We start from the raw sequence: 177,329 nt of genomic DNA, 5'->3' as shown, positions 1-177,329 counted from the left end.
TATATTAATGAACGAGTCAACTCACGCGCTCCTTCTCGATGTTTTGCCTGCTCCTGAGCAGTGACACCGATCAATGGCCCAAGGTAATAATCATTTTGCGCCCAGTTTAAAAGAGTTACCTCACCATCATTTAGCGGTTTGCTCCATATCGAGGGATCTACAATACGACGATAATCCCATAAGGATACAATGCCCTGATCGTTAGGAAACAATGTGAACTGTTTTAGTTTACTGGTATCATCCGCGTCAGTAGCAAACCAGCTCAAAATCGGAAAACGGGAAAAGGAAGGAATATAATTTCTCCAGAAATCATATTGTTGCGGCCGCTCTATAATGAAGCTTTCCTGGGGAATATAGTCTACGGCAGCCACATGTGTGATAGATTGCATATCAAAAGGGTTAGCACACTCCAGTGCATGAGGCTCACCCGTAGCAGCCCGCGACTCCGCTCCACTCGTATGCTCCACTCCTGCCATTGGAAGGAGATCACCACACTCTGTCGCATCCAGATAAAACGCTCCGTGCAGCACTCTAAATCCACACTTATAATCAGCGCTATTCGAGGTACGGACAGTTACAGAAGTAATACAGTCCCCATCCGTCTGAACGGCAATAGGCACGGTGTGATAGTATACATGAACGCGCCCCGTATTCAAATAGGGAGCGAGCATATCTTCAAGCACCCGCAGAGCTACCCGTGGTTCATGGGCCAGACGGCTTACCCAACCGTTCCCAGGGTTGAGAATGGGATTATTTCGAGCTTCTTCGGTTAACGGATAGTTCTGACGGTAATAGTCACGTACACGATTACGGAACTCACGGTATGTTGCTGTGCAACCAAATTGTTCGATCCATCGATGCTCATCTGGGGGAACCGCCTGTGAAGTTAACTGCCCCCCTAACCAGTCCGTCTCCTCTGTCACGATGACTCTCATGCCAGCCTTCGCCGCCGCGAGAGCTGCCGATGTCCCCCCCAGGCCTCCGCCAATCACAACAATGTCGGTATCAAGCCGTTTTTGCGTCATGGTTCGTTCCCCTTTCATTCTTGTACTAGGACTCGGTCATTTCGAAGGCAAGCCGTGCAGCACCGATAATTCCAGCGCGATTGCCCAACAATGCCCGACTTACTTCCGTTTGAACTCCAAATTGGTGCAGATGCTTTTCCAGCATGGGCCACCAGACCTCTCCCGTGTCCGATACTCCTCCGCCTACAATGATCCTCTCAGGATCAAGAGTCACTGAGATGTTAGCTAGAAGTACAGCTAAATCTGCGGTGTAATCATCCAGCACCTGAATTGCCTCCTGGTTACCGTGAACGGCCTCTTTCACAATCTCGTTTCCCGAGCGGTACAATTTACCGACGTGTTCCCTACCTCGACGTAAGAGGGCGCTCCCCGATACATATTGCTCGGCGCACCCTTTTCTTCCGCAATTACAGGGGTGTCCTCCGGGGAATAGAATACTGTGCCCCCAATCACCGCCGCTCCAATGAGCCCCTCTGCACAAGAGGCCATTTTCCATATATGCACCTCCGACACCTGTTCCCAACGTGAGCATCACCAAGCGTCGCTTGCCCTTCCCCGCTCCCTGCCACGCTTCTCCAAGTAAAGCGGCGTTCGCATCATTATCAGCAACTGCTCGTAAAGCCAGTTTTTCCCTAGCCCATGTTACTAAGGATGTACCTTGCCAGCCAGGTAGGTTATCTGTGGCATACACAACTTCGCCGCTCTCCACATTTACTCTGCCAGCAGTAGCAATGCCAAGAGCGCCTACATCTATATGGGCACCGAGGCTGGTATCTCCAAAAGAACGCAACAGTCCGAGCACAGATTCTGACACCTGCGACAATACCCATTCACGTCCCCGGGAAGCGTCCGTATCCAGCCGGATTTCATCAAGCACCGATCCGTCCCGTGCCACTATGGCGGCCTTCACCGATGTGCCCCCAATGTCGATTCCAATGACTCTGTTCACAGCAGCTGCCACCACACCAACCTCCTTGTTACCTACATAAAAGCTTACTAGCTCTTTGTACAAACCCTCTATTAATAGCAATACATGAAATAGCCATTCATAAGCACCACAAACACAAGTCATTGAACCTGTCGAAACGCACAGTTTTCAATTCACAACTGAAAAATCTCAATAGCTTCGTTCAATAACGGCCCTCGCTGTTTTTTCCTTCATCTGTTTGGTGTGACTCGTGTGCTTGCGAGCAAGCCCTTCGCAGATGAGGTCAATCACGAATAGTTGTGAGATTTTAGCACCGATTGAACCACCTTCTATCGGCGCTTCTTTGCCCGCTGTTAGCAACACGATATCTGCAATGGAGGTAATGGGTGATTTCGCATAATTTGTAATTGCGATAACAGTTGCACCGTTTTGCTTGGCTTTATACAGCATATCGTTCGTATCCAGCGTACTTCCTGATACACTAATGCCGATAGCCACATCACCCGGGTTCATGGACACCGCCATCATCGACTGAATATGTCCGTCTGCCACAGCCTCGGCGCGACGCCCGATGCGTAAGAAACGGTTTTTAGCATCCTGCGCGGAAATCCCCGAAGCACCTACGCCGAAAAATTGAACATAGCCCGCTTGATCGAGACACGCAATCGCACGACCAAGCTCTGAATGGTCCAGCAGCCCCATACTGGAGTGCAAAATATCGAGCATGTTGTGATACACCGTACGCGTAATATCTTGTTCGTCATCTGGGTCGATGTTCTCCTCGCCCATATCAGTTTTACGATAAGTCTGGTTTTGCGCTAGGGACAGTCGGAAATCCTGATAACCTCTGAAACCAATCTTCCGACAAAAGCGCATGACGGTCGTTTCGCCTGTACCTGCAAAATCCGCCAGCTCCGTCACAGAGAAATATATGATGTCTGCGGGATGCTCCAGTACGCACAAGGCAACTTTCTGCTCCGATTTCGTTAATGAAGGATAATACGTTTTAATTCGGTCGTTCATCTCCATAGATGCATTTCACTGCCTTCCTTGCGGCATCGGCAAACCGCTGCGTAATCAATTGGGGTCTGGTAATCGCCGAGCCTACAACCACTGCATGTGCTCCCATTCGGAATGCTTCCTCAACCTGCGCAGGATCATAGATTTTGCCCTCTGCAATTAAAGGAACGGGAACCAGTTCCGACGCTCTCCGAACCAGCTCCAGATCAGGACCCTCAATCTGAGCAGAGTACGGCGTATACCCGGATAACGTGGTGGATACGCAGTCTGCGCCAAGGGAGGCCGCATGAAGTGCCTCCTCCAGTGTCGATATATCTGCCATGGAAGTGACTCCCTGCTCATGGGCATAATCTATGAGCCTCTTCAGCTTGCATCCCGCTGGGCGCGGTCGTAATGTGGCATCCAGCGCAATGATATCCGCGCCTGCCTCCACCAGTTCCTCCATTTCACGAAGGGTAGGCGTAATGTAAATATCAGAATCATCATAATCCCGCTTAACCAAGCCAATCACTGGTAGAGAAATTGCCTGTTTAATCGCACGTACATCCGATGCGCCATTGGCGCGTATCGCCACAGCTCCACCCTGCTGTGCGGCAAGCGCCATTTTGACCATAGAATCTGCTCCATGTAACGGTTCGCCTGGTAGCGCCTGACAGGACACGATCAGTCCGTGCTGAACTTTGGATAATACACCTTCCATTCCCATAGGAATCACCCTCTCTTCTCAGCATGATGCCGTACGGTTAATGCGACTTCAAAGGTGCGGTTCCACGGCATGTAGCAATCTATAATTTCCACGCGGCCTTCCGGCCCGTTCACATATTCATTGAGCGCCTGCTCCAGCCGTCCGCGAATAACCGCAGCTACCGAGCCTCTCGGTCCATCGAGCATAAACTTGGTAAAACCCATCTGCTCCACAATTCCGTTATTCATAGCCGTACGTACCACAGCGCAATAACAGGCATCCTCGGCGTAGCGCAGCGACAGAAAATCCAAATGTTCCTCCGTAGAGCCATAGTGGGTATACAGCATGGACTGGGCAATGACGGTGCCCAGCGTGTTAGAACTGGTATTCCAGCCTGCATAACCCGCCAGCTTAAAAAGCAGTCCTTTTTGCTTCAATAGTCTAAGTAGCTTGAGATCTGCGCCGTTGGCGTAGCCCACATCAGCAACTGCAACATTTTGACCTGCATATTGCAGCATATAAGAACCGTACTCAACCAGCTCTACTACATTCCGATGCACATCATATCCGGTCATTGCACGCTGCTGGGATGAAGCCTCTGCCATCGTGTCACCAGGTGTGTTAGCCAACAAAATCAAATCAGCCTCCGTTGCTGAGGAAGCGATCAGCCCACCTGCCGCCATAATCTGATATTTTAAGGTTTCGTAAAAATAGCGATCTTCAAAAAGCGGTACTACGAATGCCCCCTGCAAAGCAGACAATCGGGGATACACCAGTGGGACTACATTATTCATCTTGTTAACCCAACGAGCCAGCAACGTACAACCCACTTCATCTGCCCCCGGGTACATGTATACATTCAAATCCAGCCCAAGCTCAGAAATACGACTTCTTAGCCGCTGCTGATCCTTGGCGGTATAGCCGTAGGGAGCCGAATCATCCTGTGGGATGATCATAAAATCAATGATACCTTCTGCTACGAGATCCAGCGCAACTTCATTGGCCTCCAAATTCACATGGCGACGCCCTAGGTAATCATCCAATATTTCCATTGGCAGACGCTCGTTGATATCAGCTAATTCGAGTAACTCTTCTGCGGTAGCAATCCCCAGCTCCTGACGATGCTCAATGAAGCCCTTTCTGAATATCTCACGACCCCAATCGGCATAGTAATCCGGTTCTTCATCAGCCAAAGAATATTGCGGACAGCGCATAATCAGTTGAAATGCATACAGGGTCAGTTGCGGATATAGCTGTTTTAGCCTGCGAAGCCGATTCACTCTATCTTTGACCTGCTCGCTCGACATACTGTGTAGTCGAGAAGGTACGATTCCTCCGTACAGCAACGTATCCATCGCAACAATGGCTCCATCAGCCGCCGCTGCGCGTTCTTCGAGCCATGCCCATAGTCTGATCGTATCGCCATGGGTTTTCTTTTGTCCCATCCATTCTAATGGGGGCCGCTCCATCTCAAAGTCTGTGCCCTGTGCCAGTAAATAAGGAAATTGATAATTACAGGGCCGCTCATCCAGCGGTATAAAAAGTAATCGGGTTTTGGGCTTCACCATACGTTCCACCTCTCCTGAAAATTACCGTTATCCTAACGGCAAATGATTATTTTCAGGGCAGCTATGCTGCCTTGGTTGCTTAATCCAGCGCAAATACTCACAAAATCAGCCGATATTTTCCTTGTTCGTCCTGATCGACATAACCCCACTGCGCAGCAGCACGGATCGCCGGATTGCTACCCAGCCGAGCCTCCGCTTCTAAGCAAGCAGTGATACCGCTTCGCAGTTCTCCTACGATTTCGTCTGTCAGAGGTGACGGCTCTTGCTCGTCAACAGCTTCCCTCGGCGTGCCGCTCGACTGTGCATCGTCCTGTCGCTCGCTGCTGAGCGCAGCTTGACGCAACACCTGCCACAGGCCCGCATCCAGCTCGGCACGTTCCAGCCACGGTGCGGCCTGGGACACGAATCCTGCCGCTGGATCACCGGCAGGCACGCTCCGTAGGACGTTCACGGCCTGAAGCAGCCGCTCAAAGTACATATCCAGTGCAGGGATATCGAGCATTTGCAAAGCAAGGTCCACGTCCTCGTACGTGTTGCAGCCTAGTCGGCTGTTCCTGTTTTGACGACAGAAAAACATCAGTTCATCCGCACGCTCTCCTGCTAACTGCCGCGCAGCCCATTTCCAAGATCGCTCAGGCATATACCGTTCACTGTTCCACATATAGTGGGACATCGTAATGAGCGTCACTTTGGAGCATTCCCACTGATTCATCGGGTTGGCCACCATACCGGTATGTCCACAGTCTGGTAGCCCGGAATATCGTCCGCGCAGCGGATCAAGGAATAACCGATCATGGTCACAATCATTCACCGGGATGTTATCCCACAGCCACAGCTCATGCCCGAAGAATGCATGATTATCAGCGGCGTGCTCGCGACTAATCTGTGGAGCAAAAACAAAGTACCCCGTCCAGAACACCTTAATCTCCGGATGCAGCCGCTCACGGAAATCCTTTTTGTATTCGGTATCCCAATACGACCAATATTCCGAAGGACAGACCGTCAGGGTAAATTCAGGCAGCCGCTCAGCCAGCCATGTATGAACCTTGTTCGTCAAAAAGACATGAGCGTGACCCGAGCGGCCCAGCAAGTGTCGATTTTCCCCTTTGAGTACATAGTCAATGTCATCCATTAATACAGAAAAATGACGTACGCCAATCGCAATCACGGCCGCCAGCTTTTCCGTCAATTTGAGGAAATCTTCATCACTGCCAAAGCTCAGGTCGTTCCCTGGGCTGATACAATAATGAAAATCAACCTCATGCCGTTCGCAGGCTTCCTTCAATTCGCAAATCTGGGCAAACGTATCCTCAGGGTACGGCTCTCTCCATAGCTCACGATGATATGGATCATCCTTGGGGGCATACATGAATGTGTTCATCCGATGCGTAGCCATAAACCGAACGGCATCCAGCCGATCCGCGAAACTCCACGGTTTCCCGTAAAAGCCCTCAATAATTCCTCTGACCGGGAAGGAAGGCTCATCCCGAATAGACATCACCGGCAAAGTACATCGCTCCTGTTCCACTTGAAGCAGGAGATGCAGGGCATCCATGCCGTATTTGAGCCCTCTTTTATTGGAAGCATGGACTTCAATTCGCCCGTCCTTCTGAATGTCCAACCGATATCCGTCTGCAGCAAGCGTTCCGTCATATTCGAGCACCAACTGTACGCTTCCCCGTGTTTCAGTCGGTACACCCGGTCCTGGAGGTACAATAAGCTTGATCGGTCCCTCAGGGTCCAGCACACCTTCATACTCCTGATTCATTGCAAAGCGAGAGGACAGTTCACAGATCAGTCGCGGTTCGGAGATAACCAGCCTTTCCCCGCTGTCATACACATCACGAAAATAATATTGAATCTCCTGCGGTGCTAGCCCTACACTCGAATAAGGCCCCGTTCCTTCGGACAGTTCCATCGCAATCGTCTCCTTCCATTCACAGGCTCTTCGTAGCCGTGACTACTGGCTATCCTTTTACCGCTCCCGCCAAACCTTCCATATAGTAGCGCTGTGTAAACAGGAACAATATAATGATCGGCAGTACCGAAATCATTGTGCCGGCAGCAATCCAGCCGAAGTTATAGGCAAATTGACCGTTGAGATACGTGAGCGCAGCTGCTAGCGGATATAGCTCCGTATCGTTCAAAATAACGATAGGCCACAGAAAGCTGTTCCAGAACGACATCGCCTCCAACAGAGAAATTACAGCAAGCGCTGGCTTGACCAGCGGAAGCACCAGCTGCCACCAAATTCGAAACTCCGAAGCGCCGTCCATTTTACCGGAATCACGTACATCGGTGGGAATATGAATAAACGTCTGTCGCATCAGAAAAATGTTGAACACGGAGACTGCCCCAGGCAACACTACACCCAAATATGTATTGCCCAGATGAAGCCCTTGAATGGTCAGATAATGCACAATAAATGCGGTGTAGGAAGGAATAATCATCGTGGCAATCAGCAGCGTAAACACCAGATTTTTACCCTTAAAACGAAACACAGCCAAGGGATATCCTGTCAGACTGGCGAGTACCACATTGAGCACAACGCCCAACACCGTAATGATGACCGTATTCAGCATATATTTCGGGAAATTCATGAACTGCCACACCTGAACATAGTTGTCGAAATTAATAAAGGTCGGAAAAATAGCGGGCGGCGTTGAAAAAATGTTACGGCCTGGCATGAGGGATACGCTGAGCAGCCAGAGGAACGGTCCCATTAAAAAGAGGGCGAGTAGCACTAGAAGCATGTAGATGACCGTCATTCTCAGCATTCGGGCGAGACTGCGCATGCTGCGGCTACTTTCCTTTTTAGGAAGAGATGAGCATAGCAATTTGTCATCCTTTAGATTCATCAATAGGGATTGACACCACCTTTCCTATTGAATCGGAATACGATAATACTAAGTACGGCAATCATTGCACCGACAATTAAGCCAAGCGCTGAAGCATACCCAAAATTAAACTGCTCCATCCCCTTTTGAAAAATATACAAGCTCGATGTCAACGTGGCCGTTCCCGGTCCACCCTTGGTTAGTACATATACTTCATCAAATACGCGGATAGCTGACATGAGTGATATAAGGGTACAGAACAGAACGTAAGGTCTTAGCAGTGGAAGAGTAATATGAACAATCAGACGCCATCGGCTTGCACCGTCGACTCTAGCGGCTTCGTACAGATCTTGAGGAATGTTTTGTAATCCAGCCAGATAGAGCATCATATAATACCCGAGTCCCTTCCACATTGTGATGAACATCAGTACATACAAGGCCAAGTTGCTGTCCGATAACCAGTGTATGTCTTTGCTAATCAGGCCGATCTGTATGAGCAAGTAGTTCACTACGCTGTTATTGCCCAACAGCCAGCTCCAAATTAAGGCTACAGCTACCATTGAAGTCACAACAGGGATGTAGTAGGTCGTGCGGAATATTTTGATTCCCGGAATACGGCTGTTCACAAGCACGGCCATCAGGATGGAGAAAATTTGGAGAAAGGGGACAATGAGCACGTACAACAATGAGTTCCAAATCGAAATAAGAAAGTTACGGTCCTTAAACGCCGCTTCAAAATTATTCAAACCGACAAAATGGGTATCTGATATGACAGAGTAGTCTGTCAATGCCAGCGGAATGCTGTAAATAATAGGCCAAAATACAAAGACGGCAAGCAATAACAGTCCCGGCGTCATAAAAGCCCAGGCCGTAAAAGACTCCGACCTCAACCATTTGATCATGCTGCATCACCACCTGATTTCGATAAATGAACAGGGGAGTATTCACTCCCCCCTGTCAAACCTATTGCTTTAAAATATCGTTTACTTCCTGCTCCAGAGCAGTTAGCGTCTCCTTCGTATCTCTTCCGTTCAATAAAATATTTTGCAAGGCTCGCGCGATGGCACTATTCACATCTTTGGCATTGGGCACACCAACCATATAATCTGTCGCCTTATCCAAACTTTGCGCGGATACTACCTTGGCTTGTGCTTCTAATGATTTGTCAGACTGAGTAAAATATGGATCCTTAATGGAGTCTTTCGTGGAAGGTAGTGTATTCGCCGCTTTAGAAAAAGCAGTTTGACTCTCTGCGTTTGTCAAGAAAACAGCAAATTTCACTGCTTCGTCCACATGTACAGACTTAGCAGGTACGACCAAGTCCATAGAGTTGGAGAGCCGCACATCGGCTTTGCCAGTTGGGACAGGGACAGCAATTGTGTTCTTATAAACGTCTGGCGCTGCCGTTTTGATAAAATTGATGAACGTGGGGCCTGCCAGCTCGAAAGCAACCTGCTCGCCGGCATAATATTTCACTTGTTGTGAGAAGTCAGCGTCTTCCTTGAGTACAACGCCATCTTCCATCTGTTTTTTTAGATTATCAATCATGGTGACTGCTTCTGGTGTATTGAACGCCGCCGCTGTCTTTTCTTTATTTAGAATAGGAATGCCGTCCACAGCGAAAAGCTTGGATACAAGCTGCTGAGCATAGCCTGCCTTGCCAATTTTTCTATTGATCTGACGGCCCCATTCAGACAATTCCTCCCGGGTTTTGGGCGGATGAGCAGGGTCCAATCCGGCGGCTTTGACCAGCTTTGTATTCATGTAAAGCACTTCTGTACCGGTATACCAGGGTAGCGCATAAGCTTTACCGTTAATGACTGTGGAATTATAAATACCCTCGAAATAAGCAGCCTTTTCCTCGGGCGACAAATGCTCGTTCATATCAACAACCGCACCCTTGGAGCCCATTTGGCTAGCAAATTCTGTATTGAGATTAACTACATCCGGACTGCTGTTGCTAGCGATACTTGTCAACAGCTTGTTGGTTACTGCGTCATAAGGGTAATCCTTCCAGTCAATTTTGACATTGGGGTTCTTCTGCTCATAATCGGCAATCACCCGATTGAAATACGGGGTAAATGTAGGTTGTAGTGCAATGGTCCAAAATTGCAGTGTTACTTTCCCTCCGTCAACCTTTTCCGACTTTGATCCTCCACCACCGCAGCTGCTCAGCAGTACAACCAGCGCCAGCATAGATACAAGCAACCGTAACCTGCCTTTCGCTTTCTTTGTCACATGGTGACCCCCTTGTTCTTAGTTGATTAAGGCAAATTATAGCAGAAATACCGTTATAGAAGGAACGTTTTTTTAATAAAATAAATTTAGAAGGAATAATTTTTCTTTTATTGGATACAAAAAAGACGCCTCTTCAGCAGAGACGCCATTTCCCTAAATCAACCCATCAAAGGGTTCACATCTATTAATAGTATGGGGCCATGAAAACGTACACCAATACCCCGGTCAAACTCACATATAGCCAAATTGGCATCGTCCAGCGCGCAATCTTACGATGTTTTGCTACCTGCATCGTCCATCCCCATACAACCGTGAACAGTGCCAGCGGTACAATAATCGCAGCCAGTATGCTATGCGAAATCAACAATGTAAAGTAAATCGGACGAAGGATACCCACACCGCCATATTTTGCAGTTTCCGGCGAAATGTAGTGAAAGGTCAGGTAGGAAAATAAAAATAAAACGGTACTGGCAAAGGCCAGCAGAATAAAGGTTTTATGCACCTTGATGTTCTTCTTGAAAATAGCAACCAATGCAGCCACCAGGAAAATAAACGTGAAGCTGTTAAAAATCGCATTCAACCTTGGGAAAATAGTGAGATCAAAACTGACACTCCCCTGGTATCCGATCGGCGAAAAGAATAGCAGCAAAATAATCACGTTGGCTATAATGGAAACGGTGATAATCAAGGTTGTAAAATTACGATTGCTCGTTGGAACGTACTGCTTGTCCTCACTCGCTTTATTCATCATGAGCGTCTCCTTCGTTTAAATTCAGGTTTTCATTATTTTTGCGGTCATAACCATAATATATTATATAGAACTCATAGTTAGCCTGTGAAGTGACAACAGTATGAACAATTTCACAGCCATCCGGCAAGAAATGTGCTTCAACATTTGAGGATAGCCCTTTGTTTCCCTATATCAACGGTAGAATGCATTCTTTTTAAAAGCTTTATGCACACAAAAAAACACCGGAAGAGTCTGATTACCCGCTCCGGTGTTGTGTCGGTTATGCAGTTAAGCAGCCTTGATGATCCATATTCATTGCTGCCACACGTCACTGTATTCTTTATGGCGCTTGAACAGAGCAAGTGCGTACGAGCAAGCAGGGATAACCTTTTTATGCTGATTTCTTGCCATCTCAACCACTCTGTCGATGAGCTCCTTGCCAATTTTTTGACCCCGTAACTGCTCGGATACAAATGTATGGTCAATGACCAATGAGTGGTCATCTACGGATTTATAACCTACTTCTGCAACTACCTGTCCATCATCCACCATGACTACTGCATGGTCCTCCTCGCGAATTTGTCTCATGAGACCAATCCCCTTTCTGACTGAAGAAAATCCCGTAAAACTCATGCTAACGAATTAATGCAATCACTTCATGCCGACGCTAGATATTCTTATCATTCCCCTATTTAGGGATCAGAGAAACATCACATACGAGGATTTTGCAAAAATCCCATAAGCGACTTCCAATGAACAAGATATAGATCGAAATGGTTTAGTTCGTCTATATCTTGCACTTCGGAGCGACTGGAATCAAATTTTGCAAAATCCTGATACATAAAATAAGATCTATCGTCGACACTATATTTATTCATATAAAGGCAAGGGAGGTGCTGCGTTGCGTACAGAAATAAAACCCGTCATCCCGTTTGAACCGGAACTGAGCGAAAAAGTACCTGTAGATGCAACAGGCCTTTGGCGTTACGAAATAAAATGGGACGGTACGAGAATTTTGACGTATCACAACCAGGGCAGCACACGCCTGTTCAACCGCAAACAGCACGAACGAACGCTTTTATACCCGGAGCTTGCTCTCTTCCCCTCCTACTGCAAGGCTGATTCGGTCATATTGGACGGGGAAATGATCGCACTCGGTGCCGACGGTAAACCATCGTTCCATGAAATTATGCGACGGGATCTGATTCGTCGGACGGATCGAATTCAGTCAGCCTATGAAGCTGTGCCTGCTACTTACATGTTGTTTGATATTATTTATCTGAACGGGGAGTGGGTTCATCTTAAACCGTTACAGGAAAGGCTTGAACTGCTGCATCAGATCATCATACCGAATGAACGGATTCAACTGGCTCCCGCTCATCCTGATGGACAAGCTCTATTTCAGGTTATGTGCAGCCAAGGAATGGAAGGTATTGTGTGTAAAAAGCTGGATAGTCCGTACACATTGGGCGGAAAGGACGGACGATGGCTCAAGGTCAAAAATTATGGCGATATCATTGCCGTTATCGGTGGCTATACCCTGAACGGAGGCATTATCAACGCTGTGTTGCTGGGCCAATATGATAAACAAGGAATGCTGCGCTATATCGGGCATGTGGGTACGGGCAAGCTGACTCGGGAAGATTGGCGTCAGCTTACCGAGCGCCTGCTACCACATACCATATCGGAACGACCCTTTAGCAATAAACCGGATCGGCATCAAGATGCGTTTTGGGTGCAACCCATGTATACCGCCAAGGTTCAATATAGTGAGTGGCGGTGGCAAGAAGGACGTACCCTGCGTCAGCCCTCCATACAAGCCTTTGTGAATCAGGACCTCGATCAGTGTATCGGCCCCTGGATGTGACGTTTTACAGATATATTTTCAAAAAATGCGGAACAAAGTTTGTATAAATCATTGCAACCAGTGGTTAATTAAATTACAGTTAACTAATTAACTACATCGAGGTGGATCGCATGTTCTTTTTTTTGGACTCCGAAATTCGTCAACTGGCCTATAATCTCTTTCCAGGTGGCAATAAACCAATTGGTGTTTTGGTAGATTTATTTTCCATAACTTATGAAATACGTAAAAACATGGAGAAGCGTTCACGTGAATTTGGTCTCTCCTACGGGCAATATATCGCGCTTTGTGTACTTTCAGCACAAAGAGATGAAATGTCTTCTCCTTCTGCTTTGGCTGAAAAGATGGGTGTAAGCCGGGCAGCAATCAGTTCCATGGTTATTTCTCTCGAACAAGAGGGATTCATTAATAAATATGACGATCCCAATGACAAGCGGGGAGTGTTCGTGTCCCTGAACGATAAAGGAAAAAGTAAAATTCAACAGATGGATCCCTTTTTCGTAGGGCTGGCTTCACGTCTGATGTCAGACTTTAGTGAGTCGGAAATCTGTCAGTTCCAAACCTATTTGTCACGCGTACGTTCTGCGTTTGAAGATGTCAAAGGTTCGCGTCTAACCGACTCCAGAGAGAAGAGAGAAAAATGGTGCGAAGACTGAGGCAAAAACTGTTCGTCAAACTTGCCCGCATATCTGCTGGCAGAATGGGTGCTGCGTCCGATTTCAAACCTTCGTATTCTCCCAAAGTACATCGGAAAGAAAGGATCATCCACTCCCTGTATTCTTCATTTTTCATGGTAGCGGTTTCATGATGGGCAGCGCTGAAGTTGAAATTGGCATTTGAGTTCCGCATCGGAACGTCTGGCAGAACTGAAGAAATAAAAATAAGCCTCCTGCTGCCACTGCCATTATGCAGTCGGGTTCAGGAGGCTTATTATTTATCATTACAAACTGTTAAAAGCGTCAGTCAATACAGGTACAATTTGCGATTTGCGCGATACGACGCCTTTCAGAACAGCCTTATTGTCGTCCAACTGAACATTATAGGCTTTTTCGACTGCCTGGGCTTGGCTTCCCAGCGCAATACCAATGGAATCACTGTTCACAATGTCTGTTACGACGAACAAGAACAGATCAAGATTTTTAGCTTCAATGGTTTGGGCCAATGCAGCTTCCAGATCAGCTTGACGGGACAACACATCGTTTACGTCTACTGCGTTCACTTGAGCAATTTCCACTTTGCGACCATTCATCTGAAATTCTTTGGCATCCAGACTTACTAACTGTTCAATGGTATGACCACTCAAGTCAGCTCCCGCTTTAAGCAAGTCAAATCCGTAACGATCTGCATCCACACCAGCAATTTCAGCCAGTTCACGAGCAGCAGCTACGTCTTGATCCGTGCAGGTTGGGGATTTAAACAACAGAGAATCGGAAATAATCGCGGACAACATTAGACCTGCGATATCTTTCGGAATTGCTACACCATTTTCCTTGTAGAGCTTGTTCAAAATGGTGGCTGTGCAACCCACTGGCTCAGCGCGGAAGTATAACGGCTGGCTTGTTTCAAAGTTAGCGATCCGGTGATGGTCGATGACTTCAGTTACACGTACCTTGTCAATATCAGCGGCGCTTTGCTGGCGTTCATTATGATCGACCAGAATGACGTTGTCCGTTTCAGCAGCAACCTGCTCAACCAGACGTGGCGCGCTCACTTTGAAATAATCCAGTGCATACTGCGTTTCCCCGTTCACCTCGCCCAGACGAACCGGCTCTACGTCCGCGCCCAGTTTGGTTTTTAAGTCTGCATAAGCAATAGCTGAGCAAATGGTATCCGTATCCGGATTTTTATGCCCGAAAATCAATGTTTTTGCCAACATAATCGACTCCTTTGCCTTAGGCATTTTACATGATTGTGAAACCTCAACAATTCCAATGCAGATTATATCATTAAATCTCGCATTCTCCCATTCCTCTTCGATTGTTTTCAAAAATAATCTAGTAAATTCATAACATTTCCATGGAATCTACATGTAATGTTAACCTTATTTTTTCTAAAAATATAAAAAACATATAGTAATATATCCCACCAATATGGTAAGATATGCCTCAAAACTGGCAAGTTAGTCACCAGTGGTCAATTCTATTATTTTAGATATTAAGGGAGGCGTGAGAATAACGGCAGTGGCTTCAAATCCTAGTATGTAGAGATATCATATTTTGATTGAAAAGAGGGAAATCTTTGAAAAAGCCGATCATTTTGCAAAAAATACCTGTCGTATCACTCGCTCTTGCCTTGACGGTAAGCTTGTCTCTGCCGTCTGTCAGTTCTGCTGCTAGCGCAGATCTGCAAATCAACTCATTTCTGGAAGCTCAGCAAGCATTGACTATTGAGGCGGCTCCGGCCTTCATTTCGCCAGAGCTCAGCACAGATTCTTCCCGTCAGGTCAGAGTCATCGTACAGCTTGATGGTGAGCCCTTAGCCGTGGACAAATATGCAGCACGTTCAGGCGTCCAAGCTTTTACAGCTCAATCTGAGCAAAAAGCGGAATCCGCGATTGCCACTGAGCAAACTACGTTCGTAGACCAAGCCGCTGAGCATGGTATTTCTCTTCAGGTGAATTACCAGTACAACACGGTGCTTAACGGCTTGGAGGTCACACTGCCAGCCAATAAGATTCCAGAACTGGCTAAACTGCCAGGCGTAAAATCCATTCATGAAAACAAAACGTATTATTCCATCCCCGTACAGGACCCGCCAACACTTACAGCCAGTGAAGCCACTTATGATAACGCACCGCTGGACCAGATTGGTGTTCCTGAAGCCTGGGCCAAAGGATTGAATGGCGCGGGAATCAAGGTCGGGGTTATTGATACCGGTATCGATTATGAGCATCCGGACTTGAAAGAAGCCTACAAAGGCGGATATGACTCTTTTGAACAGGACAACGACCCTTACGAGGAACCGTTCCTCGAAAAGGAGAATGATCCATTCGGCACAGGTTTTAGCGGAACGACACATGGTACTCACGTCTCTGGCACAATTGCTGGTAAAGCCACCAATAAATCCTCGGATATTGTGCAAAAGGGTATTGCCTATAAATCGGACTTATACGTGTATAAAGTGCTTGGACGCAATACCAAGACGGGTCGCTCCTCCGGTTCCTCCGCACAGGTCATTGATGGTATTGAACGTGCTGTCAAAGATGGTATGAACGTCATTAACCTGTCGCTGGGCTCGGATTCTGAAAAGGACCCGAACTCCCCGGATTCCATTGCTATTAATAATGCTGTACTTTCCGGCGTAGTCGCGGTCATAGCGAATGGTAATGCGGCCCAACAAGGACCCTACTTTTATTCCATGGGTTCTCCCGCAACATCCCAGCTGGCGATTTCCGTCGGTGCAGCCACTTCCCCGAGCCATAGCTATTCAAATAAAGCATCCGTCAATCTTGTAACCTATGGTAATGATGAAAAGCCTTTAACAGTTACATCAGATACCTATTACAATTTTAATATGATGGCTTGGCAAACTTTTCATGAGGATTTTTCTTCTATTATGGGGACAGAACCATTGGAATTGGTTTATGCCAATTTGGGATATCCAGATGATTTCACTTCTAAAGATGTAAAAGATAAGGTTGTGATCGTATCGCGTGGCGTCTTGGGCTTCGTAGACAAGATCGCAAACGCACAACAAAATGGTGCAAAGGCTATTATTATTTTTAATGGTCAAGCGAAATCTGGCGACAGCACACGAGCCAATCTGAGTGAAGCTATCCCTGGTTACGATGGTTACATTAATTCGAATCAAGGAGACAATGTAGATTATATCCCTACCTTTGACATGACAGGAAAAGAAGGTAGAGCACTGGCAAGACAAATCATTGAAAGCCAAAACCACAAACAAAAATTCTTTATTGCTTTTGGAGAAGAGTATCATCGTACTGACAATCCTGGTAATACCATGGCCGGATTTAGCTCCCGCGGACCCAATGGCGATGAACTGCTGAGCATCAAGCCGGACGTGAGCGCACCAGGGGTTAGCATCATGTCAACCTACCCTGCCTTCGCCAAGTTCTATCCGGATGCATCCTATGAGCAAGCTTACAAACGCAGCAACGGAACGAGTATGGCATCTCCGCATGTGGCTGGACTTGCCGTGTTGCTGAAGCAGCAACATCCGAACTGGACACCGTTTGATATCCGCGCTGCTCTGGCAAACACTTCGGTTACACTCTTTGATGAGGATAAAATCCAATATGATGTGTATTCCCAAGGTGCAGGCCTTGTAAACATCGCTAATGCGATTCAGACGCCAGCCCTGCTGGAAACCGTCGAAAAGATTACGATTCTCGACAAAAACTTTAATCGGCAGGAGGTTGTGAATTACAATCCTTCCGCCAGCTTCGGGGTGTTACGACCTGGTAGTGATGCGAAGCAGATTCAGCTTCAACTCAAAAACTTGTCGGCTAACACTGTGCAATATGAAGCCAGCACCGTGTTACATGATAATGTAACCTCTGATCCAACTAAGCCGATTGCTACACCTGACGTGAGCAACATTGCCGTTCAGTTGCAAGGTGTTGGCGCGAATGGAGCAATTTCGGCAGAACCGGGTAAATCGCAACCGTTCTTCCTGTCTGTACAACCAAATTCGGGTGCAGCCACAGGTGTATATGAAGGGGAAGTTATTCTGAAAAGCGCCGGACTGCCAACCCTTCATCTGCCGTTCGTCGTTCATGTGGGCAAGGAAAATCCTACAACTGGCTTCGGCTTGCAGGACCTGAGCGTTACCAACCCGATTATTTACCCAAGTCGGACAGGGGTTCAGCGCTCAACAGATTTGGCTTTCCGCCTGACCACAGATAAAACCAACCAGATCGCGCTTTATGTATACGGCGTAGATGATAAATTGATCGGTCTGATTGATGGAATAACGACTTCCAAAGAACAAGGAGCTAACGCTCGCCTCAAACAAGGCGTATATTCCTTTAAGGGTATTGACGGAAGTTACGTGGAATTAGATGACAATGGCAAGCCTGTGCTGGATGCTAATGGTCAACCCGTTATTCAACACTTGAAAGATGGCGTGTACAAGCTGGAAGTCAGTTCTCCTGAACTGAATGAAAAGGGCGAAGTTGAACGCAATACCGATGGCCCTAAACTGTTCACCGCCACTAAAGCTATTCGTGTGGATAATAGCGCCGCATCCAGCGGTAGTGGTGGAGGCGGAGGTGGTGGAGGTGGCGGCAGAAGCAATACTACACCTTCTGCTGCAACGAACACATCCCCCCCTGTTCCTACATCTGCTCCTTCACTTCAAAGCGTAGTGAAGCAAGGACAGGCTGTTAAAACTGTCACTACAGCCGTTGCATTGAACAATAATGTACAGTCGCTGACAGTAACCGATGCAGATTTGCAGGCTGCCGTGACAGCAGCAGGTTCCAGCCCGACAGCTATTGTACTGTCGGCTACTAGCCAAGCAGGCCAAACGACGAAAGCATCGCTCACTTCCACACAACTGGTAACGCTGGGCAAGGCTGCAGCAGGAAGCAGCTTGATTGTAAGCAATACAGGCTCCTCTCTGGCTTTGCCAGTATCCGCTCTGAAAAATGTTCCTGCTGGTGCAGGCATTGAAGTGATCATCAGCAGCCAGGCAGAGGCGAGCGGTACATTTACAGGCAAGTTGAAAGGCTCCAATGTGATCGGCACCCCGGTAGGGTTTGAAGCTAACATTGTCACTGGTGGCAAGAGTCAATCGCTCAAAGTTGCTCCAGGACAGTTTATTAGCAGATCCTTTACCGTACCTGGTCAAATTGATTCTAATACAGCCGGTGTACTCTATACGGCAAACGGAAATGTTTATCCCGTTCCATCCGTCTTCACCAAGCAGGCTGATGGATCTACCGTCGTCAAGGTAAGCCGTCCGGGCTTCTCGACGTATGCAGCGGCGACACGTCCCGTTAGCTTTGAAGATATCTCATCGTCGTATGCCCAATCCGAAATTCAATCGCTGGCAAACAAGTTGCTGATTAACGGCACGACCGACACGACTTTCTCACCGAAGAAAAACGTGACACGTGCAGAATTTGCAGCCCTGGTAACCCGAGCACTCGGCCTGACACCAGGTACTGCTGGACCATTCAGTGATATCCCGGCAGGTAGCTGGTACTCCGGCGATGTGGCAGCCGCTTATGAAGCTGGATTGATTACGGGCCGCAGCAGCGACAAGTTCGATCCGAATGCTAATATCAGTCGTCAAGAAATTGCTGTCGTGCTGGGTAAAGCTGTAGATCTGCTTCAAATCAAAGCAGCAGCCGATGGTCCTGCACGCACACCGTACCATGATGCTTCATCCTTTGCAGGCTACGCCAAGGACAATATTGAAAAAGTAAGTGCAGCAGGCATCATCAACGGGGAAGCGATTAAAGGCTCCTCCTACTTCCAGCCGAATGCACCTACAACCCGTGAGGCATCTGCCAAGGTGCTGCATGTGCTCTTACAAAAAGCTTCGCTGATTAACTAACAATTAAAAAGCCCCCCGAGCCGTGTTATAACCAAAGCTGCGGTTCGGGAGGCTATTTTTATGTTACGCCATAATCTGCAATACTATACTGTTCCCACTAAAGGTAGCGTTACTTTGAATACACTTCCCGTTCCCGGGATACTTTCGGCCGTAATGCTCCCGCCGTGTGCTTCCACGATAGACTGTGTAATGGCCAGACCAAGACCTGCCCCGCCTGAGCTACGTGTACGCGATTCATCTCCACGATAAAAACGCTCAAATATCCGCTCCAGCTGTTCTTTACTCATGCCTGGCCCGTTATCACGAATTTGGATATCCACCAACTTCTTACCTGCAGACAGGTTTACCTGGATTACACCTCTTTCCATATCGGTATGCTGAACCGCATTGTGAAACAGGTTGAGCACGACCTGCTTGATTTTATCCCCTTCTGCCAATACCCGTATACCTGCCGTCATATCAAAAACCACCTTACGTGTACCTGCTAGCATAAGAAGCTGCGGTTTCATTTCCAGCAGCAACGCATCTAGGGGTATGTCTTCCAGCTTTAACTCCGGTGTTCGATCCAGCTTAGCCAACAATAGCAAGTCAGAGACAAGCTTATTCATCCGCTTGGATTCACCATACATACTTTCTAATGCTGATTGGAGCTGCTTCGGATTGGATGCAGCCCCACGAAGCAACACTTCCAAGAAGCCGTGAATAGACGTGAGCGGGGTGCGCAGTTCATGGGAGGCGTCCGCAATAAATCGTCTCATCTGCATCTGCAATTCCCGTTCGGCTGCAAAAGAATGCTCCAGCCGTTCCAGCATTCCGTTAAATGAAACCGCCAAACGATCCACCTCATACTGCCCCTGCTCTGCATCAAAGCGCTCGGCCAGATTGCCGGCATCAATACGTTTGACTGCCTCAACCATCCTGGAAAGGGGTACCAACGTGCGGCGCAGCACCGGAAGCATAAGCGCCAACCCAATCGCAAGTGCAATCAGAGACAATAAAATAAAGGTGCGGAGCTGGTTAATCAACTGCTCTTGCATAGAAGTCGTGGATACGCCCATTTGAAGTAAACCGGAAGAACGGTCAGGTGGACCAAGCGGACGGAATACAACCAGTTGCTCTTTCCCCTGGGCATCCGTGATTAATTGATAGCCGTGACGCATGCGCTTACTCTGCTGCATTGCTTGATACTGCTGAGTGGTGAGACGCGGCGGTTTAAGTCCATTTTCATTGGACAAGCTCTGGAAGGTGCCGTCTATACCTATAGAAGCAAGCGACATATCCGGCCAAAACAGAAACGGTCCCGGTCGATTACTCCTTCGATTGGACTCATCTTGAGGAACGGTTACCCCAGCCCCGCTCTTTTCCTGCGAATCCTTAATCAATAAATCGGCAGGAATTGAATTCAGCTGTGTATTCATAGCTTCTGCCCGACTGCGATACAGAAAATCTTTCATCAGAAAATATTGTAGAAAACCAATCAATACAAGCAACAAAGCCAAAATGAGTAACGTTCTGGCCAAAAGCTGGGATCGGAGAGAACGGAGTGCATATTTTCTCCGACTTTTCCCGCCCGCCTTCATAGCAGATCCACCCGGTATCCCACACCGCGCAGCGTACGAATGACCCGGTGCTCCTTGTCTTTGAGTTTTTCACGCAAGGAGCGAATGTACACCTCAACAATATTATCCTCGCCTCCAAAATCGTACCCCCATACCCGGTCCAGAATACGACTTTTACTTAACACAATCCCGTGATTCAACACCAAAAACTTCAATAGTTCATATTCGGTAGGCGACAGTTCCAGCACCTGACTCTGATAACGGATTTCCTTCCGTCGATCATCCACTTGAAAGGGGCCGTGAACCACTTCTCCCAGCAGATCGGGGAACTGATTGCGCAAGCGCGCTTCAATGCGAGCCAGCAGCTCATTAAAACTGAAGGGTTTTACAACATAATCATCCGCGCCGAGTTTTAATCCCTTTACCCGATCGTCGACATCATCCTTGGCAGTCAGCATAATGACCGCGATGTTATCCTCCGTCTCCTTGAGACTTTGGCACACCTCAAAACCGTTCATTTCCGGCATCATCACATCCAGCACCGCTACATGCGGGCGAAACTCTTTTGCCAAATCGAGCGCTTGACTCCCGTTCTCGGCGGTTCTGACTTCATATCCTTCATTAATCAGTCCAAGCTCTAAAAATTGCAAAATATGAGGCTCATCATCTGCCAGCATAATTTTAACTCCGTGTATTGGATTCATTATTCACCTTCCCTTTCATGTTGCTGCATTTTTCTCATATAAAAGTCGATTCATTTTCACCTGTATCTAATATACCTGAATCCTGTCGCAAAAAAAGCACCCCTGCTCAGCTTTCAGCTAACGTTCAGGGAGCGCTCAGAACGCATTAAGGTACGTCTGGCATGATAATAGCAAGCCGGTAGTTCACCGGGCCAAGATCGGAATAAATACAAAGAAACTTTCACAGGGAGTGGAATGAACATGATTAAGAAATGGTTTAAGACCAGGGCGGACATCCCCCTGATCATCATTATGCTGATATCCGCATTTTTGAACGGATACAACATCTGGCAAGACAAATATGTAAACACCTACTACACGACGGCCGTAGCAAGCATGCTACAAAGCTTTCACAACTTCTTTTTCGCCTCACTTGATTCTGCCGGATCGGTAACGGTAGACAAACCCCCTGTGGTGTTCTGGATTCAGACACTGAGCGCCTATATATTCGGGCTTCACGGATGGAGCGTTATCTTGCCACAGGCGCTGGCTCAAGTCGGATCGGTCTTGCTCGTTTACTTGCTCGTCAAACCGAGCTTCGGTACGATGGCCGCACGTTTGGCCGCCTTCGCCATGGCAACGACACCGATAGCCGTAGCGGTTAGCCGTACGAATAACATCGACGCTATGTTGGTTTTCACACTGTTGCTCGCAACATGGCTATTGTTCAGAGGCCTTAGAAATAGCAAAACCGGGCTGATCCTTGCTGCTTTCGCAGTCGTAGGCATCGCCTTTAACGAAAAAATGTTACAAGCCTATATGATCGTTCCCGCACTGGGTCTGTTCTATCTGCTGGCTTCCAAGTTTAACTGGAAGCGAAAAGCAGCAACACTGGTAGGATCAGCAGTTGTCCTCCTGATCGTATCACTCTCTTGGGCAGTCGTAGTGGACTCTACTCCGGCAGATGAACGCCCTTATATGGGGAGTAGCGGTACGAACTCTGTGCTGAATTTGGCCTTTGGTTATAACGGCCTGTCCCGTCTGACAGGAGATCAGGGTACAGGTGGCAATCGTGGCGGAGAACGTACGGATCGGAACAATAACGCTGCAACGAATAGCAGCAACACAAACACGGATCAGGCTCAGACGACCACATCATTGGACAGCACTACTTCTACGGATGACTCAGGTGCCAACAACATGGGTGCAGGTGGTCAAATGCCACCGGGTGGATTTGGCGGCAACGGACAAGGTGGTCCTGGAGACGGGCAAGGTGGCCAGGGCGGTCCAGGCGGTGGACCGGGAGGGAATTCTGGTGGCGGCATGTTCGGTACTGGCGAAAAAGGACCTTTACGGTTGTTCCAATCCTCCCTGTCAGGTCAAGCCAGCTGGCTGCTTCCATTTGCATTAATTGCTTCCATCGGCCTGCTTGCAAGCATTCGACGTCGTAATATCACACAAAAACACAAAGAGGTCATCTTCTGGCTGACCTGGTTGATTCCCGTAGCTGCATTTTTCAGCGTAGCAGGATTCTTTCATCATTATTACCTGATTATGCTCGCGCCACCAATTGCAGCGCTCTTTGGAGCAGGATTCGTAGAATTGTGGAAGCAGTATCGTGAGCGTTCCAACTGGCTCTCCTGGCTGTTACCCGCAGCAGTATTGGCAACCTCGGTATTTAGCTGGTTTGTTTTGCAAAATTACAACGATACCATTGGCAGTGGCTGGTCCATCACGGTATTGATCTTAGGGATCATCGGCACGGTGCTGCAGGTAGTGGCACGAATGAAATCTGAGAAGTTCACAAGGTTCGCCATCATTGCAAGTGTACTCGCTATGTTTATCGGTCCTGCATATTGGGCATTGACACCGATCATCTACGGAGGGAACAGCATGATTCCACAAGCCGGACCCACTCAATTTGGCGGCGGTGGCGGTGGCGGAATGCCGGGCGGCAATGATCGCAATAGAGGTCAGAGCGCCAATGGACAACAAGCCGAAGGAACTCAAACGAATAACCAGACCAATAATGCAGAGAATTCCAGTCCTGATGGAAATACTTCAAGCACACAAACAAGTACAGACACGGAGCAAAAATCTTCTACCCGTTCCAGAGGAATGGGAGGACCCAACGGTAGCCAAAGTTTAGATCAAAAAACGTTGAGCTATTTGCAAAAAAATAACACAGGTGAAACCTACCTTTTCGCAGCAAGTAATTATTCAACGGCTGCTCCTTACCTGGTCGAGGCCGGACAAAAAGTAATTATTATGAACGGTTTTGTATCCTCCGATCCAGTCTATACCGTCGATAAAATCAAGGCGCTGGTCGAAAGCGGACAAGTGAAGTACTTCATGATTTCTGGTGGAGGCGGCGGACCGGACGGCGGTAACTCTGAAGTCACTGCATGGATCAAAGAACACGGCAAGTTGATCCCTACAGATGAATGGAAAACAACAGCAGACGAAACAAGTACAGACGTTAAAGCCACCGAGAGCGGAAGCGACACGACGAACAGCAATGCGAACGCCCAGGATGGTCAAGGTGGCCCTGGCGGAGACGATCGTGGCGGAAGCGGTACTTTATACGAAATCACATTATAAATGAGGAGGAACTACGAATGAGTGAACCCATCCGTTATTCCATAGTTATTCCGATGTACAACGAGGAAGCTGTTATTACGGAAACCTACCGGAGGCTGAAACAAGTCATGGGCTCAATGGGTGAGCCCTACGAGCTGATCTTCGTAAATGATGGAAGTTCGGACCGCAGCGTCCAATTGATCAAGGAATTCAGTCTCAGAGATGACACCATTGTATTGATTGATTTCTCTCGCAATTTTGGTCATCAGCTAGCGATTACCGCCGGGATGGATTATGCGGTGGGGGAGGCGGTCGTCGTCATTGACGCCGACCTCCAAGACCCGCCGGAACTGATTGTTGAGATGGCTAACAAGTGGAAGGAAGGCTATGAAGTGGTCTACGCCAAACGGCTCAAACGCAATGGCGAAACTCGCTTCAAGAAATGGTCTGCCAGCCTCTTCTACCGTGTACTTAAAGCATCAACGGACATTAATATCCCGGTCGACACCGGGGACTTCCGCCTAATGGATCGTAAGGTCATAGAAGAATTGAAACGGCTGCCGGAAAATAACCGATTCGTTCGTGGACTGGTCAGCTGGATCGGATTCAAACAAACTGCTGTAGAATATGAGCGCGACGAGCGGCTCGCGGGCGAGACCAAGTATCCGTTGAAACGAATGATCAAGCTCAGTCTGGACGGGATCACATCCTTTTCGATTAAGCCGCTCAAGCTGGCAGGATATATCGGTGCACTTCTCTCCATGTCCGGCTTCCTGTATCTGATGTACGTACTGTTTCTCAACTTTTTCACCGACTCCTACGTGATGAAGGGCTGGTCGTCTATGATTAGCATCAGCCTGATTTTCGACGGGGTGATCCTCATCATTCTCGGTATTATGGGTGAATATGTTGGACGGATTTATGACGAAACCAAAGCACGTCCGCTATACATTGTCCGTGAGCATCTGGGTGGACAATACGAAAACGGTCCGACACATGCTATGAAGGCCCCTGAACCACGCGAGTCCCTGTACATGCAAGGAGCCCGTGAAAGCCTGATTTCGGCAGGACGCACAGTGCGCGGCAACAGTGCGGTATATACCGGACCCAAATCCGGTCATGGAGCCTAAACTATGAAAAGTCGCATGGCCCAGCTGCTTCCTATGATTCGATTTGGCATTGTAGGTCTGGTGAATACAGGCGTAGATTATATTATTTTTATGCTGCTAGCTTGGGGCGGAGTGCCGGTCATTGTAGCGCAGATCATTTCGTACAGCTGCGGCACAGCCAACAGTTATATTTTGAACAGCAAATGGACATTCAACAAACAACTATCAAACGACACAAACAAGCGTCAATTACCCAAATTTATCGTCATCAACCTGGTCGTATTAGGGATAACCTCCCTATTACTGCAAGTGCTCCACACGGGAACCGAGTTGCCACTTGCTTTAGACAAGCTGATCGCCACCGCAGCCGGAATGATCATCAATTATATCGGGAGCCGATACTGGGTATTTGGTTCCCCATCCCGAAAGGAAAGTGAGTTTCTATGAGAAAAATTACAAAAGCTGTTATTCCAGCCGCCGGATTAGGAACCCGTTTTCTACCAGCTACGAAAGCTTTACCGAAAGAGATGCTTCCCATCGTAGACAAGCCGGCTATTCAATATATCGTAGAAGAAGCTATCAAGTCCGGAATTGAGAGCATCATTATCGTAACGGGGCGTAATAAAAAAGCCATCGAGGATCATTTTGACAAGTCTGTGGAGTTGGAGCAGGTACTGGAGAGCAAAGGTAAATACGATCTTCTGCGTGAAGTTCAAAGCATCGGGGGTAAAGCAGTCATTCACTATATCCGTCAAAAAGAACCTCTCGGCTTGGGACACGCGGTAAGCTGCGCTCGTCAGTTCATCGGCGATGAACCATTTGCCGTGTTGCTGGGCGATGATATTATGAATTCCTCCACCCCGGCGATCCGTCAAATGATGGATGTCTACGAGGCGACTGGCAAGCAAGTGGTCGGCGTGCGCACGGTGGAAGAACAAGATGTGAGTAAATACGGCATTATTGACTCTACTCACCAGAACGGTCTCATCCACGAAGTCGGCGGGCTTGTTGAAAAACCTTCTCCGGCAGATGCCCCTTCGCGGCAGGCAGTCATTGGTCGGTATGTATTGGAGCCTTCCATTTTCTCTATATTGGAAAACCTGTCCACTGGGGCAGGCGGTGAATATCAATTGACAGACGCACTCCATCAGGTAGCATTGCAGAACCAACTGCTCGCATTGGAACTGGAAGGCACACGTTATGATATTGGAGATAAAGCTGGATATCTGGAAGCCGTGCTCCACATGGGTATGCAACGCGAAGATTTGCGTCCAATGCTTGACTCCATGATGCGCGAGTGGGCTCTTGCTTCAATGATAAAATAGGGAATTTCCCCTCCGAAATCCGACGGGTGCTGTGAAATCACGAGAGTAGATGGATGAACATGTAAACCTGTACAATGTAGGAGTACAGCAGCATTTGAATCTGCTCGGCCGCCCGGTCGAAACTAAGGAGGAAGAGGACCTATAATACCTGAGGGAAATCTGCAAAGCAACGTAGATCGTTTTAGCGGTTTTGCCGACAACTACGATCAGCACCGCCCGGAAGCACCGTCACTCGTCGTGGAAATCGTCAGCCGCTATCTGGAGCGAAACGTAGAGCTCGTTGCCGATATTGGCTGCGGTACAGGACTTTCAACTTTCATATGGGAAAACGCCGCTCGGCAAGTCGTCGGTATCGAGCCTAACTCGGACATGAGAGGAAAAGCGCAGCACAAGCTGGAGACAGCAGGAACGACAAAGGCAGGAACCATTTCCTTCAAAAGCGGGTTCTCCAACAACCTGCCCTTTGAGGACGGAACTGTAGACGTCATCACCTGCTCTCAATCCTTTCACTGGATGGACCCCGAGAGCACGCTTCAGGAAGCGGGCAGGGTCTTGGCTCAGGGCGGCGTGTTCGCAGCCTTTGACTGTGACTGGCCTCCGGTGCTGCAATGGCAGATAGAGCAAGCTTATACAGAGCTTATCACCAAAGCGGATACCCTTTTGGAACAGGAAGCCCCAGTAGAGCAGCAAGCTCATAAATGGAGCAAGGATCAGCATTTAGCTAATCTGCACCGCAGCGGGCAATTCCGATATACCCGGGAGATTGTTTTCCACAACCGTGAGCAGTGTGACGCAGCTCGTTATACAGGGCTCGCTCTCAGCCAAGGGGGTATTCAAAGTCTCTTAAAACTTGGCAATAGAACGCTTGACGGCGATGTAGCCCGCTTCGTGAACCTGGTAGAGAATCATTTTCAGGGCAGAACACTAGACATTCTGTTCAGCTATCGTATGCGGCTCGGCATCAAGTAGAAAGGAATCAAGGCCATCGTGGATGATACGCTCTTCGGCTTAGGGCAAAAAAGACTCTCCCTCGCCTCGTAAAAACGAGTGCGTACAGGAGAGTCTTTTTCTTCAATAAATAGCCACGCTCATATCCCTGCAAACCTTAGTTGCAGTTCCACTGTGTCTTCAACCTAGGAAGAGCGGACAGCCAATAAGTGCGCCAACCGATCAGGATAGTCCGTGATAATGCCGTTTACCCCGGCCTCTAGCAGACGCTTCATTTCTTCTGGCTCATTCACCGTCCATGGGTGGTAGACGACGCCTAATGCCAAAGCCTCTGATACAGCTTCTGGTGTAACCACTTGTTTGTAGGCATGAAGTGCGGTAACCCCGAATTGGGTGGCATACTCGGATGGGCGGACCATAATTTCGATATACAGCGCCCCCGTCTTGATTTCAGGAGCAAGCTGCGCACAGAGCGCCAGCGATTCGTGATTAAAGCTGGATATGATTACCCGCTGTTCTAATCCAAAACGCTTCACGGTAGCAATGACCTCTTCCTCCATTCCCGGATAGAGATAAATGCTATTTTTCAACTCTAAATTAATTATTGTATTCGAGGAGGACTGGGCTAGTTCCAGTAGCTCATCCAGCATTGGGACCCGCTCACCTCGGAATTTCTCACCAAACCAGCCGCCCGCATCCAATTTATTTAATTCTTCCAGCGTAATATCCCTTACATCCAGTGAGCAACCTGTCGTACGCTTCAGCGACTCATCGTGAATCAGCACCAGATGCCCATCTTGGGTACGCTGCACATCCGTTTCTATACCTGTTGCTCCCAGTTCCAAGGCGTGGCGGAATGCCGCCATCGTATTCTCAGGACATACACCTGAAGCTCCGCGGTGTGCGAAATTAATCACCTTTCCGGTTACAGTCACCACATAACCCCTCCTGTCATTTCACAGGAACATTATACCTGCTCATTGTTTGGGCAGTATAAAATATTCGTCACAGCTACACTTCTTCTATGCCGTTCGAACAATTTTCCCGATCCACTCGGAATAAAACGTATTCCCGTTCCGTCGATCAAAATCAGCCGCCGCTGACTCTGCCAGTGGCCTAAAATACGCAATGATTTCCGTCAATGTGCGCTCCTCTTTCCCCCATTCCAAGGAAGCCGGCAACCGGATCAACCGTTTTTCTCCCGAAGTATCCAACTTTTGCAGCAGACTCACCATCGTCGCGTAAAAATACATCTGCTCCAGCCCGCTCTCATAGTCTAGCGCCATATGTAGATGACGCTCTACCACTTCGATCCCTTGAACCGGATCAGCAATCGTCAAATATTCGATATGCTCTGCTATCGTTTTCAGAAAGTCACGGTCATCCCGGACTAGGCGATAGCCTTTACGATGCTGCTCCTTTGCCTGATCAACCTCGCCTTGACGATAAAGCGGCAATAGCACCTGCGAGAGCGTCACATGCGGCACTTCTGCACATCTCATACGACCCGACAAAATCGGTTTTGCCACGGCAAGCGCCTGCTCATCCTCTCCGGCCAAGTAGTAGAACCGCACCATCTGGCTCTGCTCGCAGGCTTCACAATCACTCATACTGTCCCGTTCGATCAAGCGGAAGGTATCCAGATATCGCCGTGCTTCTTCCAGATTTCCCATGTCCATCGCGATGCGGAACTTATAATAGTAATATGGACGCTCATTATACCCGTATTCGGCATAACGTCTGCGCATATCCTCCGCCAGATCTTCTATTTGAGTCTTCGATATATTGGAAAAGCTGCACACCTTCCCAAGTATCCATTTGTAATTCCACAACAGCTCATCTGCGTCGTATTCCTCTGGATTTTGATCAAATTGGCCCAACTGCCACGAAAAAGCAATCAGCGACTTCAATGGATATCCGTTAAAAATAGCGCAGTCTACAATCTCTCCCCGAATTTCATAAGCGAGTTCCTTCAATCCGGAAGTGTCTGCCAAGCGAACAGCCTCTTCCAGAATCGCCAGCTTTGCCGCCCCTCCGGGCATATCCTGCGCCTGCTCCATCAATTCATATATTGTCTCTTCCATTTGAATCCTCCCTTAATTACGCAATTACGTATTCTGTCCGTTCCCTAATCCCCAATTGATAAAATGCAGTACACTGCGATTCATCAGTCCCAATTCACTGCGGTTCATCGGGTAGTGCCCCATCATAAGCGCATTCACATACATCATTTCTGTAGCAGCCGTAACCATCTGCGTATCGGTAGCTTCAAGAATTCGGGCCACCACCGGGTTGTTCAGATTAAAGTATAAAGTGGAGTAGCCCGAATTTTGCTGGACTCCTGCTTTCAGACTATCAAGCACATTGGAAAAAAGTGAGGTTGTCTCCTCAACCGTGTTTTCCATGGAGCGCAAGGTCAGTGCATCCTGAGAAATGGTATACAATACTGGCAAACTCGCAGGCTCAAAACGCTTCAACTCAGCGCGACAACGCATTGGCTGCAAAGCAGCATCCATGACACGTAGTACACCGTAATAATTCTCGCGCTCTTCCTGTGTTAGCCCGGTAAATGATAGAGATACTTCCTCAGGGCTAAGACGCTCTGTTTGCAGGTTAGGGTCAATCCAATGCAGCTTTTCCAAAATGTCTGAATCATAAATATAGCCGCCATTGATCACCAACATGGATTGCGCCGCCGCCACATGCGTAATCTGACGATACTCATCTACTGTCGATGTGTAATGCAACGGACGTCCGCCCGCCTCTCGGATCAGTTCACTCAGTTCACGCCGCCCAAATGTACTTTCGAAGGAAAACCAGCGATGCATAATCCGCAGAAATTCATCATCCTCGACCGCGAGCGCCTTCATGGACAGCTCGTGCAAACGAATCCAGTGTTGCAAACGGTCTGGTTCATATTCCGCCATGCGTAGCAGTTCTTCCCGAATACAGGTCCCCAATTCAGAACGAACCGCATCAAGCTGCTCATTTTCATAAAAATATTCACGTGATGCCGTTGGTTGCAATTCATCTGTCCAAATCAGGCTTTTAATGAAGAATGCCCATTCTGGCAATACATTTTCCGCCTTATCGGACACCAACATATGCTTCAAGTACACCCGGTGCAGCCGCTTGCTGTTCAGATTAACACTACGAGGCAAAATGAATGCAATCCCGCCTGTTCTGCCCGATGCCGTCCGCAACGGTATAAAATCACTGAAGCGCTCGCCCATCAGGCGATAGCCTAAATCTAGCACCTCACTACGGCGGCTCCGTAATTGTTCTGGGTCCTGCATCCAGCTCGTCGATGGAAGATTGACGCGCTTGGTCTCCCCGTCTACAGACAGCATGACCGGATACGGCAGCAACGCACCATAATAGAATAAAGACTCCTCTACATGCGCCGGCTCATAATAAAACTCACTTCCCGGCTTGCAGCGCAAATAAATTTGCGTTCCTACAGGCAGTTCGGTCTCCAATCGACGAATCGTATACGTCCCATCCGGCTTCCCTCTCCATTCCATGGAGACGCCTTCCTTCACCGAGCGGGTCAGCACCACAATTTCATCGCTCACCATAAAGCAGGATAGCAACCCAATCCCAAATCGTCCGATAAACGAAGTCTCAGAAGCCAGCAAATCGGCTCCCTTCTTGGAAGACTGACCGATAATCGATAAAAAACGGTGAATGTCTTCTTCTGACAACCCAATGCCGTTATCCTGAATCATCAATACCTGTTGCTCCCCGGCACCAGATAACTCTACGATGACTTTGCCTTCATAGTTGTTACTCTCAGAAGCTGTAGCTTCAAGGGTCTTGTCTTCTTTTAATACATTACTTTCAGTAGCAACCTTCCGCAGCTCCTTGCGAGCCGTGATCGCATCTGTTGCATTTTGCAGAACCTCACGTATAAACACTCGTGGACTGCTATATAAATGATTGGCCAAAATATCAATCATACCGCCCAAGTTCACTTGAAAACGATATTCGTCTGTTTGACTCATAGAGATCATTCCTTTCTCGAAATACTACAACCACCATTTGGATTTAAATAGACTGTCTTTTAAAGTATAACGTGGATTTAAGTCGGATTGCACACCCTGCATTTCAGATATCAGTACGTTGACAACGACATAATAGGGTCTTTTTTCACCTGGGAAGTCTGGCACTGGGTCTAATTAACTTCATAAAAATGTACGGAGTACGAGCACTTAGTGAATAAAGGTCATCTTTGTCTAGTTAAATTTAGTAATAAACATAATATTTATTTAAAATCCACCCTTCTCTCAGAACCCTATATCTATGGAGGGACAAATGGCTCATTTTACGCAAAAAGCTCGCATTGCCGCTCTTGTAATACTCTTACAAGAGAGAATGCGAGCTTATTTAGGTACAGTCGAAGCTGTACCCTTTTACAGAAGAGAATTAATGAGACTTAGCGAGACGGATAACGTTCCACGATGCTTTGCCCAAATGAGCTTTTACAATTCCGTCATCAAGCTTGGCGTTACCGCCGTTGTGAGGCGTAACTTTTTCACCGGCTGGACTGTTGGTCGCTTTAAGATCATCATGCTCCAATACAGTATGCTCGACAATGCGGTAGCCTTCAAAACTGCGTACATCTACTGTCAGCTCCAGCGATTCAGACAAATGACGGTTCACTGCAAAGACAGTCAGCGCGTCTCCCTCTTCATCATAAACTACAGCGCTGTCCAGATAAGGGATGTCTGTGAAGTCCTTGGAGTCGTATTTTTCCGAATCCACGACAGGCATCAGCGATATCCCACGACCATAACGGGAGGCATGCAGATACGGATAGAAGATCGTTTGTTTCCACGCCTTTCCACTATTCTCGGTCATGATTGGCGCAATAACGTTGACCAGTTGGGCGAGACAAGCCATTTTCACACGATCCGCGTGGCGCAGGAACGTAATCAACATGCTGCCTACCAACAATGCATCCTCAAAGTTATAGATATCCTCAAGCTGCGGTGGTGCCACAGACCACGGATCAATTTTTTTGTCCGCATCATTGGAGTGGTACCATACGTTCCATTCGTCAAAGCTGAGCATCATTTTTTTCTTGCTGCGTTTCTTTGCTTTGATATAGTCACAAGTCGAAATGACCGTATGGATAAAATGATCCATATCCATAGAGCGTGCCAGATAATTAGCCGTATCATTGTCATGATTGCCGTAGTATTGGTGCAAGGAAATATAGTCGGCTACCTCATAGGTATGATCCAGTGTGGTTGCTTCCCATTCCGGGAACGTTGGCATCGTGGAACTGGAGCTTCCACAGGATACAAGCTCAATGTCAGGATCAATCAGCTTCATAGCTTTTGCAGATTCAACAGCCAGACGGCCATATTCTTCTGCTGTCTTGTGACCAATCTGCCATGGGCCATCCATCTCGTTACCAAGACACCAAGTTTTAATCTTATGTGGTTGCTCAACCCCGTGACTACGACGTAGATCACTCCAATAGGAGCCGCCTGTGTGGTTGCAATATTCCACCAGATTACGCGCAGCATCAATTCCGCGTGTACCCAGATTAACCGCCATCATGACTTCGGAACCTACATCCTTGGCCCATTTGAAAAATTCATTCGTGCCTACTTCATTTGGCTCGACCGTTCTCCACGCCAGCTCCAACTGTCTAGGTCTGGACGCGACAGGGCCGACACCGTCTTCCCAATTGTAACCGGATACAAAATTACCGCCCGGATAGCGTATAATAGGAACATCAAGCTGTTTTACCAACTCTTTAACATCATTACGGAAACCGCTTTCATCACTAGTTGAATGAGTAGGCTCGTAAATACCGCCATATACGGCACGCCCGAGATGCTCTACAAAAGAGCCATAAATGCGTTTATCGACTTCAGCAATACGAAAAGATTTGTCTACAATCATCTTTGCTTTTACAGCTGCTGCCACCTAAACCATCCTCTCTGAATGCGAAAATAAAATCCGTTGTACCACCAAGACTAAGATGCCGTTTTATTTACGGTTTTAATATAACACACCCTATTTATTATAGTCAATATTATCGTTAAATACTTAATATAATTATTAATGTTTATAATAAACGATAAGCAATTGGTTACGTATTTCTAAATATTTCGTTTTATAAACAAACTTATTGAGTGAATAACCATTTCCTAAATAATAATAACGAATTACAGGTGCGTTCAAAATAGTGCTACTCCCGTATCTTGCAGTCTGTTTTAAATAGTGAATATCAGTCTACCAACAGTTGTTCTAAATATGTATAAATACCACCTATATCGCCCGCGTTTAAGTTTGAGAGGACCCATTCTTTCAAATATCCCTGCTCTGTCCGTATAGATATGTAAATACCTTCAGTTTCCACTTTCACCAGCAAAGAAAGCTCAATATCTACGCCTAATAAAACTCGTTCTTTGGTGCAATCCTCAGTATTCGCAGCCTTTACACACAAAATAGCAATATCCGTATAAGCGTTATATGCCATTTTACCCGCATTATATAACAGTTCCTGTAATCCATTGCTTGCATCCAAAGGGAGCGTATACTCCATATCATGCAACACTGCCGCGGACTGGTCCACCGCGATCCAGCTTTGGTATTCATCCCGGGCAAAGGCCCCTCTCAACTCATGCAAAAAATAAATAATGTCAATGCCCTTGTCATAATAAATACAAATATGCGGAATGCGTGAATCCTCTATTGAGCTAGTCTCCTCCTGCGCCATAAAGAGCCCCTCCTCTTGCTGCCACCAGCGCAAATAGCAAGACGAAAAATTCAGTGATGGGGTGTGTCGTTGATTTTTAGAGATATAGACGACATGTTTTCCATACCGTGAAGCCAATTGTTCCACTTCCTGCAAGCTCACTGGCTCCATTTCCCCTAGCAAGACAATCGTATCTGTCAGGTCGCATACCCGTTGTCCACCTTCGAGCGCTGTATCCTGTTGTTCTCGCTCCCGCAGGATGGCTTGTTCGATGATCGCGGCAACTTTGTCGCCAGAGGGTTGAGCTTCACATTGGGTCTGAAAATAATAGGGTGCTTTCGAACTAATTGCACACTCCTCTATAAACACATAGGCGCGCCGTATCCAATCCGGATGTCCGTAACGCATTACGGGTAATTTAGTATCCTGTATCGGAAGATAGCTATACTTATGTAACATATGTTTTAGCTGTTCTATGGAAGGAACAGCTTTGGACTGCTGCAAAACTTTACATATGTGTGCTGTAATCAATGGAGTGGCATAGCTATTGCTGTTGGGACATTGTACAGCCTCTCCAGCTGCACCTACTAGTTCATGCTTGGCAAAAGCGATAAAATCGATACCGCTTGAGAATGCTAACTCAGCATCATATGTATATTGTCCTGCTGTGAGTATACCGCTATGATCGCAGCGCACACCAATCACATTGGCAAAGGAGGCCGGATAAGTAAGAAGTCCTCCGTTTTGTGCAGCACATACTATAATTAATCCCGCCATAGCTGCATCATTTACAGCCTCCCGCAGCATGCTTCGATCTCGATAATTTATACTCCCCAGGCTGATATTTGCTACCTGTACACCATGTTTTACACACCAATCCAGCGCAGCACAAAGCTGAGTTGCATTTCCTTTTCTATGGTTCATTATTTTTACACTGCTAATGATCGCATCTGGAAAATACGTTTGTACAATAGCTGCACATAGCGTACCGTGATTTAAGGTACGTCCATCTTCTACGTCTCCATGAGCTATTTCGACGTTATATAATAATTGGGTGTTTAAAAAGCCAGCATTAACCCCGTCGTCAATAATGGCTACATGAATCTTGCCATTCATGTTTTCTCCCCCTGTCTCTTCGGATTGTGGAATGAATCTCACGGCTCTGTTCCGTTCTATTAGAGTAAGCGGAGGGTGCCTCTGCGAACGATAGCGTTCGTCTGAAAGCACCCTCCTAATTTAGCAAACCATGTACATAATAGCTGGATCAGACTGCAATATTCACCTTCGTGCCTGCAGTCTTCGCCCCGTCTTTGGCCGAGTCCAGATAAGCATTGAGCTCTTGTTCAGTCCACACCCTGCCTGCCTCTGGATTTGCCTCCTGCTCTTCCTTAGGTTCAACCCGATCTGTAATCATCGGTTCGTTATTCACTGCTTCACTGATACGCTCATTAATATTCGCAGCGATTTCCATGATCTTTCCATTAAGTCCTTCTGCCTTTTCACGCAAAGACGCTGATTTTGCAGGGTTAGCGTTTTCCCACCCCTTAGCCTCGCTTCCCAATGTGATTTGTGCCGTTTTGGCTATTTTGGCACTCTTCAACTCATTGTTTGCAGATACAACACTATGCATTGTATAGGTGACCAATCTTTGCTGCTGCTCCTCAGCAGTCTTAGGCGTATATTCTTCCTTTCTACCTTTTTGAGCTTCTTTTTTACTCTCCTCATCCATGCCTAAAGCCTTTTTTTGCTCTTCCAGTGACTGCTTTTGAATGTTCTCGTCAATTTGCTGAATCTGCTTATCTATCTCTTCCATTTCAGCTTTTACAGCTTCTGGACCGAGACCACGCTTGAGCGCATTACTTAAATAGTCCGAACGCCTCTCCATCAAATTTTGCTTTTGTTCTGTCAATTGTTGAATAACCTTGTTTTGTGGCTTGCCTATACCCTTCTTTTCAGCCTGAGCGGAAAAGGGATGCCGTAGTTCAAGTCGGTTGTTATCTGCGGTGCGGAACGGCGATTGGTGAGATGATGTAAATGATACATTCATCCTAAAACCTCCAATTCTCTTCTAAATGAGGATTTTTTCAAAAATCGAGTAAGCGACTGAAATCGAATTTTGCAAAATCCTGAAATAAGTGATTCTAGAGGTATATCGGATATTTTTGTATGTTTTTGTATGTTTTATCATCATTTTCACAAATCCTTCATTCCTTTTCCACTGTTAAGCAGCCCTTTATCGTCTCATAAAAGCTGTTATATGTAAGCAACCCCCCTCCCACTATACGCTCTTCCGGAATTAGGATAGCAAAACTTTTTTCCACTTCAAATAATAGATATACCAGATCCCTGGGGAACAACCCCATATCAGGCCCCAGTAATGTAGCCTCTTTATTGATCTCGCCCGCTTTTATTTTAAAAAGCTTCCAAAATATATTTTCCAGTGTCATTCCTGTTCCCGTTACATCCTGAGTAAAGTTCATGTTCTTCCCTCCATTACAACTGAACTACATGATGATCAACCGAAAAATAATGTAAAATACTCTCCGTCAGCCTATTCATATCTTCATCGTTGGACAGATGGAGTACGGGCACGGAATAATTGGAAAATTCCTGTTTTTTCTCTTCCACGAAACGATGATCAACAGATGCATATTGCATATTGACCGTGGAAGAAGAGTAACTGTCGAATACATTGTTACATATGGCGTATCCCAATAAGGAAGAGGAAAAGCGGTTTTCCATGTACTGTTTCACATGCTCCAAATATTTTATATTGTATTCATCATAGTGAAGACAACAGATCAGTCCATCCGGTCTGACAGCACGGGATACCAAAAAAGAGGTTACTCCAAAATAATTCGTGAACGTATTGTTAAAAGGAACAATCCCACCTGGAATGCCCACGAGTATTAGATCAGGCTTTTCGCTCTGCTCTATTTTTTTCAAATACCGATTAAACATGATAATCTTCTGGGTTTCCGTCATACCGCTCTCAAACATAAACTGTGGAAAAGAATGTGCACCAATCAGCTCCCCGCATCCATTAGATGTGATTTGCGACACCCGATATCCTTGTGCTTCAAGCTTCTGCCGAAGGTTAAACTGTAAATTAAGCTTATGCGTTCGCTCGTTCAGCCCTAATACAAATAGAACCGGTGTAAAAAAATCATGAATAACAGAGCCCGGGTCAGGCGGTAAAATATCTTTCGTGCGTACATCAAATGTATTTTTTAAAATCAGCTTGTCCTCATGCTCCTCACAGGGTTCGATGAATTCCATACATGAGTCTGGCAAAGTAAAATTACACATGACTTTTTTGCCAAGCTGTCCAGCCTTCTTGATCACGGGAAGATACACCTCAGCTACATCCAGCTTGAAATTGGATTTCACCAGTAATATAGCATCACAACGCTCTATTTCTTGCTCCAAACAAGACTCTGGCTTCACGATGAAGCCTGTCACTTCCCCCTTGTCCGTTACACAGGCATCTTTCCCGATCATCCCCGACCCTTGAAAAGAAATAAGGACAACTTCCTCATAACTTCCTAATAGATTCAAGTTCCTAACTAGGGCTATCGTTTCATAATCAAACGGAAAAATGATTAATTTATTGGTCATGGAGACACCCCTCATGCTTTTTCAAAATCGAGAATCGTATCCTCGGAGAAATCATAGCCCAGCTCATTCATCATGCAATAATCAAGTAGGGTGTGCCGAATATCGTTTTTGACTACCGAACAATGACTCAGCTTCTTTTCCTTGGACAAGGTATGCAAATCATCTGCTACAGCAACACACAACGTACAAAAGCGGAAATTCCAACAGTTTTTACATGCATCCTCCGTGATTGTCCCTACATTCAAAATCCGGTTGATTTTATCCACTTCAAAGCCCGTGTCCACCGTTCCAATCTGCACCACTTCCGACTGCTCACTGACCCGTTCACATGGATACAGATTTCCATGCACATCCGCAAACAATCGCTGTACACCAGGCACACAGGGTCCGCCATGATGCGCCTCTATCGGCATCCCCGCAGAAGGCTTTCTATAATGAAACATTCGGAAATATATCTGAATATAATAGTCCTTAATCAGCTTCGAGACATGGCTTTCATCTACTCTCCCAAATTTGGAAAGCATCATTTTAACTACCTCATAGCCCCTCTGCTCAATAAATTCATTCCTGTACAAAATTTCATCCTTCACATAAGCATCGTTAATGTAGGAGGACCTTACACTGTACAGACTTTCGAAGGTTTCATAATTCGTATAAAAATCATTGATACAACCAAAATCATTACGGGTATCCAGCACCACATTAAAATTAATCCATTCAAAGAGGTCCGGGTAATTTCTCTTAATTTTATCTACATTGGCAATAATGGTATCAAAGGAGCCTCGTCCGTTAACAGCAAATCGTCTATTTCTATCATGATTCTCTTGATCTCCATCCAGACTGATCGTAAGTACAAAACGATGCTCATCCAGAAAGTCCAAAATATCGTCATTAAGTAGCGTACCGTTGGTCGTCAAATGAAAACCTACATCTCTATACGCCACCTGCTCCTTGATATATTCGACACATTTCTTGACCAACGGGAAATTAATGAGCGGCTCTCCCCCATAAAAACCGAAATCCAGACGGTCACTGTCTACTGATCTATCAATGACAAAATCAATACACTTGCGCGCTGTCTCAAAATCCATCATCAGATTCGTATGACCTCGATTGTCATATCCTCCTGAATAAACGCAGTAAGAGCATCTAAGATTACAATTTTGAGTTACCTGTAAGGTGAGGGTTTTCAGCTGATGCTGAAGCATATGCTCCAGGTGCTTTGTCTTGGGATGATTCATAATCTGCGGACGCTGTGAAGATAAAAATCCGTTATCCAACAAGTCACGGATATACTGCTGCAATTCCGGTGTAGCCTCCATCTGATCCAGGTTGAAGCTGGAATGCGAATTCAGAAAATGATAAGCCTCCTCTTTAATCCGCAAAATTAAATTAGTATTTACATCATATACATAATGGTGGAGTCTCGTTTGAAATGTGTATATAAAGGGTTGGCACATGTTCATGATTCACACCTACTCTGTTTTGATGTGGACAGAAGCCTGGAATGTCCAGGCTCCTCCATACAGGTATAAGCTTAATAATTACCAATTCCAGTTCCATTATCTCTGCGATAAGAACCGTCACTTTCTCGCGATGTATTGGAGCTTCGAGTCAGACTGCCTGCGCAATAACAGGAGCAAGGACAGTAACAGGAACAACCACAGCCAAATGCCTCAATCGTGTCGCCTACATTCGCGCTTCTTTTCACAAGCTTACGCATGTTAAACTACTCCTCCCATTCATGATATGATTTAAAAAGGTGTTCACCTATACTAATTCCGTACATGGTGTTAAATCACACTATGAATGCGTTTGTTTTTTTCATCATTTTATGAGGACCTCTTCTTTCTCTAATACCCATCCTCTGTATTCCGCATGACAGGTCATAAAATGGGAGTGTGATCCTATTTGGGCTGGTTCGCCGTTCTCCAACAAAATAACTCTATCGACATGCGCTAATATCTCGCTGCGATGTGTAACGATGATTACGGTCTTGTCACGCAATCGGGTCTTCAACAATCGCTGAACATTTAGCCTAGCTTCTGTGTCCAGATTGGAGGTCACCTCGTCGAGAATAAACAATGACGCTTCCCTGATCAATGCCCGGGCCATAGCAATTTTCTGTCTTTGCCCACCCGACAATCTGGAGCCGTTCGAGCCTATGAGGAAGTCATCTGCCGAGTTCTGAACCAATTCTTCCAGGCCAATCTCCGCGATAATAGCCTCTATTGCATCATTAGTGACTTCTGTGCCTATGCGGATGTTGCCAAAAATAGTAGTATCAAATAAATACACCTGCTGACTGACCAAAGCTATTTGACTTCGATACTCATCTATTTCATAGCTTTGGATGTCAATGCCGTCATAGGTGATTATCCCCTGATCAGGCTGGCTGAATCTCATCATCAAATCCAGCAGCGTAGACTTCCCTGCCCCATTTGCTCCAATGATAGCTACCTTTTCCCCTCGGGCAATCCTAAAGTTCACGTCGGATAGGACGGGTTCATCCTTGGTATAAGAAAAAGAAACATGATGAAATGCAATCTGATCTTCGAATGGCGGCTCAGTTAGTATAGACGCTGGGGTGACTGAATTAGATGTCTCTTCCTCTGCCCAGTCCAAGAACTGATAATATCGAATGGCGGAGGGAACGACTTCAGCCAGCATGTAGCCAATGTTTAAAATAGCGAAAACAGGAGTGGTAACATAAGCACTGTAAGAAACAAAGGCAAAAATCCCCCCTACAGTGAGCTGTAAACGAAAGATAAGATTAGCTCCCACAACGTACACAAGCATCATTAGAAGCTGAATTAAAATAGATTCCGAAGCGATATTCCAGGCGTCCAGAAGTGACAATTTCCGTTCTGAATCTACAATTCGACGCTGCTTGGTTGAGAACTGCTGATGCTTATGTGGAATAAGACCAAACATTCGCTGCTCCTTCATGCCCCCGACAGATTCCCCAAACCACTGGGCAAAATCACTACTGCCTTCAATAAAATCCCCTACCAGTTTTTTTCTACGCTTCACAAAGTACTTCACCACAACATATTTGATGGGTAAAAAAAGCAGCACGATTACAGTCATTTTCCAGTTAATGAGCAGCAAACCACATAAACCACCAATCATGCTGAACGCCTGCATAATTACAAAAAATACTCCACTATCTGTGATCCTTGATACATTGCCTACATCCGTGCCAATTTGGTTCAGCAACTCTGCTTCATTAGTTCGGTTAAAATAGCTCATTCGTACTCTTGTCAGATGTAAATACGCTTTTTCAAATAAAGAAAAGGTAACCTGTGCGCTTAAACCTGCCCGAAAGGTTTCTTTACACACATTCAGCAGCTTGTCCAAGCAAACGATTAAAAACGCAGCAGAAGTGTACAGGATTACAGCCTGCATATTCCCTTTCAGAAGACCTTGATCCACAATAACCTTGCTTGTTAAAGGCAATAATATATTCAAGCCCGCTGATAGGATGAGACATATCAAAATGATAGTGACCGTCTTCAGATAAGGCCTAAATGTTGCCGCCAGACGTTTATATACTATGGATTCTTTCATCCTTTTCCCCCTTTCATCAGATGTACCTTCTCCCCCTATTAACTAATTCCGTATCAGAATCAAAATCACCTTAAAACATCTTTTAACTGTTCTAGTAATTCCATATTTACGAGATTAAATATGATTTATGTCATTCTTGAAAATTGGAATTAATGTATATGATTGGCACATACAAAAATCACTTATTTTTTTATCCGTCCAAAGGGGGCTTGAACAAATGCCGACCACGATGGTTATCGACTGTTGCAAAGAGGATCAGTGCAGAGGTAGTTCCAGATGCTTTTACAGAAAAATTTGTGAACTTTATCTGAGCGAGGTATACCGTTTCTGTATGCATTTAGTCAAGAATCAGTCTTGCTTTACATTTATGGCAGAAGAATGTACACAAGATACTTTTGTAGCGGCAAGACAGCAACTGGTCAAGCTCAAACAACACCCCAATGTAAAAGGTTGGCTGTACCTCACGGCTAAAAATCTTATATATAAATCATTTAGGTGCTACTATACACAAAAAAAGCATGAAACTACGCTTGAATGTGAGAAGATCTGTAGTTATTCAAATTCGGTAGAGGAGGAGTGGGAAAATCGTAGATTGGGAGATGTGGATACGGTTATCGTTAATATACTAATGCAGCTTTCCAACAATGAATATACGCTCTATGAAGACTACTTTTGTCGACAACTGACTGTGCCCTTCCTTGCTGTCAAATATAATATTTCGGTTACGGCTACAACGACTCGAATCTATAGACTGAAAAGAAAACTTCGTACATTGTCTCATCAATATTGTCTAACTCATATATAAATTTATCCATGAAAGCAAAAAAGCGGAGCCCCTCTTCCTAAGAGAAGCTCCGCTGTTCGTATTGTGACTATGATTTGTATTCACACTACACTATTACTTAATCCCCGAAATCGTATAGTTCTCAATAATATACTTTTGGAAAACAATGAAGATAATCATGATCGGAACGACCATGAAGGTCGAACCTGCCATTTGCAGGGCAAATTGGCTTTCGTTCTGTCCCTTGAGCAGTGACAGTCCGACGGACAAGGTGTACAGCTTCTCATCGTTCGCAATAATGAGTGGCCACAAGAAGCTGTTCCATCCGCCGATGAAGGTCAGGATGGCCTGTACTGCGATAATTGGCGTCGAAATGGGCAGCACAATTTGTAAAAAAGTGCGGAATTCCCCTGCTCCATCCAGACGTGTCGCCTCCAGCAGTTCTTCCGGGATATCGGACATGAACTGCCGGAACAGGAAGATCGCGAACGCGCCTACCAATCCAGGCAGGACAATCCCCAGCATGGAATTGGTCAATCCCATCTGGTTCAGAATCAAATAGACGGGAATCATCGTCACTTGACCTGGAATCATCATCGTTGCTAGTACCAGATAGAACAGAAACCCTTTGCCTTTAAATTGGAATTTGGCAAAGCCATAACCCGCCATGGCATTCAGGAATAATCCGAAGAAAGAAGCTAAAACAATGATCAGCGTATTCGTCAGATAGGTTCCAAAAGCCATGCTATCGAATAGTAATTTAAAATTATCCAGTGTAAAATGCTGCGGCCAGATGGTCGGGGGAATTTGGGTTACCTCGCCCTCAGTCTTAAAGGAGGATAAAATCATCCACGCAAAAGGCAGCACCATCAACAGACCTCCCACGGTCAGGAGAGTCGCCACGAACCATTGAAATGTTTTTTCACCACTGCGCGTATTGGCGCGGGCTTGCTGAACAGCTGTTCTCACGTTCATCACCTCTCTCTATCAGGACTCCGCTTTATTTTGCAAACGGAACTGAATCAGCGTTACCGCGATGATCGCGAAGAACAGAATGAACGATCCCGCCGCGGCATACCCGAATTTACTAAATTGGAAGCCGTTATTGTAAATGAACAGGGATGCCGTCAGCGTGCCGTCGAGCGGTTTCCCTTTGGTCATGACAAACGGTTCCTCGAAAAATTGCAGCCAGCCGATCATCGTCGTAATGGACACGAAGAAAATAGCGTAACGAAGCTGCGGTAGCGTAATATAACGAATTTGCTGCCATGTATTGGCCCCGTCAAGCTGAGCCGCTTCATAATAAGAACCCGGAATCCCTTTAATAGCCGCAATAAAAATAATCATGTTTAAACCGATGCCCCGCCAAACTGCTAACACAATCAACGAAACTTTCGCTACTGTTGGATCAGTCAGCCATGGGACGGGACCTAAATTCATCAGACCAAGTACATAGTTGAATAATCCCAGCGTCGGATTATACAGATAGCTCCAAACGACCGCGACCGCAACCACATTCGTTACGGATGGTAGATAGAACACGACGCGGAATACTTTGAAAGCACGTGATTTACCCATGTTAATCAGAATCGCGATGCTAAGCGAAAATATCAGCACCAACGGAACACCGATGATGACGAAGAACAGGGTATTACCAAGGGACTTTATAAAGGAAGGGTCCAATAGTACGTTTGTATAATTTTCGAGACCTATAAAGCGAATACTATCATAATTAACGAGTCCGGACAGATCCATATCCGTGAAGCTGATCACGAGCGCCAGTAGTATCGGCAACAGCGAAAACAGCGTTAACAGGATGATGGAGGGACCGATAAACAAGTATGGCGCAAGCTTCTGCGAGCTTCCTTTCATGCCTTCACTCCCTTTGACAATGGCGGATATGGATCATTATTTTTTCATAATACTTGCAGCCTGCTGATTAAAGTCATCCATTTCCTTTTGTACATCGGCATGACCGCGGTAAATACGCTCGAAGCTCTTGATAAATTGTTGAGAAACCTCTTCCCATGCAGCCAGTTGCGGCAATGCTGCGGAATGATCTAGCTGTTTGCGAATCGTCCGAAGCATCGGATCACTCTTCAGTTTGGCATCTTCCCACGATTTAGTAGTCGCAGGCAAGTTACTGGACAGATCCATCCATTTCAGCTGCGTTTCTGGTTTGCTCATGTAAGCCAGGAATTTGGCTGACTCCTCTGGATGCTTGCTGAATTTCATAATTGAAAGGTTGGCACCACCCAAAACGGACAGGTTGTTTACTTTTCCAGGAAGCTCCGCTATATTCCACTTACCTTCCAGTTCTGGTGCCTTGCTCTTGATTTCTTTAATCATGAAAGGGCCGCTGATAAACATTGGAACGATCCCCTCGCCTTGCAAACCTTGAACGGAGTCAATTCCAATATCCACTGCGTTAGAGCCATTTTGGAAAAAGGTATTTACATACTTCACAGCATCTACAAACGGTGGTTGGTTGAACAGCGGATTGCCCTGCTCGTCAACCAGTTTGGAACCGTTCTGGAGAGCAAACATAAAGCCCATAGACTGCTCCTTTGCACTAAAGGAGATACCATATTTGCCTTTGCCCCGAGCCGCCAGCTTTTGGGCAGCATCGGAAAGCTCTTCCCACGTTTTAGGTGCTTCATTATATCCGACTTGTTTCAGCAGGTCAGAACGGTAGAACAAAACTCTCGTTTCAGTGTACCAAGGCACACCGACCGGTTTTCCTTCAAATTTTGTCGTACCTACAGCACCCTCGAAGAAATTCTTCGATTCCAGCTCAGGATACTTGCTGATATAAGGGGTAATATCCGTCAATGCACCCGCAGACGCAAGTTCTGGAACCCATGATGTACCTAACTGAACCACGTCCGGACCGGATTTTGAAGCAACTGCTGTCAGCAGCTTATCGTGAGCGTTATCCCAAGGCAACGCCTGTACCTCAACATGAATATCCGGATTTTCCTTTTCAAAACCTTTCACAATTTCAGGCAGCAGCTTTCCTTCCGCTCCCATACCCCATAAGGTAATGGTCGTCTTGCCACTCGCATCTTTGCCAGACGAATCATCCTTGGACGAGCAGCCCACCAGCGCGCCCCCCAGTAATAAGGTACTTGCCAAAATGATCCCTAACGTTCTTTTCATCATACGAATTCCTCCCGAGATGACCGGTTTACCGATCATGCAATATGATAACGGATTCAAATACGAGGACTTTGCAAAAGTTCAATAAGCAACTTCCAATGAACATTATATAGAACGAAATGGTTTAATTCGTCCATATATTGCACTTTGAAACGACAAGAATCGAATTTTGTAAAATCCTGATGCATGTAAATACCTAGCGATTAAAGCATACCGCTATAACACTTATGTTCAAAGCACAAGGACTATACCCCTCAATAGAAACGTTTCGATAGTCATTATAAAACAAATTGAAACCGTATTCAATAGGAATATTATTTTTTATTTGCTCAGAATACCAACTTTTTTTCATATATATCATCTTTATTACGTTATTTAACCTATGAATAGACCCTGAATTGGATTTGACTCTGTATTTGAAAGCGTATATAATCCAACTGAGTTCAATAATAGAAACGTTTCGATTAATAATACGACAGAACATTATGCTTCTATACTAGCTATTAGCCTTTTTAGCACTTTTTTGAATCATCTTTATCCAAAAAATCTCATGAATCTGAAAAAGAGAGCTGTCCACCAACAATACAGCTTATGGAGGATTATGATGGAACAACACCTGAATTCCTATTTAGAAAGCATGACGCTTGAAGAAAAAGTTGATCAACTGCTACAGCTTGTAGGTGCCTTCTTTGAAGAAGTGGGAACAGATAGTCAAATTACCGGCCCTATGGCTTCTCTTGGCATCACAGAGAAAAATGTCCATAACGTCGGTTCCGTGCTTGGCATCGCAGGGGCCAAGGAAGCAATTCGTGTTCAGCAGGCTCATTTGAGTAAAAACCGTCTGGGTATTCCGCTTTTAATTATGGCAGATATTGTACATGGCTTCAAAACGATTTTCCCTATACCGCTGGCTATTGGTTGCTCATGGGATATGCAGCTGGCAGAAGAGAGCGCTACCATTGCTGCCCGCGAGGCGGCTGTATCCGGTGTTCACGTCACATTCGCCCCTATGGTCGATCTGGTGCGTGACCCGCGCTGGGGCCGTGTGATGGAATCTACTGGGGAAGACCCTCATCTCAACAGTCAATTTGCCCGTGCGTTTGTGCGCGGATTTCAGGGTAAAGATCTGACGAACGATACCGACCGGGTGGCCGCATGCGTGAAGCATTTTGCCGCATATGGAGCTGGTGAAGGCGGACGGGATTACAACACTGTAGATGTATCCGCATGGCAGCTGCGAGAGTATTATCTTCCCTCCTATAAAGCTGCCTTAGATGAAGGCTGCGAAATGGTGATGACGTCCTTCAATACCGTAGAAGGCGTAGCCGCAACGGGCAATAAGCGCCTGATGCGTGATTTGCTTCGTGATGAATGGGGCTTTGATGGTGTACTCATCTCGGATTGGGCCGCCATCAAGGAGCTTATCCCTCACGGCATCGCCGAGGATGAGCGCGAGGCAGCGAAGAAAGCACTGCTGGCTGGCGTAGATATTGAAATGATGACCTCTTGCTATAACGGGTATCTGCCTGAGCTGGTTCGCAGCGGACAGCTGGATGAAGCACTCATTGATGATGCAGTAATGCGTATATTGAAGCTCAAGCAAAAGCTGGGCTTGTTCGAAAATCCGCTACGCGGCGCAGACCCTGAGCGTGAACGTGAAGTTGTGTTCTGTGAAGCTCACCGTACGGTTGCCAAAGAATTAGCTATTAAATCTTGCGTGTTGCTCAAAAATGATTCCGTTCTTCCATTGAATCGCAATCAACATATTGCGTTGATCGGGCCTTTTGCAGAGAGTGGTGATATCTTGGGCTCTTGGTCGTGGAGCGGTTCGCAAGAGGAAGCTATTCGCGTTGTTGACGGGTTCCAATCGAAAATATCCTCCTCGCTGCTCACGGTTGCGACAGGTTGCTCTATCGACGATATAACTGAGGAGCAATATGCAGAAGCTCTGCAAGTTGCCAGCCAAGCAGAGGTTATCGTGTTGGCGCTTGGAGAGCGCTCGGATATGAGTGGTGAAGCAGGCAGCCGTTCCAATATTCGCCTGCCACAAGCCCAGTTGGAACTGGTGAAGCGCCTGAAGACGCTGAACAAGCCTATGGTAGCCGTATTATTTAATGGTCGTCCGTTGGATCTGCACGGTGTTATTGAAGAAGCAGACGCTGTACTGGAAGCCTGGTTCCCTGGTGGCGAAGGCGGCGCGGCGATTGCCGACTTGTTGTACGGTGATGCCGAACCTACGGGTCGCCTGACCATGTCATTCCCGCAATCGGTCGGACAGGTGCCCGTGTACTACAATCATTTTAATACAGGACGCCCGCAGTTAGATCCGAATACAAAAGAACGTTATGTGTCTCAATATCTAGACGTACCGAACGAACCTTTATTCCCGTTTGGCTATGGACTGAGTTATACCGATGTCGCTTATGATAGCGTACAGCTTTCCGGCGATACCCTTATACCTGGTCAGGAACTGACCGTGAAAGTGCAGGTAACGAACACAGGAACACGTCCAGTCGAAGAAACCGTCCAGTTCTATGTTCGTGATATCAGCGGTGATACGGTTCGCCCAATGAAAGAACTGAAAGATTTCTGCAAAGTCCTTCTTGCCCCAGGCGAAAGCCGGGAAGTGGAATTTGCATTGACCGAGCCTCAGCTGCGCTATCATCATGCAGATTTGAGCTTCAGCAGTGACAGCGGTGAATTTGCCGTCTTTACAGGACCTAACAGCCGAGATACCAGCGAAAGCCGTTTTCGGTTAGTGAAATAAACAAGAAAGTGAGGCGTTCCCTTTGATGAATACAAGTCTGGATCAAAATATTTTGCTGCGGGCCGGCGACCTGTCTTTTACCTTCTTGAGCAGCGGTGATGTGTATAAGATCGCCCATGGCTCAACGATGATCAACCAGCTGTTGACCAATTCAGTCGATGGTTCCCTGAACAATCTGTACTTGAGATTGTACCGTCCATCCGGTGTAAGTATCACTCCCCTGCTTGGAGTTCGCTCACCGGGAGTCATCCGACAAACAGATCAGCAGATTATTTGGGAAGGTTTCACCGCTGGTGTAGGCTATCAGGTGACCTTCACGCTAAGCCGCCTGGGAGTATGGTTCTGGGATGTAACCCTACAGGGCGATGACGTGGAAGCAGATGTCGTGTACGGTCAGGATATCGGCATTGCCGATACCGCTGCTGTACGCAGTAATGAAGCTTATTTGTCTCAATATATTGACCACACCGTCTACCATAATGAACAAAGAGGCTATACTGTTTGCTCACGTCAAAACCAGCCTCAAAGTCAGACATTCCCATACATTCAACAAGGCTCGTTAACCCGCACTGTTGGTTACTCGACTGACGGTTTTCAGTTCTTTGGACTATCGTACAAGGAAACGAATGAGCCGGAAGCACTCCGTCGCGACTCGCTCGCCAATGAAGTATGCCAATACGAATTCGCCTATACCGCATTGCAGTCCGAGCGAGTGGAACTTGCCGGGGAAGCTCGCTTTACTTTTTACGGTCTTTTCCAGCCCAATCATCCAGCCGCAGTGACAAAGCTGGAGTATCAGGAACTGGTGACAAAGGCACGCGACGAAGTAACTGCCGTTCTAGCAGACGCCTCTGAGACCAGCATACCGACACACGCGGCAAGCGATCTTCAGGCAGGGCGTGTGGCTCCAGCTCAAACCATCGGTGAGCCGCTGCGTACGCTGGACTTCACCGATGCCGAAGTGAATCAACTTTTCCCCAAACGGCAGGAAGAAGAATGGGATGGCAATAAACTCCTTTCCTTTTTCACGGACAGCTATGAGCATGTTGTACTCAAATCCAAAGAGCTTCGTGTAGAGCGTCCCCACGGGCACATTTTAATGGGCGGGCATTACTCAGGAGGTAAGGAAGAAACCATTACAACCACCTCCTATATGTACGGAGTGTTCAATTCCCAGCTCGTAATCGGCAATACGAATTTCAACAAAATGATTACCAACGCGCGTAATGCGCTCAATATTCCCAAGACATCCGGTCAGCGCATTTATGTCGGAATCCAAGGGAAATACCGCCTGCTCACGATGCCTTCCCTGTTCGAGATTGGCTTTAATTATGTGCGCTGGTACTACAAAACGGCTGACGATACATTCATTATTACAAACTATACGAATGCCGATAGCCCAGAAGTACGGCTTCACATGCGTGCGGCAAGTGGCAAAACCTATCCGTTCCTCATCACTCAGCAAATGTCTATGCATGTGAACGAATATGAGCTTCCGTTTCATATGGAACGTGAAGGCGACGCCTTACTCTTCCGGGCAGACTCTGCTTCCCTGAGTGCCGAAGCCTATCCCGACCTGCTGTACCGAATGCACATAGAAGGCGCTCCATTACAGCATGTGAGCGACGCTCACGCACTGCTACAGGGTAATGCTTCCCCTGATGCATCTCTGGTTGTGCTAGAGCTGGGTGACAGCAGCGAATGGACCTGCACCGTGCAGGGTTGGCTGAATGGACTTTCAGCCGGGCAAGAATCAGCACACAAAGAGCGTCACGCTTCCTTTGAAGATGAGCGCGAGCACTATCGGGCATATTTTGCCGAGCTTATGAACGGTTTCCATCTATCGCTGGGTCAACATGAAACAAGCGAGCTGTTCCGTGTGAACGCAGTGGCTTGGTGGTACACCCATAATATGCTCGTTCACTATTCTGTACCTCACGGTCTGGAGCAATACGGCGGTGCAGCCTGGGGAACACGCGATGTGTGTCAGGGGCCTGTGGAATATTTCTCAGCTGTGCAAAAGTTCGATGAGGTTCGTTCCATTCTGCTGACTGTCTTCAGCCATCAGTACGAGGACAGCGGAAACTGGCCGCAATGGTTTATGTTTGACAACTATACTCACGTGCAGCAAGAAGAAAGCCATGGGGATATTATCGTCTGGCCGCTCAAGGTACTGGGCGATTATTTGACCGCTACCCGTGATTACAGTATTCTGGAAGAAAATGTACCTTACACCCATCGACATACTTTCGATTATACCAAGCAGACCGCGACTCTCATGGAACATGCCCTGAAGGAAATCGAATACATTCGAGATAATTTCCTGCATGATACGTATTTGTCGGCCTATGGCGACGGCGATTGGGACGATACCCTCCAGCCAGCCAATGCACAGCTGAAGCAATACATGGCGAGCAGCTGGACGGTTGCACTCACCTACCAAGTTATTAGTAACTTTGCTGCAGCTTTGGAGCAGGCCCCCGCGGGTGTAGTAAGCGAAGCCGACAAGATTGCACAAGATCTACATCAGATGGCCAATGGCATCCGTAAAGACTTCAACCGCTACATGCTGGAGAGCGGAATTATTCCGGGCTTCGTGTATATGGAAGAGCCCGGTCAACCTAAGCTGATGCTCCATCCGTCTGACACTGAGACGGGAATCCATTACCGCTTGCTGCCGATGACGCGCAGCATGATCAGCCAGCTGCTCACGCCTGAGCAAGCATTGGCTCATGAGCAACTCATCCGTGAGCAGTTCCTCTGCCCGGATGGTGTGCGTCTGATGAACCGTCCTGCACAGTATGATGGCGGTGTGAGCTCGCACTTCAAGCGCGCAGAGCAAGCGGCCAACTTTGGACGTGAAGTCGGGCTGCAATATGTGCATGCCCATATCCGCTTTGCGGAAGCGATGGCCAAGTTGGGACGCAAGGATGACGCTTGGCATAGCTTGAAGCTCATCAATCCGGTCGGCATCCGTGCGTCCGTACCGAATGCCGAATGGCGCCAAAGCAACGCCTATTTCAGTAGCTCGGACGGTAAATTTAATACCCGCTATGAAGCACAGGAACGGTTTGGTGAACTGCGTGAAGGAGCCGTACCCGTCAAAGGCGGTTGGAGAATCTATTCCAGCGGTCCGGGAATCTATATGAATCAGCTGATATCGAATGTCCTTGGTGTTCGTCAGTCAGGCGAAGACCTGATCCTGGACCCTGTGCTGCCGGATCATCTCGACGGATTGAAATTTAAGTTTTCCTTTGCAGGGAAACCGATCACCTTCGTCTACCGTATGTTGCAAGAGCATACTGGCGGTGAGCAGGGCCGTGTAGTATTGAATGGAACACCACTGGAAAGCGAGCCAGCCGGCGATAATCGCTACCGCTCCGGTGCCTTACGCATCAAACGCGAGGTTTTCGAGCAGACGTTAGCAGAGCATGATGGTGTACATCGTCTGGAGATTATTTTATAAAGAGTTTTTGATGCTAATCTGGTATAGGCAACAAAGGGATGGCGATCTTGCGGGATCGCCCTTTGCTGCTTAGGTGTAGGACTACGACATTTGGAATAGATATGTGGTTAATAATGAATATACAATAGCAATGATAAGACGGACGACAAGGAGGTGACGATGTGGTCAGCATTAAAGATATCGCCAAACAGGCGGGCGTTTCCATATCTACCGTTTCATATGCCTTGAATGGTAGCGATAAGGTAACAGAAGAAACTTGCGCACGTATTTTAGCCATTGCCAAAGAGCTTAACTATGTGCCCAATGCCGCCGCACGTAATCTCAAGAAAAGGCAGACCAAAATTATTGGCGTTTTCCTAACTGATTTTCGTGGAGACGTTTATGGAGATTTACTGTACGGCATCAAGGAAATTTTGAACCGCAAGGGCTATGATCTCATCGTATGTAGCGGTAAGCAGTCTCACCGAATGCTGCCGGAACGCATGATTGACGGCGCCATTGTGCTGGATCAGACGTTTGAAAGTCAGGAGCTACTGAACTACGCCGAGCGAGGACATAAAGTTGTCGTGTTGGACCGTGAACTGAATCATCCTAACATTAACCAGGTGCTGCTGGATAACAAAGCAGGCGCCGCTCTCGCCATAGAACATCTATTGGAATTGGGACACCGTAAGCTTTATGTGGTTACCGGACCAGAAGGTTCTTACGATTCATGGCAACGGATGCAGGCGGTCAAGCAGACCATTGAGCGTAGCGGCGTCGCTGAAATGATTGAAATTTACGGCGATTTTGAGAAATCGGGCGGCGAACAGGCGGCGGAAATCATTTTGCAGCAACAAGTTGGCCCGGGTTTAGAACCTGTAGCCGTATTTTGTCTCAATGATGAAATGGCAGTGGGCTTTTACAATCGAATGGCTCAGTCAGAGCTGACGATTGGCAAGGATATTCATATCGTCGGCTTTGATAATATCGAGCTGGCGCAATATATTCAGCCCCGTCTGACAACGATTGACTACTCCAAACGTAAATGGGGCGCTGTAGCTGCCGAACAAGTTCTCAAAATCATTGCCGGGGAAGACGTGGAGCATGAACGTTTATACGTTACGCTTGTCCAAAGAGAATCAGCAGGCGCAGTATTCATCACCCAAGATCAACAGAATCTGTGATGAGCAACGCAGAAGTAACCTGCTCGCCGACCTCCAAAAAAAGAACTTCCACAGTCCCAGTACACGGGTTGGAAGTTCTTTTGGTTATACTTTTTAACCTAACAAATCCTCAATTGAATTCGACAACGACCGTAAGGGATTACCAACCGTTTGCCCCGTCTCCAGCTCCACTTGTAACGCAGCATCAACCATAGACAACTGTGCTACAGCCAGCCCTCTGCTTGGATCAGCCTCCCTTAGCTCATACAGCGAACGAACCAGCAGTTCCTTATACTCGTCTTCACGTCCCTGCATAATCAATTCAAAAGCGTCCTCCACCACCTTGACCTCTATCCAAGAAGAGATATCCGGTTTGCCTAACAGAGCAGCCGTATGATAAAGACGCTTCATCGTTCCCTCTACAGTAGCCGGATTCGTGAATACCAAGGTCCGTGGCAGCAAATCATCGCATATCTCATGAAAAAAGGGCTCATCCAGCGCAATTACTGGTGTAGACAGGGGCAATTGAGCCTTTTCTGCCAAAACAATATAATTCGTGCACGTTATCAAAATAACGTCTATGTCGCTTTGAGCAATCCATCTCAGTTGCTCTTCTACCTTGCGACTGGCATCGTCCGCAGAAAAATGCGGGTCTGACGAGATCCGGCGCATAAGCCCAGGGTCCACAAAATGTATCAGCTCCACCTCATAAGAAGCCAAAGCTCGTTCCACATAGGCTATGTTCGAGTGATGTGCATGCAGGCAGCCCACACGTTGCTTCAAGCCTTCCATCGTCCAACCTCCTGTTATAAGTTTGCATCATTTTAACAGGAAGAGGACGATTAGGAAAGCATGCCAATCAGGCCTTACTCCAAACGCACTTTTTTAAAACTTGCCGTTTGTATTTTTCCACTCTGTTTTAGCTGGAACCTCCTGAACTACGTCCCAATGTTCCGCTACCTTGCCGTTCTCTACCCGGAACAGATCATAGACAGCGGCTGAAGTTCCCTTAGGCGATGTCAACTCACTCACAACCAGCACGAAGTTGCCTTCTCCGATGACCATGTGAACCTGATCATATCCAAAAGAAGCTCCTTGGCTTCCCGCTGCGGAAAATGCTTGCTTCAATTTGGATACACCGTCACCAAAAAGAGGGTTATGCTGAATGTACTGATCACCATTATAATAACTTTCCAATGCAGCACGATTTTTGCCAACTAGGACATCATCCACAAACTTGCGGATTAGCGCTTTGTTGGTCTCCGTTTGGTTGAAATCCGCGATTTGTGTTGCTCCATCAATCATGGTGTGTCCGCTTGGATTGGCTGGAGCCGAGTCTTGCACGTTGTCCCAATGCTCAACAATTTTACCATTGCTATCGAAGCGGAAAATATCAAAAGCAATGCTTGTTTTCCCTGCGATGGACTTTTTATAATGTACTGCTACAACATTGCCATCCTGAATAACCCGCTGGATTTCAACAAGCACATTGGCTCCCTTTGATTGGCTAATCCCTTGCAAAAAGGCATCTCTCCCGCTAGCAAAGCTCGGATTATGCTGAATGTACTGATCCTTGCTGATCCAAGCTTCAGCTGCTTTCGTATCGCCCGTTTCAAAGCTCTTCAGAATCTCTACAACCTTATCCTTATTGTTCACCCCGATTTGCAAGGTCTGACTGGCCGGGTCCCAAATCACTTGCTTGCCCCACGCTTCTTTGACGACATCAACCGGTACATAGGTTACCCCTTGCTTGGTCAAGATGGTCGAGGTGGACAGTGGCACTTTAATCCCGTTGATTTGCGCTTCCGGACTGCCAGACACCAGTACAACCGTCGCCTGATCATATCGGATGGTCGTGCTTTGTCGCGCCGTATTGAATGTAATATGCTTGGCATCCAATGGAATTCCCAAACTGAAGGCCAATTGTCTCAGGGGAATTAAGACCTGCTTATTTCTCACGATAGGTGCAATTTTGTAAGCCTCCTTCTTGCCATCTACCCAAACCTGAATACCCGTAGCAGGTTTTACCTCGGCCGCTAAAGCCGGTACAGCAGAAGACAGAACAAGCAAACCAGCGAGTGCAGCAGTAACCGTATGTTTTTTCATGAATGTAAGCCCCTCTCAACCTGTAAAATAGAATATGAATACAATTCCTTTTTATGTAACTAATAAAGTTACACCTAATCACGAAAAAGCAATTTTTCCCCGCATACCTAACTTTAAACCCCATTTAAATCTTTTGAAACCTCAATACCCCCCCTTTCAAAATTTATATTTGTACTGCTACAATGCAAGCCACAAGCCTTAGAATAAAGGATATGGGGAGCAATAACAATGTGTGATAACTTGCTAATGCCGAAACTCAAAAAAGCGGCTCCTATCGGCAAGCGAATGAACGCTTTTTGAATAGTAAGCCGCTGTTAACCCCACTGCTATTGTTATACGGATAACGTTCTCCGAAACTTGATAAAGCTGCCGATTCGCCAGATCGAGATATACACCAACGCCATCGTAATTGCCAGCATGCTAATTTCGGACGTACCCAAACTACTAAGGTACTGGGTCAAAACAACGCGAATCAGGATAATAGCGATAATAATATATTTAAAATATTGGTTCGGCTTGGGATAAATCAGACCGTCAGACCGTCTTTCATACGCTGTATGCAGCAAAATAACATAGCCAAACAGAGCCCCTAATAGCCCGGCAGCCAGCAGTTCCCAAAAGGCGGGGGGCGCGTACGTTTGACCGGGAATATGCATTAATTGGTACACAGACATCATCATAAGCGGGAATGCGATAAACAAGGGGAGGAGAATCCGGGTTCCGTTTCCCTTTATCGGCCCCCTTCGTCTCTTGGTTCTTAACCAGATCATCAGGCCCACCAGAACAGCTACCAATGCATATATGAATATCGTCGTCATGGTGTAACTCCTTCCTCATAGATCATATGGATACGCTAGTCTAAATCGACAGCTTTTTGTCCAACAAATAAGCGTTCAAGCGGATTAATATATACGCAGCAATCCAACTGATCAACACCGCAACCGGGAAATGCCAGGTAAAAGAAAACCACTGTCCTGTCTGAGCATGATCAAACTGCTCATAAAGCCCATGATCGCCCGACCAATAAAAGACACTCCCGCCACCCATCAAAAGAATCCACAGTATCGGGCTAAGCGGCCGCAAGGTACTGTATTTGGTACTGGCAGTCAGAAGGCCCAGCGCAATAACAAAAGGTGTGAAAGCGATAATCATCACAAACCAGTTCAATCCAGCTACAATAAAGCACGCTGCATCCGCGAGCGTATAAGGCTGTATCGTTGATGAGATGAACAATGCGTACAGAGAACCCACCACAAACAGGAACAATATCACGACAATGGTTTGTAGAATTGCCGCAATCCATTTGGCGCTAATCAGCCACATGCGCGGATAGGGAAGGGTCAGCCACCATCCGTAGGTGTCATTTTCCCATTCTCGTCTCAAACTTCCCACACCCATGAAAATGATCATGTACGGCAAGCCCAGGGTCACATACCACAGCCTTGTCAATTCGAGTTGGTTGTGAAGCGCGAAGTACAAGGAAATAGCGAACGCCGCAATGAGAAATAGTGAGAAATACACAAGTCTCCACGATCTCGGTAGTCGATTGCGGCTCTGTTTTCTCCAGCTTCCTTTATTTCGAAATTCATGGCGTATTAAATCTTTGAACAGCCCTGATGAATTCACGCCTTCCACTCCTTTTTGTACAAATTGCGGAACACCTGATTCAGCGAGCCATGCTCTGCACGCAGATCATCCGAATCACCAGACCATAGGATCCGTCCGCGGCCCATCATGACCGTGTAGTCAAACAAGCCTTCCACTTCCTGAATATCATGCGTGCTAATGAGTATAGATTGCTGCCGACCCTCCAAATAATCAATAATCCCGGCCACAATCGCCTCTCTGGAGAGGACATCAATACCTGCGAACGGTTCATCCAGAATCATGAGTGGAACCTCACGTGCCAAACATAAAATCAGTAGCACACGCGCCTCCTGTCCGCGACTCAACCCGGCCATTTTCAACTCCAACTCCACGTCCATATGATCAGCAAGTTTATAGGCATCTTTTATATTGAAGCCAGGCAAAAAGGACTTCCCCCATTCCAGCGTCTGCTGAACTGTATGATTGGGGTACCAGCGTGCCCGGTCAGGAAGATAGGATATATCCCGGTTGGTTTCCCAACCAGGCTGTCGGCCCAACACCTGAAGCTCGCCCCCATCTGGCTGAATCAATCCAGTGATCGCTCGAAAGAAGCTGGACTTCCCACAGCCATTGGGTCCAAGCACGCCTACTATGCGTCCTGCCGGAATGACAACATCCAATTGATCCAACGCTTTTTTACTGCCATATTGCTTCACCAGATGATTCGCAACCACAACAGACTCCGTCATGCCTTATCACCTCCTTCCTTCTCATTTCCGTCCTGTTTGCTTCGTATATACTGCTGAACATCTCCCCAGGATAGTCCCAGGCTGCTCATCTGTCCGAGAAACTGATCTATATACGTCATAGCCAGTTGTTCCCGAAAGCTGGCAATCCGCTCACTGGATGACGTAACATAAGTGCCTAGACCACGCCGTTTCTCAGTCAATCCGTCCCGCTCCAGCTCCTGATACGCTCGCATCACGGTATTCGGATTCATGCGTAATTCCTGCGCCAGATCACGAACAGACGGCATTTTGCTTCCCATTTCGATCTCCCCTTTAGCAATGGAGCTTCGTACTTGATTTAATATTTGTTCATATAATGGCTGGCTAAAATCAATTAAAAATCGGAACGAGCCAACCCGTTGCTCTTCCATGGGTGTTTCCCCCTAATCGGCTGCATCTATCGTGCCTGTAGTGTATTATATCACTTAATACACATAATACAAGTACTCTATTAGCCAAAATGTCAGTTAGTCACGTTCTCCAAATTCATTCAGTAAATGCTCAGCTTACACTCAGATAGCATTCAAGTTGATCCCTTATGATGTACCACGTACCAAACACCCCATTACTGAAAGGTGGAAAATGAAGATGAAGAGCACCAAAAAAGCAATTTTAGCTGGAACGATGGCGTTAGCATTTTTAGGAGGCGGAGCACTGTACTCCACAAGCGCAGCTCATGCTGCTTCCACTACACCTGAGAAGGCTCCCCTTGCAGACAAAGCACAGGCACCTAAGGGTAACCCAGGCGATGCTAACGGCCCTAAAATCGCAGGAGGAAACTATGCTGAGAACAAAGCTCTCCTGAAATTATTAAAATTATCCTCCAGTCAATTGGATACACAGCTGAAAGCAGGTAAATCCCTTGCTACAATCGCCAAAGCACAAGGCGTAAGTGTAAATTCTGTTATTGATGTGATGGTTTCGGATATGAAAGCGAAACTGGCTACGGAAAAACAAAACGGTAAAATTACAGCAACCGAATATAACCAACGCGTTTCTAATCTAAAACAAATGATGACAGATATGGTGAATGGCGTGAAACCATCCAAGCCACCAGTAGATGGCGGTAAAGCGGATGCAGGTAAAACTCCTGCTCAAGGAGATGCCAAGGCTCCTGCTAAAACCAATGCAGCTAAAGCCTCTGCTAAACAGAAATAGCTACAGCTCCCGTTTCGGCACATCCACTCATGTATAATAAATTTCCGTCCGGCTTCCCTGTACGGATAGAGACGACAATAAGCCTGTCCCCTGCTGTGATACAACAGAAGGAGACAGGCTTATTGATCAAGTAAATAGATAATATGGTAGACTAACATGATCCAGAATTCATTTTTCACTCCAATCCATAAAAAGGGGAACATAATGAAAATAAATCAACAGGAATTTGATGTGCAAGGAATGCGCTATACGGTCAGATCTGCCATGATTCAAGATGCGAAGAATTTGTCTGAAATCCGCTTGCTGATTGATGGAGAAACTGAAAATTTAGATAGAGAGAAGGGAGAAGCATTTATAAGTACATCCGGTTTTGAACAGCTCATCGAAACGGATACAGAGAATAACAGAAACCTATTTTTAGTTGCAGTAGTTCATGATAAAATCGTCGGATTATCAAGATGTGAGGGCCATGTTCTGAGCAGATTCTCTCATAAAGTTGAATTCGGCGTATGTGTACTAAAGGATTTTTGGAGTTACGGGATCGGGACGAATCTTTTAAAAAAATCTATTTCCTGGGCTGAATCCAATGGCATCAAGAAAATGACTCTACAAGTTTTGGAAACGAATGATAAAGCCATTGAGCTTTATAAAAAACATGGTTTTGAAATCGAAGGGTTATTAAAAAACGATAAGGTTCTTTCAGATGGCAAATACTACAACACCATTATCATGGGGAGATTTCATAAATAAAAAAAGACCCTGTTCAACAGGATCTTTCATCTTCGTATCAATCACTTACCCTAGTAGCGATAATCATCATAAGGATTGCGATTACGATACTGATCACGCGGCTGCTGAGCTGCGGTAATCATCAAAAATATGCCTGAGAGCAAATGCATCAACCAGCCCACAATCGGAATCCATCCAATAACCGAGGTCACGATCCCTAAAATAGATCCATAATAAGACTCTCTATTCGTCACCGATAGTACCAACGTAACAATGTGGAAAATCAGCATAAAGAACAATATAGTATACGCGGAATTTACGACGAGTAGCCCGCCCAAAACGGGAATAGCTAAAAATAGCTCCAATCCGCCTGTAATCCATTTTAATGTTTTTGATGGTGTCATTGTTCCACTCTCCCGATGCTGTTTCATTCCATAATTATATCCTATCCCTATACAGGATGACATACATTTTTTAACATACTATATGCTTATATCGTGACAGTCCCATCCCTTTCTCGAATGAGCTAAGCCCTGGCTACATATATGTGAGAGAGAACGAAATTCCGTGATTTCTAAAGGGGTGAACACGATGGGATATTATATTGAGGTGGAACGCGGCGTGAAGCTGTATGTCGAGGATATTGGAGAAGGCATCCCTGTTCTGATGGTGCACGGCTGGCCGCTGGATCACCGAATGTACGAATACCAGGCCGCCTTGCTGCCTGCTTACGGGTATCGCTGTATTCAGATCGACCTTAGGGGGTTCGGCAAGTCTGATCGACCATGGCATGGATACAATTATGATCGATTGGCAGACGATCTGCTGGCTGTGATGCAGGCACTTCAGTTAAATCAGGTACGGCTGATCGGGTTTTCCATGGGGGGAGCTGTGGTTACACGCTACATGAGCAGACACCGGGGATTTGGCGTCAGTCAGTTGATCCTGATCGGAGCAGCTACGCCTCGATTCACCCCAACCAGCGACTTTCCTTATGGTACTCCTGTCACAGAGGTAGATAAACTCATCAAACAAGCCTATACAGATCGTCCACAACTGGTAACTTCTTTTGGCGAAATGTTGTTTGCCAATCCCGTCAGCCAGAGCTTGCGCGACTGGTTACGTGACCAGGGCTTTGCGGCAACAGTTCATAGCATGGCTTGTACTTTGTACTCACTACGTGACTCTGATTTGCGCCCTGATTTGCCATGTATACACGTGCCCACCTGGATTCTACACGGCAAGCTGGATCGGGTCTGTCCTTTCCCCCTGGCTGTCCAAACTCAAAAAGGAATTGCCGGATCAAGACTTATTCCTTTCGAACGAAGCGGCCACGGTGTGTTTTACGAAGCGCTACCCGAATTTAACTCTATCTTACTGAGCATACTAGCCCCATCCTCCGCACATAATTGAAAACCTGTTCATCCTTATGTATAATTTATATTTATAAAAAACAAAAAAGACGCCTCAGCGCCGTTAATGGCTATGGGGCATCTTTCACTACAAACATTTATCCGCTTAGGATTGTTTGGTATGGTTGAAGCTCGTATTATTTAAAACAGCCAGCTTTTTCTCGCCCTTCACCATGGCAGAACCGCAAATGGGGCATGTCGGCTCGACAGAAAAAGCGAAGTTATCTCGCATCCAGCCGTTACATGTATCGCTGGCGCAATTCCAGACAGTTGTAATTTCCTCAGGAATCTCATCCATTGGCTTTTTCCGTGAATTGTACATAAACATCCCTCTTTCTTCATGATTTATAAAGCGATAAGATGTAATCAGTTCAAAAACGGTCTTATGAACAGATAAAAACAAATGCCCCAAACGCTATGTTCGGGGCATCTGAAGTAGGCTGTAATTTAAAATTACAGTTTTACAACGTTCTCAGCTTGTGGTCCACGGTTTCCTTCAACTACGTTGAATTCTACGCGTTGGCCTTCGTCCAAAGATTTGAAACCTTCGCCTTGGATTGCGGAGAAATGTACGAATACGTCGCTTCCACCTTCAACCTCGATGAAACCGAAACCTTTTTCTGCGTTAAACCATTTAACTGTACCTGTTTGCATGGAATTACCTCCAAAATGTATTTATATGACCTTTATTTTTTACAAATAAAAATTCACATATTGCACAAGGTTATTTCAACCTAAAACAATAGCCCTCTACAATATGCGAATCTCAGGTCACAATCTCAATATACTCATATTACCATAAGTGTATTGAAAACGCAAGCACTGGTGAATTTAATTTATGCAGAGTGCTTATGTTCTCTATTGCTGCTTCAAAGCTGTGTTCATTCGGCGGGAGCGAGTCATTAACGCCTACTTAAAACATTATATCCGCAGTTGCTACCTATTATACCAGCAATCAAGAAATAAATATACAAAACATTGCGCAGGAGACGAACTTCTTAATAAAAGCCCATCTCCTGCGTTTATTTGCTTATTTTGAACTACAATTCTGCCAGTGCTTTAATTTCCTCTGCTGTCAGCGCTTTGTTATACAATTGAACTTCATCCAGGCTGCCATTGAAGTAAGCATCGGCGGCAAAGCGGCTTTTGCCGAGATAAGCCTCGCTCGTCAGCAACTCATTGGGATTAAAGGTAATACCGTCATTAACAGCTACTTCCTCACCATTTACATACAATTTCCCTGTATTCCCTTCCAGTGTAACCGCTACATGTGTCCACTGGTTTAGCGGTAATGATGATTTGGAAAGCAAGCTTTGATCCGTACCTTCATGGATTGTAAACTGGAGTACACCGCTACCTTGGGAAGGGGTAAGAAACATATGCCGGGCTTGGCCGTTGCCGAAGTCAAAAATCCGTTGCCAAGCTGCACCGCCCTTCCAGTTCACCCAAGCGGAAAAGGTAAAATCCTTCGCATCTGTTACTGTATTTGGTAGTTGCACGTAACCATCCTTACCGTTTAGGACAAGCGCACCGCCAAGCTTCCCGTCTTTATCCCATGCACCACCACCATAGGTCTTACCATCAAATTGATTGTATGTGCTGTCGACAACCGTAGTTCCTTGATCTTCACTCCACGAATAGCGTGCGAGCTGAGAACCTTGGGCCTGCCCGGGAACAATGGCTGTAAAGCTTTTCTTAGCGGTGGCTTTGTCCTTTTTAATGGTCGCCGTCAATGTAACTTTTACAGGCTGAGAACCGGCTTCTGGACGGTATACATCACCTGTCACAGAAATATTCTCCGGGTGGGTGGACTCCCATGAAATAGTGGTATCTTGTGCTGCTTGAGTAGGTAGCGTCAGATTATAAAGAACATTGCTCGTATCGCCCAGACTAAGGTCCTTCTGCACAGCAGTTACAATCTTGCTGGCCTTCAGGTCAGGCTTTAGCGAACCCCATACCGCAACACCCTTGGAGGACAACGCGGTAAAAGCAAGCGTCTTGGCACCTGTGTCTGGATCACGGTGCCGCAGGAATACACCTTTGTACTTCGTGCCCTCTGCTGTAATTTCCAACTGATTGTCTGCCCCCAACTTCCATGTACCGTTCACTCCACCAGACAGTTTGCCACCGCGATCCAGATTGACGATAACAGCTTGCTTAATATTTGCCGAAATTTCCTTTCCATGATTTACATACGAGTATTGACCGAGGACATCCTTTTCTGACAGCCTTTTCAGTGAATCCTCATCTCCCGAATAACGATAAGGAGCAACCACAGGCCAACCGTCAGCGTTCATGAACATTTCATGTACCCGCACTTCAAACTGTTCGCCTCTCCCAGGGAAACGTGAATGAAAAATGACAAAATGCTTTTTCGTCTTGGGATCATAATAAGCCGAGTTGTGTCCGGGCGACACATAGCCTGCACCCAGTCCTGTACCCGGATCACCAATTTCTCTTGGAATCAGGTAATTACCTATCAGTTTGACACCGTATGGTTCAATGGAAGCGTCATCAAAAAGTGGTTTGTCCGGATTCGCCTTGACCTTGATCATATCGTTGCCTTCAGCATCGTAGAAAGGACCATCCGGTGTTTTGGACCGAGCCACCCGCAGGTTGTATCCGCCATCCGCTGACAATCCACCATACGATAGGAACAAGTAATAGTAGTCCGTTTGCGGACTGTATTGTATGTACGGCCCTTCCATACGAGCATGGTTGCCGCCTGTCAGCTTTTTCCCGTAGCCTTGACCTGGGAGCGGCTTCCCTGTTTTTTCATCCATCTGCATAATGAAGATGCCTCCTGAGTAGGAGCCATATACCATCCACAGCTTGCCGTTCTTATCGTAAAAGGTGTCCGGGTCCACGGCGTTCGGATGCTTGGTTGCGTCATAGATCGCCCCATCCTCACTCGGTTGGTCCCACATACCGGATTTTAGAAAAATCCCTTTATTCTTATACGGCCCTTCAATTTTATCAGCAACTGCTAGGCCCATTGCTGAACGCGGGGAATCACCTTTACAAGCGTTATAATACATATAGAACTTGCCATCTGCCAGTTGAATGACATCAGCTGCCCACAGCGTGTCTGTCTGCGCCCAATCCAGTGCTTCCTTTAATTCTTCTTTAACGTTGGGAATTAATGCATTACCATTCGCCACTCCTGTAGCAATCGTATCCCAATTCATGAGGTCTTTGGACTTGGCAGCCGCAAGATGGGAGCCAAAAATGTAAAATGTGTCTTTCACTTTCAGGATGGATGGATCATGTACGGAAGTCTCCTTGAAGGAAACGGCCTTTTTACTTTGGATTGAAAGGTTCCCCATATCTTGAGCCTGAAGGGAAGTTTGACCCACACTTTGAGCCTCAACTGTATCTAAATTGAGTGTTTGCTCGGCGCCTACCAAAGAAGCAGGCAACAACAGCGCACCTGCGAGTGAAGCTGCCGTTACTTTACGAACAAATAAATGCTTCATAAATTAATCTCCTCTCGTTTTGAACATCCCTGATAACATAAAACAATTTTGGGAAAGCGGTCAGGATTATGTTTGTATTAACTTCTTCGCCCTCGAATTTAAAGTTACTTATCCCTCCTGTCCAATTTAAAGCGCTTTCAATAGATTTGAAAAATAAAAGCACCTTCTGTTAAGAAGGCCTATTCAAACCTGACGGTTAACCGTACCTCTATATTATTCAATGGATATGGAAAATTCAATATGTAATTTTATATTTTTATAAATTATTCACTGTATTATTAATTATAATAAATGTATTGCTTTAATTCCTAGTTTAAAGTTATAATTTTACAAGTAAAATTCTATATGTTACCTGCCGATATATTTAAAAACAACTGTTTTATGATGATTATAATACAAATATTTACATTTTATGAGGAGGTGAAAATATATGCAATGGTATTTAAATGGATTAAAAAACTATGTAGGATTCCAAGGTAGAGCAAGACGTACAGAGTATTGGATGTTTGTTCTATTTAGCGTAATTGCCAGCTTTATAGTCGGTCTGATCGATGGTCTTGTGGGCTTAACTCCGATATTGACGTACATTTACTCTCTGGCAGTCTTGCTGCCATCCTTGGCCGTTCTGGCCCGTAGACTGCATGATACAGGCAGAAGCGGATGGTGGATTCTAATCGCTCTGATTCCTCTTGTAGGGTCAATTATTTTGATTGTATTCGCATGCCAAGACAGTCAGCCTAACGACAATAAATATGGAAAAAACCCTAAATTGTAATGGTTGTAGTTGTCTAAAAACCTCCTTCACTTTTGTGAAGGAGGTTTTTTTCATATCCGGCAGAATTCAAAGGGTAAAATTACTTCCATTATTCACATCCGTGAATTTTTTTAGCTTTACCTGTTTACATTCTCCTCTTTTAGTTTATTTTAAACGAGTATTAAGCTGGCACTAAGATTGGGTGTGTATGATGTATATTAGAATCTGGTAACTACATAAGCCGGATCGGCTAAAGGCATAAACATTACTCCCGTTGGATATCCATATAAGGCTCCACTCTGTCAGAAATTGAATGAAACACAAAGGAGATTTTACACTTATGAATCGAAAACGAATGTTGGTCATCTGTACACTGTTGCTGGCGTTGTCTATTGGGCAATCTTCTACTTGGGGAAGTCGGGCTAATGCTGCTACACTGGCTCCAGAGAGAGCCCCTCAGGTACAGGATAATGAAGCTTCCAAGGATGATGAACTGTTGAAAACATTGGGCGCATCCTCGGATGAGCAATTATATGAAGCGTTGTATAACGGTCAAACCTTGGCAGATATTGCACACACCAATAATCAGGATGCACAGGCTGTCGTTGATTTACAAGTAGCTCAGTTAACGGAGCAGTTGGATCAACGACTGGCTAATAAGAGCATTACGCCTGAGCAATATCAAGCCCATAAAGCAGAATTGACACAAGTCGTTGCTAAAAGTGTGTTCGGGCTGTAAGTCAGTGACGTACGTGGCCAGCTATACGCCGTAGTTCATGACACCCTCAGAGGTGCTTCTTAATTCATGTCAAAAAGGCGCTCCCCCGACGGGATGGCGCCTTTTTGCTGTCTATATTTTGTTGTAAATTACACTTGGTATACTCGGATCAAGTTAGTGGTGCCCGCCTCAGCGACTGGAACACCCGCCGACAGGACTACAGTGTCACCTTTATGGATATATCCTGCATTCAGAGCGTTACGGATGGAGGATTCGAACATTTCATCCGTTGTAGCTACTTTATCCCCTTTGATCGGGAACACACCGGATAACAGGCAAATTTTAGCGAATACCGTATTATTCGGAGTAACCGCAATAATAGGCGCCTTCGGACGATATTTGGATACCATACGTGCCGTGAATCCACTGGCAGTCGAGGTAATAATCGCTTTGGCATCCAGCTCCAGAGACGAACTTACCGCACCCTGACTAATCACTTCGGTAATGTTGGTGCTCTGACGTGCTCTGCGCTTATCGAACTGCTCCTGATAATCCAATTGTGATTCTGCACTGGCAGCTACCGCAGCCATGGTCCGTACAGACTCGACAGGATATTTACCTGCAGCAGATTCACCTGACAGCATAACAACATCGGCTCCTTGCATAACGGCATTAAACACGTCACTAACTTCAGCTCTCGTCGGACGCGGGTTCACCTGCATGGATTCCAGCATGTGGGTAGCTACGATAACGGGCTTGCCGACCAGATTACACTTGTCGATCATTTCTTTTTGCATCACAGGCACATCTTGAATCGGCACCTCGACGCCCAGATCGCCACGGGCTACCATAATGCCATCGGAAGCTTCGATAATATCATCCAGGTTTTCCATGCCTTCAGCATTTTCAATTTTGGAATAAATTTGGACATGCTCCGCATGATGGCCCTTCAAAATCTCACGGATTTCGCGGATATCGTCGCCTTTACGCACAAAAGAAGCCGCAATAAGCTCAACGCGCTGCTCCACCCCAAATTGGATGTGTCTCACATCTCGCTCCGTCACGCCTGGAAGGGTTGTATGAATCCCTGGCAGGTTTACACCTTTTCTCGGCTTCAAAATACCGCCGCTTACAATATTACAAATCATTTCCGTACCTTCGATGGAGGTTACAGTCAGATCAACCAAACCGTCGTCAATGAGAATGCGGTCGCCTGGTTTGATGTCCTTCGGCATATCCGGGTAATTCACTGAAATACGATGCTCGTCCCCTAGAATCTCTTCTGTGGTCAGAATGAGCTGGCTACCTGGCTTCAGCAGACAAGATGCCTCTCTCAGCTTGCCAATCCGTATTTCCGGTCCTTTAATATCCATCATGACAGGGATAAAGGTATTCATTTCCTTCGCAGCCTGACGCACATTTTCGATACGTTTAACGTGATCTTCCAGCTCACCGTGAGCCATATTCAAGCGGGCTACAGTCATACCAGCCTGGATCATTTCTTTTAACAAATGAATGGAGTCACAGGCAGGTCCCATAGTACAAATAATTTTCGTTTTAAGCATAGTAATGTCATCCTCCTGAATGTCTTTACTGTATGGTTTCTAATTCCATTTTGCTTCTCTATCTACATTAAACTTATATAGCTCTATTCTACCTGTACCCGTGCACCAAGACTATGAACTATAGTATGATGAATGTACTACAGTATAACGAAAGTTGAAGACATCGGGGAGTGATTTTCGTGATTACATTGATAGATATACGGCAGGATAACGGTGTGGACTGGTATGAAAAGGCTGGTGCAAATAGCGACAACGATGACTTACTGTTCATTTTGGTCACCTTTGGCAAATGTGTATATTGGGTGAACGATTGCAAATTCATTCTCGGTAAGGGTGAAACACTGCTTTTACCCGGTCATCTGGATTACTATGGCAAGAGCATTCCTACGCTTTTTCATACCAAGTATGTGATACATTGCCGCAAAACATGTACGAACAGCACACTTCCCATACTGAATACCGACAAGCCGTTGTTGATCAAACCTGGATGCTACGATATGCTGCATGAACGGATCAAATCGATGTACTATCAATGGACTGAACACCCAAGCTACTACACCATGATGGCTGACTGTCTGCTGACCGAGGCCATGATATATATGAATCAGGAATGGGACAAAGGCGCCATTTCTTGCGATCGAGAGCGACATGTGGAACATATGAAACAGTATATCCAGAACCACTACCGGGAAAAGGTGACCAAGGAGGAGCTTGGCGACGCCATCCGTAAAACCCCCAATTATGCCGCGACGCTGCTGCGTGAGGTAACACGCCAAACGATCAGTGAGCATGTACATACGCAACGTATTAAAACCGCCATCTACATGCTGACCGAGTCCCGGCTAACGATTCGTGAAATTTCGGAGTATGTGGGATATAGTGATGTTTCCTATTTTCATCGGATCTTCAAACGGTTAACAGGCTGCTCGCCGTCCGAATTTCTGGATGAACGTTCCTCCATCGTTTAGAACTACAGAAATAGGACTATGGGAAGATGATACGAAGCAATTTTGAATTTGAAGCTAGAAAAAAGAACGCTCATTTTTTTGAGCGTTCCTGGGAAAATCAGTTTTCTTCCTCTTTTTTTTCGTAGGTGAAATTTCTTAAAATGACCTGTTTTGTTTTAGAAGTTATTTCTTCTCCCTTATTATCCAAATTTGCAACCTGATCGCTTTGGTACTTGTTTGGAACCTTAACGGGATAAAAATCTCCGTGCTCAGTTAACAGGACATGGGGTTGTTTAGATTCAGCTAGATGAGTTAGTTCTTTCTTTCTCTCTGGTGAGAGCTGGTTAGAATCATCGGTTGCCTTAGTCTCAGTTTTGGTTACACTGGTTTTAGAATCGCCGGTTACCTTAACCTCAGTTTTAATTTCATTAGCAAAAGTTTGGCTTTGAATGACGGTTATAACCCCTCCGATAAGAACAGTTAGACCTAAGACAACAACACTTGTTCTTAATCGCTTGTTCACACGCACACACCTCCCTTCTCAAAAGATGTATTACGTATTTTAGAAAATATTAGTATTATAACGAGTTCATAAAAAACATAATAATCGTTAAATAAAATAGTATTAAAACGTAACGTATCCATTTCCTGAAATCGTATAATCATTGAGGTTAAGTACCATTACCTGATATTCTCCAAAACCTGGAGCTTTAATTTGAAAATCCCTATTTTCATCTGTATATCTTCCATAAACGGCAAAAACCTCTCCCAAATAATTTTTGTTCACAAGCAGGTAACCTACTTCAGGGCTGGACCAAGAACTACCATCTGCCCATTGTACTACATGGAAATTCAGGATAGCTGCGTTATTAACCGAAAACTTATTAGAGTAAACAGCCCCATCGTCTCGAGAATGGTGACTAAATGACCATGCTCCCAATGACATAGGAGAAATCTTTTGATCGAGTTGAGTCTTTTCTTTTTCAACAGCAATTGATTCTATGGGTTTCGCATTTTTGATAACTTCATTATATTCTTCAGGCGTCAAACCGCTCAATAGTGAATTCGAATTAGCAATTGAAGAATATGGTGGGAATAGAGACGATGAAGAAGATTCTTTAGCCGATGAAGAGGAATCTGCGTAGGAGCTTGTAGGGCTCAATCCGATGGCTACCAGCATGACAACTAGCATAGTTACAAGAAATTTTTTCACGAATAATTGCCTCCCAAATACTAAATTTTAACAACATTTATATAATAACACACAAAATACCCATAGTGTACATATTATTTGTAATTTTTACCTCATTGACACAATATTTCGTCTCCTTCCGGAAGTCTGACAGATAAAAATGGACAATCATTCAGCATGAAGGGAGCATTTTCAGTCTATTGGGCGTTTAAAAACGGACTAACGTCCAAAGTCCATTTCATTGAGATGCTCTGAAACCATTGCGTTATGAGCCGACTGTTGGCCAAAGCCAAATTACGTATCCGGATACGTAATGATAAAGTCTATAAAAAACGGTCTCCCCACCTGGAAGCTTCTCTAGCATCCCTTTTCAACAAGGGCCTAGAGCGCTCCAAAGTAGGGCGACCGTTATAGTTCATTTATATGCGAATCTGTGCTTATTCCGAAATCATATTAAGTTGAAGAACCCGCTGTTTTGACCTCTTCCAGCATTTTATCGTTATAGCCAAACATCCAGGTCAGGACAAAGGCTACAACCATAGCAGCCAAGTTCGCCAAAATGTAAAGCGGAAGCTGATGGTTCATGTAGAGCAACGTGCCTGGAATGACTGTAACTGCCATACCTGTAGCCGCCAAATGGAAGAGTGAAGCGATAAAACCGCCAACCGCACCACCGATAAGCCCCATGACAAAAGGCTTCATGTATCTCAGGTTGACCCCGAAAATAGCCGGTTCCGTAATCCCCAGAAAAGCAGACAACGAGGAAGGAAGTGCTAACGCTTTTAGCTTGCTATTCTTCGTTTTCAGTCCAACCGCCAGACAGGCAGCACCTTGAGCAGCCATAGCGCAGGTAATGATGGCGTTAAAGGCGTTCGCGCCGTTCTTTTCAAGCAGTTGAATCTCCAAGAAATTAAAGATATGATGCACACCTGTAACAACGATAATCTGATGCAAGAAACCGATGACAATCCCTGCAATACCGAAAGGCAAATCCAGCACAAACGTTGTTCCGTGCAGCACCCATTCTTCGAGTGAATGGAAAATCGGACCGATGGCAAACAATCCCAAAGTGATCATGATCAACAGTGTTAAAAACGGTGTGAGAATCAAATCTAGCGCTTCAGGCACCCGTTTGCGCAGCGCCCGCTCCAGCTTGGCTCCGATCAAGCCCACGAAGAAAGCTGGCAATACCGAGCCTTGATAGCCCACCACAGGAATGAATCCGAACATCGTCAACGGGTGGGCTGAACCGTCCGCAACACTATAAGCGTTGGGCAAGGCTGGATTTACCAGCATCAGACCGAGAACGATACCCAGCACTGGACTACCACCGAATACTCTAAAGGCTGACCATGCGACTAACGCTGGCAGAAAAGCAAAGGCCGTATCTGTTAATACTTGTGTGTACAATAGAAAATTGGGTGAAATGTCCTGTGGCGTCATGCCAAGTAGAGCGAGAATTTGCGGCTGAGTGAGCAAGCCACGTAGCCCCATGAACAGCCCTGTAGCGACCAGCACAGGAATAATCGGTACAAACACATCACCAAAGGTACGGATGGAGCGCTGGAAGACGTTCCCTTCCTTTTTCGCCTGACTCTTCACCTCTTCTTTAGATGAACCAGTCACGCCAAGCTTTTCGACCTCTTCGAAAATTCGATTTACCGTACCTGTACCAAAAATAATCTGATATTGCCCGGAATTGAAGAAAGCACCCTTGACCTTGTCGATCTCCTCAACTTTTTTCTGATCAATTTTCTCCTTGTCATGCACCATAATCCGCAAGCGCGTCGCGCAATGAGCAAAAGATGCAATATTTTCTTGCCCACCGATTGCCTGGATCACTTCTTTAGCTATTTCTCTGTTCTCCGCCATGATGTTCATCCTCTCGTTGATTCCGTTATGTTTGATGATTAACGATCCACTTGATGTTTTAGCCTACTCATGTAAAATCCCATTTCACCGCCTGGAAGAGAGCCTCTCCCTTGTCGGCAAAAAAGCGTATTTCGTCACTCTCTGGATGCGGAAAAATACGACTGGTGAACACCTCTTCCCCATCATTGACGAAAATCTCAACCGAAGACGTATCTACAAACAAATGAAGTTTGATATGATCTTTATCCCATGAACACTGCCGTATCTCACCATACGAAGTGGCTACAGGCTCACCTGATTGCGAACGATCCAATACAAGTTTGCGACTGATGGCATCATATTTAATTACCGTTTTCTCAGTCTCACTCGCACGGAATTCAATACCAAACATCTTAGCGCTTAAAAGATCTACCTCACAGATCAGCTCATAGGCCGTACCTGTAAATCCTTCATAGGTTTTGCTCTCTGAGAATAACGTGTCAGCTACCCGATCCTCACGATTTCTGCGTAGCGTAGTCAGCTCAGGAATTGGCCGCTGCAAGAGTTTGCCCTCATGAAGCGTAAGCTCCCTTGGTAATGTCAGACAATGAGCCCATCCGTTCGGATCTGTGGGATAGTCGATATCCGGCAGACCCATCCATGCCACCATAATACGCCGCCCCTGCGGGTCAATCATCGTCTGTGGCGCATAGAAGTCAAAGCCTCTGTCGAGCTCGTGGAATGCGCCGTGCTCCAGTATTTTTGTACCGGTATCTAACGGCTTGCCGATTACGTAGCCCGATTGATAAATATTGTGATTTTCATCCCCGGAAGGCTCCAAGCCCTGAGGAGAAAAGATCAAGACACCTGCTTCGTTCAGTTCAAAATAATCCGGACATTCCCACATGTAGCCAAACGACTCCAGCCCTGTGCACAATTCTCCCTCAAACTCCCATGAATGAAGGTCGGTTGATCGGTAGAGGACGGCGCAGCCTGTTAAATTCGTTCTTTGGGCACCAATCACACAGTAAAAGCTATCGCCGTCTTTCCATAGCTTGGGATCACGAAAATGGTCTGTATACCCTTCTGGCACATTGGAAATAACGGGGTGCTCCCATTTAGTAATGCGACCGTTCTCGTCCATAACAGCCATGCATTGATAAGGATGTCTGATCCAATCTTCATCTCGTGCATTTCCCGTATACAGCATATATAATTTGCCCTCATGCTCCAGTGCGCTGCCTGAGTAAGCCCCATGTGAATCAAAATAATCCCCAGGTGCAATGCCAATACCCGCACTATTCCATGTGGCCAAATCTCTGGATTTCAAATGATACCAGTATTTCATCCCATGATCCGTTCCGAGTGGAAACCACTGATAAAATAAGTGGTATTCACCTTGGTAATACGAAAAGCCATTAGGGTCATTGAGCAAACCTGTCGGTGGCTGGATATGAAACCCCTGCCGCCAGTGACATTGCTCCACTTTCTCCTCCAAGCTGGCTATTTCACCGGGCTCTGCCTGCTCGATCATTCGATACTTTTGTTCTCTTGTCATTTTCATAGTTGTACCTCATTTTTATTAAAACTTCGCCTCAGGAACCGGTTCCAAATTAGTGAAAAAAATATTCTTTCGGAACCGGTTCCCATACGATTAAAAAAATGCTCATCCATGGATTTGCAACCGATTCCATTTATGTCCGTATACTATGGAACCGGTTTCGAAGAAATTATAATCCACTTGTTCAGCGTTTGTCAACGCTTTCTCTTTCGATAAGGGAATAATTCATGACCGTCACTTTTTCTACCGATTTATGTTCTACCAGCCGCATAATATTTTGCGCTGCTACACGTCCAGCATCCATATACGGATATTGAACGGTTGTCAGCGCAGGGTGAATGACCTCCGTAATATCGTATCCCCCAAAGCCAGTTACCGACAAATCCGACGGAATGACAATCCCTCTGGAATAAGCCGCATTGATTACGCCCAGCGCAATATTATCCGTAGCACACACCATTAACGTTGGCTTGAAATTGTCCAAAATAGCGGATGCAGCAATTCGTGCATCGGACATTTTAAATCCGGTCTCATAGTATCTGATATCATACCCTGCTGCTTGCATCGCATCGTCCGTACGAGACTCAGTAGGCAATGCATCGCGTACAGCCTGCCTAAAGCCCTCCTTGCGCTGCACACCGACGGCAACATCCTTTTCAGTAACACCAACGTAGGCAATTTCGCGGTGTCCCTGAGACAAAACGTACGTGCCAATATCATATCCTGCACGATAGTCATCATGGATAAGGCTATGAAGCTGCTCGTGCTGCTGGCCCACCAGCAACACTGGAATACCGATGTCACGAATCGCGGTCAGATGGTCGTCTGTAATTTGAGCAGCCAGCAAAATGATACCCGAAATCTTTTGTCGGCCCAGCTCATAAATGGCTTCGATTTCACGCTGTACATCCTGGCTCGTATTGGAGATCAGCATCTGATAATGCTGAGAACGCAGTTCCTCATCAATCCCCATCAGCGTATGGGATGTCGCAAAAGAATCCAGACGCGGCACAACGGTGCCGATAATGTTGGTCCGCTTCGCCTTAAGACTCTGGGCAAAGGCATTGGGCACATAGCCCGTGGCTTTAACCACTTTTTCAATTTTTCGTTTCGTATCCACGCTGACAGACCCGCCGTTCAAAAAACGGGATACCGTGCTCTTGGATACACCAGCCATTTGGGCTATATCTGCAATTGTCTTATTCATGAAGTCCCCCGGAGATTTTTCGTATTCACAAGCTTCCAAAACGTCTCTTTTCACATAACCCTATAATACCATATGGCGGGATTGGATTGCTGTGGCTCCAGACCCATCATGCACAAAACGCCGTCCCTTCAGTGAAGAAGGAAACGGCGTCTCATGATGAACGTAATTTTAAAAATCAAAGTTATCCGGATCTGGACCTACCCGAAGATCGGCATTTAACGCCTGAATTCGATCCATATCCTCGCGCGTCAGTTCGAAGTCAAAAATATCGGCATTTTCGACGATCCGATGCGCCTTGGTAGACTTGGGAATGGTGACAACTCCCTGCTGCACATCCCAGCGTAAAATCACTTGCGCCACCGATTTACCATACTTGGTCGCTATGTCTTGCAGTACCGGATGATCCAGCAATTGGCCTTGCATTAACGGGGACCAGGCTTCCATTTGAATGTCGTTCTTTTGACAGAATTGCAACAGCTCGGTTTGGGTTAATTGTGGATGGAACTCCACCTGATTGATCATTGGCTTGATTTCAGCATCTTTCATGAGATCTTCCAAATGATGAATCTGGAAGTTGCTGACTCCAATTGCCTTAATCCGTCCTTCTTTATACAAGGATTCCAACGCTCTCCAAGCTTCTTTATACTTTCCCTGAACTGGCCAATGAATCAGATATAGATCCAGGTATTCCAGACCCAGCTTATCCAGACTGGCTTCATAAGCTGCTCGTGTCTCTTCATAGCCTAAATCTGCATTCCACACTTTGGACGTGACGAACAGTTCTTCTCTGGACAGATTATTTTCCTGAAGGGCTTCCTGAATAGCCTGCCCTACACTGCTTTCATTCGCATAGATTGCAGCTGTATCTATACTGCGGTAGCCATGCTTTACAGCAGCCTTTATAGCATCGACCAGCTCCGAACCTTCCTCCACTTTAAATACCCCGATGCCAAACCAAGGCATACGAACTCCGTTGTTTAACAATGTTGTGCTTTGTAAGTTTTGTGTCATTTTGTATCTTCCTCTCTATTTTTTAAAAGCTTTAACCTGCAATGGTGGTTGTATCCCTTTTTTCGAGCATACGACTCCAGCCTGTGAGCAGAACCGCAACGAAAACCATAATGCTCCCGATCCAGGCTGTATGAATGAGACCGAGTGAATCCGTTACAATCCCGCCTACATAAGCTCCGATGGCTATCCCTGCGTTGAAAGCAGCAATATTAACAGCAGAGGCAACATCGACAGCTTTGGGTGCAAACCGTTCGGCTAACATGACTACATATACCTGTAACCCGGGCACGTTCATAAACGCAAGCAATCCCATAAAGAAGATCGTAATCAGTCCTGCCGTTTTAAAAGGTGCCGTGAACAACAGGAGAAAAAGGATCACTGCTTGAATCAGAAACATGTAAAACAAAGCTGAAAGCGGCTTACGGTTTGCTGCTTTTCCGCCAATGACATTCCCGATGGCAATCGCAATTCCATACAGCAAAAGAATAAACGTTACCGTACTTTGCTGAAATCCGGTTATGTCGTGGAGTAATGGAGATAAATAAGTAAACACCACAAATGTGCCTCCATACCCCAAAGCTGTAATGATAAATGCAAGTAGCAAGCGACCATTGGTAACCAGTTTGACCTGCTCGCGGAAAGGAGTCTTGTTCCCTTTGCGCAGTGTAGATGGCAGCAGAATCAGATTGGCCATGAGTGCCACTACACCGACGACCACAATCGCCATAAATGCAGCCCGCCAACCCCATTGCTGCCCAATATAGGTACCCAAAGGTACACCTGTGACTGTGGCTACGGTCAACCCGGAGAACATAATGGAAATCGCACTCGCTCGACGATCATCCGGCACAAGATCGGCCGCGATGGTGGAACCGATGGACATGAACACCCCATGGGCGAACGCCGAGATCACACGTGCAATCAGCAGCAAGGCAATTCCACTAGAGACCGCAGCAAGGCTGTTACCTGCAATAAATATAATCATGATCCACAACAGCAACGTTTTACGGGGAACACTTGATGTTAATGAGGTCAAGACAGGTGCCCCGATGGTAACTCCTAATGCATACAGCGTTACAGTTAGTGCGGACATCGTTACAGATATGTGCAAGTCTTCAGCAATGAGGGGAAGCAGTCCCACGCTGATGAACTCAGTTGTCCCAATCGCAAAGGCGCTTACGGCTAGAGCCAGTAATGGCCATATACTTCCTTTTGATTCTGGCGACATGTTTTTCCCTCCTATCTATAGAAATCTTCAACCAACAGATGTTATTATGAGTTATTCAAGCAATTATGAACAGTACGTACTTTTTAGTGATATAGGTACCAAAAAGTACCCTAAATAAAGTTCTTTTTGATTAAAACAGGCTGTTAAGGTATGTATAACAGAAAGCGATACACATGGAGGGATCGGCATTGGGGAAGAAAAAATACAATATCTCTGTTGAGGCGACGTTAGAGGTGATCGGGGGGAAATGGAAATGCGTGATTTTGTGTCATTTGACACATGGAAAGATGCGGACAAGCGAATTAAAACGGATGATGCCTTCCATAACACAAAAAATGCTGACTCAGCAGCTTCGTGAATTAGAGGAAGACGGCATTGTCAATCGGATTAGCTATAATCAGGTTCCACCCAAAGTGGAGTACGAGCTTAGTGAATATGGATGTAGTCTGAAAAGCATTTTAGATTCTCTTTGTGCCTGGGGAGAAAGACATATCATCAAAGAATATGGGGATAAATCTGCGGTTTTGGAAGATAACATTCTGAATAAGCTGTAAAGCCAAAAAGAGCGCCTGCAATACATCAGCAGGCGCTTCCTCTCTCTAAATTCCAAGGGTTACCAATTCGATTTCATTTTATTTTGTGAAATCAATAACCATACGTCCTTGGATTTTGCCCTGCTCCATTTCCTCGAAGATCTCATTAATGTCTTCGAGCGGACGTTTTTGTACAAGAGGGACGACTTTACCTTCTGCAGCGAACTGGAACGCTTCTTTAAGGTCTTCACGAGTGCCGACCAAGGAGCCAATAACTTGAATGCCGTCCAGAACCAGACGAGGAATGTCCAGATCCATCTTATCGGTTGGAAGACCTACAGCTACAACACGCGCGCCAGCTTTTACAACGTCGATGGCCTGGTTGAAAGGTGTTTTGGCAACAGCAGTAACCACGGTTGCATCCAGACCAGCACCGTTTGTTAATTCCTTGGCACGAGCGACCGGATCTTCTTTCATGCTGTTAACGATATAGTCAGCACCAATTTGTTTGGCCAGTTCTAGTTTTTCATCACTGATGTCAAAGGCTACAACTTTAGCATTGAATACATTTTTGGCATATTGCACCGCCAGGTTACCCAAGCCGCCAATGCCGAAGATACCGATCCATTGGCCTGGTTTGATTTCACTTACTTTAACTGCTTTATATGTTGTAACCCCTGCACAAGTTACACTACTTGCAGCGGCAGGATCAAGACTATCTGGTACCTTGACCGCGTAGTCAGCTGTGACAATACATTGCTCTGCCATTGCACCGTCTACCGTATATCCGGCATTTTTAACTTCACGACACAGCGTTTCCCGCCCAGTTAGGCAATATTCACAATGACCGCAGCTTTCGAACATCCAGGCAATACTTACGCGATCACCAATTTTAAGACTGGTTACTCCTTCACCTAATTCAATGACTTTTCCAATACCTTCATGCCCTAGAACTCTGCCTGTGACATCACCGAAATCTGCATTTTTCACATGTAAATCTGTGTGGCAAACTCCGCAGTATTCAACTTGGACTAACGCTTCTCCATGCTTCAAGGAACGCAAAGGTCTCTCTTCTATACTGACTTTCTTGTCTTTTGTAACAATTGCTGCTTTCATGTAGATCTCTCCTTTAAATAGATATGGAATTATTTTGTAATGTACACTCATTATTATAGTAATTTTTGCCCAAAAAGGACAAATATAAATCTAACTTAAAACTATTTAATCCAAAAACGCTTCTTTCTAAGTCCTTGGACCCTTGTAGGAACTTTGTACAATAATTTACAATGTAAAAAGTTTCACATATTCTATTTTGGAAGAAGGATAAAGAAACATGAAAAAAAACTGGAAAGGTTGCCTGTTCAGCATATTTGCCATTATCTTGGCTGTATCGGTAACAGGATGCAATTCACAGCCCGCCATTTCTAGTACCACTAGCACTTCATCCTCATCAGTTAACAACGCTCATGCAGTTGTTCAGAAAGGCCCACACTGGTCCTATGAAGGAGATCAGGGACCGGAACATTGGGGAGAGCTGGAAAAAGATTTTGTTGCTTGTGGTAACGGCCACGAACAATCTCCTGTCAATATAGAGCATACCCATCTGGAAGCATCGCAAACACAGCAACCGCTGCAAGTTCATTACACTAAAACGAAAGCATCCATTTTGAATAATGGGCACACTGTGCAAATCAATGTTGCCGATGCCAGCAATAACATCATGCTGGACGGTACTAAATTCACTTTAAAGCAGTTTCACTTTCACCACCCGAGCGAACATCAAATTGATGGTAAAAATGCTGAAATGGAGCTTCATTTTGTCCATCAAAGCGACAACGGAAGCACAGCTGTCTTAGGGGTCCTTATCCAAAGTGGCAAAGAAAACAAGGCTTTCAACCGCATTTGGTCCAAACTGCCGAAGGATATTTCCCAAGAAGCGGCTCTGGATGAAGAAATAAATCTCGCTGCGCTGCTGCCAAAAGACCTGCACTCCGTTCGCTACAACGGATCGCTGACTACCCCGCCATGCACAGAACATGTAAATTGGACAGTGCTGGAGCAGCCTATTGAAATGTCCGCAGACCAAATCAACCAGTTTGCTGCCATTTTCCCCGATAACCATCGTCCTGTACAACAACTGGGGACCCGGGAACTGACTGCCGATAAATAATAAAATAAAGTGCCGTAAGATGTAAGGTGCATTCTATATTTGAATACCAAAATAAGACCCCTCTGTTCAATCTAGTTAGAGGGGTCTATTCGGTATTAAATTTACTACTCATTACAAACGCACCAGTTCCTCCACCTTCACTGGCTGACCTGTACGCATAGAGCGGTTGGCGGCGATGCCAGTTAAAATGGACCATGCACCGTCGATATGTGAGGCCGCACGATGGAACCGATCCTCTGCCGGCTTATCAAAAATATCCCGCAGCATAACTGGATCTCCTCCGCCATGACCACCTACGCCTTCTTCTACCTCAACTTCATAAGGTGCTGCAAAGTGAGGATAGATCGTGATGGTCTTCTCTTTTAGCGCACCCTCATCTGCCTTGCTGCCACCGGAATTAACATAGGATTGCTCGGATACCCGAACCTCCATCCGTCCCTTCGTGCCATTAAATACGATGATAAAGCCCTCCCAAGGCATGTAAGCATTCAGCGAATAGTTCATCACCGTCTTGTTCTGATACTTCACCATGACACTCAGCGTATCTTCTATGCTGATATTGTCGCCAAATACGCTTTGATCCCGCACATAGCCATCCTCATGCTCAGCATCCAGATACATACTTTTTAGATGCTCATTACGGTCCAGGTGTAGCGCAAAGGGGTCATTCTCCGCTGCCTTGCTGCCGTAAGCCCGTTGATAAAACTCCGTCACGCCACGCTGCTCCGCATTTTCCCGGCCGTAAAATTTCAGATCTCCCATCGCATACACCGTCTCCGGTTTCGAGCCAAGCCAGAAGTTCATCAGATCAAAATGATGCGTCGATTTATGCACCAGCAGACCGCCGCTATTGCGCTTATCCCGGTGCCACCGACGGAAATAATCCGCGCCATGCTGGGTATTTAGCAGCCATTCGAAATTGACTGACAGCACCTCTCCGAGCGTTCCGTCCATAATAATCTCGCGGATTTTCGTATTATGCGGCGCATAGCGGTAGTTAAAGGTGACGCGCAGCTTCCGTCCCGTGCGGTCTATGGCATCCAGAATGTCTTGGCATTTGTCCTCATCCACCGTCATCGGCTTCTCGGAAATGACATCACAGCCCAGCTCCATCGCCCGGATAATATACCGATGATGCACCCGGTCAATGGTCGTGACAATGACGATATCCGGCTTCGTCTCCGCGATCATCCGATCAAACTCGTGAGCTTTATAGGTCGCAATCGGCTCATGCTCGTATTTCTCCTGCAACAGCCGATTGGCATAATCCATTCTCGTCTGATTGACGTCACAGAACGCGATCAGCTCCGAGGTATCTTTGAAAACCGTAACAACTTCACCGTAAAAAAATTCGGCTCTTCCTCCGGTACCCACAAGCGCATATTTGATTTTAGCCAATTGGCTCACACCCTTTACATGAATTGCTTTTATTTTATAGTATAAGAAAGAGCGAAATCTTCGCTTTTATTATGATTTTTCCCAAAAAATATACATATATTATCCTTATGTATTCTTTCATTAAAGGAGACTATCGATATGATCGCTACACCCCGCTTTGCCATTGAGCAAGCGCTACGGACGGTGCCATTCAGCATGTCCGCCGACCATGTCCACCAAGCGCACGAAATCTATTATTTGCTGGCAGGAGAGCGCTACTACTACATTAATCAGCGGGTATACGCGCTCCAGAAGGGCGATCTGATTTGGATTAGCAAACATGATTTTCACCGTACAAGTAACAAGGGTAGCGGCAGCCATGAACGGATTTTGATTAACTTTGATGAAGAATTTGCAGCCTCGCCAATGACTGTCTCTCCCTCCAGCGATCAGAACCAGCCTCTTCTGCCAGAAAAAAGCTTTCTGCTTCGCCCCTCCGCGGAAGAACAATGCGAGCTGGAGCATCTATTCCAGCAAATGCTGGATGAATACTACCAAGAACATGCCTACCGCCAACTATATCTCCAAAGCTTGCTACTCCAGCTCCTTATCCGCATCCGGCGCATACAATCGACCACTGCCGATACCATTGCACCGGAACGTAGCGAAAAGCAGCAACGCGTGTACTCAGTCATTGCATACCTGCATGCTCATTATGCCGAGAGCCTGTCGCTAAATCAGCTGGCTGAGCATTTTTATATTAGCAGCACGTATTTGTGCCGTATTTTCAAGCAGACAACAGGTTTTACCTTAGTAGAATATCTTCAGGATGTGCGGGTCCAGCAGGCTCGTGTGTACTTGAGAGAAACAAACTGGAAAGTGACTTCCATTGCTGAAAAAACGGGTTTTGACAGCATTGCTCACTTTGGTCGTGTATTCAAGCATCTTACCGGGCACACCCCGCTACAGTACCGAAAAAAATACAAAAAGGAGTAGCCATACGAAAAATCGGCATCTCCTGTTCCAAAGGTTCTCGGAGTTTTAAAACCCGAAGGGTTGGTGTAATCCAAAATGTGCGTTACATCTCCCTTTACATTACGATAATAGCTGTTACTATAGAGCCATGATCCCTTACTGATTTCAATCAGTAAGGGATTTGGAGCGGAATACCCATTTGAGGTATACCATGTTTCATGATCTTCCCATTTGAGTCCTATCAAAGTCATGTGGAGTGCGTAGCTCGGATGGACTTTATCGGAAAAGGCTGAAAACCAAAACTTGTGATGGTTTTCAGCCTTTTCACACCGTCTTTTGATTAGACACACTCCCGGACATTACGTCAAAAGCTATGTGCAGGCCTTCAAGCTGGAATATGTGCATAGCTCGACCGCAGAGACGCTTTGAACGCTACTTTTTTCAATGCGAGAGGATCATGCGGCTCTTGTTTTATAAATTCAGTCCACTTAAAGCGGCTGGGAGGTATAAATATGCTAAAAACGATATTAGTTGTAGACGACGATGAAGAAATCGTAAAACTCATCACAAAGAGTTTAAGATACGAGCAATTTGCAATAATTTCGGCATATTCTGGGGAAGAAGCCTTATCTGCATTGGAAGAAAATAACATCGATTTCATCATTCTTGATATAGTAATGCCTGATATGGATGGACTTGATGTCTGCAGAAGTATCCGAAATTCTTATAATGTTCCAATTTTGTTTTTAAGTGCGCGTGATAAGGACATTGATAAAATCGTCGGGCTCGAAATAGGAGCAGACGATTACATGACCAAACCTTTCAGTATTCAGGAGCTTGTCTCCAGGATAAAGGCTCACTTCAGAAAAGTGGACAGGCTTTTTAAAGAGTGGGATGAACTTAGTCCCAGTAACGAAAAGGCGGATTCTCCGCTCATTTTGAACGATAAGACGTTTGAAGCATTCCTGAATAGCAGGAAGCTCGACTTATCAACGAAGGAATTTCAGATTCTGTCTATCCTCATGCGCCACCCCAATAATGTATTGACTCGTGAACAGATATATGAAAACGTCTGGGGAGACGAATACGGAGAAATAAATACCGTAACGGTTCATATAAAAAATATCCGTAAGAAACTTGGTCCTGAATATGACTTTATTAAAACAATATGGGGCATAGGATATAAATACACGGAAAGAGAGCAATAGTATGAAACTGAAAATAAAGCTTCCTCTTTTGTTCCTGCTGATGTTTATAATATTCATGTTTTCGATTGGAATGTACCTGAAGCTTGTCTTTGCAGTATATTCCCCTATACGCAGTTCATTGCTGGACTCGCGATATATAGCATTGCTCCTGCCCATATTTGCAATTGCCTGTTTCATATTTATTATTCTGATTATCTATATTCATTTTTGCATAGAGAAACCCATTCAGCTTCTGAATACCAGGCTTGAAGAAGTAAATATTGTACATCCACTGCCTCCGCTAGCTCTGAGAAGTAATGACGAGATCGGAGAACTTTATAAACACTTCAATAAGATGGAGCACCGGCTTCAACTCGCCCACAAAGAGCAGATCGAGATGATCGCGGCAATTGCCCACGACTTGAAAACACCCTTGACATCTATTAATGGTTTTACTGAACTGCTGGCTACGCACAAGGATTTACCAGAAACTGAAAAGCAGGAATATTATGATTTGATTCAAAAGAAGTCAGGATATATGGTTGAACTCATCAATGATTTTTCCAGCTTCACCAAAGAAAAACTGGAGTTGGAATCTATGGTAGCTACACCTGTAAAAGCATCAAAATTATTTGAAAACATTGCCCTTGAATATGAGTATGAGTTGGCAGGACTTGACAACGAGCTTACTTGCCGCCATTCATTTACGGAAAATATATTGCTGATGGTCAATGAACCGATGATACGTCGGGTTTTCGGCAACCTCTTTAGCAATGCTGTAAGATATGGAGGGAAAAATAAGCTGAAAGTGTATATGACTGGATACCCGCTAGGACAGTATGCCTTTTTTCAAATCGAGGATAATGGAATTGGAGTGCCGGAAAAGGATATATCTTCTCTGTTCCTCAAATTTTTCACTGTGGATAAATCGCGGCAAATCCAAAAGGGCGGACTGGGGCTGGGGCTTGCAAGCTGTAAATCCATTATTGAACATCATAGGGGCGAAATTTGCGCCTACCCTTCCGAATATGGCGGTTTGGGGATAAGATTCAGTCTTCCCTTGGCCGCACAACACTGATTTTATTTGTGCACATTTTCTTTTACTACAGGAGTTAAAGGCTACTGCCAGGTGTGAACACCCAGGCAGCAGCCTTTTTTATTTTTTCAGTGTTTTATAATTTTTTATATTCTCTTTACAAACATTTATTTTTCTTTTAAAAAAGCTTTATCTTTGTGTTGTAAAAATTACTTGTAGTAAAAAAACTACAATCAATAGAACTGGAAAAGGAGGATGTTACAATGTCAATTGAGTTCAGCCGTTGGCCCAATCACTACATGATGTCATACCAAGTCACCAAAGCTTTAGGTATGGCAAGCCTCGGTGCTACGGATGTCACCGAGATCTACGAGGCCTGCAAAAAAATTGACCCCGATGACAAAGATACGTGGCACAGGGAATGGCTCATAACGGCTCAGGCATTGGAAAGACACGGCAAGGAGGCCGAAACGGCTGGAAACTGGTATACAGCACGAAACTGCTACATTCGTGCCTGCAATTACTACAGAATTGCGGAATATGCGGTGATGGATGATGACACCGAGAAAATCCGTGTATTTAAGAAAGTAAATGAACTCTTCGAAGCTGCCGGAAAGTACTTCGATGTCCAACCGGAGAAGATCCAAGTCGATTACGAAGATGTCAAGCTGGATGGTTACTTCTTCTCCCCTTCCTGGATAAAAGGTCCGAAGCCGACCCTTTTTGCTCTCAACGGTGGCGACGAGTGGTCAATTGAAAACTATTTCTGGCTAGGTCCCGCTTTTATTTCGTGTGGATATAACTTTCTGGTCTATGACCAGCCTGGCACCGGCCTCTCGCTGTACGAAAAGGGAAAAGAAAGACGAGCTGATAGTGAGGCTTTCCATTCCCGAGCAATCGACTTTCTTCTAACGCGGCCGGAAGTCGATCCCGATAAGATTATCGTGCACGGTGAGAGTTTTGCGGCTTACGACTCTTTGCGATTCGCTTCGTTCGATCACAGGATTGCTGCCGTCATCTCCGACGGCGGTACGCACGCCTTTGATTGGGATGCAATGCTTAAATGGATGCCACCGAGTCTGGCCGCACATGGCATGAGAATTCTGGGGGCAAAAAGCTTGGAGGACTTTGCGGGTAATCCGCGTTTTGCCTATGATCTTGAGGGCGTGCTCCACCAGATAGAATGTCCGCTTCTTGTAATGCACGGAGCGGAAGAGATATTGGTTCAGCCAAATCCGCTGACACAAGCCTTGAAAAATTATGAGCAAGCGGGTTCGAAAAACAAGACGTTCTTCCCGATAGAGGATAGACGACTTGGCGGATTAGAACACTGTCAGGTAGACAACATCAACGTGCTGCATGAGGTAGCGCTGAATTGGCTCTGCTCAATTGGGCTTGGGCCAGCCGCACCTCGCCCTGAGTGATTGCCAAGACGTCATAACGTAAAAGTCTATTTCACTCGCATTCTCCTTTCGTAGTTTTGAATATGAGTCAATCGTTTCTTTTGTTGTGTCTAGATTATCAAATAGTACAGAAGAAATTTCAATGGACTGGCGTAGATAGTATGTTGATGACGTAAACAGCATGAAATACGAGTACATTTCCGTCCGGACAACTAAAGAGGGTGTCGCAAATCAGCTGTAAATTAGCTGTTTCGCGGCACCCTCCATTCATTTGGGCATGCCTCTCTGATGATTCATAATATTCACGGCAATACATCATCTGAGTATACCTCAAGCAGGTTATTAATATAATTTCTGCTCATGGGAAGATTGGTAATCTCATGACCATTAAAAATATCGACGTTCCTTGCTTGTTTATAAGGCCCCCACAGCGCTTGATGCTTTTTCGGCATCTAGTCACCTTCCTCCCCGGTCACGGGTCATCCCGTGCCTACTTGACCGCCTTGGATATGATCTGATTCAACTTTTCAATGGTTGCCGCAGCATCCTGCTTGCCCAAGAACATCAGGTCGATGGTCTCCGTGATATCCGAGTTCAACCCCGGCACCTGAGCATCATAGGCCAATGCAGATCCATGAGCATGCCCTATGTTACGTCCCTCGGTCAAATAGCTTGAATGCTCAATGGTCGCCTTTTTCATAATGCTCTCATCTGCGGCAGCAAGCGTACCCATGGCATTCCCACCTTCAACCAGCCGCGCCTCCTGCCCCTTCACAGAGACGTAGAATGCCGCCAGCTTCATGGCCTCTTGCACATGCGGACTATTTTTATTTACAGCTACATAGGCAACCGGAATGGCAACGGGCTCATTCTTTCCGGTATTGGATGGCCAGTAGATATAATCAAAGTCGAGGCTTTTATTTTGACTAAACAAGGGCTCCAGCCATCTTCCCGCCGCCAGCATACCGACTTGATTGGACATGAACATCGCGTCAGCCCCTTGCCCTTTGGGAAGTGATCCGAGATATACGGCATTTCCCCTTTTCACCATATCGTACATAAAACTGAAGGCTTCCTTGCCCTTTTCATTGTGGTCCAGCACATATTTGCCTTGTTCATCAAAAATCTGACCGCCATTCGACCAGACCCATGAATACCAGTGAGCCCACCAGTTTTCCGCAATATAACCCTGTTTTCCGGCTGCCTTCAGCTTGGAAGTAGCCTCCTCAAAGGCATCCCAGTTCCACTTGCCTTCGTCATAGTATTCTTGCGGCGTCTTCACGCCTGCTTCCTTGAATACCTTTTTGTTGTAATACATGACCATCGGGTTTGAGTCGGGAGTGACCCCATAGATTTCCCCATCACGCTTTGCCGGTCCCCACAATCCTTCTGGAAAATCCTCAGCCTTCACATCACTTGCATCACTTTTTAAAAACTCACCCAAAGGCTGTACCTGCTTCGCCCCGATCAAACGCGCAATCGTCGGTTCATACGAATAAAACACATCCGGTCCGCGACTTCCCTGAAGCTGTGTCAACAGCTTTTGCTCATATTGGTCTCCCGGTACAGGCACCAGCTTAACCTCGATATTCGGGTTTTCCTTTTCAAATGCATCGAGTGCCCGCTGATACACCTTTACCTCCGCAGGATTACCCCAAACCTGCATCGTAAGCCGCACTTTTTGCCCGTCTGTGTTCTCTATTTTGGGAGAGGTACTGCATGCCGCTGCAAGTAAAAACAGAACGATGAGGAAAAATCCAATCTTTATCCAGCTCATGTAATCGTCCACTTTAACCGCCTCCTGTAGCTTCACTTGGTTGTATGCCTTCCTATTTTAAAACGCTTACAAAACTTCCCTATCATCATATGTAGAAGGGTGAGACACGATATCCCCATTTTCATTTTCATATAAATTTTCTCTTTTGGAGGACTCTGATATGACAGCGATCAAGGGAAAGTAAAGGCTGCACAACAAAAAAAGAAGAATGCAGATCACCTGCTTCCTTCTTTCGTATTCCTTGAGCTATAATTCAGTTTTCTAAATCTTTATTAGCATCTTTTCAAAAGTATTATAGCCGTTCGTTTCGCCTATATACGTATAACCGCATTGTCTGTAAAACTCGCTAAGCTTGTCATTGCCCGCAATACAGTCTAAACGGATTCGGTCCTTGCCTGTGAAGTGGATACCTTGTTCAATCCATTGCATCAGCTCACGGCCTAGACCCTTCCCGGTGCTATCGCGATCCACAACCAAACGATGCAGATATACTGAGGTTCCTCCCTCAGAATCCGTTTCGTCTAATCCCCACAACTTACGGTCCCATGCACTGGGCTGCTGCTGCAAGATCACTGCGCCTGCCAAGCCTTGATCCTCTGATGCTCGGAAAATAATCACTTCTCCACGTGCAATAGCGCCGCCTAGGTTGTGATCATCTTTTCCTTTTAGTAAGCGTCCCCATTGCGTAGAGCCTTTGCTGTGCAGCCACCTGGCCGTCTTTAAAATTAACTCCTGAACCTGCTCCTGATCTTCAGTGCTTGCCTGAAAAGCCATTAATCCTGGTTTGACGGATGATTCGACAATAGTCATTGATGTCATGCTGCACCTCAGCTCTCTAATTTTCCTTATGTATAAAATATAGCATAAAAAAAGAGCGTCGGTGATCTGGCAGAGCGTTAAAAATATGTATACTACTATACTCTTATCGGTCATTTATGGTGAAAAATGTAACCTTTCTAATCTTTTCAACCGATGATATCCGTATGAGAACAGTTGGAAAGGTTGTGAATGAGGTGCCAAGCCGTAATCCATATCTCCTCAAAAAGATATTTGGCATTAACAAAGAACGTATACTCATTTTCGCGCTGCTGCTGATCCCGGCTATCGCCGCCTTTATTGGAACACGGCCTATGCCTGCACAGTATATTTTGCAAGGAGAAATGCATCCGGTCAAAGATCTTGGCGTTCAGGGAAGCGTGTTTTTTGCGTCTGTTCAAACGGGTATTGCTAACAATCTCCTGGAGCGTTGGAATGTATACTCCAGTGAAAATGTATCCGGGGGTGCGATTAAGTTTGAACCCATTGCCCCTGATGAAGTGGACTCTTATTTGAAGGACCTTTCAGAGACGGACACGCTAAAATATTCTGCTATGCAAGCTGTACATGCAGCGACGGAATTAAGTGTAGACAGCGAAACAGGTGGTGATTCAACAGCTTTCTCGAATCTTAGCAAATTGGAGGATGCTCGCTATGCGGAGCTATTGACTCATTTGCAGGATCTTGCGGGGAATTCCTTGGGTCTGATGACAGGCATCGGACTGTATGAGGAAGCCAATAACATCGACTTTTCAGATGGCGGACGTCACAAAATTGCAGGCACTGGCACGATGGAAGAATACGGGGATGTCGGATCGGTCGGTGGGCTGGAGCAAAAACTGCTGGGAGCCGAGGCGGCAAAGGTTGATCTATTTTTCGTACCGGCAGATTATGAATGGTATGGGGAGGAAGGCAACGAAGCAGAGGCTGCCCGAGTCCAAAAGGAACATGGACTCAAACTGCGCATTATCCCCGTAGAAACACTGGAGGATGCTATCGTGTATTTGAAGCAACTAGACTGGGAGGAAGTACATCTTGAATGAATCAGATTCCAAAGCATTTCCATCCAAGACAGCTGGCAGCGTACACCAAGCCTTGCTAGCGGTGGGCACTATAGGTGAATTTATTATCCTTATTTTTACGTTAGTGTATATTTACGCAAATGATTTTTATTATGATCATCTATACGAGTTGGAGCAAAAATTTACAGTCTTTAGCTTTGTTCTGTACTACATGTGTTTTGTAACCTATCTGATCTGGCTAGTTCAAGTACATAAAGCCATCCGGCAAAAACATTCCGATTATCCGATTCGTACCGTGGGAGCCATTGCTCGCATGATTCCTTTTATTAACTTGTGGGGATTCTCCAATACATTCACCCATATTTATAGGTACTTTGCGCTCCACCCCGAATTGGAGCGTAAAGCTCGTTATATTCAAAAGATGATTGTTCCGCTATATTTTGTCTGGTTTGGTGAAGGAATTATTAACCGGATTCTTATCTTACATTTTTCCCAAATGGAATCGATGTCCATGTTGTTGGGAGCTATTATGCAAACCACCAGAATGGCCTTCTTTTACTGCATGACACGAATCATTCACAATAGTCTGGTTATGCTGAATAAAAAAGATGAAGAAGGATTGCATTAAAAAATGAGCTGGCCTCCACGGTCAGCTCGTTTCAATTTCTGGTAAAGTATATTACTTCATCCCCAGGATTTAATGCGTCTGTGAAGCAGGTACAATTCGGTATAATCCTGAAGTCTCGCCAGCCGCGGGACGTACTTCCTGGATGACCCAGCCTAATGAAAGTACCCGTTCTAGCCAATCATACTCAGCCTTCGTCAGTTCGGATGTAACGGCTTCGCTTCCTTCCTCCAGTGACAGCTCAGGCTCCCGTCTGAACGCAACGGCAATCCACGAACGAATGCCCCGGATCGTATTGTACTTGATCTGATATCCGTCCGCTACCGCGCTGACAAACACCTCCGGCTCTTGGGACGCCAGCCCAGTGACAAGCTCTGTGTAATCAAAATCGAGTGGTCCATCTGTTGGTAGCTCATTTTGCTGCACCCGACGGATTAATTCCTCTTGGGACCAGCCTAAAGAGCGTAATGATTCCAACAAGAGCGCGTCCCATTGGGAAATACGTACTCTTTTCGTCGATTCAGTCATCGTTTTTTACCTCCTTTGGGTCATGCACATCGTACAACCGCTTTTAACCCTAACGGTTAACCGGATATGCTACATAATGGCCGGGACTGATTTCTCTCAGCTCGGTTGCACTGTTGTTATCCTTGTCCCATACTAATGAACCGTCTGGTTGGGCCAAGCTTCCCCCCAGTCCCTCCCGCTCTCCGACTGCTCTCGGATCAGGCACAGGGATGGAGGACAGCAGCGCCTGCGTATAAGGGTGAGCGGGCTGCTCATACAATTCATCTGCATCGGCTACTTCTACCAGTCGGCCATGGTACATCACACCGATTCGGTCTGAAATATGCCGCACCATCGACAAGTCATGGGCGATGAACAGGTACGTCAGCCCGAACTCCTGCTGGAGATCCTCCAGCGTGTTAATGACCTGCGCCTGGATGGACACATCGAGTGCCGAAATCGGCTCGTCACAGACGATGAACTCGGGGTTCACGGACAGAGCACGAGCGATGGAAATCCGCTGGCGCTGCCCGCCGCTGAACTCGTGCGAGTAGCGGTACAGATGCTCTCGCTTCAGCCCTACCTTCTCCAGTAAAGCCACTACGGCATCCTTACGCTCACTCCCCTGATGCAATCTGTGAATATCCATCGGCTCACCGATCAGGTCAAGCACGTTCATACCCGGATTAAGAGAGGAATATGGGTCCTGAAAAATGCTCTGAATGCGCCGACGCAGCGGCTTGAGCTGTTTATCGTTCAGCTTGGAAATATCCTGGCCGTCAAAGCGTACCGTACCTTCTGTATAATCGTATAACCGCGTCAGACAGCGTCCAACCGTCGATTTGCCACTCCCTGACTCACCGACCAGTCCGAACGTCTCGCCACGCTTGATTTGAAAGCTCACGCCATTCACCGCCTTGAGCACCTCAGAGCTACGCCCTAACAAATCCTTTGCGGTCACAAAATGCTTCTTAAGCTGGTGTACCTCTACCAAGGGCTGATGCTCGCCCAATACATTCTTTGCTTCACTCACCGCTATTCTCCCCTTCCGCATGGCCCGCTTCGGGCGTCTCGTAGACTCCAGCAGGCACGGCGTCCGGCTCGTTCAACCAGCAGGCTGCTCGCTGGTCCGGGCGCAGCTCCACCATCGGCGGCCGCTCTACACAGCGGGCAAACGCATGCGGGCACCGTTCCATGAACGGACAGCCCGATGGCGGGTTCAGCAGGTCCGGCGGCGTGCCCTCAATCGGCACCAGCCGCTCTCGGAAGCCGTTCGTACGCTGGGGCACAGAACGCAGCAGGCCCTGCGTATACGGGTGGCCCGGACGATAAAAGATATCGTCCACGCGTCCCTCCTCCATCACCATGCCGCCGTACATCACGATGACACGGCTGCACACCTGGGCGACGACGCCCAGATCATGGGTGATTAGAGCAATCGACATGTCGGATTGCTGCTTTAAAGACTTGAGCAGCTCCAAGATTTGCGCCTGAATCGTCACGTCCAGCGCTGTAGTCGGCTCATCTGCAATCAGCAGCTCCGGGCTGCACGAGAGCGCCATAGCAATCATCACCCGCTGGCGCATCCCGCCGCTGAATTGATGCGGGTATTGGTTCATTCGGCGCTCCGGCTCGGTAATGCCTACTTGTCGCAGCAGTTCTACAGCTGCTTGCGTAGCCGCTTCCTTGCTCAGTCCTCGATGTCTGCGAATCACCTCGACCAGGTGATAGCCAACCTTTTTGACCGGATTCAGCGAGGTCATCGGGTCCTGAAAGACCATCGCAATCTGGTTTCCACGTATTTTGCGCCATTGCTTTTCCGTCAGAGCGGTCAGACTTTGTCCCCGATAACGGATATCGCCGTTCAGCCGCTTGCCCGGCGGGGCTATCATCGACATGATCGCTTTCGCTGTCACACTTTTGCCGCTGCCGGATTCTCCTACGATTCCTACCGTTTCTCCAGCATCAATATGAAAACTAACCCCTCGAACTGCCTGATTCTCCCCCTCACGAGTGAAAAACGAGACCTCCAGCTGTTCGACGGACAGTAGATGTTCTATCATTGTGTTTTCGCTCCTTCCTATCGCTCCTGGAGCCATTTGTAATGGGCCTGTACTATGAATCTATGAAACTATGAATCATCGTTTTACTAATTTGGGTTCAAAGCCTACACGCAGCACATCTCCCAAAACATTAAAGCTCAACACAGTCAGTAAAATAAGCAATCCCGGAAACAATGCCATATATGGGGCCTGTGCAATATATCCTTGGGCATTATTCAGCATACTGCCCCACGTAGCATTCGGCAGCTGAACACCAAAGCCGAGGAAGCTCAGTGACGATTCCATCATAATTGCTGAAGCGATATTGTTCGTCGCCCCTACGATAATTACCGGAATCAGATTAGGTACAATGTGCTTCATAATAATACCAAACGTACTTTGTCCCGAAGCTTTGGCGTATAGTACATACTCCCGTTCACGCAACGTCATTGTCTCTGCACGGACCACCCGGGCAATGTTCATCCACATGAGCAAGGCGATAATGACAATGATATTGCCGACGCCCGGCTTCAAAAACACACTCAGCAGCAAAATAACCAAGAAAGACGGAATCGACATGATCAGCTCCAAAACCCGCATAAGCAGATTGTCGATCCATCCTCCAAAATACCCGCTCACAATACCTACCACTGCACCGATACTGGTCGCAATAATCATGGACGCGAAGCCTACCAGCAATGATACACGTCCGCCGTACAGTGCTCTTGTAAAATAGTCCCGCCCATAATCATCCGTTCCAAACCAGTGTGCCGCTCCCGGTGGTTGGAGACGCTCCAGCACGTTCAACTTATTCGGGTCCTGCGGCGATAAAAATGCGAAAATCGCCCCCAGCGAAAATACAATCAATAGTATGAGGGCGACGGCGCCCATTTTGCTCGTCATCAGCTCGATCCCGATGTTGCGCCATTTGCTCCGATTCATGAATTCACCTCGTTGATTTAATTCTCGGGTCCGCAATGCTGTACAAGATATCCGCAAGCAGATTACCCAGGATCAGCAGCAGAGCGGAAAATAAAGTAATCCCCATGATGACAGGATAATCCATCCCTTTTACCGCCGTCATGCCCAGCGAGCCAATGCCCGGCCAGGAAAATACCGTCTCCGTCACAATGGCTCCAGCCACCAAGTCCGCAACCGACATTCCGAGCAGCGTAATGATGGGCAGCAGCACATGCTTGAGAACATGTCGAAACAAAACTAGTCTTTTTCCAGACCCGAACGCGTATTGAATCTGCACGTACTCTTCCTTGAGCTGCGTAATTGTGCTGGAACGGATGTACCTCACATACACAGACAGAAAACCGAAGGCCAGTACAAAACATGGTAAAATCCCATGCTTGATCACATCCAGCACCGAGTCCGTACCGATGGTACGCATCCCAGTACTCGGAAGCCAATGCAGATAAATCGCAAACAAATAAATAAGTAAAATACCGAGCCAAAACAGCGGAACCGAAATGCCGATGTACGACATCAGATTAATCAGCTTGTCGATCCAGCGATTCCGATTAGCCGCAGCCGTCAAACCGAGTGGAATGGCAATCAGCACAGCCAGTATGATGGATGCGCCCATTAACCCGGCTGTTGCCGGGAGACGATCGAGAATCTGATCCAGCACGGGCTGGTGATTAATTAGCGAGTAGCCGAGATCACCCGTTAGGCTCTTTTTAAGCCATAATATGTACTGCACATAAGCGGGCTGGTCCAGCCCCAAGCTATGCCTCATGCGTTCAATGTCTTCCAGATGCATATTCGGTGTAACAAAAGAGAGAACCGGATCACCTGGAGCCAGCTTGATCAAGCCGAAGCAGACGATGGACACAAAAAATAGCATCGGTATAACTTGCAGCAACCTTCTGGCGATGAGTTGTCTCATACGTTTCCCTTCCCCTTGCTGTTTTCGAAAAAAATAAGCTGGTTAGCCCAGCTTATTTTTTGAAAACCCTGTCTTATTTGTGATAAATTTTGGACAAATCCTCGAAAATCACAACCGGCTTTAACACAGCCTGATCAATACCGCCATACTGCTTGTCGAAGGCTACAATAGTCTTGGTGTAAGCAATCGGGTAGATGACTGCATCATTAGCCAGCAGCTCTTGTACCTTTTTATAAATTTCGCCACGTTTAGTCGTATCCGACTCACCCGCGCCCTCTTCCAGCAGCTTATCCACTTCTTTATTTGAATAATGCGAATAGTTGGAGGATGATCCGGTGCTATACAAAATACGATACGCGTCCGGGTCATAACCCATGATATAGCCGCTGATCGCCAAGTCGAAGTCCTTGGCATTGGTGTCCACAAATTTTTGCGACCAAGCTGAGGAATCCATGCTGTTCACGTCCAGCTGAACGCCTATGTCCTTGAACTTCTGCTGGATATAGAGCGCTTGTGCTTCCTGTACCTTGTTGCCGCCCGGAATGATAATGCGCAGCTTCAGTCCTTCAGCGCCAACCGATTTCAGCAACTCTTTTGCCTTGTTCACATCATTATTAAAAAATGCAACGTCGTTCGTGTGATACAGTACGTCCTGTGTCAGAGCAGATTTCGCAGTGTCTGCGTAATCCTTGGAGCCATAGGAAACTTGAATCAACTCATCCTGATTCAGCGCGTAAGAGAGCGCCTGACGCACTTCTTTTTTGTTCAACTGCTTCGTATCACTGTTTTCATTAAACATCAGATAAGCCAAGCGACCTTCGCTGTAAGGGAAAATGTCAAACTTATCTGTTGCTTTAATGGTCTCCACATTTTGCGGATCTAGATAGTTTACATTGATCTCACCATTTTGAAGAGCCAAATTCGCAGCATTCGAATCTTTAACAATCCGATATGTTACTGAATCCAAATGCGGCTTGCCACCAACATAGTTATCGAACCGTTCAAGTGTAACGTACTCACCGGTTTTGTACTCTTTAAATTTGAAAGGACCTGATCCAATCGGTGAGTTGTTTTTCGTGCTTTTCTCAATATCCGCTTCATTCTCGAAAATGTGCTTCGGAATCGGGGATACCTGTACCAATGCTGCCTCAAAAGCAGGAGCTGGCTGAGGAAGCTTGAAATCCACTGTTGTATCATCAACCTTGCTTACCTGAACCGGTTTGCCATTAACCATAAAATTACTTCTCAAAAAGCTGTGCTGCTTCTCATCCAAAATTTTGTTAATGGTGAAAACAACATCGTCAGCTGTCAGCTTCTCTCCATCATGCCAAGTCAGATTTTTTTTCAGTTTTAGTGTATACGTCAGCTTGTCTGCTGAAGGAGTCAGACTGTCTGCCAAATAAAATGTCTTTTTGCCATTGTTCACTTGAAATAATGGTGCGAATATCGCCTGGTCTATCGTCAGACTTACCCGATCACCCGCATAGTTCGGATTCAGCACCACCGGATCAGCTTGTACGCCAATGATCAGGCTGCCACCATCTTTAGGCTGTCCGTTATCAGCTGTTGTGGTAGCTGCACCAGTCGTATTTCCATTCGTCTCAGACGTAGATCCAGAATTACCGCCGGAGCATGCACTTACAACCAACATCAATACAATGAATACCAATACACCAGTCAAATTACGACGCATCGCTCTAGCCCCCGTGTTCTCCTAATATGTAATAAATTTATTATAAATCGGAATAGTCGGATTTACAATCGGTCAAAAACTGTTTATTCCCCTTGTCATTAGCATTCCAGACATTATGTGATCGAATCTAGAAAAAAGACACCCGGTAAGGGTGTCTTCAGAGTATCCACAAACTGATCAGTGCCAGGATGGCAGGCAGGCCTTGCTTTAATAAAATAGACTTATTGGCAGTTAATGCACCATACACCGCAGCCACTACCACACAAATGACAAAGAATAATTGGATTTGCCGCCCGATCACAGGTTCCGGATAGAACAAGCCCCACACCAATCCGGCTGCCAAGAAGCCGTTGTACAGCCCCTGATTTGCAGCCAAGGATTTGCTTGCTTCCGCCAGCTCCTTCGAGGTGCCGAACGTACGCATCGCCCGCGGAGTCGTCCACAGAAACATTTCCAATATTAGAATGTACACATGCTCCAGAGCTACAATTCCGACCAATATTGAACTAAGTAAGCTCAAGTATATTCCTCTTTTCCACATAAAGTTACTATGAGGTGACTTTTAGATCTATCCTCGAAAAGTATAGTTCATCTTCCAAAAACAGTAAAGAGACCGAACCTAAGGCCCGGCCTCATTTCTACATGAAGCCTTACATTGTTCTCGCAAAATCCAACAAAGCTTTGGACATGCTGTTGATCTCGTCCGTAGATGCATTCACTTGCTGCGTTAGCGCTGCTTGTGTTTGTGTCAGCGTAGACATATTACCGATATTGTGCAAAATCCGCTCAATGAGTGTCTTCATTTCGTCCAGACTGGTCTCGATATTTCCGGTCGCATCAGCACTGTGAATGGCAAGTTTTCTCACTTCATCTGCGACTACCGCAAACCCCCGCCCCTGCTCGCCCGCACGTGATGCCTCAATGGCAGCATTCAGACCCAACAGATTCGTTTGATTCGCAATCTCTTTAATGAAGTTGGAGATGTTTTGGGTCTCTTCTGCACTGACTTTGGCTTGATTCGCTGCCTCTGTCGATTGCTCCTGAGCCGTAGCCAGCTCCTGCGCTTGGTTACTAACCGAATTAACACCATTCACCATTTCCGTAATGGAATCGGAGAGATGCTGGATCTTGAGCGTGAGTTCATCCGCAATAGCCTGCTTTTCCTTTTCTATTGTAATGTCACGAATGGTACCCGCAATCCGAATAGGCACTCCCTTGCTATCGCGCAATGTTTTTCCACTGCAATAATACCAGCGATGCTCACCATTCTTACGCACCAAACGACATTCCATTTCATAAGGTGTGCGCCCTGTATAATCATTTAAATGATCATTCAAAACTTTAATCGCCATTTCGGCGTCCTCAGGATACAGAATTGAAGCCCAACTGCTAAGCTTGCTTGGGAAATCTTGCTCATCCTTAAAGCCCAGCGTAGCCCGGAATTGCGGTGACCACCAAAATATACTATCCGGATTCTCAATGTCTCCTCCAATAATGTTTACATCGTAAGGAGCCTCCACCAAAACACGATTAATGAGATCGTATCTTGTAACCAATGCCTGAAGCTCCTCAGACTTAATCTTCTGATCGTGCACATCCAACAGAGCGCCTGCAATCCGAAGCGGCACTCCCTGCTGGTCACGGATCGTCGTTCCGGTAGCCCGGAACCAACGATATTCTCCATGCTTCAGCCTCAAGCGATACTGTACGTCATAAGGGGTCTTTCCCGTAAAGTCCAGTAAATGATCAGACAATTCTGCCAAAGACCTGTCATAATCTTCGGGATGCAGCCGAGATGACCAGCTATCTAATACATTAGGGAAGTCCTTTTCGCTCTGATACCCCAGCATAGAACGGAATTCTTCTGACCATGTGAACGTATTACTTGGATTGACAGGATCACCCGCAATGACCTCCATGTCCCATAAGCCAATCTCTATAGCCTTGGTAACAAGCTTCAAACGGATATCAACATGTTGAGCATCATTTTTCATGGACTCTATCGCTTGGTTAACATTGTTTGCGATTTCTTGAACCTCAGGAGAAGCTGAGGAAACCTGTATTGCAGCAGAGTAATCTTTTTGCTGTATTCTTTGTGAAAGTTTGCGGCTTTCTTCTACTAAAGGAGCAAGTGATTGAGACTCATTTTTCTTGAGAAACATATATGATCTTCCCTTCTAAGCCAATATATAAAACGGTATAATTTAATATCGGAATTTTATTAAGAATCATTATAATTAAATCTTTAATTACATAGGCATTAAGACTTATTTTTCATGTCCATATACCTATAATTCCATACAGAAAACATCGAAAAATGTCGAAAAAGGAAGAATTCTAACAAGTCTGGAAACAGAAAGGGCACCTTTGCATTACTGCGCAAAAGTGCTCTTTCTGTCAACTATTCAGTTCGTTATATCTTATTTAATTGAAGCAACGTATTCCTCGCCCTTTTCTTTATCATATTGGCCTTCCCATTTGGACATGACCACAGCGGCAAGCGAGTTACCTAATACATTAACTACCGTACGCGCCATATCCAGAATGCGATCAATACCAGCGATAAAAGCCAAACCCTCCAGCGGGAGGTTCACTGCTCCAAGCGTAGCGAGCAAAACGACAAAGGAAGCACCCGGCACACCTGCAATACCTTTGGAAGAAATAATTAATACTAGTACCAGCGTGATCTGTGTCGTGATTGGCAGATCAATACCATACATTTGGGCAATGAAAATCGCAGCCAGTGCCTGATACAGGGTGGAACCGTCCAGATTAAAAGAATACCCAATCGGAATGACAAAGGACGTAATTCCTTTAGGACATCCGAACTTCTCCATCTTCTCCATGATCTTAGGCAAAACACTTTCCGAACTGGCCGTCGAATATGCAAGCAACAGCTCACTTTTCAAAATTTTAATCATGGTCCAGAGACGGGTACCGCACAGCTTGGCGATAATTCCGAAAACAATCACAATGAACAGCGCCATGGAGCCGTACACCGACAAAACAAGCTTCAATAACGGCCATAATGAAGCCAACCCAAACTTGGCCACTGTCGTTCCAATCAGTGCAAATACTCCGAACGGAGCCAGGCGCATGACCTGATTGGTTACCCAGAACATGGCGTCGGCTACGCCTTCAAAGAAATTCAGCACAGGCTTGCCCTTGTCACCAATCGCCGCTACCCCTAGTCCAAACAGTACGGAGAAGAATATAATAGCGAGCATATCTCCCTCGCCCAGAGCTTGAATAACATTGGTAGGAACAATATGCACAATCGTATCTATAAAGCTATGGCCTGACTTCTCTGCAGTCTCCACATAGGAATGGATATCACTCTTCGCCAGGTGGGACATGTCCACGCCGTCACCAGGTCGAACCAGGTTGGCAACAAGCAGTCCGAACAGGATGGCGACTGTCGTTACAATCTCAAAGTACAGAATGGACTTTCCGCCAAGTTTACCTAGTTTTTTCATATCGCCCACGCCGGCAACGCCGATAATGAGCGTTGAGATCACAATAGGCACGACAATCATCTTGATCAAGCGGATGAAAATATCGCCGATTGGCTTTAAGTAGACTTCCACCCCTGAATTGCCGTAAAATAAGGCACCAATAATAATACCTAAAGCCAGACCGATAAAGATTTGCATCGTCAAATTAATCTTTTTCACTTCGTGTCCCCCCCTGGCTGATTTGTATATTTTTGCAGTATGCTGTTCTTAATATTCAAATGATGTTATTTATACTACAATCTGATCTATAAAAACCGACAATTATCTACAGCTGCATTTATTTTTTTCTATAAATTCACAAACTTTAACGACGAGCCTGTGAATTTAGCTCACATTGCCTTTCTGACTGAATACCCAGGAGGTGAATATGAATGAAGTTGAACACGCTCCTTTTCCTGCTCATGCTTGTATTTGTACCGCTCGCAGGTGAGCTGAATATTCACCCGTTCGCTAATACATTCCGTCTCAGCTTTGGTACGCCTGTATTTTTTTTCTTTCTGTTATCTATTCGTCATATTCCGCCTGCATTATCGGGAGTGCTTGCAGGGATAGCGGTAGTCGCCTTTCGCATCTTACTCAATCATTACACTCAGTCCAGTCTTCTCTTCGAAGAGTTGCTGATCTTGCATGGCCCTACCTTTTTTTATTACATGGTCTACGGTCTGCTCTTCCAGCTCCTTAACATTAATGCTGAGCCTTACCGCGCACTCCGTGTGGGTATCCTCTCTGTAGGGATTGAGGTTGCCGCAAGTGTGTCGGAACTTAGCGTCCGGTGGAGTATTGACGGCGATTTCTGGGACATCATTAAGATCAGTAAAGTAGCTTTTATGGCTATGATCCGCAGCTTCTTCGTGCTTGGGTTTTATAATATGATTCGGTTAAATCAATCGGTCCAGCATGAAGAGGCACAAAGACAGCAGACGGAGCGAATTTTACTTCTTGTATCAGACTTGTATGAGGAGTCGGTCCAGTTAGGCAAAACGCTGTCACATGCAGAACAAATCACTCGTGAAAGCTACGAGCTGTACCGTGAACTGCAACAGGATGAATCTCTAAAGGATAGAGAACATTACGCCAGACAGGCACTTCGTATTTCCGGACAGGTTCACGAGATTAAAAAAGACAGCCAGCGGATTTTTGCTGGTTTGTCCAAGCTGATTGATGCCGAAAGCGGAGTGCATTACATGGCTTCTCAAGAGCTTGGGGAGCTCATCATCCGAACGAACAGCAAGTACGCCCAATCACTGGACAAGTCTATTCGTTTTACCCTAGATGTCGATCCTTTGTTGCCCAAGCTACATGTTTATACCGTTCTGACACTTATTAATAACCTGACAGCCAATGCGGTTGAAGCCATGAGGGACGACGGAAGGATTGACGTTTCTATTCGCTGTCTTCCGGGAAAAGAGGATATAGCTTCCTTTAGTGTTACCGACAACGGTCCGGGTATTCCTCAGCGGAAACGGGAAATGGTCTTCACACCAGGGTATACGACCAAGTATGATGAGGAAGGACAACCGTCGACCGGTATGGGATTGTTTTATGTACGTGAGGTCGCGGAGAGCCTTGAAGGAACGATTGAACTACAACAGATTGAGGAAGAGAATACAGATAGATTACAGACCACTTTTAGAATTACATTGCCTTTACGGAAACTGACGGAGAAAGGAAGATAGCCCGGATGCGTTTTTATATTGTGGATGACGATCAAGGGATTCGTTCTATGCTGGCAGACATTATTGAAGACGAAGGTCTAGGGGAAGTCATCGGGGAAGCGGAGGATGGTTCCTATGTGAATAGCGGCCTGCTGGAGCTGAACCGGATTGATGTATTGCTAATTGACTTGCTGATGCCGCTTCGTGACGGCATTCAGACCGTGCGTGCACTCGGCGATCAATTCAGCGGCAAAATCATTATGATTTCTCGCATCGAATCCAAAAACATGATCGGCGAGGCGTACTCGCTCGGTATTGAATATTATGTGGCCAAGCCTTTGAATCGACTGGAGATTATTGCAGTTATTCATAAGGTGGCTGAGCGTCTGCGCATGCAGCAGTCGATTACGGATATCCAGCGGACGCTTCAAGGGTTGTCGATGTTCACATCGAATAACCCAACGGCAACGATTGAACCGACCCGAAACATCGTAACTTCCGGGCAGTTTCTGCTCTCCGAGATGGGAATGATCGGCGAAGCTGGGAGTATGGATTTGTTGGACATGCTGGAATTTCTGGACCAGTATGAGGAGGAAACAGGCAATCTGTCTCCCTATCTGTTCCCGCCGTTGAAGGATATATTTGCTAATGTAGCATCCAAACGGTTAGGGGCTTCAGCCTCAGCAGTAGAGCTGAGTAAGGAAATTAAAGCATCGGAGCAGCGTGTCCGCCGCGCTATTTTCCAGACGCTAAGCCATATAGTATCGCTCGGGTTGACTGACTATACCCATCCTAAATTTGAAAATTATGCATCCAAATTTTTTGACTTTACAGAAATTCGCAAAAAAATGCTGGAGCTACAAAACAATGTGGAGCCTTCACTGTCCCAAGCCCGCATTAATACGAAAAAGTTCGTACAGGTGCTCTATATGGAAGCAAAACGACTATTGCATTAAGAGAAAACGCACCTGCATCTCCTCATGTATCTATTACTCGGAGATAAAACAGGTGCCCATCGTTGATGATTAGATATCTCTTTAATCCAGACTCTTTCCCTGCCACTCCATAGCTTCCAAGAGATCTACACCATCGGACAGCAGACGTTTCAAGACATTCAGTTCTTCTGAGCTGTAACGATTTAAAAATTGAAATAACTGTTGCTGTACCTCAGCATGCAGTCGCTCATGTACAAGAAAGAGTTTTTTTCCCAACGGGGTTAGCCGAAAATAAATTTCTTTTTTGTTGTCGTTCAGCTGGGTTCTGCGAATCCAGCCTTCCTTGAGCAGCTTGGTGCTGACTTTCGAAACGGTACCTTTGCTCAGCTCCATTCGTTGCGCTAAGGTTGTAACATTGATCGGCTCATGCTGCCCGATACAATCCATAACGTGCACATCCGTCATATTGAGCGAAGTCATTCCATCAAAGTGCTCGCGGATTTCTTCGAGAAAGGTCATGCTCTCTCTTTGCTGATGCTGCTCCCACTGATGATTCATCTTAATAAGCAAATCATAGACATGCTGAACCGATGTCGCCTTTTCCATACGAACAAGTAGTCACTCCTTTGGCATACTCCTCCTTTCATTATAGCCCACATTTGTTTCACAAGAAACAATATGGTCATGTTATGAACATACCCTTTCCCCTTTATACCAATGTGGCAATGCCTTCCTTAATCACACTCAATATATCCGTTTGTTTCATAGAAATGGCCCAAGCGATATACCCATCCGGACGGATGAGAACCGTATGCACATCTCTCCATCCCACGGGCACTTCCTCGGCTACGGCCTCACATATGAAATATGTGAAAGTGAGCTATGGTGAAACTCATTCGATACCTCATTATCCTTTGCAAGATGGAGAAGTACAAAGCGGCCTTCATGAAGAAGATCGTAAGCATACGTTGTCATTCCGTCAGGCAAATGCAATTCAAAATCAGCAAACCGTTTCCCGTTCAGTGGATGCTGCGGTATATTGCTAGCCGCTGGATAACATACATCCAGTGCACTAATCTGCTCTGCCATAGATTGATTAATTTCCGGATGGCGGAACCATTCCTCATGCAATTGGCGGTGTGCCAATACAGCAGGCGTAAAGTCCAATAAACGGGTCTGAACCTCGGTATTCCGTAAGAACTGCGTATTAACCGGATAACGTTCGTCATGATAGCTACTCAGCAGCGTGTCTGGAGCCCAGCCACGAATCATTCCGGCCAGCTTCCATCCCAGATTTACCGCCTCTTGCAAGCCAACATTCATTCCCTGTCCACCTGCTGGGAAGTGGATATGCGCAGCATCACCTGCTAGCAGGATTCTCCCTTTACGATAGGTCTGCGCCTGCCGCGTTGCATTTCCGAATCGAGATAACCAGCGAGGATTGGATACGCCAAGATCTGTACCGAGCAGATCATACAGTCCTGTCTGCACTTCTTCCAGCGTCACAGGTTCGTCCTTCGGAATCTCCATCATTCGCGGTGTAGTCAAAATAACCCGATAAATATCTGGATACACGGGGGCAATCATCACCCCACCTCGTTCACTATATTCGGAATGTACGCCACTTTCAGGCGGATTGACTAACTCTACATCCGCCAATACAGCGGTCAGAGTCGTATCCGTGCCCGGAAAAGCAATCCCGGCTTGTTTACGCACGATACTCCCAGCCCCATCCGCTCCTACGACATAAGCAGCATTCATTACCGATACATTGGCTTGTGGTCCAGATGCGCATACACTCACCACCTCTACGCCCTGCTCGTGCTCTCGCACAGATACCACTTCCATGCCACGATGGACGACAGCTCCCAGCTTGAGCGCATGCTCCTCGATCACTTGCTCTGTAATCACCTGTGGAATAAACAACGTATAATTAGAAGAACTATCAAGCACAGAAAAATCCAAGCGGGTATTCAGCATTGTAAAGTGACCCGTACGTATAGGTCTGCCGCGCTTCATAAAGCGCTCCTTCAATCCACGCATATCAAACATCTCAAGCGTCCGTGGATGTAGCGTAAGCGCACGCGACTGGCCACTTGGCTTCTCTAAACGTTCAATTACACATACGCTTACGCTTGCTAATGCCAACTCAGCAGCTAACCACATTCCAACAGGTCCGCCGCCTACTACAATCACTTCGTAATCCATGTTCACACCCCTATCTAAAATCTTTATTTCCACCACCTAATCGTTTCTCACGAAACAATATATACATACAGAAAGCTCCCCTTAACATTTCCGTATATATTAAACAACATATACAGCTGTCGTTTATTGTTTCTATTGAAACAATATTATTGTAATTTAATTGAGAACAATTATCAACCACTTTATTAAAAAGATTTCTACCCTTTACTTTAAATCATGCATTCATTTACATTTCATAAAATATAATTGTATAATCGTTAAATGAGACTAAGCTAGAACAAACTCTCCATAGAAGGGATGATCATACATGTCAGATGCCAATCAATTATTCGGTCAAGCGCTGGTTAAATCACTGGTCGGGGAACGTGGACATATTCGAGTAGCTCGGGCTTTACCAGACATTGACGTCGAGCTGGCAGGGAAGAAAAATGCAGAAATGCCTTACAGCATTTATCAACTGCTGAAGCATATGATCTACTGGCAGCAATTTATGCTGGAGCATTTGGAAGGACGGAAGCCCCAGCTTCCGGGCAATGTCATGGAAAGCTGGCCCGAAGAGACTGGACCGCAAAGCGAAGAGGCATGGCAGGCTCTCATTAACGAATTTTTACAGGGCGTAGATCAAGCTGTGCAGATTGCCGAAACCGCGCAACTGGATGATTCACTAGCTCATTTCCCAGGTGAAACGAAAGCAGGACTGCTGCGGAATATCGCTTCCCACAATTCATATCATTTGGGTGAAATCGTACTGCTACGCCGGATCTATGGAGCTTGGCCACCACCAGGAGGTGGCTTTCCAGCTTAAAGGCAACACCACCGCTCTAATCAAGATTCCTTCCATCCGCCGCTTCATACCTCCATCATTGCATTGGGATTTAGGCACCGCGAGGAACTCGCTCGCGTAGCCTATATGGGAACCCGCTAACTCGACTTGAAGCCGTTCATCCGTAATCAAGTGCAATCCGAATAACGGTTCCCATGATGCAAGATCAAAGAGAGGTTTCGAGGTTATGGTGAGACACTTATATTTAAATCGTAATATCGCCTGTATGATCGTGATCAGCCTTATTGCTAACATGAGTGGAAGTATGATCCTTCCACTCTTTGCTATTTATGTAGAGCAATTCGGGATATCCGTACTCGGCATGAGCATTTTATTTTCTCTGTTTTATGTGGGGAGATTTCTTGGTGGAGGCTTGGCAGGACGAATTTATGAAAAGATTGGCGCAAAACGCTTGGGGTTGAGCTTACTCATTGCCGAAATCGCTTGTATGCTCCTGTTTCCGATTGCAACAAGCTTCATCATTTTATCCATACTGAGACTCCTTCAGGGCTTGGTAGCTATAGGGCTAACCGTCTTTGTAAGAGTCACGATCAACCATATGAGCACCGCAGAGAATCGAGGCACGCTCAATGGATATATCAGCAGCAGTGAAGGTGCCGGTATGATTTTAGGGCCTCTTATGAGTGGAGCTATTGTTTCTTATTTTTCTTTATCCATTCCGTTTTATTTCGTTGCTATTTTCTCATGTATATCCTTCGTTGCCGTCTCCAGAATGACCTTCCCCAGTCTCTCCTCCAAACCTCAGCAACAGCACGTACCCCTTCATGAGTCGAAAAGAAAAACCATGCTAACGAAACAGCTACTGCTCTATTCCACCGTTCATTTTCTTGAAATGAGTGCATTCGCTATATTTTTAACGTACTTCTCCATATATGCAACCTACAAGCTCCATTGGAGCCCCGCAGAAATTAGCTTAGCTTTTACAATTATCGGCATATCGACCTTCATCTCAGCGCCCTTTATTGGCAAAATATCTGATCTACTTAAGGATCGCTTGATGCTTTGTATCCTCGGTCTATTGTTGATCATGGTGGAAATCATTTTATTTCTTTGGTTCACTGAACCGTGGATCGTATACTTAGGAATGTTCATCGGAGGTATCGGAGGGGCCAGCTATCTGGATTCCTTTTACTCGCAACTAGGGGATGTTATTCCTGAGGAGAACAGAAGCACATTTATCGGCAACGTCGTATCTTTGTCCGAATTGGGGGCTATTGTGTCTCCGATCATCGCAGGTGTACTCATGGAACGCTTTAGCATCAACACTCCCTTTTACTACAATTTGATTTTGGTGTTGATCGCCATAGTTATCCAATATGTCATTCGATTTAAGTCGAAATCTATAAGAAAAAGGCCAATTGCATAAGCAACTGGCCCCCTTTTTCATCACAGCTCCAACTCAACTGCAACCCCAAAATGATCCGATACAACTGGTCCAGTTTTCCCGTTCAGTACAACGGTTGAGGATTGAACCTGTACAGCCTTATTGGAGAAGATAAAGTCAATACGGAGCGGCTCCGCATTACTTTCCCAACCAGCAATAGCTTTAATCACCGTGTGGCCATCATCACGTACTGCTGCATTCGGATAGGTGTCCGACCAGCCGGATTGCAGTACATAGTCATATCCTTCTCCGCGCACTTCAGCCGCGTTGTTGAAATCACCCATCATGAACACAGGAGTCGGAGCAAAAGAATGTAGCACTTTGGTTGTACGATCCCATAGTCCACGGAAGGATTCTTCATCATTCCACCAGTTAAAATGTCCACTTACAAACCAGGCCTGCACTCCGTCCACCACAGTTTGAATACCGACAATTTTACGTGAGCGGTAGTTGTCATAATCCTGTAGCGAGGAAACATATTCGTTCACCGTAGCTGTAATCGGTGTTTTCGACAGAATCGCCAACCCCTCGTCGTATTTGGCAAAACCAACATGCGCGGGAGCCCACGTCCAATGATAGCTATCAGACAATAGCCCGTTCAGCACATAAGCATAGTTATCACGCTTAATGACAACTTCAGGATCTGCGCTATGGTAAGTGCCCAAATCGTCCGCTGACAAAGGAGCCTCTTCCATAGACTGGTTCACTTCCTGTAAAGCAATGACATCAAACTGCTGTTCATCAATAAAAGCAGCCAGTTGCTTTAGCTTATCGTGCTGGTTTTCTTCCATCCAAGCATGTGCATTTAAGGTTAACAACTTCAAAGTAATCACCTGTTGAGTATGTCTTGTATATCTGATTTAAGCACATCAGCCTTCGGTCCGTAAACCGCCTGCACCCCATTATCTACTTTTATCAAGCCCAAGGCACCCAGCGCTTTCCACGTTTTTTCGTCCCCAACGGCATCTGTATCCTTAACCGTCACACGCAGACGGGTCATGCAAGCGTCCACCTCGACAATGTTCTGCTCACCCCCAAGTGTCTTGATGATATCCGTAGCCAGTTGATTTTGAGTGGAAGTAGCTGCCACACCCTCTGTCTTCGTACTCCCTGCCTCGGAAGTCCCTTGGGGCTCCTCATCCGTATAGTTCCCCAGTCTTCCCGGCGTAGCCATTTGGAATTTACCGATCATAAAATAAGCGATAAAGTAGGTTGCTACCGCAAACACCACGCAAGTCAGCACGAAGTTAATAATATCCTGCACCAACCCCGCATTTATAGACAACGGCATTCGGGTCAGCAGTTCAATCATACCAAATGAATGTAAACGCAAATGTATGATGTCGGCCATTCCGAACGCAATACCGGTAAGAATAGCATAAACCACATACAGCACAGGCGCCACGAACATAAACATGAATTCCAGTGGCTCCGTTACCCCTGTTAAAAAAACAGCTGCGGCTGCCGAAAAGATCATCGACTTGTACTTGCCGCGTTTGTCTTTGTCTACACGGCGATACATAGCCACCGCTAGTCCCATAAGGATACCTGCTCCACCAATCATTTGTCCTACCTTGAAGCGGGCAGGCGTCACGCCTTCCAACAAGCTATTGTAGGCTGTCGGATCGGTACCACGAAGCGCACTCAGGTCACTTGCCCAAGCCAGCCACAGCGGGTCTTGCCCGGCAACGACACTTCCTGCCCCGGAACCTGTAAGCGTTGTGTAAACGCCTCCAAGTTGAGTATAGTTAATAGGAACGGTCAGCATATGATGAAGTCCAAAAGGAATCAGCAGTCTTTCCAGTGTACCATAGACAAATGGTGCTACAAAAGGAGCCGATTCTCCCGAAGTCGCCAACCAAATGCCGAACTGATTAATCCCCCCCTGGACAAATGGCCAGACGGCAGACATGATCAAACTTACGATGACAGACCATAAAATCACGACAAAAGGAACAAAACGTTTACCGTTAAAAAAGGCTAAAGCGTCCGGCAGCTTGCGGTAATTATAGTACTTGTTAAATACCACCGCCCCGACGAATCCGGAGATGATACCGACAAACACGCCCATGTTGAGTGCGGGTGCTCCTAAGACAGAGGTGAAATAACCACTGACCGGAATCGATGCACCGAAGAGTGTATGGGTGGTTGCTCCCTCCTGGGTTAACATCTTCGATGATACGCCCAAAATCGTCCCTGTTGAAATATTGATGAGAACAAAGGCAATTAAAGCCGCAAAAGCCCCGCCCGCCCGTTCCTTAGCCCAGGAACCACCTATCGCTACCGCAAATAGAATGTGTAAGTTATTGATAATACCCCAACCCAAATTCTCCATGACCCCGCCGACGGTCAACCAGAAATGAATATCGCCAGCCAACATCGCCACTACTTTACCAAGCGAAATCATAATCCCGGCCGCCGGCATAACAGCAACAACCACAAGCAGTGCCTTCCCAAGCTTTTGCCAAAAATCAAATGATAGAAGTTTTTTCATGCTCGTTCAGTCTCCATCCCTTATAGTATGTATAGCATGGGTAGTACTCAAAAAATATTATGCAATCGGTTGCACAATTATTATAATGATATCGCTTTCTATTAGCAATACCCTAATTGTAAATATCTTGGTTAATAATGATAGAAACACTCGAAAAAACCGCGAATTTGTTGATTTTCGAGCAATATCGTATGATAGAACATAATATTTCCTGCTTGAGATAGCAAAAGGAGACGAAGACGATGGCAGTAACCATCAAAGATGTCGCAAAACGTGCTAATGTTGCTACCTCCACCGTATCCCGCGTCATTCAAGACAGCCCCAAAATCAGCGAAGCTACCAAGTTACGTGTCCGTAAAGAAATGAAGGCGCTTGGCTATGAACCCAACTATTCAGCTCAGAGTCTGGCTAACCGAGTCACACAGTCGATAGGCATTATTATGCCTGAATCGGATGTGGCGATCTTTCAAAATCCTTTCTTTCCGGAAAGTCTTCGCGGGATCAGCGAATGGGTGAACGAGCACAACTATACACTGTCGATTGTCACAGGCAAAACGAATGATGAATTGCTATCCCGCGTAAAGCTGATGACCCGGACCGGACGCGTTGACGGCTACATTGTCCTGTACTCCAAGCAAAAGGATAGCATCGTGGAGTATCTTCACAAAGAAAAAATTCCCTATACCGTAATCGGCAAACCTCAACAGTTTGTCAGCGAAACCACCCATGTAGACAACGACAACTACCAGGCTGCCAAGGATGTGGTCACTTATTTGACTGGGCTGAATCATCAGCGCATTGCTTATGTTGGCGGTGATCAGGAACACATCGTGAATCTTGAAAGACTCCGAGGCTACCAAGATGCGCTACGAGAGGTTGGCTTGCCTCTACCGAAAGAATACGTGGTCAGAGAACCCTTTAATCTGGAGGACATGCGCGCGTTATTGCAGGCTACCCCGCCGCCTACTGCGATGATCGTTAGCGACGACCTTGTAGCCATGGCCGTACAGAAAATGCTTGCCCAGTTAGGCGTGTCCATGCCAGAGCAGTTATCCATGGTGAGCTTCAATAATCTAATGCTGGCTGAGCTGATGAATCCTCCTCTTACATCCGTGGATATTGATATCTTTACTCTGGGTTATCAGGCTGCCAAAAGCCTGATTGAAAAAATCGAGGACCCCAAGGAACTGACCAAACACATCATTGTGCCCCACCGAATCGTGGAGCGCAAATCCAGCCAGGTACTATGAATCTCTAAGAAATGAACAAGAACTGATTTTGTGGATATCCATAAAATCAGTTTTTTTGCGTTGACAGGGCAAACGGTTGCACTATATACTGAACTCGCTCATATATTGGTCTCGTTAAAACAACGATCTCATTTTCCGAGAGGGGTACGCACTCATGGTTTACAACCGATTATTTGACGTAGATAGTTGGAAGCTGACAACACACGCTCTACATAGCACACACATGCGATTACAGGAAAGCTTAACGTCCATAGGCAACGGTTATATGGGCATGCGCGGCAATTTCGAAGAAACGTATTCTGGGGATCATCATCAAGGAACTTATATCTCCGGTGTATGGTTCCCCGATAAAACAAAGGTCGGCTGGTGGAAAAACGGCTATCCTGAGTATTTTGGTAAGGTCATCAATGCCATGAACTTCATCGGCATCCGTCTGATCGTAAACCAAGAGGAAGTAGACTTATTTACGGCACACATCAGCGATTTTGTGCAGGAGTTGGACATGAAACAGGGGATCCTGCGACGCACCTGCACCGTGAACGATCAGGTTCGTATCACTACGGAGCGTTTTCTGAGCATCATCACTCGTGAGCTATGCCTGATTGATTACCAAGCAACGAATATAAGTGAGCAACCTCTAACTATAGAGCTTGTCCCCTATTTGGACGGCAATACGAAGAATGAAGACACGAACTATGATGAGGTTTTTTGGCTGGAGGAGGCTCGAGAGGTTCAGGAACAATTCATCAGCCTATCCACAACAACTATAGATAATCCCTTCGGTATTCCGCGCTTTACCGTAAACGCTACCATGGGTATTGTGACCGAGGGACAGGATCAGCAGACGACGGAAGAGGGCTTTTTGTATGCTGCACGCCACTATCAATACAGCGTTGCTCCGGGCGACAGTATCCAGCTGCAAAAATTTGTGGCTGTTACCACTTCACGAGATATGGAAAAGGACGCATTGATTCCACAAGCTGAACGCATCGCCGTAGAAGCTGTGAACAAAAGCTACACTTCTCTTAAACAAGAGCATGTCGCAGCTTGGGCCCGACGTTGGGACAAAGCAGATGTAGAAATAGAGGGAGATACGGAGGCCCAGCAGGGAATACGCTTTAACATTTTCCAGCTGTTCTCTACGTACTACGGTGAAGATGCCCGTCTGAACATTGGTCCCAAGGGCTTTACAGGTGAAAAATATGGCGGTGCCACCTATTGGGACACAGAAGCATATGCCGTACCTATGTACCTGGCGCTCGCAGACCCGGATGTAACCCGGAATCTGCTGCTGTACCGTCATCAACAACTGGAGGGTGCCAAGCATAACGCAGCCCAGCAAGGGCTTCGAGGAGCACTGTATCCTATGGTCACTTTTACGGGTGTGGAATGCCATAACGAATGGGAAATTACCTTCGAGGAAATTCATCGTAACGGTGCCATTGCCTACGCCATTTACAATTACACCAATTATACGGGGGACTTGACCTATCTGCATGACTACGGCGTAGATGTACTGGTCGAAATTAGCCGCTTCTGGGCCGACCGGGTTCATTTTTCCAAAAGCCAGCAGCAGTATATGATCCACGGGGTTACCGGGCCAAACGAATACGAAAATAACGTCAATAATAACTGGTATACCAACACGCTGGCTGCATGGGTTCTGAAATATACCCTATCGGTCTTGCCTCAAATTTCGACTGAGAAAGCGCAGCGCCTGGCAGTTACGGCTGATGAGCTTGCACATTGGCAGGATATCATCACTCACATGTATTATCCCTATGATGAGGAGCGGGAAGTCTTCGTACAACACGATACCTTTATGGATAAGGATTTGCAGCCTGTATCCGCCCTTGATCCCAGCAACCTTCCACTAAACCAGAAATGGTCATGGGATAAAATCCTGCGTTCATGCTTCATTAAGCAGGCAGATGTGCTGCAAGGGCTGTATTTCTTCGGAGACCAGTTCACGCTGGAGGAAAAAGCGCGCAATTTTGCATTTTACGAGCCCATGACTGTTCATGAATCCAGTCTGTCCCCGTCCATTCACGCCGTGCTGGCTGCCGAACTCAAAATGGAGGAAAAAGCAGTCGAGATGTATAAGCGGACGGCCCGTCTGGATCTGGATAACTATAATAACGATACCGAAGACGGCCTTCATATCACTTCCATGACGGGAAGCTGGCTGGCGATTGTACAGGGATTTGCCGGGATGAGAACCTATAATGAAACATTAAGCTTCTCCCCCTTCTTGCCTCAAGACTGGACCAAATATACGTTTAAAATCAACTATCGCGGTCGCTTGCTAAGTATTCTCGTACAGGAAAATGAAGTGATCATTACCCTGTTGGATGGAGAACCGCTGACGCTAGAGCTGTATGGACAGCCAACGCACATTACCAGTGGGCAGCCGTTAATGACGAACAGCGTTTCATAAATCGGGCAGACAGGGGGAAACCAAATGAAGGCAGTCATTTTTGATCTGGACGGAGTCATTACAGATACCGCCGAATACCATTTTCAGGCATGGGGCAGCTTGGCGGCAGCGTTGAACATCCCTTTTGATCGGGAATTTAATGAACAGTTAAAAGGAATCAGCCGTACGGAATCGCTCGACAAAATACTGGCGCGCGGTAACCTGTCCAATACGTTTTCAGAAGAAGGCAAGCAAGAACTAGCCACACGGAAAAATACGGAGTATCAGCGGCTCATCTCAGCTGTAACTCCCTCGGACATTCTTCCAGGCATTAAAGCGCTTCTGACAGAACTTCGTGAAGCCCGAATCGGCATCGCGCTGGCCTCTGCAAGCAAAAATGCAGCATTTATCCTGGAGCGACTGGAGCTAGCATACTATTTTGACAGTGTGGTGGATGTTACCGCCATTCGGCATGGCAAACCTGACCCGGAAATTTTCCTCACCGGAGCCGCAAATCTGGGCGTTCAGCCTGCTGACTGTATCGGTATAGAGGACGCACAGGCTGGCATACAGGCGATCAAGGGTGCCGGAATGTTCGCAGTCGGTGTAGGAACACCCTCACAAATGCAAGGGGCAGATATCGTGGTAGCCACGACTGCCGAGCTTTCTCTGAGCATGTTGGAGGCACATTTTTACGAGTTCAAAAAGTGACTCCACTCGGAGAAATTTATATGGCGTTATCTCTGGGAGAGAGCACCCTCGCCTCATATGTATGACCAAAAACGGACACCACTGGTGTTCGTTTTTGTTTATTACATACACTCAAAGACCTCCCTCTGTCTCTCGCGTCTTCAGCTCCTCCATCGTCAAACACAATAGATTACCATTCCATGAATATTTATTACCATTTTACACATATTACATGCATATCTTTTGAAGGAGGACGAGTCATGGCAAGATCACTCGAGGCGAAATTGGACCATCTACAAAAGACCCTGGGTCATCTTCCTGATGTCGTCTTCAAGAAAATGAATGTGGGCCAAACGGGGATTCATGTAATTATGATCTATCTCTCCGGTATTGCGGATACGAGCATCATTAACGAACAAATCGTCAAGCCGCTCATTTTAACTGGAATCCGTGAAAGCCACTCCCAAGTTAATCCTGAGAAAATAAAGGAGGAGCTGATACAGCAGACAGCATTTACGATCGATATGGAAGAAGAGACAGACCTTGAGACGTGTGTACACGAAGTGTTATCGGGAAATACCTGTCTGCTGATCGAAGGAACCGATGATGTTTTTTTTGCTTCTACGGGCCAGTTTCCGTCGCGAAGTGTCGATGAACCAAGCACCGAAACTTTGGTTAGAGGACCGAGAGAAGGTTTTATTGAAGATTTGGAAAGCAACCTGGCAATGGTAAGGCGGCATATCAAAGATCTAAGTTTCAAAATAGATAAAATGACCATAGGAAGAAGATCTTCACGGAAGTTAGCGATTTTGTACATATCAGATATCGCAAATCCGAAGCTAGTTCAGGAAGTTAAACGAAGAGTCGAAACGATTGATGTGGACGATGCTTCCGATACCGGGATTATTGAGCAATGGATTGAGGAACATTCATGGTCTCCGTTCCCACAGATTCAAGCCTCTGAACGCTCGGATAAAGCTATAAATGCTTTAATGTCCGGAAGAGTTGTCATTATGCTTGATGGCACTCCTTTTGTCCTGATTGCTCCCATGACCTTCTGGATGCTGGCTCAATCCCCAGAGGATTATTACGAGCGTTTTCCTTTAGGAACATTTTTTCGTATGCTTCGTTTAATGGCTCTGTTCATTGCAACATTCCTGCCTTCGCTGTACGTTGCACTTATTTCTTTCCATCCTGGATTAATTCCGCCTGAGCTGGTGATGTCTATCGTTGCCTCAAGGGAAGGAATTCCTTTTCCCGTTTTTGTGGAAGCTCTAATTATGGAGTTAGCATTGGAAATACTGCGCGAGGCAAGTCTGCGGCTACCTAAAGGCATAGGACAAGTCATCGGGATTGTAGGCGGTCTTGTTATTGGACAAGCCGCTGTCGAGGCAGCGATCGTAAGTGCTTTTCTGATTATTGTCGTTGGTCTTACTGCCATTGCGTCCTTTGCAAGCCCGCAGTACAGCGGCAGTATTGGAATCCGGCTTCTTCGTTTCCCCATTATGATGATCGCAGGGATTTATGGGCTGTATGGAGTAATTTTAGCCTTTATTTGTTTAGGCGTACACATGGTCCAGATCAAAAGCTTTGGAGTTCCTTACTTGTCGCCTCTAGCTCCAATTCGGCTAAGAGATCAACAGGATACTTTGGTTCGGGTTCCTTTTAAATATCTCAAAAAGCGCCCTATGATGCTAAAGACACAGGACGAAATACAATCTAACAGAAAAAGGAAGTAAACCTATGCTCTCTTACATCTTTCTGTTTCGTCGAACCCTATGGGCGCAAAAATGCTTTGCTGCATGGATTGCATGTGCTGCTCTCCTCACCGGTTGTTGGGATAGCAGAGAGATCGATAACTTGAGTATTATTCAAGGCGTCGCCATTGATACGGATCAGCAGGATATGCTGGAACTTACCTACCAGCACTTAATAGCGCAGAAATCCAGAAAAAATATGTATAGCAACGTAACAACCTTTGACAAAGATTCAATCCAGTCTGCTTCCAGGGAACAGGCCAAGCAGGTATCCCGTGCTCCTTTATATAGTTTTATTCGCTTGATTTTGATTAGTGACCAAGCTATACAAAAAACAAGAATCGACCAATTGTTAGATACGTTTACTCGCTCCTATAAACCGAGTCGAAAATCACTTGTTATGATTGTAAAAGGCAATGCGAAAGAAGCGCTCAATAAGATGGGCAAACATAAAGAGATACCTTCCATTGACCTTGAAGCATTGGCTAAAAATAGTGATTTCAACTCAAAAATACCTTATAGAATAACATTAGGGGAAATGTCTACACATATCTCACAAGGAGCTGACTTCCTCATTCAATGCCTAGAAAGCAATGACGGCAATCACTTCTCAGGAGCAGCTCTGGTCAGCGGCAAAACGAAGAAATTTGCTTATTGGCTGGACGAAGAGAATGTTATCGGGATCAACTGGATGCTGGGAAAAACGAAGGGTTCCATTATTAAAGCTGAGGACCCAAAGACGAAACAACACATGGTCTTTGAAGTTGAGGATGCCCATAGTAAACTTATTCCCCACCTCAATGGACAGGATCTTTCATTCACGGTTCGTATTAAAGCAGATATCAAATTAAACGAAAATTCGGTTAATTCTGAAGACTTCCTGAAGGAATCATTCATCCGAACCGCCAAAGAAGCGGCGCAAGATGAAATCAAACAGACCCTATCCCAATCGCTAAACACACTTCAGAAAGAAATGAGATCAGATGTAGTCGGTTTTGGAACAAAAGTAAAAGTGAACTATCCCGCTTACTGGGATCGGGTAAAGGAAAATTGGCAAGATACATTCAGTCAAATACCAATCGACGTTCAGGCTGAAGTACAGATTGAACGAACAGGTGCTTATACAAAAGGAGAGGGAGAGTAATGTCCAACATACCTTCCATGAAACAGGAAAAAATCTCCACAATTCAAGCCTTACTTACAGTCACTTCGACCGTGTACGCTGTGGGAATTGTCAGTTTGCCAAGAACCATCGCGGAAAAGACACAAACGCCCGACGTGTGGCAGGGACTTTTGCTGGCAAGTCTGCTTGGGGTAGGCGTCGTTTTTATCCATGTTAAACTGTGCCGGAGATTTCCAGGGAAGACGTTCTATGAGCTCAATCCTGTGATTGCGGGTAAATTCATCGGCCTGCTCATCAATATTGCATTTATTGCACATTGCACGATGGTCTGCTCTTTTGTATGTAGAATGATGGCGGAATTCCTCAAAGGTCTTGCACTGGAGAGAACCCCAATAAGTATGATCCTCTTACCGTTTCTTCTGCTTATTGGGTATTTGACCTGGGGCGGTCTCCATGCAATGGTTCGATTAATCGAGCTTTTTTTTCCTTTAACCTTTATTGTTTTTTTATTGTTGGTCGTTCTTAATGTCAACCATTTTAATCTTGATAATTTGCGCCCTGTTTTCCATAAAGGATGGCGTCCGATCTTTGAATCACTTAAAGTTATACCTTTCTCTACAATGGGTTTTGAATCCATCCTTATACTAACTAATGTGATGACCCACCCACAAAAAGCATGGAAGGCTGGGTCGATCGGCTATTCGATTGCAATGGGTTTGTATATTTTAATGGTAACGATGGTCGTCGGCTGTATGTCAGTTGAGGAAGTTTCCCGACTGCAATGGCCAGTCGTTTCTTTTGCACAGCAAATTGAATTCCCCGGCGCGTTCCTGGAACGATTTGAAATATTATTTATCATTTTGTGGACGATCAAAATTTTCATGACCGCCTCAAACTATTATTTCTATATTGTAACGGGGATCAGCCAGCTCACCCAAAAGTGGAACGGGTATATCTGTTATCTCCCGTTAATTATATTATTTTGCCTGAGCATGTATCCCCAAAATTTTGTTGAGATAGGCAACTTCGATAAAATAATAGGTTATTTTGGAATTGCTGTATGCGCAGTAGTACCCTTGGTGCTTCTTGTTATCTCTATGGTCTTCCATCGAACAGAGAATCCGGATGGGAAACAATAGAGAATGCCTCCCCGCTCTTGCCAATGAATCAAACCCCTTATGCTATAGCGTAAGGGGATTTTTACTTTTTACCCGATGGTTATTCTTCGGAATTTTCCAACTGCTCCCTCCACTCAATTTATATCCGTGAACTGATATAATGGAAGAGTTAAGCAGTCATCGGATTAACTATTCTCTCTTAGGAGACTAATGCATATGAAACCAACCTATCTTATGGATGATATACAGTGGCAACAGCTTATTCAAAACGTGGCTGACCATTTTAATGATGTGACGATCAAACGAGGTTTCCAATATTTTAAGCAAGGAAAGGTAAAAGAATTCGTAATGCCTGATGCCGATCATATTGCAGCTGTCGTGGATGGAAGCGAGCTATACGAGGTGGATCTCCACTTGAGCGCTTTTGCTGCCAGCAGATGTACATGCCCTGTCCACGCCAACTGCAAGCATATGATCGCCGTACTACTGAATTACGCGAATGAACAGGAACGTTCTGTACATGCTTTAGTGAACGCTCATTCGGCGGGATTCACTCGATTGTCGACAAAAGCTGACACGCGTAACACACCTCCTTCCCGGTCGAATCTTTCACCGGATCACAAGGAAACAACAAGAAACGCCCTCAGTAAAACTGCAAGTAAAATACCGGACATGCCCATTTCAGAGTGGCATGATCTGTTCGATCAGTGTATCGCCCTTAACCATGTAAACACACAAAACTCCCAATTTGTCCAAAGCGCTTTAGCCTCGATCTATGCTGTGAAGCCGCCGCTTTCACCCGGCATGCAACAGCTATACGGACTGCATGCTCATCTGCGTGTGCTGGAAAAGCTGGTACCTCAGTCTTCCATGCCAGGCTATCCCTCTCATACCTATATGGGGTATTACACGCAAATTGCTGCCGATGAGCTTAAAGAAGCGATCGAGCGTGATTTTGAGAGTCCACTGGAGCTGACCGATGAACCGATGCAAGAAGCCCGTATCGCAGAAACCTTAGCCTATTTACGCCGAAAAATGCTGACAGAATCGCGTAACGGTACTTATTTTTCAGACGCGTATTATCAGTTTTGGTTGTACTGGGTGCATCCCGCAAGACAGGACGCCAGCATATATACGGAGGAATTACAGCATTTGCAGGCGGCTGAGGAGGATCTCGGCACTACTTTAGCAAGGCTTCCGTGGATGTTGGCTCGCAGCTGGATGCATATTTTCCAATCGCAGGATAATGAAGCCTGGGTACTTCTTCAGGAGGCGGAACGAGTTTTCCCACTAAAAATCTCTTCCAGTCAATTGCTTTTGTTCTTACAGGCGTTGCGGAAAGCCGAGGATTGGGCACGTCTCAAGGACGGATTGCGACATATCGGTCCCCTGCTTCACAGTCATCGGGATGACCATTTACAGGATTATATGCATAATTGGGATCTGGTTTTGCAGCACCTTCCAGAAGCGGAGCAGGACATGTGGGACACGCTGGTGGGTATGCTTCCATTTGCCGGGGGGATGTATGAAGAGGCACTGCTTGCTCACGAGAAATGGCGGTCATGGATCGACTATCAGCTGAGCATACGCAGTGAACCTTTGAGTTTTCGAGTGAGCGTGTTACAGCCCATTGAAAAGAACGCGCCTGAGTTACTACTTCCCTTTTACCATCAAGCGGTAGAACGCTATGTGCTAGAAAAAAACAGAGCCAGCTATAAAGCAGCAGTCAAGCTGTTAAAGCGGCTGTTCAAGCTGTACAAGAAAATGAAGCAAGAATCACGCTGGGAGCTGTTCTTTACGACCTTCACCAGCCGTCATAGCCGCCTGCGGGCGCTACAGGAGGAATTGCGGAAAGGGAAATTGTTATCATGAGCCAATATACCGAAACGATTACCGTGCATATCCAATTAACTACCTATGGAGACGCGCTGATCTATGGCGATTCCTCCATGAACTATAGCATTTCCGGCCAAATTCTGAAGCAGCGTTTGTTTGCTTGGCATGAGGCTTCGTTTTATGGCACCGAGCTGGAGATTCAACATGTTCAAGACACGGATATTATCCTGCTGCCTTCGGAGCAGGTGATTCCTTTTCTGGCAGAGCGCGAGCTTCTAAAGCATATCGAATGGATCTGGGACGAGGCCCATGCCCCATGGCTTCAGCTGATCCCTTCGCTTGCTCACTGTATTGAAGCGAAAGCCTATGTGCCCAGCTTCACGGCGTTCCAGGCAGGGAAGCTGCAATGGGAATGGGATGCGGAAGCACTGGAAAACATCCAGCCGGCAGAGCTTGCTTTGCTAGGCAACTTGGAGAAGGACGAACAAGATGGGCTGATAGCGGCGTTCTCGGCTGCCGTATTTCAACGCTGGTACGGCACCGAAGCGGAAGCCGCCGATTTGCGAAGAGAATATCCGATTCTCTTCGCCTCCAACCGCCCAGCCGCGGCGGGTCTAGACGCGCGGGCCTGGCTCATCGCCATCGGCTGGAAAGCCGATACCGCGCCCTTTCGGCCGCTTCTGCAACTGCTGGAGCCAGAGCTGGAGGACGACGAGCCGTCCTGGCAGCTCAAGCTTGTGTTGCAGGACAAGCAAGACCCGGCGTTGCTGGTGTCTGTACAGCTCGCCGATGATGGGTACGCATCCGGCTCATGGCCCGATGCCTGGACAGCACATGTCCGTGAGCGCTCAGCCGGGTGGCTAGAAGGCTTGACCTCGATTTTGCCTGCCGGGCAGCGTGCCGGAAGCCGTGATGACGTGCTGAATCGCCCGCTCTCCGACGAAGCGGCGTGGCAATTCCTGACGACCGACAGCCAGCGTCTGCTGGAAAGCGGTTGGCAAGTGCTGCTCCCGGCTTGGTGGGAGGCAGCTACCCGCAAGAAGCCGAAGCTGCGGGCCAAGGTACGCCCGGGCGAAGGGGCGGGAGAGCGCACGAAGGGCAGCTCGCTGTTCGGACTGGACTCGATTGTCCAGTTCGATTGGCGCGTTGCCATTGGCGATGCCGATCTGAGCGAGTCAGAATTCGCCGAGCTGGTCGCTCGCAACGAGCGCTTGGTGCGCTTCCGCGGGCAATGGATCGCGCTCGACCCTGCGCTGCTGGCGCAGATCCGCCGGGCCATGGCCGGGATCGACAGCGCTCAGGGGTTGTCCTTTCAGGACATCTTGCAGCTGCACCTGCTCGGCAACGCCGACGAGCCTGAAGGCGACGCCTCGGGTGAGCAGCCGGAGGATGCGGCACGCTTCCGGCTGGAAGTCGAGCTGAATGCCCATCTGCTGAAGCTGATCAGCCAGCTCGGACGGCAGTCAGAATGGCCTGCATTGGACGTGCCGGACGGGCTGCAAGCCGAGCTGCGGACGTATCAGAGGGACGGGTACGCATGGCTTGCCTTTTTACGGCGTTTTGGACTGGGGGCCTGTCTGGCCGATGACATGGGACTTGGTAAAACGGTGCAATTTATTACTTATTTACTGCACTTACAGGAAATTGCCGCTGAGACGGGTGTCCGCTCCAGTTCGCTGCTGATTTGCCCGACGTCGGTGCTGGGCAACTGGCAGAAGGAACTCAGCCGCTTCGCCCCTTCATTGAAGGTGATGCTGCACTATGGAAGCAGGCGGAAGCAGGGAGACTTGTTCCGTGAAGAAGTAGAGCAGGCTGATGTCATCCTGACCTCCTTTGCTACGGCAACCCTGGATCAAGAGCTGCTACAAAGCATGACCTGGGATTCGGTCTGCCTGGATGAAGCGCAAAACATTAAAAATGCGCAAACCAAGCAATCCACAGCCGTGCGCAGCTTTCCTGCACGTCATCGGATTGCGTTGACCGGGACACCTATTGAAAATCGATTGTCCGAGCTGTGGTCCATTTATGATTTTATCAATCCAGGTTATCTGGGCAGCTCACGCGCCTTTAGCAATCGTTTTATGAATGCTATTGAGAAGGAACATAACGAGCAGCGCACATTAGATTTGCAAAAGCTGGTTCAGCCCTTCATGCTGCGGCGCAAGAAGAAGGACCCTGCTATACAGCTTGATTTGCCTGACAAGAATGAGATGAAAACCTACATTCATCTGACCTCTGAGCAGGGCGCGCTCTATGACCAGATTGTCAAAGAGTTGATGGAACGGATGCAGAAGCTGGAAGGGATTGAACGGAAAGGAGCCATTTTATCCGCCCTTACCCAGTTGAAGCAGCTTTGCGACCACCCAGCCCTCTTAACCAAGGAGGCACTCCCGGATGCAGCGGCTTCCGGTTATAGTCAGTCCGATCTTGAGACGGTCATTAGCCGTTCATCCAAGCTAGAGCGCATTCTGGCTATGGTCAAGGAACTGCGGGAGGAGGGCGAGCGCTGCCTTATTTTTACACAGTATATTGGTATGGGGCAGATGCTCCAGCGGGTACTCGCTCAGGAGCTGCAAGAGCCTGTGCTCTATCTGAACGGTAGCACGTCCAAAACGGCGCGTGACCGAATGATTGATCAATTCCAATCTCACACGCTCCCCCCTGCCGAGCAGCCATCCGTGTTTATTTTGTCGCTCAAAGCCGGGGGGGTGGGTCTGAATCTGACGGCAGCCAACCACGTCTTTCACTTTGATCGCTGGTGGAATCCGGCTGTTGAAAATCAGGCCACAGACCGAGCCTATCGGATGGGACAAACGAAGGATGTACAGGTGCACAAATTTATCTCGCTGGGCACGCTGGAGGAACGCATTGATGAAATGCTGGAGAGCAAGCAGCAGCTTAGCGACCAAATCATAACCAGTACCGAAGGCTGGATTACTGAGCTGTCTACAGACGCGTTAAAAGACCTCTTTACGCTACGGCGCGAGTGGGCATAATGATGTCCCAAGTTCAATATATACCTATTTTTAAGAAGCAGTAGTTTATAGCACGGTCCAAAACTCCTTTGTGTGCATTTACTATCTCATCACAACAAAGGAGTTGATTTGAAGTGGCCATTCGTCCTCCACAAACGCTGAAATCTACGGGCAGAAAGGTTCCTGTTACGAGATATCGCAATGTGAGTCCAACACAAACCCTTCGTAGATTTACAGTTATCTGGGCTAACAATGATGGTGTACCTTTTAACACGTCTGGATTTTTTGCAACACTCCGGCGTTTAGATGGAACCTTTGTGCAAGCTGCAGGCTTCGACCGCTTTGGTACTGCCCGATTCAACAGAGTCCGCACACCTACGAACCAGCCTTATATTCTGCGTACTTTTAGAGATGATGGAGTATTATTCCGCGTTAGATCCGTACCTGCTGGCGTATCCTCATTTGTCGTTATTGGTTAAGCTCATACCGAACGCAGCCTAAACGTGGGTAACCAAAAAAGCAACCAGAAACAGAGCATATCTGTCCTGGCTGCTTTTTTATATGCCTACCTATTCGGAATCTTCTTCCACTATTGCATCTTTCGTAGCGGCTGTATTGTACACCGTTTTGAGCCAGTTTTCACTCGACCAGTTCAGCTTGCCTGCACCCGCTCCATCCTTGGCCTGCAATTGAGCAACCAGGTTAGCAGGGTCTTCGGCAGTATAGCTGTATGGCAACGTTGTGAACCCATTCCAAGAGAAGCCCTTGGCCTTCGCAGGATAAGGGGCTAACGGGCTATTCGCAGCGTCACTGCCTCCTCTAAATACGGTACCGTTGTCCGAAAAGATCACGTCTTCGGCTTTGATTTTACCTGTGTAATCCGCTTTGTTAGGATCTTTTTGATTATTACGCACTGGAGAAAACACATCAATTAAATAAGACTTTTCTAGCAATACCGCGCCGTTTTCTGTTGAAATTGCACCATTACCCACGACATCAAAATGGTATCCCTTGGCGGCAATTGCTTTAGCCATGTCAGAAGTAATTCTTTTTTTGGCTCTGGCCAATCCGGCATCGTCCATAACGATGTTATATGCATGAGCATTACCACCACGCAAACGTGGCATACGGTCCTGAATATCCAGATAGTAATTATGATGCAGCGTCACTTCCAAATCTGGATTGTCGGAAGCCATTTCCGTAGCACCGATCAGATGCGCCTTCTTTTGTCCTGCTGCAATATCAATGATATCTTCTTTACTCATGCCTACTGCATTGCTTCTCAGATAAGCGTACATAGGATAGGAAGACTTGTCTGCTTCCATCGCGTTGACTTGTTGGGTTACCCAGCTGTTGGAGCTGCGGTCATCTCCTTTGAACAAGGACCAGGAAATCGCAACTCCGTTACTCCCTTTTTTCACATCTACCAGACCATCATAGGCTTTGTTAAATGTGCAATGGTCGATCCATACCTTGGAGCTTGCACCTTCGACAGTAATATAGTCCCAGTCATTCTTGTCATAGTTCCCTTTGGTTGCTTCATCCCACTCCCAAAGTTCATCAAATTCGAGGTTACGGAAAATCAAATTGGAGCTTCTTTTGATAACAAAGCCGGCATGTTTGATTTTCGCACCATTGGCCGAGAAAATCGTAACCCCATTCATATTTTCGATATAGACTTTGCTCACACCTGTCTTTTTCAGAACAGGATGTGTTTGTACAGGATTGTTGGCACTAAAAGGCATTACTTTGGCAGCACTAGGAATTTCATTCCAACCGAGATCAAGATCGTTCATAATCTCAATCACTTTGACTTTGCTGCCTTTCTTCAGTGCTTCGTTGAGATCTACAGCGTTGTAAACTTTTTTGTAGTTGGCATCTGTATCCGCAATGTTGCCACCACCTGTATTACCATACGAAAAGCCAGTCAAATTATAGTTACTTTTAGAGGTTACATCAGGGTCCACTCCAGGAGTCGGTTTTTCTGTACCTGGTGTTGGATTCACAGGCGGTGTTCCTGGATCTACCTCAGAAGAAGCACCGGATACAATCACATTATCGAATTCGGCAGCTGCTTTGGAGGTCACCAAACCAATGGCTCCAGCAGTGAGGCTGGTGTCTGTTGCGGACAGCTCCAGTTGATCATTGACATACATTTTGATTTCCGAACCGGATAGTTCCAGCTTAACTCTGTACCATGTATTCGTGTCCAGTTTGTATTTTTTATTGGTAGCCAGTGTCTTCATAGAGCCTTTGACTTTTTTTCGAATCTCAAGCGCTCCGTCATTCTTGTTGTACAACGATGCTGCGTAGAAGTTGTTGGAATCTGTGTATCTACCTGCAACGTAGACTCGATTGGAGCCATTAAAATCATTTACATATACATCTGCTTGCACGCTATAGTTCGTCCATGAGGCATTACCCTTAACGGAATGGCTTTCGCTTCGACTAGATTGCTGGTATGTAGAGCCATTCCCATCCTTGACCACAGACCAGTTCCCCGAATCCGCGGTCCAGCCTTGAGCTTTTCCTTGTTCGAAATCATCACTTATCTGTAAATTCCCATCCGCATGTGCATGACCTAGCAACGGTAATGATAAAGACAGTACCAACGTACTGCTTAACATTACACTTGCACATTTTCTTAGCAAACTCGATTTCATATAACAATCCCCTTCTTGGTTAGATTCATGAATACTAAAGCAAAGGTTGCACCGTTCATCGGACATGACCTGCCCCAACGGTATATAACGTACTGATGAAGAGAATAATATCCCAACACCAATGAGGGCCCTCAAACGCTATACTCCAATAATTATAGGCATTTAAATATATATTAAAATATGTCTAATTACTTATCTTTTGTCTTAATTTTTCAATTAATTTTGCATCCTGTTTCGTGAACACGCCAAATTCTGTTTCATAAAATCACAAAAAACGATATTTTTTTATTTTTGAATAAGACATACAGTTGTCATATTGGGAATGGTACATATAAAGGGGTGAGTATCATCCATATCATTTAAAGGAGCGATGAGATGTCCAGCTACGACTACGCTTCCAAATCGGAGTTAAAGGAAGCCATTCATGCCTCCTACTTACGATTTGACGGTGAGTTTCAGGAGATCGACGAGAGCCAAAAAGATATTCGTATCCCTGAAGTAGATAAAACACCCGCAGAGATGATTGCCTACCAGCTCGGATGGCTTCATCTTGTCATGACATGGGACAGAGACGAACGGGAAGGAAAAACCGTCATCATGCCCGCCCCCAATTATAAATGGAACAGACTAGGCGAACTATATCAATCATTTTACAAGACTTACTCCCACCAATCTTTACGCGAATTACGCGATATGTTCAAGTTGACTGAGCAAAAGTGGCTGGATTGGATCGACACACTTAGCCACGAAGAGCTCTTCACTCAAGGCGTTCACAATTGGACGGGTACGAATCCAAACTGGCCCATGGCAAGATGGATTCACATCAACTCGGTGGCACCGTTTAAAACATTCAGAGCCAAGATACGGAAATGGAAGAAATACAAAGTTCAACAGTGATGAAAAAAAGTGTGCATTGTGCTACAATACTTGAGTTGTATCGGGATACATTTAGGGAAGGGTAAGTGAAACGCCATGCTTATTATTGGTATTGCCGGCGGTACAGGTTCCGGTAAATCGACGGTAGCACGCGCCGTCGTTGAGCGTCTGGGATCTAATAAAGTGACTTTCATATCTCAGGATAACTATTATAAAGACCATTCACATCTGAGTTATGATGAACGTGCTTTGGTCAATTATGATCATCCGTTTGCCTTTGACAACGAATTGCTTATTGAGCATCTCCAATGTCTGAAAAAAGGACAAGCGACACAAGCGCCCGTGTATGATTTTACGGTTCATGCCCGCTCCACGGACGAGACGGTAGAGCTTCTGCCAAATCATATCGTTATGTTGGAGGGTCTGCACGTACTGTCAGACGAAAAGCTCCGCAGTCTGCTTGACATCAAAGTATTTGTGGATACGGACCCTGATGTGCGTATTCTCCGTCGGGTTCTTCGCGATATTGAGGAACGCGGCCGCACCATCCATTCGATCCACGATCACTATCTGACTACGGTTAAGCCGATGCATGAGGCATTTATTGAGCCTTCCAAGAAATACGCTGACCTGATCCTTCCTGAGGGAGGACACAATGAGGTTGGCATTCAACTGCTGTCTATTTTGACTGAAAAATATTTGGCAGGAGATCGGACTTGGGGTACTGTATAAGGTAATCCCGGTTGTTTAAGGCTGTCGAGGTTTTCTCGGCTGCCTTTTTTGTGTTTTATATGCCATTCGGACTATTTTTTTTGGAATCCCCGTGTGGTTTATGTTAGCATGTAAAGGTTAAATGCTTTAGATTCAAGCTAAGTTGGAAGCGTTATCAAATATGTGCCTCAGATGATATGACGTCCACGTGATGGAGGTCTTTTTTGAATCAGGATTTTTGCAAAATCCTCGAATAGGTATAATTACGGAGAGTGCTGCCATGAATGAGCTATGCAACATTTTGATTGTGGATGATGAGATATTGGTACGGCAAGGAATTAAACACCATTTATCGTGGGAACAGTATGGATTTCGAATTGTAGGTGAAGCTTCTAACGGGAAAGAAGCATTGGAGCTGATTGAAACCTTGCGCCCTCATATTGTCATTACAGATATCGTAATGCCGATCATGGATGGCGAGGAGCTGACGCGCATAGTCAGACAGAACTATCCAGATATCGAAGTCATTGTACTTAGCAGTTACGGCGAGTTTAATTACGTGCGATCCACCTTTCAGCAAGGGGTTGCTGACTATATTTTAAAGCCTAAGCTAGACACGGATGAGTTGCTCCAAGTGCTCCAGAGAACCGCTCGCAAAATTCCATCCATTCAATATCAAGCAGATGCCGGGAATAGTCAAATTACGATAGATCATGTGATCGAAAAGCTGATCTCCGGGTATAGCATGGACTATGACGCCGAGCTGCTGAAGCAAGCATTTCCTTATGCCCGTTTTGCGCTCATAGGTATAGAACAGCTGGCACAGCAGGATAAAGGGCGCTCCATCTCTGCCTCGGACCTATTTTCCAAGCTTACAGATCGAGTATCCTCTGCCTGTGAGTACATCGTACTGCGACAACTGCCATCTGATGGCTATGCGGCTGTGTTTTTAGCCAATCTTGATCCACGGGAAGTAGACGCCTGGATGGCTGCGGTTAGGGAAGTTGCTCAGGAGACAAAGCGAGTCGATCCACAGACAGGCTGGGCAGTTAGCCATTTATTTGATGAGTTCAATCAGATTAGTGACGTCTATCAGGATGAACTGCCAAAACTGCTGAGTTACCGCTTTTATTTCCCAGGAACAGCGCTGCTCATAGAAGACGAACTTCCTCAGCCTGTACAGGTGAACAGCTCGTTCAACTTAAAACAGTTTACAGAAGAGATGAAGCGTGAGCATTTTGATACAGCCTTTCAGGATTTGAGATCCTATGTAGCCGCCATGTCCGGTAACTATACCTCTACCGCTTTTGAATTCAAATCGCTTCTCGGAAATATCGTGTTCAACATTACGATTTTGCTCGGGAATCAGGGGTATGATATGAAGGAGCTGGATGCGGCGAAATATTCCTATTTCAAAACAATTAATGATGCCCCTCATGTACATGAAGCCGTGCGCCTTCTGGAGACTTTTTTGGAGGAAGCGAACAGACAGATCATGGCTAAAACACAGCAAGGAAGTAGCGCAAGCATGAAAAAACTGCTGGAGTATATTGAGGAGCATCATGCTGAAACGCTCAATTTGACGACACTTGGGCAATATTTTCACTTTAACCCTTCCTACTTGTCCAGTTATTTTACGGCACATCATACAGAAGGTTTTAGCGAGTATCTGAACAAAATTCGGGTTGAAAAAGCCGCGGAGTTACTACGGTCGGGGACGATGTCCATTTCGGATATTAGCAGCACGGTAGGCTATTCGGACCCCAGCTATTTTACCAAAGTGTTCAAAAAGGTGAAGGGTTGCTCGCCCAGTCAGTACCGCCGGGAGCATCTCTATTAGGGAGTAAGCCACATCTGCCAGTAGAAAAGAGATTGCATATGAAAAGATATATCCATAAGATCAAATATCAAGGTCTGTTCTTCAAAATCTTTATTGTTATGGTGGTCAGCATCACTGCGGTGTCCTTGCTGACCTCTTTGGTGACGATTCGAATGTCTGAACGACTTTTTGCGGAGACATTCAGTATTACAAATGCCAAGGTACTCAGCCAGATTCAATCCAGCTTTGAATCCTTCAATGATTCCATCGTGAATGCCGTAACCCATGCTTCGGAAAATGGAACGGTCAAGAACTATCTGACTGGCGGTCAATCTGACTCGATTAACTCGGCGAGGACTTACTTCGGAATGGCACAGCAAATGAAGCAAATTAAATCGAACGTCGATGCCTATGATGTTGGTGTCGCTGTAACTGGTCTGAACGGTCGGAGCTTTTACTCTGACTCATCCTATTGGCCTGTAACTGCGGAAGAGCTTAAAAGCAGTGCGATTACAGCCCAAAGTGTAGCACGACCGGCACAGCTTATGTATCAATTGGATACTGAATTATTTCAGCAACAAATGAATACCACCGCGCAAAAGCCAACACCCTATATCATCGCCTCCAAACCATTTATGGAGCGGACCAGTGGCACCCTGTACGGCATGATCTACATCGCTATCCGAGAGCCTGAATTTCGCCGTTTCTACAACAATTTCACGAGCAACGGCAATGATGTGCTTATTTTGGACAAGTCGGGATTAATTGTATCAAGCAACCGCCAGGACCTGATCGGACAACGCTCCAGTGAGCTGCTAGGCTATGCCACAAAAATCAATGAACAGGGATTGAACTACATTAATGCGGATGTGATGAATAAGGAGAGTATCCTCCTTTCCAACTATATCCCTTCATTTGATTTTTATCTGGTGAACATGATCGACAGACAAGCCGCGATTGGGCAAATTATTGACGTTAAATCCGTTGTCTGGATCTGCATTGCCATCGTACTGATTGCTTTGGTGATCGTTTTTCTGATATCCCGTCGACTAATTCGTTCCCTGACTCGACTGGTGAAGCAAATGTCGACCATACGTGAGAAAAATTTTGATAATTATATCCCGGTAACAGGCAGCTATGAGGTTAGACAATTAAGTCATGCTTACAACTACATGTTGGATGAACTAAATGACTATATCCGTAAGCTTTTAGAGACGCAAAAAGGCCAACGAAACGCAGAGCTTGCTGCACTACAACGGCAGATCAATCCGCATTTTCTGTACAATACACTGGCTTCGATCAAAATGCTGGTACTCAAAGGAAACAAGGAAACAGCCGCCGAAACGATCAATGCGCTCATTTCCTTACTGCAAAATACAATCAGCAATGTGAGCGAAACAATCACCATTGAGCAGGAAATGGCCAACATGCAAAATTACGTGTTCATTAACCATGTTCGCTACGGGCAACGGGTACAAGTGAATTATTTTGTATCACCCGATTGTCTGGAGTACCATGTGCCCAAGCTCATCATTCAGCCTTTTATCGAAAACTCCTTTTTCCATGCGTTTAATGAAAAAAATGTAGGCCACATCTATATATTGGTGTCCAAAACGGAGGATACATTGATCTGTGAGGTGGTCGATGATGGAGACGGTATGGATTTGGACGGGCATACAGCGCAAGACGGACTACCAAATCCCAAGAGCAAGCGCCAACTGTTCACAGGCATCGGCATCCAGAATGTGCACAACCGCATTACCCTTTTATATGGAGAAGAATACGGCGTGACCATCTCCAGTAAAAAAGGCGAGGGCACCAAAGTAAGAATGACCCTACCACTGATCGTAAAACCAGCCCCTCCTACCCCATAAAAAAATAGGCTGAACTAAACAAAGAAGGTGGAACAAGAACGGAGTGGGCGGAATGGTGTTGTACAAGCAACAGCGGTGGGAAGCACCATCCGGCCGCGCAGTGGCGCTTCGTGAACAACTTTAGTTCAACCTAAAAAAAATACCTAAACCAAAATAAAATACAAATGTAAGCGGTACCTTTTTTCATAAATCATAATAATAAGACCAATCCGTATAAAGATATTCCTAACACCGACAAAGTATGGATGGTACACTAGATTTATAAATAAGGTAACCGCTTTCATTCAAGAGATTTAGAACTGGCAAGCAACATATAAAAAAAGAGTAGGGGTTGAACAAAATGAAAAAAATGACTTTCCTTCTGCTGATTGCAAGCTTGATCTTGCTATCCGCATGCTCCAGCAATTCCGAGAAAGCAGCTACAACCACAGATTCAGGCAAAAAAGAAATCACCGTCTGGGCTTGGGACCCGAATTTTAATATCGCAGCCCTGAAGCTGGCAAAAGATCGCTACGTTGCCAAACACCCAGATGTAACCGTAAACATTGTTGAATATGCTCAAAACGATATCGTACAAAAAATGAATGCCGGCCTTAACTCCGGATCTACTAAAGGATTGCCGAACGTGGTTCTGATCGAGGATTATCGGGCACAGAACTTCCTGCAAGCCTATCCCGATTCTTTCCATGATATGAGCAGCACGATCAAAGCATCCGACTTCGCTGATTATAAAATTGGACCGACTAGCTACAATGGCAAGCAGTACGGTGTTCCATTCGACTCCGGTGTTATGGGACTGTATGTAAGAACGGACTATCTGGAACAAGCCGGATACAAAGTAGCGGACCTAACCAATATTGATTGGGACAAATTTATTGAAATTGGTAAAGCTGTAAAACAAAAAACAGGCAAAGAAATGCTGACTCAAGATCCGAATGACCTCGGTCTGATCCGCGGTATGATCCAAACCGCAGGTTCATGGTACCTGAAAGAAGACGGTAAAACACCAAACCTGGCTGGTAATCCAGCTCTGAAAGAAGCTCTCTTGACGTACAAATCCTTGTTCGACGCTAACATTGTTAAAATGAATGCCGACTGGAGTCAGTTCTTGGCCGCATTCAACAGCGGTGCAGTTGCTTCCGTACCTACAGGTAACTGGATTACACCTTCGATCAAAGCAGAAGCTTCGCAATCCGGTAAATGGGCTGTTGTTCCTTTCCCTAAGCTGAAAAATATACCTGAATCCGTGAATGCTTCCAGCCTCGGCGGCAGCTCCTGGTATGTCCTTAACTCGGACGGTCAAGATACCGCTGCTGATTTCCTGAAAGAAACATTCGGAACAGATACAGAGCTGTATCAAGATATGCTGAGCAAAATTGGAATTGTCGGTTCATTGAACGCAGCTTCCAGCGGTAAAGCTTATGACGTGGAGGATCCGTACTTCGGAGGCGACAAAGTATATAAGAAATTTGCAGAATGGACTAAACAAGTTCCAAAAGTCAATTATGGTCTGCACACGTATGCCATTGAGGATATCATGACCGTTGAAATTCAAAACTATCTGAACGGAAAAGATGTAGACGCAGTTCTGAAAGATGCTCAAGGACAAGCGGAAGCACAGCTTAAATAAGACAGTCCATCTAGCCAAGGCTAAATAATAAAACGAAAAGCACTTAAAACCTTGGGCTTGCGAGTTCAAGGTTTTATTGCTGCACAGGGAGTTGACATGGTATGAAGACAGCCGCGCCCAAAATAACTACAACACGTCTCAAAGCAGGTATGACAGGATGGTTGTTCATATCCATCGCAGTGATCATGATCGCCGCTTTTTATTTCTATCCGATGATTCAGGCGCTTATCTTGTCCTTTAAGACAGGTACAGGGTCTAATCTGAGCTTTAACGGCATTGATAACTACAAGCGACTCTTCACCGATAAAATGTTTATAACCGCCGTGAAGAATACGTTTATCTATTTAATTTTCCAGGTGCCTTTGATGGTCATTCTGGCTCTGTTCATTTCGGTATTGTTGAATGATAAAAACCTGAAATTCAAGGGCTTTTTCCGCACCGCTATCTTCTTGCCGTGTATCACATCCCTTGTAGCCTATTCCGTTGTCTTCAAGTACCTGTTCTCGTCCGACGGTCTGGTAAACTCCTTATTGCTGAATCTGCACGTGATTGGCACGCCCATCCAATGGATTACAGATCCTTTCTGGGCCAAGGTTACGATTATTATCGCGATCACATGGCGCTGGACTGGTTATAATATGATCTTTTACCTGTCCGGTCTTCAGAACATTGACAGTTCCATCTACGAAGCGGCCCGTATTGACGGAGCTTCCCCGATCCGACAGTTCTTCAGCATTACGGTTCCACTGCTTAAGCCGATTATCCTGTTCACTTCGATTACATCAACGATTGGTACACTCCAACTCTTCGATGAAATTATGAATATTACCAAAGGTGGGCCAGGGAACGCGACATCTTCAATTTCGCAATATATTTACAATCTGTCCTTCAAGTATTCATCCGACTTTGGTTATGCGGCGACCGTATCTTATTCCATCGTCATTATGATCATTATCTTGTCGATTATCCAGTTCAAAGTGGCAGGTGAGAAAAAATGATGAAAACAAAAAGAGCATTTACGTACGCCTTTCTGATCCTTGTGTCGTTCGTTTCGATTTTCCCGTTCCTGTGGATGCTATCCAGCGCCACGAACCTGTCGGTCGATGTGACCAAGGGCAAGCTGCTGCCTGGCTCCCATCTGATGGATAACATGCACAATTTGCTTGAAAAAGTGGACATCGTTACCGCACTCAGTAACTCTGCAAAAGTCTCCATCTCAACTACGCTGCTGGCTATGCTAATCGCGTCATTGGCTGGTTATGGCTTTGAAATTTACAGAAGTAAAGCGAAAGACGTTGTCTTCAATATCCTGCTGATGTCTATGATGATTCCGTTTGCGGCGATCATGATCCCGCTCTACCGGATGTTCGGCAGCATTTCTAATGTCATACCGTGGATCGGTATTGATACGCTCTCTTCTGTCGTCATTCCGACCGTAACTACGGCGTTCCTGATCTTCTTTTTCCGTCAAAGCACCAAGATGTTTCCCAAAGATCTACTGGAGGCAGGTCGTATGGATGGATTGTCCGAGCTGGGTCTGTTCTTCCGGGTATACATGCCTACAATGAAAACAACCTATGCCGCTGCCGCGATCATCACATTCATGTCCAGTTGGAACAACTACCTCTGGCCTCTGATTGTGCTGCAAACGCCGGAAAATCAAACGATTCCGCTGTTGATCTCGAACCTCGGCTCCAGCTATGCACCGGATTACGGTGTCATCATGATCGCCATTGTCCTGTCCACACTTCCGACTGCACTGGTATTTTTCCTGATGCAGAAACACTTTGTAGCGGGCATGGTGGGTTCGGTAAAATAACAGATTTCTGTGTACGTTCTTCATTTCAATTTTAAAAATAAGGAGTGTTCGCCTTGACCATCCAACCCCCTAGTCTGGACTGGCTGACCGACGTAACCAAATTTGCTGTACATCGGCTGCCCGCCTATTCCGATCACAAATATTACGCTACGCTTCAGGAAGCGGAGCAGCAAGCTGATATGGCTTGGCGCCATAGCCTGAATGGGAGCTGGAAATTTAACTATGCAACGAATCCAGCCAGTCGTCCAGTAGAGTTCTATGCGCCTGGCTTTGAGTACGGCGGCTGGAGCGATATTCAGGTACCGGGTCACATTCAGACGCAAGGCTTTGGCCAAATGCAGTACGTGAACACGATGTATCCATGGGACGGACATTCGGACGTTCGCCCACCCCATATTCCGGAGGATCACAACCCGGTCGGGAGCTATATCAAAAGCTTTGTTTTACCGGAAAATATGGCTTCCGACGCGCAGCCTGTGTTCATTTCTTTCCAAGGTGTTGAGTCGGCTTTCTATGTATGGTTGAACGGACAATTTGTCGGTTATAGCGAGGACAGCTTTACACCATCTGATTTTGAACTGACACCGTTCCTGCAAGCAGGCGAAAACAAGCTGGCGGTAGAGGTTTATCAAAGAAGTACGGGGGCGTGGCTGGAGGATCAGGACTTTTGGCGTTTTTCCGGTATTTTCAGAGAGGTGTACCTCTATACCATCCCTACGCTTCACGTACGTGACCTGCATGCCAAGGCAGATCTGGATGCTTCCTACACGCAGGGCCTTCTGGAACTGAAATTGACCTTGGAAAAGCCGGCAACGGCCTATGCAACTGTCGATGTGAAAGATGCTACCGGTCATGTTGTAGCTTCTTTGAAAGCTGACTTTACGGATGGCACGGCTTCACTGTCAGCAACCTTGGAGCAAGTGCAGCGGTGGAGCGCGGAAAAACCCTATTTGTACACGTTGTTCATTCAAATTTATGATGCCAGTGGATCGCTCGTGGAAGTCATTCCACAAAAAATCGGCTTCCGTAAATTTGAGCTGATCAACAAGGTCATGCATTTGAACGGCAAACGTATCGTCTTTAAAGGTGTGAACCGCCATGAATTTAACGCTCGCACCGGACGTGCCATTTCCCGTGAAGATATGCTGTGGGATATTCGGACGCTCAAGCAGAATAATATGAACGCTGTCCGCACCTCTCATTATCCAAACCAGACTCTGTGGTATGAGCTATGCGATGAGTACGGAGTCTATGTAATTGATGAAATGAACTTGGAAACACACGGTTCCTGGCAAAAACTCGGTGCCGTCGAGCCATCGTGGAATATTCCTGCCAATCTGCCTGAGTGGCAAGATATCATCATGGATCGCGCCATTTCCATGCTGGAACGGGACAAAAACCACGCGTCCATTCTGATCTGGTCCTGCGGCAATGAGTCGTATGCAGGCGAAGTGCTGCGCAATGTAGCTAACTATTTCCGAACCACCGATCCGAGCCGTCTAGTGCATTACGAAGGCGTGTTTCATAACCGTACGTACGATGATACTAGCGATATGGAGAGCCGGATGTACGCCAAGCCTGCAGATATCGAGCAATACTTAAACGATAATCCACAAAAGCCGTATATCAGTTGCGAATATATGCATGCGATGGGCAATTCCGTAGGCGGCATGCACAAGTATACCGAGCTGGAAAACAAATACGAGCTATATCAGGGCGGTTTTATTTGGGATTATATTGATCAGGCTGTTATGAAAAAAGATCGCTATGGACGCGAGTACCTCGCGATCGGCGGCGACTTTGACGACCGTGCTACAGACTATGGCTTCTGTACGGACGGAATTGTCTATGCAGATCGGAAGGTTTCGCCGAAGATGCAGGAGGTCAAATTCCTGTATCAAAATCTGAAGCTCACCCCGGATCGCAGCGGTGTAACCATTCGCAATGAAAACCTGTTCGAAGGAACGGGGGACTACGAGCTTGTATACAGCCTGCTGCATGAGGGCCAAGAGATCGCACGTAATGCCATTCATGTGGATGTGGCGGCTCAGACCGAAGCGTATATTCCACTGACGTTCCCAAGCACAGACGAGAAGCCCGGTGAGTACGTCATTCACACCGCTCTGGTTTTGAAGGAAGCGACGCTCTGGGCTGAGGCTGGACACGAAGTGGCCTTCGGACAGCATATTTTCATCGTGGAAGATCCAAATCCGCTGCAGCTCCCTACGGTCGGTGCCTTACGAGTGGTGCATGGCGATGTAAATATTGGCGTTCACGGTGCAGATTTCAGTATCATGTTCTCCAAAGGAGCAGGTAGCCTGACTTCACTTCGCTACGCCGGACGTGAGATGATCGCTACACCTCCTGCTCCATTGTTCTGGCGGGCGACCACAGACAATGATCGGGGAACCGCACTGGGCTTTGAAGCCGGTGGCTGGTTCGCTGCAAGTCTGACACGTAAATGCGTGGGCATCGAGGTCACGGAAGAGCAGACAGACCGTGTAACTGTTGCATTCCGCTACACGCTGAGCATTCATACGGACGCACAGGTAACGGTAGCCTACACCGTCTTGGCAGATGGCAGTCTGAACGTAAAATCGACTTATGAAGGCGTCTCAGGACTGCCTAACCTGCCGATCTTTGCCCTTTCGTTCAAGGTTCCGGCAGACTACCGCCATCTGGACTGGTACGCGATGGGACCGGAAGAGAATTACATCGACCGTGCCTTTGGCGCGAGACTAGGCGTATTCCGCAACGAAGCTGCGGATAACGTATCCGGGTATGTCGTGCCGCAGGAATCCGGCAATCGTACAGGCGTGCGCCGTGTCGATATTACTGATGATTCCCAGCGGGGCATTCGCATTACTGCACCTGCTACCGCACCAGTGGAATGCAACATTTCGCCGTATACAGCGTTCGAGTTGGAAAGTGCATACCATCTGTATGAGCTGCCCAACGTGTACTATACCGTTGTCACCGTAGCTGGCAAGCAAATGGGCGTAGGCGGCGACGATAGCTGGGGAGCCCCGGTACATGAAGAATACCAAATTACAGCCGATCAAATGCTGGAATTCGAGTTCACCGTGCAGCGGATATAAATAAACTCCCCGTATAGGCAAGTATATATAACAAAAGCCCTTCCGCTGCTTCCCTGATGGAAAGCCAGAAGGGCCTTTGCATTTTATCATTCCAATCATACTGTCAGCAGAAAATAAAGTCCTAGGTTGTCGTTGTTTCATTGAATCAACGTTTCCCGTTAGTTCATGGATTAATATACAACTAAAATCCAAACTCTGTTACTCTTTCAAGCCACTCACGCATAAGTGACTCAAATAATAGAGCCTGTTCAATCTGAAGATTATGCCCTGCTCGATCTAAAACGGCGAAGGTTGCTCTAGGATAATTATCTAAAATTCTAAAAGCATCTATGTAACCAACGACTGCATCTTGTCGCCCAAGAGTAAATACTGTTGGTTTATCAAAAACTAATTTATCTATATTGGTGGAAAACCCATAGTTTCTTTGAATCTTGCTAAGAAAACCGTAGTCAGCGATCTTACAACCTGCCACTATCTCTTCAGAATACCTTTTCCAATTATATTCATTGAGAACGACTTGATTTGCGCTAAAATCACTTATTTGCTCTTCACTTAAGGTGCCCATAAACTCGCGATCACAATGAACAACAAAATGCTCGGGCAGTATTCTTCTTTTGTGTTCAGGAATAATTAATGGACAAATCAGAGCAGCTCCACCAATACGATCTTTATGTCTATTAATTATTCCCCTTGTAATATATCCACCGTACGATTCGCCTGCTATGAGATAATCCTCGTTTGGGACAAGAGTTTCAATAAAATTTATAACTGCTTCTAGCATATCATCTGAATTACATATTTGATCGTAATCCTTTGTTTGTCCCATTCCAGGCAGGTCAAGATAGATACGACGCCAATCGGAATTACCTTCAAATATCGGTTCCATGCACCCACTCATTAACCGATGGTCTGGTGTAAAACCATGAATCATTATAATCGGTTTGCCTTTACCAATTTCCTCGTAATATATATTGGCATTCTTGACTTTACAATATGGCATACAGACCCTCCAAAATTGAGTTATTTATAAAATTCTTACACCAAAGAAGAATCTACATTGTTTTATCAAAAAAAACAGATCTCCGGTTCGTTTTGATTATATACTCATATATAACACATGTAAAGAACGCTTGTTCCCTTTTCTTATTTCTAGAGTTAAACTAACCTGCCCGTGAGCTGAATGAAGCAACGTCCGTCTAATACTTTATTTTCCCAGTCTAGAACTTTAGCTAGCTCGTAGCCAGATTGACATACGTTCGCGTGAAATCAAGGTTCTTCAAGTCCCTTTGATCTATAAAAAACTCCAAATACCCCGCGTCCCACCAGCACATACCAACCTCGTCCAAAGAAGAGACCGAGAGCAGAACATGCCAATTTTCCGAAGCCTGATCGTGCTTTTCCCGATTCGTTTGATATTCTTGTAGCTGAGGCAGCACTTCGGATCGTAAACGCTCCGCATAATCCGTACTCCCCCTATGCGTAGCTTGCTCGATTTCCTTATGAATCTGACTCTCACTCTTATGCCAGTTAAACAGAAGACCCTCAAGCCCGTTTCGGCGTAGATAAGCATCCCGCCGGGTGTTCCCTGCAAAAGATTGATGCTGACCCCACAACGTGTCACTTTGTTCACATACAAGCTCATACAGCTCTTCGTACTGATCTACAAGAATATCTCCTAGCTCACCCTCCGACCGAATGGTAATAATCGGCTGAAAGGAAATCGCATAGGCGGTGAAATCTCGTTGCTCTGCCGAAACCTCTACGCACCCAGCGGGCGGTAATGTTTTCTGCAAAGCGCTGCTGTCACCGTTATAGTAAAAGATTTTATGGTCAATATCATAGGCGGGCTCATCCAGCCCAAGAAAAAAGTATAGTATGCCCTGATGAGGCAATCCCTCAAATGGTGAAAAAGGCAGCTCACTCAAATTAATTTGAGCAATAAACGTATAATATTCCCCGTCTAAATTACAAGGCCACTCTATCGTGGGTGGCAGATCTGGATAGCCGGCGATCCGACTATTTCCAATGTGTTCGTAGTTTTCCTCATGCTCCACATGAAATTGTATAGCAGATTGAGCTTCCTGATGAATCTCTTCTTTTAAATCTTCATCCAGTGAATACCCTTCCAGTATTCGAGTCAGTTCATCCTTTAATGGTGGTTGTAGCATCTCGCTCGCCCCTTTTTCATCAAGTAATAACATAGCCTGCAACCATTTAAACCCTTCCCTCAGATTACCATATTAAGTGATTCCGTCAATTGACCAAATACTGCACCAGTTGCCCCCTATGGACGGTCGCACCCAACTTTTAGTAGAAATGCACTAGACATTGTTCATAAATGTTTTGTGATAGGCATTCCGGTATTGGGAAGGAGTCATGTGGGCTCTCTTTTTGAACAAACGCATAAAATACTTCTCATCGGTATATCCGGCCTCTTCGGCAACCTGCTTAATGCTCATATCTGTACGGGAAATCAACTCTTTGGCTTTGTTGATACGAATACTGTGAATGAACTCCAAGGGGCGCATACCTGTGTTTTGCTTGAACAAACGAGAGATATAATCCTTGTTATAATTGAATTTTCGAGCTAAATCCGTCACGGTCAGCGGCTCTTCGGCATGAATTCGGGTCCACTCAATAATTTTGTTAAAACTCACATTCCCCTGTGAATGAGCAGGATTGGAAAGCAAGCGGCTAAGCGCCAGTTCTGATATCTCGATCAGCAGCGAGGTGAACAAATAATTGGCACTGTGATACGTAAGATAATGTGAGTTGGCTACATGCAAAATCTGATTGACGATAATATGAATCCGATCCCCGTTGTCTGCCTGTACACATTGCGGTAAATAGATATCCCGCATCTTGCCATGACGCTGCAAAAGTCCATTCATAGCACTTGTTTCCTGCTTCATTTCCTCATTAGATAGTACATTCGGGGTCGCGGGAACATCGAAATGAAACCAATAAAATTTTACACCCGGCAACGATTCCCGGTATCCTTTATGCGTACGACCGGGGTAAAGCAATAGAATATCTCCCTCGCCTACTTCAAAATCCTCCCGTTCCTCTCGTATATATACCGTCTCTTGGACACCCAGGATCAGCTCAAAATTATCAATGGAGCGACTCATATGCTTCCAAGGCACCTCGGAAACAAACTCGCCTGCGGAGATCAGTTGGATTGGAGCATCTACATTTACTTTTAGATAGGTCATGTTATCGCCTCTTTAGATTCATGTTCGGATTTGTCCACCCATTGTATGGTTAAGCTACTGACATACCGCGATTCCAATGCTAATGTAGTGGAGAAATATACACTTTCATCTTAGCTAAGGAGCGATGATTTTGAAAGCTAAAGCTTTTGACTTGCATAAAGTAAGAATTGATTCCGGCCCACTTTTACATGCGATGGAACTGAATACGGCCTACCTGCTGAGCTTGGAACCCGACCGTTTATTATCGCGCTTTCGTGAATATGCGGGACTGGAGCCCAAAGCGGCTCACTATGAAGGCTGGGAAGCGCGTGGCATCAGCGGACATACACTCGGTCACTACCTGTCCGGCTGTGCACTGATGTTTGCCTCCACAGGCGACGAAAGACTGTTGGAACGCGTGAACTATGTAGTCGACGAACTGGAGATATGCCAAAACAGTCATGGAAACGGATACATTTCCGGCATTCCACGTGGGAAAGAGATTTTTGAGGAAGTAAAAGCCGGAGATATCCGCTCCCAGGGCTTTGATCTGAACGGTGGCTGGGTGCCGCTATATACCATGCACAAACTTTTTGCGGGCTTGCGTGATGCCCATCTGCTGGCGCATCATCCCAAGGCCCTGTCTATAGAAATCAAACTCGGCAACTGGCTGGAGGATGTACTTCAAGGACTGGACGATGATCAGGTGCAGCAGGTGCTGCATTGCGAGTTTGGCGGTATGAACGAGGTGCTGACCGATCTGGCGGAACATTCGGGAGAAGAACGCTTTTTGAGTCTGGCGGAACGCTTTTATCACGGAGAGGTGTTAAATGATCTCGCAGATAGCCAAGATACGTTGGCAGGGCGACATGCCAATACGCAAATCCCCAAAATCATTGGCGCTGCACGGCAATTTGAAATGACGGGGAAACCGCAATATGCGGACCTATCTCGCTTTTTCTGGGATCGGGTGGTTCACAAGCATTCCTACGTGATCGGCGGCAATAGTTATAATGAACATTTCGGTGAACCTGGCAAGCTGAATGACCGTTTGGGCGAAGGTACCTGTGAAACTTGTAACACCTACAATATGCTGAAATTAACAAGACATATGTTCGAGTGGGACGCCTATGCAGCCTATGCCGACTACTATGAACGAGCGATGTTCAATCATATTCTAGCTTCACAGCAGCCTGTAGATGGACGTGTGTGCTATTTTGTATCGCTGGAAATGGGAGGACACAAGTCCTTTAATTCTCAATATGAGGATTTCACATGCTGTGTCGGGTCCGGTATGGAAAGTCACTCCATGTACGGCACTGCAATTTATTTTCACACGCCAGAAGCGATCTATGTCAATCAATATGTCCCTTCTACTGTGACATGGGACGAGATGGGCGTACAGCTCAAACAAGACACTCTCTTTCCGCAAAATGGACGGGGAACGCTGCGCGTTATCAGCAAGCAGCCCAAATCCTTCGCAATCAAGCTAAGATGCCCGCACTGGGCGGAGCAAGGGATGCTGATTAAAATCAACGGGGAAGAGCACGTCACAGAGGCCTGTCCTACCAGCTACGTTGTAATGGAACGGGAATGGAGCAATGGGGATACGATCGAGTACGATATTCCTATGACCGTGAGAGTCGAGGAAATGCCGGATAATCCACACCGAATTGCTTTTATGTACGGCCCGCTTGTACTGGCTGGGGACCTTGGCCCTGTTGAACAGGAGTCCAACGAGGAACGTCTGCTTGCGTCTGTTCTGATCGGATCGACCGATTCCCTGACAACGAAGCTGATTGCTGACGGGAACGAGCCTAATACATTCCATATGACCGACTTAGGCTATATCGGAGACTTGCAGCTTCGTCCGTTTTATCAGATGTATGATCGTTCATATACCGTCTATTGGGATCTCTTTTCCAAGGACGAATGGACAGCAACCGAGGCAGAATATCGTACCGCGTTAGCGTATCAGCTAGAGCTGGAACGACTTACAGTGGACGTTGTGCAGCCTGCCGAAATGCAGCCTGAACGGGATCATGCCTTTACTGGAGAGCATGTAGGTCTAGGGTCCATCTATAACCGCAAATATCGCGATACCTGGCCTGGGGGCTGGTTCTCTTTTGTCATGAAGGTGCTTCCGGATGAGCCTGTCCAATTGGCGGTTACTTATTTGAAGGACTTGAGCCGTCCCCATAGTGACTTTGACATCACTGCGGATGGCCTGATTTTAGGGGAAGGCAAGCTGGAGTCTGAGGAAATGAATAAATTCGAAACGTTCGTCTATGAGCTTCCTCTATCTGTGACGAACCACAAGAATGAAGTTACGATTCAATTCAAGGCCCATCCACAAGGCAAAGTGGCGAAAGTAGCTGGATTACGAGTGATTAGACACTCTATTGTATGATCAAATTATCTATATAAATCTACTATTCCGCCTACTGCGTTTTGATGTTCGTTTTTTAAAGGAAGTTTATAAAACAACAAGCAGACGCTTCTATAAGCTGTCTGCTTGTTCCACTTACTTCCTTATAACTTCGATTCATCGTCATTGCTTCATGTTCACTTCACAGCATGTTCATTTCGCGGAAACTGTCTCTAATCTTGCGCAGCTCTTGCTGTGCTCGACCATAGCGGGAAGCGTAGGTCCAAGCAAGCACTTGATGATAATGCGAAGGTGTTTCAATCGTGGTCACGTTATACATGGCCAGATTCCCATCTATTTTTCCTTTTAGGGTAAACTCAATGGCAGGATATCCGTTCACCACCATATCTGAAGCGGTCCCCAATTCAGGGTCCGTAATTCCTGACACCAAATGATCCTCAATGATTCCTTTATATTCTTGAAGAGTCATACTGCTGTCAAAATCGCTTTTCGGTTCAGACAATACAATCAGATATCTTTCGGTAAATTCATTTTTAATGGCGATGTCCGCATCCTCATTAATCCTATTATCTCGTGACCAATTCCAGGGAGCCGTAACCGCAAACTGGCTATCCTTACTGGTAAATACCTCAGGCTTCATGATTTGCGTAATGAGCATAGAAATTAAAGATACAGCAAAAACCATTGAAATGATCGTCGTCAGGATGATTGCTCCTGCAATAATCCCGGTTTTCTTTCTGCCCACCTTTCCCAAATCCCTTACCTTAACCACATATGTATTCGCAGCCATATCTCCAATCCGTTGTTTCCGAGGTGTCACCAGCACACATATACCGGCGGGCAGTCCCATGAAAAGCAGCGGATTCGTATCCACCAGATGTATGAGAGTGCGGATCAAGGATTTAACCATGCCTGGCGGCCTTCCTTCTCCATTCACAACCTGAATACGAAGTACAAACTTGCCCAGCGTATAGCCTGTAAGTCCTTCCAGTAACAGATAATAGCAGAAGGAGCCGATCAGGAAGAGCATCACTACCATACCCATATTTGGGGTTTCCGCTTCAGCTACTTTTTCCGCTGTAAAATATACCAGCCCTCCGTACCCAAAGACGATAAGAATGAAGTCAATCATCCAAGCCGCCCATCTTCTGAAAAAAATAGAGGCACCGTATGTTTCTGATAATACTGCCATCTTATCCGGTTCTCGTCGCTGATAACCGCCATTCCTCACAAATTCTCCCGGAGCTACTGTAGATGGATTTTTCAATAAATTAGGTTCTTCCAAATGATACACCCCTGATGTCAATTTAATCCTAGTTAAGTATAGCATCCTTTTTCATCCAATGGAGCAAGCCTGACAGTGCACTGGAGTAAACCGAATCCCGCCGATGAACAAACCACACCTCTAATTTACGATATTCCTCAGGTAAACGATGAGAAGCAATACTTCCCGCCTCCTCTGCCTTTGCAATCGACGATTGTGGCAACATGGACACTCCCAAACCAGAGGCTACTCCACCCAAAATGACTTCCAAGGTTCCGAATTCCATAATCTGATACGCATCCACACCTGCATCGCTCAGAAAACTTTCCGCTCTTGCCCGATGTGTGCAGCCTACATCGAAGAACAGCATAGGCTTGGCAAGCAACTTGCTCATATCACTTTCTCCCGGTTCCGAAATAAGCACCAACTCCTCTTCAAACGCCGCAACATGCTCTATATGCGGATCATCGACGGGGCCATAGACGAACGCTCCATCTAATTCGTAATTTAATACCTTTTGTACGAGATCATGGGTGCTGCCTGTCATAAGCGATAGATGGACATCAGGATATTGAGCGTGATATTCCATCAATAAAGAGGTCAGATGCGTAACCGCCGCCGTCTCAATCGAGCCCAGTCGCAAAGGTCCCGCGGGCTGGTCTGAATATTGAGTGGACTTTACAGCCTCGTCCAGCAAGGTCAGTATGGTATCCGCATATTTCAGCAGATTCTCTCCTGCTGGCGTTAACGTCATTCCCCGGTTAGATCGGCGAAATAGCGGTACGTTCAATTGTGCCTCAAGCTGCTGAATCCGCGAAGTCACATTGGACTGTACATAATTCAAAACTTGCGCAGCCTTCGTGATACTGCCCTCGCGAGCGACGGCCCGAAAAATTTTCAAATCACTGCTTTCCATGTATACGTCACCTGCTTGGTATGATCATTTGTGATACTCACGTTCGATTTTGTTCATTTTACCGGATGCTTGCCGCTCTGTACAATTCAATATATATGCAATTGCATCTAAATTCGCACCACGGGAGGTTTTAAAATGAAAGCCGTGATACATGCCAGCAAAAACGGCCCTGAGGGTCTGATGTATACAGACGTTACGGACAGACAGCCAGGGAACGATGAGGTGAGGGTAAAACTCAAAGCCGCAGGCTTGAACCATCGGGACTTATTCCTCATGGCAGATCGAGCTGCCAACGATGCTCCACTCATTCTCGGATCCGATGGAGCAGGTGTGATCGAGGCTGTGGGTGCTGGCGTCCCAACCTCGCTGGTAGGCACCGATGTAATGATCAATCCATGTATCGGATGGGAGAATACGCATCATGTTCCCTTAGTTCCAGCCATTCTGGGCGGACCTTCGGACGGGACATTCGCTGAATCGGTTATCATCCCCGTCCAAAATGCCGTCAGCAAGCCAGCATACCTTTCATGGGAAGAAGCAGGGGTACTGCCTTTGTCTGCTTTGACCGCTTACCGCGCGCTCTTCACAAGAGGCCAATTACAGCAGAGTGAGCACGTCCTCATTCCCGGTATTGGCGGTGGTGTAGCCACGTATGCCATGCTTATGGCTTTAGCGGTAGGTGCACGGGTCAGCGCCACATCACGCAGCGAAGCAAAGAGGCAGGCTGCCCTCGCCCATGGCGCTAATCATGCATTCGACAGCCATAGCGGATGGAAAGAAAATATGAACGGAGACACCGTAGATCTGGTCCTTGACAGTATCGGTCCTGCTACGTTCGATAAATATTTGGATGTCCTCAAGCCAAACGGTCGGATTGTTACATTTGGCGCAAGCTCAGGAGATCAAGTAGAGATTCCACTGCGGTCTATATTTTTTCCTCAAATCAGTATCATCGGCACCTCTATGGGCAGTGGCGAGGAATTCGCAGCTATGCTTCAGTTCATGGAGCGCCATGCACTCCATCCGATTATAGATAGCGTATTTCCTCTACAAGACACAGCAAAAGCCTTCCACCGTATGCAGCAGGGAGCGCAGTTAGGCAATATAGGAATCAGGATAGAGTAAGGAGTCTGAACGAAGTATAGGAATGGAAAAAAATCCACTACCGTAAAATGCCTTCATCCAGAAGTCAATTTTATGGTAGTGGACCTATTTAGTCGATCAAACGATGCTGGACCCATTTGTTGCCCCGGAAGCGCCAAAGGAAAACGAGTCCCCGCACGCCCCATTCAATATCCATAGCCAACCAGACACCAACAATCCCCAAGTTGAACACAATGCCCAAAATATACCCGAGCACCACCCGACACAACCACATGGACAGCATTGAGGTGAGGGACGTAAATTTTGAATCACCTGCTGCCCTTAGTGCAGAGGGTGTGATAAAGGCAATGGACCAGAGCGGAATCTGGGCCAACGTATTAATCAGTATGACAACAAATATGTCATCTACGATTTCGGCAGGCGGATGAAACAGCCCCACCATCGGCTCAAACAAAGGCATCAGGATTAATCCCATTACAATAAACGAACAAGACGACAGCCAAATAAACGATTTGGTAAACTTGCGGGCATCCTCGACATTTCGACGTCCCATGCATTGACCGACCACGGTTACAATCGTAAGAGCCAAAGCATTCGCAGGGATTTGGAACACGTTAGCTAGGGATGAGCAAATGGCATTCGTCGCCAACGCATTGGTTCCCAGACTCACAATGAAAATTTGGGTTAAAATTTTCCCCCCATTAAAAAACATCTGCTCCGCTGCAAAGGGAAGCCCGATAAACAAAATCTTTTTAAGCATGGCCAGATTAAAGTAAAGCATATCTCTAAGCTGAACACGCAAGTCATCATCTACCCTGACCAAATAGATCAGCGCGCACACTGCTCCTGCATATCTGGACACATTGACGGCAATCGTCATGCCCAGCACACCCATATCCAATACATTAATGAATACCACATTGAGGAGCACGTACGAGAGGTTCATGATGAGAGAAAGAGCCAGCGATGCCCTCGTCTTCCCGATCCCCCTCAGCGCTCCACACACCGCCTCAACGATTGCAATCCCCACAAAAGACATACAACTTCCCAGTAGATATACCTTACCGTTAGCTAATACATCAGGCGAGGCGGAACCAAACAGAACACTCAAAATCGGATTGTACAACACGATCATAAACAAACTGATACATAAGGCCAGCAAGGAAACGGAGGAAATGGTACCGGATGCGGCTTTAGAAACCATGAGGTCGTTACCGCTCCCCTTATACTGTGCCACGACAACCGTTCCCCCGGTAGACACTGCGACAAACACATTAATCAGAAAAATATTCAAAGAATCAATCATATTTACGGCACTGACTGCCGCCATCCCCGACGAGCTAATCATGGCCGTGTTCACCAAATTAAGACCCACGATAAAAGCCTGATCAATCAGCAGCGGGATAAACAGCGCAATCATCTGTCGATAATCAATAGACTCTCCTGAAAAATGCTTATTCAGAAAGCCATGTGTTCTCATCCTTACACTCAGTTGACTCATATCATCACATTCTTTTTCTCAAATTGAAAAAAACCCTTCAACAGAAGAGCCTTCATGGCGAAAAAATGTATAAAGTTGCAAGGCTAGATGTGTCTAGTTCTTGATTCTGTACACTTTTCTCTACATAGAAGTATTGCTCCAAAAGAAAATCCTGTCAATGGTCTTGCTCACATTTGAATAGAAAATAACAGAAAAACCTGCTCAGCTCAGTGAACAGGTTTTGCAGCAGTATTATAATGCCTTAATATGTCATTAAAACCTTGTTAAAAGAATGTCTATGATCTTCTCGCAATCAAATCTTGTTGAATAGAAGCTTCATTCTTTTCGAATTTTTTATAAAAAAACATAGGAATGATCCCGATCAAGAAGATGATAAATGGCAGCCAGATAAAGCTGAACTGAATGCCAGACAACGCCGTAGGGGTTTGAACTTGCCCAGCGATGTAACCGGTGCTGCCCATAATCCATGCTGGCAATAATCCGCCAATTCCGCTACCCGCTTTAATACAGAATGCGCTTCCAATAGAGGTCAGGAAGCCACTTGCCCGAATACCATTTTTCCATTCCCCATAATCGACTGTATCTGACAACATCGCAAACGGCATAGAACATGCAAAGCCTGATCCTAACGCACCAATAATCCAGCCGATAATAATGAGAGTTAAGTCTGTACTTCCCATTAAAATCACGACTTGACCCAGCGCAGCTAATATCAATCCGATAATCATAATCGCATTTTTACTTAATTTTCTGGCAAAAAACGGAATCAGAACCATCGAGATCAACTGTAAGGAGGTCAGTCCATTGATTAAAGGTACTAAGTCCTTACTGTCCAGATTGTATTGCAGATAAAAGATGAGCGTTGCTGAACGAATATTCAAACCGATCCAGTAACACAAGTTGGCAGCTACAACGAGCATCCAGGGCCAGTTTCGTTTGATCGCTGTGAAGCTTTTGGCAATGGGAACGGACTTCGTTTTCACTGCTGCATTTTCTCGCAAATCGGCAAACGCTATGAAAAACATAATAATCGCCATGATTCCAAATAAAACAAGCGTTAAGGAAAATCCTTTTTGATCATTCCCCTGTCCAAAGAAAGCAACCAAAGGTAACGTAAACGTCGTGGCGATGAAGAAGCCCACATTCCCCCCTACCATGCGGAAGGAGTTCAAGACGACGCGTTCATTAGAATTGGTGCTCAGGTTAGGCAGAATAGACGTAATCGGCGTACTAATTCCTGTGTACAGGATGCCGGCTATGATATACGTAATGGCGGCATATGCAATTTTGCCCGACTCACTCCAATTGGGCGTCGTAAACGTAAGGACCATGAACACAGCGAACGGGATTGCTAACCATAGAAAATAGGGTCTGCTCTGGCCGTATTTTGACTTCGTTCGATCAATCAGGATGCCCCAAATCGGGGCATCAATAGCATCAATAAAACGGGTGATAAATAGTAATGTCCCGGCAATCCCGATAGAAAGACCGAATACATCTGTATAAAAATATAATAGATAACTGGAAATGACACAGTACAACAGATTGCCGGCCGTATCCGTTAATGAATAGCTGATTTTACGATGAAAAGGAACGGTACTGGTTGCCTTTTCCGGTGGTTCTGTACTCACAATTCTCGTACTCATGATCTTTCCTCTCCCCATGCGAATGAATTATGATTCATAAACCCATACACGCATTTCCCCTTTAGCCCGATTGCACCAGGCGTAGTAAGGAATGGCGGTAATTTGTTGAGGAACAAATTCAGGGGGCTCCGAGCTGTATAATGCATTCGAATTTTTTACCCGGTGTCCCTCTATGGTCAGCTTTACAATGCCACCCAGCAGGTTTCCGCTGAACTCTTCCGTAATAAGACTATCCTTCGTCAATCTTAATCCTGCCAAATTCGCTCCATTATCCACTTCTTCCAGGCAAAACACGACTGGTCCGCGTTGGAGAGCAATTTGCTGCTGGTTCATGGAGACCAGCGGATTGCTCCGAATGCGCTCAACTGGCATAGCCAAATGCAGAGTTACCACATCTCCGTCCTTCCAAGTACGCTGAATCTCGATATAGCCTTTTTCCAGACGATCTAATGATATGGTTTCCCCATTCACCTTTACCTCTGCCTGCTTGCACCACCCTGGAATTCGCAGTGCCCATTTAAAGGGAGTTGGCTCTGTTACATGGATCGAAAAGGTTAGATCCGCATCCCATGGATAATGATGAGTTTGTGTAATTTCAACCTCATGACCAGATAAAGTCATGTTCACCTTGCTGGCAATGTACAGATGCGTATACAACGTATCGTCCGTTTGGGTGTACATATTGTCCTCAACCGATGCAATCATTCGTGCCAAATTGGGCGGACAGCAGGCGCAGAAAAACCATTTTTGCCGTTCTGTTTTTACATGCTCTTGATCTTTTCTGGATTTTTGAAAGGGATTAACCTCCAACGGATTCACGTAGAAAAATCGTTTCCCGTCCAGGTCCATCCCACTAATCGTCCCGTTGTATAGCGCACGCTCCAGCACATCGGCATATTTCCGGTTCGGCGCTAAGCGCAACATACGATTGGCCCAAAAGGCCAGCCCTACAGAGGCGCAAGTCTCACAGTACATGCTGTCATTAGGAAGATCGTGATGGCAAGTGAACGCTTCCGCGTTTACAGTAGAACCGATCCCTGCGGTGATGTACATTTTGTGATTCGTTACATCATCCCACAGCGTTTCACAGGCTTGTAACAGGGAAGCATCTCCTGTTTTCGCAGCCAAGTCCGCCATCGCAATATACAGATACACCGCTCTTACCGCATGGCCGACTGCCTCTTTTTGTTCCCGCACAGGTTGGTGTGCTTGCTGGTATTCAAATCCTAAACCAAAATTAATGTTGTTCTCATCATTCCAGGTGGGCTCTGTTTGAATATGTTTTCTCTTTTCTTGTTCCTCTGCAAAGTAAATAGGATGCTGTCCCCGCTGTTCAATAAAATATTGCGCTAATTTGAGATATTGATCCTTTGCCGTTACGTCGTATAATTTGATCAAGGCCAACTCAATTTCTTCATGTCCCGGGTAGCCTTTCCGTTTCCCTTCTTCCGTACCAAAAATCTGCTGAATCAGGCCTACGTATTTCTCCATAATGTGAAGAAACTTCGTTTTGCCCGTCGTTTCATAATAAGCAACAGCCGCTTCTATAAAATGCCCTGCACAATACAGCTCATGGTTGTCTCTTAGGTTCGTCCAGCGATTATCGGGTTCCTTAAGCAGATAGTACGTATTCAGATACCCATCCTCAGCTTGAGCTCTTCCCAACAATTCAATCACTTCATCAGCCCGCTCCTCAAGCACAGAATTCGGATGATCCCTTAAGCTAAAGGCAACTGTCTCCAGCCATTTGGCAAGATCACTGTCCTGGAAAACGGTTCCATAATACTCCCCACTGGATTCTCCGGCTGCAATCCTAAAGTTTTCAATCGCATGACTGGGTTCTGTATCTGGTAATTCATCATTTAATGCTTTCCACTGATAAGGAATAACCTCTTCCGCCACAACCTGCTTATACTTTTTCCAAAATAAATCATCAACGATGACATGCTTAACTGGCTTTGCCGTTTTCATTGGATAAACATCCCTTCCTGAAAATAGAACGCTTTCATTTTTTGAAAAATAAGGATAAAGTATTGATAATATCGTACAAGCTAACCTGAGTTCCCCTTGCTACAGTCCTTATTTTATCAACCTGAATTTATAAAAAAAATCGCGATCTTTAACTAAAACTTATACGATTTCACACACAAAGGAGCTGGCTTCCATGAGCAAAACAGACTTTCTATCATTCCTTGTCCCTCCGCTGCCTTATTTCATTGAGGGGAATTTTACTACATATCAAAAAGGAGATTGGCATCCAAATAGGTATAATCTGGGTTATTTTGACGTAATAATCATTAAAGAAGGGTTGCTGCACATTGGCGAAGAGGACAAAGTGTGGAAGGTAACTGAAAATTACGCTCTCATTCTTGAACCGGATAAACATCATTTTCCCATTGAGGCATGTACAGAACAAACCTCCTTTTACTGGTTCCATTTTCAAACCAATAGCATGTGGTGCGCACAATCCTCGTCCAATCCTATTATACCCAGCACTCCCATTCCCGAGCTGCATTTTCATTCAGAACATACGACCATTCATTTGCCTAAAATTCAAAAAGTGGTGAATCCACATGAGCTATTTTCGAAATTAGACTATTTACTAGCCTCTACTTTAAAACCTAGAAAACTGGCACTATGGGAGGCCCAACAGACGTTTGTGAATGTTTTCCAGAGTTTGGAGTATGATCAGAATAATAAAGACAGCTCCTCTAAGTTGGCGGAACAGATCGAAATATACCTAAAACAGAATTACAAGAATACGATCACCAATAAGGATTTGGAAGCCCATTTTCACGTACATCAGAATTATCTTGCTAGATGTATGAAAGTCGCCTTCCAGCGCACACCGCTTGAGTATTTAATGGATTATCGCCTGGATCAAGGACGCAGTCTTTTGCTGCAAACTGACTGGTCTGTCCAACAAATTACGGAGGAAACGGGATTCTCCCAAGCAAGCTATTTCTCCAAATGCTTTAAAGAAAAATTCGGAATGTCTCCAAAGAATTATAGACAACAATACTGGAAACCAGTTCATTGAATGCTTACACCTCCTTTACACTCTCTTTACATTTTCATTGTATCCTTTTGATATTCTCGCTTTATACTGAGTCGGTTATATCATTTTCACTTCAGCAAAGGGGCATACATATGAAGTCAACTAAACTCGCATTATTAGCCATGTTAACAGGGGTTCTGGTATCACCAGAACTGACCCATGCGGCAGACATTCAGCCATCCGGGTATGCATCACTACGAACACAGGCAGATAAAATGGGGGCGACTATTACATGGGACAGTGATGACCAGTCTGTTTTGGTCAAGCTGAAAAATGGCATTGTCGGAACCTTTACAGTGGGTGAGAAGCAATATCGTCTAGCTGGACTAAGCGGAAAAGCGGACCGGGAAATTAAGATGATGAATGGAAATGTATATCTTCCTACAAAACTTCTTACAGCGCTTGAAGCAGAGAACAGCAAATATGCAGATCCTAAGGACGCAGTCCCCACCTATAAAGTGATCCCTTCTGCTGAAACAGAAGCTGTGGAGGATGGAGAAGACGCAGCCGACGACCCTGCCATCTGGCTCAACCCGGCCGATCCAGAGAAAAGTAGAATTTTAGCAACCAATAAAGGCGGCGGGATTTTAGTCTATGATCTGGAAGGCAAGCAACTGCAAAACATGAAGGTTGGAAAAATGAATAACGTGGATCTTCGTTACGGTTTCACCTTGGGCGGAAAAAAAATAGATATCGCAGGGGCGACCAATCGAACCAACAACACGATCGATATCTTTGCCATTGACGGTGCATCAGGAAAGCTGACCAACGTGGTTGGCAAACCTATTAAAGCATCTATGAAAGAAGTATACGGATTCAGCCTATACCATAGCCTCAAGACAGATAAATTTTACGCGCTCGTTTTGGGCAAAGAGGGTGAATTTGAACAATATGAGCTGACTGATGACGGAAGCGGCAAAATTGCAGGTAAGCTTGTCCGCCAGTTCAAGCTGAGTACGCAATCTGAAGGCATGGTTGCTGATGATGAATATGGCACGGTCTACATCGCTGAAGAGGATTACGCTATTTGGAAGTATAGTGCCGAGCCAGACGGTTCAACCGAGCCACTGCGACGTGTGGATATTGCAGATGGGCGCAGACTTCACGATGACATAGAGGGACTTACATTGTATTACGGTAAAGATGGCAAAGGGTATCTCATGGCCTCCAGCCAAGGAAACAGCAGCTATGCGATCTATGAACGACAAGGCGACAATGCATATATAAGCAACTTTACGATCAGTGCGAGCCCTACCATTGACGGTACGTCTGTCACAGACGGTATTGATGTGCTTGGCTACGGATTAGGCAAGAATTTCCCTCATGGCATCTTCGTTGCACAAGATGACGAAAATCTTCAAAATGGGAAAAAGTTGAATCAGAATTTTAAAATGGTACCCTGGGAGCGAATCGCTACGGGAGCCCCTACCCCGCTAACGATAGACGATGGCATTAACCCACGTGAACTGGTAAACAGAAGCACGCAGTAATGCCTATCGGGGAAATCAACTCAACATTCCGACTCTATTCATAAAAAAGAGGTGTTCCAAAAGCCATAAAACGGCTACTTGGGACACCCCTTTTTGTTTTTAAGCGGAAAAAGGTTTAAGATCCAGCACCAATACATTTACCGAGTTGGCCGGTAAGTCTAAGAGAACAGAATCCGTCTGAAGCGTGATCTGCTGTTCGGTAGGCACTACCTTCTCATCATTCTTCTTGTTCACGTTAGGTACATGAACAAGCGAGGAATCCCCGGTTAGTGTAATCAGCTTAGCAATGGACTCAACACTCAAATCTTGTAGATTCAGCTGTGTTGCCTTATCCACGTTGTCGGCGTTCACCAGCTTCACATATACATGCTCAGCATCTTGGGTTACCGAGTTGAACACGTCTCTGTTGTAAGCCTCCAGCTTGTAGTCCAGCACTTTGCTGGTTGTCTCGCCGTCGGTATATGAGCAAATCAGGTTGCTGCCTGTTTCACCGCCATAGTTCACTGTTATGGTGTAGTCCGTGTTGTCAGACAGCTCTTCATAGCTGGCCGCTCTCAAGTTACCTGCGGCTGTACTGGAAGAGTAGTCACCCAATGTGTAGCCTTCTATGCCTTGCTTGTAAACCTTCACGCCGGTAGCCTTGCCGCCATAGCCGATCGCGTATTCGACAACGTCCTTTTTCTCCGCAGAAATATCCGTGAGACCCGCACCCACATAAAAACCGTCCGTGCCGGAAATGCGGGAAGCGACCACCTCTACCTTGTAATTGCTCCAGCTATCGTTCAAGATGTACAGACCATTCAGACCGCTATCCTGAGCTTTGAGGACAAGCCCCTTGCCTTCCTCCACTGTAGAGCCCACGGAACCGGGAATGACTTGCCATGCTGAATTCAATTCCTGGGTAAAATCTTGATCCAGCAGCACACTGCCATCCTGATTGGAAGTAACGGTCACACGCTTAATCATAACTTCGGCGTTGCCTGTCGCGATTTCAATGCCACCCTGAGGAATGAGATCCGTTGGCTTGCCATTTTTGTAAGTAGAGAAAGAAGTGCGCAATACTTTATTTCCCAAATATTTAGCATACATTTGCTGTACATAGTAGTTCGGCGTAAACCACACTGTTTCGTCATCGAACCAGATGCAGTCTGGCGTCCATCTGTAGGTTCCATCTGTCAGCACCTTATTAAACAGCGGTGCATAGGCAGCCAACCGAACGACATCGGCATTATTTTCAAAGCCCGTCATCACCGCTGCCTCTGCTACAGCGCCTGCCAGTGTATTTTTATCCGTTGAGGCGTACTCCCCGACAAAAACCTTTGATGTTGCTTTCCAATTGATACTGCCGTCCGCGTTATAAGCTCTGTAGTAGTAGTTATAGCGGTCCACGTTATTCAGCAGGTACTCGTTAGAACGATAATAGTGCTCGTCTGCAATGGTGTCCATATAATCCTTTTGCTTCTCATACCAGGTAACAGTCTCTTCCGTCACCTGGTTACCATCAGCAAAAGCAACCTTAGCCGAGCCCTTCATATTACCACTCAGGAACTTCCAGCCCTGCTGATAGGCATCGTCGTCCGCTTGAGCGCCAACCGTAGAGATGATATGCAGCTCATAACCCGGATAGTTTTTCTCCATGTACTCATCAATCGATGTCTTGAACACTTCAAAGTTGGCAAAGAACTCTGTGCCCCAGTTCTCGTTACCCACACCCAAATAACGCAGATCGAACGGTGCTTCATGGCCCATTTTTTTACGCATAGCAGCCCATTCATTATGTTCAAAATCCGCACTAATCGCAAAGTCGATCAGATCCGTAAAGTTCTTAATATAGTATTCTCTTAATGCGCCTCCAGCGGGATGAGCATAATCCGAGCGGGCTTGGCAGAGCACGCCGCAGGCCATAACCGGAAGCGGAGCTGCATTCAGGTCTTCTGCCAACTGGAAATATTCCATATAACCAAGTCCCATGGTCATCATATAGCCCCATACATTAAAGTTTTCCTTGCGCAGCTCGATATCCCCAATCGATTCCTTCCAATCGTATACGTTTTCCCATATAAACGAACCCTCGGAAATGCAACCACCCGGAAAACGCAAAAACTTCGGATGCATGCCGACCAGCGCGTTCACCAGATCTTTTCTCAATCGGTAGTTAGGATTACCCTGATAGTTGGCGTGTGCCGATGAAGATTGCTCTTCCTCTCCTGCACCCCATACATCTTGTGGGAATAAGGAGACCATATCAACCGAAATGTCCCCTTCAAATGTAAGCGCCAGCTGTCCAAGAACCGTAGCTGAGCCTGTCAGCACAAGCCTGGAATCGATGCCGTACTTCTTCCACGTGTTGCCGCCTTCCACCTGTATCGTAATTGAATCACTAATGGCCTTTTCATTCGAGTCTTGCAGTTGCAATGTGATTGTGCCCGCTGAATCGGCCTTCGCCCAGATGGTAAACTCATATTTATCACCCTCTTGGATGGACATGGCACAATTCTGATTAGAATCCGAAAAGCCCTTGTTCCGAATCGTTGCACCATCCGCTACCGTCACATAATAGGAGTTCACTTCTTTGTCTTTTGCACCTAAGAACTCATTTAATCCACCGCTATGTTGTGGAGTCATCTTGTCCGTATCACCAGACCAGGCGAACAACGGGTTGCGGTTCCGTCCTGTAGAGCAGCCGCATTCACCGGAAGCATGGGAATACGTATCAAACTCGAAAGATTCAAAAGAGCGATTCTGAACGAGTTCCGCATATATCCCGCCATCTGCTGCGTTATTGATATCTTCATAGAACAAGCCGTACATCACTTCGCTGACATCCAGCACTTCCTTATTTCCATGAATGGTCAGCGTGTACGGAGGCAGCTGTTCAGGAAGAACGGATACTTCAAAGCTTTCTTCAATCTGGCTTAGGCCCTTCGTCAATAAAGCTGTGACGGTAACCCCTTGTGCGGAGGTAATCGCCTGCACCTGACCATTGTCAGAGAGTATACCAGGTTGGCTGGATTTCCAGGTCACTTCTACTCTTCCACCCATCAGAACGGTTGGCAGAGATAAGTCCTTGGTCATAATCGTCGTCGGAAAGGACAAATATTTATCTCTGGCAAGCTTCACGATCTCTTCATCTGTCAACGAATCGCACATGACCTCAATGACTTCATCTGCCGACAAGCCTGCTTTATAAATTCGAAAGTCTGAAACGGAGCCGGCAAAGTCTACATCCGCCGCATGCTGAGAGCGACCAATAAAATTGTTGCTGTAGTTGGACGAGTCTGTAAACGTTTCGAACCATTTACGCAGCTTGGCATAGTTACCGCTGGAAGTTTGACTGATGGAACCGTCCGCTACCACCTCACCATTGACATATACCACCGGACCCGCACTGCTTAATGTGCCGCCTTCTGTACCGATTACGGACAAGGCTATGTGCATCCACTCATCCCTGACAAAACCTCTTCCCGGGTCTACGGACAAATCCGCCTCGGTGAAAAGGGTTCCGCGCAGATTCCGTGTCATGAACATATATGGCCCTGTATGGGCTTTACCAAAATCAAAAACACGTTCCCACATATCTGTGAATCTGCCGAAGTTGACCCAAGCAGTAACCGTCACACCGGTGTTATCGCTTACATCTTTGAATAGATCGGAAGGAAGCTGGATATACGAGGTACCGTTGGGGCCTCCCTCAAGCGTCAATGCCGCTCTACCGGTAGCATGGGAAATTGTGGGTGTTACTGTGCCTGAAGCAACCCCATCGTTACCTTGCCCTGAGCTATCTTTGCCGACGTTCTCTGCATCATCAAACTTGTAACGCGCAATGATTTGATCTTGGAATTTGGTCATCTTCGTTGCTCCTATACCTATAATTTATTAATGTAATAACTAATTAATTAATATAAATACATACTATACAGCTATAGTACCTTATCCTGAGTACCTTTTTCAATCCAATAAATCAGATTTATAAAGAAAATACTTGAACGAACTACATAAAAAAGCAGCTATCACAGAAGATACTCTGCGATAACTGCCTTTTGACTTGTAAAGAAGCTTGGCCGTAGCTATGTTATCCGTTCAATTTTTGTCCACAATTCGGACAGAAGTTAGCTCCTTCGTTTTTTGTACCGCAATTCGGACAAAAATTGGGCTTATTCCCGTCTCCAGATGAAGGGGGATCAGCAGGTGTAGGCTGAGTCTCAGCCGAAGGCTTTGGGTTCGGGTTTAAATTTTTCATCATTTCATTTGCTATATTCATCCCCATCATCATACTCGCCATATCCGAAGCTGCACCGCCGCCTTTTACATTACCCGATGCAATCCCGTCCGTCATCGTCACTTGTTGGTACTTTTGCAGATTACCGATCATTTCATGTGAAGCGGTCTTCGTAATCATATCTTGGATTTCTTGAGGATAATTGAAGCTCATCACATGAAAGCCAGTAATCGTCATACCATTGTCCATCACTTGCATATCCAGATCTTCTTGAATACCTTTTGAAATGTCAGAAGCATTCGCCTGCAGATTGAACATGTCCTTTCCTTCTCTGCTGATCCACTTCATCAATAACTGATCCAACACCGAAGTAATCCGTATTTTCACATCCTCAACGAGATAACTGTCCTTCACTCCGGCAATCTTATCGATGAGCGTAACATAATCGTTCACTTTAAAATTAAATGTGCCATTGGCACGGATCGGCATACCGCCTGGCAGCTGGGGAGTCGGGATCAGCACCGGATTCTGCGTCCCCCATTTGACAGTAAACTCCTTCGTATTAACGAATAAGACCTCTACCCTCATACCACTGTTAAAACCAAATTTAAACCCTTTTAAGGTGGATAGAAATGGAATAATGTCAGAGTCCATGTTATATGACCCTTCATTCTCAAAAACACCCTCTATTTTGCCGTTATTTACAAAAATCGCATCTTGACCGGAGCGGATAATTAACTTACTTCCTTTTTTAATTTCACGATTACTCCACTTCCAGAAAATCATATCATCTCTAAATTCTTCCCACTCTACAACATTTGCAAATTGATTTCTGAAGAACCCCATACTGTATCCATCCTTTCCGTTCAGGATTTTGCAAAATTCGATTCCAGTCGCTCCAAAGTGCAATATATAGATGAACTAGACCATTTCGATCTATATATTATTCATTGAAAGTCGCTTATTGGATTTTTGCAAAATCCCCAGTTAAAATGATCCTCTGCTGCCGCTATGCGAATGACCGCCGCTGGTAGTTCCGCCACCACCGCCTGAGCTACTGCTACTGCTGCTCTTTTCAATCTTCCGTTTCGTTGTCGTTGTGTGAAGATACTGATCTCGATGCTCCAGAACTCCTGAAGCGTTCGCATCCTCGTAGGTCTGTCGATTTACCGTAACCCGACCGCCAGAATTGGAAACCATCTTGCCCACGATCATCGCCGCCAATCCCAGTGCAATCGCCAAATGAAGCCAGCCTTTAAAAAATATACTGTCTGGGTTCACCCCTGGACGGATCGCCAAATATTTGTGCGCGCCTAGAATATACTTTTGAAATGCCAGCCCATAGTTGCCGTTCGTCAGATCCGGGCTAATCTCATGGCGTATTTTAGTAAGCCTGTCATCATCCAGATACCGTTCTGCCTTATAAAATCCAGCCAAGTATACCTCTCTATTTCTCATATCCATCGTTAAAATAACCGCGTTCCCATGAGCTCTGTCATACCCTGGGCCATGGTCATCATAAAAGTCCTGCGTCATTTTCATAACATCCATATTGTCGGGATTGGGGGTTGTATAAATAATAATGTCCGTTTCTCTTTCAGCCCCGTATTGATTAGCCATCGTGTTCAACACATCATACTCTTCCTGATTGAGCAAACCCGCTTCGTCATAAATCAATGGCTTCATTTCTGTCGTTGCTGGTTCGCCCTTCATTTCCATAGGAAGCGCCAGAAAAACAGCAAAGAACAACAAAACGGCTACAATGGCTCTATGTCTTTTCAATAGAATTCTCCTCCCATCATCAACCAAGTGATTAACCTTAATGAAAAGAGAGTCATGCCGAAAATGCCTGCAAACCAAGCCGTCACCTTGAACTTGCTAATCGGAGGCTTACCGACTACCTTGCCCGTCTGTCCGTTCATAGCAAACGTATGCTCCAATTGATTATAGTCATAGTGTATGACCCACACCGGGAGCAGGACATAATCCGCTTGTTTTAATGTAGTATCAACTTGCTTTTCCGTATAACTCACGGCCGTATACTCTGACACCGTAGAATGAATATAAGCATCAATATATTCCTTCACTTTTTCTTTAACTCGCGGGAAAAGCTCTTCTTCGTTATAACTGTACTTCTCCGCAATATAACCTGCTAGATATGGCGTTTTAAAGGGTTTTAGCTGATCGTATGGAAATGGCTCCAATTTATCCATCAACTCGTCGTTCATTTTCTCCGCAGCATCAATCGGAACCTTTACATAATTCAAACGGATTTTCCGATATACATCAAAATGCTTCGTTTCCGTATATTCGTAGTCTCCACTCGTATAGGTTCGCACTTGGGTACCTTCACCTTGAACCTCAATTTTATTATGTAATTCATATAACCAGAAAGGCACATACATCCCGGTTATTCCCTTGATTCGGTCTGCTATCATGAACCGATTCGGCGTCAGACGGCCATTCTTGCACCATTTTTTGAAAGCAGCTATGGCTTCTTCCTTACTGATTGAAAAAGGAATAACCTGCGCTGGAGCCAGCTTCCCAGTCAGTCGATCCCCGAGAACCACGGCAGAACCACAAAAGCTGCACACCGTTGCACTCGTCTCCACTTCGGTCATAATCACCGCTCCGCAGTTATTACAATGATACTCATGAGCCTCATCTTCTGAAAAAATACGATTTATCAGAGGATCAGGAATAGATTCGATATTGTCCTCTCTTCCGCAACTATGACAGGATAACCTCCCTGTCTCACTGTCAAAGACCATACCGCTGCCGCAGTTGGGGCATTTGTATTCGATAACCGGCATCTGCTCACCTCTTCATGTAGATACTTGTTATTCATCTTCTGTATTCGTACTCTTCTCGTATTGTGCAAATAAGGCATCCAGGTCGTCCTTCGTTCCTGCCCGAAGCTCGGCTATAGCCATCGCTTCATCATACGCTCTGTTCACCTGCTCTTCCATAACCTCAAAAGCAGAATTCTTGCTACCTATAGAATTCAAGGTTTGCTGTGCTTTGGCAACCGCCAGCTTCCCTTTAAGTTCAGCGCTACGCGCTTCTAGCTGCCCCATATCGGACACTAACTTCTCCTGCATTTGTTTCATATTCACGGCGTTTACTGAAGCTAAGTCATAGGACGTTTGTAATTGTTCCAATTTCTCCGTTTGCAAACCCTTCCTCTCCAGAAACTTTCGAGCTTCCTCTTCATTACCAGCTTCCACAGACTTACTGGCATAATACTGGAGCTTTTTGATCTCGGCTTTGCATTCATCCAGTGCTCTTTTCGCCCTTCTCTCATCAGCCAATACTGATACCGTCTCCGCTTTCACCTTGCCTAGATCACTGTTCAAATTTCGCATATAATCGTCAATGGTTTTCTCCGGATCTCCCACCTTATCCATTAAGGCGTTAACATTCATTTTCATAATATCCCTAAACCTCGACAAAATTCCCATGATGACCTCCTTCGAAAGGACTACATTCCACCATATCATACATCAAATCCGGTAAAAAATGTTCATTATAGCTCTATATACTGACCCACTGATCACTTTCGGATGTGTGTTCGTTTTATGATAAAAGCAAAGGGTCCAAAAACCCGCGACAGATTTTTGAACCCTTCTATTTTATTGTCTTGATTATAGTTCTTCATAGGACTTGGGGTCCTGCTCCCATATCCGTCCATCCTCACTGCTAAATGCCGAAATCATGTTCATTTCCTCTGGAGACAACTCAAAATCAAAAATATCCAAATTCTCCGTTTGGTGATTTAAAGAAGAGGCCTTCGGGATCGGGATTGCTCCAAGTTGGATATGCCAACGTAAAATCGCTTGTGTAGTCGTTTTACCATGAGCAGCAGCAATTTTCCCAATCTCTTCATTCTCCAGCATACTGTGACCACGACCCAAGGGGCTCCACGATTCCGTCACGATGCCCTGTTCAGCATCTTTTGCACGCTGATGTTCCTGATTAAATAATGGGTGCAATTCAACTTGATTTAAGCTCGGCGTGACACCTGTTTCCCGAATTAAACGTTCATTATGCTCGGGCAAGAAATTGCACACCCCAATGGAACGGATATAGCCCCTTTTCTTCGCCTCAATTAACGCCTGCCATGCTTCAACATATCGATCAATTTGGGGATTCGGCCAATGGATTAGGTACAGATCATAATAGTCCAGACCTCCTCTATATAATGACTCTTCGATCGTTACAATGGCTTCTTGGTAAGCATGTCGGCGACCTGGTAGTTTGGAGCAAATCAACAATTCTTCTCTGGGCACAGAGCTCTGCTGGACCGCTTTCCCGACAGCACCCTCATTTTCATAGTTGAACGCTGTGTCGATCAGACGGTAACCTGCATCAATCGCGCTGGTAATTGCCTTGACTCCATCTGCACCCTTCAATCCAGCAGTCCCAAATCCAATCACGGGCACCTTAGTGCCATCATTCAATACCTTCTCCGGAATTGGATCGTTCATATTAACAGCCTCCTTTACTATTCTCTTATACCGCAGCACCTTTAATGCTCAGAAAAATACAGCAAATGACTCGGTTCCTCCTATACTTATTACCCACCAGTTCGTGACTTTCCTATTAAATTCTCTGTATGCTACATCAAAAAGTGCCTGATCCCCGTTGAAATCATACTTGAATTCAAGGAGTCAGGCACTCGTATACCGCTACCAAATCATATATTCCACTTCATGCTGAATTGCTTGGTTGTCCAACACAAAGTTGAAGCGTCTTAATTTTTATTTCAAGGTCAAGCCTTTCCATACCCAGTTCTCTACCTCTGGCAAGTCAATGCCCTCTTCGCGAATGAATTGATGATGTTTCTTAACCGTAGCATCCATTTCATCCACAATGTTGGTGTACTTCCCAGCGTCAGGTAAGTTGAGAACAGCTTCCTTCACTAAGTCAAAACGATCCATTTGATTCAATACACGCATATCAAATGGTGTCGTAATATCGCCGTTCTCACGGTAACCATGTACATGCAAGTTATGATTGTGACGATCAAAGAACAGATCTTTGATCAGACCCTCGTAACCATGGAAAGCGAAAACTACTGGTTTATCCTTTGTGAAAAAGTGATCAAACTCGGCGTCAGATAATCCACGCGGGTCTAGTTTTTGACTTCTCAGTTTCAGCAAATCTACCACGTTGATGTACCGAATCTTCAATTCAGGCAGTTTTTCATGCAAAATGGAAATCGCAGCTAAACTTTCAATCGTTGGCTCTGTACCAGCAGAAGCAATGACAAGATCAGGTTCTCCACCTTGATCTGTACTTGCCCAGTCAATGATCTTCAACCCTTTATCCACCAATTCCTTCGCTTCATCAGCAGTAAACCATTGTGGACGTGGGTGTTTGGACGAAACAATCAAATTGATCTTTTGACGGTCGTTTAAAATGGTGTCGAAAACAGCCAACAAGGAATTGGCATCCGCTGGCAGATACTCCCGAATAAATTCCGGTTTTTTATCAGCCAAATGACCCAACAAACCTGGATCTTGGTGTGTATACCCATTATGATCCTGTTGGAACACCGTTGAAGTTGCTACGACATTCAATGATGGGATATCTGCACGCCATCCTTGATCCGTTGCTTTACGCAGCCACTTAAAGTGTTGGGTGATCATTGAGTCAACCACACGCAGGAAAGCTTCGTAACTTGCAAAGAAACCATGACGACCAGTTAACACATAACCTTCCAGCAATCCTTCAGCCTGGTGTTCGGATAATTGGGAGTCAATTACGCGGCCATAGGACGACAAAAATTCATCATTAGGTTCAATAATTTGGTCCATCCATTGGCGTTTGGTTACTTCAAAAACAGGAGCCAAGCGATTAGACATTGTTTCATCCGGTCCGAAGATTCTGAAATTACGATTTTCTTCATTTAAGACAACCACATCTTTAACGTATTTCCCTAAAACCGACATATCTTGCGCAATCACTTTACCAGGTACGGAATTATCCAGCGCATAGTTACGGAAATCCGGTAACTTCAAGTCTTTAATGAGGTTACCCGCATTCGCAACAGGGTTCATTCCCATACGTTTATCGCCTGTAGGCAGAATTTCAGCAAGCTCAGAGTTTAAACGACCGTTTTCGTCGAACAATTCCTCTGGTCTGTAGCTATTCAACCATTCTAACAAAGCAGGTGCGTGCTGCATATTTTTTTGATCAACCGGAATTGGAACCTGATGGGCACGGAATGAATTTGTATTCGGCACGTTGTCCCATTCCTTTGGACCCGTCCAGCCTTTAGGTGAACGGAATACAATCATCGGCCACGCTGGACGAGTAAGATCATTATTTTCACGCGCATTCTTTTGAATAGCTTCAATTTTCTCGATGGCCGTATCCAATACTTTCGCCATTTCTGGATGCATGTGATCCGGATTTTCACCTTCAACAAAGAATGGCTCCCAGCCCAAACCTTTAAAGTATGAGGTCAATTCTTCTTTCGATTGACGAGACATAATCGTTGGGTTACTAATCTTAAAGCCATTCAAGTGCAAGATTGGCAGCACTGCACCATCCGTGATCGGGTTGATAAATCTGTTAGAGAACCACGAAGCGGCTAGTGGACCCGTTTCAGCTTCGCCATCACCAATAACAACAGCCGAAATCAGATCAGGATTATCCAGAATGGCACCTACACCATGAGAAAGGGAGTAGCCTAATTCTCCACCTTCATGGATAGATCCAGGTGTTTCAGGAGCAGCATGTGAAGCAATACCGCCAGGGAAAGAGAATTGTTTGAACAATTTCTTCATACCTGGGATATCTTGCGTAATTTGCGGATAGATTTCGGTGTAACTTCCATCCAGATATGAATTTGAAACCATAACCTGACCGCCGTGACCAGGGCCCTCAATGTAAAGCATGTTCAAATCATATTTATTAATAACACGATTTAGATGTGCATAAATAAAGTTTTGTCCTGGAATTGTGCCCCAGTGTCCAATAGGCTTAACCTTCACATCTGAATCTTTTAAAGGCTCTCTCAACAAAGGATTATCTTTTAAATAAAGCTGACCTACCGAAATGTAGTTCGTTGCACGCCAATATGCATCAAGTTTTTCTAAATATGTTTTAGATGAATAATCTGCTAACACGGGTGATAATGACATGGTGTCCACTCCCTAAGTAGTATTGTTTGTAATTTATTTCCGGAAATTTCATCTACATGTACATCATAACGCCGCGCCGATTAAATTCAACCTTTTTCACAAGTGATACGGTCCAATTTTGTGAAATTTTGAACATACTATGAAATATAAATTAAAAAGACAGTAAAAAAGCTCTTACATTAAAATATATAGAAGTATAAACCAATAAAATTTGTAATAAACGTTGCAATCGCAGGCTCCAATCCTTTTCTCAAAATTATAAAAAAAAGACCGGAGAATTCTCCAGTCTTATCATTAGTGAACCGATACAAAGGTATTAAATTTTAAATATTTGTAATGAAATCGCATATGAGAAAACTCAAATGGCGTACCGTTATCTAAAAAGAACACACCTTCCATAATACCTACAGGCTCATTTTCATTTAAATGTAGCAGCTTTTGATCATTCTCTTGGGACGGTTCTGCAAAAATGGATAAAAAAGATTTGGTGACGGCCAAGTTCCGCGAGTCTTCCAAATAATTAAAAATGGACCCCTCGATAATAGTCTGATTTAAATTCTGAACAATTTTAATAGGGATATAGCCTGTTTCAATCATAAAAGGATCATCATCAAACAAACGTAAGCGGACAATTTTGTATACAAAATCATGAGTCTCCAAGAACAAATCGCGCTGTAATTCTTCTGTTGGCGGAATGACCTCAAAACTCAGTACTTTGATTTTTGGCTTTTTACCATGCATTTGAAAATTATCAGTGACTCCTAGATTAGAGCCTTCGTAGTTAAAGATAGATTCATTTCTTATGTATAATGGATTAATAAATGTCCCGGAACCTTGTTTTTTAAAAATAATTCCGACATTCTCCATTTTAGTCAGAGCACGTTTAATTGAACTACGACTAACCTGGTAAGTCTCACTAAGACTACGTTCATCTGGCAATCTCATATCTGCAAACTTTCCAGCAAAGATTTTCATCTTGAGATCGTCAATAATTTGCTTATAGACAAATTGTGTCATATAGTACTCCTCTTTCAGGTCTTCTATAACTCCATATAGTTTACCATAACTTGCCCATTTCATCTCATGTTTGTTTCTGTATGCTGAGTGGGCTTTCAGCGGATAGGAAACGCCCGCGCTTTTACTTTACATCTCTATGCATAATACCATGATTATACATACATAACACCACTGAACGTACCTGCAAATTAGCAGAAAATACAGAACTCCCACCTTAACTTCCGCGATAAGACCAAGCCTGTTTCGAACCTTGAGGGATGTTTGACTAGACCAGGCTAAAATCCTTGAATACATTGTTATTATTTATCTTGTTCATACGTTCACTAATAAAAATGGTGGGGGGGAGATCATATTGGCTATCCGCTACAGCGTCATCATTCCAACCTATAATCGAGTCCAGCAATTGTTGCTTACACTCGCTTCATTTGAGACACAAACCTATCCAAAGCAACTATTCGAAGTCATTGTAGCTGATGACGGTTCTACAGACGGAACGAGAGAAATGGTCGAAGACTTCAAAGCATCCTATCCTCTTATCTATGTGTCACATCAGGAACAACGCGGTCGATCTGCCGTTCGAAATTTGGGACTGCGCCGTGCAAGAGGGCTATACATCATCTTCTGCGACGCTGACTTTGTAGTATTACCGGAATTTATTAGGATCGTGAGCCGTTATCACCGTAAATATCCCAAGTCCGTGCTTTCAGGCATTCCTCACTCGTGGGACGATGCTTTTACCCATTATTACCCTGACTTTTCTCCTGAAGAAAAAGAACAATGTCGCAACATACTTACGCAGTCCAACTTATGGAATGCTGACTATGAAGCAGCAAACGAAATTACTCCGATCATAACCCCAGAAGATATCCTTCACCAAACGGGTGCACTGTCTAAAGTAGTTAGTCCCACAAGGGTTCCTCCGAATACGCAGAAACAATTTGCCTCAACGGACGTAGCCCCCTGGATGCTGCTGGTTACTCGTTGTGTAGCCATCAAACGCAGTCACTTGATTCGTATTGGAGGTTTCAATGAACGGTTTGTGCTCTATGGACTCGAGGACTGGGACCTTGGCTATAGACTACATCGCTTGAAGATTCCTTTTTATTGCATCAAAGAGGTGGTCGGATATCATCAGGAACATCCAACCTATCTTAGAGGTAACGTGTTAAATACGGAAAATCTGAGAATCATGTATGAAACCTACGGATTCCATGACTCCTCGTTAAATTTATTTGCCCTTATCCCTCCATCCGAGGATTTTGAGACCTACAAAAATACGTTGCGGGTATTGCGCAGGGGATTCCGCTCTAGGTTAACACGCTCATCAGCACTGTTATTAAGAAGAACACTACGCATTGCAGCCAAACAGTTCTACGATCAAAGCCATACTCTTGCATACAAAAAGTCATTACACTTGATAAAAAGGAAAGCAGCGAACCGGAAAAGTCGAGTCGCTCACGTATTACGAGAAATGCTGGTGAAGTCTGAAAAGCTGGTGGAATAATTGCATCCTCCTTACGGGATAAAAAAACTCCTCCATAAAGGTGCGAGCCCAACTTGGCAAAGCAGCTTTATGGAGGAGTCAAGGCCCTATGCGGAGAAGACGACAAGAATTGTCGTTACTAGTTTTCTATTCCTCATGATAGTTCAGCATGCTTTCTGATTATTCATTACATATGAGTTTTTACCTACTGCTAAGAACTCAATATTTTAATGCTATCATCGCACCAACTAATTAAACTGCTAAACTGACTCTTACCATAGCTCATTGTGATCATCCAATATTTGTGGTTATGGTCTTTATGCTCTACGTTGATAAGCCAACGTTCAAGTTCTTCAAAAATATGCAAGCTTTCCACTAGCTTTTCTTTATACTCCTGTATGTGCTTTATAATCGTTTCAGGCGAAGAATTGCCGCCAAAAAACACCCTCAACAGCAGCTCATTTTTTTTAAGCATCACCACATGCTCCATTGGCTGAGAAAGCCAGTCTGACAACGTGTGCCTTCCCTGATCGGTAATGCTGTAGAGTTTCTTGTCAGGCTTGCCTTTCTGTCGAATGACCTCGACTGCAATATCTTTTCGATCCAGTAGCTCTGCAAGGCTGGGATAGATCTGACCATAGTTCTCATTCCAAAAATAACTAGTGCTCTGCTCCATATGTTGCTTTATATCATAACCGGTATGAGGACCCAGACTCAGAATGCCTAATACCGCAAACATTGTATTGGTTTTTCCTGACTGTCTCGCCATTGTAAATTATGCCTCCTAGTACCTCTAGCAAATCTCTGTAGTATGTCATGCTTTCATTAGACTAGACATAATTATAGCCCATTTAAACTAGCTTCACATCTAATCAATATATTATATAAATATATATTATTATAATAATTAGTGTTGACAAGGGCTTATCACCATTTTATATTAACGATATCAACAAATACCAATGAGTTTGCCAAGATGAAGCCTTGGATACAGATATCATAAAGAATTCCAAGACATCGCTTAGTTAAACCTCAATAAGGAGATATCAGACCATGACCATGATCAATGTAAATTATCAAGCAGGCCGCATAACGCTTGAACAGCGTCGTCTTTTGGCAGAAGGTTTGACGGATGCAGTTCTCGTTCCAGAGGTAGGTCAATATTGTCCGCCAGCAAGAGAAGGGTTTCAGGTCCATTTCACTGAACGTCCAATAGATTACATGGCAATTGGCGGGCAATTGCTGTCGGATCAGCCAGAACGTGATGTAATTACTATCAATGTTCTGGTGATGGATGGTGACTGGCCTAACGACGTTCGCAAAAAAGTGCTTGAAAATATTCTTGGCAGTTTGACTCAAGTACTTGGCGTACCGGAACCATCCCCGACTTGGTGGGTATCCTTCCAGGTCATTGAAGAAGGCAGCTGGGGTTCTCGCGGCGGCGTGCTCTCCATTCTGGACCTGCTGGATTCAGGAGTCTTTACTGAGGAGAAAATTAAGTCTATCAAGCAAAATATTACACGGGTAACACCGGGAAATCTAACGAAAAAACACCCATAAGGGTGTTCTTCATTTTTCCAAAGTAACACCCTTCAGTTTACATAATCTAATGGCTAGCCAAATCATGCTCCAAAGCTTGAAGAGAAAGGCTATCCCTCGTACTGCCCCCCCTCTCCCGGTCTCATATCAAAAATACGATCGACAAATCGATTGACATCCAACAGCATTGCTTTTCGTTCCTCCAAGGTTACACGCGGCACCGAGTAAAGAAGCTTAATCTCAGCATCCGAAAACTTAGCGAACCCAAACAAATTATCGTTCGCCGCGTAGAGCATATCTTTCTGACGTGATATACGAATATAGTCTTCTGACGATCCTGTTGTAAAAATCGAGTAGGCCCTCTTGCCCTCAAGCCCATATACACCATCAGAAGAGCGTATGAGTCCTGTTGTGAACACTCTATCTATATATCCTTTAATAACAGCGGGAAATCCGCCCCACCATACCGGTGAAATAATAATCAAGGCATCTGCCCACAATAAATCCTCCTGTTCTTTTACTATCTCCTCTGGCAATACGTTTGTGACCTTAGCCTCTAAATCCTTTAAGCCTACCGTCGGATTAAATGACATTTGGATTAAGTCTTTTACCTTAACATTCGCCCCTCGTACGTTTAGATGAGCGATCACCTGCTCCAAAATCGCTTTGTTAAAGCTCTTAGGATAAGGGTGACCGTATAGAATATTAATGTTCATCTTCTTCGCCCCCAGAATATTTCCATATGGCTTGTCAAAGCCTTAATGCTAATGTAATGTTAAGCCAAAGGTATCGAAACAACAAGTAGGCATATTTATAGTAGATACTATCAAAAATCATACTAATTGATTTCATAGGGTTTTCTGGGATACAAACGAGGAGGAGATGGAATAAATGAGTGAGAATCTGAATCATTTTACAGATTGCCCCTTAACAAAGGTTCAGAAAATCATTGGAGGCAAATGGAAAATAGTGCTTTTATGGTTTCTGTCCCGTGGTACCAGAAGATTCGGTGAGATTAAACGCGCCTTTCCTGATATCACACAAGCGATGTTAACCAAGCAGCTAAGAGAATTAGAAGAAGACGGGTTTGTGCATCGGGAAGTATTCAAAGAAATCCCTCCCCGTGTTGAATACTCGCTAACAGCTCACGGAGCAAATTTCGTCCCCATATTGCGCAGTATGTATGATTGGGGGGAGGTTCATCTGGAGCACTCGAAAAAATGAAAACCCACTATGACCAATTTTGTCAAAGTAGGTTTAATCCTGTTTCCTCTGGGGGCGAAACAATAGCCGTTTCGTTTACTGTTGTTTTCCAGTTAATGTTCTCACTTTAATAGGATGCAGATTCGCCTCGATTTGAGCCTGTTGCGGTTCATGCCACTCTGGTAGCATTAATTTCTGCCCCATAGATTCAGCAGGTTCATCGTTAGCAAATCCCGGTGGATCTGTGGCAATTTCAAATAGGATGCCGCCCGCTTCTCTGAAATATATAGCATTAAAATATTGGCGGTCTATGATTGGAGTCGGCTGATAGCCATAATGCTGGACTGCGCTTCTCCATTCTTCATGTTGTTCGAAGTCTTTTGCACGCCATGCAATGTGATGTACCGTGCCTGCTCCACCAAAGCCTAGACCTATTTTGGCGAGTGGGACATCCACGATGTTGCCGATTTCTCCTACGGACTGATAACGCGCATATTCGGCGTCTTCAGCGATTTTCGTAAATCTGAGTATGCTCTCCAATGCATCCATCGTTCTCTGTGGATTGACACTAAATAGCACGGCACCTCCAAACCCCTTAATTGCTTTATCGGCTGAAATGCCACCGTAAGACCAAGTACTATTCGCTCCCTCTTCACGTTCAACAAGCTCAAGACGTAAACCCTCATTATCCTCGAATTGAAGATATTGTTCAGAAAAACGGCTCGTTTTCGTAACTTGAATATCCAAGCTTTGCAAACGATGCTGCCAAAAATCAAGTGAACCTTGGGGTACCACATACGAGGTTATGCCCACCTGGCCTCCTCCGATTCGCCCTTTGGGAGTTCCTGGTGCAGGAAAAAAGGTAATGATCGTTCCAGGACTCCCTGCATCGTTGCCAAAGTACAAGTGGTAAACCTCAGGAGCATCGAAGTTGATCGTTTTCTTCACTAACCGAAGTCCCAGGACGCCGGCATAGAAGTCGACATTTTCCTGCGGATTACCGGCAAAAGCAGTAATATGATGGATACCTGTAGTTTGAAGTGACATATGAAACCCTCCTTTAATCGTAGGAACCTTTATTTTTTGTTGTTGATGACTTTTAATGACCTAAACATCATGTTTTATCTAAGTATTGCATCAATGGAATATGAACCTGCTCCTGTCAACGCAATACCGATTACAACTGCAATAAGAACTAGCGGATATTCATAGCCATTAGCCGTTGCCCAGATCCCGTTTTGGCCATGTACTTTGAAAATTGCTCCGAGCATAGTCGCCGTAATCAACAATGCAGCCAGTGGAGTGAGCAATCCTACAGCAAATAGAGCTCCTCCCAACAATTCCATCAACCCAGCAGCCACTGCCATGAATACTCCGGGCTTAATGCCAATCGATTCCATCCAACCGCCCGTACCCTTTGGACCATAGCCGCCAAACCACCCAAAAAGCTTCTGCGCTCCATGCCCCACCAATAATAATCCAACCACCAAACGTATCAATAACAATCCACTTGCCAACATAAGAATCACTCTCCATATTATATTATTTTAAGATTATTAAATTAGAGATATTAAATAAAATTAAATCTATTGCTTAGCGACTCGAGCCTGTTCTTTTCTAAGTTTTTCAGGAGTAACATCATCTCCATTCGGATCATAGATCGTAGCATTCAAGAGAATGCTTTGTACAGAGCCCCGAAAGATTTGAAGGTATTCTTTGCGAAGATCGGTTTGTTCCATTTTTTCAATTTCAGTCAACCCAACTTCTTTCGCTTTTTTTGCAAGCTGATTAATTCTTTCTAAAATGGTAATCATGTATATACCTCCCTATTCAAAATTTTATGATCACTTTTATCTTTAATTTATTTATCTTGATATAAAGATATAATACTTTTCTATCCGTGTCAATACTTTTTCGAAAAGAAAAGCAGCCAGAACACTTAGAGACACCTTTAAGCTACAAGTTGTGTAAAACCTTTCAACTCAATTACTAGAGCCATAATAAAAAGCCACCAACCAGAATCACGGGCTGATGGCTTTCTTGTCTTACTCAAATGGAGGCGAACCGTGGCACGGCAAATCCACAATTCGACGGGTTGTAATGCTGAGGAGGTTTGGAGAGGTGGCATAATCTACATCTATATAGTATCTATTTCGATTTTCCATACATCTCACAAGGTAACTGAATTCTATAATTAGTGTACCTGCATCCATATTTCTAAATCTCTAAGCACTGTCAAATCCAACTAACAATTAGACTCATCGTACTTCGCGCGAATTTTTTCCACCGCAGGTTTCAAATTGTCAAATGTAAATTGATAACCGATCTGCTCAATATGCTCTAAATAGGTCTGACGGTATTTGAGCGCCATCATTATTTTATATCCATCAGAAGATATAGAGCGAAAATTCGCAAAAAATATAAATATGTTTATAAAGCCAACAGATATCAATATAAAAGTTAGGAATTCAGACGGTTTACTTTCTGACAGTAAAAGATATATCCCTGAACCTAGTGTAGTAAGTGCAATTAGAAGCGTAGTAAACAATCCAGAACCACTAATTACAATTTGCTTTTTCCAAGCATTCTTTCGATCACGATTATATAAATTCCAATAAAAGTCGTCGCCATAAATTGGGGTAACAAAAATTGTTATTTTCGCCCATTTTCCGTAATAGCCAAAATGTGGATTTCCTTTATAGTAACGATATGCAAAATAGTGCCCTAGTTCATGAAGAAAAATCGACAACACCAGTGAAATAACCAAGGTGCAAAAGAATAATCCTGCCTCTACAAATTTTATAAACATTATTATTTCACCCTCACTAACTTGTCTGGAAGCCATTCCGATCTAGTAACAACATCCACAGTACCACAATTAAGGATTCAAGCAATCGAATCGCGAGGCAATGAATCCCTGTCGTGAAAATTGGCTAAAAACCTTTCTAGGACAGGGATTTTGGCATACGAACCTAGCACGGAAATCCACAATTCGGCGGGTTGTAATAATCAGGATGTTTGGGGAGGTGGCTTAGTTCAGTAGTAGAAAATAACACCTTTTAGATGAAGAGCAATAATTAGAATTGACTTTTCATTCCAACTTAGATCAGACTTTTGGTTAAAATAAATTGCTTAGCTATATCTAATACTTTTTCAATATCTTCTACAGTACTAATTACAACTCTACCTTTAGAGTCAGTATTTTCTCTGGCCCACTCTTCAAAATCTGATTGTTCAAAAAGAATACTTTTATATAGGGAACCATATACGTTAAACTCGAAAGAAACAATTAGCTTTGTGTAATAAGCAATTCTGAACAAAAATCTTTCCTTTGCTTGCTTTTCCTCGTCCGTAAAATAGAATTGTATATTTGAACTGTAGGTGAAATTATGATAGCGAGGGTCGTAAATCTCCTTGATCCATCTTTTAAAGAATTTTTTTGCTATTAAATCATCTTCTTTAATCTTGTTGTAAAATTTGATAAGGGCAACACGTTCAATTCGAGGTAATGACTCAATTTCAGAGACATCAAACTCACCATCGTTTATAGGTTGCGTGTCAATCTTTTGATTTCCATGACCTAACTGTGTAAAGACCTTGTCATAAAGCGATCTAATATCGTTCGGGCTTTTGAAAATATTAACAATACTTTTTTCATACGTCAAAATATTAGGAAGAATTAATTCAAGTACTTTTTGAACTTCGACTTTAAAATCAATCTTTTCTTCGATCTCCTTTATACCAATTTCGTTCTTGCTAATATTTTTTGTTCCTATTAGATCATACATCAGCCTACTGACAAGCTCCTTCCCATGAATCATTATAGCCTTATCAGTGTCACCTAATTGTTTAATTGTTGAATTAATAGAGTCTTCAATCCTTCTTTGAAGGAGGACACAATTCCAAACGTAATAACCTGTTATACCAGGGTTAAACAGTTTTTTATATCTTGCATGATTTAAGTCAGAGTAAATAACGCCAATTTCTCTACTTACTAATATTGTGGCATCAATATCCTTAGCAAATGATAAGGCTCTGGTTGCCTCCCTTAAATTGAAACTGTCTTTTGAACTTATATCTTCTCCTTCGCCCCGCATTAAATGGTAGGTTATTCCATCAATCGCCAAAGTATTCTCAATTGTTTTCTGTATTGGATCAAGTACCACAAAATCCCTGTTATCAATTTTGTTTTGTCTGTTATTTTTAGTGGTAACTTCTGATGCGAAATTTTCATCCAGATACCGCAAGCCTTCTTCATCAACTGTTTGCATTGAAATAATTCTAAATGGAAGATAAACACCTCTTAAGGTTTCTTTGTTTTCTTCTGAGGACTGTCCAAATTTTCCAATGACACCCACAGTTTGAGCACCATTCACAATGCTGATTCCTTTACACTCAAATAAACCTAAGTCTCTTGTATTTCCGTAGACTCGTTTCTTATCAACTTCCTCACAAACTAAAGTGACTCCATTATTATAATACCAAAATAATTCGGGCTCAGTTTCTAACGTCTCTTTCATTTCATTATTAATATCAGTAGTTCCCAAAAGCTTCCGAAGGTTATATTCGTAAAGACCGTTGCCGTAACTTTCCCACCACTCGGCTAACTGATCAGCTGAAATTTGTCCATAGAAAGATTCCATTTCACCTTCATAACGACCCCATTGCTTTAGCTGAACCTCTACATCTATATTCCGAGCAACGCTTAGATCACTTAAAGAAGAATGGATTCTTTTTTGATTAATAATTTCTACTTCAGCTACTTGTCTAAAATCATTTAATTCATCAAGTAGCTCTTCAAACTCACGCCGAGCATGCGTGGACAAGTTTATTGCGGTATAAATAAGAATAATTTTAAACCTCAATCCGCTTTTATTCAAAAATGCTGTAATCTCATCATTCATATTATTTACTTTTTCATTAAACTTATCGAATTTAACATTAATTAAGTCTTTTACCCCAGTAACAAACTTTTTTATTTCACCTAAATCGGGTTCCGAGTCGCCATTATTATTAAACTTAGACTGAGTAAAACAAAGTTCATTAGTTTCTTTATGGTAGAAAATTAAATCAATCCCATTATCATCTGGTCCATCGACTATATACTTCACGACTTCTGTTTGATCTGAATGAGGATAAAGAATATTAATACTATATGCTGCTAAAGCACGTGATAAAAAATTCCTTTCCAATTCCTCTCCTCTTTGAGAAGACAAGTCTCCCAATTCAAGAATACTATCATAATTTTCATGAAGTTTTGCTTTGATCTGATTTACCTCAAGAATACCCATTTTATACTCCTCCGTTATAAAATCTACACAAGAGCTCTGCCATCCGTTCCCTTAATAATTCTATATCTCGGGTCATCTGTTAATCCATGGTGTTCTATTTCTATCACATACAGATAGCCTTCCTGCACATCGTAGTTAGCCATTTTCCATACATCAAAATAAGGCGCAAGTTCTCGGAAGTTTCCAACTCTATCAGTCAGGTAGTCATACATTTTTCTTGACGGAAGAATCAATACTCCCCCCAGCAATTGTCCCCTTAATATTCCTGTCACAATCTTGTTAATAGCTCTGTGAGAAGAACTAATATTACCCGTTTCCCATTCGACAGCAAAGTATTGGTTTCCGATAGGGTAAACAGCGTCAATAGGACCGGGCCTTGTATTAGTCACTCCTACATCTACACGGTGCTCCAGTATCCAATTATACCGCAATAAATCAAGTAAGAACGTGTCTTTTATAGGCTTTACTCCGTTACCTTTTCGCTCGTTATAAAGAAGAAATTGTCCTGAACCTGCAGGGTGTACCATCTGAGATATAGAGGCCTGAATTTGTTTCACAAGATTAGTAATTAAAGACTCGTTAGATCCCTTCTTTTCAATCAATGGTACTGTTTGTTTAATTATCATATCAAATACCCCCATCATGGAATCCGCATGTTTAATATTACCATCAGGATTCCATAATACTGCTCTTGTCATATGGTGTCAATGACTTGTCGAACAAAAATTGTTACAATAACATCTACGGAGGTTTTCTAATGACGAACAATAATTTTTATAAAGCTTTAGGTATTACATCTGACAAACAACTAAAGGAATTCGCTAAAAACTCTGGAGTAAAACTAGGAAAACTCAAGTACTATGCGGAAGAGATGGTTTATCCTCATGGAACAGATTTAGATAAAATTTTGGCTACATCGAAACTCAGTGAAGTAGAGCTGCAACTTCGCATAGGATATATAAACAACAGACTTAAAAATCTTATAGCCGAACACTCTTCACAAATATTGGAGATCCTTAAACTCGGGGAACAACAGACAGACAGCAGTACACCAAATTTTCAGCCTGTTTTCGAAACGCAACTAGGCCAGCTTTTTCAAGAGGATTGTATCCCACTCATAAACTCGCTTCCTAACGAATCAGTGGACCTTATATTTGCTGATCCGCCTTTCAACCTGAACAAAAGTTATGAGTCGGGGATTAATGACAAGCTCTCAAAAACTGAGTACTTAGAATGGACTGAGAAGTGGATACTAGGTTGTATTGATTTACTAAAAGAGGGCGGATCTTTTTTCATTTGGAATTTACCTGCTTGGGCCACTCATATCTCAGAGATTCTCAACAAACACCTAACATTTAGACACTGGATTGCAACAGATATTAAATATAGATTGCCAATTCAGAATAAGTTATATCCATCACATTATGCATTGCTCTACTATACAAAAGGTGAGAAACCTAATACTTTTAATGGAGAAAGGCTTCCTTTGGAGGTTTGCAGACATTGCGGAGGTGACATCCGGGATTATGGAGGATATAAAGATAAACTACATCCTTTTGGTATTAATCTAACTGATGTATGGTATGACATTTCACCAGTAAGGCATAGCAAATATAAGACACGTGCAAGTAATGAACTTCCACTAAAATTGTTGGAGAGAATCATTTCTATGGCATCAAATGAAGGCGATACAGTATTTGATCCTTTTGGTGGTAGTGGTACAACATTCATTGTTAGTGAAATTCTCAAGAGAAGATGGATTGGAAGCGAAATTGGTCCCGTGGAAACAATACAGGAACGTTTTAAAGATATTGATTTTCATAAAGATGTCATCTTGGACATACAATCAACCAAAAATACTTTATTTACGGACGAAACCAAAAAAATTCGCCGTAAAAATAATCACTGGCTTCCTGATACATTGGCAATTAACCGTAGAAAAAAAAAGGAAAAGAACGAAGAGCAAATCAGTTTATTTCCTAAACTGTAGCTATAAATCCTCCTCAATTGAAATAAACCGAGATGAATAACTAGCAGTAAGCTTTTCATCTCGGTTCTCCTTACTCGCCGTTTTATTTAAATCTTGTTCAGCGTTTCATTATTAAGAAAATCGGGGCAAATCATGGTGTAAGTATTTCCTATGCATCAAGGTTAGTAAAGGAATATAATTTTCAGAACATGCCGTTCTAAAGACTAACCATTCGTATGAAGACCCCCTGTTCAATACCACTATGGTTTTAATTGGACAAGGGTTCTAACATCTGAACCGTGGCACGGTAAGTCGACAATTGGATGTGCTGTGATGAGGATGTTTGGTGAGGTTTCTTAGCTCTAGGAGAGTACCCCACCAGTCAATTCTTTGGAATCAATCACCAAACCAACTGCATGAATGAAGTCAAATCCAAGCATACCGTCAATCTCCATGCCGTAATTTATTACCCCAATCTTAACTTCAAAACCTTCCAGCGAAGCTTCGCCCGCCCTCACTTTTATTGTGATTAGATAATGTCGATAGCATATCACAACATAACTTCAAATGATTTACTATGCAATATTACCTTGTTCAAATTTGATGCTTAATAAAGCAGATACAACATCATCAATTAAAAACCCATCAGGAAACTCTTTGATTAATTCAATAATGTTGTCATTCATTGAAAACTTTCTGCTTTTTGCATAATTAATTATACCTTTCTCATCAGTAGCTACCGCCACAGTAAAAAAGTCTTGACATCGTTCTTCAAATTTAATAACTGGCAGACTATTGTTAATCGAAATATTTAGTTGGATTTCACTCTTATCATATACTTGAAATCTTGCGTTACCGTGTCTGAAAGATAAATCCCTGTTCTGTAAATTTTGCTTCGAATACTCTCTCAACTCTAAAAATGTTCTCAAAATATCATCCCCTATTGGAATTATTTGATCCTAAGAGCAACTGACAGACCACTTAGGTTCAAAAAAGCTATGTTTGGA

At 45.4% G+C, this 177,329-nt stretch carries 145 protein-coding genes and 1 pseudogene (1 of these 146 only partly in view); 55 read left to right on the top strand and 91 right to left on the bottom strand.

Features of this window, described 5'->3' with window-relative positions; translation table 11 throughout:
- From MKX46_RS17305 to MKX46_RS17255, 11 genes are all read right to left on the bottom strand, one after another.
- Nucleotides 1–1,025 carry the 5' portion of an FAD-dependent oxidoreductase gene (locus MKX46_RS17305; protein ID WP_029516812.1) on the bottom strand. The gene continues 586 nt to the left of window position 1, outside the view, so the window shows 1,025 of its 1,611 coding nt (coding positions 1–1,025); the start codon lies at nucleotides 1,023–1,025; its stop codon lies off the left edge, out of view.
- 25 nt (nucleotides 1,026–1,050) lie between these two features.
- Entirely contained in the window at nucleotides 1,051–1,986 is a 936-nt protein-coding gene (locus tag MKX46_RS17300; RefSeq protein ID WP_152526700.1) for an ROK family protein, read from the bottom strand.
- Nucleotides 1,987–2,142: 156 nt separating this feature from the next.
- Complete coding sequence (locus MKX46_RS17295; protein ID WP_029516814.1) at nucleotides 2,143–2,982, bottom strand: MurR/RpiR family transcriptional regulator; 840 nt, start codon at nucleotides 2,980–2,982, stop codon at nucleotides 2,143–2,145.
- On the bottom strand, nucleotides 2,960–3,679 hold the full coding sequence (locus MKX46_RS17290; RefSeq protein WP_029516815.1) for an N-acetylmannosamine-6-phosphate 2-epimerase: 720 nt from the start codon (nucleotides 3,677–3,679) through the stop codon (nucleotides 2,960–2,962). Before MKX46_RS17290 ends, MKX46_RS17295 begins: the two co-directional genes overlap by 23 nt.
- Before the next feature lie 5 nt (nucleotides 3,680–3,684).
- Nucleotides 3,685–5,226, bottom strand: a complete 1,542-nt coding sequence (locus tag MKX46_RS17285; protein WP_241113458.1) for a DUF4127 family protein — start codon at nucleotides 5,224–5,226, stop codon at nucleotides 3,685–3,687.
- Nucleotides 5,227–5,323: 97 nt separating this feature from the next.
- Complete coding sequence (locus MKX46_RS17280; protein ID WP_241113457.1) at nucleotides 5,324–7,144, bottom strand: protein O-GlcNAcase; 1,821 nt, start codon at nucleotides 7,142–7,144, stop codon at nucleotides 5,324–5,326.
- Between the two features lie 49 nt (nucleotides 7,145–7,193).
- Complete coding sequence (locus tag MKX46_RS17275) at nucleotides 7,194–8,084, bottom strand: carbohydrate ABC transporter permease (protein WP_029516818.1); 891 nt, start codon at nucleotides 8,082–8,084, stop codon at nucleotides 7,194–7,196.
- A complete protein-coding gene (locus tag MKX46_RS17270; protein WP_029516819.1) occupies nucleotides 8,084–8,965 on the bottom strand; it encodes a carbohydrate ABC transporter permease in 882 nt (293 codons plus the stop codon). Before MKX46_RS17270 ends, MKX46_RS17275 begins: the two co-directional genes overlap by 1 nt.
- 61 nt (nucleotides 8,966–9,026) lie before the next feature.
- A complete protein-coding gene (locus MKX46_RS17265) occupies nucleotides 9,027–10,301 on the bottom strand; it encodes an ABC transporter substrate-binding protein (protein WP_029516820.1) in 1,275 nt (424 codons plus the stop codon).
- Between the two features lie 184 nt (nucleotides 10,302–10,485).
- Nucleotides 10,486–11,049, bottom strand: a complete 564-nt coding sequence (locus MKX46_RS17260; protein WP_029516821.1) for a DUF420 domain-containing protein — start codon at nucleotides 11,047–11,049, stop codon at nucleotides 10,486–10,488.
- Between the two features lie 294 nt (nucleotides 11,050–11,343).
- Nucleotides 11,344–11,619 carry a GNAT family N-acetyltransferase gene (locus MKX46_RS17255; RefSeq protein ID WP_029516822.1) on the bottom strand — a complete coding sequence of 92 codons (276 nt, stop codon included), beginning with the start codon at nucleotides 11,617–11,619 and terminating at the stop codon, nucleotides 11,344–11,346.
- A 313-nt stretch (nucleotides 11,620–11,932) separates the two neighbouring features.
- Between MKX46_RS17255 and MKX46_RS17250 the strand changes: the two genes are divergently transcribed.
- Both MKX46_RS17250 and MKX46_RS17245 read left to right on the top strand, forming a co-directional pair.
- On the top strand, nucleotides 11,933–12,898 hold the full coding sequence (locus MKX46_RS17250; RefSeq protein WP_029516823.1) for an ATP-dependent DNA ligase: 966 nt from the start codon (nucleotides 11,933–11,935) through the stop codon (nucleotides 12,896–12,898).
- Between the two features lie 110 nt (nucleotides 12,899–13,008).
- Nucleotides 13,009–13,551 carry a MarR family winged helix-turn-helix transcriptional regulator gene (locus tag MKX46_RS17245; RefSeq protein ID WP_029516824.1) on the top strand — a complete coding sequence of 181 codons (543 nt, stop codon included), beginning with the start codon at nucleotides 13,009–13,011 and terminating at the stop codon, nucleotides 13,549–13,551.
- Between the two features lie 284 nt (nucleotides 13,552–13,835).
- Here the strand turns inward: MKX46_RS17245 and MKX46_RS17240 are convergent, their stop codons facing one another.
- Nucleotides 13,836–14,771: a manganese-dependent inorganic pyrophosphatase gene (locus tag MKX46_RS17240; RefSeq protein ID WP_274386410.1), complete on the bottom strand. Its 936-nt coding sequence runs from the start codon at nucleotides 14,769–14,771 to the stop codon at nucleotides 13,836–13,838.
- Nucleotides 14,772–15,133: 362 nt separating this feature from the next.
- On the opposite strand from MKX46_RS17240, the gene MKX46_RS17235 reads away from it, so the two are divergent.
- Entirely contained in the window at nucleotides 15,134–19,420 is a 4,287-nt protein-coding gene (locus MKX46_RS17235; protein ID WP_341071536.1) for a S8 family serine peptidase, read from the top strand.
- A gap of 83 nt (nucleotides 19,421–19,503) precedes the next feature.
- Here MKX46_RS17235 and MKX46_RS17230 read toward each other — a convergent pair whose 3' ends face one another.
- Both MKX46_RS17230 and MKX46_RS17225 read right to left on the bottom strand, forming a co-directional pair.
- Nucleotides 19,504–21,000, bottom strand: a complete 1,497-nt coding sequence (locus MKX46_RS17230) for a sensor histidine kinase (protein ID WP_029516828.1) — start codon at nucleotides 20,998–21,000, stop codon at nucleotides 19,504–19,506.
- A complete protein-coding gene (locus MKX46_RS17225) occupies nucleotides 20,997–21,683 on the bottom strand; it encodes a response regulator transcription factor (RefSeq protein ID WP_029516829.1) in 687 nt (228 codons plus the stop codon). The genes MKX46_RS17230 and MKX46_RS17225 overlap by 4 nt, the downstream gene beginning before the upstream one ends.
- Nucleotides 21,684–21,923: 240 nt before the next feature.
- On the opposite strand from MKX46_RS17225, the gene MKX46_RS17220 reads away from it, so the two are divergent.
- The 5 genes from MKX46_RS17220 to MKX46_RS17200 all read left to right on the top strand — a co-directional run bounded on the left by MKX46_RS17220 (nucleotide 21,924) and on the right by MKX46_RS17200 (nucleotide 27,645).
- On the top strand, nucleotides 21,924–24,263 hold the full coding sequence (locus tag MKX46_RS17220; protein WP_029516830.1) for a glycosyltransferase family 39 protein: 2,340 nt from the start codon (nucleotides 21,924–21,926) through the stop codon (nucleotides 24,261–24,263).
- Nucleotides 24,264–24,280: 17 nt separating this feature from the next.
- Nucleotides 24,281–25,372 carry a glycosyltransferase family 2 protein gene (locus MKX46_RS17215; protein ID WP_029516831.1) on the top strand — a complete coding sequence of 364 codons (1,092 nt, stop codon included), beginning with the start codon at nucleotides 24,281–24,283 and terminating at the stop codon, nucleotides 25,370–25,372.
- 3 nt (nucleotides 25,373–25,375) lie between these two features.
- Nucleotides 25,376–25,798 (top strand): GtrA family protein, encoded by a 423-nt coding sequence (locus MKX46_RS17210; protein WP_029516832.1) that lies wholly within the window; start codon nucleotides 25,376–25,378, stop codon nucleotides 25,796–25,798.
- On the top strand, nucleotides 25,795–26,676 hold the full coding sequence (galU, locus tag MKX46_RS17205) for a UTP--glucose-1-phosphate uridylyltransferase GalU (protein ID WP_023986636.1): 882 nt from the start codon (nucleotides 25,795–25,797) through the stop codon (nucleotides 26,674–26,676). Before MKX46_RS17210 ends, galU begins: the two co-directional genes overlap by 4 nt.
- Nucleotides 26,677–26,817: 141 nt before the next feature.
- Complete coding sequence (locus MKX46_RS17200) at nucleotides 26,818–27,645, top strand: class I SAM-dependent methyltransferase (protein ID WP_029516833.1); 828 nt, start codon at nucleotides 26,818–26,820, stop codon at nucleotides 27,643–27,645.
- A gap of 164 nt (nucleotides 27,646–27,809) precedes the next feature.
- On the opposite strand, the gene MKX46_RS17195 is transcribed toward MKX46_RS17200, so the two are convergent.
- The 11 genes from MKX46_RS17195 to MKX46_RS17145 all read right to left on the bottom strand — a co-directional run bounded on the left by MKX46_RS17195 (nucleotide 27,810) and on the right by MKX46_RS17145 (nucleotide 41,527).
- On the bottom strand, nucleotides 27,810–28,559 hold the full coding sequence (locus tag MKX46_RS17195) for a glycerophosphodiester phosphodiesterase (protein ID WP_209949951.1): 750 nt from the start codon (nucleotides 28,557–28,559) through the stop codon (nucleotides 27,810–27,812).
- Between the two features lie 87 nt (nucleotides 28,560–28,646).
- On the bottom strand, nucleotides 28,647–29,708 hold the full coding sequence (locus MKX46_RS17190; protein ID WP_165149178.1) for a hypothetical protein: 1,062 nt from the start codon (nucleotides 29,706–29,708) through the stop codon (nucleotides 28,647–28,649).
- A gap of 24 nt (nucleotides 29,709–29,732) precedes the next feature.
- Complete coding sequence (locus MKX46_RS17185) at nucleotides 29,733–31,628, bottom strand: HSP90 family protein (RefSeq protein ID WP_341071535.1); 1,896 nt, start codon at nucleotides 31,626–31,628, stop codon at nucleotides 29,733–29,735.
- 421 nt (nucleotides 31,629–32,049) lie between these two features.
- Nucleotides 32,050–33,564: an arabinosylfuranosidase ArfA gene (arfA, locus tag MKX46_RS17180; protein WP_029516837.1), complete on the bottom strand. Its 1,515-nt coding sequence runs from the start codon at nucleotides 33,562–33,564 to the stop codon at nucleotides 32,050–32,052.
- A 304-nt stretch (nucleotides 33,565–33,868) separates the two neighbouring features.
- Nucleotides 33,869–35,455, bottom strand: a complete 1,587-nt coding sequence (locus MKX46_RS17175) for a S8 family serine peptidase (RefSeq protein WP_165149182.1) — start codon at nucleotides 35,453–35,455, stop codon at nucleotides 33,869–33,871.
- Between the two features lie 148 nt (nucleotides 35,456–35,603).
- Nucleotides 35,604–36,386 (bottom strand): muscle M-line assembly protein unc-89 Uncoordinated protein 89, encoded by a 783-nt coding sequence (locus MKX46_RS17170; protein ID WP_069010098.1) that lies wholly within the window; start codon nucleotides 36,384–36,386, stop codon nucleotides 35,604–35,606.
- Between the two features lie 157 nt (nucleotides 36,387–36,543).
- Nucleotides 36,544–36,819 (bottom strand): peptide maturation system acyl carrier-related protein, encoded by a 276-nt coding sequence (locus tag MKX46_RS17165; RefSeq protein ID WP_318628196.1) that lies wholly within the window; start codon nucleotides 36,817–36,819, stop codon nucleotides 36,544–36,546.
- 13 nt (nucleotides 36,820–36,832) lie between these two features.
- Nucleotides 36,833–37,957: a TIGR04066 family peptide maturation system protein gene (locus tag MKX46_RS17160; protein WP_341071534.1), complete on the bottom strand. Its 1,125-nt coding sequence runs from the start codon at nucleotides 37,955–37,957 to the stop codon at nucleotides 36,833–36,835.
- 11 nt (nucleotides 37,958–37,968) lie between these two features.
- Nucleotides 37,969–39,423, bottom strand: a complete 1,455-nt coding sequence (ccpM, locus tag MKX46_RS17155; RefSeq protein WP_245231681.1) for a Cys-rich peptide radical SAM maturase CcpM — start codon at nucleotides 39,421–39,423, stop codon at nucleotides 37,969–37,971.
- 71 nt (nucleotides 39,424–39,494) lie between these two features.
- A complete protein-coding gene (locus MKX46_RS17150; protein ID WP_080710748.1) occupies nucleotides 39,495–39,680 on the bottom strand; it encodes a CLI_3235 family bacteriocin precursor in 186 nt (61 codons plus the stop codon).
- A gap of 104 nt (nucleotides 39,681–39,784) precedes the next feature.
- A complete protein-coding gene (locus MKX46_RS17145; RefSeq protein WP_341071533.1) occupies nucleotides 39,785–41,527 on the bottom strand; it encodes an ABC transporter ATP-binding protein in 1,743 nt (580 codons plus the stop codon).
- A gap of 127 nt (nucleotides 41,528–41,654) precedes the next feature.
- Between MKX46_RS17145 and MKX46_RS17140 the strand changes: the two genes are divergently transcribed.
- Nucleotides 41,655–42,332, top strand: coding sequence for an RNA polymerase sigma factor (locus MKX46_RS17140; RefSeq protein WP_341071532.1), 678 nt, complete (start codon nucleotides 41,655–41,657; stop codon nucleotides 42,330–42,332).
- A 93-nt stretch (nucleotides 42,333–42,425) separates the two neighbouring features.
- On the opposite strand, the gene MKX46_RS17135 is transcribed toward MKX46_RS17140, so the two are convergent.
- From MKX46_RS17135 to MKX46_RS17125, 3 genes are read right to left on the bottom strand one after another with little or no spacing between them, the layout of a single operon-like run.
- Entirely contained in the window at nucleotides 42,426–43,286 is an 861-nt protein-coding gene (locus MKX46_RS17135; protein ID WP_241869229.1) for a carbohydrate ABC transporter permease, read from the bottom strand.
- A 12-nt stretch (nucleotides 43,287–43,298) separates the two neighbouring features.
- The gene (locus MKX46_RS17130) at nucleotides 43,299–44,183 is read right to left on the bottom strand and encodes a carbohydrate ABC transporter permease (RefSeq protein WP_013308374.1); all 885 of its coding nucleotides are present in this window, start codon (nucleotides 44,181–44,183) and stop codon (nucleotides 43,299–43,301) included.
- A gap of 36 nt (nucleotides 44,184–44,219) precedes the next feature.
- Nucleotides 44,220–45,473, bottom strand: a complete 1,254-nt coding sequence (locus MKX46_RS17125; RefSeq protein ID WP_029516846.1) for a sugar ABC transporter substrate-binding protein — start codon at nucleotides 45,471–45,473, stop codon at nucleotides 44,220–44,222.
- 601 nt (nucleotides 45,474–46,074) lie between these two features.
- Here MKX46_RS17125 and bglX point away from each other — a divergent pair.
- The 3 genes from bglX (at nucleotide 46,075) to MKX46_RS17110 (ending at nucleotide 52,869) form a co-directional block, all read left to right on the top strand.
- On the top strand, nucleotides 46,075–48,237 hold the full coding sequence (gene bglX, locus MKX46_RS17120) for a beta-glucosidase BglX (RefSeq protein ID WP_341071531.1): 2,163 nt from the start codon (nucleotides 46,075–46,077) through the stop codon (nucleotides 48,235–48,237).
- A gap of 25 nt (nucleotides 48,238–48,262) precedes the next feature.
- Nucleotides 48,263–51,703, top strand: coding sequence for a GH36-type glycosyl hydrolase domain-containing protein (locus tag MKX46_RS17115; protein ID WP_341071530.1), 3,441 nt, complete (start codon nucleotides 48,263–48,265; stop codon nucleotides 51,701–51,703).
- 161 nt (nucleotides 51,704–51,864) lie between these two features.
- Complete coding sequence (locus MKX46_RS17110; protein ID WP_029516849.1) at nucleotides 51,865–52,869, top strand: LacI family DNA-binding transcriptional regulator; 1,005 nt, start codon at nucleotides 51,865–51,867, stop codon at nucleotides 52,867–52,869.
- Between the two features lie 93 nt (nucleotides 52,870–52,962).
- Here MKX46_RS17110 and MKX46_RS17105 read toward each other — a convergent pair whose 3' ends face one another.
- The 6 genes from MKX46_RS17105 to MKX46_RS17080 form a co-directional block, all read right to left on the bottom strand.
- A complete protein-coding gene (locus tag MKX46_RS17105) occupies nucleotides 52,963–53,640 on the bottom strand; it encodes a hypothetical protein (RefSeq protein ID WP_029516850.1) in 678 nt (225 codons plus the stop codon).
- Nucleotides 53,641–53,733: 93 nt separating this feature from the next.
- Complete coding sequence (locus MKX46_RS17100; protein ID WP_340931205.1) at nucleotides 53,734–54,954, bottom strand: stalk domain-containing protein; 1,221 nt, start codon at nucleotides 54,952–54,954, stop codon at nucleotides 53,734–53,736.
- A 332-nt stretch (nucleotides 54,955–55,286) separates the two neighbouring features.
- Nucleotides 55,287–55,772 (bottom strand): CcdC protein domain-containing protein, encoded by a 486-nt coding sequence (locus MKX46_RS17095; protein WP_029516852.1) that lies wholly within the window; start codon nucleotides 55,770–55,772, stop codon nucleotides 55,287–55,289.
- Between the two features lie 40 nt (nucleotides 55,773–55,812).
- The gene (locus tag MKX46_RS17090; protein ID WP_029516853.1) at nucleotides 55,813–56,580 is read right to left on the bottom strand and encodes an ABC-2 transporter permease; all 768 of its coding nucleotides are present in this window, start codon (nucleotides 56,578–56,580) and stop codon (nucleotides 55,813–55,815) included.
- Nucleotides 56,577–57,290 carry an ABC transporter ATP-binding protein gene (locus tag MKX46_RS17085; RefSeq protein WP_069010117.1) on the bottom strand — a complete coding sequence of 238 codons (714 nt, stop codon included), beginning with the start codon at nucleotides 57,288–57,290 and terminating at the stop codon, nucleotides 56,577–56,579. The genes MKX46_RS17090 and MKX46_RS17085 overlap by 4 nt, the downstream gene beginning before the upstream one ends.
- On the bottom strand, nucleotides 57,287–57,700 hold the full coding sequence (locus tag MKX46_RS17080; protein WP_029516855.1) for a GntR family transcriptional regulator: 414 nt from the start codon (nucleotides 57,698–57,700) through the stop codon (nucleotides 57,287–57,289). Before MKX46_RS17080 ends, MKX46_RS17085 begins: the two co-directional genes overlap by 4 nt.
- A 217-nt stretch (nucleotides 57,701–57,917) precedes the next feature.
- On the opposite strand from MKX46_RS17080, the gene MKX46_RS17075 reads away from it, so the two are divergent.
- Both MKX46_RS17075 and MKX46_RS17070 read left to right on the top strand, forming a co-directional pair.
- Nucleotides 57,918–58,487 (top strand): hypothetical protein, encoded by a 570-nt coding sequence (locus MKX46_RS17075; RefSeq protein WP_341071529.1) that lies wholly within the window; start codon nucleotides 57,918–57,920, stop codon nucleotides 58,485–58,487.
- Nucleotides 58,488–58,691: 204 nt separating this feature from the next.
- Nucleotides 58,692–59,237, top strand: a complete 546-nt coding sequence (locus MKX46_RS17070) for a GNAT family N-acetyltransferase (RefSeq protein ID WP_341071528.1) — start codon at nucleotides 58,692–58,694, stop codon at nucleotides 59,235–59,237.
- Between the two features lie 50 nt (nucleotides 59,238–59,287).
- On the opposite strand, the gene MKX46_RS17065 is transcribed toward MKX46_RS17070, so the two are convergent.
- Nucleotides 59,288–59,620, bottom strand: a complete 333-nt coding sequence (locus MKX46_RS17065; protein WP_029516858.1) for a hypothetical protein — start codon at nucleotides 59,618–59,620, stop codon at nucleotides 59,288–59,290.
- A 187-nt stretch (nucleotides 59,621–59,807) separates the two neighbouring features.
- Here MKX46_RS17065 and MKX46_RS17060 point away from each other — a divergent pair, with 187 nt between their 5' ends.
- Nucleotides 59,808–60,629, top strand: a complete 822-nt coding sequence (locus MKX46_RS17060; RefSeq protein WP_341071527.1) for an alpha/beta fold hydrolase — start codon at nucleotides 59,808–59,810, stop codon at nucleotides 60,627–60,629.
- A 105-nt stretch (nucleotides 60,630–60,734) separates the two neighbouring features.
- Here the strand turns inward: MKX46_RS17060 and MKX46_RS17055 are convergent, their stop codons facing one another.
- The 3 genes from MKX46_RS17055 to MKX46_RS17045 all read right to left on the bottom strand — a co-directional run bounded on the left by MKX46_RS17055 (nucleotide 60,735) and on the right by MKX46_RS17045 (nucleotide 64,104).
- Entirely contained in the window at nucleotides 60,735–60,950 is a 216-nt protein-coding gene (locus MKX46_RS17055; protein ID WP_013308357.1) for a cold-shock protein, read from the bottom strand.
- A 131-nt stretch (nucleotides 60,951–61,081) separates the two neighbouring features.
- A complete protein-coding gene (locus MKX46_RS17050; RefSeq protein ID WP_007428290.1) occupies nucleotides 61,082–61,282 on the bottom strand; it encodes a cold-shock protein in 201 nt (66 codons plus the stop codon).
- 386 nt (nucleotides 61,283–61,668) lie between these two features.
- A complete protein-coding gene (locus MKX46_RS17045; RefSeq protein ID WP_341071526.1) occupies nucleotides 61,669–64,104 on the bottom strand; it encodes a LamG-like jellyroll fold domain-containing protein in 2,436 nt (811 codons plus the stop codon).
- Nucleotides 64,105–64,534: 430 nt separating this feature from the next.
- Between MKX46_RS17045 and MKX46_RS17040 the strand changes: the two genes are divergently transcribed.
- On the top strand, nucleotides 64,535–64,879 hold the full coding sequence (locus MKX46_RS17040) for a DUF805 domain-containing protein (RefSeq protein WP_318628183.1): 345 nt from the start codon (nucleotides 64,535–64,537) through the stop codon (nucleotides 64,877–64,879).
- 319 nt (nucleotides 64,880–65,198) lie between these two features.
- The gene (locus MKX46_RS17035) at nucleotides 65,199–65,597 is read left to right on the top strand and encodes a hypothetical protein (protein WP_029516862.1); all 399 of its coding nucleotides are present in this window, start codon (nucleotides 65,199–65,201) and stop codon (nucleotides 65,595–65,597) included.
- 128 nt (nucleotides 65,598–65,725) lie between these two features.
- On the opposite strand, the gene pyk is transcribed toward MKX46_RS17035, so the two are convergent.
- Entirely contained in the window at nucleotides 65,726–67,141 is a 1,416-nt protein-coding gene (gene pyk, locus MKX46_RS17030) for a pyruvate kinase (protein WP_029516863.1), read from the bottom strand.
- A gap of 179 nt (nucleotides 67,142–67,320) precedes the next feature.
- Here pyk and MKX46_RS17025 point away from each other — a divergent pair, with 179 nt between their 5' ends.
- Nucleotides 67,321–68,109, top strand: a complete 789-nt coding sequence (locus MKX46_RS17025; protein WP_341071525.1) for a helix-turn-helix domain-containing protein — start codon at nucleotides 67,321–67,323, stop codon at nucleotides 68,107–68,109.
- Between the two features lie 97 nt (nucleotides 68,110–68,206).
- Here the strand turns inward: MKX46_RS17025 and MKX46_RS17020 are convergent, their stop codons facing one another.
- The 7 genes from MKX46_RS17020 to MKX46_RS16990 all read right to left on the bottom strand — a co-directional run bounded on the left by MKX46_RS17020 (nucleotide 68,207) and on the right by MKX46_RS16990 (nucleotide 76,138).
- Nucleotides 68,207–68,611 carry a hypothetical protein gene (locus tag MKX46_RS17020; RefSeq protein ID WP_069010127.1) on the bottom strand — a complete coding sequence of 135 codons (405 nt, stop codon included), beginning with the start codon at nucleotides 68,609–68,611 and terminating at the stop codon, nucleotides 68,207–68,209.
- A gap of 102 nt (nucleotides 68,612–68,713) precedes the next feature.
- On the bottom strand, nucleotides 68,714–69,301 hold the full coding sequence (locus MKX46_RS17015; RefSeq protein ID WP_341071524.1) for a hypothetical protein: 588 nt from the start codon (nucleotides 69,299–69,301) through the stop codon (nucleotides 68,714–68,716).
- Between the two features lie 432 nt (nucleotides 69,302–69,733).
- On the bottom strand, nucleotides 69,734–71,152 hold the full coding sequence (locus tag MKX46_RS17010; protein WP_029516869.1) for a sucrose-specific PTS transporter subunit IIBC: 1,419 nt from the start codon (nucleotides 71,150–71,152) through the stop codon (nucleotides 69,734–69,736).
- Between the two features lie 67 nt (nucleotides 71,153–71,219).
- Entirely contained in the window at nucleotides 71,220–72,695 is a 1,476-nt protein-coding gene (locus tag MKX46_RS17005; RefSeq protein WP_165149228.1) for a glycoside hydrolase family 32 protein, read from the bottom strand.
- A 181-nt stretch (nucleotides 72,696–72,876) separates the two neighbouring features.
- The gene (locus MKX46_RS17000) at nucleotides 72,877–73,899 is read right to left on the bottom strand and encodes a LacI family DNA-binding transcriptional regulator (RefSeq protein ID WP_165149230.1); all 1,023 of its coding nucleotides are present in this window, start codon (nucleotides 73,897–73,899) and stop codon (nucleotides 72,877–72,879) included.
- A gap of 168 nt (nucleotides 73,900–74,067) precedes the next feature.
- Nucleotides 74,068–74,910, bottom strand: a complete 843-nt coding sequence (locus MKX46_RS16995) for an aldo/keto reductase (RefSeq protein ID WP_039274230.1) — start codon at nucleotides 74,908–74,910, stop codon at nucleotides 74,068–74,070.
- Nucleotides 74,911–74,941: 31 nt separating this feature from the next.
- The gene (locus MKX46_RS16990; protein WP_340953823.1) at nucleotides 74,942–76,138 is read right to left on the bottom strand and encodes an MFS transporter; all 1,197 of its coding nucleotides are present in this window, start codon (nucleotides 76,136–76,138) and stop codon (nucleotides 74,942–74,944) included.
- A gap of 188 nt (nucleotides 76,139–76,326) precedes the next feature.
- Here MKX46_RS16990 and MKX46_RS16985 point away from each other — a divergent pair, with 188 nt between their 5' ends.
- Nucleotides 76,327–76,692 (top strand): winged helix-turn-helix transcriptional regulator, encoded by a 366-nt coding sequence (locus MKX46_RS16985; RefSeq protein WP_013368959.1) that lies wholly within the window; start codon nucleotides 76,327–76,329, stop codon nucleotides 76,690–76,692.
- A 78-nt stretch (nucleotides 76,693–76,770) separates the two neighbouring features.
- Here the strand turns inward: MKX46_RS16985 and adhP are convergent, their stop codons facing one another.
- Nucleotides 76,771–77,787: an alcohol dehydrogenase AdhP gene (gene adhP / locus MKX46_RS16980; protein ID WP_029516874.1), complete on the bottom strand. Its 1,017-nt coding sequence runs from the start codon at nucleotides 77,785–77,787 to the stop codon at nucleotides 76,771–76,773.
- Nucleotides 77,788–78,004: 217 nt separating this feature from the next.
- Here adhP and MKX46_RS16975 point away from each other — a divergent pair, with 217 nt between their 5' ends.
- Nucleotides 78,005–78,841 carry a carbonic anhydrase gene (locus MKX46_RS16975; RefSeq protein ID WP_341038387.1) on the top strand — a complete coding sequence of 279 codons (837 nt, stop codon included), beginning with the start codon at nucleotides 78,005–78,007 and terminating at the stop codon, nucleotides 78,839–78,841.
- 111 nt (nucleotides 78,842–78,952) lie between these two features.
- Here MKX46_RS16975 and MKX46_RS16970 read toward each other — a convergent pair whose 3' ends face one another.
- Nucleotides 78,953–80,239: a Gfo/Idh/MocA family protein gene (locus MKX46_RS16970; protein WP_341071523.1), complete on the bottom strand. Its 1,287-nt coding sequence runs from the start codon at nucleotides 80,237–80,239 to the stop codon at nucleotides 78,953–78,955.
- 138 nt (nucleotides 80,240–80,377) lie between these two features.
- On the opposite strand from MKX46_RS16970, the gene MKX46_RS16965 reads away from it, so the two are divergent.
- From MKX46_RS16965 to MKX46_RS16950, 4 genes are all read left to right on the top strand, one after another.
- Complete coding sequence (locus tag MKX46_RS16965) at nucleotides 80,378–81,214, top strand: helix-turn-helix transcriptional regulator (RefSeq protein WP_341071522.1); 837 nt, start codon at nucleotides 80,378–80,380, stop codon at nucleotides 81,212–81,214.
- Nucleotides 81,215–81,705: 491 nt separating this feature from the next.
- The gene (locus MKX46_RS16960; RefSeq protein ID WP_029516878.1) at nucleotides 81,706–82,401 is read left to right on the top strand and encodes a response regulator transcription factor; all 696 of its coding nucleotides are present in this window, start codon (nucleotides 81,706–81,708) and stop codon (nucleotides 82,399–82,401) included.
- Between the two features lies 1 nt (nucleotide 82,402).
- Nucleotides 82,403–83,458 carry a HAMP domain-containing sensor histidine kinase gene (locus MKX46_RS16955; protein ID WP_029516879.1) on the top strand — a complete coding sequence of 352 codons (1,056 nt, stop codon included), beginning with the start codon at nucleotides 82,403–82,405 and terminating at the stop codon, nucleotides 83,456–83,458.
- A 221-nt stretch (nucleotides 83,459–83,679) separates the two neighbouring features.
- Nucleotides 83,680–84,840 carry an alpha/beta hydrolase family protein gene (locus tag MKX46_RS16950; RefSeq protein ID WP_341071521.1) on the top strand — a complete coding sequence of 387 codons (1,161 nt, stop codon included), beginning with the start codon at nucleotides 83,680–83,682 and terminating at the stop codon, nucleotides 84,838–84,840.
- 281 nt (nucleotides 84,841–85,121) lie between these two features.
- On the opposite strand, the gene MKX46_RS16945 is transcribed toward MKX46_RS16950, so the two are convergent.
- The 3 genes from MKX46_RS16945 to MKX46_RS16935 all read right to left on the bottom strand — a co-directional run bounded on the left by MKX46_RS16945 (nucleotide 85,122) and on the right by MKX46_RS16935 (nucleotide 87,415).
- Nucleotides 85,122–85,271 carry a hypothetical protein gene (locus tag MKX46_RS16945; protein ID WP_341071520.1) on the bottom strand — a complete coding sequence of 50 codons (150 nt, stop codon included), beginning with the start codon at nucleotides 85,269–85,271 and terminating at the stop codon, nucleotides 85,122–85,124.
- Between the two features lie 38 nt (nucleotides 85,272–85,309).
- Nucleotides 85,310–86,608, bottom strand: a complete 1,299-nt coding sequence (locus MKX46_RS16940) for an ABC transporter substrate-binding protein (protein WP_341071519.1) — start codon at nucleotides 86,606–86,608, stop codon at nucleotides 85,310–85,312.
- Nucleotides 86,609–86,857: 249 nt separating this feature from the next.
- Nucleotides 86,858–87,415 carry a GNAT family N-acetyltransferase gene (locus MKX46_RS16935; protein WP_341038380.1) on the bottom strand — a complete coding sequence of 186 codons (558 nt, stop codon included), beginning with the start codon at nucleotides 87,413–87,415 and terminating at the stop codon, nucleotides 86,858–86,860.
- Nucleotides 87,416–87,579: 164 nt separating this feature from the next.
- On the opposite strand from MKX46_RS16935, the gene MKX46_RS16930 reads away from it, so the two are divergent.
- On the top strand, nucleotides 87,580–88,455 hold the full coding sequence (locus MKX46_RS16930; RefSeq protein WP_341071518.1) for a S16 family serine protease: 876 nt from the start codon (nucleotides 87,580–87,582) through the stop codon (nucleotides 88,453–88,455).
- Nucleotides 88,448–89,062: a hypothetical protein gene (locus tag MKX46_RS16925; protein WP_165149263.1), complete on the top strand. Its 615-nt coding sequence runs from the start codon at nucleotides 88,448–88,450 to the stop codon at nucleotides 89,060–89,062. The genes MKX46_RS16930 and MKX46_RS16925 overlap by 8 nt, the downstream gene beginning before the upstream one ends.
- 69 nt (nucleotides 89,063–89,131) lie before the next feature.
- On the opposite strand, the gene MKX46_RS16920 is transcribed toward MKX46_RS16925, so the two are convergent.
- The 9 genes from MKX46_RS16920 to MKX46_RS16880 form a co-directional block, all read right to left on the bottom strand.
- Complete coding sequence (locus MKX46_RS16920) at nucleotides 89,132–89,587, bottom strand: hypothetical protein (RefSeq protein WP_341071517.1); 456 nt, start codon at nucleotides 89,585–89,587, stop codon at nucleotides 89,132–89,134.
- 49 nt (nucleotides 89,588–89,636) lie between these two features.
- The gene (locus tag MKX46_RS16915) at nucleotides 89,637–90,620 is read right to left on the bottom strand and encodes an ABC transporter ATP-binding protein (protein WP_341071516.1); all 984 of its coding nucleotides are present in this window, start codon (nucleotides 90,618–90,620) and stop codon (nucleotides 89,637–89,639) included.
- On the bottom strand, nucleotides 90,592–91,629 hold the full coding sequence (locus tag MKX46_RS16910; RefSeq protein ID WP_341071515.1) for an ABC transporter ATP-binding protein: 1,038 nt from the start codon (nucleotides 91,627–91,629) through the stop codon (nucleotides 90,592–90,594). Before MKX46_RS16910 ends, MKX46_RS16915 begins: the two co-directional genes overlap by 29 nt.
- Before the next feature lie 75 nt (nucleotides 91,630–91,704).
- Nucleotides 91,705–92,550 (bottom strand): ABC transporter permease, encoded by an 846-nt coding sequence (locus tag MKX46_RS16905; protein ID WP_013308329.1) that lies wholly within the window; start codon nucleotides 92,548–92,550, stop codon nucleotides 91,705–91,707.
- 4 nt (nucleotides 92,551–92,554) lie between these two features.
- A complete protein-coding gene (locus MKX46_RS16900) occupies nucleotides 92,555–93,505 on the bottom strand; it encodes an ABC transporter permease (protein WP_023986565.1) in 951 nt (316 codons plus the stop codon).
- A 73-nt stretch (nucleotides 93,506–93,578) separates the two neighbouring features.
- Nucleotides 93,579–95,198: an ABC transporter substrate-binding protein gene (locus MKX46_RS16895; protein ID WP_318628166.1), complete on the bottom strand. Its 1,620-nt coding sequence runs from the start codon at nucleotides 95,196–95,198 to the stop codon at nucleotides 93,579–93,581.
- 157 nt (nucleotides 95,199–95,355) lie between these two features.
- Nucleotides 95,356–95,718: a DUF1304 domain-containing protein gene (locus tag MKX46_RS16890; protein ID WP_013308326.1), complete on the bottom strand. Its 363-nt coding sequence runs from the start codon at nucleotides 95,716–95,718 to the stop codon at nucleotides 95,356–95,358.
- A gap of 130 nt (nucleotides 95,719–95,848) precedes the next feature.
- On the bottom strand, nucleotides 95,849–97,360 hold the full coding sequence (locus MKX46_RS16885) for a methyl-accepting chemotaxis protein (RefSeq protein ID WP_318628165.1): 1,512 nt from the start codon (nucleotides 97,358–97,360) through the stop codon (nucleotides 95,849–95,851).
- A 258-nt stretch (nucleotides 97,361–97,618) separates the two neighbouring features.
- Nucleotides 97,619–98,872, bottom strand: coding sequence for a cation:dicarboxylate symporter family transporter (locus MKX46_RS16880; RefSeq protein WP_069010145.1), 1,254 nt, complete (start codon nucleotides 98,870–98,872; stop codon nucleotides 97,619–97,621).
- 212 nt (nucleotides 98,873–99,084) lie between these two features.
- Between MKX46_RS16880 and MKX46_RS16875 the strand changes: the two genes are divergently transcribed.
- Complete coding sequence (locus MKX46_RS16875; RefSeq protein WP_029516894.1) at nucleotides 99,085–100,389, top strand: sensor histidine kinase; 1,305 nt, start codon at nucleotides 99,085–99,087, stop codon at nucleotides 100,387–100,389.
- A 5-nt stretch (nucleotides 100,390–100,394) separates the two neighbouring features.
- Nucleotides 100,395–101,324, top strand: coding sequence for a response regulator (locus tag MKX46_RS16870; RefSeq protein WP_013308322.1), 930 nt, complete (start codon nucleotides 100,395–100,397; stop codon nucleotides 101,322–101,324).
- An 81-nt stretch (nucleotides 101,325–101,405) separates the two neighbouring features.
- On the opposite strand, the gene MKX46_RS16865 is transcribed toward MKX46_RS16870, so the two are convergent.
- The gene (locus MKX46_RS16865; RefSeq protein WP_049816963.1) at nucleotides 101,406–101,909 is read right to left on the bottom strand and encodes a MarR family transcriptional regulator; all 504 of its coding nucleotides are present in this window, start codon (nucleotides 101,907–101,909) and stop codon (nucleotides 101,406–101,408) included.
- A 103-nt stretch (nucleotides 101,910–102,012) separates the two neighbouring features.
- Nucleotides 102,013–103,511 (bottom strand): annotated as a pseudogene (locus MKX46_RS16860) (monooxygenase).
- Nucleotides 103,512–103,818: 307 nt separating this feature from the next.
- Here MKX46_RS16860 and MKX46_RS16855 point away from each other — a divergent pair.
- A complete protein-coding gene (locus tag MKX46_RS16855) occupies nucleotides 103,819–104,316 on the top strand; it encodes a DinB family protein (protein WP_039274097.1) in 498 nt (165 codons plus the stop codon).
- A gap of 205 nt (nucleotides 104,317–104,521) precedes the next feature.
- On the top strand, nucleotides 104,522–105,721 hold the full coding sequence (locus MKX46_RS16850; RefSeq protein WP_069010147.1) for an MFS transporter: 1,200 nt from the start codon (nucleotides 104,522–104,524) through the stop codon (nucleotides 105,719–105,721).
- A 20-nt stretch (nucleotides 105,722–105,741) separates the two neighbouring features.
- Here MKX46_RS16850 and MKX46_RS16845 read toward each other — a convergent pair whose 3' ends face one another.
- Both MKX46_RS16845 and MKX46_RS16840 read right to left on the bottom strand, forming a co-directional pair.
- On the bottom strand, nucleotides 105,742–106,563 hold the full coding sequence (locus tag MKX46_RS16845) for an endonuclease/exonuclease/phosphatase family protein (protein WP_318628161.1): 822 nt from the start codon (nucleotides 106,561–106,563) through the stop codon (nucleotides 105,742–105,744).
- Between the two features lie 5 nt (nucleotides 106,564–106,568).
- Nucleotides 106,569–108,233: a PTS transporter subunit IIBC gene (locus MKX46_RS16840; protein WP_069010149.1), complete on the bottom strand. Its 1,665-nt coding sequence runs from the start codon at nucleotides 108,231–108,233 to the stop codon at nucleotides 106,569–106,571.
- A 242-nt stretch (nucleotides 108,234–108,475) separates the two neighbouring features.
- On the opposite strand from MKX46_RS16840, the gene MKX46_RS16835 reads away from it, so the two are divergent.
- The 9 genes from MKX46_RS16835 (at nucleotide 108,476) to MKX46_RS16790 (ending at nucleotide 121,877) form a co-directional block, all read left to right on the top strand.
- Complete coding sequence (locus MKX46_RS16835; RefSeq protein WP_029516899.1) at nucleotides 108,476–109,483, top strand: LacI family DNA-binding transcriptional regulator; 1,008 nt, start codon at nucleotides 108,476–108,478, stop codon at nucleotides 109,481–109,483.
- Between the two features lie 154 nt (nucleotides 109,484–109,637).
- On the top strand, nucleotides 109,638–111,920 hold the full coding sequence (locus tag MKX46_RS16830) for a glycoside hydrolase family 65 protein (RefSeq protein WP_341071514.1): 2,283 nt from the start codon (nucleotides 109,638–109,640) through the stop codon (nucleotides 111,918–111,920).
- Between the two features lie 24 nt (nucleotides 111,921–111,944).
- The gene (gene pgmB / locus MKX46_RS16825; RefSeq protein ID WP_029516901.1) at nucleotides 111,945–112,610 is read left to right on the top strand and encodes a beta-phosphoglucomutase; all 666 of its coding nucleotides are present in this window, start codon (nucleotides 111,945–111,947) and stop codon (nucleotides 112,608–112,610) included.
- A gap of 239 nt (nucleotides 112,611–112,849) precedes the next feature.
- Nucleotides 112,850–114,328, top strand: a complete 1,479-nt coding sequence (locus MKX46_RS16820) for a spore germination protein (protein ID WP_341071513.1) — start codon at nucleotides 112,850–112,852, stop codon at nucleotides 114,326–114,328.
- Nucleotides 114,329–114,332: 4 nt separating this feature from the next.
- Complete coding sequence (locus MKX46_RS16815) at nucleotides 114,333–115,490, top strand: Ger(x)C family spore germination protein (RefSeq protein ID WP_341071512.1); 1,158 nt, start codon at nucleotides 114,333–114,335, stop codon at nucleotides 115,488–115,490.
- Nucleotides 115,490–116,608, top strand: coding sequence for a GerAB/ArcD/ProY family transporter (locus MKX46_RS16810; protein ID WP_341071511.1), 1,119 nt, complete (start codon nucleotides 115,490–115,492; stop codon nucleotides 116,606–116,608). Before MKX46_RS16815 ends, MKX46_RS16810 begins: the two co-directional genes overlap by 1 nt.
- A 195-nt stretch (nucleotides 116,609–116,803) precedes the next feature.
- On the top strand, nucleotides 116,804–118,459 hold the full coding sequence (locus tag MKX46_RS16805; RefSeq protein ID WP_341071510.1) for an SWIM zinc finger family protein: 1,656 nt from the start codon (nucleotides 116,804–116,806) through the stop codon (nucleotides 118,457–118,459).
- The gene (locus tag MKX46_RS16795) at nucleotides 118,456–121,419 is read left to right on the top strand and encodes a DEAD/DEAH box helicase (protein ID WP_412178862.1); all 2,964 of its coding nucleotides are present in this window, start codon (nucleotides 118,456–118,458) and stop codon (nucleotides 121,417–121,419) included. The genes MKX46_RS16805 and MKX46_RS16795 overlap by 4 nt, the downstream gene beginning before the upstream one ends.
- 113 nt (nucleotides 121,420–121,532) lie before the next feature.
- Nucleotides 121,533–121,877, top strand: coding sequence for a hypothetical protein (locus tag MKX46_RS16790; protein WP_016820169.1), 345 nt, complete (start codon nucleotides 121,533–121,535; stop codon nucleotides 121,875–121,877).
- Between the two features lie 90 nt (nucleotides 121,878–121,967).
- Here MKX46_RS16790 and MKX46_RS16785 read toward each other — a convergent pair whose 3' ends face one another.
- Nucleotides 121,968–124,061, bottom strand: coding sequence for a pectate lyase family protein (locus MKX46_RS16785; RefSeq protein ID WP_341071509.1), 2,094 nt, complete (start codon nucleotides 124,059–124,061; stop codon nucleotides 121,968–121,970).
- A gap of 375 nt (nucleotides 124,062–124,436) precedes the next feature.
- Between MKX46_RS16785 and MKX46_RS16780 the strand changes: the two genes are divergently transcribed.
- The 8 genes from MKX46_RS16780 to MKX46_RS16745 all read left to right on the top strand — a co-directional run bounded on the left by MKX46_RS16780 (nucleotide 124,437) and on the right by MKX46_RS16745 (nucleotide 135,888).
- On the top strand, nucleotides 124,437–124,958 hold the full coding sequence (locus tag MKX46_RS16780) for a ClbS/DfsB family four-helix bundle protein (protein ID WP_029516908.1): 522 nt from the start codon (nucleotides 124,437–124,439) through the stop codon (nucleotides 124,956–124,958).
- A gap of 75 nt (nucleotides 124,959–125,033) precedes the next feature.
- Nucleotides 125,034–125,669, top strand: a complete 636-nt coding sequence (gene udk, locus MKX46_RS16775) for a uridine kinase (protein ID WP_013308305.1) — start codon at nucleotides 125,034–125,036, stop codon at nucleotides 125,667–125,669.
- A 259-nt stretch (nucleotides 125,670–125,928) separates the two neighbouring features.
- Nucleotides 125,929–127,488 carry a response regulator transcription factor gene (locus MKX46_RS16770; RefSeq protein ID WP_069010156.1) on the top strand — a complete coding sequence of 520 codons (1,560 nt, stop codon included), beginning with the start codon at nucleotides 125,929–125,931 and terminating at the stop codon, nucleotides 127,486–127,488.
- Nucleotides 127,489–127,526: 38 nt separating this feature from the next.
- On the top strand, nucleotides 127,527–129,341 hold the full coding sequence (locus MKX46_RS16765; RefSeq protein WP_341071508.1) for a cache domain-containing sensor histidine kinase: 1,815 nt from the start codon (nucleotides 127,527–127,529) through the stop codon (nucleotides 129,339–129,341).
- A gap of 340 nt (nucleotides 129,342–129,681) precedes the next feature.
- Complete coding sequence (locus MKX46_RS16760) at nucleotides 129,682–130,971, top strand: ABC transporter substrate-binding protein (RefSeq protein ID WP_029516911.1); 1,290 nt, start codon at nucleotides 129,682–129,684, stop codon at nucleotides 130,969–130,971.
- Between the two features lie 101 nt (nucleotides 130,972–131,072).
- The gene (locus MKX46_RS16755; RefSeq protein ID WP_013308301.1) at nucleotides 131,073–131,969 is read left to right on the top strand and encodes a carbohydrate ABC transporter permease; all 897 of its coding nucleotides are present in this window, start codon (nucleotides 131,073–131,075) and stop codon (nucleotides 131,967–131,969) included.
- Nucleotides 131,966–132,790, top strand: a complete 825-nt coding sequence (locus MKX46_RS16750; RefSeq protein WP_013308300.1) for a carbohydrate ABC transporter permease — start codon at nucleotides 131,966–131,968, stop codon at nucleotides 132,788–132,790. The genes MKX46_RS16755 and MKX46_RS16750 overlap by 4 nt, the downstream gene beginning before the upstream one ends.
- A 53-nt stretch (nucleotides 132,791–132,843) precedes the next feature.
- Nucleotides 132,844–135,888 (top strand): glycoside hydrolase family 2 TIM barrel-domain containing protein, encoded by a 3,045-nt coding sequence (locus MKX46_RS16745; protein WP_341071506.1) that lies wholly within the window; start codon nucleotides 132,844–132,846, stop codon nucleotides 135,886–135,888.
- A 181-nt stretch (nucleotides 135,889–136,069) separates the two neighbouring features.
- Here MKX46_RS16745 and MKX46_RS16740 read toward each other — a convergent pair whose 3' ends face one another.
- The 3 genes from MKX46_RS16740 to MKX46_RS16730 all read right to left on the bottom strand — a co-directional run bounded on the left by MKX46_RS16740 (nucleotide 136,070) and on the right by MKX46_RS16730 (nucleotide 139,103).
- Nucleotides 136,070–136,888 carry an alpha/beta fold hydrolase gene (locus tag MKX46_RS16740; protein WP_069010160.1) on the bottom strand — a complete coding sequence of 273 codons (819 nt, stop codon included), beginning with the start codon at nucleotides 136,886–136,888 and terminating at the stop codon, nucleotides 136,070–136,072.
- A gap of 229 nt (nucleotides 136,889–137,117) precedes the next feature.
- Entirely contained in the window at nucleotides 137,118–138,056 is a 939-nt protein-coding gene (locus MKX46_RS16735; RefSeq protein ID WP_341071505.1) for a YwqG family protein, read from the bottom strand.
- Nucleotides 138,057–138,209: 153 nt separating this feature from the next.
- Nucleotides 138,210–139,103, bottom strand: coding sequence for an AraC family transcriptional regulator (locus MKX46_RS16730; RefSeq protein ID WP_029516915.1), 894 nt, complete (start codon nucleotides 139,101–139,103; stop codon nucleotides 138,210–138,212).
- A gap of 130 nt (nucleotides 139,104–139,233) precedes the next feature.
- On the opposite strand from MKX46_RS16730, the gene MKX46_RS16725 reads away from it, so the two are divergent.
- Nucleotides 139,234–141,492: a glycoside hydrolase family 127 protein gene (locus tag MKX46_RS16725; protein ID WP_029516916.1), complete on the top strand. Its 2,259-nt coding sequence runs from the start codon at nucleotides 139,234–139,236 to the stop codon at nucleotides 141,490–141,492.
- A 160-nt stretch (nucleotides 141,493–141,652) separates the two neighbouring features.
- Here the strand turns inward: MKX46_RS16725 and MKX46_RS16720 are convergent, their stop codons facing one another.
- Together MKX46_RS16720 and MKX46_RS16715 are read right to left on the bottom strand one after the other, a co-directional pair.
- On the bottom strand, nucleotides 141,653–142,801 hold the full coding sequence (locus tag MKX46_RS16720; protein WP_049816965.1) for an RDD family protein: 1,149 nt from the start codon (nucleotides 142,799–142,801) through the stop codon (nucleotides 141,653–141,655).
- Complete coding sequence (locus MKX46_RS16715; protein ID WP_049816966.1) at nucleotides 142,785–143,651, bottom strand: LysR family transcriptional regulator; 867 nt, start codon at nucleotides 143,649–143,651, stop codon at nucleotides 142,785–142,787. The genes MKX46_RS16720 and MKX46_RS16715 overlap by 17 nt, the downstream gene beginning before the upstream one ends.
- Nucleotides 143,652–143,786: 135 nt before the next feature.
- Between MKX46_RS16715 and MKX46_RS16710 the strand changes: the two genes are divergently transcribed.
- A complete protein-coding gene (locus MKX46_RS16710; RefSeq protein WP_340931173.1) occupies nucleotides 143,787–144,776 on the top strand; it encodes a zinc-binding dehydrogenase in 990 nt (329 codons plus the stop codon).
- A gap of 88 nt (nucleotides 144,777–144,864) precedes the next feature.
- On the opposite strand, the gene MKX46_RS16705 is transcribed toward MKX46_RS16710, so the two are convergent.
- From MKX46_RS16705 to MKX46_RS16695, 3 genes are all read right to left on the bottom strand, one after another.
- Nucleotides 144,865–146,256, bottom strand: coding sequence for an MATE family efflux transporter (locus MKX46_RS16705; protein ID WP_069010166.1), 1,392 nt, complete (start codon nucleotides 146,254–146,256; stop codon nucleotides 144,865–144,867).
- Nucleotides 146,257–146,531: 275 nt separating this feature from the next.
- A complete protein-coding gene (locus MKX46_RS16700; RefSeq protein WP_029516920.1) occupies nucleotides 146,532–147,902 on the bottom strand; it encodes an MFS transporter in 1,371 nt (456 codons plus the stop codon).
- 27 nt (nucleotides 147,903–147,929) lie between these two features.
- Nucleotides 147,930–149,873, bottom strand: a complete 1,944-nt coding sequence (locus MKX46_RS16695; RefSeq protein ID WP_341071504.1) for a glycoside hydrolase family 127 protein — start codon at nucleotides 149,871–149,873, stop codon at nucleotides 147,930–147,932.
- A 193-nt stretch (nucleotides 149,874–150,066) separates the two neighbouring features.
- Between MKX46_RS16695 and MKX46_RS16690 the strand changes: the two genes are divergently transcribed.
- Together MKX46_RS16690 and MKX46_RS16685 are read left to right on the top strand one after the other, a co-directional pair.
- Complete coding sequence (locus MKX46_RS16690) at nucleotides 150,067–150,942, top strand: helix-turn-helix transcriptional regulator (RefSeq protein WP_341071503.1); 876 nt, start codon at nucleotides 150,067–150,069, stop codon at nucleotides 150,940–150,942.
- A gap of 110 nt (nucleotides 150,943–151,052) precedes the next feature.
- A complete protein-coding gene (locus MKX46_RS16685; protein ID WP_341071502.1) occupies nucleotides 151,053–152,450 on the top strand; it encodes a phytase in 1,398 nt (465 codons plus the stop codon).
- 99 nt (nucleotides 152,451–152,549) lie between these two features.
- Here MKX46_RS16685 and MKX46_RS16680 read toward each other — a convergent pair whose 3' ends face one another.
- From MKX46_RS16680 to MKX46_RS16645, 8 genes are all read right to left on the bottom strand, one after another.
- Nucleotides 152,550–156,299 carry an alpha-L-arabinofuranosidase C-terminal domain-containing protein gene (locus tag MKX46_RS16680; RefSeq protein WP_341071501.1) on the bottom strand — a complete coding sequence of 1,250 codons (3,750 nt, stop codon included), beginning with the start codon at nucleotides 156,297–156,299 and terminating at the stop codon, nucleotides 152,550–152,552.
- A 223-nt stretch (nucleotides 156,300–156,522) separates the two neighbouring features.
- The gene (locus tag MKX46_RS16675; protein ID WP_341071499.1) at nucleotides 156,523–157,515 is read right to left on the bottom strand and encodes an SPFH domain-containing protein; all 993 of its coding nucleotides are present in this window, start codon (nucleotides 157,513–157,515) and stop codon (nucleotides 156,523–156,525) included.
- A gap of 141 nt (nucleotides 157,516–157,656) precedes the next feature.
- Entirely contained in the window at nucleotides 157,657–158,451 is a 795-nt protein-coding gene (locus tag MKX46_RS16670) for a TPM domain-containing protein (protein WP_341038320.1), read from the bottom strand.
- Nucleotides 158,448–159,482, bottom strand: a complete 1,035-nt coding sequence (locus MKX46_RS16665; RefSeq protein WP_341038319.1) for a TFIIB-type zinc ribbon-containing protein — start codon at nucleotides 159,480–159,482, stop codon at nucleotides 158,448–158,450. Before MKX46_RS16665 ends, MKX46_RS16670 begins: the two co-directional genes overlap by 4 nt.
- A gap of 27 nt (nucleotides 159,483–159,509) precedes the next feature.
- Nucleotides 159,510–160,130: a PspA/IM30 family protein gene (locus MKX46_RS16660; RefSeq protein WP_341071498.1), complete on the bottom strand. Its 621-nt coding sequence runs from the start codon at nucleotides 160,128–160,130 to the stop codon at nucleotides 159,510–159,512.
- A gap of 183 nt (nucleotides 160,131–160,313) precedes the next feature.
- Complete coding sequence (locus MKX46_RS16655) at nucleotides 160,314–161,156, bottom strand: aldo/keto reductase (RefSeq protein WP_165149340.1); 843 nt, start codon at nucleotides 161,154–161,156, stop codon at nucleotides 160,314–160,316.
- Between the two features lie 273 nt (nucleotides 161,157–161,429).
- The gene (locus MKX46_RS16650) at nucleotides 161,430–163,820 is read right to left on the bottom strand and encodes a phosphoketolase family protein (protein WP_341071497.1); all 2,391 of its coding nucleotides are present in this window, start codon (nucleotides 163,818–163,820) and stop codon (nucleotides 161,430–161,432) included.
- Between the two features lie 294 nt (nucleotides 163,821–164,114).
- Nucleotides 164,115–164,837: a GntR family transcriptional regulator gene (locus MKX46_RS16645; RefSeq protein ID WP_023986502.1), complete on the bottom strand. Its 723-nt coding sequence runs from the start codon at nucleotides 164,835–164,837 to the stop codon at nucleotides 164,115–164,117.
- A 352-nt stretch (nucleotides 164,838–165,189) separates the two neighbouring features.
- On the opposite strand from MKX46_RS16645, the gene MKX46_RS16640 reads away from it, so the two are divergent.
- Entirely contained in the window at nucleotides 165,190–166,341 is a 1,152-nt protein-coding gene (locus MKX46_RS16640) for a glycosyltransferase (RefSeq protein WP_341071496.1), read from the top strand.
- A 190-nt stretch (nucleotides 166,342–166,531) separates the two neighbouring features.
- Here the strand turns inward: MKX46_RS16640 and MKX46_RS16635 are convergent, their stop codons facing one another.
- Nucleotides 166,532–167,089 (bottom strand): PadR family transcriptional regulator, encoded by a 558-nt coding sequence (locus MKX46_RS16635; RefSeq protein ID WP_165149344.1) that lies wholly within the window; start codon nucleotides 167,087–167,089, stop codon nucleotides 166,532–166,534.
- Between the two features lie 284 nt (nucleotides 167,090–167,373).
- Between MKX46_RS16635 and MKX46_RS16630 the strand changes: the two genes are divergently transcribed.
- On the top strand, nucleotides 167,374–167,880 hold the full coding sequence (locus tag MKX46_RS16630; RefSeq protein ID WP_165149346.1) for a tautomerase family protein: 507 nt from the start codon (nucleotides 167,374–167,376) through the stop codon (nucleotides 167,878–167,880).
- 89 nt (nucleotides 167,881–167,969) lie between these two features.
- On the opposite strand, the gene MKX46_RS16625 is transcribed toward MKX46_RS16630, so the two are convergent.
- Entirely contained in the window at nucleotides 167,970–168,575 is a 606-nt protein-coding gene (locus tag MKX46_RS16625; RefSeq protein ID WP_341071494.1) for an NAD(P)H-dependent oxidoreductase, read from the bottom strand.
- A gap of 175 nt (nucleotides 168,576–168,750) precedes the next feature.
- On the opposite strand from MKX46_RS16625, the gene MKX46_RS16620 reads away from it, so the two are divergent.
- Nucleotides 168,751–169,083, top strand: coding sequence for a winged helix-turn-helix transcriptional regulator (locus MKX46_RS16620; RefSeq protein ID WP_340931164.1), 333 nt, complete (start codon nucleotides 168,751–168,753; stop codon nucleotides 169,081–169,083).
- Nucleotides 169,084–169,158: 75 nt separating this feature from the next.
- Here MKX46_RS16620 and MKX46_RS16615 read toward each other — a convergent pair whose 3' ends face one another.
- The 6 genes from MKX46_RS16615 to MKX46_RS16590 form a co-directional block, all read right to left on the bottom strand.
- Nucleotides 169,159–170,109 (bottom strand): ring-cleaving dioxygenase, encoded by a 951-nt coding sequence (locus MKX46_RS16615; RefSeq protein ID WP_341071493.1) that lies wholly within the window; start codon nucleotides 170,107–170,109, stop codon nucleotides 169,159–169,161.
- 74 nt (nucleotides 170,110–170,183) lie between these two features.
- Nucleotides 170,184–170,582 (bottom strand): DoxX family protein, encoded by a 399-nt coding sequence (locus tag MKX46_RS16610; RefSeq protein WP_029516933.1) that lies wholly within the window; start codon nucleotides 170,580–170,582, stop codon nucleotides 170,184–170,186.
- Between the two features lie 66 nt (nucleotides 170,583–170,648).
- Nucleotides 170,649–170,876 carry a DUF896 domain-containing protein gene (locus MKX46_RS16605; protein ID WP_029516934.1) on the bottom strand — a complete coding sequence of 76 codons (228 nt, stop codon included), beginning with the start codon at nucleotides 170,874–170,876 and terminating at the stop codon, nucleotides 170,649–170,651.
- 431 nt (nucleotides 170,877–171,307) lie between these two features.
- Complete coding sequence (locus MKX46_RS16600; protein ID WP_341071492.1) at nucleotides 171,308–171,871, bottom strand: hypothetical protein; 564 nt, start codon at nucleotides 171,869–171,871, stop codon at nucleotides 171,308–171,310.
- 292 nt (nucleotides 171,872–172,163) lie between these two features.
- Nucleotides 172,164–174,353, bottom strand: coding sequence for an AIPR family protein (locus MKX46_RS16595; RefSeq protein WP_341071491.1), 2,190 nt, complete (start codon nucleotides 174,351–174,353; stop codon nucleotides 172,164–172,166).
- A gap of 23 nt (nucleotides 174,354–174,376) precedes the next feature.
- Nucleotides 174,377–174,979 (bottom strand): hypothetical protein, encoded by a 603-nt coding sequence (locus MKX46_RS16590; RefSeq protein ID WP_341071490.1) that lies wholly within the window; start codon nucleotides 174,977–174,979, stop codon nucleotides 174,377–174,379.
- Between the two features lie 131 nt (nucleotides 174,980–175,110).
- On the opposite strand from MKX46_RS16590, the gene MKX46_RS16585 reads away from it, so the two are divergent.
- A complete protein-coding gene (locus MKX46_RS16585; protein ID WP_341071489.1) occupies nucleotides 175,111–176,343 on the top strand; it encodes a DNA-methyltransferase in 1,233 nt (410 codons plus the stop codon).
- A gap of 341 nt (nucleotides 176,344–176,684) precedes the next feature.
- On the opposite strand, the gene MKX46_RS16580 is transcribed toward MKX46_RS16585, so the two are convergent.
- A complete protein-coding gene (locus tag MKX46_RS16580; protein ID WP_341071488.1) occupies nucleotides 176,685–176,876 on the bottom strand; it encodes a hypothetical protein in 192 nt (63 codons plus the stop codon).
- Between the two features lie 21 nt (nucleotides 176,877–176,897).
- A complete protein-coding gene (locus MKX46_RS16575) occupies nucleotides 176,898–177,251 on the bottom strand; it encodes a hypothetical protein (RefSeq protein ID WP_341071487.1) in 354 nt (117 codons plus the stop codon).
- Nucleotides 177,252–177,329: the final 78 nt, after the last annotated feature.

Source organism: Paenibacillus sp. FSL P4-0113 (assembly GCF_038009305.1).
In the GTDB taxonomy this organism is placed as follows: Bacteria; Bacillota; Bacilli; order Paenibacillales; family Paenibacillaceae; genus Paenibacillus; species Paenibacillus polymyxa_D.
Note: the sequence above shows the minus strand (reverse complement) of the source record. Positions and strands in the feature narration are given on the sequence as shown.

What these genes read in the sequence shown, in the direction of transcription:
- MKX46_RS17295 (WP_029516814.1), bottom strand. Translation starts at nt 2,982, where the DNA reads ATGGAGATGAACGACCGAATTAAAACGTATTATCCTTCATTAACGAAA.
- MKX46_RS17290 (WP_029516815.1), bottom strand. Translation starts at nt 3,679, where the DNA reads ATGGGAATGGAAGGTGTATTATCCAAAGTTCAGCACGGACTGATCGTG.
- MKX46_RS17285 (WP_241113458.1), bottom strand. Translation starts at nt 5,226, where the DNA reads ATGGTGAAGCCCAAAACCCGATTACTTTTTATACCGCTGGATGAGCGG.
- MKX46_RS17280 (WP_241113457.1), bottom strand. Translation starts at nt 7,144, where the DNA reads ATGGAACTGTCCGAAGGAACGGGGCCTTATTCGAGTGTAGGGCTAGCA.
- MKX46_RS17275 (WP_029516818.1), bottom strand. Translation starts at nt 8,084, where the DNA reads ATGAATCTAAAGGATGACAAATTGCTATGCTCATCTCTTCCTAAAAAG.
- MKX46_RS17270 (WP_029516819.1), bottom strand. Translation starts at nt 8,965, where the DNA reads ATGATCAAATGGTTGAGGTCGGAGTCTTTTACGGCCTGGGCTTTTATG.
- MKX46_RS17260 (WP_029516821.1), bottom strand. Translation starts at nt 11,049, where the DNA reads ATGAATAAAGCGAGTGAGGACAAGCAGTACGTTCCAACGAGCAATCGT.
- MKX46_RS17255 (WP_029516822.1), bottom strand. Translation starts at nt 11,619, where the DNA reads ATGAGACAAATTCGCGAGGAGGACCATGCAGTAGTCATGGTGGATGAT.
- MKX46_RS17245 (WP_029516824.1), top strand. Translation starts at nt 13,009, where the DNA reads ATGTTCTTTTTTTTGGACTCCGAAATTCGTCAACTGGCCTATAATCTC.
- MKX46_RS17240 (WP_274386410.1), bottom strand. Translation starts at nt 14,771, where the DNA reads ATGTTGGCAAAAACATTGATTTTCGGGCATAAAAATCCGGATACGGAT.
- MKX46_RS17230 (WP_029516828.1), bottom strand. Translation starts at nt 21,000, where the DNA reads ATGAAGGCGGGCGGGAAAAGTCGGAGAAAATATGCACTCCGTTCTCTC.
- MKX46_RS17225 (WP_029516829.1), bottom strand. Translation starts at nt 21,683, where the DNA reads ATGAATCCAATACACGGAGTTAAAATTATGCTGGCAGATGATGAGCCT.
- MKX46_RS17220 (WP_029516830.1), top strand. Translation starts at nt 21,924, where the DNA reads ATGATTAAGAAATGGTTTAAGACCAGGGCGGACATCCCCCTGATCATC.
- MKX46_RS17215 (WP_029516831.1), top strand. Translation starts at nt 24,281, where the DNA reads ATGAGTGAACCCATCCGTTATTCCATAGTTATTCCGATGTACAACGAG.
- MKX46_RS17210 (WP_029516832.1), top strand. Translation starts at nt 25,376, where the DNA reads ATGAAAAGTCGCATGGCCCAGCTGCTTCCTATGATTCGATTTGGCATT.
- galU (WP_023986636.1), top strand. Translation starts at nt 25,795, where the DNA reads ATGAGAAAAATTACAAAAGCTGTTATTCCAGCCGCCGGATTAGGAACC.
- MKX46_RS17190 (WP_165149178.1), bottom strand. Translation starts at nt 29,708, where the DNA reads ATGGAAGAGACAATATATGAATTGATGGAGCAGGCGCAGGATATGCCC.
- MKX46_RS17185 (WP_341071535.1), bottom strand. Translation starts at nt 31,628, where the DNA reads ATGAGTCAAACAGACGAATATCGTTTTCAAGTGAACTTGGGCGGTATG.
- MKX46_RS17175 (WP_165149182.1), bottom strand. Translation starts at nt 35,455, where the DNA reads ATGAATGGCAAGATTCATGTAGCCATTATTGACGACGGGGTTAATGCT.
- MKX46_RS17170 (WP_069010098.1), bottom strand. Translation starts at nt 36,386, where the DNA reads ATGAATGTATCATTTACATCATCTCACCAATCGCCGTTCCGCACCGCA.
- MKX46_RS17165 (WP_318628196.1), bottom strand. Translation starts at nt 36,819, where the DNA reads ATGAACTTTACTCAGGATGTAACGGGAACAGGAATGACACTGGAAAAT.
- MKX46_RS17160 (WP_341071534.1), bottom strand. Translation starts at nt 37,957, where the DNA reads ATGACCAATAAATTAATCATTTTTCCGTTTGATTATGAAACGATAGCC.
- ccpM (WP_245231681.1), bottom strand. Translation starts at nt 39,423, where the DNA reads ATGAACATGTGCCAACCCTTTATATACACATTTCAAACGAGACTCCAC.
- MKX46_RS17150 (WP_080710748.1), bottom strand. Translation starts at nt 39,680, where the DNA reads ATGCGTAAGCTTGTGAAAAGAAGCGCGAATGTAGGCGACACGATTGAG.
- MKX46_RS17145 (WP_341071533.1), bottom strand. Translation starts at nt 41,527, where the DNA reads ATGAAAGAATCCATAGTATATAAACGTCTGGCGGCAACATTTAGGCCT.
- MKX46_RS17140 (WP_341071532.1), top strand. Translation starts at nt 41,655, where the DNA reads ATGTCATTCTTGAAAATTGGAATTAATGTATATGATTGGCACATACAA.
- MKX46_RS17135 (WP_241869229.1), bottom strand. Translation starts at nt 43,286, where the DNA reads ATGAACGTGAGAACAGCTGTTCAGCAAGCCCGCGCCAATACGCGCAGT.
- MKX46_RS17130 (WP_013308374.1), bottom strand. Translation starts at nt 44,183, where the DNA reads ATGAAAGGAAGCTCGCAGAAGCTTGCGCCATACTTGTTTATCGGTCCC.
- MKX46_RS17125 (WP_029516846.1), bottom strand. Translation starts at nt 45,473, where the DNA reads ATGATGAAAAGAACGTTAGGGATCATTTTGGCAAGTACCTTATTACTG.
- bglX (WP_341071531.1), top strand. Translation starts at nt 46,075, where the DNA reads ATGGAACAACACCTGAATTCCTATTTAGAAAGCATGACGCTTGAAGAA.
- MKX46_RS17115 (WP_341071530.1), top strand. Translation starts at nt 48,263, where the DNA reads ATGAATACAAGTCTGGATCAAAATATTTTGCTGCGGGCCGGCGACCTG.
- MKX46_RS17105 (WP_029516850.1), bottom strand. Translation starts at nt 53,640, where the DNA reads ATGGAAGGCTTGAAGCAACGTGTGGGCTGCCTGCATGCACATCACTCG.
- MKX46_RS17100 (WP_340931205.1), bottom strand. Translation starts at nt 54,954, where the DNA reads ATGAAAAAACATACGGTTACTGCTGCACTCGCTGGTTTGCTTGTTCTG.
- MKX46_RS17095 (WP_029516852.1), bottom strand. Translation starts at nt 55,772, where the DNA reads ATGACGACGATATTCATATATGCATTGGTAGCTGTTCTGGTGGGCCTG.
- MKX46_RS17085 (WP_069010117.1), bottom strand. Translation starts at nt 57,290, where the DNA reads ATGACGGAGTCTGTTGTGGTTGCGAATCATCTGGTGAAGCAATATGGC.
- MKX46_RS17080 (WP_029516855.1), bottom strand. Translation starts at nt 57,700, where the DNA reads ATGGAAGAGCAACGGGTTGGCTCGTTCCGATTTTTAATTGATTTTAGC.
- MKX46_RS17075 (WP_341071529.1), top strand. Translation starts at nt 57,918, where the DNA reads ATGAAGAGCACCAAAAAAGCAATTTTAGCTGGAACGATGGCGTTAGCA.
- MKX46_RS17070 (WP_341071528.1), top strand. Translation starts at nt 58,692, where the DNA reads ATGAAAATAAATCAACAGGAATTTGATGTGCAAGGAATGCGCTATACG.
- MKX46_RS17065 (WP_029516858.1), bottom strand. Translation starts at nt 59,620, where the DNA reads ATGACACCATCAAAAACATTAAAATGGATTACAGGCGGATTGGAGCTA.
- MKX46_RS17060 (WP_341071527.1), top strand. Translation starts at nt 59,808, where the DNA reads ATGGGATATTATATTGAGGTGGAACGCGGCGTGAAGCTGTATGTCGAG.
- MKX46_RS17055 (WP_013308357.1), bottom strand. Translation starts at nt 60,950, where the DNA reads ATGTACAATTCACGGAAAAAGCCAATGGATGAGATTCCTGAGGAAATT.
- MKX46_RS17050 (WP_007428290.1), bottom strand. Translation starts at nt 61,282, where the DNA reads ATGCAAACAGGTACAGTTAAATGGTTTAACGCAGAAAAAGGTTTCGGT.
- MKX46_RS17045 (WP_341071526.1), bottom strand. Translation starts at nt 64,104, where the DNA reads ATGAAGCATTTATTTGTTCGTAAAGTAACGGCAGCTTCACTCGCAGGT.
- MKX46_RS17040 (WP_318628183.1), top strand. Translation starts at nt 64,535, where the DNA reads ATGCAATGGTATTTAAATGGATTAAAAAACTATGTAGGATTCCAAGGT.
- MKX46_RS17035 (WP_029516862.1), top strand. Translation starts at nt 65,199, where the DNA reads ATGAATCGAAAACGAATGTTGGTCATCTGTACACTGTTGCTGGCGTTG.
- pyk (WP_029516863.1), bottom strand. Translation starts at nt 67,141, where the DNA reads ATGCTTAAAACGAAAATTATTTGTACTATGGGACCTGCCTGTGACTCC.
- MKX46_RS17010 (WP_029516869.1), bottom strand. Translation starts at nt 71,152, where the DNA reads ATGGCGGAGAACAGAGAAATAGCTAAAGAAGTGATCCAGGCAATCGGT.
- MKX46_RS17005 (WP_165149228.1), bottom strand. Translation starts at nt 72,695, where the DNA reads ATGAAAATGACAAGAGAACAAAAGTATCGAATGATCGAGCAGGCAGAG.
- MKX46_RS17000 (WP_165149230.1), bottom strand. Translation starts at nt 73,899, where the DNA reads ATGAATAAGACAATTGCAGATATAGCCCAAATGGCTGGTGTATCCAAG.
- MKX46_RS16995 (WP_039274230.1), bottom strand. Translation starts at nt 74,910, where the DNA reads ATGACACAAAACTTACAAAGCACAACATTGTTAAACAACGGAGTTCGT.
- MKX46_RS16990 (WP_340953823.1), bottom strand. Translation starts at nt 76,138, where the DNA reads ATGTCGCCAGAATCAAAAGGAAGTATATGGCCATTACTGGCTCTAGCC.
- adhP (WP_029516874.1), bottom strand. Translation starts at nt 77,787, where the DNA reads ATGAAAGCAGCAATTGTTACAAAAGACAAGAAAGTCAGTATAGAAGAG.
- MKX46_RS16975 (WP_341038387.1), top strand. Translation starts at nt 78,005, where the DNA reads ATGAAAAAAAACTGGAAAGGTTGCCTGTTCAGCATATTTGCCATTATC.
- MKX46_RS16965 (WP_341071522.1), top strand. Translation starts at nt 80,378, where the DNA reads ATGATCGCTACACCCCGCTTTGCCATTGAGCAAGCGCTACGGACGGTG.
- MKX46_RS16960 (WP_029516878.1), top strand. Translation starts at nt 81,706, where the DNA reads ATGCTAAAAACGATATTAGTTGTAGACGACGATGAAGAAATCGTAAAA.
- MKX46_RS16955 (WP_029516879.1), top strand. Translation starts at nt 82,403, where the DNA reads ATGAAACTGAAAATAAAGCTTCCTCTTTTGTTCCTGCTGATGTTTATA.
- MKX46_RS16950 (WP_341071521.1), top strand. Translation starts at nt 83,680, where the DNA reads ATGTCAATTGAGTTCAGCCGTTGGCCCAATCACTACATGATGTCATAC.
- MKX46_RS16945 (WP_341071520.1), bottom strand. Translation starts at nt 85,271, where the DNA reads ATGCCGAAAAAGCATCAAGCGCTGTGGGGGCCTTATAAACAAGCAAGG.
- MKX46_RS16935 (WP_341038380.1), bottom strand. Translation starts at nt 87,415, where the DNA reads ATGACATCAATGACTATTGTCGAATCATCCGTCAAACCAGGATTAATG.
- MKX46_RS16930 (WP_341071518.1), top strand. Translation starts at nt 87,580, where the DNA reads ATGAGAACAGTTGGAAAGGTTGTGAATGAGGTGCCAAGCCGTAATCCA.
- MKX46_RS16920 (WP_341071517.1), bottom strand. Translation starts at nt 89,587, where the DNA reads ATGACTGAATCGACGAAAAGAGTACGTATTTCCCAATGGGACGCGCTC.
- MKX46_RS16915 (WP_341071516.1), bottom strand. Translation starts at nt 90,620, where the DNA reads ATGCGGAAGGGGAGAATAGCGGTGAGTGAAGCAAAGAATGTATTGGGC.
- MKX46_RS16910 (WP_341071515.1), bottom strand. Translation starts at nt 91,629, where the DNA reads ATGATAGAACATCTACTGTCCGTCGAACAGCTGGAGGTCTCGTTTTTC.
- MKX46_RS16905 (WP_013308329.1), bottom strand. Translation starts at nt 92,550, where the DNA reads ATGAATCGGAGCAAATGGCGCAACATCGGGATCGAGCTGATGACGAGC.
- MKX46_RS16900 (WP_023986565.1), bottom strand. Translation starts at nt 93,505, where the DNA reads ATGAGACAACTCATCGCCAGAAGGTTGCTGCAAGTTATACCGATGCTA.
- MKX46_RS16895 (WP_318628166.1), bottom strand. Translation starts at nt 95,198, where the DNA reads ATGCGTCGTAATTTGACTGGTGTATTGGTATTCATTGTATTGATGTTG.
- MKX46_RS16885 (WP_318628165.1), bottom strand. Translation starts at nt 97,360, where the DNA reads ATGTTTCTCAAGAAAAATGAGTCTCAATCACTTGCTCCTTTAGTAGAA.
- MKX46_RS16875 (WP_029516894.1), top strand. Translation starts at nt 99,085, where the DNA reads ATGAAGTTGAACACGCTCCTTTTCCTGCTCATGCTTGTATTTGTACCG.
- MKX46_RS16870 (WP_013308322.1), top strand. Translation starts at nt 100,395, where the DNA reads ATGCGTTTTTATATTGTGGATGACGATCAAGGGATTCGTTCTATGCTG.
- MKX46_RS16865 (WP_049816963.1), bottom strand. Translation starts at nt 101,909, where the DNA reads ATGGAAAAGGCGACATCGGTTCAGCATGTCTATGATTTGCTTATTAAG.
- MKX46_RS16855 (WP_039274097.1), top strand. Translation starts at nt 103,819, where the DNA reads ATGTCAGATGCCAATCAATTATTCGGTCAAGCGCTGGTTAAATCACTG.
- MKX46_RS16850 (WP_069010147.1), top strand. Translation starts at nt 104,522, where the DNA reads ATGGTGAGACACTTATATTTAAATCGTAATATCGCCTGTATGATCGTG.
- MKX46_RS16840 (WP_069010149.1), bottom strand. Translation starts at nt 108,233, where the DNA reads ATGAAAAAACTTCTATCATTTGATTTTTGGCAAAAGCTTGGGAAGGCA.
- MKX46_RS16835 (WP_029516899.1), top strand. Translation starts at nt 108,476, where the DNA reads ATGGCAGTAACCATCAAAGATGTCGCAAAACGTGCTAATGTTGCTACC.
- MKX46_RS16830 (WP_341071514.1), top strand. Translation starts at nt 109,638, where the DNA reads ATGGTTTACAACCGATTATTTGACGTAGATAGTTGGAAGCTGACAACA.
- pgmB (WP_029516901.1), top strand. Translation starts at nt 111,945, where the DNA reads ATGAAGGCAGTCATTTTTGATCTGGACGGAGTCATTACAGATACCGCC.
- MKX46_RS16820 (WP_341071513.1), top strand. Translation starts at nt 112,850, where the DNA reads ATGGCAAGATCACTCGAGGCGAAATTGGACCATCTACAAAAGACCCTG.
- MKX46_RS16815 (WP_341071512.1), top strand. Translation starts at nt 114,333, where the DNA reads ATGCTCTCTTACATCTTTCTGTTTCGTCGAACCCTATGGGCGCAAAAA.
- MKX46_RS16810 (WP_341071511.1), top strand. Translation starts at nt 115,490, where the DNA reads ATGTCCAACATACCTTCCATGAAACAGGAAAAAATCTCCACAATTCAA.
- MKX46_RS16805 (WP_341071510.1), top strand. Translation starts at nt 116,804, where the DNA reads ATGAAACCAACCTATCTTATGGATGATATACAGTGGCAACAGCTTATT.
- MKX46_RS16795 (WP_412178862.1), top strand. Translation starts at nt 118,456, where the DNA reads ATGAGCCAATATACCGAAACGATTACCGTGCATATCCAATTAACTACC.
- MKX46_RS16785 (WP_341071509.1), bottom strand. Translation starts at nt 124,061, where the DNA reads ATGAAATCGAGTTTGCTAAGAAAATGTGCAAGTGTAATGTTAAGCAGT.
- MKX46_RS16780 (WP_029516908.1), top strand. Translation starts at nt 124,437, where the DNA reads ATGTCCAGCTACGACTACGCTTCCAAATCGGAGTTAAAGGAAGCCATT.
- udk (WP_013308305.1), top strand. Translation starts at nt 125,034, where the DNA reads ATGCTTATTATTGGTATTGCCGGCGGTACAGGTTCCGGTAAATCGACG.
- MKX46_RS16770 (WP_069010156.1), top strand. Translation starts at nt 125,929, where the DNA reads ATGAATGAGCTATGCAACATTTTGATTGTGGATGATGAGATATTGGTA.
- MKX46_RS16765 (WP_341071508.1), top strand. Translation starts at nt 127,527, where the DNA reads ATGAAAAGATATATCCATAAGATCAAATATCAAGGTCTGTTCTTCAAA.
- MKX46_RS16760 (WP_029516911.1), top strand. Translation starts at nt 129,682, where the DNA reads ATGAAAAAAATGACTTTCCTTCTGCTGATTGCAAGCTTGATCTTGCTA.
- MKX46_RS16755 (WP_013308301.1), top strand. Translation starts at nt 131,073, where the DNA reads ATGAAGACAGCCGCGCCCAAAATAACTACAACACGTCTCAAAGCAGGT.
- MKX46_RS16750 (WP_013308300.1), top strand. Translation starts at nt 131,966, where the DNA reads ATGATGAAAACAAAAAGAGCATTTACGTACGCCTTTCTGATCCTTGTG.
- MKX46_RS16740 (WP_069010160.1), bottom strand. Translation starts at nt 136,888, where the DNA reads ATGCCATATTGTAAAGTCAAGAATGCCAATATATATTACGAGGAAATT.
- MKX46_RS16735 (WP_341071505.1), bottom strand. Translation starts at nt 138,056, where the DNA reads ATGCTACAACCACCATTAAAGGATGAACTGACTCGAATACTGGAAGGG.
- MKX46_RS16730 (WP_029516915.1), bottom strand. Translation starts at nt 139,103, where the DNA reads ATGACCTATCTAAAAGTAAATGTAGATGCTCCAATCCAACTGATCTCC.
- MKX46_RS16720 (WP_049816965.1), bottom strand. Translation starts at nt 142,801, where the DNA reads ATGCTATACTTAACTAGGATTAAATTGACATCAGGGGTGTATCATTTG.
- MKX46_RS16715 (WP_049816966.1), bottom strand. Translation starts at nt 143,651, where the DNA reads ATGGAAAGCAGTGATTTGAAAATTTTTCGGGCCGTCGCTCGCGAGGGC.
- MKX46_RS16710 (WP_340931173.1), top strand. Translation starts at nt 143,787, where the DNA reads ATGAAAGCCGTGATACATGCCAGCAAAAACGGCCCTGAGGGTCTGATG.
- MKX46_RS16705 (WP_069010166.1), bottom strand. Translation starts at nt 146,256, where the DNA reads ATGAGTCAACTGAGTGTAAGGATGAGAACACATGGCTTTCTGAATAAG.
- MKX46_RS16700 (WP_029516920.1), bottom strand. Translation starts at nt 147,902, where the DNA reads ATGAGTACGAGAATTGTGAGTACAGAACCACCGGAAAAGGCAACCAGT.
- MKX46_RS16695 (WP_341071504.1), bottom strand. Translation starts at nt 149,873, where the DNA reads ATGAAAACGGCAAAGCCAGTTAAGCATGTCATCGTTGATGATTTATTT.
- MKX46_RS16690 (WP_341071503.1), top strand. Translation starts at nt 150,067, where the DNA reads ATGAGCAAAACAGACTTTCTATCATTCCTTGTCCCTCCGCTGCCTTAT.
- MKX46_RS16685 (WP_341071502.1), top strand. Translation starts at nt 151,053, where the DNA reads ATGAAGTCAACTAAACTCGCATTATTAGCCATGTTAACAGGGGTTCTG.
- MKX46_RS16680 (WP_341071501.1), bottom strand. Translation starts at nt 156,299, where the DNA reads ATGACCAAATTCCAAGATCAAATCATTGCGCGTTACAAGTTTGATGAT.
- MKX46_RS16675 (WP_341071499.1), bottom strand. Translation starts at nt 157,515, where the DNA reads ATGGGGTTCTTCAGAAATCAATTTGCAAATGTTGTAGAGTGGGAAGAA.
- MKX46_RS16665 (WP_341038319.1), bottom strand. Translation starts at nt 159,482, where the DNA reads ATGCCGGTTATCGAATACAAATGCCCCAACTGCGGCAGCGGTATGGTC.
- MKX46_RS16660 (WP_341071498.1), bottom strand. Translation starts at nt 160,130, where the DNA reads ATGGGAATTTTGTCGAGGTTTAGGGATATTATGAAAATGAATGTTAAC.
- MKX46_RS16655 (WP_165149340.1), bottom strand. Translation starts at nt 161,156, where the DNA reads ATGAACGATCCAATTCCGGAGAAGGTATTGAATGATGGCACTAAGGTG.
- MKX46_RS16650 (WP_341071497.1), bottom strand. Translation starts at nt 163,820, where the DNA reads ATGTCATTATCACCCGTGTTAGCAGATTATTCATCTAAAACATATTTA.
- MKX46_RS16645 (WP_023986502.1), bottom strand. Translation starts at nt 164,837, where the DNA reads ATGACACAATTTGTCTATAAGCAAATTATTGACGATCTCAAGATGAAA.
- MKX46_RS16635 (WP_165149344.1), bottom strand. Translation starts at nt 167,089, where the DNA reads ATGGCGAGACAGTCAGGAAAAACCAATACAATGTTTGCGGTATTAGGC.
- MKX46_RS16630 (WP_165149346.1), top strand. Translation starts at nt 167,374, where the DNA reads ATGACCATGATCAATGTAAATTATCAAGCAGGCCGCATAACGCTTGAA.
- MKX46_RS16625 (WP_341071494.1), bottom strand. Translation starts at nt 168,575, where the DNA reads ATGAACATTAATATTCTATACGGTCACCCTTATCCTAAGAGCTTTAAC.
- MKX46_RS16620 (WP_340931164.1), top strand. Translation starts at nt 168,751, where the DNA reads ATGAGTGAGAATCTGAATCATTTTACAGATTGCCCCTTAACAAAGGTT.
- MKX46_RS16615 (WP_341071493.1), bottom strand. Translation starts at nt 170,109, where the DNA reads ATGTCACTTCAAACTACAGGTATCCATCATATTACTGCTTTTGCCGGT.
- MKX46_RS16610 (WP_029516933.1), bottom strand. Translation starts at nt 170,582, where the DNA reads ATGTTGGCAAGTGGATTGTTATTGATACGTTTGGTGGTTGGATTATTA.
- MKX46_RS16605 (WP_029516934.1), bottom strand. Translation starts at nt 170,876, where the DNA reads ATGATTACCATTTTAGAAAGAATTAATCAGCTTGCAAAAAAAGCGAAA.
- MKX46_RS16600 (WP_341071492.1), bottom strand. Translation starts at nt 171,871, where the DNA reads ATGTTTATAAAATTTGTAGAGGCAGGATTATTCTTTTGCACCTTGGTT.
- MKX46_RS16595 (WP_341071491.1), bottom strand. Translation starts at nt 174,353, where the DNA reads ATGGGTATTCTTGAGGTAAATCAGATCAAAGCAAAACTTCATGAAAAT.
- MKX46_RS16590 (WP_341071490.1), bottom strand. Translation starts at nt 174,979, where the DNA reads ATGATAATTAAACAAACAGTACCATTGATTGAAAAGAAGGGATCTAAC.
- MKX46_RS16585 (WP_341071489.1), top strand. Translation starts at nt 175,111, where the DNA reads ATGACGAACAATAATTTTTATAAAGCTTTAGGTATTACATCTGACAAA.